General features: G+C 63.1%; 225 protein-coding genes, 2 tRNA genes, 1 other RNA gene and 1 riboswitch (1 of these 229 cut by a window edge). Of the genes, 82 read left to right on the forward strand and 146 right to left on the reverse strand.

What is annotated here, in order from left to right; genetic code table 11:
• Positions 1-639, forward strand: partial view of a 3-carboxyethylcatechol 2,3-dioxygenase gene (locus PanNE5_RS00700; protein WP_261938981.1) — the 3' portion only. The gene continues 321 nt to the left of window position 1, outside the view; 639 of the gene's 960 nt are visible here — the last part of the coding sequence; the start codon falls outside the window, past its left edge; its stop codon occupies positions 637-639.
• A 15-nt stretch (positions 640-654) separates the two neighbouring features.
• A complete protein-coding gene (gene mhpD, locus PanNE5_RS00705) occupies positions 655-1440 on the forward strand; it encodes a 2-keto-4-pentenoate hydratase (protein ID WP_261938982.1) in 786 nt (261 codons plus the stop codon).
• A 65-nt stretch (positions 1441-1505) separates the two neighbouring features.
• Here mhpD and PanNE5_RS00710 read toward each other — a convergent pair whose 3' ends face one another.
• A complete protein-coding gene (locus PanNE5_RS00710) occupies positions 1506-1748 on the reverse strand; it encodes a hypothetical protein (protein ID WP_261938983.1) in 243 nt (80 codons plus the stop codon).
• On the opposite strand from PanNE5_RS00710, the gene mhpT reads away from it, so the two are divergent.
• Both mhpT and PanNE5_RS00720 read left to right on the forward strand, forming a co-directional pair.
• A complete protein-coding gene (gene mhpT, locus PanNE5_RS00715) occupies positions 1736-3022 on the forward strand; it encodes a 3-(3-hydroxy-phenyl)propionate transporter MhpT (RefSeq protein ID WP_261938984.1) in 1287 nt (428 codons plus the stop codon). The two genes, PanNE5_RS00710 and mhpT, sit on opposite strands and share 13 nt — an antisense overlap.
• 111 nt (positions 3023-3133) lie before the next feature.
• Positions 3134-4012: an alpha/beta fold hydrolase gene (locus PanNE5_RS00720; protein WP_261938985.1), complete on the forward strand. Its 879-nt coding sequence runs from the start codon at positions 3134-3136 to the stop codon at positions 4010-4012.
• Between the two features lie 274 nt (positions 4013-4286).
• Here PanNE5_RS00720 and PanNE5_RS00725 read toward each other — a convergent pair whose 3' ends face one another.
• The 14 genes from PanNE5_RS00725 to PanNE5_RS00790 all read right to left on the reverse strand — a co-directional run bounded on the left by PanNE5_RS00725 (position 4287) and on the right by PanNE5_RS00790 (position 18983).
• Positions 4287-4577 (reverse strand): YciI family protein, encoded by a 291-nt coding sequence (locus PanNE5_RS00725; RefSeq protein WP_261938986.1) that lies wholly within the window; start codon positions 4575-4577, stop codon positions 4287-4289.
• 21 nt (positions 4578-4598) lie between these two features.
• Complete coding sequence (locus PanNE5_RS00730) at positions 4599-5087, reverse strand: zinc-binding dehydrogenase (protein WP_261939905.1); 489 nt, start codon at positions 5085-5087, stop codon at positions 4599-4601.
• 246 nt (positions 5088-5333) lie between these two features.
• Positions 5334-6281: an electron transfer flavoprotein subunit alpha/FixB family protein gene (locus PanNE5_RS00735; RefSeq protein WP_261938987.1), complete on the reverse strand. Its 948-nt coding sequence runs from the start codon at positions 6279-6281 to the stop codon at positions 5334-5336.
• Positions 6282-6304: 23 nt separating this feature from the next.
• On the reverse strand, positions 6305-7054 hold the full coding sequence (locus PanNE5_RS00740; RefSeq protein ID WP_261938988.1) for an electron transfer flavoprotein subunit beta/FixA family protein: 750 nt from the start codon (positions 7052-7054) through the stop codon (positions 6305-6307).
• 27 nt (positions 7055-7081) lie between these two features.
• Positions 7082-9760: an aconitate hydratase AcnA gene (acnA, locus tag PanNE5_RS00745; RefSeq protein ID WP_261938989.1), complete on the reverse strand. Its 2679-nt coding sequence runs from the start codon at positions 9758-9760 to the stop codon at positions 7082-7084.
• Positions 9747-10607 (reverse strand): citryl-CoA lyase, encoded by an 861-nt coding sequence (locus tag PanNE5_RS00750; protein ID WP_261938990.1) that lies wholly within the window; start codon positions 10605-10607, stop codon positions 9747-9749. Before PanNE5_RS00750 ends, acnA begins: the two co-directional genes overlap by 14 nt.
• Positions 10604-11806, reverse strand: a complete 1203-nt coding sequence (locus PanNE5_RS00755; RefSeq protein WP_261938991.1) for a CaiB/BaiF CoA transferase family protein — start codon at positions 11804-11806, stop codon at positions 10604-10606. Before PanNE5_RS00755 ends, PanNE5_RS00750 begins: the two co-directional genes overlap by 4 nt.
• A gap of 135 nt (positions 11807-11941) precedes the next feature.
• Positions 11942-12658 (reverse strand): IclR family transcriptional regulator, encoded by a 717-nt coding sequence (locus PanNE5_RS00760; protein ID WP_261938992.1) that lies wholly within the window; start codon positions 12656-12658, stop codon positions 11942-11944.
• 70 nt (positions 12659-12728) lie between these two features.
• The gene (locus tag PanNE5_RS00765) at positions 12729-13430 is read right to left on the reverse strand and encodes an ABC transporter ATP-binding protein (protein WP_150590086.1); all 702 of its coding nucleotides are present in this window, start codon (positions 13428-13430) and stop codon (positions 12729-12731) included.
• Entirely contained in the window at positions 13414-14175 is a 762-nt protein-coding gene (locus PanNE5_RS00770) for an ABC transporter ATP-binding protein (RefSeq protein ID WP_261938993.1), read from the reverse strand. Before PanNE5_RS00770 ends, PanNE5_RS00765 begins: the two co-directional genes overlap by 17 nt.
• Positions 14160-15050 carry a branched-chain amino acid ABC transporter permease gene (locus PanNE5_RS00775; protein WP_261938994.1) on the reverse strand — a complete coding sequence of 297 codons (891 nt, stop codon included), beginning with the start codon at positions 15048-15050 and terminating at the stop codon, positions 14160-14162. Before PanNE5_RS00775 ends, PanNE5_RS00770 begins: the two co-directional genes overlap by 16 nt.
• A gap of 98 nt (positions 15051-15148) precedes the next feature.
• The gene (locus tag PanNE5_RS00780; RefSeq protein ID WP_261938995.1) at positions 15149-16006 is read right to left on the reverse strand and encodes a branched-chain amino acid ABC transporter permease; all 858 of its coding nucleotides are present in this window, start codon (positions 16004-16006) and stop codon (positions 15149-15151) included.
• Positions 16007-16086: 80 nt separating this feature from the next.
• Positions 16087-17292: an ABC transporter substrate-binding protein gene (locus PanNE5_RS00785; RefSeq protein WP_261938996.1), complete on the reverse strand. Its 1206-nt coding sequence runs from the start codon at positions 17290-17292 to the stop codon at positions 16087-16089.
• A 41-nt stretch (positions 17293-17333) separates the two neighbouring features.
• Positions 17334-18983, reverse strand: a complete 1650-nt coding sequence (locus PanNE5_RS00790; protein WP_315973447.1) for an FAD-dependent oxidoreductase — start codon at positions 18981-18983, stop codon at positions 17334-17336.
• Between PanNE5_RS00790 and PanNE5_RS00795 the strand changes: the two genes are divergently transcribed.
• A complete protein-coding gene (locus PanNE5_RS00795) occupies positions 18982-20481 on the forward strand; it encodes an aldehyde dehydrogenase (RefSeq protein WP_261938997.1) in 1500 nt (499 codons plus the stop codon). The two genes, PanNE5_RS00790 and PanNE5_RS00795, sit on opposite strands and share 2 nt — an antisense overlap.
• Positions 20482-21293: 812 nt before the next feature.
• Here the strand turns inward: PanNE5_RS00795 and PanNE5_RS00800 are convergent.
• The 3 genes from PanNE5_RS00800 to PanNE5_RS00810 all read right to left on the reverse strand — a co-directional run bounded on the left by PanNE5_RS00800 (position 21294) and on the right by PanNE5_RS00810 (position 23657).
• Entirely contained in the window at positions 21294-22037 is a 744-nt protein-coding gene (locus PanNE5_RS00800) for an SDR family NAD(P)-dependent oxidoreductase (protein ID WP_261938998.1), read from the reverse strand.
• 300 nt (positions 22038-22337) lie between these two features.
• Positions 22338-22628: a YciI family protein gene (locus PanNE5_RS00805; RefSeq protein WP_261938999.1), complete on the reverse strand. Its 291-nt coding sequence runs from the start codon at positions 22626-22628 to the stop codon at positions 22338-22340.
• 21 nt (positions 22629-22649) lie between these two features.
• Positions 22650-23657, reverse strand: coding sequence for a quinone oxidoreductase family protein (locus PanNE5_RS00810; protein ID WP_261939000.1), 1008 nt, complete (start codon positions 23655-23657; stop codon positions 22650-22652).
• A gap of 84 nt (positions 23658-23741) precedes the next feature.
• Here PanNE5_RS00810 and PanNE5_RS00815 point away from each other — a divergent pair, with 84 nt between their 5' ends.
• A complete protein-coding gene (locus PanNE5_RS00815) occupies positions 23742-24656 on the forward strand; it encodes a LysR family transcriptional regulator (RefSeq protein ID WP_261939001.1) in 915 nt (304 codons plus the stop codon).
• 161 nt (positions 24657-24817) lie between these two features.
• Here PanNE5_RS00815 and PanNE5_RS00820 read toward each other — a convergent pair.
• The 5 genes from PanNE5_RS00820 to PanNE5_RS00840 all read right to left on the reverse strand — a co-directional run bounded on the left by PanNE5_RS00820 (position 24818) and on the right by PanNE5_RS00840 (position 31017).
• A tRNA-Ser gene (locus PanNE5_RS00820) sits at positions 24818-24908 on the reverse strand.
• 102 nt (positions 24909-25010) lie between these two features.
• A complete protein-coding gene (serS, locus tag PanNE5_RS00825; protein ID WP_150564329.1) occupies positions 25011-26315 on the reverse strand; it encodes a serine--tRNA ligase in 1305 nt (434 codons plus the stop codon).
• 166 nt (positions 26316-26481) lie between these two features.
• On the reverse strand, positions 26482-27888 hold the full coding sequence (locus PanNE5_RS00830; RefSeq protein ID WP_150564328.1) for a replication-associated recombination protein A: 1407 nt from the start codon (positions 27886-27888) through the stop codon (positions 26482-26484).
• A 142-nt stretch (positions 27889-28030) separates the two neighbouring features.
• Positions 28031-28681, reverse strand: coding sequence for an outer membrane lipoprotein chaperone LolA (gene lolA / locus PanNE5_RS00835; RefSeq protein WP_150564327.1), 651 nt, complete (start codon positions 28679-28681; stop codon positions 28031-28033).
• 5 nt (positions 28682-28686) lie between these two features.
• Positions 28687-31017 carry a DNA translocase FtsK gene (locus tag PanNE5_RS00840; protein WP_261939002.1) on the reverse strand — a complete coding sequence of 777 codons (2331 nt, stop codon included), beginning with the start codon at positions 31015-31017 and terminating at the stop codon, positions 28687-28689.
• Between the two features lie 319 nt (positions 31018-31336).
• Here PanNE5_RS00840 and trxB point away from each other — a divergent pair, with 319 nt between their 5' ends.
• Both trxB and PanNE5_RS00850 read left to right on the forward strand, forming a co-directional pair.
• Complete coding sequence (trxB, locus tag PanNE5_RS00845) at positions 31337-32293, forward strand: thioredoxin-disulfide reductase (RefSeq protein ID WP_026132246.1); 957 nt, start codon at positions 31337-31339, stop codon at positions 32291-32293.
• A 98-nt stretch (positions 32294-32391) separates the two neighbouring features.
• Positions 32392-33069, forward strand: a complete 678-nt coding sequence (locus PanNE5_RS00850; RefSeq protein WP_017235377.1) for a Smr/MutS family protein — start codon at positions 32392-32394, stop codon at positions 33067-33069.
• Positions 33070-33290: 221 nt separating this feature from the next.
• Here PanNE5_RS00850 and PanNE5_RS00855 read toward each other — a convergent pair whose 3' ends face one another.
• From PanNE5_RS00855 to PanNE5_RS00875, 5 genes are all read right to left on the reverse strand, one after another.
• Entirely contained in the window at positions 33291-33629 is a 339-nt protein-coding gene (locus PanNE5_RS00855; protein WP_150552012.1) for a P-II family nitrogen regulator, read from the reverse strand.
• A gap of 87 nt (positions 33630-33716) precedes the next feature.
• Positions 33717-35819 (reverse strand): NAD(+) synthase, encoded by a 2103-nt coding sequence (locus PanNE5_RS00860; protein ID WP_261939003.1) that lies wholly within the window; start codon positions 35817-35819, stop codon positions 33717-33719.
• A 155-nt stretch (positions 35820-35974) separates the two neighbouring features.
• Entirely contained in the window at positions 35975-37111 is a 1137-nt protein-coding gene (locus PanNE5_RS00865) for a GNAT family N-acetyltransferase (RefSeq protein WP_261939004.1), read from the reverse strand.
• Positions 37112-37283: 172 nt separating this feature from the next.
• Entirely contained in the window at positions 37284-37811 is a 528-nt protein-coding gene (gene ppa, locus PanNE5_RS00870; RefSeq protein WP_150564321.1) for an inorganic diphosphatase, read from the reverse strand.
• Positions 37812-37913: 102 nt separating this feature from the next.
• Complete coding sequence (locus PanNE5_RS00875) at positions 37914-39098, reverse strand: alpha-hydroxy acid oxidase (RefSeq protein ID WP_261939005.1); 1185 nt, start codon at positions 39096-39098, stop codon at positions 37914-37916.
• A gap of 151 nt (positions 39099-39249) precedes the next feature.
• Between PanNE5_RS00875 and PanNE5_RS00880 the strand changes: the two genes are divergently transcribed.
• Positions 39250-40125: an IclR family transcriptional regulator gene (locus PanNE5_RS00880; protein ID WP_261939006.1), complete on the forward strand. Its 876-nt coding sequence runs from the start codon at positions 39250-39252 to the stop codon at positions 40123-40125.
• A 38-nt stretch (positions 40126-40163) separates the two neighbouring features.
• Here PanNE5_RS00880 and PanNE5_RS00885 read toward each other — a convergent pair whose 3' ends face one another.
• The 5 genes from PanNE5_RS00885 to PanNE5_RS00905 all read right to left on the reverse strand — a co-directional run bounded on the left by PanNE5_RS00885 (position 40164) and on the right by PanNE5_RS00905 (position 46814).
• Complete coding sequence (locus PanNE5_RS00885; RefSeq protein ID WP_261939007.1) at positions 40164-41075, reverse strand: dihydrodipicolinate synthase family protein; 912 nt, start codon at positions 41073-41075, stop codon at positions 40164-40166.
• A 47-nt stretch (positions 41076-41122) separates the two neighbouring features.
• Positions 41123-42829, reverse strand: coding sequence for an ABC transporter permease subunit (locus PanNE5_RS00890; RefSeq protein WP_261939907.1), 1707 nt, complete (start codon positions 42827-42829; stop codon positions 41123-41125).
• Between the two features lie 99 nt (positions 42830-42928).
• Positions 42929-44074, reverse strand: a complete 1146-nt coding sequence (locus PanNE5_RS00895) for an ABC transporter ATP-binding protein (protein WP_261939008.1) — start codon at positions 44072-44074, stop codon at positions 42929-42931.
• Positions 44075-44119: 45 nt separating this feature from the next.
• Positions 44120-45163, reverse strand: coding sequence for an ABC transporter substrate-binding protein (locus PanNE5_RS00900; protein ID WP_261939908.1), 1044 nt, complete (start codon positions 45161-45163; stop codon positions 44120-44122).
• A 214-nt stretch (positions 45164-45377) separates the two neighbouring features.
• Complete coding sequence (locus PanNE5_RS00905) at positions 45378-46814, reverse strand: FAD-binding oxidoreductase (protein ID WP_261939009.1); 1437 nt, start codon at positions 46812-46814, stop codon at positions 45378-45380.
• A gap of 260 nt (positions 46815-47074) precedes the next feature.
• Here PanNE5_RS00905 and PanNE5_RS00910 point away from each other — a divergent pair, with 260 nt between their 5' ends.
• The 4 genes from PanNE5_RS00910 (at position 47075) to PanNE5_RS00925 (ending at position 52466) form a co-directional block, all read left to right on the forward strand.
• Positions 47075-48514: an aldehyde dehydrogenase family protein gene (locus tag PanNE5_RS00910; protein WP_261939010.1), complete on the forward strand. Its 1440-nt coding sequence runs from the start codon at positions 47075-47077 to the stop codon at positions 48512-48514.
• 106 nt (positions 48515-48620) lie between these two features.
• The gene (locus tag PanNE5_RS00915; protein ID WP_150564313.1) at positions 48621-49379 is read left to right on the forward strand and encodes an SDR family oxidoreductase; all 759 of its coding nucleotides are present in this window, start codon (positions 48621-48623) and stop codon (positions 49377-49379) included.
• A 93-nt stretch (positions 49380-49472) separates the two neighbouring features.
• Positions 49473-50789 carry an MFS transporter gene (locus PanNE5_RS00920; protein ID WP_261939011.1) on the forward strand — a complete coding sequence of 439 codons (1317 nt, stop codon included), beginning with the start codon at positions 49473-49475 and terminating at the stop codon, positions 50787-50789.
• Positions 50790-50957: 168 nt separating this feature from the next.
• The gene (locus tag PanNE5_RS00925; RefSeq protein WP_261939012.1) at positions 50958-52466 is read left to right on the forward strand and encodes an MDR family MFS transporter; all 1509 of its coding nucleotides are present in this window, start codon (positions 50958-50960) and stop codon (positions 52464-52466) included.
• Positions 52467-52499: 33 nt separating this feature from the next.
• Here PanNE5_RS00925 and PanNE5_RS00930 read toward each other — a convergent pair whose 3' ends face one another.
• The 4 genes from PanNE5_RS00930 to hemC form a co-directional block, all read right to left on the reverse strand.
• Positions 52500-53672: a heme biosynthesis HemY N-terminal domain-containing protein gene (locus tag PanNE5_RS00930; protein WP_150564311.1), complete on the reverse strand. Its 1173-nt coding sequence runs from the start codon at positions 53670-53672 to the stop codon at positions 52500-52502.
• A gap of 10 nt (positions 53673-53682) precedes the next feature.
• Positions 53683-54846 (reverse strand): uroporphyrinogen-III C-methyltransferase, encoded by a 1164-nt coding sequence (locus PanNE5_RS00935; RefSeq protein WP_261939013.1) that lies wholly within the window; start codon positions 54844-54846, stop codon positions 53683-53685.
• On the reverse strand, positions 54843-55760 hold the full coding sequence (locus tag PanNE5_RS00940) for a uroporphyrinogen-III synthase (protein ID WP_261939014.1): 918 nt from the start codon (positions 55758-55760) through the stop codon (positions 54843-54845). Before PanNE5_RS00940 ends, PanNE5_RS00935 begins: the two co-directional genes overlap by 4 nt.
• A 77-nt stretch (positions 55761-55837) precedes the next feature.
• Positions 55838-56806 (reverse strand): hydroxymethylbilane synthase, encoded by a 969-nt coding sequence (gene hemC / locus PanNE5_RS00945; RefSeq protein ID WP_261939015.1) that lies wholly within the window; start codon positions 56804-56806, stop codon positions 55838-55840.
• 79 nt (positions 56807-56885) lie between these two features.
• On the opposite strand from hemC, the gene ppc reads away from it, so the two are divergent.
• The 3 genes from ppc to argH all read left to right on the forward strand — a co-directional run bounded on the left by ppc (position 56886) and on the right by argH (position 62466).
• On the forward strand, positions 56886-59852 hold the full coding sequence (gene ppc, locus PanNE5_RS00950; protein ID WP_315973448.1) for a phosphoenolpyruvate carboxylase: 2967 nt from the start codon (positions 56886-56888) through the stop codon (positions 59850-59852).
• Between the two features lie 412 nt (positions 59853-60264).
• Positions 60265-60855: a gamma subclass chorismate mutase AroQ gene (aroQ, locus tag PanNE5_RS00955; RefSeq protein ID WP_261939016.1), complete on the forward strand. Its 591-nt coding sequence runs from the start codon at positions 60265-60267 to the stop codon at positions 60853-60855.
• A 213-nt stretch (positions 60856-61068) separates the two neighbouring features.
• Positions 61069-62466 (forward strand): argininosuccinate lyase, encoded by a 1398-nt coding sequence (argH, locus tag PanNE5_RS00960; protein ID WP_261939017.1) that lies wholly within the window; start codon positions 61069-61071, stop codon positions 62464-62466.
• A 113-nt stretch (positions 62467-62579) separates the two neighbouring features.
• On the opposite strand, the gene gltS is transcribed toward argH, so the two are convergent.
• The 4 genes from gltS to apbC form a co-directional block, all read right to left on the reverse strand.
• Positions 62580-63794 carry a sodium/glutamate symporter gene (gltS, locus tag PanNE5_RS00965; protein WP_261939018.1) on the reverse strand — a complete coding sequence of 405 codons (1215 nt, stop codon included), beginning with the start codon at positions 63792-63794 and terminating at the stop codon, positions 62580-62582.
• 354 nt (positions 63795-64148) lie between these two features.
• The gene (locus tag PanNE5_RS00970; RefSeq protein ID WP_261939019.1) at positions 64149-66434 is read right to left on the reverse strand and encodes an arginine/lysine/ornithine decarboxylase; all 2286 of its coding nucleotides are present in this window, start codon (positions 66432-66434) and stop codon (positions 64149-64151) included.
• A gap of 105 nt (positions 66435-66539) precedes the next feature.
• Positions 66540-67109, reverse strand: coding sequence for a dCTP deaminase (gene dcd, locus PanNE5_RS00975; RefSeq protein ID WP_026132167.1), 570 nt, complete (start codon positions 67107-67109; stop codon positions 66540-66542).
• A gap of 123 nt (positions 67110-67232) precedes the next feature.
• Entirely contained in the window at positions 67233-68315 is a 1083-nt protein-coding gene (gene apbC / locus PanNE5_RS00980) for an iron-sulfur cluster carrier protein ApbC (protein WP_130025225.1), read from the reverse strand.
• 275 nt (positions 68316-68590) lie between these two features.
• Between apbC and PanNE5_RS00985 the strand changes: the two genes are divergently transcribed.
• Together PanNE5_RS00985 and metG are read left to right on the forward strand one after the other, a co-directional pair.
• Positions 68591-69235 (forward strand): OmpA family protein, encoded by a 645-nt coding sequence (locus tag PanNE5_RS00985; RefSeq protein ID WP_017235059.1) that lies wholly within the window; start codon positions 68591-68593, stop codon positions 69233-69235.
• 461 nt (positions 69236-69696) lie between these two features.
• Positions 69697-71796 (forward strand): methionine--tRNA ligase, encoded by a 2100-nt coding sequence (gene metG, locus PanNE5_RS00990; protein WP_150564304.1) that lies wholly within the window; start codon positions 69697-69699, stop codon positions 71794-71796.
• 167 nt (positions 71797-71963) lie between these two features.
• On the opposite strand, the gene PanNE5_RS00995 is transcribed toward metG, so the two are convergent.
• On the reverse strand, positions 71964-72425 hold the full coding sequence (locus PanNE5_RS00995; protein WP_026132166.1) for an Lrp/AsnC family transcriptional regulator: 462 nt from the start codon (positions 72423-72425) through the stop codon (positions 71964-71966).
• Positions 72426-72542: 117 nt separating this feature from the next.
• Here PanNE5_RS00995 and PanNE5_RS01000 point away from each other — a divergent pair, with 117 nt between their 5' ends.
• The gene (locus PanNE5_RS01000; RefSeq protein WP_017235056.1) at positions 72543-72806 is read left to right on the forward strand and encodes a DUF6356 family protein; all 264 of its coding nucleotides are present in this window, start codon (positions 72543-72545) and stop codon (positions 72804-72806) included.
• A 47-nt stretch (positions 72807-72853) separates the two neighbouring features.
• Here the strand turns inward: PanNE5_RS01000 and bamE are convergent, their stop codons facing one another.
• From bamE to PanNE5_RS01015, 3 genes are all read right to left on the reverse strand, one after another.
• Positions 72854-73390, reverse strand: a complete 537-nt coding sequence (bamE, locus tag PanNE5_RS01005) for an outer membrane protein assembly factor BamE (protein ID WP_017235055.1) — start codon at positions 73388-73390, stop codon at positions 72854-72856.
• A gap of 134 nt (positions 73391-73524) precedes the next feature.
• On the reverse strand, positions 73525-77661 hold the full coding sequence (locus tag PanNE5_RS01010; protein ID WP_261939020.1) for a translocation/assembly module TamB domain-containing protein: 4137 nt from the start codon (positions 77659-77661) through the stop codon (positions 73525-73527).
• Complete coding sequence (locus PanNE5_RS01015; RefSeq protein WP_261939021.1) at positions 77661-79391, reverse strand: autotransporter assembly complex protein TamA; 1731 nt, start codon at positions 79389-79391, stop codon at positions 77661-77663. The genes PanNE5_RS01010 and PanNE5_RS01015 overlap by 1 nt, the downstream gene beginning before the upstream one ends.
• 354 nt (positions 79392-79745) lie before the next feature.
• Here PanNE5_RS01015 and PanNE5_RS01020 point away from each other — a divergent pair, with 354 nt between their 5' ends.
• The 4 genes from PanNE5_RS01020 (at position 79746) to panD (ending at position 82549) form a co-directional block, all read left to right on the forward strand.
• On the forward strand, positions 79746-79928 hold the full coding sequence (locus tag PanNE5_RS01020; RefSeq protein ID WP_017235051.1) for a DUF3460 family protein: 183 nt from the start codon (positions 79746-79748) through the stop codon (positions 79926-79928).
• A gap of 222 nt (positions 79929-80150) precedes the next feature.
• Complete coding sequence (locus PanNE5_RS01025) at positions 80151-80978, forward strand: segregation and condensation protein A (protein ID WP_051060282.1); 828 nt, start codon at positions 80151-80153, stop codon at positions 80976-80978.
• Between the two features lie 184 nt (positions 80979-81162).
• Positions 81163-81999 (forward strand): pantoate--beta-alanine ligase, encoded by an 837-nt coding sequence (panC, locus tag PanNE5_RS01030; RefSeq protein WP_017235049.1) that lies wholly within the window; start codon positions 81163-81165, stop codon positions 81997-81999.
• A gap of 127 nt (positions 82000-82126) precedes the next feature.
• Entirely contained in the window at positions 82127-82549 is a 423-nt protein-coding gene (panD, locus tag PanNE5_RS01035) for an aspartate 1-decarboxylase (RefSeq protein WP_017235048.1), read from the forward strand.
• A 101-nt stretch (positions 82550-82650) separates the two neighbouring features.
• Here the strand turns inward: panD and PanNE5_RS01040 are convergent, their stop codons facing one another.
• Positions 82651-83274, reverse strand: coding sequence for a ParA family protein (locus tag PanNE5_RS01040; protein ID WP_017235047.1), 624 nt, complete (start codon positions 83272-83274; stop codon positions 82651-82653).
• Positions 83275-83334: 60 nt separating this feature from the next.
• On the reverse strand, positions 83335-84891 hold the full coding sequence (locus PanNE5_RS01045) for a cobyric acid synthase (protein ID WP_261939022.1): 1557 nt from the start codon (positions 84889-84891) through the stop codon (positions 83335-83337).
• A gap of 40 nt (positions 84892-84931) precedes the next feature.
• Here PanNE5_RS01045 and cobU point away from each other — a divergent pair, with 40 nt between their 5' ends.
• The 4 genes from cobU (at position 84932) to PanNE5_RS01065 (ending at position 87967) form a co-directional block, all read left to right on the forward strand.
• The gene (gene cobU / locus PanNE5_RS01050; RefSeq protein ID WP_017235045.1) at positions 84932-85483 is read left to right on the forward strand and encodes a bifunctional adenosylcobinamide kinase/adenosylcobinamide-phosphate guanylyltransferase; all 552 of its coding nucleotides are present in this window, start codon (positions 84932-84934) and stop codon (positions 85481-85483) included.
• Positions 85484-85489: 6 nt separating this feature from the next.
• Complete coding sequence (gene cbiB, locus PanNE5_RS01055; protein WP_261939023.1) at positions 85490-86470, forward strand: adenosylcobinamide-phosphate synthase CbiB; 981 nt, start codon at positions 85490-85492, stop codon at positions 86468-86470.
• Positions 86467-87525, forward strand: coding sequence for a threonine-phosphate decarboxylase CobD (gene cobD, locus PanNE5_RS01060; protein WP_261939024.1), 1059 nt, complete (start codon positions 86467-86469; stop codon positions 87523-87525). The genes cbiB and cobD overlap by 4 nt, the downstream gene beginning before the upstream one ends.
• Before the next feature lie 223 nt (positions 87526-87748).
• On the forward strand, positions 87749-87967 hold the full coding sequence (locus tag PanNE5_RS01065; protein ID WP_017235042.1) for a hypothetical protein: 219 nt from the start codon (positions 87749-87751) through the stop codon (positions 87965-87967).
• Positions 87968-88226: 259 nt separating this feature from the next.
• On the opposite strand, the gene PanNE5_RS01070 is transcribed toward PanNE5_RS01065, so the two are convergent.
• Positions 88227-88391: a hypothetical protein gene (locus tag PanNE5_RS01070; RefSeq protein ID WP_261939025.1), complete on the reverse strand. Its 165-nt coding sequence runs from the start codon at positions 88389-88391 to the stop codon at positions 88227-88229.
• Positions 88392-88639: 248 nt separating this feature from the next.
• Between PanNE5_RS01070 and PanNE5_RS01075 the strand changes: the two genes are divergently transcribed.
• Complete coding sequence (locus PanNE5_RS01075; RefSeq protein WP_261939026.1) at positions 88640-89593, forward strand: cobalamin-binding protein; 954 nt, start codon at positions 88640-88642, stop codon at positions 89591-89593.
• Positions 89594-89620: 27 nt separating this feature from the next.
• On the opposite strand, the gene PanNE5_RS01080 is transcribed toward PanNE5_RS01075, so the two are convergent.
• From PanNE5_RS01080 to PanNE5_RS01110, 7 genes are all read right to left on the reverse strand, one after another.
• Entirely contained in the window at positions 89621-90211 is a 591-nt protein-coding gene (locus PanNE5_RS01080) for a histidine phosphatase family protein (protein ID WP_017235039.1), read from the reverse strand.
• A complete protein-coding gene (locus PanNE5_RS01085) occupies positions 90202-91080 on the reverse strand; it encodes an adenosylcobinamide-GDP ribazoletransferase (RefSeq protein ID WP_261939027.1) in 879 nt (292 codons plus the stop codon). Before PanNE5_RS01085 ends, PanNE5_RS01080 begins: the two co-directional genes overlap by 10 nt.
• Complete coding sequence (gene cobT, locus PanNE5_RS01090) at positions 91077-92162, reverse strand: nicotinate-nucleotide--dimethylbenzimidazole phosphoribosyltransferase (protein WP_017235036.1); 1086 nt, start codon at positions 92160-92162, stop codon at positions 91077-91079. The genes PanNE5_RS01085 and cobT overlap by 4 nt, the downstream gene beginning before the upstream one ends.
• 31 nt (positions 92163-92193) lie before the next feature.
• Positions 92194-92838, reverse strand: a complete 645-nt coding sequence (gene cobO, locus PanNE5_RS01095; protein WP_026132160.1) for a cob(I)yrinic acid a,c-diamide adenosyltransferase — start codon at positions 92836-92838, stop codon at positions 92194-92196.
• Between the two features lie 92 nt (positions 92839-92930).
• A complete protein-coding gene (locus PanNE5_RS01100) occupies positions 92931-93755 on the reverse strand; it encodes an ABC transporter ATP-binding protein (protein WP_017235034.1) in 825 nt (274 codons plus the stop codon).
• A complete protein-coding gene (locus PanNE5_RS01105) occupies positions 93752-94747 on the reverse strand; it encodes a FecCD family ABC transporter permease (protein WP_261939028.1) in 996 nt (331 codons plus the stop codon). The genes PanNE5_RS01100 and PanNE5_RS01105 overlap by 4 nt, the downstream gene beginning before the upstream one ends.
• 27 nt (positions 94748-94774) lie before the next feature.
• Complete coding sequence (locus tag PanNE5_RS01110) at positions 94775-96799, reverse strand: TonB-dependent receptor plug domain-containing protein (RefSeq protein WP_017235032.1); 2025 nt, start codon at positions 96797-96799, stop codon at positions 94775-94777.
• Positions 96800-96952: 153 nt separating this feature from the next.
• Positions 96953-97205: riboswitch (cobalamin riboswitch) on the reverse strand.
• A gap of 89 nt (positions 97206-97294) precedes the next feature.
• Here PanNE5_RS01110 and PanNE5_RS01115 point away from each other — a divergent pair.
• The 3 genes from PanNE5_RS01115 (at position 97295) to ssrS (ending at position 98131) form a co-directional block, all read left to right on the forward strand.
• Complete coding sequence (locus PanNE5_RS01115) at positions 97295-97606, forward strand: hypothetical protein (RefSeq protein ID WP_017235031.1); 312 nt, start codon at positions 97295-97297, stop codon at positions 97604-97606.
• Positions 97603-97914: a cell division protein ZapA gene (locus PanNE5_RS01120; protein WP_017235030.1), complete on the forward strand. Its 312-nt coding sequence runs from the start codon at positions 97603-97605 to the stop codon at positions 97912-97914. The genes PanNE5_RS01115 and PanNE5_RS01120 overlap by 4 nt, the downstream gene beginning before the upstream one ends.
• Before the next feature lie 35 nt (positions 97915-97949).
• Positions 97950-98131: non-coding RNA, 6S RNA (gene ssrS / locus PanNE5_RS01125), on the forward strand.
• 142 nt (positions 98132-98273) lie between these two features.
• Here the strand turns inward: ssrS and PanNE5_RS01130 are convergent.
• The 3 genes from PanNE5_RS01130 to PanNE5_RS01140 all read right to left on the reverse strand — a co-directional run bounded on the left by PanNE5_RS01130 (position 98274) and on the right by PanNE5_RS01140 (position 101928).
• Positions 98274-100055 carry an acyl-CoA dehydrogenase gene (locus PanNE5_RS01130; RefSeq protein WP_261939029.1) on the reverse strand — a complete coding sequence of 594 codons (1782 nt, stop codon included), beginning with the start codon at positions 100053-100055 and terminating at the stop codon, positions 98274-98276.
• A gap of 176 nt (positions 100056-100231) precedes the next feature.
• Positions 100232-101164, reverse strand: a complete 933-nt coding sequence (locus tag PanNE5_RS01135; protein WP_261939030.1) for an electron transfer flavoprotein subunit alpha/FixB family protein — start codon at positions 101162-101164, stop codon at positions 100232-100234.
• A gap of 14 nt (positions 101165-101178) precedes the next feature.
• Positions 101179-101928: an electron transfer flavoprotein subunit beta/FixA family protein gene (locus PanNE5_RS01140; RefSeq protein ID WP_261939031.1), complete on the reverse strand. Its 750-nt coding sequence runs from the start codon at positions 101926-101928 to the stop codon at positions 101179-101181.
• Between the two features lie 369 nt (positions 101929-102297).
• On the opposite strand from PanNE5_RS01140, the gene PanNE5_RS01145 reads away from it, so the two are divergent.
• Together PanNE5_RS01145 and PanNE5_RS01150 are read left to right on the forward strand one after the other, a co-directional pair.
• On the forward strand, positions 102298-103203 hold the full coding sequence (locus PanNE5_RS01145) for an alpha/beta hydrolase (protein WP_150563130.1): 906 nt from the start codon (positions 102298-102300) through the stop codon (positions 103201-103203).
• 122 nt (positions 103204-103325) lie between these two features.
• Positions 103326-104108: a ferredoxin--NADP reductase gene (locus PanNE5_RS01150; RefSeq protein WP_150563131.1), complete on the forward strand. Its 783-nt coding sequence runs from the start codon at positions 103326-103328 to the stop codon at positions 104106-104108.
• Positions 104109-104186: 78 nt separating this feature from the next.
• Here PanNE5_RS01150 and PanNE5_RS01155 read toward each other — a convergent pair whose 3' ends face one another.
• Together PanNE5_RS01155 and PanNE5_RS01160 are read right to left on the reverse strand one after the other, a co-directional pair.
• Positions 104187-105011 carry an enoyl-CoA hydratase gene (locus tag PanNE5_RS01155; protein ID WP_261939032.1) on the reverse strand — a complete coding sequence of 275 codons (825 nt, stop codon included), beginning with the start codon at positions 105009-105011 and terminating at the stop codon, positions 104187-104189.
• Positions 105012-105071: 60 nt separating this feature from the next.
• On the reverse strand, positions 105072-105995 hold the full coding sequence (locus PanNE5_RS01160; protein WP_017232007.1) for a histone deacetylase family protein: 924 nt from the start codon (positions 105993-105995) through the stop codon (positions 105072-105074).
• A gap of 430 nt (positions 105996-106425) precedes the next feature.
• Here PanNE5_RS01160 and mltB point away from each other — a divergent pair, with 430 nt between their 5' ends.
• A complete protein-coding gene (gene mltB, locus PanNE5_RS01165) occupies positions 106426-107655 on the forward strand; it encodes a lytic murein transglycosylase B (RefSeq protein WP_261939033.1) in 1230 nt (409 codons plus the stop codon).
• Positions 107656-107761: 106 nt separating this feature from the next.
• On the opposite strand, the gene cysM is transcribed toward mltB, so the two are convergent.
• From cysM to PanNE5_RS01250, 17 genes are all read right to left on the reverse strand, one after another.
• Entirely contained in the window at positions 107762-108664 is a 903-nt protein-coding gene (gene cysM / locus PanNE5_RS01170; protein WP_017232004.1) for a cysteine synthase CysM, read from the reverse strand.
• A gap of 118 nt (positions 108665-108782) precedes the next feature.
• The gene (locus tag PanNE5_RS01175) at positions 108783-109466 is read right to left on the reverse strand and encodes a ComEA family DNA-binding protein (protein WP_261939034.1); all 684 of its coding nucleotides are present in this window, start codon (positions 109464-109466) and stop codon (positions 108783-108785) included.
• A gap of 175 nt (positions 109467-109641) precedes the next feature.
• Positions 109642-110646: an ADP-glyceromanno-heptose 6-epimerase gene (rfaD, locus tag PanNE5_RS01180; RefSeq protein ID WP_261939035.1), complete on the reverse strand. Its 1005-nt coding sequence runs from the start codon at positions 110644-110646 to the stop codon at positions 109642-109644.
• Positions 110643-111632 (reverse strand): D-glycero-beta-D-manno-heptose-7-phosphate kinase, encoded by a 990-nt coding sequence (gene rfaE1, locus PanNE5_RS01185; protein ID WP_017232083.1) that lies wholly within the window; start codon positions 111630-111632, stop codon positions 110643-110645. Before rfaE1 ends, rfaD begins: the two co-directional genes overlap by 4 nt.
• 17 nt (positions 111633-111649) lie before the next feature.
• A complete protein-coding gene (locus PanNE5_RS01190) occupies positions 111650-113023 on the reverse strand; it encodes a UDP-glucose dehydrogenase family protein (protein WP_261939036.1) in 1374 nt (457 codons plus the stop codon).
• 20 nt (positions 113024-113043) lie between these two features.
• Entirely contained in the window at positions 113044-114219 is a 1176-nt protein-coding gene (gene lapB / locus PanNE5_RS01195) for a lipopolysaccharide assembly protein LapB (protein ID WP_017232085.1), read from the reverse strand.
• Between the two features lie 64 nt (positions 114220-114283).
• Positions 114284-114577 carry a lipopolysaccharide assembly LapA domain-containing protein gene (locus PanNE5_RS01200; RefSeq protein WP_017232086.1) on the reverse strand — a complete coding sequence of 98 codons (294 nt, stop codon included), beginning with the start codon at positions 114575-114577 and terminating at the stop codon, positions 114284-114286.
• 240 nt (positions 114578-114817) lie between these two features.
• Positions 114818-115111 carry an integration host factor subunit beta gene (locus PanNE5_RS01205; RefSeq protein ID WP_017232087.1) on the reverse strand — a complete coding sequence of 98 codons (294 nt, stop codon included), beginning with the start codon at positions 115109-115111 and terminating at the stop codon, positions 114818-114820.
• Positions 115112-115123: 12 nt separating this feature from the next.
• Positions 115124-116827, reverse strand: coding sequence for a 30S ribosomal protein S1 (gene rpsA, locus PanNE5_RS01210; protein WP_017232088.1), 1704 nt, complete (start codon positions 116825-116827; stop codon positions 115124-115126).
• 114 nt (positions 116828-116941) lie between these two features.
• On the reverse strand, positions 116942-117637 hold the full coding sequence (cmk, locus tag PanNE5_RS01215) for a (d)CMP kinase (RefSeq protein WP_017232089.1): 696 nt from the start codon (positions 117635-117637) through the stop codon (positions 116942-116944).
• 507 nt (positions 117638-118144) lie between these two features.
• Positions 118145-119485: a sigma-54-dependent transcriptional regulator gene (locus tag PanNE5_RS01220; RefSeq protein ID WP_261939037.1), complete on the reverse strand. Its 1341-nt coding sequence runs from the start codon at positions 119483-119485 to the stop codon at positions 118145-118147.
• Positions 119482-121377, reverse strand: a complete 1896-nt coding sequence (locus PanNE5_RS01225; protein ID WP_017232091.1) for an ATP-binding protein — start codon at positions 121375-121377, stop codon at positions 119482-119484. The genes PanNE5_RS01220 and PanNE5_RS01225 overlap by 4 nt, the downstream gene beginning before the upstream one ends.
• A 253-nt stretch (positions 121378-121630) precedes the next feature.
• Positions 121631-122338, reverse strand: a complete 708-nt coding sequence (locus PanNE5_RS01230) for an ABC transporter ATP-binding protein (protein ID WP_232424507.1) — start codon at positions 122336-122338, stop codon at positions 121631-121633.
• Complete coding sequence (locus tag PanNE5_RS01235) at positions 122335-123042, reverse strand: ABC transporter ATP-binding protein (RefSeq protein ID WP_017232093.1); 708 nt, start codon at positions 123040-123042, stop codon at positions 122335-122337. Before PanNE5_RS01235 ends, PanNE5_RS01230 begins: the two co-directional genes overlap by 4 nt.
• Entirely contained in the window at positions 123032-123988 is a 957-nt protein-coding gene (locus tag PanNE5_RS01240) for a branched-chain amino acid ABC transporter permease (RefSeq protein WP_017232094.1), read from the reverse strand. The genes PanNE5_RS01235 and PanNE5_RS01240 overlap by 11 nt, the downstream gene beginning before the upstream one ends.
• The gene (locus tag PanNE5_RS01245; protein ID WP_026131626.1) at positions 123981-124862 is read right to left on the reverse strand and encodes a branched-chain amino acid ABC transporter permease; all 882 of its coding nucleotides are present in this window, start codon (positions 124860-124862) and stop codon (positions 123981-123983) included. Before PanNE5_RS01245 ends, PanNE5_RS01240 begins: the two co-directional genes overlap by 8 nt.
• Positions 124863-124947: 85 nt before the next feature.
• Positions 124948-126207 carry an amino acid ABC transporter substrate-binding protein gene (locus PanNE5_RS01250; RefSeq protein WP_017232096.1) on the reverse strand — a complete coding sequence of 420 codons (1260 nt, stop codon included), beginning with the start codon at positions 126205-126207 and terminating at the stop codon, positions 124948-124950.
• A gap of 297 nt (positions 126208-126504) precedes the next feature.
• Here PanNE5_RS01250 and PanNE5_RS01255 point away from each other — a divergent pair, with 297 nt between their 5' ends.
• The gene (locus PanNE5_RS01255) at positions 126505-126876 is read left to right on the forward strand and encodes a hypothetical protein (protein WP_261939038.1); all 372 of its coding nucleotides are present in this window, start codon (positions 126505-126507) and stop codon (positions 126874-126876) included.
• Between the two features lie 159 nt (positions 126877-127035).
• Here PanNE5_RS01255 and aroA read toward each other — a convergent pair whose 3' ends face one another.
• The 6 genes from aroA to gyrA form a co-directional block, all read right to left on the reverse strand.
• Positions 127036-128358 (reverse strand): 3-phosphoshikimate 1-carboxyvinyltransferase, encoded by a 1323-nt coding sequence (aroA, locus tag PanNE5_RS01260; protein WP_017232098.1) that lies wholly within the window; start codon positions 128356-128358, stop codon positions 127036-127038.
• Positions 128358-129230 carry a prephenate dehydrogenase gene (locus PanNE5_RS01265; RefSeq protein ID WP_017232099.1) on the reverse strand — a complete coding sequence of 291 codons (873 nt, stop codon included), beginning with the start codon at positions 129228-129230 and terminating at the stop codon, positions 128358-128360. Before PanNE5_RS01265 ends, aroA begins: the two co-directional genes overlap by 1 nt.
• Positions 129231-129251: 21 nt before the next feature.
• Entirely contained in the window at positions 129252-130334 is a 1083-nt protein-coding gene (gene pheA, locus PanNE5_RS01270) for a prephenate dehydratase (protein ID WP_017232100.1), read from the reverse strand.
• Between the two features lie 110 nt (positions 130335-130444).
• Complete coding sequence (gene serC, locus PanNE5_RS01275; protein WP_261939039.1) at positions 130445-131557, reverse strand: 3-phosphoserine/phosphohydroxythreonine transaminase; 1113 nt, start codon at positions 131555-131557, stop codon at positions 130445-130447.
• Between the two features lie 282 nt (positions 131558-131839).
• Positions 131840-132427 carry a DUF2059 domain-containing protein gene (locus PanNE5_RS01280; protein WP_017232102.1) on the reverse strand — a complete coding sequence of 196 codons (588 nt, stop codon included), beginning with the start codon at positions 132425-132427 and terminating at the stop codon, positions 131840-131842.
• 139 nt (positions 132428-132566) lie between these two features.
• Positions 132567-135194, reverse strand: a complete 2628-nt coding sequence (gyrA, locus tag PanNE5_RS01285; protein WP_150563143.1) for a DNA gyrase subunit A — start codon at positions 135192-135194, stop codon at positions 132567-132569.
• 411 nt (positions 135195-135605) lie between these two features.
• Between gyrA and ompA the strand changes: the two genes are divergently transcribed.
• The gene (gene ompA / locus PanNE5_RS01290; protein ID WP_017232104.1) at positions 135606-136271 is read left to right on the forward strand and encodes an outer membrane protein OmpA; all 666 of its coding nucleotides are present in this window, start codon (positions 135606-135608) and stop codon (positions 136269-136271) included.
• A gap of 109 nt (positions 136272-136380) precedes the next feature.
• Here ompA and PanNE5_RS01295 read toward each other — a convergent pair whose 3' ends face one another.
• Positions 136381-137169 carry a hypothetical protein gene (locus tag PanNE5_RS01295; protein WP_017232105.1) on the reverse strand — a complete coding sequence of 263 codons (789 nt, stop codon included), beginning with the start codon at positions 137167-137169 and terminating at the stop codon, positions 136381-136383.
• Between the two features lie 287 nt (positions 137170-137456).
• Between PanNE5_RS01295 and PanNE5_RS01300 the strand changes: the two genes are divergently transcribed.
• Positions 137457-137927 carry an EVE domain-containing protein gene (locus tag PanNE5_RS01300; RefSeq protein ID WP_017232106.1) on the forward strand — a complete coding sequence of 157 codons (471 nt, stop codon included), beginning with the start codon at positions 137457-137459 and terminating at the stop codon, positions 137925-137927.
• 186 nt (positions 137928-138113) lie between these two features.
• Positions 138114-138821 (forward strand): SIMPL domain-containing protein, encoded by a 708-nt coding sequence (locus PanNE5_RS01305; RefSeq protein WP_261939040.1) that lies wholly within the window; start codon positions 138114-138116, stop codon positions 138819-138821.
• 107 nt (positions 138822-138928) lie between these two features.
• Here PanNE5_RS01305 and PanNE5_RS01310 read toward each other — a convergent pair whose 3' ends face one another.
• The 6 genes from PanNE5_RS01310 to dctP form a co-directional block, all read right to left on the reverse strand.
• Positions 138929-140461, reverse strand: a complete 1533-nt coding sequence (locus tag PanNE5_RS01310; protein WP_017232108.1) for a malonate--CoA ligase — start codon at positions 140459-140461, stop codon at positions 138929-138931.
• A gap of 67 nt (positions 140462-140528) precedes the next feature.
• The gene (locus tag PanNE5_RS01315; protein WP_017232109.1) at positions 140529-141329 is read right to left on the reverse strand and encodes an enoyl-CoA hydratase/isomerase family protein; all 801 of its coding nucleotides are present in this window, start codon (positions 141327-141329) and stop codon (positions 140529-140531) included.
• 49 nt (positions 141330-141378) lie between these two features.
• Positions 141379-142956: a malonyl-CoA decarboxylase gene (locus PanNE5_RS01320; RefSeq protein ID WP_261939041.1), complete on the reverse strand. Its 1578-nt coding sequence runs from the start codon at positions 142954-142956 to the stop codon at positions 141379-141381.
• 113 nt (positions 142957-143069) lie between these two features.
• Entirely contained in the window at positions 143070-144413 is a 1344-nt protein-coding gene (locus PanNE5_RS01325; RefSeq protein ID WP_017235569.1) for a TRAP transporter large permease, read from the reverse strand.
• Positions 144410-145000: a TRAP transporter small permease gene (locus PanNE5_RS01330; protein WP_017235570.1), complete on the reverse strand. Its 591-nt coding sequence runs from the start codon at positions 144998-145000 to the stop codon at positions 144410-144412. The genes PanNE5_RS01325 and PanNE5_RS01330 overlap by 4 nt, the downstream gene beginning before the upstream one ends.
• Positions 144997-146043, reverse strand: a complete 1047-nt coding sequence (dctP, locus tag PanNE5_RS01335; protein WP_017235571.1) for a TRAP transporter substrate-binding protein DctP — start codon at positions 146041-146043, stop codon at positions 144997-144999. Before dctP ends, PanNE5_RS01330 begins: the two co-directional genes overlap by 4 nt.
• A 340-nt stretch (positions 146044-146383) precedes the next feature.
• Here dctP and PanNE5_RS01340 point away from each other — a divergent pair, with 340 nt between their 5' ends.
• Entirely contained in the window at positions 146384-147055 is a 672-nt protein-coding gene (locus tag PanNE5_RS01340; RefSeq protein ID WP_017235572.1) for a GntR family transcriptional regulator, read from the forward strand.
• A gap of 89 nt (positions 147056-147144) precedes the next feature.
• On the opposite strand, the gene lgt is transcribed toward PanNE5_RS01340, so the two are convergent.
• Together lgt and PanNE5_RS01350 are read right to left on the reverse strand one after the other, a co-directional pair.
• Positions 147145-148035 (reverse strand): prolipoprotein diacylglyceryl transferase, encoded by an 891-nt coding sequence (gene lgt, locus PanNE5_RS01345; RefSeq protein WP_261939042.1) that lies wholly within the window; start codon positions 148033-148035, stop codon positions 147145-147147.
• 201 nt (positions 148036-148236) lie between these two features.
• Entirely contained in the window at positions 148237-149184 is a 948-nt protein-coding gene (locus PanNE5_RS01350; RefSeq protein WP_261939043.1) for a LysR family transcriptional regulator, read from the reverse strand.
• Positions 149185-149404: 220 nt separating this feature from the next.
• On the opposite strand from PanNE5_RS01350, the gene ilvD (PanNE5_RS01355) reads away from it, so the two are divergent.
• The 3 genes from ilvD (PanNE5_RS01355) to PanNE5_RS01365 all read left to right on the forward strand — a co-directional run bounded on the left by ilvD (PanNE5_RS01355) (position 149405) and on the right by PanNE5_RS01365 (position 153791).
• A complete protein-coding gene (ilvD, locus tag PanNE5_RS01355; RefSeq protein WP_261939044.1) occupies positions 149405-151273 on the forward strand; it encodes a dihydroxy-acid dehydratase in 1869 nt (622 codons plus the stop codon).
• A 257-nt stretch (positions 151274-151530) separates the two neighbouring features.
• The gene (ilvD, locus tag PanNE5_RS01360) at positions 151531-153204 is read left to right on the forward strand and encodes a dihydroxy-acid dehydratase (protein ID WP_261939045.1); all 1674 of its coding nucleotides are present in this window, start codon (positions 151531-151533) and stop codon (positions 153202-153204) included.
• A 200-nt stretch (positions 153205-153404) separates the two neighbouring features.
• Positions 153405-153791, forward strand: a complete 387-nt coding sequence (locus PanNE5_RS01365; protein ID WP_017235577.1) for a c-type cytochrome — start codon at positions 153405-153407, stop codon at positions 153789-153791.
• A gap of 89 nt (positions 153792-153880) precedes the next feature.
• On the opposite strand, the gene PanNE5_RS01370 is transcribed toward PanNE5_RS01365, so the two are convergent.
• Genes PanNE5_RS01370 through PanNE5_RS01380 form a run of 3 tightly spaced genes read right to left on the reverse strand, consistent with a single transcriptional unit; the run spans position 153881 to position 156161 of the window.
• A complete protein-coding gene (locus PanNE5_RS01370) occupies positions 153881-154234 on the reverse strand; it encodes a DUF2486 family protein (protein WP_261939046.1) in 354 nt (117 codons plus the stop codon).
• A complete protein-coding gene (locus PanNE5_RS01375; protein WP_017235579.1) occupies positions 154231-154653 on the reverse strand; it encodes a DNA polymerase III subunit chi in 423 nt (140 codons plus the stop codon). The genes PanNE5_RS01370 and PanNE5_RS01375 overlap by 4 nt, the downstream gene beginning before the upstream one ends.
• A complete protein-coding gene (locus PanNE5_RS01380) occupies positions 154650-156161 on the reverse strand; it encodes a leucyl aminopeptidase (protein WP_261939047.1) in 1512 nt (503 codons plus the stop codon). Before PanNE5_RS01380 ends, PanNE5_RS01375 begins: the two co-directional genes overlap by 4 nt.
• A 91-nt stretch (positions 156162-156252) precedes the next feature.
• Here PanNE5_RS01380 and lptF point away from each other — a divergent pair, with 91 nt between their 5' ends.
• From lptF to PanNE5_RS01395, 3 genes are read left to right on the forward strand one after another with little or no spacing between them, the layout of a single operon-like run.
• A complete protein-coding gene (gene lptF / locus PanNE5_RS01385; protein WP_017235581.1) occupies positions 156253-157380 on the forward strand; it encodes an LPS export ABC transporter permease LptF in 1128 nt (375 codons plus the stop codon).
• Positions 157380-158519: an LPS export ABC transporter permease LptG gene (gene lptG, locus PanNE5_RS01390; protein WP_261939048.1), complete on the forward strand. Its 1140-nt coding sequence runs from the start codon at positions 157380-157382 to the stop codon at positions 158517-158519. Before lptF ends, lptG begins: the two co-directional genes overlap by 1 nt.
• 10 nt (positions 158520-158529) lie before the next feature.
• Positions 158530-158910: a sirohydrochlorin chelatase gene (locus tag PanNE5_RS01395; protein WP_150563150.1), complete on the forward strand. Its 381-nt coding sequence runs from the start codon at positions 158530-158532 to the stop codon at positions 158908-158910.
• A gap of 131 nt (positions 158911-159041) precedes the next feature.
• On the opposite strand, the gene cobA is transcribed toward PanNE5_RS01395, so the two are convergent.
• The 5 genes from cobA to PanNE5_RS01420 form a co-directional block, all read right to left on the reverse strand.
• Positions 159042-159830 carry a uroporphyrinogen-III C-methyltransferase gene (gene cobA / locus PanNE5_RS01400; RefSeq protein ID WP_051060341.1) on the reverse strand — a complete coding sequence of 263 codons (789 nt, stop codon included), beginning with the start codon at positions 159828-159830 and terminating at the stop codon, positions 159042-159044.
• Positions 159831-159914: 84 nt separating this feature from the next.
• Positions 159915-161216, reverse strand: coding sequence for a sulfate adenylyltransferase subunit 1 (locus PanNE5_RS01405; protein WP_261939049.1), 1302 nt, complete (start codon positions 161214-161216; stop codon positions 159915-159917).
• Between the two features lie 99 nt (positions 161217-161315).
• Complete coding sequence (cysD, locus tag PanNE5_RS01410) at positions 161316-162263, reverse strand: sulfate adenylyltransferase subunit CysD (protein WP_017235586.1); 948 nt, start codon at positions 162261-162263, stop codon at positions 161316-161318.
• 129 nt (positions 162264-162392) lie between these two features.
• On the reverse strand, positions 162393-163109 hold the full coding sequence (locus PanNE5_RS01415; protein WP_039830697.1) for a phosphoadenylyl-sulfate reductase: 717 nt from the start codon (positions 163107-163109) through the stop codon (positions 162393-162395).
• Between the two features lie 103 nt (positions 163110-163212).
• Positions 163213-163989 carry a sulfite exporter TauE/SafE family protein gene (locus PanNE5_RS01420; protein ID WP_261939050.1) on the reverse strand — a complete coding sequence of 259 codons (777 nt, stop codon included), beginning with the start codon at positions 163987-163989 and terminating at the stop codon, positions 163213-163215.
• A 132-nt stretch (positions 163990-164121) separates the two neighbouring features.
• Between PanNE5_RS01420 and PanNE5_RS01425 the strand changes: the two genes are divergently transcribed.
• From PanNE5_RS01425 to PanNE5_RS01440, 4 genes are all read left to right on the forward strand, one after another.
• Positions 164122-165063: a CysB family HTH-type transcriptional regulator gene (locus tag PanNE5_RS01425; RefSeq protein ID WP_017235589.1), complete on the forward strand. Its 942-nt coding sequence runs from the start codon at positions 164122-164124 to the stop codon at positions 165061-165063.
• Between the two features lie 155 nt (positions 165064-165218).
• The gene (locus tag PanNE5_RS01430; RefSeq protein WP_017235590.1) at positions 165219-166388 is read left to right on the forward strand and encodes an ABC transporter substrate-binding protein; all 1170 of its coding nucleotides are present in this window, start codon (positions 165219-165221) and stop codon (positions 166386-166388) included.
• A gap of 7 nt (positions 166389-166395) precedes the next feature.
• Complete coding sequence (locus PanNE5_RS01435) at positions 166396-167280, forward strand: NAD(P)-dependent oxidoreductase (RefSeq protein ID WP_261939051.1); 885 nt, start codon at positions 166396-166398, stop codon at positions 167278-167280.
• A gap of 120 nt (positions 167281-167400) precedes the next feature.
• A tRNA-Leu gene (locus PanNE5_RS01440) sits at positions 167401-167485 on the forward strand.
• A gap of 261 nt (positions 167486-167746) precedes the next feature.
• On the opposite strand, the gene PanNE5_RS01445 is transcribed toward PanNE5_RS01440, so the two are convergent.
• From PanNE5_RS01445 to PanNE5_RS01600, 32 genes are all read right to left on the reverse strand, one after another.
• Positions 167747-168142: a DUF1353 domain-containing protein gene (locus PanNE5_RS01445; RefSeq protein ID WP_261939052.1), complete on the reverse strand. Its 396-nt coding sequence runs from the start codon at positions 168140-168142 to the stop codon at positions 167747-167749.
• Complete coding sequence (locus PanNE5_RS01450; protein ID WP_261939053.1) at positions 168139-168576, reverse strand: hypothetical protein; 438 nt, start codon at positions 168574-168576, stop codon at positions 168139-168141. The genes PanNE5_RS01445 and PanNE5_RS01450 overlap by 4 nt, the downstream gene beginning before the upstream one ends.
• Positions 168577-168586: 10 nt before the next feature.
• Positions 168587-168901, reverse strand: a complete 315-nt coding sequence (locus PanNE5_RS01455) for a hypothetical protein (RefSeq protein ID WP_261939054.1) — start codon at positions 168899-168901, stop codon at positions 168587-168589.
• Entirely contained in the window at positions 168898-169113 is a 216-nt protein-coding gene (locus PanNE5_RS01460) for a hypothetical protein (protein ID WP_261939055.1), read from the reverse strand. The genes PanNE5_RS01455 and PanNE5_RS01460 overlap by 4 nt, the downstream gene beginning before the upstream one ends.
• Positions 169110-169682 carry a hypothetical protein gene (locus PanNE5_RS01465; protein ID WP_261939056.1) on the reverse strand — a complete coding sequence of 191 codons (573 nt, stop codon included), beginning with the start codon at positions 169680-169682 and terminating at the stop codon, positions 169110-169112. The genes PanNE5_RS01460 and PanNE5_RS01465 overlap by 4 nt, the downstream gene beginning before the upstream one ends.
• A 5-nt stretch (positions 169683-169687) precedes the next feature.
• Positions 169688-170032 carry a DUF6527 family protein gene (locus PanNE5_RS01470; protein ID WP_261939057.1) on the reverse strand — a complete coding sequence of 115 codons (345 nt, stop codon included), beginning with the start codon at positions 170030-170032 and terminating at the stop codon, positions 169688-169690.
• Between the two features lie 77 nt (positions 170033-170109).
• The gene (locus PanNE5_RS01475; protein WP_261939058.1) at positions 170110-170538 is read right to left on the reverse strand and encodes a glycoside hydrolase family 73 protein; all 429 of its coding nucleotides are present in this window, start codon (positions 170536-170538) and stop codon (positions 170110-170112) included.
• A 47-nt stretch (positions 170539-170585) separates the two neighbouring features.
• Positions 170586-170924: a hypothetical protein gene (locus PanNE5_RS01480; protein WP_261939059.1), complete on the reverse strand. Its 339-nt coding sequence runs from the start codon at positions 170922-170924 to the stop codon at positions 170586-170588.
• A gap of 286 nt (positions 170925-171210) precedes the next feature.
• Positions 171211-171387, reverse strand: coding sequence for a hypothetical protein (locus PanNE5_RS01485; protein WP_261939060.1), 177 nt, complete (start codon positions 171385-171387; stop codon positions 171211-171213).
• A gap of 9 nt (positions 171388-171396) precedes the next feature.
• Entirely contained in the window at positions 171397-172932 is a 1536-nt protein-coding gene (locus PanNE5_RS01490) for a hypothetical protein (protein WP_261939061.1), read from the reverse strand.
• Between the two features lie 8 nt (positions 172933-172940).
• A complete protein-coding gene (locus PanNE5_RS01495) occupies positions 172941-173537 on the reverse strand; it encodes a YmfQ family protein (protein ID WP_261939062.1) in 597 nt (198 codons plus the stop codon).
• Between the two features lie 6 nt (positions 173538-173543).
• Positions 173544-174707, reverse strand: coding sequence for a baseplate J/gp47 family protein (locus tag PanNE5_RS01500; RefSeq protein WP_261939063.1), 1164 nt, complete (start codon positions 174705-174707; stop codon positions 173544-173546).
• Between the two features lies 1 nt (position 174708).
• The gene (locus PanNE5_RS01505; RefSeq protein WP_261939064.1) at positions 174709-175155 is read right to left on the reverse strand and encodes a phage GP46 family protein; all 447 of its coding nucleotides are present in this window, start codon (positions 175153-175155) and stop codon (positions 174709-174711) included.
• A 3-nt stretch (positions 175156-175158) separates the two neighbouring features.
• On the reverse strand, positions 175159-175722 hold the full coding sequence (locus PanNE5_RS01510; protein ID WP_261939065.1) for a phage baseplate assembly protein V: 564 nt from the start codon (positions 175720-175722) through the stop codon (positions 175159-175161).
• Positions 175722-176873: a phage baseplate assembly protein gene (locus PanNE5_RS01515; RefSeq protein WP_261939066.1), complete on the reverse strand. Its 1152-nt coding sequence runs from the start codon at positions 176871-176873 to the stop codon at positions 175722-175724. Before PanNE5_RS01515 ends, PanNE5_RS01510 begins: the two co-directional genes overlap by 1 nt.
• Positions 176873-178429 carry a phage tail tip lysozyme gene (locus PanNE5_RS01520; protein WP_261939067.1) on the reverse strand — a complete coding sequence of 519 codons (1557 nt, stop codon included), beginning with the start codon at positions 178427-178429 and terminating at the stop codon, positions 176873-176875. The genes PanNE5_RS01515 and PanNE5_RS01520 overlap by 1 nt, the downstream gene beginning before the upstream one ends.
• A 15-nt stretch (positions 178430-178444) precedes the next feature.
• Positions 178445-179866 (reverse strand): DNA circularization protein, encoded by a 1422-nt coding sequence (locus PanNE5_RS01525; RefSeq protein ID WP_261939068.1) that lies wholly within the window; start codon positions 179864-179866, stop codon positions 178445-178447.
• A 163-nt stretch (positions 179867-180029) separates the two neighbouring features.
• Positions 180030-180590, reverse strand: coding sequence for a phage tail assembly protein (locus PanNE5_RS01530; protein ID WP_261939069.1), 561 nt, complete (start codon positions 180588-180590; stop codon positions 180030-180032).
• 3 nt (positions 180591-180593) lie between these two features.
• Positions 180594-180968 (reverse strand): phage tail tube protein, encoded by a 375-nt coding sequence (locus tag PanNE5_RS01535; RefSeq protein WP_261939070.1) that lies wholly within the window; start codon positions 180966-180968, stop codon positions 180594-180596.
• Positions 180969-181029: 61 nt separating this feature from the next.
• Positions 181030-182520 (reverse strand): phage tail sheath subtilisin-like domain-containing protein, encoded by a 1491-nt coding sequence (locus PanNE5_RS01540; protein WP_261939071.1) that lies wholly within the window; start codon positions 182518-182520, stop codon positions 181030-181032.
• Positions 182520-182699 carry a DUF2635 domain-containing protein gene (locus PanNE5_RS01545; RefSeq protein WP_261939072.1) on the reverse strand — a complete coding sequence of 60 codons (180 nt, stop codon included), beginning with the start codon at positions 182697-182699 and terminating at the stop codon, positions 182520-182522. The genes PanNE5_RS01540 and PanNE5_RS01545 overlap by 1 nt, the downstream gene beginning before the upstream one ends.
• Positions 182700-182709: 10 nt before the next feature.
• On the reverse strand, positions 182710-183312 hold the full coding sequence (locus PanNE5_RS01550; RefSeq protein WP_261939073.1) for a hypothetical protein: 603 nt from the start codon (positions 183310-183312) through the stop codon (positions 182710-182712).
• The gene (locus tag PanNE5_RS01555) at positions 183305-183649 is read right to left on the reverse strand and encodes a hypothetical protein (RefSeq protein WP_261939074.1); all 345 of its coding nucleotides are present in this window, start codon (positions 183647-183649) and stop codon (positions 183305-183307) included. The genes PanNE5_RS01550 and PanNE5_RS01555 overlap by 8 nt, the downstream gene beginning before the upstream one ends.
• A 230-nt stretch (positions 183650-183879) precedes the next feature.
• Positions 183880-184941 carry a major capsid protein gene (locus tag PanNE5_RS01560; RefSeq protein WP_261939075.1) on the reverse strand — a complete coding sequence of 354 codons (1062 nt, stop codon included), beginning with the start codon at positions 184939-184941 and terminating at the stop codon, positions 183880-183882.
• An 84-nt stretch (positions 184942-185025) separates the two neighbouring features.
• A complete protein-coding gene (locus PanNE5_RS01565) occupies positions 185026-185442 on the reverse strand; it encodes a head decoration protein (protein ID WP_261939076.1) in 417 nt (138 codons plus the stop codon).
• Between the two features lie 26 nt (positions 185443-185468).
• Positions 185469-186083: a hypothetical protein gene (locus PanNE5_RS01570; RefSeq protein ID WP_261939077.1), complete on the reverse strand. Its 615-nt coding sequence runs from the start codon at positions 186081-186083 to the stop codon at positions 185469-185471.
• Between the two features lie 21 nt (positions 186084-186104).
• Positions 186105-186989, reverse strand: coding sequence for a S49 family peptidase (locus PanNE5_RS01575; protein ID WP_261939078.1), 885 nt, complete (start codon positions 186987-186989; stop codon positions 186105-186107).
• Positions 186986-188620 (reverse strand): phage portal protein, encoded by a 1635-nt coding sequence (locus PanNE5_RS01580; protein WP_261939079.1) that lies wholly within the window; start codon positions 188618-188620, stop codon positions 186986-186988. Before PanNE5_RS01580 ends, PanNE5_RS01575 begins: the two co-directional genes overlap by 4 nt.
• Positions 188621-188884 (reverse strand): gpW family protein, encoded by a 264-nt coding sequence (locus PanNE5_RS01585; protein WP_261939080.1) that lies wholly within the window; start codon positions 188882-188884, stop codon positions 188621-188623.
• A gap of 20 nt (positions 188885-188904) precedes the next feature.
• Positions 188905-190905 carry a phage terminase large subunit family protein gene (locus PanNE5_RS01590; protein WP_261939081.1) on the reverse strand — a complete coding sequence of 667 codons (2001 nt, stop codon included), beginning with the start codon at positions 190903-190905 and terminating at the stop codon, positions 188905-188907.
• Entirely contained in the window at positions 190880-191458 is a 579-nt protein-coding gene (locus PanNE5_RS01595) for a hypothetical protein (RefSeq protein WP_261939082.1), read from the reverse strand. The genes PanNE5_RS01590 and PanNE5_RS01595 overlap by 26 nt, the downstream gene beginning before the upstream one ends.
• Positions 191459-191616: 158 nt before the next feature.
• Positions 191617-192303: a hypothetical protein gene (locus PanNE5_RS01600; RefSeq protein ID WP_261939083.1), complete on the reverse strand. Its 687-nt coding sequence runs from the start codon at positions 192301-192303 to the stop codon at positions 191617-191619.
• A gap of 287 nt (positions 192304-192590) precedes the next feature.
• On the opposite strand from PanNE5_RS01600, the gene PanNE5_RS01605 reads away from it, so the two are divergent.
• Positions 192591-192794, forward strand: coding sequence for a hypothetical protein (locus tag PanNE5_RS01605; protein ID WP_261939084.1), 204 nt, complete (start codon positions 192591-192593; stop codon positions 192792-192794).
• Between the two features lie 69 nt (positions 192795-192863).
• On the opposite strand, the gene PanNE5_RS01610 is transcribed toward PanNE5_RS01605, so the two are convergent.
• From PanNE5_RS01610 to PanNE5_RS01640, 7 genes are all read right to left on the reverse strand, one after another.
• The gene (locus PanNE5_RS01610) at positions 192864-193241 is read right to left on the reverse strand and encodes a hypothetical protein (RefSeq protein ID WP_261939085.1); all 378 of its coding nucleotides are present in this window, start codon (positions 193239-193241) and stop codon (positions 192864-192866) included.
• Positions 193242-193431: 190 nt separating this feature from the next.
• Positions 193432-193854, reverse strand: coding sequence for a DUF1364 domain-containing protein (locus tag PanNE5_RS01615; RefSeq protein ID WP_261939086.1), 423 nt, complete (start codon positions 193852-193854; stop codon positions 193432-193434).
• 343 nt (positions 193855-194197) lie between these two features.
• Positions 194198-194680 (reverse strand): DUF1064 domain-containing protein, encoded by a 483-nt coding sequence (locus PanNE5_RS01620; RefSeq protein ID WP_261939087.1) that lies wholly within the window; start codon positions 194678-194680, stop codon positions 194198-194200.
• Positions 194681-194855: 175 nt separating this feature from the next.
• A complete protein-coding gene (locus tag PanNE5_RS01625; protein WP_261939088.1) occupies positions 194856-195512 on the reverse strand; it encodes a DUF6475 domain-containing protein in 657 nt (218 codons plus the stop codon).
• Complete coding sequence (locus PanNE5_RS01630; protein ID WP_261939089.1) at positions 195509-196348, reverse strand: hypothetical protein; 840 nt, start codon at positions 196346-196348, stop codon at positions 195509-195511. The genes PanNE5_RS01625 and PanNE5_RS01630 overlap by 4 nt, the downstream gene beginning before the upstream one ends.
• Positions 196345-196608 (reverse strand): helix-turn-helix domain-containing protein, encoded by a 264-nt coding sequence (locus tag PanNE5_RS01635; RefSeq protein WP_261939090.1) that lies wholly within the window; start codon positions 196606-196608, stop codon positions 196345-196347. The genes PanNE5_RS01630 and PanNE5_RS01635 overlap by 4 nt, the downstream gene beginning before the upstream one ends.
• Positions 196609-196953: 345 nt before the next feature.
• Positions 196954-197262, reverse strand: a complete 309-nt coding sequence (locus PanNE5_RS01640) for a hypothetical protein (protein ID WP_048629822.1) — start codon at positions 197260-197262, stop codon at positions 196954-196956.
• 156 nt (positions 197263-197418) lie between these two features.
• Between PanNE5_RS01640 and PanNE5_RS01645 the strand changes: the two genes are divergently transcribed.
• Positions 197419-197634 (forward strand): hypothetical protein, encoded by a 216-nt coding sequence (locus tag PanNE5_RS01645; protein ID WP_261939091.1) that lies wholly within the window; start codon positions 197419-197421, stop codon positions 197632-197634.
• Here PanNE5_RS01645 and PanNE5_RS01650 read toward each other — a convergent pair.
• Both PanNE5_RS01650 and PanNE5_RS23000 read right to left on the reverse strand, forming a co-directional pair.
• Complete coding sequence (locus tag PanNE5_RS01650; RefSeq protein ID WP_261939092.1) at positions 197610-197879, reverse strand: hypothetical protein; 270 nt, start codon at positions 197877-197879, stop codon at positions 197610-197612. The two genes, PanNE5_RS01645 and PanNE5_RS01650, sit on opposite strands and share 25 nt — an antisense overlap.
• 3 nt (positions 197880-197882) lie before the next feature.
• The gene (locus PanNE5_RS23000) at positions 197883-198176 is read right to left on the reverse strand and encodes a helix-turn-helix domain-containing protein (protein WP_410007554.1); all 294 of its coding nucleotides are present in this window, start codon (positions 198174-198176) and stop codon (positions 197883-197885) included.
• A 72-nt stretch (positions 198177-198248) separates the two neighbouring features.
• Here PanNE5_RS23000 and PanNE5_RS01655 point away from each other — a divergent pair, with 72 nt between their 5' ends.
• The 5 genes from PanNE5_RS01655 (at position 198249) to PanNE5_RS01675 (ending at position 201770) form a co-directional block, all read left to right on the forward strand.
• Positions 198249-198905 (forward strand): LexA family protein, encoded by a 657-nt coding sequence (locus PanNE5_RS01655; RefSeq protein WP_261939093.1) that lies wholly within the window; start codon positions 198249-198251, stop codon positions 198903-198905.
• A 117-nt stretch (positions 198906-199022) separates the two neighbouring features.
• The gene (locus tag PanNE5_RS01660; protein ID WP_261939782.1) at positions 199023-199901 is read left to right on the forward strand and encodes a hypothetical protein; all 879 of its coding nucleotides are present in this window, start codon (positions 199023-199025) and stop codon (positions 199899-199901) included.
• A 59-nt stretch (positions 199902-199960) separates the two neighbouring features.
• On the forward strand, positions 199961-200398 hold the full coding sequence (locus PanNE5_RS01665) for a DUF2628 domain-containing protein (RefSeq protein WP_261939094.1): 438 nt from the start codon (positions 199961-199963) through the stop codon (positions 200396-200398).
• A 104-nt stretch (positions 200399-200502) separates the two neighbouring features.
• Positions 200503-200997 (forward strand): hypothetical protein, encoded by a 495-nt coding sequence (locus PanNE5_RS01670; protein WP_261939095.1) that lies wholly within the window; start codon positions 200503-200505, stop codon positions 200995-200997.
• On the forward strand, positions 200985-201770 hold the full coding sequence (locus PanNE5_RS01675; protein WP_261939096.1) for a DUF1828 domain-containing protein: 786 nt from the start codon (positions 200985-200987) through the stop codon (positions 201768-201770). Before PanNE5_RS01670 ends, PanNE5_RS01675 begins: the two co-directional genes overlap by 13 nt.
• Positions 201771-201830: 60 nt before the next feature.
• On the opposite strand, the gene PanNE5_RS01680 is transcribed toward PanNE5_RS01675, so the two are convergent.
• A complete protein-coding gene (locus PanNE5_RS01680) occupies positions 201831-202040 on the reverse strand; it encodes a hypothetical protein (RefSeq protein WP_261939097.1) in 210 nt (69 codons plus the stop codon).
• A gap of 450 nt (positions 202041-202490) precedes the next feature.
• Here PanNE5_RS01680 and PanNE5_RS01685 point away from each other — a divergent pair, with 450 nt between their 5' ends.
• The 18 genes from PanNE5_RS01685 (at position 202491) to PanNE5_RS01770 (ending at position 213634) form a co-directional block, all read left to right on the forward strand.
• Positions 202491-202841, forward strand: a complete 351-nt coding sequence (locus PanNE5_RS01685) for a hypothetical protein (protein ID WP_261939098.1) — start codon at positions 202491-202493, stop codon at positions 202839-202841.
• Positions 202842-203161: 320 nt separating this feature from the next.
• The gene (locus PanNE5_RS01690; RefSeq protein WP_261939099.1) at positions 203162-203443 is read left to right on the forward strand and encodes a hypothetical protein; all 282 of its coding nucleotides are present in this window, start codon (positions 203162-203164) and stop codon (positions 203441-203443) included.
• A 372-nt stretch (positions 203444-203815) separates the two neighbouring features.
• Positions 203816-204073 carry a hypothetical protein gene (locus PanNE5_RS01695; protein WP_261939100.1) on the forward strand — a complete coding sequence of 86 codons (258 nt, stop codon included), beginning with the start codon at positions 203816-203818 and terminating at the stop codon, positions 204071-204073.
• Positions 204070-204984, forward strand: a complete 915-nt coding sequence (locus PanNE5_RS01700) for a ParB/RepB/Spo0J family partition protein (RefSeq protein ID WP_261939101.1) — start codon at positions 204070-204072, stop codon at positions 204982-204984. The genes PanNE5_RS01695 and PanNE5_RS01700 overlap by 4 nt, the downstream gene beginning before the upstream one ends.
• A 1-nt stretch (position 204985) precedes the next feature.
• Positions 204986-205525: a hypothetical protein gene (locus PanNE5_RS01705; protein ID WP_261939102.1), complete on the forward strand. Its 540-nt coding sequence runs from the start codon at positions 204986-204988 to the stop codon at positions 205523-205525.
• Between the two features lie 78 nt (positions 205526-205603).
• Entirely contained in the window at positions 205604-205957 is a 354-nt protein-coding gene (locus PanNE5_RS01710; RefSeq protein WP_261939103.1) for a DUF1566 domain-containing protein, read from the forward strand.
• Between the two features lie 30 nt (positions 205958-205987).
• Positions 205988-206446, forward strand: a complete 459-nt coding sequence (locus PanNE5_RS01715; protein WP_261939104.1) for a DUF1566 domain-containing protein — start codon at positions 205988-205990, stop codon at positions 206444-206446.
• Positions 206447-206457: 11 nt separating this feature from the next.
• Complete coding sequence (locus PanNE5_RS01720; protein ID WP_261939105.1) at positions 206458-206814, forward strand: four helix bundle protein; 357 nt, start codon at positions 206458-206460, stop codon at positions 206812-206814.
• Positions 206815-207015: 201 nt separating this feature from the next.
• Positions 207016-208200, forward strand: coding sequence for an RNA-directed DNA polymerase (locus PanNE5_RS01725; protein WP_261939106.1), 1185 nt, complete (start codon positions 207016-207018; stop codon positions 208198-208200).
• Positions 208193-208876 (forward strand): Lar family restriction alleviation protein, encoded by a 684-nt coding sequence (locus PanNE5_RS01730; protein WP_261939107.1) that lies wholly within the window; start codon positions 208193-208195, stop codon positions 208874-208876. The genes PanNE5_RS01725 and PanNE5_RS01730 overlap by 8 nt, the downstream gene beginning before the upstream one ends.
• The gene (locus PanNE5_RS01735) at positions 208876-209262 is read left to right on the forward strand and encodes a hypothetical protein (protein WP_261939108.1); all 387 of its coding nucleotides are present in this window, start codon (positions 208876-208878) and stop codon (positions 209260-209262) included. The genes PanNE5_RS01730 and PanNE5_RS01735 overlap by 1 nt, the downstream gene beginning before the upstream one ends.
• Positions 209259-209813 carry a hypothetical protein gene (locus PanNE5_RS01740; RefSeq protein WP_261939109.1) on the forward strand — a complete coding sequence of 185 codons (555 nt, stop codon included), beginning with the start codon at positions 209259-209261 and terminating at the stop codon, positions 209811-209813. Before PanNE5_RS01735 ends, PanNE5_RS01740 begins: the two co-directional genes overlap by 4 nt.
• Positions 209813-210871 carry a hypothetical protein gene (locus PanNE5_RS01745; protein WP_261939110.1) on the forward strand — a complete coding sequence of 353 codons (1059 nt, stop codon included), beginning with the start codon at positions 209813-209815 and terminating at the stop codon, positions 210869-210871. Before PanNE5_RS01740 ends, PanNE5_RS01745 begins: the two co-directional genes overlap by 1 nt.
• Positions 210871-211101 (forward strand): hypothetical protein, encoded by a 231-nt coding sequence (locus PanNE5_RS01750; protein WP_261939111.1) that lies wholly within the window; start codon positions 210871-210873, stop codon positions 211099-211101. The genes PanNE5_RS01745 and PanNE5_RS01750 overlap by 1 nt, the downstream gene beginning before the upstream one ends.
• A gap of 40 nt (positions 211102-211141) precedes the next feature.
• The gene (locus tag PanNE5_RS01755) at positions 211142-211825 is read left to right on the forward strand and encodes an HNH endonuclease signature motif containing protein (protein WP_261939112.1); all 684 of its coding nucleotides are present in this window, start codon (positions 211142-211144) and stop codon (positions 211823-211825) included.
• Positions 211822-212088, forward strand: coding sequence for a hypothetical protein (locus PanNE5_RS01760; RefSeq protein WP_261939113.1), 267 nt, complete (start codon positions 211822-211824; stop codon positions 212086-212088). The genes PanNE5_RS01755 and PanNE5_RS01760 overlap by 4 nt, the downstream gene beginning before the upstream one ends.
• Before the next feature lie 242 nt (positions 212089-212330).
• On the forward strand, positions 212331-212543 hold the full coding sequence (locus PanNE5_RS01765) for a DUF4224 domain-containing protein (protein WP_261939114.1): 213 nt from the start codon (positions 212331-212333) through the stop codon (positions 212541-212543).
• Complete coding sequence (locus PanNE5_RS01770; protein ID WP_261939115.1) at positions 212540-213634, forward strand: tyrosine-type recombinase/integrase; 1095 nt, start codon at positions 212540-212542, stop codon at positions 213632-213634. Before PanNE5_RS01765 ends, PanNE5_RS01770 begins: the two co-directional genes overlap by 4 nt.
• A 602-nt stretch (positions 213635-214236) precedes the next feature.
• Here PanNE5_RS01770 and PanNE5_RS01775 read toward each other — a convergent pair.
• The gene (locus PanNE5_RS01775) at positions 214237-214545 is read right to left on the reverse strand and encodes a hypothetical protein (RefSeq protein WP_150563156.1); all 309 of its coding nucleotides are present in this window, start codon (positions 214543-214545) and stop codon (positions 214237-214239) included.
• A 414-nt stretch (positions 214546-214959) separates the two neighbouring features.
• Here PanNE5_RS01775 and PanNE5_RS01780 point away from each other — a divergent pair, with 414 nt between their 5' ends.
• Positions 214960-215469 carry a DUF2726 domain-containing protein gene (locus tag PanNE5_RS01780; RefSeq protein WP_261939116.1) on the forward strand — a complete coding sequence of 170 codons (510 nt, stop codon included), beginning with the start codon at positions 214960-214962 and terminating at the stop codon, positions 215467-215469.
• Between the two features lie 292 nt (positions 215470-215761).
• Here PanNE5_RS01780 and PanNE5_RS01785 read toward each other — a convergent pair whose 3' ends face one another.
• Positions 215762-216724: a 2-hydroxyacid dehydrogenase gene (locus PanNE5_RS01785; RefSeq protein ID WP_261939117.1), complete on the reverse strand. Its 963-nt coding sequence runs from the start codon at positions 216722-216724 to the stop codon at positions 215762-215764.
• A 274-nt stretch (positions 216725-216998) separates the two neighbouring features.
• Here PanNE5_RS01785 and PanNE5_RS01790 point away from each other — a divergent pair, with 274 nt between their 5' ends.
• The 7 genes from PanNE5_RS01790 (at position 216999) to PanNE5_RS01820 (ending at position 224728) form a co-directional block, all read left to right on the forward strand.
• On the forward strand, positions 216999-217757 hold the full coding sequence (locus PanNE5_RS01790; protein ID WP_026132238.1) for an SDR family oxidoreductase: 759 nt from the start codon (positions 216999-217001) through the stop codon (positions 217755-217757).
• A gap of 57 nt (positions 217758-217814) precedes the next feature.
• Positions 217815-219137: an MFS transporter gene (locus PanNE5_RS01795; protein ID WP_017235346.1), complete on the forward strand. Its 1323-nt coding sequence runs from the start codon at positions 217815-217817 to the stop codon at positions 219135-219137.
• Positions 219138-219163: 26 nt separating this feature from the next.
• A complete protein-coding gene (locus PanNE5_RS01800) occupies positions 219164-219556 on the forward strand; it encodes a VOC family protein (RefSeq protein WP_026132237.1) in 393 nt (130 codons plus the stop codon).
• 99 nt (positions 219557-219655) lie between these two features.
• Positions 219656-220900, forward strand: coding sequence for a citrate synthase (locus tag PanNE5_RS01805; RefSeq protein WP_017235344.1), 1245 nt, complete (start codon positions 219656-219658; stop codon positions 220898-220900).
• A gap of 188 nt (positions 220901-221088) precedes the next feature.
• Complete coding sequence (locus PanNE5_RS01810) at positions 221089-223263, forward strand: TonB-dependent siderophore receptor (RefSeq protein ID WP_017235343.1); 2175 nt, start codon at positions 221089-221091, stop codon at positions 223261-223263.
• Between the two features lie 172 nt (positions 223264-223435).
• Positions 223436-223756 carry a hypothetical protein gene (locus PanNE5_RS01815; RefSeq protein WP_017235342.1) on the forward strand — a complete coding sequence of 107 codons (321 nt, stop codon included), beginning with the start codon at positions 223436-223438 and terminating at the stop codon, positions 223754-223756.
• A 108-nt stretch (positions 223757-223864) separates the two neighbouring features.
• Positions 223865-224728 carry an NAD(P)H-binding protein gene (locus PanNE5_RS01820; protein WP_017235341.1) on the forward strand — a complete coding sequence of 288 codons (864 nt, stop codon included), beginning with the start codon at positions 223865-223867 and terminating at the stop codon, positions 224726-224728.
• Between the two features lie 34 nt (positions 224729-224762).
• On the opposite strand, the gene PanNE5_RS01825 is transcribed toward PanNE5_RS01820, so the two are convergent.
• Positions 224763-225632 (reverse strand): lysophospholipase, encoded by an 870-nt coding sequence (locus PanNE5_RS01825; protein WP_261939118.1) that lies wholly within the window; start codon positions 225630-225632, stop codon positions 224763-224765.
• A gap of 22 nt (positions 225633-225654) precedes the next feature.
• Positions 225655-226815: a tetratricopeptide repeat protein gene (locus tag PanNE5_RS23005; protein ID WP_410007577.1), complete on the reverse strand. Its 1161-nt coding sequence runs from the start codon at positions 226813-226815 to the stop codon at positions 225655-225657.
• Positions 226816-226978 lie beyond the last annotated feature (163 nt).

The raw sequence follows: 226978 nt of genomic DNA on the forward strand, positions 1-226978 counted from the left end.
TCGTACCGCATGCAGGTCGATCACGGCTGCGCCTATGCGTTGGAAGTACTCACAGGCGGGCTCGATGCCCACCCGGTCGTGCCGGTGTTCATCAACTCGGTCGCGCCGCCGATGGCGACGCTGCGCCGGTCTCGCCTGCTGGGAGATGCCATCGGCCGGCACCTGGCGCGCACGGACAAGCGCGTGCTGGTGGTGGGATCGGGCGGCATCTCGCACGAGCCGCCCGTGCCCGAGTTGATCGGTGCGACCGAGGAGGTCGCCGAGCGTCTGATCGCCGGCCGTAACCCGTCCGCAGAGTCGCGCGCGGCGCGTCAGGCACGCACGGTGGCCGCCGCCGAAGCGTTCACGGCGGGAACGAGTCATCTGCATCCGCTCAATCCGCAGTGGGACCACGCGTTTCTCTCGTTGCTCTGCGACGGGCATCTGAGCGCCGTCGATGACATCAGCAACGACGCGATCACGCGCGACGGCGGCAAATCGGCCCACGAAATCCGTACGTGGGTCGCAGCGTTCGCGGCGCTCGCCGCTTATGGCGAGTACAGCGCGTCCCTCGATTACTACCGTGCGATTCCCGAATGGATCGCCGGCTTTGCCGCGATGCACGCCACGCCGCAAACGGCGCTGGCCGCGGCCGCCTGATAGAAGGAGTCCCCAATGTCAAATTCCCCGTTGATTCAGACCCTCGCCGAGCGTCTTCGCCGGGCCGAGGCCACGCGCCAGCCCATTGCACCGGTTCGCGGCGAGATCGCACCCGACGACATGGCGAGCGCCTATGCCGTGCAGCAGTGCAACGTCGCGGCGCGCGCCGCCACGGGCGAGCGCATCGTCGGCCGGAAGATCGGCCTGACATCGCTCGCGGTACAGCGGCAACTCGGTGTGGATCAGCCCGACTTCGGCGCGCTGTTTGCCGGCATGGCTTACGGCGACGCGCAGCCGATGCCGCTTGCGAGCCTCATCCAGCCCAAGGTTGAAGCCGAGATCGCGCTTGTGATCGAGCGTGACCTCACGTGCGAGAAACACACGTTCGCCGACATTCTGCGCGCCACCGCCTATGCGGTCGCGGCCGTGGAAGTCGTCGACAGCCGCATCGAGCAGTGGAATATCCGCTTCGTCGACACCGTGGCCGACAACGCGTCGAGCGCGCTGTTCGTGCTGGGCAGCCGACCGGTCGCGCTCGCCGAAATTGACCTGACAGCCTGCGCAATGACGCTTTCGCACAACGGCGAAGTGCGCTCGCGCGGCAACGGCGCGGCCTGTCTGGGCAACCCTCTGAATGCCGCAGTCTGGCTTGCCGACCACATGGCACAACTCGGCACGCCGCTGCGCGCTGGGGACGTGGTGCTCACCGGCGCGCTCGGGCCGATGGTCCCCGTTACCGAGGCAGGTACGTTCGTCACGGAAATCGAAGGTCTGGGCAGCGTACGCGCGACGTTTGCGTAAGGCAGCCCACACACGCGCCATCGCACGCAAGGACACGCGGACGCATCGGGACGCATCGGGACGCATCAGGACGCATCGGGCAGCAGCGCAAGACGACTGGTGGCGGTGCTATGCGAGTCAAGGCGATGCAATGCGGCAACGTCATGGGGTGAACCGATGCGACGAACTAATGCGACTTCGGTCGCTTGTGAACCAGACTTTTCGCCGTCGAACATCGAGAGATAAAGCGCGCAACTCCCAAGATTCAACACGACCGCCAAGAAGAGCGGATTTTCCTGGAACTGGAGACAAAGCAATGCAAGCATCATCACCGCAAGGCGCGGCGCCCGCAAAGGGTAGCCTCGCAACGATCGCACTGTGTTTGGCCATCGCCCTGCTCGAAGGCCTCGATCTGCAGTCGGCCGGCGTGGCGGCCCCACGCATCGCCAAGGAGTTCGCGCTTTCCGTGGCGCAGATGGGATGGGCGTTCAGCGCCGGTGCCATCGGCTTGTTGCCGGGCGCCGCACTTGGCGGGCGTCTGGCCGACCGTTGGGGACGCAAACGGGTGCTGATGCTGTCCGTCGCCCTATTCGGCATTTTCTCGCTCGCCACGGCACACACCTGGAATTTCGAATCGCTGCTGACGGCGCGCTTTCTGACCGGTCTCGGTCTCGGTGCCGCCATGCCCAATCTGATCGCGCTGTGCGCCGAAGCTGCACCGGAAGGCCAGCGAAGCACGGCTGTTGGCGCCATGTATTGCGGCATGCCGTTCGGCGCAGCATTCGCTGCCGTGATCGGCATCATGAGTCCTGGCGACGAGGGCTGGCGACACGTGTTTTACGTCGGCGGCTTCGGTCCGATGTTGATGGTGCCGCTGCTGGGGCTTTATCTGCGTGAGTCGGCACAGTTTGTCGCCACGCGTGTGACGCGTGACTCCGGCGTCGGCGGCACCACGGCGCAGCACGACGCGCCCGGCGCGACACCGAGCATCACGCACGCGCTGTGGAAGGAGGGCCGCACGCGCACGACGATCGCACTGTGGACGAGCTACCTCGGCACGCTCATCGTCCTGTACTTCCTGATGAACTGGCTGCCGTCGATGGTCGTGGCCAACGGGCTGTCGCGCGCGCAGGCAGGCATGGCCATCATGATGTTCAACATCGGTGGCGGCATCGGGGCGATCGGCATTGCGAACGTGATGGATCGTTACTCGCCGCGCCTGACCGTGATCGGCATGTACGTCGGCATTGCGTTGTCACTGGCCGGGTTGTCGGGGGCCAACGGTGCGGTGACGATGGCCTGCGGCGCCTTCTTCTGCGGACTGTTCCTGGTCGGGGGGCAGTCGGTGCTGTATTCGATGGCCGGGCAGGCGTATGCCACAGAAGTGCGGGGCACGGGCGTGGGGGCGGCGGTGGCCGTCGGGCGTCTCGGTTCGATCCTTGGGCCGCTGATCGCCGGTCAGTTGTTCGCGCTGGGGCAGAGTGCGTCGATGCTGGTGTCCTCGAGCATTCCGTTGATCGTGATCGCAGCCGTTGCCGCGCTGAGCGTGGTGAGCACGTTCGCTCCGCGCATGGTCGCCGGCGTCACTCAGCCGGGGCGATGACCGGCCGGCGCCGAGCTTCGTCGAGTGCTTGAGAAAGTCTTTGGGAGGATGGCGTGTTTCATGACGAAGCGCGCCGTCCTCAACGATTCACTATTCGTAGAGGGAGTCATTATGACGACAACGCAATCGGCCGACATGACGCTCACGGAAGCGTCCACGAGCCGCTTCGTGACGATCCGCGACGCGGACACGGAATATCGCATTCACTACAACGATACCGGCAGTGGCGCCGAAACAGTGGTGATGCTGCATGGGTCCGGACCGGGCGCGACCGGCTGGGCCAATTTCAACCGCAACGTCGAGCCGATGGTCGACGCCGGCTACCGCGTGCTGCTGGTCGATTGCCCCGGTTGGGGAAAAAGCGATCCGGTCGTCAACACCGGATCGCGTTCCGAATTGAACGCACGCGTGCTCAAGGCCGTGCTCGATGCGCTCGACATCGAGCGCGTGCACATCATCGGCAATTCGATGGGGGGACACAGTACCGTGGCGTTCGCCCTGTCGAATCCCGCGCGTGTCGGCAAGCTGATCCTGATGGGCGGCGGCACCGGCGGTCCGAGCCAATTCGTGGCCATGCCGACGGAAGGCATCAAACTGCTCAATGGTCTGTACAGGGATCCGACCATCGAGAACCTGAAGCGCATGATGAACGTGTTCGTCTTCGACGCGAGTTCGATCACCGAGGATCTGATGCAGGCCCGGCTCGACAACATGCTCGCGAATCGCGACCACCTCGAGAATTTCGTGAAGAGTCTTGCTGCGAATCCGAAACAGTTCACGGACTATGGCGCACGATTGGGCGAGGTCGCGGCGCCGACGCTGATCGTCTGGGGGCGTGACGACCGGTTTGTGCCAATGGACGTTGGCCTGCGACTGCTGGCCGGCTTGCCGAATGCGCAATTGCACGTGTTCAACCGCTGCGGACACTGGGTGCAGTGGGAGCACGCGGACGCATTCAATCGCATGGTCATCGACTTTCTGGCGCACTAGAAGACAAGCGCGCGTCAGCTTCCCTGTCATAGGGTCGTCGCATGACAGGGAAGCTTCGCGGATCGGTGAGCCTCGGTCTTTCGCGTCGTGCTTGCTTGGCTGGGATGCCGAGGTCAGCGTATACAAGCGCCGGCAGGTCGAACGCTGACTTCAAGATAGGTAACCGTATCGTCGGCACGGCACTTTCTCACGGCCAAGCATCTGCTTGGCGAACGCATCCGAATGATTTGATGGCGCTGTTCGCAGCGCTGCCGCTTGGGCATGGAGCGCAAAGCTAAGCTCCGAAGTCGGGCATGCCCGGAGCGGCCATCGTCGGTTCCCAGGCAATGATTTGGTAGCTGGCGACCCCGGCCTGATGGAAGGGGTCTTCGGAAATCCATTGCGAGACTTCGTCAAGCGCGTTGGCTCTGGCGAGAATCACGCCACCGGTTCGCGGCGACTTCCGGCCCGAGAGCAGGAAGTGCCCCGCTGCGTAATGGCGATTCAGAAAGGCGCGATGGTCGTCCATGTGGACGTCCACTTCGGACAACGGGCGCAGATAGTCGAGAAGGATGAGAAACAGCATGATGATCCTCGTTGTTTTTGCTCAGGGACGCAGGAGAATGGCACCGACAGTTTGCCCGGCTTCGAGCCGGCGATGTGCCTCCGCCGCTTCGCACAATGGAAGGATGTCGCCGATCGTCGGCCGCAGCCCGGCCTGCAGTTGCCGGATGGTGGCCAGTGCCCCTTCGCGATAACGTTCCAGATCCGTCATAAAGCGAATGACGCCGGGCCGCGAGAGCGCCACCGAACGCGCCGGGCCGAGCAGCGACAGATCGAGCAGTCCGGGGTCACCCGCCACCTGGCCGACATTGGCGACCATACCGTAAGGACGAACGCAGCCGAGGGTATCGAGCAGGGTCTTTCCACCGATGCCGTCGATAGCGTAATCGACGCCAAGCACTGCGGGAAGCGACGGAAGCCGATAGAGGCCGGTGCGGTGATAGATATCGACATAGTTGACCCCGATCGCCGTGTGCCGGACGCGGATTTCGCCGGCGGCCGGCGGAGGCAGCGTTTCGTCTACGGTGGTCAGTGCCGCCGCGTCGCCTTATTAACGGATAACGATCTGGGACGCTGCTGATGAAGCGTGAAATGATTCGCGCTGTGTCATGGCGTTCTCCTGATGGATGAGCTTGCAAGCGCAGCTTACGTCTAGCAAAATGCCACATCAATTCGCCAAATATCGACATTTGCCGCGCAAAAAAACACAGCCATCACTGGCATTGGAAAGCGCGCTCTCCAGTGGGATGACGTCCGTTATTTTCTGGAACTATCTTCGCTACTGCAATCGTTGGACCAGTTCCGGCACGATCTCAAAAAGATCGCCCACGAGGCCGTAATCCGCAACGCTGAAGATCGCCGCTTCCGGGTCCTTGTTGATCGCCACGATCACTTTTGAATCCTTCATACCCGCCAGATGCTGGATTGCCCCCGAGATGCCGATGGCAAAGTACAACTGGGGCGCCACGATCTTGCCTGTCTGCCCCACTTGGTAGTCATTCGGCACATAACCCGCATCAACCGCCGCGCGCGAGGCGCCCAACGCGGCGCCCAGCCTGTCGGCCAAGGGCTCCAGCAGGCGTTTGTAGTTCTCTGCGCTCCCCAGCCCGCGACCGCCCGACACGATGGTACCCGCGCTGGTCAATTCTGGGCGGTCCAGCTTAGTCACATCCCGGCTCACGAATTTCGATGACCCCGCGTCGGGCGCCGCATCGATGCTTTCGATCGGTGCGCTGCTGCCCTCAGTTGCGTCCGCGTCGAAGCTCGTCGCTCTGACCGTGATGACCTTGATCGAATCGCGTGATTGCACCGTTGCAATCGCATTACCTGCGTAAATCGGTCGCTCGAACGTGTCTGCGCTGCACACTGCCGTGATATCGCTAATCTGTGCCACGTCGAGTTTTGCAGCAATGCGAGGCGCTATGTTTTTACCCGATGCAGTAGCCGGCACCAGTATGTGCGAGTAATTCCTCACGATGCTCAACACCGTTGCCTCGATGTTCTCGGCCAGGCCCGCTTCTAGCTGCGGCGCATCGGCCAGCAACACCTTACTCACCCCTTCGAACTTCGCCGCAGCCTCCGCGGCGCTATGCGCATGATGGCCCGCAACCAGAACGTGCACGCTCTGCTGCGCGAATGACTTGATCGCCTTCGCCGCTGCCACTGCCCCCAGCGTCGCGGCTTTGACGGTCGCATTGTCGTGCTCTGCAATTACCAGAATCGTCATGTTTTTCCTCTCTTGCCCGTTTGTCAGAGTACGTTCGCCTCAGCCTTCAGCCTCTCCAGCAGCGACGCCACATCCGGCATCCTCACACCGGCGACGCGCTTCGCAGGTTCCACGACCTTGAGCGTTGCCAGCCGTGGCGTGACGTCAACACCGAGATCCTCGGGCTTGATCGTCTCGATCGGCTTCTTCTTGGCTTTCATGATGCTCGGCAGCGTTGCATAGCGCGGCTCGTTCAAGCGCAGGTCGGTAGTGATCACAGCGGGAAGCTTGACCGACAACGTCTGCGCACCGCCGTCCACTTCACGCGTCACAACCGCGCTGCCGTCAGCGACGACAACCTTCGACGCAAACGTCGCCTGCGGCAGATTTCCAAGAGCTGCGAGCATTTGGCCGGTCTGATTCGAGTCGTCATCGATGGCCTGCTTACCCAGGATGATGAGTTGCGGCTGCTCCCGGTCTACGATGGCCTTCAACAGCTTTGCCACGGCCAGTGGCTGCAACGCCTCATTCGACTCGATCAGGATGCCGCGATCCGCGCCGATCGCCAGCGCCGTGCGCAGCGTCTCCTGCGCCTGGGCCACGCCCGCGGAAACTGCGATCACCTCCGTGGCCACGCCCGCCTCCTTCAGCCGAACCGCTTCCTCCACTGCGATCTCGTCGAAGGGATTCATCGACATCTTTACGTTGGCGGTGTCGACACCCGTACCGTCCGACTTCACCCGGACATTTACGGTGTGATCTACCACGCGCTTCACAGTCACGATAATCTTCATTTCCTGATTTCCATATCACTAGGCAATTCAATCGTTTAATTTATGGCGAGCACCGTCTGCGGCGCCCGCGATCTGAGCTTCATACACGTAGCGGAGCACGCCGCCCGATCGCAAATACCGAAGCTCGGCGAACGTATCGACGCGCAGCGTCGCCGCCGATTGCGCCACCGTCGTTTCCCCACGGGTTACGACAACGCGCACGGGCTGCCGGCAGGTCAACGAATCGCTGTCGAAATGAATGTCGACCGACTCGTCTCCGAGCCATTCCAACTCGTCGAAATCCGTCGATTCCAGCAACTCGATTGGCATGACGCCCATCAGAACGAGATTGCTGCGATGGATACGTTCAAAGCTACGGGCCAGGACTGCGGACACGCCAAGCAACGACGTTCCGCGCGCCGCCCAATCTCTCGCGCTACCCGCGCCGTACGATTTTCCCGCGACGATGACGCTGGGCACGCCATCGTGCGCATTCTCCCGAGCGACTTCGAATACCGTGCGTACCTGCCCATCACGCGCCGAACGCGCAAGCGGGCCGACAAGCGGGTGCACCAACGAGTTGACCAGGCGCGGGCTCGCGAAGGTTCCGCGCACCATGACGTGGTGATTGCACCTGCGCGCGCCGTAGGTGTTGAAGTCTTCTGGCGCAACGCCTTGCTGTCGCAAGTAGCGCCCAGCATCGCCCTCTTCCGCGATGCGCCCCACGGGGCTGATGTGATCTGTCGTGATGGCGTCGCCGAGCACGGCAAGCACGCGCGCGCCGGTAATGGACGCCGCGCCGATCGCTTGCTTTGTCCTGTCGAAGAACGGTGGCTCAACGAAATACGTGGAGCCGTCCTGCCATTGATACACCGTGCCGCCCTCCGATGCGATTGCATTCCATGTCTGTCGGGCTGCGCCACTTGCGTCGGTGATCGACGCGTAATCGCGTTGATCGAGAACGTGCCGAAGCAGCGCCTCCACCGTGGCGTCATCCGGCCACAGATCGCGCAGAAATACCGGATGCCCGTCACGATCCGTGGCCACCGGCTGCGCTTCGAGATCCGTCAGAACAGTGCCGGCGAGGGCGTAAGCAACCACGAGTGCAGGGCTAGCCAGATAGTTCGCCTTGACCAGCGGATGAATTCGCGCCTCAAAATTCCGGTTTCCGGAAAGCACGGCCGCCACGGTCACATTCCTCGCAACGATGTCATCCTCCACGCCGTCGTGCAGAGCCCCGGTATTTCCGACACAAGCCGAGCACCCGTAGGCCGCCACGTAGAATCCCAAGGCCTCCAGCGGTGAGAGCAGGCCAGCGCGCTCCAGATACCTCGTGACCGCAAGGGACCCAGGCGCAAGCACGGTCTTCACGTATTGCGGCACGGTCACACCACGCTCGACGGCGGCCTTTGCCACGAGCCCTGCCGTCAACATCGCGGCGGGGTTGGCGGTGTTGGTGCACGAGGTGATGGCCGCGAGCACGACTGCGCCGTCAGCGAGCGACGCCATGTCGCCTCGCGACGAATCAGCCCGCGAAGGGTCGACTGGAAGACTTGCCGCAACGTCGGGCAACGACAATGTCTGATGCGGACGGCGAGGGCCGGATACCAACCGGCCCACGCGCGACAGATCGATTTCGAGTGTCGCGGAATAATCTAGATCGGTGGCTTCCGGGATACCCAGCAAACGCTGCCGAAGGCAGTAGGCGCCGAAGCGATCGACCCGTTGCTTCGAGCGGCCGGTGTCGAGAAAGTACGCCAGCGTACTTTCGTCGGTCGCGAAGTAGCCGACCGTCGCACCATACTCCGGTGCCATGTTCGCGATCGTGGCGCGATCGGGAACGCTCAATCGGCGCGCCCCTCGTCCGACAAATTCGAGAAACTTGCCAACCACACCGTATTCGCGCAGCACACCTGTCAGGTAAAGCGCCAGATCGGTGGCATTCGTCCCCGACTGCCGCGCTCCCGAGAGCGCAACGGCGATCACGTCCGGTGTCGGCACGTAAAGCGGCAGACCGAGTACGGCCAATTCAGCCTCCAGCCCTCCCACACCCCAGCCGAGAATGCCAAGTCCGTTCACCATCGTCGTGTGCGAGTCGGTTCCGACCAGGGTATCGGGGAAGGCGAATCCGTCGCGCTGCGCGAGCCCTGTTGAGAGATATTCCAGATTGACTTGATGCACGATGCCGTGACCGGGCGGAACGACGCGCAAGCCATGGAACGCTTGCTCCGCCCATTTCACGAACCGATAACGCTCGTCGTTGTTCTCAAACTCGCGTGCAAGGTTTTGGGCCTGCGACAGAGGGGTTCCCGAGAAATCCGCGACGACCGAATGATCGATGACAAGATCTACCGGAATACGCGGCTGAACACACTCGGGCGCAATGCCGTCGCGCCATGCGGCGGCGCGCATTGCCGCAAGATCGCTGAGCAGCGGAATGCCCGAAGCGTCCTGTAGCAACACGCGCGAGAACCACGCCGGAATTTCGTCGCGTACCCCGTTATGCCACGCGAGAAGATTGCTCAGATGCGCACACGTTGTGTGTTCGCCGTCGAAATGCCTCACCATGCCTTCGAGCAAGATCCGGATCGACATTGGAAGGCGTGCAACGGCCGGAAACGCCTGCTCCATCTCGCGCAGCGACACGATGCGGCTGCGCCCGCCGTCGCCCCAGTCGATCGGCTGGATGAACGCGCCGGCGTCCATCATGGCTTCAATACTGGTCATTTTCATACCGAATTGACGAAGGTACATTACGTCGCGCCGGTCCCGTGTAGGTGTAGGGAACGCTTGGCGGCATCGGACCCTTGATGCGCTCCTGCGCTTGCGACTGCTCGTACGCGTGCGCGAGGATGCCAACCGAGCGCGAAAGAATGAAGAGCCCCCGCCCCAGCGCCGCCGAGAAACCCAGCTCGCTATAGATCACCGCCGTCGCCCCGTCGATATTGATGGGGATCGGCTTGTTCGCACGCCGGGCGAGCGTGGCCTCGATCACCCTTGCCGCAGCAAGGTACTGTCCAGTCACCAGGCCTTCGTCACGCGCTTGCTCGACAAGCGCGAGCAGGCGCGTGGCGCGGGGGTCGACAGGGTGAAAGCGATGACCATACCCAGGAATCATCTTCGACACATTGCGCTGGTAATCACCCACCACGATATCGCTCGCATCTGCGATGCCGCACTGCTCGGCGCTTGCGCATTCAAGCACACTGCGGAACAGATCCATGCATTGCTGCCCCGCCCCGCCGTGGACGTCGCCCAGCACATTGATCGCCGATGCCATTGCGTTATTGATGTCGACGCCACACGTCATGCTCATGCGCGCAATCGCAATCGACGGTGCCTGAGGCCCATGATCGACAGCCGCGACAAGCGCGGCCTCGAGCAGCGTCGCCAGCGGCTTCGACGGGACTTCGCCGCGCAGCATCAGCCAAACCATTTGCGCGTAGCTCAGATTGCCGATGAGGGTTTCGATCGGGTATCCGCGAATACCAATTTCACCGGGTTGAACGTCGATGATCGACGTCTTCCACCATTGTTCGGGTGGCGTCCATGGTTTGCCTGTTGTGGGTTTCATACCGCCCCCTGATGCTTGAGCTGTTCAATTTCGAGACTCGTGTACCCGAGCTCGCCTAACACCTGAGCGGTGTGCTCGCCCAGCGTAGGCGGCGCACAAGCGACGTCCGGCTCAGCTTCTCTCATTTTGAATCCGGAAAGCACCACCGATACGTCTCGCTCGTTTTTTACGGCGCGTCGAAACGATTTCACTAATCGTCGTTGCGTCACCTGCGGCTCGGCAAGCGCACTCGCCACATCCAGCACCCGCCCTGCGGGAATACCTGCCCGGGTCAGCGCCGGCTCCCATTCGGTAGCGGACTTTGTCTTCAAAGCAGCCTCGATGAGCGTTTTCAGTTCCGCCCGGTGCCGTTTGCGCGCCTCGCGCTGCGCAAATCGCGCATCGCTGGCGAGTTCGGGAATGCCGAGAAGCGCTACGAGCGCAACGAACTGCTCTTGCTTGTTCGCAGCGATGTTGAGGAGGCCGTCCGCCGTTTTGAAAGTGCCGGAAGGGGCGGCCGTGAAGTTCTCGTTCCCCATCGGTTGAGGCCGCTGCCCCGCAATCAGATAATTGGAGATGACCCAACCCATCGATGCCAGCATGCAATCGAGCATCGAAACATCGATGGACGTACCCACCCCCGTTGCCGCCCGACGGACCAACGCCGCACTGATCGCAAAAGCCGCGGTTACACCACCCAACGTGTCCGCGACGGGGTAGCCGACGCGCATCGGCACGCTCCGTTCGTCGCCAGTCACACTCATTACGCCAGACATGCCTTGAACGATCTGATCATAGGCGGGGGCATCTTTGAGCGGCCCCGTCTGGCCAAAGCCGGAAATCGCGCAATATACGAGTCGCGGATTGATCTCGCGCAGATCGTCGTAGCCGACGCCGAGGCGATCCATTACGCCGGGCCGGAAGTTTTCGATGACAACATCGGCGGACGCAGCCAGTTTATGGAAGATGGCTTTGCCGGCCTCACTCTTCAGATTGAGCGTGACCGACCGCTTTCCCGCGTTCTGTGCGAGAAACGATGTCCCCATCAACTCGGCGTTCAGCGCCGGATCGGCGCCAAGTTGCCGCGCCAGATCTCCCGTACCTGGGGTTTCGACCTTGATAACGTCGGCCCCCATTAGCGCCAATTGATAGCCGCAGAACGGCCCGGCCAGGACGTTCGTCACATCGAGAATCCTGATTCCTTCCAATGCCTGAGTCATTTTTACCTCAATTTCAGAATTATTTTCTGAAACATTGACCAAAAGAGATCAACGCAGGTCTATCTGATAGAACATCGTTCTATAACTGGTTTAAAAAACAGGCGGCCTTCTTGCAGTACCGCCCAATGGGTTCGGTTAACGCTGCTGCGCAGCCTTTAGCAAACGTGTCTCGTCGCCTCCGCATTGTTTCGTCAACTCTGCAGCGAACTTCAACAGCGTCGGTACGTACGATTCCAGCGTCTCGGCTTCGAGCCGATAGCGCGGCCCCGATATCGTAATCACGCCAACCAATTGGTTGCGCACGCCGAGCACGGGGCATGCCAGTGCGGCCGTCTCGGGATCTCGCTCCCCCACCGAGGCGGCGTACATGCGGTCGCGGATGCGTTCGTACTTATCGCCGGACAAGCCGCTGAACGCAAGGATGACATGGCCGCCCGCCCCAACGTTGAGCGGAAGCCGGTGACCGACATGTACCGAATCACGTATGGCACGATCGGCGTCCTGCCGATGCAGGCAGACGCGCGTATCGCCGTCGCGAACATAAAACGAAGCGCTCTCGTTGATCTCATCGACGAGTCGGCGCAAGGCCTGAGGGACGAGATCAGACGTATTGAAATTTCGCTGATACATAAAGCCGAGCGACAGCGTCTTGGGCCCAAGCCGGTAAAGGCCGTCGGAGGTACGCTGAACGTAGCCGTACTTTTCCATCGAATCGATCAAGCGGAGAATCGTGCTCTTGTAGAAACCCGTGCGGCTTGCGATTTCGGCAAGCGTAAGCGCGCCATCACGCTCGTTGAACGCCTCAAGGATATCGAGTGCGCGTTCAACCGCTGCTACACCGTCTGAACTCATAAGTCTCCCTCTCTGGATCGCCCGTATATTAAACGAATCCGTTCGGTATTGATCGCTCCCCGCGCTGCGCTCACCCGACCTCCACGGCAAGATACCGACTCCGGACGTCTTCGGCGCCTGCGAACTCGTCCCGAGTACCGTGATAAGCGATATGCCCCTCTTCCAGGATGTAATGGCGATCCCCCAACGCCATGCAGACATCCACGCTTTGCTCGACGAGCAGGATGGGAATGCCTTCGGCGCGGATCGTTCGACAAATCGCCATGATTTCGTCGACGATGACTGGCGCCAGCCCTTCGCTCGGCTCATCGAGCATCAAGAGTTTGGGGCCGTTCACCAGCGCACGTGCGATGGCGAGCATCTGTTGCTCGCCGCCCGAGAGGGCCGACCCGCCATTTTTTCTGCGCTCGCGCAAACGGGGAAACAGCGCATACACCGCGTCAAGTGACCAGATCGAGTCTCGCCGCGCCGCTATGCGCAGGTTCTCCTCCACAGTCAGCATTGCGAAGATGCCTCGGTGCTCCGGAACCAACTTCAGACCATGCCGCGAAACAACATCGGCTCGTCCGGGCACGATCGCCTTGCCGCCTAGACGAACTTCCCCGGCGAACAAAGGGATCGCTCCCGCAATCGCGCTCAGCGTCGTTGTCTTCCCCGCGCCGTTGCGGCCGAGCAGGCAAACTATCTCGCCCGCCGCCACTTCGAGCGAAACGTTGTGCACGATGCGTGCGCTCCCGTATCCGGCGCACAAGCCTTCAACCCGCAACATGATGTCGCTCCCCCAGGTATACGCGCCGAACGCGCTCGTCACGTCTGATTTCGTCTGGCGTGCCTTCGGTGAGCACCTGTCCCTCGAAGAGGACGGTGATCCGATCCGAAAGCGACATGACCAGATGCATGTTGTGCTCCACGTACACCACCGTGTGGTCACGGCTCAAATCCTTGAGCAACGCGCGCATTACAGGCAGATCGTCGACGCCCATGCCGGACGTCGGCTCGTCGAGAAGCAGCAATTTCGGCCGGCCGGCCATGCTCATCGCGACTTCAATGATGCGCTGTCGCCCATGCGACAGCTCGCCAACGCGGCGCTCGGCCTCTGCTCGCAGCGCCAATCGTTCGATAAGGTATTCCGCCATCTCGGAGGCCTGCGTATCGCGCTCGCGTTTCGAAAAGAAGTCGAGCGCACGCACCGAACGCAGGCCTTGCGCGGCAAGCCGCAGATTTTCTCGCGTCGTCAGCCCGGGAAACAGATTCGTTATCTGAAAACAGCGCGCCATGCCTGAATGCAATCTGCGATGTACGGGCACGCGGGTCACGTCGCAGCCGTCGAACATGACCCGGCCTGACGATGTCTCGATGCGGCCCGACAGGGCATTGAAGAACGTGGTTTTGCCCGCCCCGTTCGGGCCGATCAGCGCGTGGATCGAGTTGCGCTTCACACGCAGATCGACGTTCTTGTTGGCGACGAAGTTCCCAAATCGCACCCCAACGGATTGCGCGTCTAGAATGTAGTCCATTGCTTGTCCTTTCGATCATAAGTTTGGCGCCGCACGCGCGAAACAAGGCGCCGCCAGAGCCCCGACAAGCCATCCGGCGCGAAAATGACGAGTAAGACCAGAAGTACGCCGAGCACCATCTGCCACCGCGGCCAGAGGTCCGAAAGAAAGTCACTCGCTATCACGAGCGCGGCTGCGCCGAACACCGAGCCGCTCAGCGAGCCCGCTCCGCCGAGAATGGCAGCGATCAGAATGTTCTGACTCGTGCCGATGTCGATATTTGAGAGCGGCACCATGCCGAGCAATAGGCCATCGATGGCGCCGGCGAGCCCCGTCAGGGCACCTGACAGAACAAATGCGAGCGTCTTGTAGTGCCGAACGTTATAGCCAAGCGGCCCGACGCGATGTTCATTCTCGCGAATCGCGATCAGGACGGAACCGAACGGCGAGCCGATCACGCGAAGCAGCAGGCCATACGCCGCGATGAATGCGATCGCGATCAGAATGTAAAGCGCGACGCTGTCGGCCACTGGCAGGCCTTTCAGGAACGGCAGCAACGTTGGCAATCGAGGCAGACCCTCCATCCCGTTGTCGCCGCCGGTCAACGCGGGCAGCGAATACGCGATGAAATAGAAAAGCTGTGCGAAAGCCAGCGTCAGCATCACGAAATACAGCCCTTTGCGCCGGATGGCTACAGCGCCAATTAGTCCGGCGATAAGGCCGCACCCCACGATTGCGACGACGAGCGCGGTGAGAACCCCACAATGCCCCCGCAGCAGCGCGAGTCCAAACAGATATCCGCCCAAGCCGAAGAATGTGCCCTGACAAAAGGACAACAGTCCGCCGTAGCCGAGAAGCAGGTTGCAGGCCATCGCCGCCACCGCATACACCAGCACGGAACCCGCCAGCGTCGGAGACGACACGACGAACGGCAAGACAATCGCGAACGCGAGAGGAAACAGCACGGGCGACGCGAAATTCATGATCCGGCTCATCACGCTCTCCCCAGAATGCCGCGCGGCGCGGTGATCAATACCAGTGTCATGACGACGTACACCATCAGTTGGGCCCCCTCCGACCAGAGGGTGCTCATCACACTTTGAACGACCCCCACCAAAATGCCGGCAACAATCGACCCCGTAAAACTCCCCATGCCGCCAATGATGACAACCACGAAGGCAATCCCCAGGGCCTCGCCGCTCATGCTGGGGTCGGCGCCGCGTATCGGGGCAATCAGTACGCCCGCGACCGCGGCGATCATGCCGCCGAGCGCAAACGTCAAGCTGGTCAGTGTTCGGACATCGACGCCAAGCAGCTTCACCATTTCTGAAGATTCACTGCCGGCGCGAACGAGAGCGCCGAACGTCGTTCGCTCGAGTAGCAACCAAAGCGCGATCGCGAGCACCGCAGCGACGGCCACGACGAACACGCGGTAGAGCGGATACTGAAAGTTGCCAAGCGAGACCACACCGGCCAGCGAATCCGGCACGGACACGCCGTTGCCGAGGGGTCCCCACAGCATCACGACGGCCTCTTGCGCAATCAATACGATGCCGAGTGTCGCGACGATCTGGTACTTGTGCGGCAACTTGTACGTTCGGACGAGAATCGCACGTTCGAGCGTGAATGCGAGCACGGCGACCACCAGCGGAGCGGCCACCGCCGCCGCCCAGAAACTGCCGCCCCACGAAACGATCTGAAACGTCAGATATGCGCCCAGCAGATAGAACATGCCGTGTGCGAAGTTGACGAATCCAAGCAACCCGAGGGTGATGCTCAGTCCGACTGCAACGAGAAAGTAGATCATCCCCAGACCGATGCCGTTGATGATCTGAAACAGATAGATGCCCATGACTTGCACCTGAATCGAGTTTGCCGGCGGCGCCCATGGCGGTTGGCCAATGGCGCCGTCGTCAGATTATGAAAATGTCTTCAGGCAAGCTTGCACTGCGACTGTCCCTGGCTTGGGAACGACTTTCCGAACGACACGACTTCGGCGAAATCGTCGGCATCGCGCATCTTCGCCTTGGCCTTGCCTCGCATCAGAAAATAGTTCTTCGACACTTGATGATCGAACGCGCGCATTTCCTCATCGCCGGTGATGCCCGCCCATTTCATCGATTCAAGGGTCTGCGCCACGCGCTTCGGATCGGTCGTGTTCGCGCGACGCACCGCGTCGAGCATCATGCTCGTGACAGCAAAGTCCGCAGCAGTGAAATAAGTGGGAGTCGCACGATTGACTTCACGATTGAGCGCGACGAAGGCCCGGTTGGCTGGCGCATCGTGGCCGTGCCAGTACTGCACGCCGAAGAAAACGTCCTCACAGATATCGGGACCGAGCGTCGCAAACTGGTCGAGCCCAGCCGACCAAGCAACGACGATTTTCATCTTCCTCTTGAGGCCGAAGCTGACCGCCTGCCTGAGGGTATCGATGCTTTGCTGGCTGAAGTTCAGGATCAACAGAACGTCCGCATTGGAAGCGGCCGCGTTGGTCAGATAGCCCGAAAACTCTTTGTCTTGCAACGAGTGATAGCTGTTGCCCACGTGTTCGATACCCTTTTCCCGGAACACTTCCTTGGCGTTGTTGAGTAACCCTTCGCCAAACACGTATTGCGGGGTTATGGTGTACCAGCGCTTTGCCTTGGGGAGCATGTCGGCCACCGGCGCGACGGTCTGGCGAATGGCGCCGTAGGTTGGCACGGCCCAGCGGAACGTCGCGCGGTTGCACGCCGATCCGGTGATTTCGTCGGCGCCGACATAGGTGATATAGACACCGCCGGCGTGCTCGATTTCACGGCTGACGGCGAGCGCCTCGCTCGACAGCGCCCCCCCCAGGAACAGGCGTCCCTGCTTCTGGTTGATCGCCTCTTGAATCTTGCGCACTGCCGTACCGGTATTCCCCTGCGTGTCGATCGTGTGATAGGCAACACTGCGCCCCATCGATGGCGACAGGCTCTTGACCGCGAGGCGGCCCCCCATTTCACCGAACTTGCCGTTTGCGGCAAATGGGCCGGAGAACGCGCTGAGCATGTAAAGATCCAAGCCGTCGGCGGCGAGCGCCCGTTGGATGTCGGCCACACCGAACCCGCCCGCCAATCCGGCGGCGGCGCTCAATCGAAGAAAATCGCGACGTTTCATGAGTTGTCTCCTCGCTTCACTCGTTTAACACGGTTGTCGTTTCAGGCGCGCTCTAGCGCTGCCGTCTTCCCAGCACGGCGGCCGAACACGATGCCGCGCAGCACGGAAGTCGATCCCGTGTACACCTGGTGGTAGATACCGACCGTCTCGCCCGCAGCGAGCAGCCCCGGAATGGCACGCCCGTCGGTATCGAGCACGCGCGCGTACGTATCGACCTTCAATCCACCGAAAGTGAAACAGTTCGCCGAAATGATGGGATAGGCAGAAAATGGCCCGGCTTCGATGGAGCGCGCGTGATTCGACTTGGCCGGCCAGACGCCCTTGGTGCTGAGCCCGTCCAGCGTCATGCCGCCATCGAACGCGTTCGGTGCGGGACAGGCCGCGTTGTAGGCGTCGATGGACGAGATGAAGGCGTCGACAGGAAGTTCCAGCTTCCGCGCGAGTTCCGGCAGCGAATCGGCCTGAATGGCGGGCTGGTCGCTGCGAATGCTGGTTTGCCAGCGCGGAATGTCATTGACCTTGCTGTCGAAGATCACGTACGCCACGCCGCCGGGCTGCTCGCCGATCGCACGGGTGATATTGTCGTAGTGGGCGTCCACCGTACCCGGTGCTTCATCGACAAACCGGCTGCCGTTGCGATTGATCAGCACGCCGTAGGGATAGATAAAGACGACGGCTTCGGCCATCGCTGAACGCGGGTCGACGGGTTCCGCATGGTACGAACCGAATTCCCCTGCGGGGGCGGCACCGAGATCGAGCGCCATGCGAATGCACTCGCCCTTGTTGTAATACCCACCGCGCGCGACTGGACGAATGTTGCTCGCTTTCGGACCGAGGTACTGCGTCAGCATTTCCGGATTGCCTTGGTATCCGCCGGAGGCCAGCACGACGTTCCGCGCGTGGAACGTCAACGGACCAGCCTCGGTGGACACCGCACGCACGCCGGTCACGCAGCCGTCGCCGTCTTGCAGCAATGCCTTGGCAGTGGTGTTGTAATGGAATTCGACGCCCAACGCCCGGGCTTGCTTGAGCAACGCCTCGAGAATCGCGAGACCGCCTCCCACCGATGCGATGCGCGTCGTGTTCTGGGTGAGCAGGTAAATGGGCATAGGTTCGAATCGGCAGCCGAACTGCTTGAGCCATGCAAGCGCGGAGGGGGCCTCGGCGGCGAAGAACGAGATCAATTCGGGGTCGGGGAAGCCGTGTGCCTTGACGATCGATGGCCAGTGCGAATACTCGGATACCGCCTCGGAGAGAATCATCGGATCCGGATTCGCCCCTGCGTTCTCAGCGAAGTGACTCTCGAAATCATCGCTAACCTCGCTGTCATTCTTCATACGCATGTACGCTTCGGTCCAGCGACTGTTTCCGCCGAAGTCCTCGAAAGGTGCACGCTCCAGCACCGCAACCGCAGCACCAGCCTGCGCGGCGGACACCGCTGCCGACAATCCTGCGACGCCGTGGCCAACCACGAGAACGTCGACATTACTTACCTTCGCCATCATCTCCTCCAGAACATTGAGACCTTCACGAACCGGCCGCAGTCTCAGGCTGTGATCTCTCCTTGCAACCCGGCGGCTTTTGACAAATAATAGAACTGCGTTCTGTTTAACGCAACGAATTATTCCATAGGGTTTCACCCTACAGAATTTATATCTGATTTTCGCAAGTCCGATTGGAGACATCACCATGGATCAACAGCTCCGCGAACCCGATCTCCCGCGCTATGGAAACTTCATTGGCGGGCAGGAGATTGCGCCATCGACCGGGGAGTATTTCCCTACGGAGAACCCTTACGACGGAAAAGTCTGGGCCGAGATCGCCCGCGGCGATGCACGCGACGTAGACGCCGCCGTGACTGCGGCACATGCGGCGCTAAACGGCGCGGCTTGGGCATCGCTCACTGCGACCCAGAGAGGCGCATTGCTGCGGCGTCTCGCAGATCTCATCATCGAAAATGCGCCGCATCTAGCCGCGATCGAGATGCGAGACAACGGCAAGCTGGCGGCCGAAGTGACGGGCCAGGTGCGCTATCTGGGCGACTATTACCATTACTACGCGGGACTCGCCGATAAGGTTCAGGGCGCCGTCATTCCAACCGACAAGAAGGGAGTGTTTGCGTATACGAAGTACGAGGCGAAGGGGGTGGTTGGCATCATTACGCCGTGGAATTCGCCACTTGCTCTGACGAGTTGGAAGCTCGCACCGGCGCTGGCGGCGGGATGCACTGCGGTCATCAAGCCGTCCGAATTCACTTCCGCATCCATGATCGAGTTTGCGCGCCTTATCAAGCAGGCGGGCTTTCCTGACGGCGTAGTCAATGTCGTGACGGGCTTCGGTCAGGAGGTTGGCGAACCGCTCGTCACGCATCCGCTGGTGGCACACGTTGGCTTCACCGGCGGCGGGGGGGCTGGTCGGAAGATTTACGAACTTGCGGCGCGCGGGTTGAAGACGGTGACACTCGAACTCGGCGGTAAGTCGCCGAATGTTGTTTTCGATGATGCAGATCTCGATCAAGCAGTAAAGGGAGTGGTTTCCGGCGTGTTCGCTGCATCCGGCCAGACGTGCATGGCGGGGTCGCGGCTGCTCGTGCAGCGCAATATCCAGGAGGCCTTCGTACAGCGACTCATCGACTTTGTGGGGCAGGCGAAGATCGGCGATCCGTCGAAGATGGATACACAAATCGGACCGATTGCCACGCGCCCCCAGTTTGAACGCATCATGGCATGCATCGAAAGCGCCAAGCACGAAGGTGCGACGTGCGTGCTGGGCGGGCGCGCACGCTCGGATTTGGGTGCAGGCCAGTTTGTGGAGCCGACCATCTTCACCAACGTGACCAACGACATGCGCATCGCACAGGAGGAGGTGTTTGGGCCGGTGCTCGCCGTGATTCCGTTCGATGACGAAGAGGATGCCATCCGGATCGGCAACGACGTTGCCTATGGTCTTGCGGCTGGCGTGTGGACACGCAGCCTGCACCGCGCGATGGTCATGACCGACCGCTTGAAGGCGGGAACGGTTTGGGTTAACAACTACCGCGCAACGAGCTTCACGTCACCGTTTGGCGGCTACAAGCAGTCCGGCATCGGCCGCGAGTCCGGCGTTGAAACGATCAAGGAATATCTTGAGACGAAATGCGTCATGATCTCCACGGATCTCGACGTCCCCAACCCCTTCATTCGACGATAGCTCGACGGTGTTTAACGGGCGAACGCCGGGCGAGGCTCTCGTAATCATGTTGCCGCCGCCTGGCGAACGCCGGTTCTCACGACTGGTTGCGGGAGCATTCACGCTTGCAACGTACTTCGTCCCGCTTGGCGCACGCCTACTTGAACGGCTTGCCCATAGCCGCTCGTGCACAGATTGGCCAGCAAAAACCCGAGATTTCCTGGATCGCCGTCCACGAGCGCGAATCCAGATTTTTTGTATCCCGTATCACGCCCTTGAGCCGGCCAGAGTGCGCCGGCTCCCTTCGCGCAATCCTGCGGAAAAGCAGGCCCTCAATGAACAGGGGATCTCAAACTTTCTCTGCCCGACACCGCCTTCCCATTTGGCCATAATGAACCTCGCCGCCTGGGTTATCGCTTCGCGGATACGCAAACGCGACCGAGGCTATCGAATCAGGCTTGCGACGAAAATCCGCAGGCGGAAGCCATGCACGAAGCGATCACAAACGTCGACGAGCGCCACTTCACATTTTTGGTTAGTCACAGAGCGTGGACCAACTGCTGCAGCCGGACGAGTGCCTCTGCCGATGTCCCATATGCCGAATCGCCCTCGCCTACGAATCCTCGACCGTGTCCGCGTTGCGGCACTGACCACGTTGAATGGGGGCAATCAAGCAAAACGCGACGTTGGTAGAAAAAATGACCTAGACCAAGCGCTTGTTCCACCGTCACGGCCCCGGATGGACGAGGCAAGGCGGCGTTTCGCAAGAAGGTGACGTGCGCAGCATGTTCCATTCGCCAAACCACTTCAGCATGTTGACTCACGCCCGGTCCTCAAAGTGTTTGCCCGTTCTCGGCTTTGACGATCTGACCGGTCAATGAACGGGACGTGAGCAGAAGCACGATAGTTTCTGCAATGTCTTCCGGTGTCGAGATGCGCTGAAGCGGAAGGTTGCCCGAGAGTTGGCGCATCTTGGCTTCATTGCCGGACCACCAACGGGTTTCGACAGCGCCGGGTGCAATGCAATTGACACGTATTTCCGGCGCTAGTGCCCGTGCCAGGGATTTGGTCATGCCGTGCAGGGCTGCCTTGGAAACGGCATAGGGAAGCGACGAGCCATAACCGGTTTCTCCGGCTATGCTGCCTACATTGACAATGGCACTACTTGGCACTGCGCGCAGGTGCGGTGCTGCCGCCCGGCTACAGTTGAATGCGCCTTTCACGTTGACCGCGAAGAGATCGTCCCAAACATCATCGGCAACTGCCTCCAGGTCAGCGAATGGCAACTGTCGGGTGATGCCGGCATTGTTGATGAGATAGGTGATGTTACCGAAAGAGTCGACGACTTCGGCCATCGTGCGCCGTACCTGGCCGTCGTCCGCAACATCGGTTTGGATGGCGATGGCGTCCTGGCCTCTCGCGCGAATGGCGTTCACGGTGTCGTTGGCTTCTGCGTCGCTGCGCGAATAGATGATCACCACCGTGCATCCCGCTGCTGCCAGTTTCTCGCTTGTGGCCCGACCGATACCCGTACCGCCGCCGGTGATAACGGCAACTGGTTTCTGAGTACTGTTCATTTCAATTTCCTCTTATTCAACTAATCTACTTGTCTAGTTCCCGTTCCTTCGAGCGAATTTCCACCACCCGTCGAGCAGGATCCCCCCACCCCATCCTCGAGATAACGCACTTCGTCGCCGGCAGACCGATCGGCGAGATTTTTTGTGGTTCCCCGCGCTCAGGGTTGAAACGTGCCTCAATAATTGCCTTTCCATCGCACGAGAAATCTCTCGATTTCCTGTTGCCATCATCCCCCGATGACTGATCGTCGCCGCCATGGGCTTGACCGGCGACGACAGTGCCGTTGGCGCTCGGCAAAGCTACGCTCGGAAGTCGGGCATGCCCGGAGCGGCCATCGTCGGTTCCCAGGCAATGATTTGGTAGCTGGCGACCCCGGCCTGATGGAAGGGGTCTTCGGAAATCCATTGCGAGACTTCGTCAAGCGCGTTGGCTCTGGCGAGAATCACGCCGCCGGTTCGCGGCGACTTCCGGCCCGAGAGCAGGAAGTGCCCCGCTGCGTAATGGCGATTCAGAAAGGCGCGATGGTCGTCCATGTGGACGTCCACTTCGGACAACGGGCGCAGATAGTCGAGAAGGATGAGAAACAGCATGATGATCCTCGTTGTTTTTGCTCAGGGACGCAGGAGAATGGCACCGACAGTTTGCCCGGCTTCGAGCCGGCGATGTGCCTCCGCCGCTTCGCACAATGGAAGGATGTCGCCGATCGTCGGCCGCAGCCCGGCCTGCAGTTGCCGGATGGTGGCCAGTGCCCCTTCGCGATAACGTTCCAGATCCGTCATAAAGCGAATGACGCCGGGCCGCGAGAGCGCCACCGAACGCGCCGGGCCGAGCAGCGACAGATCGAGCGGTGCGACGTCGCCCGACACTTGGCCGACATTGGCAACCATACCGTAAGGACGTACGCAGCTGAGGGTATCGAGCAGAGTCTTTCCGCCGATGCCGTCGATAGCGTAATCGACGCCCTCGCCATCCGTCAGCCGCATGACCTCTGCCACGAAGTCCTTATCGCGGTAATTGATCGCGTGGTCCAATCCGTGTGAGATGGCCAGCTCCGCCTTGGCCGGCGAACTGACGGTGCCGATGACGCGTGCGCCCATGGACTTCGCCCACTGCACGAGCACCAGCCCGAGACCTCCGGCCGCAGCGTGCACGAGCACGGTATCGCCAGCCTTCAGCGAATAGACGTAGGTCAGCAGCATGTAAGTGGTGATGCCGCGCAGCAGCAGGCTGGCCACTGCGTCGTCGGGTACGTCGTCGGGCAAAGCGATGGCCCGGTCGGCCGGTAGGTTGCGGGCGCTGGCATAACCACCGGTGGGAAGGCCGGCGTAGGCAATACGCTGGCCCAAACGCACTGTGTCGACATTCGGCCCGAGCGCCTCGACGATGCCAGCGGCCTCGACGCCAAGCACTGCGGGAAGCGAGGGCAGCCGGTAGAGGCCGGTGCGGTGATAGATATCGACATAGTTAACACCGATCGCCGTGTGCCGGACGCGGATCTCGCCGGCCGCCGGCGGAGGCAGCGTTTCGTCTACGGTGGTCAGTGCCGCCGCGTCGCCATATTGACTGATAACGATCTGGGACGCTGCTGATGAAGCGTGAAATGATTCGCGCTCGGTCATGGTGTTCTCCTGATGGATGAGCTTGCAAGCGCAGCTTACGTCTAGCAAAATGCGCCATCAATTCGCCAAATATCGACATTTACTGTGCATAAAAACACAGCCATCGCTGGCATCGGAAAGCGCGCTCTCCAGTGGGATGACGTCCGTTATTTTCTGGAACTGGCGCGCACGGGCAGCCTGTCGGGCACGGCTCGGCGGCTCGGCGTCGAGCACTCGACCGTGGCAAGGCGCGTCGAGGCACTGGAACAGTCGCTGGGGATCAGGCTTTTCGACCGCTTGCCCAAAGCGTGGTCATTGACGGCGGAAGGCGAAACGCTGGTCGCCCAGGCTGGCCGACTGGACGACGAAGCCCAGGCGTTCTCGCGGGTAGCGCTCGGCGTTTCATCCTTGCAGGGAACGGTCCGGCTGTCGGCACCCCCTGCCTGGGCGGGTCATTTCCTCGTGCCTCGCCTGGCCGCCATGCGCGCCAGATGGCAGAACATCGATCTGGAGGTTATTGGTGAATCGCGGGATGCCAATCTGGCGCGGGGCGAGGCCGATCTGGCGATCAGAATGTCGCGGCCGACGGCAGCGGGACTGGCGGCGCGTGGCATTGGGGACATGGGGTATGGACTTTACGCCGCCCATGGTTATACCCGTCGACCGGCTGATGCGTGGGAGTTCCTGGGTTACGACGACAGTCTTGACCAAGTACCTCAGCAGCGCTGGCTGAGCCAGATTGCCGGCAATCGGCGTTTTGTCTTCAAGAGCAACGATCTCACTGCGTTACTCAACGCTACCCGTGTGGGTCTTGGAATCGCGGTACTTCCTCATTTCCTGGCAGCCAACGACGATGCATTGTCGTTGGTCCCCGATCCTGTCTGCACCATCGTAAGAAAGCTATGGCTGGTGATGCATCCCGATGTCAAACGCTCACCACGTGTGCGGCTGCTTGCCGATCTACTGGTGGAGGTGGTCGTCGAGGCGCAAGCGCTGTTGTTGGGAAATGCCCCCGACTGATTCTTCGAGGGCCTTTCCATCCTGCTGTCACTGGCTTGTTGGTGTCCAACGCACGCCGAACCTGGTCGATTGCAGCAAGCACGCCATGACACACCAAACGGCATTCCGAAACGCAAAAAAACAAAAAAGCCCTTGAAAATTCAAGGGCTTCATTGTGTGCTTGGCGGAGAGGGTGGGATTCGAACCCACGGTACGGTATAACCGTACACCGGATTTCGAGTCCGGCGCATTCGACCACTCTGCCACCTCTCCAAGCGTTCTTTCTGCTTTGGTTCGCTGCCTAAGTGGCCTCAAGCAGCGAGAAAGAGATTATAGCCGAATTTCGTCAGCCGCCAACCCCCTTTCCAAAATTTTTTACGCGGCCGGCGCAAGGCGCTCGATGCCGCCCATATACGGACGCAGCACATCGGGCACGGTTACCGAACCGTCGGCGTTCTGATAGTTCTCCAGCACCGCGACCAGTGCGCGTCCCACGGCCAACCCCGAACCGTTGAGCGTATGCACCAGCTCCGGCTTGCCCTGCGCATTGCGAAAACGTGCCTGCATCCGGCGTGCCTGGAAGCTCTCCATGTTCGAACACGACGAGATCTCACGGTACGTGTTCTGCGCCGGAATCCAGACTTCCATGTCGTACGTCTTCGCGCTGCCGAAGCCCATGTCGCCCGTACACAGCACAATCGTGCGGAACGGCAGTTCGAGCTTCTTCAGAATCGCTTCCGCATGCCCCACCAGGCTCTCCAGCGCGTCATACGACTCCTCCGGACGCACCACATGCACCAACTCGACCTTGTCGAACTGGTGCTGACGAATCATGCCGCGCGTGTCCTTGCCATAGCTGCCCGCTTCAGAACGGAAACACGGCGTATGCGCCACCATGCGCAGCGGCAACGCATCGCCCGCCAGCAATTCGTCGCGTACAAGGTTCGTCAGCGACACTTCCGCCGTCGGAATCAAATAGAAGTTCTCGATCCGCTCGCCGTCCTCACCGCCCACCTTGCGCGGCACCTTGAACAGGTCGTCCTCGAACTTCGGAAGCTGCCCCGTGCCACGCATCGACGCCGCATTCACGATGTAAGGCACGTACGTTTCCGTATAGCCATGCTCGCTCGTGTGCGTGTCGAGCATGAACTGCGCCAACGCACGATGCAGACGGGCAATGCCGCCCTTCATCACCGAAAAGCGCGCACCGGCGAGCTTCGCCGCCGCATCGAAGTCCAGACCCAGCGCAGCGCCCAGATCGACGTGGTCGCGCGGCGTGAAGTCGAACGCGCGCGGCGTGCCCCAACGGCGCACTTCCACGTTCTGCGTCTCGTCGGAGCCCAGCGGCACGCTCTCGTGCGGCAAGTTCGGCACCCCCAGCAACACGTCCGACAGACGCGTCTGAATCTCCTCCAGACGCACCGACGACGCCTTGAGCGTGTCCGCAATGCCGCCGACTTCAGCGATTTCGGCCGAGGCGTCCTCGCCCTTGCCCTTCTTCATGCCGACCTGCTTCGAGAGCGCATTGCGGCGGGCCTGCAGCTCCTCGGTTTGCGTCTGAATCTGCTTGCGCTCCGCCTCGAGCGCAGCAAACGTCGCCACGTCCAGCGTATAGCCGCGCGCCTTGAGTCGCGCCGCAACGCCGTCGAGATCCTTGCGAAGTAGTTGAATGTCGAGCATGGTGGGGTGTCTGTCGTTAGCGGCCCATCGTCGTGGGCCAAAAAATTCGTTCTGGCTGCCCGCTTGCCCATCAAGGCACCGGAGGCAGCATCAAGCCAGGGATTTTACCAAACGCTCACGGCGATTTCGCCATTTGGCGCGTTTGCGACGGCAACTGCAGCCCGCGTCAGGCCGATTCATCGTCGGAAGGCTCGACCGGCGCGGGCTTGCCGGAAGCCGTCGCCCCCGCGCCCGATGGCTTGGCCGCGGCGTCGGCTTGACGCCCCTTGGTGTTCGCGCGCCGCCACTCGGCATCGAGCGACTTCAGCCAGTTGAGCTTCTCCCCAATCTTGCCCTCCAGCCCACGCGGCACCGGACGGTACCAATGTTGGGCGCGCAAATCGTCGGGGAAATACGTCTCGCCCGCCGCGTAGGCATCGGGCTCGTCATGCGCATAGCGATACTCGTGGCCGTAGCCGAGTTCCTTCATCAACTTCGTGGGCGCATTGCGCAGATGGATCGGCACCGCCCGCGACTTGTCCTTGCCGACGAATGCCCGCGCCTGGTTGTATGCGTTATAGCCCGCGTTCGACTTCGGCGCCGCCGCAAGATACAAGATGGCCTGCGCGAGGGCGAGTTCGCCTTCGGGCGTGCCGAGGCGCTCGTAAGTCTCCGCCGCATCGAGCGCGATGCGCGCCGCGCGCGGATCGGCCAGCCCAATGTCCTCCCACGCCATGCGCACAATCCGGCGCGCGAGATAGCGCGGATCGGCGCCGCCATCGAGCATGCGGCAGAACCAGTACAGCGCACCGTCCGGCGAGCTGCCTCGCACCGACTTGTGCAACGCGCTGATCTGGTCGTAGAACGCATCGCCGCCTTTGTCGAAGCGCCGTAGATTCTCGGCGAGCACGCTGGCGAGCAACGCTTCGTCAATCGTCTTGAGGTTCTGCATCGCCGCCGCCTGCGCGACGATCTCAACGTTGTTGAGCAGCTTGCGCCCGTCGCCGTCCGCCGAATCGATCAGGCCCTGGCGCGCTTCGTCGGTGAACCCGATGTCGCCCAGTTCATGCGCCGCGCGCACGATCATCTCGCCGAGTTCGTCGTCATTCAGGCTCTTGAGCACGTACACCGCCGCGCGCGAGAGCAACGCGCCATTCACCTCGAATGACGGATTTTCTGTCGTCGCCCCCACGAAAATGAAGAGCCCCGATTCGACGTGCGGCAGGAACGCGTCCTGCTGCGCCTTGTTGAAGCGATGCACCTCGTCGACGAACACGACGGTTTGCTTGCCCTGTCCGCGCTGAATCTGCGCGGCCTCGACGGCGTCGCGAATATCCTTGACGCCCGAGAGCACCGCTGACAGCGCGATGAAGTACGCCTTGAACGCATCCGCCATCAGGCGCGCCAGCGTGGTCTTGCCCACGCCCGGCGGGCCCCACAGAATCATCGAGTGCGGACGCCCCGCTTCGAACGCCACGCGCAAAGGTTTCCCCTTGCCCAGCAAATGGCGCTGGCCAATCACGTCGTCGATGGTACGGGGGCGCAGGCGCTCGGCCAAAGGCACCGAAGCCGACAGAGGGGCGTCGTTGGACATGTTCTCAAGCAGCGCGGCCGGGGAGTCCCCGGCCGCTTTCGGATCGTCAGATGTCCCCATTATGCCAGCCCGGACACCGCCCCGCCGGCAAGTCACGCCACCGAGGACAGGCACAACATGGACTGATGCGGACGACGCGCGTTCAACCCTTGATCAGATCGGCCCCCTTGGGCATCGTGAACTTGAAGTTGTCCGCCGACATCGGCGGATTCTTCTGGATCTTGTCGAACGTCAACAACGTGACGTTGCCGAAGGCGTCATAGAGCTCCATTGCCGCCAGGTTGCCGTCGCGAAACCCGATACCCACGCGCTGGAACTGCGTGTCTTTCGCCTTCGGCTTCAGCTCCACCCAGTCGATGCCGTTCTTCACGCCGGCGTCCTTGAGGGTGAAATTCTTCTCGATGTCGTTGCTGCCGAACAGGATCGCGGCCGGGCTCGCGCCCAACGAAGCGCCCAGCTTGCGCTCGGTCACCTGGTTCAGATCCTTGTCGTAGATGTAGAGCGTCTCGCCGTCGGCCTGCAACAGTTGGTCGTAAGGCTTGACGTAGCGCCAGATGAAGCGGCCCGGGCGCGCAAACTCGAAGGTTCCCGAGGCTGCGTTCGACACCTTCAAGGCTCCGTCCTGCTGGCCCTTGACCTGCTTCTGCTCAAACTCGCCACGCGCCGACTTCACTTGCGCGACAAACGCCTTGAGCTGCGCCGTGCCGCTGGCATAGGCGGGGGCGACCAGCGCCGCCAGCGTCACACCCACAGCACCCGCGATAAGCGGCAAGCCGCGCTTGAATCCCAACATATTCCTTACTCTCCTTCGCGATTCGGCACCAGAATATCCCGGTTGCCGTTGCTCGCCATCGCCGACACAACGCCGGACTGTTCCATCTGTTCAAGCAGTCGCGCCGCCCGGTTGTAGCCGATGCGCAGATGCCGCTGTACCAACGAAATCGACGCACGGCGCTGCTTGAGCACCACGGCCACGGCCTGATCGTACAGCGGGTCGGACTCGCCGCCGCCCTCGCCGGTTCCGCCGCCCGCGCCACCGGCACCGTCGATGCCGCCGTCTTCACCGTCGACAACGCCGTCCAGAATGCCCTCAACGTAATTCGCCTCACCCTGCTCCCGCAGGCGCTCGACCACGCGATGCACTTCGTCATCGGCCACGAACGCCCCGTGCACCCGCAATGGCAATCCCGTGCCCGGCGGCATGTAAAGCATGTCGCCCATCCCCAGCAACGTTTCGGCCCCTTGCTGGTCGAGAATGGTGCGCGAATCGATCTTCGACGACACCTGGAACGCCACGCGCGTCGGCACGTTCGCCTTGATCAACCCGGTAATGACATCGACCGACGGACGCTGCGTTGCCAGAATCAGGTGGATACCCGCCGCACGCGCCTTCTGCGCGATGCGCGCGATCAACTCTTCGACCTTCTTGCCGACGACCATCATCAGGTCGGCCAACTCGTCGATCACCACGACGATATACGGCAGGCGCTGCAGCGGCTCCGGCGCGTCGGGCGTAAGCGAGAACGGATTCGGGATGTGCTCTTCGCGCTTGGCGGCGTCGTCGATCTTGTTGTTGTAACCGGCGAGGTTGCGCACCCCGAGCTTGCTCATGAGCTTGTAGCGACGCTCCATCTCGGCCACGACCCAATTCAGCGCATGGCCCGCCTGACGCATGTCCGTGACCACCGGGCACAGCAGATGCTGGATGCCTTCGTACATGCTCATTTCGAGCATCTTCGGATCGATCAGGATGAGCCGCACCTGCTCGGCGGTCGCCTTGTAGAGCAGCGACAGGATCATCGCGTTGATCCCCACCGACTTGCCCGAGCCCGTAGTACCGGCCACCAGCAAGTGCGGCATCTTCGCCAGATCGGCCACCACCGGCTTGCCGCTGATGTCCTTGCCCAGCGCGAGCGTGAGCAGCGACGCCGAGTCGTTGTAGATCTCGGAGCCGAGAATCTCCGTCAACCGCACCGTCTGACGCCGCGGATTCGGCAGTTCCAGCCCCATGAAGTTCTTGCCGGGAATGGTTTCGACCACGCGAATGGATACAAGCGAAAGCGAACGCGCCAGATCCTTCGCCAGGTTGACGATCTGGCTGCCCTTCACGCCCGTGGCCGGTTCGATTTCGTAGCGTGTGATGACCGGCCCCGGATACGCGGCCACAACGCTCACATCGACACCGAAATCCTTGAGCTTCTTTTCGATGAGGCGCGACGTGAATTCCAGCGTCTCCGCGGAGACGGTCTCCTGCGCGGCCGGGGCCGCATCGAGCAACGCCAGCGGCGGCAGGATGGAGTCGGGCAGATCGGCAAAGAGCGGCGCCTGCTTTTCCTTCTCGACACGCTCGCTCTTCGCGACGACCTTGACCGGCGGCACGATCTGCACCGGCTCATGCACTTCGGCGCGCACGCGGTTCTGCACGATGGCCCCTTCGCGTGCGATCGCGGCCTCCTCGCCCAGCCGACGGTCCTGACGCGCCTCGCGGCGCCGGCGGATCACGGTGCCGGTATCGAGAATCAATGCGCCGAACTGCTCGGCAACGCTCAGCCACGAGAAATGGAACAGCAGCGACAGGCCGAAAACGAAGATGAGCAGCAATGCCAGCGTGCCGCCGGTAAAGCCGAGCGCGTGCTGGAAGAAGCCGCCTACGGTCTCGCCGATCACGCCCCCGGAGGCGCGCGGCAATTGGGCTTTGAGGCGATATAGGCGCAGCGATTCGATGCCGGCACTGGAGAGCAACAGCATCAGGGACGAAACGATCTCGACCCATCCGCCACTGGCCAGCCGTTCGCGCAGCGGGGGCGCTTCGCGCTTGGCCGAGATCCGACGATAGCCGGAAATCACGCGCCGGGCGATGAAGACCACCAGCCAATACGCGGAAAGGCCCAGCATGAGCAGCAGCATGTCGGCCACCCAGGCACCCACGCGCCCCGCCCAATTGGCGATGCGCTCCACGTGCGCCGCATGCGTCCAGCTGGGGTCCAGACGGCTGTAGGACAGCAACGCCATCAACAGGAACACCATCAGCGCGACCTGCGCCATCCAGCGAATTTCATGGAAGAGGTGCGTCACCCGGTTGGGTAACGACGATCCGGCACCAGCAGAGTAGGAAGATTTCGTCGTCATCAAGCCATGCGGTTGGGCGGGCAGACGGGCGGCCTGCCGCGCGGCAAGGCTCCATTGTAAACAACTATTCCCCCACTTAATGCACGAATACGTGACAAGCCGTAACGCCGGGCCTCACCGCGGCCTTCGGCAGACGGCCGCGACCGGGCGCTCGCCCGCCCTGGTGGCGCGCGGGCTATCGCGTCGATTGCAAGAGTCGATCAACGAAACGACGTCGGCCCCTTATAATGGCGGTTTGCGCCAATCCCCGCGCCGCGCCATCGCGGTGCAGGATCGGATCGGGCGCCAGCCCCCATCCCTTTCCGGTGAGTTCTCGTTCATGTCCGTTGCCAAGCACGCCAAAGTCCTGATTCTCGGTTCCGGCCCCGCCGGTTACAGCGCCGCCGTCTATGCCGCGCGCGCCAACCTCAAGCCCGTGCTGATCACAGGCATCGCCCAGGGCGGCCAGTTGATGACCACGACGGACGTCGAGAACTGGCCCGGCGACCCGACCGGCGTGCAAGGCCCCGAGCTCATGGCCCGCATGCAGGCCCACGCCGAGCACTTCAATACCGAGATGATCTTCGATCACATTCACACGGTGCATCTGAATGAGCGTCCGCTGCGGCTGATCGGCGATTCCGGCGAATACACCGCCGATGCCCTGATCATCGCCACGGGTGCCTCGGCACAATATCTCGGCCTGCCGTCGGAAGACGCCTTCTCGGGCCGCGGCGTGTCCGCCTGCGCCACGTGCGACGGCTTCTTCTACAAGGGCAAGGAAGTCTGCGTGGTCGGCGGAGGCAACACGGCCGTCGAAGAAGCGCTGTACCTGTCCAACATCGCCAGCAAGGTCACCGTGATCCATCGTCGCGACAAGTTCCGCGCCGAGCCGATCCTGATCGACCGTCTGCTGGAAAAGGCCAAGCAAGGCGCAGTCGAACTCAAGTACGACACTGTGCTCGATGAAGTCACCGGCGACGACTCGGGCGTGACCGGCATCCGCATCAAGAACGTGAAGACCGGCGCCAGCGAAGCCATCGCGCTGCATGGCGTGTTCATCGCCATCGGCCACAAGCCGAACACCGACATCTTCGAAGGGCAGCTCGAGATGAAGAACGGCTACATCGTCACGCACAGCGGCCTGAACGGCAACGCCACGGCCACCAGCGTGCCGGGCGTGTTCGCGGCAGGCGACGTGCAGGATCACGTCTACCGTCAAGCCATTACCAGCGCCGGCACGGGCTGCATGGCCGCGCTCGACGCCCAGCGTTACCTCGAAAACCTCGACCAGTAACCGCTGAATGACCTGCGACGGCGCCCTCGCCACGTGAAATTTCATACGCTGGGGGCGCCGTTGTCGTTTGATCTCCCACCGACCTTGTTCGCACGACCATGAGCAAGAAGCCTCCCAGACTCGGCCTCGGCGATCTCGCCGGCCTGCGCGACGCGATCGCCAAGGATTCGGCCGCGCGCGAAGCCGAACGCCTAGCCGCAGCCAAACGCGCCGCGCAAGCCAAGCGCGACGCCAACGTGTTCCGCGACAGCGTGGGCGACATCGCCCCGATCGCTCGCAAGGGCGCGACCGATCGCGTGGAGCATCCGCGCCAGCCGCCCGAGCCGGTGGCCCGTCAGACGCAGGAAGACGAAGCGGCCGTTCTGCACGAATCGCTGTCGGACGAGTTCGACCCCGAAGCCCTGCTCGACACCGACGATCGCCTGTCCTATCGCCGCCCCGGCATCAGTCACGACGCCCTGCTCAAGCTGCAGCGCGGCGAATGGGTGGTGCAGGCGCAGATCGACCTGCATGGCATGCGTCGCGACGAAGCCCGCGAGGCGCTGTCCGCCTTCCTGAACGACGCCGTGAAGCGCGGCCTGCGCTGCGTGCGCGTAATCCACGGCAAGGGACTCGGCTCCGTGAACCGCGAACCCGTGCTCAAGGACAAGGTGCGAGGCTGGCTGGCGCAAAAGGACCAAGTGCTGGCCTGGGCGCAAGCCCAAGGACGCGACGGCGGCAGTGGCGCGTTGGTCGTTCTGCTCCAGGGCGCGCAGACGCGAGCACCGCGCGGCTAGTCCACGCGCCCCGGCGCGCGCCGAACACACCACGTCGCACGCCGCCGCACACGCCTCCGCCGTCGCAGGCGTGGCAAATGTCGCAAAGGTCATCGCCGCAACTTACGCGCCATCAACGCCAAAGGGCGACGCCGCCTGCGCAGTCGTCGCCCTCCTCCGTCCAGCCCTTTGCGTCTCGCCCCGCTCGCCGCCGCAACCTCGCGACGACGCCCGAGCCGGCGTCAGACCGCTTGCTCGCCCTCTTCTCCCGTACGAATGCGGATCACGCGCTCGACATCGGTCACAAAGATCTTGCCGTCACCGATCTTGCCGGTGCGCGCCGCGCTCAATACCGCGTCGATGACCTGATCGGCCTGTGCCGAGCCGACCACCACTTCGATCTTGATCTTCGGCAGGAAGTCGACCACGTACTCGGCGCCGCGATACAGTTCCGTGTGACCCTTTTGACGGCCGAAGCCCTTCACTTCCGTGACGGTCAGGCCGGTCACGCCGACTTCGGCCAGCGCTTCGCGGACTTCGTCGAGCTTGAAGGGTTTGATGATGGCAGTTACGCGTTTCATTGTCGCCTCGATATCTTGGTTGGATTGTTCTGAGAATTCGCCGGGCTATTGTACCGGTCCGCGCAAGGCGCGCCGATCACAGTATGCTCAGGCATGCGGGTCGTCGGGCACGGTGTCCAGGTCGGCGAGCCACACCACCGACTCCGAATCGCTCGGTGCCCGCCAGTCGCCGCGCGGTGAGAGCGACCCGCCCGTGCCGACCTTTGGCGCGTTCGGAATGCACGACCGCTTGAACTGACTGGTGCGGAAGAACCTGTCCAGAAAAATGCGCAGGTTTCGCTTGATCGCCACCAGATCGTACGCGTGATGCGCAACGTGTCCTTCGTCCGGCCAGCGTCCCGTCGACGCGTCGTGCCACGCGCTCCACGAGAGAAACGCCACCTTGCGCGGTGCGTAGCCGAAACGCAGCGTGTAGTAGAGGTTGAAGTCCTGCAACGCGTAAGGCCCGATGAAATGCTCGGTGCGCTGTTCCGGCGCGCCGTTGGCCTTGCCCGGTACGAGTTCCGGGCTGATTTCCGTCTCCAGGATATCGATGAGCACGTTGCGACGCGATTCGGCGTCCTTGCCAGCCTTGCTCGCGGGCTTGGCCGACGCCGCGCCGCCCAACTGCCCGGTTTCCGCCACCCATCGCACGAGGTGCATGATGAGCGTCTTGGGCACGCTGGCGTTCACGTTGTAGTGCGACATATGGTCGCCGACGCCGTACGTGCACCACCCCAGTGCCAGTTCGCTCAGATCGCCGGTGCCGATCACGATCGCACCCAGGTGATTCGCGAGCCGGAACAGATGATTGGTACGTTCACCGGCCTGCACGTTCTCGAACGTGATGTCGTAGACTTCATCCCCCCGCGAAAACGGATGGTCGAGGTCTGCCAGCATCTGCATGCAACTCGGGCGGATGTCGATCTCACGCGCCGTGCAGCCTACCGCCGCCATCAGCTCGCGCGCCTGTCGCAGCGTTCGCTCGCTCGTGGCGAAACCGGGCATGGTGTAGGCAAGGATGTTCGTGCGTGGCAGCCCGAGCCGATCCATGACCTTCGCGCACACGAGCAGCGCATGCGTCGAATCCAGGCCACCGGACACCCCGATCACGACCTTCTGAATCTTCGACGAGGCCAGACGCTGCATCAGCGCCTGCACCTGGATGTTGTAGACCTCGTGGCAGCGCTCGTCGCGACGACGCGGGTCGGACGGCACGTACGGGAAGCGTTCGATGGCGCGCGCGAGCGGCAGCTCGGCGTTGCGCGGCATCGCGACATCGACCTTGATGGTGCGAAAGCGCGCCACCTCGTCGGCATGGCGCCGCACCGACACGCCGAACGTCGTCTGATGCATGCGCTCGCGCGCGAGCCGCTCCAGATCGACGTCCGCATAAATCAGATGCGAGTCGCTGGCGAAGCGCGCCGACTCGGCCAGCAGGTCGCCGTTCTCGTAGATGAGCGCCTGGCCATCCCACGCGAGATCAGTCGTCGATTCGCCCTGCCCGGCCGACGTATACAGATAAGCGGCGAGGCATCGCGCCGACTGTTGCCCGACCAGTTGGTGGCGATAGGCCGACTTGCCGACGACCACGTTAGATGCCGACAGGTTCACGAGTACCGTCGCGCCCGCCAGCGCCGCGAACGACGACGGCGGCACGGGCACCCAGACGTCCTCGCAAATCTCGCAGTGAAAGCGCAGCAACGGCTGGTCGGCCGCCTCGAAGACGAGCGCACCGAACGGCACCTCGTCGCCAAGCAGTGTCACCGTGTCGACGCCCGCGTCATCGGCCGCGTTGAACTGACGCGCTTCGTAGAACTCGCTGTAGTTCGGCAGGTAGGTCTTGGGAACCACGCCATGCACGCGTCCGCGCGCGACGACCACTGCGCAGTTGAACAGGCGTTGCTGCACGCGCACCGGCATGCCCACGATCAGCGCGGCACCCAGTTCGAGGCTCGCCGCCACGATGTCGGCCAGCGCCACGTTGCAGGCGTCGAGCAATGCACGTTGCTGGAACAGGTCTTCGCAGCTATAGGCGGGAATGCCGAGTTCAGGGAAGGCGACGAGCACGGCGCCCGCGGCATCGGCCTGCTTCGCGAGCGCAATGGTCTGCGCGGCGTTGTAGGCAGGATCGGCGACACGGCATTGCGGCACTCCGACGGCCACACGCGCGAAATCGTGATTGTAGAGATTGAGAAATCGGTTGGTCATGTCGGCGGCTACGAGGCATCGTCCCTGTGCCGATACGATGGCAGACGAAGGCACCATGGGCCGTCGCCCGCCCGGCGCGAGCGGCGGACGTGAGGATCACCAGTATATTACGCGCGACGCCACCATGCCGGGCGACGGCGCCGGGTGCTACGGCGTCAGGATGCCGGGCGTTTGAACGGCGTGTGGGCCTCCAGCTCGCCGATATGCTCGTCCATCGCCGAGGTCTCCGCATCGAGAAACTCGGCAATGGCATCGGCGAAGCGCGCATCGGCAATCCAGTGGGCCGACCAGGTAGGCGTGGGCAGCAGACCGCGCGACATCTTGTGGACGCCCTGCGCGCCGCCCTCGAAGCTGCGCAGCCCACGCGCGATGCAATACTCGATGCCCTGCGCGTAGCACGTCTCGAAGTGCATGCCGGACACGAATTCGGTCGTGCCCCAGTACCGTCCATACATCGTGTCGCCACTCACTACATTGAGCGCGCATGCCAACGGCTCGCCGTCGCGCTCCGCCATGACGAGCAACAGCGTGTCGGGCATCGCCGAATGCCACTGATCAAAAAAGGCGCGGGTCAGATACGGCGCATTCCAGTGTTCGCGATACGTGTTGTCGTAGCACTGATAAAAGAAATCGAGCGCGGCTTCGTCGATGTCGGCACCGCGCAGCCACCGGTACGTTACCCCGGCATCGCGCACGCGCCGGCGATCCTGTTTGAGCTTCTTGCGCTTTTCCTGATTCATCTGCGCGAGAAACTCGTCGAACGAGGCGACGCCCGGGTTCTCCCAATGAAACTGCACGCCTTCGCGCAGCGCATAGCCCGCCTCGGTGAGTGCCGCCAGATCGTCGTCATGCGCGAACAGCACATGAATCGACGACAACTCGAGCTGCTTCGCGAACGCGATCGCGCCGCGTGCGAGTGCGACCCGGTCGGCGTGGGTGCGCGCCAACAGACGCGGCCCCGTCACGGGCGAGAACGGCACCGCGCACAGTAGTTTCGGGTAGTAGTTCAGGCCATGACGCGCAAATGCCTCGGCCCATGCGTGATCGAACACGTACTCGCCGCGCGAATGCGATTTGACGTAGAGCGGCATGGCCCCCACGAGGCTATCGCCGGCCTGCATGAGCAGATAAGCCGGCTGCCAGCCGGTGCGTTTCGACGCGCATCCGCTCGTATGCATCGCATGCAGGAACGCGTGCTGCACGAACGGGTTGCCGCGCGCGAGCGCGTTCCACGCGTCGGGCGGCACGTCTTCAATCGATTGCACTACACGGATGACTACGTCGCTGCTCACCGCTCACCTCGTCTGCAAACCCGTGGGCCGACGTTGCGGCCGCCGGCATTGATCCATCGAACTGGCAGCCATTGTCGCCGAACTTGGTGCAGCTTTCAGCGGGCAACAAAAAAACCCGGCACACGGCCGGGCTTCTATAGCGTTGACGAGCGACGCCGCAGGCGAAAATCGCTTACTTCTTGGCGTTGGCCACGCCATCGACGATTTCCTTGTGGGCAGCTTCAACGCCTTCCCATCCCTCGATCTTGACCCACTTGCCCTTCTCGAGCGCCTTGTAGTTCTCGAAGAAGTGCTTGATCTGATCCTTCAGGTAACCCGGCACGTCGTCGATCGACTTCATGTGCGCCGTCATCGGGCAGATCTTGTCGACCGGCACGACCACCAGCTTGGCATCCACGCCCGACTCATCGGTCATGTTGAGCAGGCCCAGCGCGCGGCAGCGCACGATCGAGCCAGCCAGCAGCGGGAACGGCGTGACGACCAGCGCGTCGACGGGGTCACCGTCACCGGACAGCGTTTGCGGAATGAAACCGTAGTTGGCCGGGTAACGCATGCCCGTACCGATGAAGCGGTCGACGACCAGCAAGCCCAGTTCCTTGTCCGCCTCGTACTTCACCGGGTCGCTTTGCGCCGGGATCTCGATGATGACGTTGAAATCGTTGGGGATGTCCTTGCCGGCAGGCACGTGGTTGAAGCTCATGATGGCATTCCTGTGTATGAAAAAGGGCACGCCGCCGCACGGCGTTCGCGCCCGCCAGCCTGCCGGATGCCACGCCGCCCGACGGCAATCGGGCGCGGAACATTATAGCGGGTTTGCCTGATTCGCCTGTATTGACGGCAGCCGGACCAGCCGCTGCGACGTGAGGTCGCGCACGCTTGCACAGCCCAGCAGTTGCATCGCCGTGTGCAACTCGCCCAGCAACAGCGCGAGCACCCCGGCCACGCCCTTGCCGCCACAGGCCGCCACGCCATACAACGGCGCACGGCCAAGCAACACCCCCTTGGCCCCCAGCGCAACGGCCTTGGCCACGTCGGCGCCACGCCGCACGCCGCCATCGACAAACACCGCCATCGCGGACCCGCGAGCGCTCACCGCATCGACGATCGGCGGCAGCGCCTCGAGCGGCGCGAGCGTGCTGCCCAGTTGCCGCCCGCCGTGATTGGACACGACGATGCCATCCGCGCCGTGCGCCTGCGCCAGTCGGGCGTCCTCCACGGTCTGGATGCCCTTGACGAGCACTTCACCGGGCCAGTGACGGCGCACCCAGGCCAGATCGTCCCAGCCGAGCGACAGATCCATCTGACGGCTCAGCACCGCCGCATGTCGCGCCAGATCCGCACGCTCGCCCACACTCCTGGCGATGTTGCACAGTTGCGGCGCGCCATGGGCCAGCATCTGCCAGCTCCAGTGCGGATGCCGCATGCAGTCGGCAATGAGCCGCGGCGTCATGCGCAACGGCAGTTTGAAGCCGTTGCGCGTGTCGTGATCGCGCTTGCCATGCACCGGCGTGTCGACCGTCAACAGCAGCGTGCGGAAACCCGACTCACGCGCGCGGCCCATCATGCTTTCGGCAATGCGACGGTCCTGCTGCACATAGAGCTGGAGCCACATCTCGCCGTCGGGCACCGCCGCGCGAACGTCTTCCAGCAGCGACGTCGATGCCGTCGACAGCACGAACGGCAGCCCGGCATCGGCGGCCGCGCGGGCGAGCCGCTCATCCGCCTTCGGCCAGAACAGGCCGTTCAAGCCGGTCGGCCCCACGGCCATCGGGGCGGCGGCGTCACGTCCCCAGAACGTTGTCGCGCTCGAACATTGCGACGTATCGGTCATCACGCGCGGCGCAAAGCCCCACTGCGCGAACGCATCACGGTTGCGGCGCAGCGCGTCGCCGTCTTCCGCCCCACCCTCCAGGTAATCGAACGCCAGCTTCGCCAGACGCCGCCGAGCGGCCCGGCGGTAATCCTCCACGCAAGAAAACGCGTGCATTGCTCCCCCCTATCCTCAAATGCCCCCGTGGCAGCCGCCACGCGGTCTCAATGCGTGTCCCACAACACGACGTGCCGGCAATTCGTCACTTGCACACAAACAATTGCATTACAATCACAATCGTTACAATCCGAACATATTGGTGCATTCCATGCCGCGCTTGCCCGCCCGGTCATCCGGCCGTACTGAAGACGCGCCGGCCGCCACGCCAGCCAAATCCGCCAGCGTGTCGGACGCTGCGCCGTCGACGCCCCGCTCGTCGCTCTTCGTCGGATCCACCGAAAAGACGTTTCAGGTGCTGCACGCCTTCGACGGCCCGGCGCGCTATATGACGCTTGGCGACATCGCCAAGGCGGCAGGGCTCGATCGCAGCGCCACACAGCGGCTCGTGCACACCCTCGAAGTGCTCGGCTACTTGTTTCGCGTGCCCGAGACCCGCACCTACGGTCTGACCACCAAGGTGCTTCAGTTCTCATACAACTACATTCGCGCGAACGATCTCGTCGAGAAAGCCGCGCCGTATCTCCTGGACATCTTCCGCCGCGTTGGCGAGACGACCAACCTGCAGGAGCTGGACGGCCATGAGATCGTGTACGTCGCGCGCTTTCCCGGTCAGCATCTCGTGAATATCGGCATCGTCGTCGGCGCCCGCCTGCCGGCGATGTTCACCGCCTCCGGCATCGCCATGCTGTCGCGCCTGCCCGACGCACGCGTGCGGGAAATCCTCGCGAATACGTCGCTCGAACCGATGACGCCGTACACCACGACGGACGAGAAGAAGCTCCTCGAACGCATCCAGACCGCTGCGCGACGCGGCTATGCCATCGTCGAAAGCGAAACCGTGATGGGGGACATCTCGGTCGCCGCCCCCATCACCGATCACGATGGATACGCCGTCGCGGCCATCAACATCTCGGTGCCGACCTCGCGCTGGACACGCGAGCGCGTTGAGGCCGAACTCGCGCCGCACGTGCAGGTCGCCGCCACCTCGATCTCGAAGTCTCGAATCTCGACCTTCCGCCGCTGAATCTCGCCAGCGGCGGAAGGTCAAGACCGCGTCCGGCCTCAGCGGCCCTCGAAGATCGCCAGTTGCTTGGCCAGTTCCTCGCGCAATTGGGCCGACAGCGCCGGTGCGGGCGGCACCAGCGGAGCGAGCATCGCCGGCGCGTCGACGCCGATCAGGTCCATCACCGACTTCATCGGCCCCGGGTTGGTCTCGGCAAACGCCAGGTTCATCAGCGGAATCAGCGAGCGGTGCAATTCAAGCGCGTCGGCCGTCCGGCCTTCCGACGCGAGCATGAAGATGCGCTGCCATGCGCTCGGCAATAGCGATGCGGTCACCACGATGCCGCCGCGAGCGCCCGCCGCCACATGCAACGGGAACAACGTGTCTTCGCCACTCAGCACGGCGAACGACGCATCGATGCCCGCGATCGTGCGCAGGAAATGCCACATGTCGGTGTTGCAGGCCTTCATGCCGATGATGTTCTCGTGGCGCGACAGCTCGTGCAGCACTTCCGGGGCAATCGCGATGCGCGTGCGATACGGAATCTCGTAGATCAGGATGGGCACCGGCGACTCGTCGGCATAGCGCAGGAAGTAGTCGCGGATACCGGCTTGCGTCGGGTTGGTGTAGTACGGCGTGAGCACGAGCAGGCCGTCGGCACCCGCTGCCGCGAAGTCGCGACCGGCTTCGATGGCGTCGTGATAGCCCGGGTCGAGCACGCCCGCGATCACCGGCACGTCGCGGCCGTGCGCCTGCACTTCCTGTGCCGTGAGTTCGGCCATGCGCACGCGCTCGGCGCGCGAGAGCGCCCCATACTCGCCGGTGCCGCCGAGCGGCACCACGCCGTCGATGCCCTGCCCCAGCAGATACCGCATCAGCGCGCGCGCCGCATCGGTGTGAATCGTGTCGTCGGCGTTCACCGGCGTGGGAATCGCCGGCAGAATGCCCTTCAGTTGTGCAGAGCGAAGCATGTGTTAAACGTCCGTGAATCGTGAGTTCGGTGAAATCGGATACCGCATCAGGTCGCGAGGCTGCGCCGGCGCAAGCGCTCGGCCACCCAGATGAGTGCGGCGATAAAAAGGAACAGGCACGTGGAGACCGCGGCGATCACCGGCGAGATCTGCATCGTGATCTCGTCCCAGAACTGCTTGGGCAGGGTGGTCGACAGGCCGCCCGACGTGAACAGCGCAATCGTGAGTTCATCGAACGACGTGGCGAACGCGAACAGGAACGACGAAAGCAGGCCCGCGCCGAGAATCGGGAACGTCACGCGGCGCAGCGTCGCCCACGGACGCGCCCCCAGGCTGTAGGCCGCCAGGTCGAGGCGCGTGTCGTAGTTGCGCAGTACCGCCATCATCGTGATGACGACATACGGCACGGCCACGACGGTATGCGCGAGGGTCAGCCCGACGCTGGAGCCCACCAGACCGATCTTGGCAAAGAAATAGAACACGCCCACGGCCAGGATCATGCGCGGCACCACGATGGGGGCGAGCACGAACGCGAGCATCGCCGACTTGCCGCGCATGCCACCGCGCACCAGCAAGAACGCGGCCGGCGTGCCGATCAGCATCGACAACAGCCCCGCACCGATCCCGACGAGCATCGAGCGCGTGACCGCCTGCATCCACAACGGGGAATCCCAGATCTGCTGATACCACTGCAGCGAGAAACCCTTCGGCGGCCATGCCAGGCCGGACGCCGAGTCGAACGACATCGGAATCATCAGCAGCGCCGGTGCGGCAAGAAACACCACCAGCAGGACCACAATCGCACGCAGCACGCGCCCGTCGCCCTGCTCGCCCTTGTGACGCGGCATCGCACGCAACAGCAGATCGGTGGCACGGCCCAGCGCCGAGAGCACCGTCTCGCCCAGCGCCCGGCTCCATCCGCCGCGCCGCTTGCCGGTCTTGACGTCGCCTGCGCCGCCGGCCATCGTCGACAGCCCGACCAGGCGGTCGTAGACGAAGAACACCACCAGCACCACGGCGAGCAGCAGCACCGAGATCGCGCCCGCGAAGCCCCAGTTCAATGCCTGCATCACCTGATCGATGATGAGCTGCGTAATCATCGTGTCGTGACGACCGCCGAGCAGCGTCGGCGTAATGAAGAAGCCGATCGACGTGACGAACACCATCAGCGCGCCGGCGGCCACGCCCGGCAGCGACAAGGGGAAATACACCCGCCAGAACACGGTGCCGGGGCGCGCGCCCAGCGTCGATGCCGCGCTCGGCAGACGACGGTCGATGTTCTCCATGACGGAGAGCATGGTGAGCACCGCCAGCGGCATGAGTGCATGCACCATGCCCAGCAACACGGCCGGAAAACTGTAGAGCAGCGAGAGCGGCGCATCGATCAGACCCAGATCGAGCAACGTTCGATTGATCACGCCGTTGCGGCCGAGCAGCACCACCCAGGCAAACGTACGCACGAGAAAACTCGTCCAGAACGACAGCAGGAGCCAGAACAACAACCGCTGCTTGCGCGCGCCGCTCAGTGTCGAGAGCCGATATGCAATCGGATAGCCCGTGAGCACCGCGAAGAAGGTCGTGTATAGCGAGACCTTGAGTGTGATGAGCAACACCTCGACGTACACCGACGAGGCGAACAAGCGCTGATATTCGGCGAGCGTGAAGCCGCTCTCGCCGCGAATGCTCAGCAGCAGCAGTTGACCGACCGGATAAATCAGCATGACCGCCAGCAGAATGACGATGGGCGCGGCCATGAGCAGCGGGCGCAGGCGCGCACGCCAGCGGGCCCGGCGCGGCGCCGGCTGAGCGGGACGGGACGACGAAGGACGAACCACGGCGGATGCACTCATCGCTTACCCCGCGATCGCCACGGCGTCATCGGCACGCCATGCGAGGCCGAGCGTCTGCCCGATCTCGAAACGTTTGCCACGACGATGTGTCGGGAACGACGCCACGAGCGACTTGCCTACGCCGCCCCCCTCGCCCACCGCCCCGCCCATCACCGACGACTGCAGGTACAGCTTCGTCATGCCGCCCGTGACCATGATGTCGGTGAGCTTCGCCGAGATCGTCGCCACGCCATCGCGGTGCGCGCCATCGCCGCCGACGGCGCCATCGTGGATGTGCAGGTTCTGCGGACGCAGCAGCAGCTTGACCGCACGGCCCGGCTCGACCATGGGGTCATAGACCATCGCGCTGGCGCCCTGCGCACCTTCCACGCCCGGCATCGCCACGCGCACCTGATCGCCCGCACGCTCAAGCACGGTGGCGTCGAGCAGGTTGGACTCCCCGAGGAAATCGGCCACGAACACGCTCGACGGACGGAAATACAGGTCGTCCGGCGTGCCCAGTTGCGCAATTTCCCCGGCGTTCATCAGGCAGATGCGATCGGACATCGTCATCGCTTCTTCCTGATCGTGCGTCACGTACACGATGGTGGTGCCGAGTTCGCGGTGAATACGCTTGATCTCGAGCTGCATGTGATCGCGCAATTTCTTGTCGAGCGCGCCCAGCGGCTCGTCCATCAAAATGATCGACGGCCGGTAGACCATGCAACGCGCGAGGGCGATGCGCTGCTGCTGCCCCCCCGAGAGTTCGCGCGGATAGCGCTCTGCCACATGCGGCAGATGCACCATCTCCAGCGCGTTCATGACCATCTTGCGAGCGGCCTGTGCGTCGGTGCGACGCATTTGCAACGGGAATGCGATGTTCTCCGCCACGGTCATGTGCGGGAACAGCGCGTAGTTCTGAAACACCATACCGATGTCGCGCTCGTACGGCGCGCCGTACGTGACATCGGTCCCATTGATGCGGATGGCGCCCGCATCGGGCTGCGACAGACCCGCGATGAGCGAGAGCAAGGTGGTCTTGCCCGAGCCGCTTGGGCCGAGCAAGGTCAGGAATTCGCCCTGGGCGACATCGAGGTCGGTCGGGGCAAGCGCGACGAAATCGCCGTAGCGCTTGGACAGACCCGACACTTGGAGATTGGCAACGGTCATGAGATCAGCACCCTAGAATGCATGAAACGGAACGGCAGGTGAGGATCAGGTCAGGATCCAACGGTTGAAACGCTCGAGCGCCACGCTCTGGTTCTGCTGCCAGAACTTCGCGTTGATCTGCACGCCACTCTTCATGTTCTCGGGGAACGTCGGGCAGTGCTTTGCAATCTCGGGCTTGACGTAATTGAACGCCTCGGGCTGCGTCAAACCGGCCGGGAAGAACTTGGTCAGTTCGGCCTGACGCTTCGGATCGCTCACGAACTTGATGAACTCGCGGCAAGCACCGGCATTCGGCGTGCCCTTGAGGATCGACCAGTTGTCACACCCCCAGATGTTCTGGTTCCACACGATCTCCACGGGCGCGCCGTTGGCCTGCGCCGACTGCGCGCGCGAAGCCCACGTGGCCACCATGTCGACTTCGCCCGAGCCCAGCATCTGTTCGAGTTGTGCGCCAGTGGTCCACCACACGTCCACATGCTTCGCAATCTTGTCCAGGCTCTTGAATGCACGGTCGAAGTCGCACGGATAGACCGACGCAGGCGCCACGCCATCGGCCAGCAGCGCTTCTTCGATCGTGTCGAACGGGTACTTGCGGATGGCGCGACGGCCCGGAAAATCCTTCACGTTCCACAGATCGGCCCACGACGCCGGCGCCTTGCGGCCCTTGAACGCATCGGTGCGATAAGCGAGCACCGTCGAGTAAATGTTGGTCCCCACGCCAAACGGCGACATGTACTGCGAGGGAATCTTCGCGATGACGGGGTCCGACTCGAGACCGTGACGCTCCAGGTACTCCTTGCCGCCCCCGGTCAGCAGCAGAATCGCGGGCTGGCTGATCTTGGCCATGTCCCACGTGTAGCTGCCCGCCTCGACCATGCTCTTGATCTGCGCGGTCGGCTCCGCGTTGGCCTGCACGCCCACGACCTCGATGCCCGTCGCCTTGGCGAACGGCTTGTAGAACACGGCGTCGTACGCCTTGTTGTAGATGCCGCCATCGTCGCGCACGACGATGCGCTTGGTGGCGGCGCGCGAGGACGTCCACACGAACGGGAACGCCACGGCGGCGGCACCTACGAGCGCCGTCTTCATGGCCGTGCGGCGGCCCGGCTGTGCGAGCGACGCAGCGTCGTTGTCGGCGTGGGTGTCAGCGAGGTCAACGGTATCGAGCGGGCTTGCGAAGGGCTTGCGTTTCATCTTGGTCTCCGGTCTTGACTGGGAGGGTGGGCGCGGTGGCGGTGTGCGACTTCGGCACAGCCGCCGCGCGCGCGGTTATGGCAAAACAAACAGCAATGCGTGAAATGACTCAGGGAACGAGACGTCCCGGATTGAACAACTGCTGGGGGTCGAGCGCCGCCTTCACGGTGCGCATGAGGGCGAGTTCGGCCGGCGCCTTGTAGCGCTGCATGAGCGGCAAGCCCGTCTGCCCGACGCCGTGTTCGGCACTGAACGTACCGGAGAGCCGTGCGGCCACGTCGTTCACACAGGCGCGCAGGGTGTCGGCCATCGACGCACTGTCGGCAAGCGCCGCCCACGCGGCAAACGAGAACATCGGGATGAAGTGCACGTTGCCGTCGCCCATATGGCCGACGATGGCGATGTCGAGCCCCGGCACGACGGCGTGCACGGCGCGCGTGGCGGCATCGATGAATTCGGACACGCTCGACACTGGCACGGCGCAATCCGTCGTGAGCCCGACGGTGGTCTTTTTGTTGGCTTCGCTCACGCTGTGGCGCACTTCCCAGAGATCGGCGCGCTGCGTGTCGTTCGCCGCGATGACGGCGTCTTCGACCAGCCCTTGCTCGATGGCCTCGCCCAGCGTCTGCGTCAGCACGGCTTCGAGCCCTTCGGCGTCGCGCGTGTCGCTCAGCTCGACCAGCACATGCCAGGCATGCGCGTGCGCGAGCGGATTTCTGCGATTCGGCACGTTGGCCAGCACCAGATCGAGCTGGTGACGATTCATGATTTCAAAGGCCGACAGGCGTGAGCCGCAAGCGCTCTGGAACCTACCGAGAATCTGTTGCGCGGCGGCGGGATCGCGCGGCGCAAACCACGCGAGTGCATGCTGCGTGGGCAACGGATGCAGCTTGAGCGCGGCGGCCGTGATGATGCCCAGCGTGCCCTCCGCGCCGATGAACAGATGCTTGAGATCGATACCGGTGTTGTCCTTGCGAAGCGCGCGCAGTCCCTCCCATACCGTGCCGTCCGCCAGCACGACTTCCAACCCCAGCACATTCTCGCGCGTGTTGCCATAGCGCAGCACGCTCGTGCCGCCCGCATTGGTCGAGAGCGTGCCGCCAATCTGACACGACCCTTCGGCGCCGAGGCTCACCGGATACAGGCGTCCGACGCCAGCCGCCGTCTCCTGCACAGTTTTCAGGATGCACCCGGCTTCGACGACCATCGACCCGTTGGCCGCATCGACCTGCCGAACGCGACGCATGCGCGCCAGGTTCAGAATGACAGGCGCCGGGCCGTCGGTTGGCGGCACCGCCCCGCCGCACAGGCTCGTGTTGCCGCCCTGCGGCAGGATCGGCACGCCCGCGGCGGCGCACAGCCTGACGACATCGCTCACCTGCGCGGTGGTCGAGGGCAGCACGACACACAGCGCCTCGCCCCGGTAACGGCCCCGCCAGTCCTCCGTGTAACCGGCGGTATCGGGCGCATCGCTGAGCACGGCCTGGGCGCCCAGCGCGTCTCGCAACCGAGGGATCAGTGTTTCACGCGTCACTGCGTCGTTCATTGCCTGCGGACTCCTGAATACTTCCGTTCGACGTTGTCGCCACGGCGCGCAGAAGCGCAGGCGGCGAGCGATGGGGGTACGCCAGATGTCCGTCTGGCGATTCATTACGATCAAGGATAGGTGATAAAAAATTGCAATAAAATCTCTTTAATTACTATGCGATCAATTTAGGTGTTTGTGCGGATGTGGCGCATGCGACGGTCAACCCCCTCGCGAGTTAAGTGATAATGAGGGCCACCCCCACACGAGGTGACGTTGTCATGCCCGAAGCTACACACTTCATCGGCAACCAATGGGTCGCTCCCGCGAAGAGCCCGACGATTCCCGTTGTTGATCCTTCCGACGGACAAGTCTTTAGCCAGATCGCCCGCGGCGACGCCGAGGACATCGACCGCGCCGTGAGAGCGGCGCGCTCGGCCTTCGACGGCGACTGGGGCCGCACCAGCGCCGCCGAGCGGGGCCGCGTACTCTACGCAATGGCGAACGTGCTGGCCCAACATCACGAGGCATTGGCACAGCTCGAAGCGCGCGACACCGGCAAGCCGCTCAAGCAGGCGCGCGCCGATGCCGCCGCCATCGTGCGCTATTTCGAGTTCTACGCCGGGGCCGCCGACAAGCTGCACGGCGAGACGATCCCCTACCAGCCCGGCTTCACCGTGTTTACTGTGCGCGAGCCGCACGGCGTGACCGGTCACATCATTCCGTGGAACTACCCGCTGCAGATCTTCGGACGCAGCGTGGCGGCGGCCCTCGCGACCGGCAACGCCTGCGTTGTCAAGCCGGCCGAAGACGCCTGCCTGTCATTGCTGCGCGTCGCCGAGCTGTCGATCGACGCCGGGCTGCCGCCGGGCGCGCTCAATATCGTGACCGGATACGGCGCCGAGGCGGGTGCGTCACTCGCGCGGCATCCGGGTATCGATCACATCTCGTTTACCGGCTCGCCAGCGACCGGCACGCTGATCTCGCAGATGGCCGCGGAAAACCATACGCCCGTCACGCTCGAACTCGGCGGCAAATCGCCGCAGATCGTTTTCGCCGACGCCGACATGGACACCGTGCTGCCCGTCGTGGTCAACGCCATCGTGCAGAACGCCGGACAAACGTGCTCCGCCGGCAGCCGTCTGCTCATCGAGCGCGACGCCTACGAGCGCCTGCTCGCGCGTCTGGCCGAGGCGTTCGCACACCTGCGCGTGGGACCGTCTCAGGACGATCTCGATCTCGGCCCGCTGATCAGTGCGCGCCAGCAGCAACGCGTGTGGGACTTCCTGTCCGAAGCGCAGCACGATGGCATCGCGGTGATGTCGCAGGGCGAAGTCGTCGGCAGCGCACCGGAAACCGGGTTCTATCAGGCCCCCACGCTCCTGCGCGACGTTCCCGCCGCCCATCGCCTCGCCCGCGAGGAAGTGTTCGGTCCGGTGCTCGCCGCCATGCCGTTTGTTGACGAGGCCGACGCCGTGCGGCTGGCCAACGGCACGCCCTACGGTCTGGCCGCCGGGGTCTGGACGCGCGATGGCGCACGCCAGATGCGCCTGGCACGCGACATTCGCGCGGGACAGGTCTTCATCAACAACTACGGCGCGGGCGGCGGCGTGGAGCTGCCGTTCGGTGGGCGGAAGCACTCCGGCCACGGACGTGAAAAGGGCTTCGAAGCCCTCTATGGCTTCACGACACTCAAGACCGTGGCCATCCGGCACGGTTGATTCGCAGGACCGGTTGCACACTCCCTGATCTAGATCGCGGCGAAGCATCGAGCGCACGCCCTGTGTCCGACGCTTCGCCATCCCCAGGCACTTCAGGAGACAAGGCATGCGTTTGCAAGAGAAAGTGGCCATCGTCACGGGCGCCGGTTCCGGCTTCGGCGAGGGCATTGCCAAGACGTTTGCGCGCGAAGGCGCCGCCGTCATCGTGAACGATCTGAACCGCGAGGCCGGCGAACGCGTGGCCGCGGACATCGCCAAGGCCGGTGGGCGCGCGGCGTTCGTATGCGGCGATGTGTCCCGAGAGGACGATCACGTCACCCTGCTGGGCGAAGCCGTCACGCGCTTCGGCCATCTCGACATCGTGGTCAATAATGCGGGCACCACGCATCGCAACAAGCCACTGCTCGAAGTCACCGAAGCCGAGTTCGATCGCGTCTATGCCGTGAACGTCAAGAGCATTTTCTGGAGTGCGCGCGCGGTCATGCCGTACTTCCTGCAGCGCGGCGCCGGCGTGATGATCAACATCGCGTCGACGGCGGGCGTGCGCCCGCGCCCGGGCCTTGTCTGGTACAACGGCAGCAAAGGGGCCGTGATTACCGCGAGCAAGGCCATGGCCGCCGAGTTCGGCCCGAAGAACATCCGCGTGAACTGCGTCAACCCCGTCATCGGCGATACCGGATTGACCGCCGAATTCATGGGCGTGCCGAACACCCCCGAGAACCGCGCCAAATTCCTCGCAGGGATTCCGCTCGGGCGCTTCTCCACGCCGCAGGACATTGCCAACGCCTGTCTCTACCTCGCCAGCGACGACGCCGCATTCATCACCGGCGTGTGCCTGGAGGTCGACGGCGGACGCTGCATCTGATCGACCCATCGTTTTTGCAGTCGGTAATCCCGTAGTTGTCGCACTCACACCATAACGACAGACAACACCACGTCAAACCGGAGGAGCTTCCGTATGAACAGCGTTCCCACGCCCCCCTCGCCCATGACCGATGCGTCGTCGGCCGACTTTGAAGCGGCCACCTACCGCAAGGTCGGCTGGCGGCTGATTCCGTTTCTACTGCTGTGCTATGTGGTCGCGTATCTCGACCGGGTCAACGTCGGCTTCGCCAAGCTGCAAATGGTCGGCGACCTGCAATTCTCCGAGACCGTGTTCGGTCTCGGCGCGGGTATCTTCTTCTTCGGCTACTTCCTCTTCGAAGTGCCAAGCAACGTGATCCTGCATCGCGTAGGCGCCCGCGTGTGGATCGCGCGCATCATGATCTCGTGGGGCATCATCTCGGGCGCGACGATGTACGTCACCTCGCCACAGATGTTCTACATCATGCGATTCCTGCTCGGCGTGGCCGAGGCGGGCTTCTTCCCCGGCATCATCCTGTACATCACCTACTGGTATCCGGCCTCGCGGCGCGGACGCATGACCGCCTGGTTCATGACGGCCGTGGCGTTGTCCGGCCTGATCGGCGGACCGCTCTCGGGCTGGATCCTCAAGGACATGAGCGGCGTGAATGGCCTTGCCGGTTGGCAATGGATGTTCCTGATCGAAGCGATCCCGTCGGTGGTGATCGGGCTGATCGTGCTGGTCGTGCTCGACGACCGCATTCGCGACGCCAAATGGCTCAACGATGCCGAGAAGTCCATGCTCGAGCGCAACATCGCCAGCGATGTGCTCAGCAAGGAAGACCTGCCGCTGCGCCGGGTGTTCTCCAGCCCCCGCGTGTGGATGATGAGCCTGATCTACTTCTCGTTCGTGATCGGCCTGTACGGTGTGGGCTTCTGGCTGCCGACGATCATCAAGGGCACGGGCGTGACCGATCCGCTGCAAATCGGCCTGCTTACGGCCATTCCGTATTTCTTCTCGGTGATCGCGATGGTCCTGGTCGGGCGTCGCTCCGATCTGCGCGGCGAGCGTCGCTGGCACATTGCGATACCCGCTTTCGTCGGCGCCATCGGCCTGTTCCTGTCGACGACCTGGAGCCACAACACCCAGCTCGCCATGGTCGCCCTGACGCTGGCCACGATGGGCATCATGATCGTGCTGCCGCTGTTCTGGAGCCTGCCCACGGCCTTTCTGGGCGGCACCGCCGCCGCGGCCGGTATCGCGATGATCAACTCGCTGGGCAATCTGGCCGGTTTCGTGGGCCCGTACCTGATCGGCTTTCTCAAGGACGCCACGCACAGCACCAACAGCGGCATGTTCCTGCTCACGATCTTCATGATTCTGGGCGGACTGCTTACGCTGGCCGTGCCCGCGCGGCTCGTCAACCAATGACGGGTACGGCGGGATCGGCTGACGAAACCGCATCTCGCCGGGCAAGACCACCCCGCCACGGGGCCGCTGGCCGGGTCGCCACCGTGACCATCCGTTGGGAGTAATATATTTCGCATCGAAAAGGCCGTCCTTGCCGGGACGGCCTGTTTTTTGCTCCCAAAGATCCGCATGCCCGCCAACGACTCTCAGACGACGCCGGCCGGCGTCTCGCTCACCCCCACCGAGGTCAAGTCGATCCTCTCCGGCCTGCTGCTCATCATGTTTTTGGGCTCGCTCGACCAGACCATCGTCGCGCCCGCCCTGCCGACCATCGCCCGAGACCTCGGTAGCTTCGACGCCGTGTCGTGGGTCGTCACCGCTTATCTGCTCTCATCCACGGCCATCACCCCGATCGTCGGCAAGCTCTCCGATCTGTTCGGACGACGCGTCGTCATCGCCGTGAGCGTGGCCGTTTTCCTCGTGGGGTCGGTGCTGTGCGCGCTGGCGCCGAGCATGCTCGCGCTGATCGTGGCGCGCGGCGTGCAGGGGCTGGGCGGGGGCGGCCTCATCGCGCTGTCCAATACCGTGATCGCGGATATCGTCTCGCCGCGCGAGCGCGGCCGATATCAGGGATATATCTCCGGCATGTTCGCCGTCTCCGGCGTGGCGGGTCCCATCACCGGCGGGGTATTCGCTCAGTACCTGAACTGGACGCTCATCTTCTGGATCAATCTCCCGCTCGGCCTGCTCGCCATCTACCTGAGCGACCGCGCACTGCGCCACCTGCCCCGTCGCGAGGGCAAACCCAGCATCGACTATCTCGGGTCGGCGCTGCTCATCGCCGCGACCGTCTGCCTGCTGCTGGCGCTCACGTGGGGCGGACATCGCTACGCCTGGGTGTCGATGCCCATTGCAGGCCTGCTCGCTGCGAGCGTGATCGTGGGGGCGATCTTTCTGCGCCACCAGCAGGCGGTGCGCGAGCCATTGCTACCGGTGGCGTTGCTTGCCAATCCGGTGTTCCGGATGACATCGACGATGGCCGTGCTCGTGATGATGGTCAACATCAGTATCGGAATCTACGTGCCGCTTTATCTTCAGTTGCAGCGCGGCGAGTCGGCCAGCCGTTCGGGGCTGATGCTGATCCTGCCGTTGCTGGGCATCGTGGTGGGGGCGCTCAGCGCGGGGCATTACATGCGCGCGACGGGGCATTACAAGCGTCCGCCACAGATTGGCCTGCCCGTGGCGTTGCTGGGACTGACGACGATTGCGCTCGGCGTGCAGACACTGCCGCTCTGGGTCGTGGGGCTGTGTCTCGGACTGGTGGGGATCGGCTTCGGCTCGGCCATGCCGGTGATGACCGTGGCGACGCAAAATGCCGTTGCGCCGCGCGACATCGGCATTGCGACGGCCGCACACGCGTTCTTCCGGGCGCTCGGCGGGATGATCGGCGTCGCGATGTTCGGCGCGCTCATCGTCGGGCTGTTGGTCTCGGCAGACGGCGGCGCACCGCGCGAACTGACCGACTTCCTTCGCCCAGGCGGCGCACCGCCCGGGATGGAAGATCATGTCCGGCTCGCCTTCGGCGCCTTCTTCGGTGGTAGCGCCCTCATTGCCGCGCTGGCCATCGTCGCGCTCGGCCGCTTGCCGGAACTGCCGTTGCGTCAGAGTTCGGGGAACGAAGCAACGGCCATCGAATGACGATGCGAGCCTGACGGCTCGCTCGCCAGCCATTTACGCGCTCGCGCAGGCCCGATAGTGGCGGTTGGCCAGTTCCATCTGCTCGAGCCCCTCGAAGAGTTGCGCCAGCGCCAGATGCACGCGCTGTTGCAGATGCCGGTCGTCGGTATGACGCAGTGCCCCTTCGAGGAACGTCTGCGCCTTGCCCCACAGCCGCTGGTGCTGGCACAGCTTGCCCAGTGCGAAGAGCAGATCGGGATCGTTCGGATGTCGCTGCTGCCACGCCTCGGCCTTCTGGATGAGCGGCAGGGCATCGCCGCCGGCACAATCGGCATAGCGGCGCAGCAGACGCGGGTCCCAGTGCTCGGCCAGCGCGGCCTCGACGATATCGCGCGCCTCGCGCAGGCGGTCGAGCGAAATCAGCAACTCCGCCGCGACATCGGCGATGCGCGCCGACGTACGCGCATCGGCCGGCAATTCATTCCAGCACTTGAGCAGCGCGTCGGCATCGTGGCGGTGATCGCGCAGAATGCCCTCGCTGGCCGTCTGCTTGAGCTTGGCCGCCAGCGCCGGATGCAGCGCTTCGCGCTTTTCCAGCACCTTGAGCAGCGCCAGGACCTCGGGCCAATGCTTCAGGTGTTGATGTGCCCGCAGGGCGACCAACTGCGCCTGCATGCGGCGCGCGCCCTGCGCCCGCATCTCGGTCAGGGCTTCGAGCGCCCCTTCCGCATCACGGGTATCGACGCGCAACTCCGCCGTCTGCAACAGACGCGCCTCTTCGAGGTTCGCCCCCTGCGCTTCGGCCAGCCAGCTGTCGCGACGCGCAAACTCGCGCATACGATGCGCCGCGCGCGCGCCGATGATCGCCGCCACGCCGCGATTGTCGTCCTGCTCGGCAGCTTCGCGCGCCGCTTTCTCCGCCCGCGTGTAGCGACCCGCGAAGAGATTCGCCACGGCATCGCGCAACGCGATGTTCGCGCGACGGCTGCGTTGGCGATTGCGGTAAGCGGCCACGCGCTCCGGCATCTTGTAGATGTTGCGCAGAATACGAATGACGACGTACAGCGCAACGAACAAGGCCAGCAACGCCAGCACAAAAAGGTTCAGCGATACGTCCACACGATACGGTGGCACGAGCATCACCACCTGTCCGTGATTGAATGTCGCCAGCACGGCAAAGCCGGCGGCGACGGCGAACAGGAGCGTTAACCAGATCAGTCCTCGCATGCCCGGCTCCTTACGGCTTGTCCTTGACGTCCTTGACCTGACCGATGGCGGTCAGGCTGGCGTCAAGGGTCGGCAGTTCGATCGTGCGCGAACCCGCGTCGACCTGGTCGAGCAACGTTTTCACGGCGGCGATGCGACGCGACTTGGCGTCGAAATACTTATCGAGCGCGGCCTCCGCGACCACCACGTCGCTATGCACAGCAGACGCGTTGCGCGCAAGCAGCGCCAGTCGCGCATTGAGCAGGCGCAGCTTGAGATTCGCCCGCAGGAACGCGCCCTGCTCCGGCGCCACGAGCATGACGTCCGGGTCGTCCAACCGGCGGACCTGCACCAGTTGCTTGAGGCTGCCCAGCATCTCCGAGGACAGGCGATGCCACGTCGCGATCCAGCCCGCTTCGCTCACGCCGCCCGCACCGGCCGCGCCCCCCGCCGCCGACGTCGGGTCGACGCGCCGCTCCTCGGCCTGCAACGGCAACGTGTCGACCATGGCAATCGCCTGATCGAGCTTGCCGGTCAGTTGCGGCAAATCGGCCGCCGGCACGGCCTTGAGCCGGTCGATGTCCTTCTTCAACGCGTCGCGCACGCCCGCGAGCTGCGGTGCGCCGGAGCGTGCCAGGCGAGCATCGGCACCCTCCAGCGCAATCAGCGCGCCGCGAACGTTGCCGGTGAGCTGCAATTGTTGATTCGCACTCGTGACGATCTGCTCGGTCTCGGCGAGCACCCATTCGTCTCGGTTGTGCGCCAGATCCTGATAGAGCTGTTCGAGTGCGGCCTGCTGGCTGCGCGAATCGGACACCCGCCCTTCGAGCGCCGTGAGCCGGTTTTGCAGATCGCGCTGATTGTCGAGTGCCTGCGCCGTTCGCACCTGCGCCTGCATGACCTGTGCGTCGCCCGTCTGCTGACGGCGCGCCATTTCCTGCTGCACGCGGTCGAGCTTCTGGTTCAGCGACCAGCCGCCGATGCCGGCCCCGGCCGACACTAGCACGAAGAGCAGCCAGGGCAGCGCGGCCCCCGACCCTCGACGCCGAGGCGGCGGCTCGGGCGGCTGCCATGCGGGCGGACTACCCGTCGTGCCATAGGGGGCACCGCCGGCCGTGGTTGCATTCGACGCCGCCGGGCCGGTCGACGCCGACGGGTTCTGGGAAGACTCGGGAACGCGATTATCTGTCGTCATGCTTTGACTTGAATGGGATCCGCCCATGTTTTGAGTGCCGCCAACAAGTTCTCGTCGCCGGGCGCGCATTGCGTAATCCTATCAAACCCCGCAGCCCGCGCGGCATCTGCGATGCGTACATGCGACGTAAAGCACCGCGCCGCCAGGATTTGCGCCAGCACCTGCGGGGTGCCCGGCGTGTGGATGCCATCGCGCGTGCCGTAGCGCGCAGCGAGCTGCGTGGCCAGATGACGCACCGCCTCGGAGCTGGTCAGCACCCAGGCGCAACGCTCCGGCGAAGCCAGCCGGGCTTCCAGCGCGGCCCACGCGGCGGCGTCCGGCGCGGGCGCCCGACGCGTGTAGGCGCTGACGAGGTCCACCTGCGCGCCACGGGCGCGCAAGGTGTCAGCCAGCAGTTCGCGACCGCCGTCGCCCCGCACGATCAGCACGCGGCGCCCTGCCAGCGAAGCGAGGTCGAGTTGCGCGAGGAGCGCTTCCGAGTCGAACCGTGCCGCCGGACCGCCCGGCGGCACGATCACCCGATGTCGTGGCGCGGCGATGCCGGCGTCGGCCAGCGCGTGCGCACTCCCTGGGCCGACCACGGCCACCGGCAATGCCGCGGGCCACAAGTCGCCCACGTGGATACCGACTTCGGTGCGGTCGTCGCTCGTTCGATGATCGAGGGATGCCAGAAGCGCCAGCCGAGCCAGGCCATGCGTCACGGCGTTGGGCGAGACGAACACCGCCAGCGCGTAGGACGCCAGCGAGCGCAATGCGCGATCAAGCGCCGCCAATGTGTCCGGGTCGGCCTGCGCGGCAATGTGCAGCAGCGGGAATGCGAGCGTGTCGATGCCTTCTGCGCGCAACGCGCGGGCAAGCGCATGGGCTTGTCCGTCGGGGCGCGTCAGGATGGCGCACGGCGAGCGAGGCGACATTGCCCCACCGGCAAGGCGCCCGCAGACGGACGCCGGCGCAACGCCAGCGGCGGGCGGCAAGGCCGGCGCGCGCGGGCTCAAGCGGGAGGATCCTTGGGCTCGGGCGGCGGCACCAGCGCCAAGCCTCCCGCATCGATCAGTTCCTGCGCGACCCGCTTCCCGAGCGCCTCGGCGCCGGCCACATCGCCGTCGGCGACATTGGCCGTGCCCTGAGCGCGCAGCACCGTCGCGCCGTCCGTCGACGCAATGAAAGCGCGCAGTGCCAGGTCGCCCTGCTGCGTAAATTCGGCAAACGCGCCCAGCGGCACCTGGCACGAGCCCCCCAGCGCACGCGACACGGCGCGCTCGGCGCTCACGGCCAGCGTGGTGTGGCCATGGTGAAGTGCGGCGAGCCATTGCAGGATTTCGGGACGTCCTGCGCGCACTTCGATGCCCAGCGCGCCCTGCCCGGCGGCCGGCAGGCTCACCTCCGGCGCGAGCGTGGCGCGAATGCGCTCGCCCAATCCCAGGCGTTTGAGACCGGCCGCCGCAAGAATGATCGCGGCGAAATCGCCCCGGTCGAGCTTGCCCAGACGCGTATCGAGGTTGCCCCGCAACGGCGCCACCAACAGGTGCGGATACCGGGCACGCAGACTCACTTCACGGCGCAGGCTCGACGTGCCGACCACCGCCCCGGCGGGCAGTGCATCGAGACTGTGGTAATCGTTGCTAACGAAAGCGTCGCAGGGATCCTCGCGCTCTAGCACCGCGGCCAGCGTGAAGCCTTCGGGCAGTTGCATCGGCACGTCCTTGAGCGAATGGACGGCGAGATCGGCCCGTCCATCGGCCAGGGCAAGTTCGAGTTCCTTGACGAATAGCCCCTTGCCGCCGACCTTCGCGAGCGAGCGATCGAGAATTTGGTCACCGCGAGTGGTCATTCCGAGGATACTCACGCGACACTGCGGATATAATTTGTGCAGCGCGTCACGCACGTGTTCGGCTTGCCACATGGCGAGCCGGCTCTCGCGCGAAGCGATCACCAGGGTTTCAGGAGCAGCGAAGTTCATTCAGCAACCGCGTGAAGACCAAAAGAAAAAATGGTAACACGCTTGACCGGCCCGAACGGCGGGTCGTGAGAGGAGCGACATGAAGAGCAGCGCAAAGGTAAAAGCCCCGCAAGAGGGCCTCGCCAAGTCGGTCGGCAAGACTTCCCCCGCGAAGGCAGCAGCCGCGGCCCCATCCACTTCCCGCCTGACGGCAGATGGGCCGGCCAAGGGCAAGGCCCGCCGCTCGCGTGAAGACAAGGACGCCCCGCTGCGCGAGGACATCCGCTTCCTCGGCCGCCTGTTGGGCGACGTGCTGCGCGAGCAACAAGGCAGCGACGCGTTCGATCTGGTCGAGACCATTCGCCAGAATGCGGTGCGCTTTCACCGCGAGGGCGACCGCAGCGCCGCCCGCGCGCTGGGCGCATTGCTCAACGGTCTGACCAACGAGCAAGCCATCGAGGTGGTGCGCGCGTTCAGCTACTTCTCGCATCTGGCCAACATCGCCGAGGACCGCCATCACAACCGCCGCCGTCGCGTGCACGCGCTCGCCGGCAGCCGGGCCCAGCCGGGCAGCCTGCGCGCCGCGCTGCAAAGCCTGAAAGACGCCGGCCTTGCCGATCCCGCCACGCTGCAGGCGTTCTTCGCGAGCGCGCTCATCGTGCCGGTGCTCACCGCCCACCCGACCGAAGTCCAGCGCAAGAGCATTCTCGACGCCGAGCGCGAAATTGCCCGTCTACTCGCGCATCGCGACGACGCCCTCACCGAGCGTGAGGCCTCGCGCAACACCGAATCCATGCGTGCCTACGTCACCACGCTCTGGCAGACGCGCATGCTGCGCAGTTCGCGCCTGACCGTGGCCGATGAAATCGAGAACGCGCTGTCGTACTACCGGAGCACGTTCCTCTCCGAGATTCCCGCCCTGTACGACGACGTGAGCGCCGAACTGCACGACGCCGTGCCCGCCGTGCGCGCCGAAGGCCTCGGCCGCTTCCTGCAGATGGGTAGCTGGATCGGCGGCGATCGCGACGGCAACCCGAACGTCACGGCGCAAACGCTGCAACTGGCGATCACGAGCCAGGCCACCGAAATCTTCGCGCACTACCTCGAACAGGTGCACTTGCTGGGCGCGGAGTTGTCCGTCTCGCAACTGCTCGCCGGCGCCAGCGACGCGCTGCTCACGCTCGCGCGCCGCTCGCCCGACGATTCGCCGCACCGCACCGACGAGCCCTATCGACGCGCGCTCATCGGCGTGTACGCGCGTCTGGCCGCTACGGCGCGCGAATGGGTCGGCCATGTGCCGCATCGCGTCGCGGTCGGTCGCGCCAGCCCGTATCTCGACGCGAGCGAATTCATCTCGGATCTGAATACGGTGGTCGCGTCGCTCATGGCGCATCATGGCGGCGCTCTGGTCGCGCAACGCCTCGGCCCGCTCGTACGCGCCGCCGAGGTGTTCGGCTTCCATCTGGCCAGCATCGACCTGCGCCAGAGTTCGGACATTCACGAAGCCGTCATCGCCGAGTTGTTCGCCAAGGCGGGCATCGAAGCGAATTACGCGAAGCTCGACGAAGACCAGAAGCTCGCCCTGCTGCTGCGCGAACTGCGCGAGCCGCGCCCGTTGTTCTCGCCCTATCTCGACTACTCGCAGCGCACGCGCGACGAGCTGGCCGTGTTTGCCGCGGCGCGCGACATCCGCGCCCGCTTCGGCCCCCGCGCGGTGCGCAACTACATCATTTCGCATACGGAAACCGTGAGCGATCTGGTGGAAGTCATGCTGCTGCAAAAGGAGACCGGCCTCTTCCAGGGGGCGCTGGGTGGCAACGGCGCGAAGGCCATCGAGCCCAAGGTCGGTGCGATGGTCATCCCGCTGTTCGAAACGATTGCCGACTTGCGCAATGCGCCGGTCATCATGCGCGCGTTCTTCGACATTCCCGGCATGTCCGAGGTGGTCACGCAGCAAGGCGGCGAGCAGGAAGTCATGCTCGGCTACTCCGACAGCAACAAGGACGGCGGCTTCCTCACGTCGAACTGGGAGTTGTACAAGGCCGAACTCGCGCTGGTGCATCTGTTCGAAGAGAAAGGCATTCGCCTGCGTTTGTTCCACGGCCGCGGCGGCACCGTGGGGCGTGGCGGCGGCCCGACCTATCAGGCCATCCTGTCGCAACCGCCGGGCACGGTGAAGGGGCAGATTCGTCTGACCGAGCAAGGCGAGATCATTGCGAGCAAGTTCGCCAACCCGGAGATCGGGCGGCGCAACCTGGAGACCATCGTGGCGGCCACGCTCGAAGCCACGCTGCTGCCGAGCCGCAACCAGCCGCCGCGTCTGGCCGCGTACGAAGAGGTCATGCAGACGCTCTCGGACACGGCCTTCGCCGCGTATCGCGACCTCGTCTACGAGACGCCGGGCTTCACCGACTACTTCTTCTCGGCCACCCCGATCGCGGAAATCGCCGAGCTCAACATCGGCTCGCGTCCCGCCTCGCGCAAGTTCTCGGATCCGAAGAACCGTCGTATCGAAGACCTGCGCGCGATTCCGTGGGGCTTCTCGTGGGGCCAGTGCCGTCTACTCATCACCGGCTGGTACGGCTTCGGCAGCGCCGTGCAGGCATTTCTCGACGGCGGGCAAGGTAAAGCCGCGAAGGCCGACGCCGAAGGTCGCGAAAAGCGTCTCGACACCCTGCGTCAGATGGTCAAGCGCTGGCCGTTCTTCGCGACGCTGCTCTCGAACATGGACATGGTGCTCGCCAAGACCGATCTGGCCGTGGCGTCGCGTTATGCCGAACTGGTGCCGGACGAAAAGCTGCGCAAGCGCGTGTTCAATCGCATCGTTGCCGAATGGCAGAGCACCTCGCAGGCGCTCGCGCTCATCACCGGTCACGAGGAGCGACTGGCGGACAACCCGCTGCTCGCCCGCTCGATCAAGAACCGCTTCCCCTACCTCGATCCGCTCAACCACTTGCAAGTCGAGTTGTTGCGCCGGCATCGTGCGGGGGAATCGGACGAGCGCGCGCGTCGCGGCATCCACCTGTCCATCAACGGCATTGCCGCCGGGCTGCGCAACACGGGCTGACGTCCTCGCGGCGTGACCCGGCGCCGGCTCCGCAGTCCGCGGGGCCGGCGCACAACGTCGATGGGCCGAAAACGCCATGTTGGCCGCGCGGTACTCGGCTTGAGAATCTCCCCAACGACAGTGGGCCGATAGAACGGTATATTTCGGGGATTCGATTCGATGGCTGCCGGGGGGCCCATCCATCATGCAATCCGATTCCAACGCAGTCTCCGCGCGAGGTACGCGCTTACGACGGGTCTCCAGACGCTTCACGGCCACCGCGCTTGGCCTGATTTGCGCAGGTGCACAGGCGGGTTCGGCCGTCCAGATGTCACCACACAACGCCAGCACCGGCCTTTCATCTTCCGCATCCTCGCCCCCGCCCGCGCCCGTCTCGCATGCACTCGCTGCGGCGCCGCACGGCGTGCGCGGTTTGGCCGTACGCCTTGTCTCGCAAACGCTCGCGTCGTCGCCCGCGAGTCCACCCAAGCCGCGGCCGATCGTCGATCCCGTGCTCGACCCGCTGATGCACGGGATTCTGGAGCGACTGGCGATCAGCGAAGCGGTTGCGCGGACCAAATACACGTCGGGCAAGCCGGTGCAGGACACCCCACGCGAGCAGGCGTTGCTTGACAGCATGGGAGACCGGGCCACCCAGTACGGCCTGACGCCCGCGCAGGTGCGCACGTTCTTCCGTCTGCAGATCGAGGCGGGCAAGCTGGTGCAGACCGCCTTGCTGGCCCGCTGGAAGCGCGAAGGCAGCGCGCCCGGGGAGCCGGTCGATCTGGCCACGCGTTTGCGTCCGGCGCTCGACCGGCTCGGCACTTCGCTCATGCGCGATCTCGGCCGCCTGTGCGCGTTGCCCGACGATCCATCGCGCATGGCGCGCATTCACCAGGCCCGCGAGCGGATCGCCAAGACGGCGAAGCTCGAAGCGCTGCAACGGGCGGCGTTCGACGAGGCAACGTCGGGTCTGTGCCTGTCGGCGCCGCCGCGCGTCTGGACGCTGTCGATGACGCACTGACCGGCACGCCCTGGCCCGGCCGCGCTCGACGCTGCGCCGACCGAGGCACCCTGCCCTGAGCGCTGGCGATGTTGCGCCGGCTGGGGCGCGCTGGACCCGCCGTCGGCCGAGTCGATGGGCCAACGCCGGGGTTGTATAATCCCGGTTTGCCGTGCTCCGCCACGGTCCGCTTCCATCTGCCCCCGATGGGCCTCGATTAGCCAAGCTACGACAATGACCTCCCAACTCCACAAGAAAGGCGAAGCCTGGTCGGCCCGCTTTTCCGAACCCGTTTCCGAACTCGTCAAGCGCTATACGGCGTCGGTCTTCTTCGACAAGCGCCTGGCGCTGTTCGACATCGAAGGGTCGCTCGCCCATGCGGATATGCTGTCGGCGCAAGGCATCATCAGCGCCCAGGATCTGGCCGACATCCAGCGCGGCATGACGCAGATTCGCGGCGAGATCGAACGTGGCGAGCTCGAGTGGCAACTGGATCTCGAAGACGTTCACCTGAACATCGAAGCGCGCCTGACCGCCCTCATCGGCGATGCGGGCAAGCGCCTGCACACCGGCCGCTCGCGTAACGATCAGGTGGCGACCGACATCCGACTGTGGCTGCGCAGCGAAATCGATCGCATCGGCAATCACCTCGGCGACCTGCGCCGGGCATTGCTGGATCTGGCCGATCAGCACAGCGCCACGATTCTGCCGGGCTTCACTCACCTGCAAGTCGCACAACCGGTGACGTTCGGTCATCACCTGCTGGCTTACTTCGAGATGTTCAGCCGCGACGCGGAACGCATGCTCGACGTGCGCCGCCGCGTGAACCGGCTGCCGCTGGGCGCTGCGGCGCTCGCCGGCACGAGCTATCCGATCGATCGGGAACGGGTCGCGGCGACGCTTGGCTTCGAAGAAGTCTGCGCGAACTCACTCGACGCCGTGTCGGATCGCGACTTCGCGATCGAATTCACGGCCGCCGCCGCGCTCGTGATGACGCACGTCTCGCGCTTCTCGGAAGAGTTGGTGCTGTGGATGAGCCCGCGCGTGGGCTTCATCGATCTGGCCGACCGCTTCTGTACCGGCAGCTCGATCATGCCGCAGAAGAAGAACCCGGACGTGCCCGAACTCGCGCGCGGCAAGACCGGTCGCGTCAACGGCCACCTGATCGCGCTGCTCACGCTGATGAAGGGCCAGCCGCTCGCCTACAACAAGGACAATCAGGAAGACAAGGAACCGCTGTTCGACACGGTCGACACCGTGATCGACACGCTGCGCATCTTCGCGGACATGGTGCCGGGCATCAAGGTACGCGAAGCCAATATGCGCAACGCCGCGCTGCAAGGCTTCTCGACCGCCACCGATCTGGCCGACTACCTCGTCAAGAAGGGTCTGCCGTTCCGCGACGCCCACGAAATCGTGGCGCATGCCGTGAAGATCTGCTCGGATCGCGATATCGATCTGGCCGACCTGTCGCTCGCCGAGTTGCAGAAGTTCTCGCCGCTCGTCGGTGAGGATGTCTTCGATTGCCTGACGCTCGAAGGCTCGGTCGCCAGCCGCAACCACATCGGCGGCACCGCGCCCGCCCAAGTGCAACGCGCCATCGCCGCCGCACGCGCGAAGCTCGCCAAGTAAGTGGCCCTGGCCAGGTCATTCGACTTGGCGGGCGCCAACGAAAATGCCACCCGGATGGGTGGCATTTTTCATGCGCGCGAGACGGACATACGCGCGGGACCATGTCCCTCGCATCAGAACAGCGGCAGCGACAGGAACCCCTTGATGATGATCGCGTTGAGGATGTCGATGAAGAACGCCCCCACCATCGGCACAATCAGGAATGCGATGTGCGACGGGCCGAAACGCTCGGTCACCGCCTGCATGTTGGCGATGGCTGTCGGCGTCGCACCCAGCCCGAATCCGCAGTGGCCCGCCGCGAGCACGGCCGCATCGTAGTTGCGTCCCATGACGCGGAACGTGACGAAGATCGCATACGCCGCCATCGCGACCGCCTGCACAACGAGAATCACGATCATCGGCAGCGCCAGCGTCGAGAGATCCCACAGACGCAGGGTCATGAGCGCCATCGCCAGAAAGAGCGAGAGACTCACATTGCCAAGCACCGACAGCGAGCGCTCAAACACCTCGTAGCCCACGAGCGACAGCAAATTGCGCACAACGACACCGGTAAACAGCACGCACACGAACGTCGGCAATTCGAAGGCCGTGCCCGCCAGCCAGCGCGCAATGACCTCGCCGCCCAGCAAACAGATGGCAATCATCGCCACCGTTTCGATCAGCGCCTGCGCGGTGATCAACCGCACCGTGTGCGGCTGCTCGAAGCCCTCCGGCGTGGTCTGTTGCGCCGCGGCGGCGCCCGGCACGTTGGTGCCCAGACGCCCCACCAGGTAACGCGCGACCGGCCCGCCCAGCAACCCGCCAAACACCAGCCCGAAGGTGGCGCAAGCCATCGCGATTTCCAGTGCCGACTGCACACCATAGCGCGCGGTCAGCGTGTCACCCCATGCCGCGCCCGTGCCGTGTCCGCCCGCCAGCGTAATCGACCCGCCCAACAAGCCGACGCCCGGCGCCAGCCCCATCATGGACGCAAGTCCCACGCCGATCGCGTTCTGTACGATCAACATGCCCGCCACCACGCCAAGGAACAACACCAGGCGACGCCCGCCGGCCTTCAGGCTGGCTAGATTGGCCGACAGCCCGATGGTCGCGAAAAAGGCAAGCATGAGCGGCGTTTGCAACGACGTGTCGAACTTCAGCTCAACCTGCCCAAACTGGCGCAGCGCCAACGCGCCCACGGCCACCAGCAAGCCAGCCGCCACGGGTTCAGGAATGCTGTAGGTGCGCAGCGGCCCAATCCATTCGACCAGCTTGCGCCCAAGCAACAACACCAACGTGGCACAGACGAGCGTGCCGTAGGTGCTGAACTCCAGTTGTCCGGTTTCCATGAATTCTCCCGCTCGAAAAAAGTGCGTCGAGTGTAGCAACCGAATCGGCCCAAATTAACGGGAAATCACCCAAATTGGCGCAGTTCGAGCCAAACCACAAATCGGGTACGCCCCGCCTCATCTCGACGATCGTCAGGCATCTTCCGCCATTTAATGGCCAATTTCACGAATTCGGCTACGCATTTTCGTCCGACAACGCTTCGCAACGCGCGATACGTGAAATGCGTCCAGCAAAAACGGGCGTATAAGGCGCGCCGCCACACGCTGGGCATCCGCATGCCGACTTCGTTGAAACAAAAAAAGCCCCGTGCTTTCACACGGGGCCGGATGTCGCCACAGGCGCGCTCGCGTAGCTTACTGGCGCACACAATCCACAAAATACTCGGGGCGTCCGTCCACTTCCTCGACGACCAGACCGTGGATATCGGTATGGAAGCCCGGGAAGCGTTCGTTGAAGTCGCGCGCGAAACGCAGATACTCGATGATCGCGGCGTTGAAGCGTTCGCCGGGAATCAACAACGGAATACCCGGCGGATACGGCGTGAGCAACACGCTCGTCACGCGCCCTTCGAGTTCGTCGATGGGCACGCGGTCGATCTGGCGGTGCGCCAGTTTCGAGAACGCGTCGGTCGGCTTCATCGCGGGCTGCATGTCCGAGAGGTACATCTCGGTCGTCACGCGCGCCACGTCGTTCGCCTTGTACACGCTGTGGATCTGATCGCACAGATCGCGCAGTCCGATGCGCTCGTAGCGCGGGAACTGCGCCACGAACTCCGGCAGTACGCGCCAGAGCGGGCGGTTGTGATCGTAATCGTCCTTGAACTGCTGCAGCTCGGTCACCATCGAATTCCAGCGGCCCTTGGTGATGCCGATGGTAAACATGATGAAGAACGAATAAAGCCCGGTCTTCTCGACGATGATGCCGTGTTCGGCAAGGTACTTGGTAACGATGGCCGCGGGAATGCCGCTCTCGCCGAACTCGCCGTCCACGTCCAACCCCGGCGTGATGATCGTCGCCTTGATCGGATCGAGCATGTTGAAGCCTTCGGCCAGATCGCCAAAGCCGTGCCAGCGCTCGTTGGCACGCAGCACCCAGTCGTCGCGCTGAATCGTGCCCTCGTCGCCCAGATGCTCCGGGCCCCAGACCGAGAACCACCACGAATCGCCGTACTCGGCCGCCACCTTGCGCATGGCACGGCGGAAGTCGAGCGCCTCGACGATCGACTCTTCGACCAGCGCCGTGCCGCCCGGCGGCTCCATCATCGCGGCCGCCACGTCGCACGACGCGATGATCGCGTACTGCGGCGAGGTCGACGTGTGCATCAGGTACGCCTCGTTGAAGCGATACGTGTCGAAGGTTCGCGCTTCCGATTCCTGCACCACGATCTGCGACGCTTGCGAAATACCGGCGAGCAACTTGTGCGTAGAGTGCGTGGCGTAGACCGTGGCCTCCGCCGAGCGCGGGCGCCCTTCGCCGATCGCGTGCATGTCGCGATAGAACTCGTGGAACGCCGCGTGCGGCAGCCAGGCTTCATCGAAGTGCAACGTGTCGATGTTGTTGCCCAGCAATTCCTTGATCATCTCGACGTTGTAGATGACGCCGTCATAGGTGCTCTGCGTAATCGTGAGAATACGCGGCTTGGCGTTCGGATCGCGTTCCAGCACTTCGCGCGCGAACGGGTTCGCTTCGATCTTGGCGCGAATGACTTCCGGCTCGAACTCCGACTTCGGAATCGGGCCGATGATGCCGAGGTGGTTGCGCGTCGGCGTAAGAAACACCGGCACGGCGCCCGTCATCGTGATCGCGTGCAGGATCGACTTGTGGCAGTTGCGGTCGACTACGACGATGTCGCCCGGCGCCACGGTGGCATGCCACACGATCTTGTTCGAGGTCGACGTGCCGTTCGTCACGAAGAACAGATGATCCGCGTTGAAAATGCGCGCCGCATTGCGCTCCGACGCACCCACCGGGCCGTTGTGGTCAAGCAACTGACCCAATTCTTCCACGGCGTTGCACACGTCCGCGCGCAGCATGTTCTCACCGAAGAACTGGTGGAACATCTGGCCCACCGGGCTCTTGAGGAACGCCACGCCGCCCGAGTGGCCCGGGCAGTGCCACGAATATGAACCGTCGGCCGCATAGTGCGTGAGCGAGCGGAAGAACGGCGGCGGCAGCGAGTCGAGGTACGACCTGGCTTCACGGATGATGTGACGCGCCACGAACTCCGGCGTGTCTTCGAACATGTGAATGAAGCCGTGCAGCTCGCGCAGGATGTCGTTCGGGATGTGGCGCGACGTGCGCGTCTCGCCGTACAGGAAAATCGGAATGTCCGGGTTGCGACGGCGCACTTCCTGCACGAACGCGCGCAGGTTGATGATGGCCAGCGCCAGCTCGCCCTCGCCTTCACCGCCCGCTTCGCTCGAAAACGTGCCGAACTCGTCGTCGTCGATGGACAGGATGAAACTCGATGCGCGGCTCGCCTGTTGCGCAAACGAAGTCAGGTCACCGTAGCTCGTGAGACCGTTGACCTCCATGCCCTCGGCTTCGATGGCCTCCGCCAAGGAGCGAATCCCGGATCCGGAGATGTTTTCGGAGCGGAAGTCTTCGTCGATGATGACGATCGGAAAACGGAATTTCATTGGCGTTCCTTCGACAAAAGAACGAGCCACGGTCCGACATGGCCGTGGCTCTTGGGCAGTGCGACGTTGCGGGTGCTCACCGGTGGCGAGTCAAGCCTGCGCAGGCTAGGTTTTCGGCAGCGTGACGCCACGCTGTCCCTGGTACTTCCCGCCGCGATCCTTGTACGACGTCTCGCAGACTTCGTCGGATTCGAAGAACAGCACCTGAGCCACGCCCTCATTGGCGTAGATCTTGGCCGGCAGCGGCGTGGTGTTCGAGAATTCCAGCGTCACATAGCCCTCCCACTCGGGCTCGAACGGCGTCACGTTCACGATGATGCCGCAACGGGCATACGTCGATTTGCCGAGACATACGGTGAGCACGTTGCGCGGAATACGGAAGTACTCGACGGTGCGCGCGAGCGCGAACGAGTTCGGCGGAATGATGCAGACATCGCCGGAGAAGTCGACGAACGACTTTTCGTCGAAGTTCTTCGGGTCGACAATCGTCGAGTTGATGTTCGTGAAGATCTTGAATTCAGCCGCACAGCGAATATCGTAGCCGTAACTCGACGTGCCATAGCTGACGATCTTCTGCCCGTCCTGGGATTGCCGGACCTGCGACGGCTCGAAGGGCTCGATCATGCCGTGCGCCTCGGCCATACGCCGGATCCATTTGTCGGACTTGATGCTCATGTGTGGACCTGAATGGGCGTGGTACGTGAAAAATTGGGCGTATTTTACGCGATTGTTGCGGTGCGGTGAGGTTTTCGCGCGCACCGCGCTGCACGGGGCTCCCCGGGCCCCTGTGCGCCGTCCTTACGTGTTCTGAACGACGATCGACGGGAACTTGCTCGTCATGTCCTTCTGACGCGCCGCGATCTTCACCGCCATCTTGCGGGCAATGGCCTTGTAGAGCGCCGCGACCCGGCCGTCCGGGTCGCCCACCACGCTCGGCATGCCGGCGTCGGCGTGCACGCGGATACTCATCTCCAACGGCAGCTTGCCCAGCAGCTCGACGTCGAAATCGTGGCTCATGCGTTCGCCACCGCCCACGCCGAAAATCGGCTCCTCGTGTCCACAGTTCGAGCAGATGTGCAGACTCATGTTCTCGATGAGACCGAGGATCGGCACGCCGACCTTCTCGAACATCTTGAGACCCTTGCGGGCGTCGAGCAGCGCCAGGTCCTGCGGCGTGGTGACGATGACCGCGCCCGTGACGGGCACCTTCTGCGCGAGCGTGAGCTGGATGTCGCCCGTGCCCGGCGGCATGTCGACGATCAGGTAGTCAAGGTCGTGCCAATTCGTCTGGTTGAGCAGCTGTTCGAGCGCCTGCGTGACCATCGGGCCGCGCCAGACCATCGGATTGTCCGGCTCGATCAGGAAGCCGATCGAGCTGGCTTGCAGGCCGTGCGCCGTCATCGGTTCGAGCGTCTTGCCGTCTTTCGACTCGGGTTTGCCGTGAATGCCCAGCAGCGTGGGTAGGGACGGGCCGTAGATGTCGGCGTCGAGAATGCCGACGGTGGCTCCCTCGGCCACCAGCGCCAGCGCCAGGTTCACGGCCGTGGTGCTCTTGCCCACGCCGCCCTTGCCCGACGCCACCGCCACGATGTTCTTCACGTTCGGCAGGAGCTTCACCCCGCGCTGCACCGCATGCGCCACGATTTTCTGACTGATGTCGACCGCCACGCGTTCGACACCGGGCAGCTTGCCCACGGCATCGGTGATGCGCGTGCGCATCGCCTCGAACTGGCTCTTCGCCGGATAGCCGAATTCGATCTGGATACCGACGTGACCATGCTCGGCCACGACCTGCTTCACATACTTTCCGGCAATCAGGTCGAGCCCCGTGTCGGGATCGACGATGCCACGCAGCACTTCATTGATTTGGGCGACTTCCATGTGGGTCTCTCGCTCTGTCGAGGCGCGCCGGGAAAGCCCCGGCAAGCGCTAACAACTTGTAACATCCGTGGCGCACGCTCTCGATTAGCATGCGAGGCGCGCGTGTTATGGGGAACCCGCCGGCATGGCAATCTGTCCTTGCCTGCGGTTGACACTCAGCGCTATTGTAAAAGACCGCGCGCCGGCAGGTTCAAAACCCCTGCGACGCACGCGTGCTTCGGCGAAGTGCTCACGCGTTGTTTCACGACTGCTAGCTAATCGATAAGGAGCCTCACATGAATAAGAACTCTCTGCGCGCTTGCGCGCTCGTCCTGACCGCCGCCGCCATGCTGGCCGGTTGCCAGACGCCGCAGGGCACGAACACGGCGGTCGGTACCGGTGTGGGTGCGGCAGTGGGCGCAGGACTGGGCAACCTCATCGGGGGCAACACGACAGGCACGCTGATCGGCGCCGCCGTGGGTGCCGCCGCTGGCGGCGCGACGGGGTATAACTGGAGCGCGATCAAGAACACCTTGGGCGGTCACACGGCCGGCACGGGCACCACCATCTCCGAGCAGCCGGACGGCTCGCTCAAGGTCGCCGTCCCGAGCGACGTGACGTTCGACACCGGCCGCGCCGATATCAAACCGAACTTCCGCGCCGTGCTCGACGACGTCGCCGCGTCGCTCAACCAGAATCCGGGGATTACCGCCAACATCGTGGGCCATACCGACAGCACGGGCGGCGATCGCATCAACATCCCGCTGTCGCAAAACCGCGCGTCCAACGTGATCCAGTATCTGAACAGCCGCGGTATCGCGATGAACCGCATGAGCGGCACGGGCGTCGGGTCGAGCCAGCCGGTCGCCTCGGATGCCACCGCCGCCGGCCGTGCGCAGAACCGTCGCGTCGAAATCCTGCTGCACGCACCGCGCGGCTGATCGCCTCGCGCTTCGCTTTCTGCCCCCGCTTTCTGCCTGACGGGGCATTGGGATTTCGTCGCACAATCGCGGGTCCGGTCCGCCGGACCTGCGTTCTGCCGACGCGCCCGAGCAACATGCTGCGATGCACCATCGAAAGTCGGCACCTCAGTTGAACTAAACCCGCGTCACATCGCTCAGACCCTTCGGAAGTGCTTACTGTGGGCGCTTCCATCTCCTCTTTGTTATTGACGTTACGTGTGCCTAGTTAAGCCGGAACCTGGTTCCGGCTTTTTTTTGGTTCATCGTGGATTGCCGCCCACAGACGTCGCCGGCGCCATCGGCAACGGCCTGCCATTGCCCCGCTCTCGCTCCTCCCTCGCCGTGCCGGATTCATTGACCGAGTCGGGCGGTTGGGCGTCAACTGGCCTCGCCTGCTAGAATCGACCTTTCCCGGTTCCCTCAACGCACAGTCGATCCTCATGTCCCGCCGCATTCTTGTCACCTCCGCCCTGCCGTACGCCAATGGCCAGATTCACATCGGCCATTTGGTCGAATACATCCAGACCGACATCTGGGTACGGTTCATGCGGATGCAGGGCCATGAGGTCTACTACGTCGGCGCGGACGACACGCACGGCACGCCCGTCATGCTGCGCGCCGAGAAGGAAGGCCTCACCCCCAAGCAATTGATCGAGCGCGTCTGGAAGGAACACAAGCGCGACTTCGACAGCTTCGGCGTCTCGTTCGATAACTACTATTCGACGGATTCCGAGGAAAACCGCGAATTGTCCGAAGGCGTCTATCTCGCCCTCAAGGAACAGGGTCTGATCGAAGCCCGCGATATCGAACAGGCGTATGACCCGGTCAAGGAAATGTTCCTGCCGGATCGCTTCATCAAGGGCGAGTGTCCGAAATGCGGCGCCAAGGACCAGTACGGCGATTCGTGCGAAGTCTGTGGTTCGACCTATGCGCCGACCGATCTGCTCAACCCGTACTCGGTGGTCTCGGGCGCCACGCCGGTGCGCAAGACATCCACGCATTACTTCTTCAAGCTCTCGGACAAGCGCTGCGAGCAATTCCTGCGTAAATGGGTGGCCGGACTCGCGCAACCCGAAGCCGCCAACAAGATGAAGGAATGGCTCGGCGAAGACGGCGAGTCCACGCTGGCCGATTGGGACATCTCGCGCGACGCACCCTACTTCGGCTTTGAGATCCCGGGCGCCCCGGGCAAGTATTTCTACGTGTGGCTCGACGCGCCGGTCGGCTACTACGCCAGTTTCAAGAACCTGTGCGCGCAGCGCGGCCTGAACTTCGACGAATGGGTCAAGCCGGGGTCGACAACCGAGCAGTACCACTTTATCGGCAAGGACATCCTGTACTTCCACACGTTGTTCTGGCCGGCGATGCTCGAGTTCTCGGGCCATCGCACGCCGACCAACGTGTTCGCCCACGGCTTCCTGACGGTGGACGGCCAGAAGATGTCGAAGTCGCGCGGCACGTTCATCACGGCACAAAGCTTCATCGACACCGGCCTCAATCCGGAATGGCTGCGTTACTACATCGGCGCCAAGCTGGGCAACACGATGGAAGACCTCGACCTGAACCTCGACGATTTCATCGCCCGCGTGAACAGCGACCTGGTGGGCAAGTACGTGAACATCGCCAGCCGCGCGGCGGGCTTCCTTCTCAAGCGCTTTGACGGTCGCGTGTCGCCGGACGCCATGCAGGCGCCGCTGCTGGGCCAGTTGCGCGCCGTTGCCCCGCAGATCGCTGCGCACTACGAAGCGCGCGAGTTCGGCAAGGCGCTGCGTCTGGTGATGGAACAGGCCGACGCCGTGAACGGTTACGTCGACACGGTCAAGCCTTGGGATCTGGCGAAGGATCCGGCGCAGGCCGGCGCGCTGCACGAGGCTTGCTCGGTCTGCCTCGAGGCGTTCCGCTTGCTCACGCTGTACCTCAAGCCCGTGCTGCCCGTGACGGCCGAGGCCGTGGAGCGCTTCCTGAACATCGCGCCGCAAGCGTGGCAGGACGTGAGCCGCCCGCTCACCGCCGACACGGCGATCTCCGCCTACAAGCATTTGATGACGCGCGTCGAAGGCAAGCAGGTTGAAGCGTTGCTCGCGGCCAACCGCGACTCGCTGCAAGCGGCCGCACCGGTGGCCGAGGCGGCAGCGGCGAAGGGCAAGCACAAAGCCGCTGGGGCGTCGGAGAAGGCCGAGAACGGCGCGGAAGACGGCATCATCAACATCGACGACTTCGCCAAGATCGATCTGCGCATCGCGCGCATCGTCGATTGCAAGGCAGTCGACGGGTCGGACAAGCTGCTGCAACTCACGCTCGACGTGGGCGAAGCGCAAACGCGTAACGTCTTCTCCGGGATCAAGTCCGCCTATCCGCAGCCAGAAGCGCTGGTGGGCAAGCTCACAGTGATGGTCGCCAACCTCGCGCCGCGCAAGATGAAGTTTGGTCTGTCCGAAGGCATGGTGCTCGCCGCCTCGGCCGCCGACGAGAAAGCTGAACCGGGCCTCTACATCCTCGAGCCGCACGACGGCGCGAAGCCGGGCATGCGGGTGAAGTAAGGCGCCGACGTCCCCCATCGGGAACACCGGCCGCATCTCGCGACAACGCCTGCGCTTCCCACGAAAAACACCCCGAATGCCAGACATCTCGTCCGGCACTCGGGGTGTTTTTTTATGCTGGCGTCCCGCAACCCGGCGGCCGAGGGTAGCGATGAAACGCCGACAGGCTAACGCAAATGATCCACCGGCAACGCGGTGGTGAATTTCACCGTTTCCATCGAGAAACTCGCGCTGATGTCTTGCAGATCGGCCACGCGAATGAGCTTCTTATAGAAACGGTCGTAGGCAGCGATGTCCGGCAGATACACCTTGAGCAGATAGTCGATCTCGCCCGCCATCCGGTGCATCTCCACAATTTCAGGCAATTCCCGTGCCCCCGCCACGAAGCGGACCATCCAGTCCTCGCTGTGCGCTGCCGCCTTGATGAACACGAACGCGGTGACGCGCAGATCGAGCTGCTGAGGATCGCACAGCGTCACCTGCCCCGTGATGACGCCGTTTTCGCGCAGGCGCTGCACGCGCCGCCAGCAGGGCGTCGGCGACAGATGCACGGCTTCGGCCAGTTCGCCCAGCGAGCGCGAGGCATCGGCTTGCAGATTTTCGAGAATTGCGAGATCGGTTTTGTCCACGACAGCCACCTGAGAGGAAAATTCTTCCAAATCCTACGCCATTCGGCAGAAAATTTGAAACCCTTTACCTCTCATTGGCACGTAAACTTCAGAAACATTCCGAAAACAGGCGGCATCATGAAAATCTTCACTCAGCATCCGGCCTCTGTCGGTGAAAATTACCTCCAACACATGGGATCGGCACTGTCCTTCGCGCTGCCCTTGCTGGGAGCATGTCTGGCGTGTCTCGTGCACGCACTGCTGCCATTTCTGTTCGAGAAGACGGGCAGCCGAATCATCGTTCGCCTGCACGACCGCATGGTGACGCATCGCAACCGCCACGCCGCGCCCGCGACGCCGTCCGAGCAGGCCGAGGGCCAACCATCGCGGGCGATGCCATAAAGCCGAGTCGCCGCGGCCGAGCGACCGGCCGTCGCCTCGCCCCCGGGTCAGGGACGCTCCGACGCCGGATCCGCCGAGCGCGACGTGACCGTTACCCGGCCGTCGGGGCCGAAGTGCGCGTTGAACATGCCCGCCGTGTTGACGCCGTCCTCAAGCCAGCGCCAGCTCCACACCGTTTCCTTCTTCAGTCGGTACTCCGCCACGCTCGTCGGCTTGCCGAGCAGACGCCGCACGTCGTCCTGTGACATGCCCGGGCGTACCTGTTCGAAGTTCTCCGGCGAGAGCGCCTGGCTGACGCCACGCAGCTTCCCGTCGGGCGCGATGTCAACCATGTAGGTCCGCAAGCCGCCCGGCGCACGCGGATACTCCAGCCGCCGCGAGCCGTCGTCGTTCTCCCAGACGATTTCCGGCTTGCCCATCTGCTCGCGCACCTGGGCCTCGGTCGTGACGCCCGGGGTGAGGTTGCGCAACAGCATGTCATCCGGCTTGATCGCATTGACCGTATCGCGCGCTTTTTGACGCACCTTGTCGATCTGCTGCTGATCGCAGCCGAACAAGCCCAACAGACTCGCGAACAATCCCATGGCGACTCCCCAGCGAAGACCCCGGCGCAGCCCCTGCGCCGGGTGAACGAAACTGCGCAACGTTGTCATCGACAACACCTCCTTTTCCCGTATTTTTTCCACGCATTTGGCGCGCCGTGGCGTCCCCGCATCGATCAGTCGAAGCGACGGTTGAACAGCACGTCGAAGCCGGACAGCGAACCGGTGCGCAGCACCAATTGCCAGCGACGCGACACCTGCCAGGTAATCTTCACGATACTCGCGGCGCTGGTCAGACTTTGCTCGTATCCCAAGGCGAAGTTGTCCGAGATTGCCTTGCCCACCTTCACCACCTGCTCGTCGTCCGACAGGCCCGAATCGCTGGTGCCGATGCTGAACTCGTCGATCCCGAGATCCTTGATGATGCGTCTGCCGCCCGTGGCCCCGAGCAGCGCCGTAGCCGCCCCCGCCATCGCCTGACGCTGGCCGAGCCCCGCGCCATCGGGGCCGTGGCCGAACATCAGCCATGAGAGCTTCTCCTCGTCCGACACGTTCGGCTCGGAGACGAGCGACACACGCGGCTGGCGCACCGTGCCCGTCACCAGCACCCCGGCGGCGACTTCCTGATTGCGGCGCATCGCCTGAATGTAGATGTCCGGATTGTCGAGCGGGCCGACGAAGTTGATCTGACCGCGCTCGATCGCGAGCTTCCGGTCGAACGCCTCGTACGTGCCCTCCGCCACCGTGATGGTGCCGGTTGCGCGCATCGTCGTGAGCGGGTCACTCTGCAAGCGCACGCTGCCGCGCAACAGCAGGTCGGCCCCGGCACCGACGAAACGGAAGTCCCGCCCCAGATCCACGTCCACGTTGATGTGCGGCGAGAAGCGGCTGGCCGGCTTCGCGCTGATGCGGGCAGCCTCTTCCTTCGCATCGAGCGGCCGGGTGCGGGCCTGCGCGCCGCCGCGCACCACCACGACATCGTCGCCAAGCTTCGGCGCGCTGGTCGGCGGCAGCGCAAAACGGGCCCGGTCGATGGTGAACTTGCCAGTCACGGCCGTCGCGTCGCCACTGCCCATCGCCTTCGCCTCGCCGGTAAGGGATAACTGCCGGTCCGGCGCGGCGAACAATTGCAGCTTGTCGGCCGTGAGCGTAACGCCAAGCGTCGGCTCGGGCGTGTCGAGCCGGATGTTGCCCGTCGCCCGCGCCGTGCCCCCGCCACCGCCCGTCACGACCACGTCGCGCAGCACGATCTCGGTCGGGGTGAGCGCAATGCGCACCCGCCCGTTCTTGACGCGCACGCCCGTGTCGAACATCTGCATCGACAGATCGTCGGCGGTCAGCTCGCCGGTGGGACGTGGCTTGCCTACCGTGCCCGCGAGCGTCACTTGCAGGTTCGCACGCCCCTTGAAGGCAAATTGCGCCCCGGCCAGACGCTCGAAATTCGAGAGATCGGGAATGGCAATGGCGAGGCGTCCGGCGAGCGGCGCGGTGTCCTGCACCTCGGGAATGCCGCCCTGCACATGCAGGCCCGCCTGTATGTCGGCGTCCAACGTGCCGACCAGCGACGAGACGGCCTTTAGCGTGACGTGCGCTGTCTGCCCCGCCAGGTCGACGCGCGCGCGCAGCGCCGAGATCCCGAGCGGCACGCGCGCCCCCACGCCGCCCTTCTCCGCCGTCAGGCCGGGAACGCCTGTCACCGTCACGTTCACGCTCTCGTTCAACCCGCCGCGGCGCAACGTGACGTCACCACTGCGCCGCACGACTTCGACAAAGCCGTCGGCACGCTGACCGGTGTGCACGTCCCATTTGCCGTCGAGCACGAGGTCGCTGGCGACCGACGGCGACTCGCCCGTGAACGCGTGCATGACGCGCAGCACCTGCGCGACGTCGAGCGTGTCGAGGGTGCCCGCCGTCTTCAGTTGCCCATCGCCGTAGTCGAGGTTTGCCAGCAACGCCGTCCCTGCATCCGTCACGAGTTTGGCCGCGCCAAGATGTACGCGATCGGCACTCACCTGGACCTGCCACGGGGACGCAAGGGTGAGCTTCGGCACGCCCCGGTTCTCGAGCGTCTGGATCGTGCCGCGCCAGCCTGGCTTGCCGCGCGTATCGGTCACGGCGCCGGCGGCATCGAGATTCATGTCGAGCGGCGCTTCGCGAAGCTTGCCGGCCGCCTTCAGATGCAATGTGTGTGCGCCGCGTGTGCCCGCCAGCGCGAGCGAGAGCCGGTCGAGCCGCGCGATGTCGCTGGTCAGGCCCTGGCCCTCGAGCGTCACGTTCAGCCGGTCGCCCGCCGCGCCCGGCAGGCCGCCGCTGACGTCCACCTTCCCGCTCAGATGCTGGAGCTTTTGCGCCCCGAAGACAAGCTTGTCGGCCGCGAGCGTCGCGACCACGACCGGACGCTCGATCGTGCCCGACACCAGCCCGTCCACTTGCAGGCGACCGGCAAGGCCGAAGCCCAGCTTGTCGAGCGACGGCGCGTCGACCTTCACCGCCATCTTGTCGCCCGCGGTGCCGAAGCTGCCGCGCAGTTGCACCTGATTGCCTGCCACGAGCAGGTTGGCGTCACTGGGCAGCAGGCGCGTGCCCGCCAGCCTCACCGTGCCCGACCCGCTCATCGGCAAGTCGGCGTAGACGCTGTCCTGCAATGCAAACTTGAGCGCCAGTCCGAACGCCGGACGCAGCGCCCCCTGCGCATCGACCTGCCCCGTGACGCTCGCCGCCGGTGGCTTGGCACCCCGTTTTTGCGGGCCGTAAAGGTCGTACCAGTCGGCGGGATCGAAGCGCGTGAGCTTGATCTGGGTCCGATAGGCGCCCGCGTCGTCGTTTTCGAGAACGCCGGTGGCCGCAACCTTGCGATCGCCGGCCTCCAGCGAGAGCGCGTTGACGGTGGTGCCCTTAGCATCGAGACCGATGTCGGCCAGCACACGTCGGGCCGCGTCGCGCCAATCGAGGACGATATGTTGACCGGTGGCGTCGAGCTTGATGTCGAGCGGCCCGCCGAGCGTCGTCGCAGGCAGCTTGCGGTACAACGCGCGCAGATCGAGATCGCGCATCGTCAAAGCGAAGCCGCCGACGGTCGCCTCGGCATCCGGCGACGTCGGCGGCGCCGCCTTTGCGGCGCTGGCCCCCTTCGCCCCCTTTGCCGCCGACGCGACAGGCGCCGTTGTCGCCGCCACCGACACGCCCCCCCTCTCCCGACGCAGCTCGCCACTGCCGGTGAGCCGGCCACCGCCCACAAGCTTCAGCTCGATATCGGTCAGCGCCTGATGCGTCGCATCGAGCAGCACCTGCGTGCGCAGGCTTTCGACCGGCAGCCCGCCGGCATCGATGGCCCCTGGCTTGGCGTTCGTCACGGACACCGGCCCCAGCACGCGGAATGTTTTGGCCCCCGGCGCCGGTCGCAAATCGGCCTGCACCGCGAGATCTGCCTGCGGCGCCGTGGGATCGAAGTCGCGCGGATTGAGGTGATCGAGCGACACCTGCGCGCGCGAGAGCGGCACGGCGCTGAACGGCGACGCGGCAATGTGCGCCGTACCGTTCAGCGTCTTTCCGGTCGCCGTCAAGTCGACGACGAGCGCGTCGAGCGAGCCGGACAGGTCGGCCTGCAGGGCGACCGGAATATCGCCCGCCTTCGCTTGCAAGCCGACGTTGCCGCCCAGCGCGAACGGACGCCGGCCGTTCAACTGCACATTCGCCCGCACGTCGCCGTAGGGCGTGCCGAGATGTTCGACCTGAATCGTGTGTTGCGTGCCGTCGCTGCGCGCGGCGACGCGAACATCTTCCAGCACCAGCGCAGGCGAATGCAGTGTGAGCTTCGCCACACGCACGTCGTTCAGCGTGAGGCCTAGCGGCAGACGCAGGCTCGACGGCATCGTCGCGGGCGTGCTCGACGGTGGCGACGGCGCAAACGCCATCTCCACATCCCCCACCTGCAACTTGTCGACGGTGAAATGCAGCGGGCGCAAGCGCAAGTCCCAACGGCTTTCGAGTCGGCTCACGGTGATGCGCGTTGCACCGTCGAGATAGCGCAGGTCGTTCACGGTGAAGCCGTGCGCGAGGCTTCCGCTGCGCCATTCCCCCGAGAGTTTGCCGCCGAGCGTCGACACGGCTGTCTGCCACAGCCAGCGGCTGCCGCGTTCGCTCGACATCGCCCAGAGCAGCGCGCCAATGACCAACACGACAATGAGCAGGACGGCGAGTACGACGCCCGCCAGCGCTCGCCCCCATCGCCGGCGATGCGCAGGCGGTGATGGGGGCGTTGGAGGCGGCTCGGATGGACGCGGCGGCAGTGAGGTATCGAGCGGCATCGTCATCAGAAAGCCACCCCTAACGAGATGGCCGGACGGAACTGCTTGTTGCGCACGCCGTAGCCCAGATCGAGGTTCACCGGCCCGACCGGGCTGCGCCAGCGCACACCGACCCCCACGCCGTGATACAGCGGCGTGGGATGGCGATAGTCGTCGGTAGCCGTGCCGACGTCCCAGAACACGGCCCCGCCCCAGTCACGCGTGACCCAGCGCTGATATTCGAGACTTGCCGTGCCAAGGTACTTCGTGGGGAACGTGGTGCCGTTCTGCTGACGGCCAATGCTCTGATACGTGTACCCGCGAATCGACGACGTGCCACCCGCGAAGAACAGCAGCGACGACGGAATCCGGTTGCTGTTGCCATTGGTGAGCACGGCGCCAAGCTCCAGGCGCGCGATCACGATGTCACGTTGGCCCACGGGAAAGTACTGACGGATACGGCCATAGAGACGCCCAAAACTCTGATCGGTGAGGACCGGCTTCGCCGCGACGCCGATCTGCGTGTTCACAATGTTGCCCTTGCGCGGAAAGATCAAATCGTCGACATCGCGACGGTTCCACGAAAACGCCGCCACGAGCGCCTTGTTGAGGAAAGGCTGGCCGCCGTCGGGACGTTCGTCCGCGCGGTAAAAGTCGAGCGTATAGGCCCAGTCGTAGCGATCGCGCGAGCGGGCGCGCTTGATGCCGATCTGGGTCGAGCGTTGATCGAGACCATTCAGATAAGTGCGCTCGAACGATCCGCGAAGGCTGTTGGTGTACGCGCTGGTGTCGGGCGGCATGGCGATTTCGGCGTACCCGCCCTGTCGATACTGCTCCAGACGCGCCTGCGTGTTGAACGTCCACGCGCGGCCAAACAGGTTGTAGTACGAATAACGCCCGTTGACGCTCGCGCCGGTATCGGTCGTATAGCCGACCCCGCTTCGCACGCGCTGCGTGGGGAATTCGCGCACCTTGACTTCGACCGGTGCGTTTTCGGCACGCGCCGGGTCCTCCGTGACCGAGATGATGACGTTCGAGAAGTATGGCGTGGCCTGAATCTGACGCTGCAGTTCCCGCAAGCGCTCGGCGTCGAACGGCTCGCCCTCGGACAGCGGATTGACATTGCGGATGATCTGCGCCGGATAGCGCCGCGTACCGGAGATGATGAGCGGACCGAGGGTGAAGGGCGGACCGCTCTCGTACGTCGCGACGAGCGAGGCGGCGTCGTTATCGGCATCGACCACGGCGCGCGCGAAGGCCATTTTCGCCGCGTGATAGCGCTTCTGCCCCAGTTGGAACAGGGTGTCGTCCTTGGCCTTGTCCCAGTCAGCCTGACGGAACGGCGCATCCACCGGCAACGCCCAGGCATTGCGCAACTGCGCGACACGCTGTGGATCTTGCTCGATCACCGGGCCGGTGAACGTGAGATCGACGTTCTTGATATGCGTGCGCGGGCCGGAAGCCACTGCGACGTGAACGTCGCGCTTGCCGTTGATGGTGGCCACGTCCACACGCGTGACGGGCGAGAAATAACCTTCCGTCGACGTGAGTTCCTGCACCTGCTCGCCCACGGTCGCGATCAGATGTTCGAACTGGGCCTCGCCAATGTCGTCGCGCGCGGCGTAGCGCACGAGATCGAGGTTGTCCGTCAGGAGCTTGGCCAGACCGTTGGGGGCGTCGACACGAACGCGATAGTCGGCTTGCGCCGCACCGGTCGTTCCCAGGCCCAATATCAAGCCGGCCAGCGTGATCAGCATGGCCGGTAGCGTGCGCAAAGGGGGCACGACTGGGCGACGGCAAACGTCGAAACCGGGTGGGATCTGCGAGACGGTCAAAACCTTCCTTGGCGTGTTGAATGTTGCGGCCGGTCGTGCGGCATGCGGTCAATGGCGCTCAATCGCACCCTGGGTGCAAGCATGGCACAGCATTGGCGCGTGCGATGCGCATGTAAGGCGTATATGAGACGTATTTGACCATAACCCTTCCCCCCGTTCACCCGCTTGGCCCAAAACAGCCAAAACGGTGGGCCAGGGACGGGTTTGCGGTAGAATCTGCGTCGATTGGCGCCGCCCCGATGGCGCCGCTGCCGCCTATTTTTCGAGCAATCGACCATGTACGAATCCGACATCACCCAATTCATCAAGCAACTGAAGACCGAGAAGCCGACGCTGGAAGCCGAACAACGTCAAGGTCGCGCCCTGCTGTGGGACAAGCAGCCGATCGATTTGGATGAGCGCCGCCAGGCCCAGCAGTCGCGCGTGGCCCAGCAGCCCTACGTCTATCAGGGCGAGTAAGTCGCCGCTGCCCGGCCGAGTCCCGTCTTGAATCCGAGTCCGCCCGACGATCCGTCGCACACGCCCGAGCCGATCCCCGACGTCGCGCCGGCGTCGGCGCACGTCGATGCGACGGCGTCAGAGGCATCGTACACACCGGAGATCTCGGACCAACCGGAAGCCCCGGACGCGCCGGGGCCAGCATCGCCCCAGCCGCGCCCGGCCGGCAGCGCGACGACGGAGCTGCCCGCGCCGCACAGCGGACAGGACTCCACGCCCGACACGGTTGACGGCGTGGCGCGTGCGCGCCTGTATGGCGAGCCGCTCTTCGCCCTGCCGAACGATCTGTATATCCCGCCGGACGCGCTCGAGATCTTCCTCGAAGCTTTCGAAGGCCCGCTCGACTTGCTGCTGTATCTGATCCGCAAGCAGAACTTCAACGTGCTCGACATCCCGATGGCGCAGGTCACGAAGCAGTACCTGCTCTACGTCGACCAGATCCGCCGGACCAATCTCGAGCTCGCGTCCGAGTATCTGCTCATGGCCGCGATGCTCATCGAGATCAAGTCGCGCATGCTGCTGCCGGTCAAGAAGGCCGACACCGGTGAAGACGCCGAGGACCCGCGCGCGGAACTCGTGCGCAGGCTGCTCGAGTATGAACAGATGAAGCTCGCCGCGCAGAAGCTTGACACGCTGCCGGTGCTCGGCCGCGACTTTCTGCGCTCGCAGGTCTATATCGAGCAAAGCCTGCAGCCGCGCTTCCCCGATGTCGACGCCGAGGACCTGCGCGCCGCGTGGGCCGAAGTGCTGCGCCGGGCCAAGCTCGTGCAGCATCACAAGATCTCGCGTGAAGAGTTGTCCGTGCGCGAGCACATGAGCCAGATTCTGCGACGCTTGCAAGGCGCACGCTTCATGGAGTTCACCGAACTGTTCGACGTCACGCGCGGCGTGCCGGTCGTGGTGGTCAACTTCATCGCCATGCTCGAACTCTCGCGCGAGTCGTTGCTGGAGATCACCCAGGCCGAGCCGTTTGCGCCGATCTATGTCCGCCTGACCTACTCGCCCAACTGAGCGCCCAACGAAGCGCCCAGGAAAACTCGGGGCGGCGCGAGTCCGCCATGCCAGCGCGGTTTTGCGCACGCCCATTGAGATTTCCTCTACAATCGCCCGGACGTTTTGGCGGCCACGCCCTTGCCAGACAAGGCACGCGCCACGCCTGGACGTAACACACACGTACGCCACGCACGGAACCTCAATGAAAGTCATCCCTTCGATTCATGAACTGCGCGACCAACTGCGCGGACAGAATCGCGTCGCCTTCGTGCCCACGATGGGCAATCTGCATGACGGGCATCTGTCGCTCATGCGGCTGGCGCGCCAGCACGGCGACCCGGTCGTTGCCAGCATCTTCGTGAACCGCCTGCAATTCGGACCGAACGAAGACTTCGACAAGTATCCCCGCACCATGGCGGACGACGTCGAGAAGCTCACGCGCGAGAACGTCTACGTGCTGTTCTCGCCGGACGAAAGGGAGATGTATCCGGAGCCGCAGGAATACCGCGTCGAGCCGCCGCACGATCTGGGCGACATTCTCGAAGGCGAGTTCCGCCCGGGCTTCTTCAAGGGCGTGTGTACGGTCGTCACCAAGCTCTTCTCGTGCGTGCAGCCGCGCGTGGCCGTGTTCGGCAAGAAAGATTACCAGCAACTGATGATCGTGCGCAGCATGTGTCGTCAGTTCGCGCTGCCCATCGAAATCATCGCCGCCGAGACCGTGCGTGCCGACGACGGCCTGGCGCTGTCCTCGCGCAACCGCTACCTGTCGGACGCCGAGCGAGCGGAAGCGCCGCAGCTCTATCGTCTGCTGGGCCAGGTCCGCGACGACGTCAACGGGGGCAAAACCGACTATGCGGCGCTCGAAGCCGCAGCCATGCAAACGCTGACCGAGCGCGGCTGGAAGCCGGATTACGTGGCGATTCGCCAACGCGCCAACCTGCGCGTGCCGGCCCCTGGCGCCGCACCGGCCGAGAGCCTGGTGGTGCTTGCGGCCGCCAAGCTCGGCGCGACACGACTGATCGACAATCTCGAAATCTGAGCGCCGGGCACGCCGCATACGGTCGAACGACCGTTGCCGTGTGCTCCCGACGCAAGCCGCGCGTGCCGGTTGCACGCGCATCTTTCGTCGCGCCGCTCGCGCGACACCGTAATACTAGAGGCAAGCCATGTACCGCACCATGCTCAAGTCGAAGATCCACCGCGCCACCGTGACGCATTGCGAATTGCATTACGAAGGCTCGTGTGCGATCGACGAGAATCTGCTCGAAGCCTCGGGCCTTGTCGAAAATGAGCAAATCGACATCTTCAACGTCAACAACGGCGAACGCTTCACGACCTATGCCATTCGCGGCGAGCGCGGTAGCGGCATGATCTCGCTCAATGGCGCCGCGGCCCGCCGCGCGCAACTGGGCGACGTCGTCATCATCGTGTCGTACGCACAGGTCGAGGAAAAGGAAGTACTGGCCGGGTTCAAGCCCAAGCTGGTGTTCGTCGACGAGAAGAACGTGCAGAAGGGCGAACGCGATCACGTGCCGCTGCAAGCGTGGGAAGAGACACGCGCCTTCGAGGCGGCGCAAGCGGCCAAGTAAGGCCGCGCGTCAACGCCTACGACAAGTGTCGAATGACCAAGGGGCCTGCGGGCCCCTTGGTCATTGTCGTCGCGCCGGCGCATTAACCGCCGCGCAGACGATCACTTCGCGACGAAGGCCGTAATGCCCTCCCACTGCGGCAGATCGCGCTCAACGCGTCCCGGCGCCACGTCCCACAGCGTGAGGCCGTGCGCGGCGAGCTGCACATAGTTCTGCGTGTTGCGCAGCATGCCGAGCACCGGCAAGCCGGCCTCCTCGCAGTAGCGCGAGAGCTGATCGGCCGCGCGAGTGCGGGCATCGACCCGCATGCCGACCACGCCGATACGCACATCGCCCTGACGCACCGCCCGCTCCTCGCCCAGCTTTTGCAGGAAATCGCGTGTGGCGAGAATATCGAAGATCGACGGCTGCAGCGGCACCAGCACGTAGTCGGCGAGTTTGAGGATCGACTCGAGCCGCTTGCCGTGCAAACCCGCGGGGGTGTCGAGCACCGCATGGGTCGTGCCCTTGGGTGGACGGGCGACATCGTTGTGATCGACATCCCAGGTGGCGATCGGACGCAGTCCAGGCGGGCGCAAGCCCAACCAGGCCCGCGACGACTGCTGCCGATCCGTGTCACCGAGCATCACCGCATGCCCCTGCGCGGCCAGATAGCCGGCCAGATTCGTCGCCAGCGTACTCTTGCCCACTCCCCCCTTCGGATTCGCCACCACAATCACCGGCATTGCAGACTCCCCTAGGTCGATTTGCCGTTCATCTTACAACGGCGGGATGGCGGCCTCGCGTCACTCCACCTTCGCTGTGCACTCATGCAGACATGCCCATACCCGCGATAGATCCAGATGCGCCGCCAGCGAATCCGCCAACCGGTCGAGCGACGCCTCGCGTAGCGCGTTGTAGTCCTGCGCTTCGACATCACCGGCACCGGCCCACGTGAGCACCGCTTGCAGGGACTGTGGCGTATCGAACAGGCCATGCAGGTAGGTGCCCATCACCTGATCGTCGGCCGAGCGGGCGCCGTCGGCGCGGGCGGCCGCTTCACCCGATTGCGCCGCGTGGCTCGCGTCGCCCGCCAACCAGACAGCCGGCCGCTCGAGCGCCGCCCCGTGCGTCACGCCCATGTGGATCTCATAGCCGCTCACGGGGGCATCGCCGACGCTCAGGTGTCCCGTCACGACGCGGAGCTGCTTTTGCGGCTGCATCGTGGTCTCGAGGTCGAGCCATCCGAGGCCGGCGGTCGTCCCCGCCTCGCCTTCCAGCCCGAGCGGATCGTGAATCGACGTCCCGAGCATCTGCAAGCCCCCGCAGATACCTAGCACCTTGCCGCCGTAGCGCAGATGCCGTGCGATGGCCGGCGCCCAACCCTGCCCCCGCAGCCATGCCAGATCGGCACGCACATGCTTGCTGCCGGGCAGAATCACGAGATCGCTGTCGGGCCACGACTCGCCCGCGCCGACATAGCGGAAATCGACCTGCGGGTGCGCCCGCAAGGCGTCGAAGTCGGTGTGATTGCTGATGCGTGGCAAAGCGGGTACCGCGACGCGCAGGCGCGTCTCGCTGCGCGCGGCCGAGTGGCGCTCGTCGGGCAGCATGTCTTCGCCATCCAGGTGCAGGCCGTGAAGATAGGGCAACACGCCCAGCACCGGGATGCCGGTGCGCGCCTCCAACCAATCGAGGCCACTGGTCAACAGCGACGGATCGCCTCGAAACCGGTTGATGACGAAACCCTTGATGCGTGCACGCTCGCTCTCGGACAGACACGCGAGCGTGCCGAGCAATTGCGCGAACACACCGCCCCGGTCGATATCGGCGACGAGCAACACTGGCGCGTCGACCGCCTCGGCGAAGCCCATGTTCGCGATGTCGCGCGCGCGCAGGTTCACCTCGGCCGGACTGCCGGCCCCTTCGACGAGCACCGCATCGTAGCCGGTGCGCAAGCGCTGGTAAGCGGCCAGCACGGCGGCCATCGCACGGGGCTTGTACTCGTGATACGCACGCGCATCGAGATCGGCCATGACCTTGCCGCCGATGATGACCTGCGCGCCGCGGTCGCTGCTCGGTTTGAGCAGCACGGGATTGAAGTCGGTGTGCGGCGCGATGCCGGCCGCCTGCGCCTGCAAGGCCTGCGCCCGACCGATCTCGCCGCCGTCGGCCGTCACGGCACTGTTGAGCGCCATGTTCTGCGGCTTGAACGGTGCCACGCGCACGCCTTCACGATGGAGCAAACGGCACAGACCGGCGACCAAAGTGCTCTTGCCGGCATCGGACGACGTGCCCTGAATCATCAGGGTGCCCCGATAGGCGCGTGCGGGCGCCGCCAAATTGACAGGGAATTCACTCATGACGCGAATTATCGCATCGGCCGCTCGTACAATATTGCCCATGAGTGCCCTCGACCTGACTTTCGTGCTGGGTGGCGCGCGCTCCGGCAAGAGTGCGTTCGCCGAACGTCTCGCCGGACAAAGCGGCCTGCCGGTCACCTACGTCGCTACCGCCGCGGTAAGCGACGAGCCCGAGATGCGCGCGCGCATCGCCCACCATCGCGCCAGCCGTCCGGCGCACTGGCGCACCGTGGAAGTCGGACGCGATCTCACGGGAACGCTGCGCGACGTCGCCCGTGACGGCCATTGCGTACTGGTCGACTGTCTGCCGCTGTGGCTGGCCGGTTGGCTCTGCCCGCCCGACGATCATCCCGACGGGCCCGCCAGCGATACGCAGTGGCACGGTGTCGTCGAATCGCTCGACCGGACGCTGGAATCGCTGCCCGGCAAGATCGTTGTCGTCAGCAACGAAATCGGACTCGGCGTGATTCCGATGGGCTCGCTGACGCGCCGCTACGTCGATGAGCTGGGCCGTCTGAACCAGCGTGTCGCGGCACGCGCCCCGCAAGTGCGTTTTGTCGTCGCCGGATTGCCGATGACCGTCAAAGGATAATCGCCAATGCTCACTGCCATCGCCCCCGAATCGCTCTGGCTCGCCGCCCTGATCGGCGTACTGCTCGACGCCTGGCTCGGCGAGCCGCGCCGGTGGCATCCGCTGGCCGGGTTCGGCTACATCGCCAACGGCGTCGAAGCCTGGCTCAACGCGCCCGGCATCCAGGACAAGCCGTTCAGCGCCATGGTGCGCGGCGCCTGGGCGTGGGCGATCATGCTGGTACTGCCCGTCGCGATCGCCTGGGCGCTGACGTTCCTGCCCGGTTGGGGCGGCATTGTCTGGCAGGCGCTCGCGTTGTACGCCGCCCTGGGGGCGCGCAGCCTGCGCGAGCATGTGATGCCCATCGCCCAGGCACTGCGCGACGGCGACTTGGCGCAAGCGCGCGCGCTCACCGCTCGCATCGTCTCGCGCGACACTGAAGACGCGAGTGCCTCCGATCTCGCGCGCGCAGCGGTGGAGTCAACGCTGGAGAACGGCAACGATGCCATCTTCGGCGCGCTGTTCTGGTTCGCCATCGCAGGTGCGCCCGGCGTCGTGCTGTTCCGACTCGCGAACACGCTCGACGCCATGTGGGGCTATCGCACCGACAAGTTTCTGTACTTCGGCCGGCCGGCGGCTCGCATCGACGACGCCCTCAACTGGATTCCCGCGCGGCTGACCGCTGCGAGCTACGCCATCTTCGGCGACGTCGCCCGGGCCATCGACTGCTGGCGCACGCAGGCGAGCGCCTGGTCCAGCCCGAACGCCGGGCCGGTGATGGCCGCTGGTGCCGGCAGTCTCGGTGTCCAATTGGGCGGCCCCGCCCGCTATCACGGCGAGTGGGAAGCACGTCCGGCGCTCGGTTGTGGCATGACGCCGTCGCCGTCGCACATCGAGGCCGCGTGGCGGCTCATCTCTCGCTCGATGTGGATGTGGCTGATCGTCGGCGGCGCGCTGGCGCTTTTCGCGGCCTCACAGGCCGATAGCGTGCCGACGGGAATGTTGTGAACGAGACGGCATTCCCCGCGTTGTACGCGTCACCAGCGCCTCGCCATGGCGGCAATCTCGGCGAAGCCATTGTGCGGTATCAACGGCCGCGCGAAGACTGGCTCGACCTGTCCACCGGCATCAATCCGAACGGCTATCCCGTGCCGCTGCCGCCCGCGAGCGTCTGGCGCGACTTGCCCGATGCCTTCGACGATCTGCGCGACGTGGCGGCGCAGTACTACGGCGCGCCTGTCCAGGCCGTGGTGCCGTGCGCCGGATCGCAGGCCGTCATTCGCGCGTTACCCGCGCTGCTGCCGCCGGGACGCGTCGCCGTCGCCTCGCTCACCTACAGCGAGTACGCGCCGGCCTTCGCCCAAGCCGGACACACCCTTGTGCCATGGCTGGGGCCCGAGGCCGGCTTGCCCGACGTCGACTACCTCGTGTGGGTCAATCCCGACAATCCGACGACACGGTGCGTTTCACGCCAGACCCTCTCCCGATGGCAAGGTTTGCTTGTTGAGCGCGGTGGCATGTTGATCGTCGACGAGGCTTTTGCCGACGTGTCGCCCCACGCGTCGATGACATGCCACGCGGGCGAGGATGGCCTCGTCCTGCTGCGCTCGGTCGGCAAGTTCTTCGGGTTGGCGGGCATTCGCGCGGGCTTTGCGCTTTGTCCGCAAGGGGTGGCGACGCGCTTGGCCGAGCGACTTGGCGCGTGGACGGTCAGCGGCCCGGCAAGGTTCGCGGTGCGAACCGCCCTGCGCGATACGGCCTGGCAAGCGGCGACGCGCGTGCGTTTGGAGAAGGACGGCGAGCGCCTGCTCGCGCTGTTGCGAGGGCGGGGCTGGCCCGCGCAAGGCACGCCCCTATTCGCGTGGACACCGCATGCGATGGCGCCGCGATGGCACGCCCAGTTGGCGGCGCAGGGCATCTGGACACGTCTCTTCGAGGCACGTCCGATCGCCGTGGCGAAAGGGGAAACGCGGACCTTGCCGAGTCTGCGGCTCGGCCTGCCGTCGACCGAGGGCGAATGGCAGCGATTGCAGTTGGCACTCGACGGCTCGCGCCCCGAATGACATTTTAGGGAACTGCGGAAGTGAGGGGCCGTCCAATTTCCTCGTAACGCGCCCGAAGGGTCGCCTCATTTGCGCTTACCTCGTATCAAACGACGTGAGACGCGAGCCCTTTTTCGTTACAAATTGAAGCATTTCTGCAACAAATGCATACAGTCATCGCCGAAGGGCGCCGTTAGACTGAAGGTTCTTTCGCAAGGGCTTTCCCCGATAAAAGGACGACCAAATGAAAAAACTGCCTCTGTTGCTCGCGACCCTCCTGACCGCCGCTGTCGTGACGGTCGGTTGCACCAAGAAGGAAGACCAAACGGCCGCGCCGGCCGCCGACACGTCGGCATCGGCACCGGCGGCAGACACGGCCGCACCGGCCAGCGATGCAGGCGCTGCCATGAGCGCGCCGGCGTCGGACGCAGGTGCTGCCGCCCCGGCCCCGGCGTCCAACTAAGGTCGCCAACCGGTTGGCCGGACACTGCCGCGCAAGCGGTTCTGTTACACGGTGCGCCATCCACCGGTCGCCGGAGTCTCGCTTCAGTAACGCTATAGTCAGGATGTAGTCACGCTTTAGTCACGCCCTGACAACGCGTTAGCGATCGCGCCCCCTGAACTCTCCGGAGTCCGGGGGGCGCGGTCGTTTTCACTTGAGGCGCGATCGCCAGCGTTTTGTCCCGCGAGGCTTCGCACCCTGCGTCTATCGACACGTCCCACTATTTGACCACCGTTACGCCACCGTCGATCACGCCGTAGGCTTGCACCTTGCTCGTGCCGTTCGCGGCGCTCGCACCACCATGTCCGTCCGGCGCCGCACACGCACCGAGCATCATCACCAGTGCGAGCGTCAACGCGCGCCTCATTCCGATATTTCGCTTCACGACTTCCACTCCCAGAATCCCCCGCACGGGCCGTAAGTATTGTCTGCCGATGTCCCGACGCGCTCCAGCCTATCGCGTCACGCATCGTTCGACCTCTCATGCATGACATCGGTTCGCGGGGATCAGCACGCCAGCCCCTTGTCGCGACGACACAACCCGCAGAGAATGGCGAGTCGGCCGGCGAGCCGGTGCGTTTTCGCGACGCTCCACCGTGCCAACCCACGTCCTTCAACCCCAAGCCCGCCCAGATGCCGCTCAATCTTCCGGCCATGCCCCTGCTTTGCCGTCTCCGCGGAATTCGCCGCTATGGAATTGCCCTGGCCGCTGCCTGGCTCGCCACGCTCAGTGCCCACGCCGCCATCTCCGTCAAAGATGACTCCGGTGCCACGGTCACCCTCCCGGCGCCGGCCCAACGCGTGGTGAGCCTCTCGCCGCACGCGACCGAGCTGCTGTTTGCGGCCGGCGCGGGCGACAAGGTGGTGGGCGTGGTCGCTTACTCAGACTACCCCGAGGCCGCGCGTCGCCTGCCGCGCGTTGGCGACAACAGCGCGCTTGATCTCGAACGCATTCTCTCGCTCAAACCCGACCTGCTCGTCGTGTGGATGCATGGCAACTCGCAGCGTCAGGTCGAAGCATTGAGACAGTTGAAAATACCGATCTTCTATTCCGAGCCGAAGCATCTGACGGATCTGCCCACGGCAATCGAGACGCTGGGCACGTTGACGGGAACACCTGCCAAAGCGCAAGCGTCGGCACAAGCGTTTCGCGCGCGCTACGAAGCGCTGCGCAAGCAGTACGCATCGCGCTCGCCTGTCGAGGTCTTCTATCAGGTGTGGACGCAACCGCTCATGACACTCAACGGCAACGCCATGGTGAGCGACGTGATCCGGCTGTGCGGCGGTGTGAACGTCTTCGCCGACGAAGCGCCGCTCGTGCCGCGCGTGTCCGTCGAAGCGGTACTGGCCAAACGACCGGAAGCGATGTTCACGGCGACGTCTGGCGCAACGGCGTCCGTCAAGCCGCTCGCCACGCTCGACGCCTGGCGCAAGTGGCCGCAGTTGCCTGCCGTGGCCCACAACAACCTGTTCGGCATCGACGGCGACCTCATCAGCCGGCCCGGCCCGCGCATTCTCGACGGCGCACGCGCGATGTGTGAAGACCTCGATATCGCTCGCGCACGTCGCCAACCTGCCGTGCAGTAATGCCGTCGCGGGGCGGCGCCCGGCCGCTCATGTGTTCCAGCGAATCAATCGCGCATGGCCGTCGTCGGCAACGTGAAGGTGACAGAGCGCGCCGAAGTCGAGCGCCCATGACAGGCATGCCGTGGTCGGCATGCGCAACGCCGTTGCGGTGTGCAGACGAATCGGTCCAGCGTGGGCGACGGCCACATGCACGTCGTTCGCGCCGGCACGCAACGCCCTCGCCCACGCGTGCATGCGCAACACGACGTCGCGCGCGGATTCACCGCCGGGAGGCGAGAATCCATGGATGTCGCGTGCCCACGCATCGAGATCGCGCCGGTCGAGGTTGTCCCACGGCCGCATTTCCCACGCGCCGAAGTCCATCTCCGCAAGACGCGCATCTTCTGTCACCGGCACGCCGAACGACGTCGCCAAGGCGTCGGCGGCGCGACGTGCGCGCAGCAAGGGACTGCTATGAATCGCCGTCGGCGTGCGGCCATCGAGTTGCGCCGCGAGTCCGGCCCGCATCGCGGCGACACACGCGTCGAAGCGCGCCGCATCGACCGGCAGGTCGGTCTGGCCGTAACAGACGGAAGACGCGACATCGGGCGGCGGATGCCGCATCAGGATCAGATCCATGCGCACACCGTGAGATACAGCGCGAGCTCGCCGAGTTGTTGGGCAAAGCCGAGCGTGTCGCCGGTGTAGCCGCCGAGACGGCGGCGCAGATACCGGATGAAGCCCGCGCGCAATGCGATCAGCACCACCGCGCCCGTCACGCCGGCGCGCCAGTCGGGCCACCCCCACCACGGCACGCTGCACGCCACGCCAAACAGCAGCTCGCGCAGGTGCAAACGTTGCGCGACCGGCTTGGCCTTGCCTTCCGGGCGCACGTAATCGAGCGAGCGCAACAGACTGATCGCCATACTGCGGCTGGCGGCGTGCGCGCCGATCAGCACGACGGCAAAGCCGCCCCACCCCGCCGCCGCCTGTATGTCGACGAGGGCCTGCCATTTGACGGCAAGCGCCAGCCACAACGCCACCGCGCCGTAGGTGCCGATACGCGAGTCGTGCATGATCTCCAGCACGCGCTCGCGCGTGAACGCGCCGCCGAACGCGTCGACCGAATCGGCCAACCCGTCCTCATGAAAAGCCCCGGTGAGCAGCACACTGATGCCCAACCCCAATGCGATCGCGAGGTGCGGCGACCACAACCGGCCCATCGCCACCGTCAACAACGCGACGAGCGCGCCGACGAACACGCCGACGAGCGGGAAATAACGCGTCGCGGCATTCAGTTGCTCGGGCGAATGACCGACCCATGGCGGAATCGGCACCCGGGTGAAAAACCCGAGCGCGGTCAGGAAAAGCCGCACCTGTCCCTTGATGCCCCCGAACGCCCCTGCGCAAGCCCCTTCGCGCGCCGGGCGATCCCGCGTTGCCAACGCGCTCGACGGCGCATCGGCATCGCCCGCGGGGCGCGAGGGATCGGGGGACGAGGGGGTCATTGGTCCGACGCCTCGCGCTCACTCACGCCCGCCCCTTCGAACGTTGCCATCTCGCGCAGAAACGCGGCGGCCGCCTGAATGAGCGGCATCGCGAGCGCAGCGCCCGTGCCCTCGCCGAGACGCAGGCCCAGTTGCAGTAACGGCGTCGCCGTGAGGATCTCGAGCATGGCACGATGGCCGGTTTCGTCCGACGCGTGCGCGAAGACGCAATAGTCGAGCACCGCTGGCGACACGCGCGCGGCGACCAACAGCGCCGATGTGCTGATGAAACCGTCCACCACGATGACGAGTCCCAACTTCGCGGCCGCGAGATATGCACCGGTCATCATTGCGATCTCGAAGCCGCCAAAGGTGGCGAGCGTCTCCAGCGGATCCGGCATCCCATTCCCCACGTGCGGATGCGCCGCCAGCGCACGCTCGAGTATGGCGGTCTTTCGCACGAGACCGGCGTCGTCGACACCGGTGCCGCGCCCGACACATGCCGCGAGCGGCAGGCCGGTCAGCCGCTGCATCAGACACGCCGCCGACGACGTGTTGCCGATGCCCATCTCGCCAAAGCCAATCATGCGCGTGCCGAGCGAGGCGTGCGCCACAACGCGCGCGGCCCCGCCGGCCAACGCCGTTTCGAGTTGCTCGCGGGTCATGGCGGGCGCTTCGAGGAAGTTCTGCGTGCCGCGCGCCACGGGAATGTCGACGAGCGATGCATGCGACGGAAAATCAGCCGCAACGCCCGCGTTGACGACCTCCAGCCCAATGCCGTGAGTGCGGCAGAACACATTGATGGCTGCACCGCCGCGCAGGAAGTTATGCACCATCTGCGCGGTGACGGCTTGTGGATATGGACTCACGCCCGCAGCGACGATGCCGTGATCGCCCGCGAACACCAGCATGGTCGGACGCGCGAGATCGGGCGTCGCGCTCTGCTGAATCCGGCCGACCTGGTGGGCCACGCGCTCGAGCGCGCCCAGACTGCCGGGCGGCTTCGTTTTGATGTCAATGGCGTGCCTGAGCGAGGCGTCCATCGCCGCGGCAGGCGCGGCGATATCGAAAAGCTCGGCGAGCGAGGGGCTGAAAGCATTCATACGGTGACGTCCTGAAACAATGAGGCAGTGGTTACATTTCCACGCCGGCCTGCGCACGGATGCCCTGGGCAAACGCATGCTTGACCGGCGTCATATCGGTCACGGTGTGCGCCACATCGATCAGCGCTTGCGGGGCGCCGCGTCCTGTGATCACCACGTGCTGCATCTCCGGTCGTGCCTGCAAATCGGCGATCACCGTGTCGACGTCGAGATAGCCGAGCTTGAGGGCAATGTTCAACTCGTCGAACAACACCAGACCGAACGACGGGTCGCGCAACATTCGGCGCGCTTGCTCCCAGGCCGCTTCGGCCTTCGCGATGTCGCGCGTGCGGTCCTGCGTCTCCCAGGTGTAGCCCTCGCCCATCACAAAAAACTCGCACTCCGAAGGAAAGCGGCGCAGGAAGGTCTCCTCACCCGTCGGGATCGCGCCCTTGATGAACTGCACGACGCCCGTCTTCATGCCGTGCCCCATCGCGCGCACGACCATGCCGAAGCCGGAGCTCGATTTGCCCTTGCCATTGCCGGTCGTGACGACGATCACGCCACAGTCGCGCTGGGCCTGCGCGATCTTGTCGTCGATCACCTCCTTCTTGCGCGCCATGCGCGTGCGATGGCGCGCGTTGCGCCCGTCGTCGGCTTCCGATTGGGATGGGGATTGCGGGGTTTCTTGTGTCATGAACAGCACCTGTCAAAAGCAGGCGTACGGCGCGAGACGGCCGCACGCGGATGAGAGTGTACGCCCGCCCGTCGGGGCATCATGCGCGCCATTTACAGGCGACGCACGGGCACGAGGGCCTCGTCGTCGCCATCGCGAATGAGGCGCAGCGGATACCCGAAGGCGTGGCTGCAATGCTCGGCGCAGAGCACGTCGTTCACCGGGCCGGCGCGCCATCCGCCACGGCCGTCGAGCAGCAGCGCGTGCGTGGCGAAACGTCGCGCCAGATTCAAATCGTGGCAAGAGAAGATGACGGCGGCATCAATGCCTTCGGCGTGGCGGGCGAGTCGCTCAAGCGCGTCGATCTGGTGATGAAGATCGAGATGCGAGACCGGTTCGTCGAGCAACAGCAACGGCGTGGCCTGCGCCAGCACGGCGGCCAGCGATACGCGCTGGCGCTCGCCCCCCGAGAGCGTGGTGACGTCGCGCGCGGCGAAGCGCTCCAGACCAACCTGCGCAAGGGCGGCCATGGCGGCGGCGATGTCGTCGTCCGACTCCCATGCCCCCCAGCGGCCTCGCGCCAGATAGGGATGACGGCCCGTCAGCACCACTTCGAGCGCGGTGGCGCCGAACGCGTCGCGCGTCTGTTGCGGCATCAGCGCGCGCACCTTGGCGAGCGACGCCGGTCGCCACTGCGCCAACGCCTTGCCGCCAAGCATCACGCGGCCACTGGCGCTGAGCGGGGCGCCGCGCGCCGGTGTCTCGTCCACCTGACGCAGTCCGGCGAGCGTGCCGAGCAATGTCGTCTTGCCCGCGCCGTTGGGGCCGGCCAGACACCAGCACTCGCCCGGCGCGATCACGAGATCGAGCTGGTCCACGAGCACCCGCTCTGCGGCGCGCAGCGTCAGCGCGTGTGTTTGCAGCAGCGGTGCGCTCATTGGATGGCCCGTCGGGAAAGCAGCCACAGGAAAACGGGCACGCCAATCATCGCCGTGATGACGCCAACGGGCAATTGCGTCGGCGCAATGACTGTGCGCGCCACAAGATCGGCGAACATCAGCAACGCCCCACCCCCGAGCGCGGCGGCCGGGAGCAGCATGCGCTGATCGTTGCCGAAGCGCAGACGCAGGATGTGCGGCACGACGAGACCGACGAAGCCGATGCTGCCCGCGGTGGTCACGGCCACGGCGGTTGCCAGCGACGCCGCCAGATAGATGCGGGCGCGCAGGGGGCCGACGGCCACGCCCACGCCATGCGCCACCGCTTCGCCGCGCAGCAGCACATTCAGGCGATGCGCGACCGGACACACGATGAGCAGCGTCGCCGCGAGCGCGATCAGCGGCAACCAGGCGCGGTCGACGCCGTTCAGATCGCCCGTGAGCCAGAACAGCATGCCGCGCAGGCTGGCGTCGGGTGCGAGGGTGAGAATGAGCGTGGCGAGCGCGCCAAAGCCGGCGGCCATCATCACGCCGGTCAACAACAATTGGGTACTGCTGTCGTGATCGTCATGGCGTAGAAAGCTTCGGCGAGACAGCGCCATCACGAGGGCAATGGCCGCAAGCGCGCCAGCGAAGGCGCTCGTCTGCACCCAGAAAAAAGGCAGCATGAGTGCCAGCGACGCCAGCGCGGCAACCCCCGCACCGCCGGAAATGCCCAGCACGTAAGGGTCAGCGAGCGGGTTGCGCAACAGCGTTTGCATCAACGTGCCCGCGACCGCGAGCAGGCCGCCACAGGCGAACGCGGCGAGTGCACGCGGCAGACGCAGACGCCAGACCACGTCGCCGGCAAGACCGGCGTCATGGCCGAGCAGCAACGTGCCGATTTCGCGCAGCGAGACCGGCACGCTCCCTAGCATGAGCGACGCCACGAGAACGGCCAGTGCCACACCGGCCAGTCCCGTCCAGATGGCGAGGGCGCGACGCAGCGTCATGCGACGTCTCGCCCTGCCGGGACGTCGTTAGAACTGCTTCCAGCCGAGCGAGACGTAAATCGCGCGTCCGAGGGTGTTGTAGCCATAGACCGTCTGGTAGTTCTTGTTGAAGACGTTGTCGAGGTGCGCCGAGACGTACCAGGATTTGTCGATATCGTAGCGTGTCTGAAGGTTCACGAGCGTGTAGGCACCGAGATGCTGACCGCCCGTATCGTAACGCTCGCCGCTGTAGAAGACATCGCCGCCGACGGTGAATTTGCCGAACGTCTTCGACAGACCGACCGACCCGAACTGCCGGGCGCGACGCGCCAGTTGCCTGTCGGCATCCAGATCGGTTGGGTTCTGCCGCGTGAACGACGCGCGCACGTCCATGCCGAGGAACGGACGGCCCGCGTAGGTCAACTCCAGGCCCTCGACGCGCGCGTTTGCGACGTTCGCAGCCGTGTACGGAAACACCGTGAGCGACTGGATCAGGTTGGTGTAGTCGGTCCGGAACCCCGTCAACTTGACCAGGCCGAGGCGCTCGCCGCCGTTGAACTGCACGGCGAGTTCCTTCGAAATAGAGCGTTCCGGTTGCAGGTTCGGATTGCCGAACCCCGGATAGAACAGCTCGTTGAAGGTCGGTGCGCGAAAGCCATCCGACGCATTGGCCATGACCTTCCACTGCGGCGTGAGCGAGTAGCCGTAGCCGGCCCAGTAGCTGTTCGCGCCGCCGAAATCGGAATACACGTCGCGTCGCACGTTGGCCTGAATCTGATGCTTGCCGAATCGTCCCTCATATCCGACGTAGCCCGAATCGAGATGGCGGTTGTTGCGGTCGTAGTTCGTACTGCTCTCGACCGTTTGCTCCAGACGCGTGTAGCCGGCGATCAGCTTCTGATCCGGCATGAACGCATATTCGTTGGCCCAGTCGATCTGGTTGCTCGACGTATGGAAGTTGCCGTTACCGCTGCCGTTCAGATAGTTATAGCTGTAGTCGTCGCCCTGCGTGACGGTAATCCGGGTCTTCCACTTGTCCGTGAGGTTGCCCTTCGCGTAACCAGAGATCTGGCGAACGCGGGCGTCGCTGTCGTTCAGGTCGGTGGGCTTGCCGTAGGCATTGTCGTAGCTGCTGCTGCCGTCGCTCTGAAACAGACGCGCACCGACCTCCCACGTGTCGCCGACCTTGCGCGACAGCGATGCGCTCACGCTCGTGTTGTCGTCGCCGTTGCGGTTGGGGTTGACCTTCGGCGCGAAGCGCGGGTCCTGCGCCGAGATGCCGTTGGTGTGAAACCGCGAGACGTCCAGGGAGAAGCGGGTCTTGCCGTCGTCGAACGCGCCGGCAATGCCGGCGTTGGCCTGCGTGGTGTTGTTCGTGCCGTAGCCCACTTCGGCATAGGCGCGGGGCGGGCCGCCGTTGCCCTTGCGCGTGAAGATCTGGATCACGCCACCGACGGCCTGCGAACCATACAGGGCCGAGACGTTGCCGCGCACGATCTCGATGTGGTCGATCTGCGACACCGGGATCTGAGCGATGTTGGTCGTACCGGTCGTGGCTGCGTTGACGGGCACCCCGTCGATGAGCACGAGCGCAGCGTTCGATGCCGCGCCGCGCATGAAGACGCTGGCCGACGTGCCGAAACCGCCGTTCTGCACGATTTCCACGCCAGCCTGTCCGCGCAGCAGTGTCGGCAAGTCCTGCGTCTGGCTGCGTTCAATGTCTTCGCGCGTGATGACCGAGGTGGCCGCCAGCGTGTCTGTGAGCGTCTGCTCGGTGCGCGAGGCTGTCACCACGGTCGCCTTGAGTTGCACGGCGGTGGGGCTGTCGGTCGCGGGGTTGTCGGGCGGATTGGCGGCGAGCACTGCCGGCACGGACGACGCCGTCGATGCGGCATCGGCGGACTGGGCCGACTGGGCATGGGCGCCGATGCTGGCGGCCAACAGGGCCGCCGCGATGGCAAGACGGTGCGGGGCGGCAACCGACGTGGCCGGTGAAGACGTAATGCGGGTAGTGCAGGTAGGACGTGGCAAGACAGGCGCGTGCAGCGCCATCGCGCGAACGTGGGTGCGCATGATCGGGTGTGACTTCCGTAGTTTTTTTATTGCCTAGGCCCGTTCCCCCGCAGGCCGCTGGCGCAAGGGGAGCGCCGGTGACACGTCACGGATGCGAAGCACCGACACATGAAAACGACGACTGCCCGCCACCGGCTGCGCCGGATGGCATGGCGTTTCCCCACTCACTCCGGCCGGTATCCGGGCTGGTCATTGTGGCGCCTGACCGGCCTTCCCGCGAGCGGATAGCTCACAGTGGCGATGAAGGTGAAGCGCGTTTTCGGAAACCTTTCGGGCCGAAAGAATGACTTACCGTTGCGGGGGCAGCACAGGTTGACCAGCCCGTGTGGGGGCGCGGCTCCCTGTTTCCCGTTTAACTGCGCATGCCGGGAGGGCGTGCGCGAGCACCGAAGTGCCGCAAGTGTAGGGGCCATTCGAATGAGCGTCAATGCTCGTTCGTCGGGCATTGGCCGCCGATTCCGTTAGAATGTAGGGCAATTAAGAGGACGCAGCCCGATGCTCACCGATCTCGACAATCTCACCGACAAAATTGAACAGTTGGTTGTGATCAGCCAACGTTTTCATCAACACAACCAAGCGCTGCTCGCCGAACTCGATCGCGCGCGTGCTGAATGCGACGACACACGCACCGCCATCGAGCAGTTGCGCGTCGAGCGCGACGCCCTGCGTCTGCAGCGCGATCAGCTTGCTGCCAAGATCGACGAAGCGCAGGTTCGCCTGAATGCCATTCTGGAAAAGCTCCCGACGCAGAACCCCGCTGAAGGTCAAATGGATCTGCTCGGCACCCCCGGTGGAGAAAACGCATGACGATCAAGCAGCTCGAAGTCAATATTCTGGAACAGTCGTACCGGCTCGCCTGTCCGCCGGAACACGAGGCCGACTTGCTGTCTGCGGTGTCGCGCGTCGATGCCGAGATGAGCAAGGTGCGTGCGCAAAGCAACGTGCGCGGCACCGACCGGATTGCCGTCATGGCAGCCTTGAGTCTGGCATCCGAATTGCTTGCGCTGGAAAAAAGTATTGCTGCTGGACAAGCATTCCCCGCGGAAGAAATTCAGAGTAGAATGAATCGCATGAACGAACGACTGAGTGCTGTGATCGATCAGTATCAAAGCTGAAAATTCACTGGCTGCCGCTCGATTCAAAAAGTTAGTTTTCCCTGCCTGGTTCGCGAAAGTCATAGATTCCTTGAACCAATGATCTGTTGCAGGTTGCGGAAGTTTGTAGTGCTGGTGTGATCGTCACTCTGTCTGATGAACCCGAAGCGTTACTAACCGCGACCACCTTGAACCTCACGGTTCAGGATGCCGGCTTAGCGGCTGAGGCGGGGACCCAATACACGGCACTGCGCAGGCAGTGCCGTTTTTTTTCGTCCGTTGTGTCCGTTGTGTCGCGTCCATCCGCTGCACTCGCACAAAAAAAAGCGGCCCGTAGGCCGCCTTCCCATCGATCGCGTCACACCAGCGTGACAGGCCGATCAGAACTGTGCTTCGCTCAACGACAGGGCCGACGCCGCGCCTTCGGTAATCGTCAGGGCAAGACCCGGCGCTCGCGTGAGAAAGTGATCCGCGAAGAAGCGCGCGGTACCGATCTTGGCATCGTAGAACGACGGGTCCTGATCGCGCAACGACTGTGCGGCCAGCAACGCGCGGCCCATCTGCCATCCCCCCAGCACGATACCGGCAAGCGTCAGGTACGGCACGCTGCCTGCAAACACTGCATTCGCATTGTCCTGCGTGTTCGCGAGCACATAGTCGACGGCGATCGAGAGCGCTTCGCGCCCCTTCGCCAGACGGTCTGCCACGCCCGGCCCCACGCCGCCCATCGCACGCAGTTCGTTTTCCGTCACCCTGATCTGCTCGCACAGGGCGCGGGCCACGGCACCGCCGTCGCGCAGCGTCTTGCGGCCGATCAGATCGTTCGCCTGAATCGCCGTCGTGCCTTCGTAGATCGGCAGGATGCGCGCGTCGCGGTAGTACTGCGCCGCGCCCGTTTCCTCGATAAAGCCCATGCCGCCGTGCACCTGCACGCCGAGGCTCGTCACCTCCAGCGACATCTCGGTGCTCCAGCCCTTGACGATCGGCACGAGAAATTCATAGACGGCCTGTGCACGTTTGCGTTCGGCCGCGTCTGCTGCGTGGTGACCGATATCGGCGTGCGCTGCCGCCACGTAAGCGAGCGCACGCGCGCCTTCGGTCAGCGCACGCATCGTCATTAGCATGCGCTTGACGTCCGGGTGATGAATGATGGCTACGGCGTCACGCGACGAGCCATCGACCGGACGGCTTTGCAAACGATCGCGGGCGTACGCCACGGCATGCTGATACGCACGCTCGGCGATAGCCACACCTTGCATGCCGACCGCGAAGCGCGCGGCGTTCATCATAATGAACATGTATTCGAGGCCGCGATTCTCCTCGCCGACCAGGTAGCCCGTTGCCCCGCCGTTGTCGCCGAACTGCAGCACCGCCGTCGGGCTGGCCTTGATGCCGAGTTTGTGCTCGATCGACACACAATGCACATCGTTGCGCGCCCCGAGATTGCCCTCGGCGTCGACGTTGAACTTCGGGACGATGAACAGTGAAATGCCCTTCACGCCGGCGGGCGCATCGGGGGTGCGTGCGAGCACGAGATGCACGATGTTCTCGGCCATGTCGTGTTCGCCGAACGTAATGAAAATCTTCGTGCCGAAGATGCGATACGTCCCGTCGGCCTCGCGTTCGGCGCGCGTGCGCACCATCGCGAGATCGGAACCCGCTTGCGGCTCGGTCAGGTTCATCGTGCCGGTCCACTCGCCCGAAAGCAGTTTCGGGACGTAGAGCGCGCGTTGTGCATCAGTGCCCGCGGTGAGCAACGCCTCGACAGCGCCGTCGGTCAGCAACGGACACAGCGCGAACGACAGGTTCGCGGCATTGAGCATTTCCGTGCACGGCGTGGCCACCAGCTTCGGCAGCCCCTGCCCGCCAAACGCCTGCGGATGCACGACCCCCTGCCAGCCCGCCTCGGAGAACTGACGAAACGCCTCCTTGAAGCCCGGCGTGGTCGTGACGACGCCATCCTTCCACGTGCTCGGCTGCTGGTCGCCAATGACGTTCAGCGGGGCGAGCACTTCCTGATTGAAGCGCGCCGCCTCCTCGAGCACCGCCTGCGCGAGTTCGGGCGAGGCGTCCTCATAGCCCGGCAGCGCCGAGATGCTCGTCAGATCCGCCAGTTCGTTCATCACGAACTGCATGTCCTTGATCGGGGCCTGATAACTCATGTCGTTCCTCCAACGAATTCCGATTGCCTGCGGATGACGGCGAATGCCGAGATGCTTGGGATGTTTTTATGTTTTTGTTCGACCGATTCGCATGAAGACGCCACACCGTCGCAGGCCAGCCTCCTCATGCGGATCGGCTGCGGGAGACGATCCCGCAGCCTCACCTCCGAACTCGCTTACAGCGCGCCCGTCAGCTCCGGCACCACCGTGAACAGATCGCCCACCAGACCGTAATCCGCCACCGAGAAGATCGGCGCTTCCGGATCCTTGTTGATCGCCACGATCACCTTCGAATCCTTCATCCCCGCCAAGTGCTGGATCGCGCCCGAAATGCCCACCGCCACATACAACTGCGGCGCCACGATCTTGCCCGTCTGACCGACCTGATAGTCGTTGGGCACGTAACCGGCATCGACCGCCGCGCGCGACGCGCCCAGTGCCGCGCCCAGCTTGTCCGCCAGCGGCTCGAGCACCTTCGTGTAGTTCTCCCCGCTGCCCAGGCCCCGGCCGCCCGAGACGATGATCTTCGCGCTCGTGAGTTCCGGACGGTCCAGCTTCGTCACTTCACGACCCACGAACTGCGACACGCCCGCGTCCGGCGTCGCCGCCACGGCTTCCACCGCTGCGCTGCCACCGCTTGCCGCGACCGGATCGAACCCCGTCGAGCGCACCGTGATCACCTTCACCTTGTCCGCGCTTTGCACCGTCGCAATCGCGTTGCCCGCGTAAATCGGACGCTCGAACGTGTCGGCACTGTCGACCTTCGTGATGTCCGAAATCTGCGCAACGTCCAGCAGTGCCGCCACGCGCGGCGCGATGTTCTTGCCGTACGCCGTGGCCGGCGCCAGGATGTGCGAGTACGCGCCTGCGATCGACACCACCTCGTCGGCGATGTTCTCGGCCAGGCCGTCACCGAAGTACGGCGCGTCGGCCAGCAGCACCTTCTTCACGCCGGCGATCTGCGCGGCCGCGTCAGCCGCGGCCTTCGCGTTGTTGCCCGCGACCAGCACATGCACGTCGTCGCCGCATTGCAGCGCGGCGGCCACCGTGTTCAGGGTCGCAGCCTTGATCGATTGATTGTCGTGTTCGGCAATTACAAGAATGCTCATCTCGTCGTCTCCCCTTAGATGACCTTGGCCTCAAGCTTCAGCTTCTCGACGAGCGCTGCCACGTCCGCCACCTTCACCCCCGCGCTGCGCTTGGGCGGCTCCACCACCTTGAGCGTCTTCAGGCGCGGGCTCACGTCCACCCCCAGATCCGCCGGCTTGACCGTCTCCAGCGGCTTCTTCTTCGCCTTCATGATGTTGGGCAGCGTCACGTAACGCGGCTCGTTCAGGCGCAGGTCCGTCGTGATCACCGCCGGCAGCGACAGCGACACCGTCTCCAGACCGCCATCCACTTCGCGCGTGACTTGCGCACGGTTGTCCGCCACCGTCACCTTCGAGGCGAACGTCGCCTGCGGCAGCTTCGCCAGCGCCGCGAGCATCTGTCCGGTTTGATTGGAGTCGTCGTCGATGGCCTGCTTGCCCAGGATCACCAGTTGCGGCTGTTCCTTGTCCACGACAGCCTTGAGCAACTTGGCCACCGCCAACGGTTGCAGCTCGTCGTCCGACTCGATCAGGATCGCGCGGTCCGCGCCGATCGCCAGCGCCGTGCGCAGCGTCTCCTGCGCTTGCGCCACGCCCGCCGACACCGCGATCACTTCGGTCGCCACGCCCGCTTCCTTCAGGCGCACCGCCTCCTCCACCGCGATTTCGTCGAACGGATTCATCGACATCTTCACGTTCGCGATGTCGACGCCACTGCCGTCGCTCTTCACGCGAACTTTTACGTTGTAATCCACTACCCGTTTGACCGGTACCAGGATCTTCATGAACTCGCTCCAAAGTTACGTTAACGTCAATCCGCTGTCATTATAACCACACAGCGAATGACGCATTTGTTGTCGATTCAATGCATTTTGTGGCGTTAATTCGTGATGCCCGTCTGATTTGCCGCAAATGCACAATCCGCAAGTCAGCGACGCCATAACGCGACCGGTACGCGCTGTCACGCAACCGATTAACCCCGAACGATCGTGCTATTTTTATGGAAATCTCGACGGGCAGCCAGTCCCCGTGTGGTGCATTTCCTCTAGAGAAATCACCCCGCCGCTCAGGCGCCTATGATCGAATGGCGCACCCGATAATCGCTGTGCCATCGCACGCGTGACGGCCACTCGGCCAACGCGTCAGGAGGAGACATGACTACGTATTCCGAATCGCGCCTGCACGCGAGCGACGGCCTTTCACTGCACGTCCATTGCTGGACGCCCGATACCGGGGGCGCGCGCTTGCGCGCGGTGGTGGCCATCATCCACGGGATGGGCGAGCACGGCGGGCGTTACGCACGCCTGGCGGAGCACTTCGCCGCGCAAGGCCTCGCCACCGTCACTTACGACCTTCGCGGGCACGGCCGCTCGGGCGGCGCGCGCGTCTTTGTGAAGCATTTCGACGAGTACCTCGACGACACTGAAATCTTCCTCACGCATGTGCGCACCCAGTTCGGTCCGGCACCGTTGTTCCTGCTCGGCCACAGCATGGGGGGCGCCATCGCAGCCTTGTACACCATCACTCGGGCACCGGCGAACGTGCGCGCGCTGATGCTGAGCAGCCCGGCGCTCGCGCCCGGTGAGCCCGTCGCCCCATGGATGGTGAAAGCCGGGCGCTGGGTGTCGCGCTGGCTGCCCAAGGTGCCCGTCTTCAAGATCGATCCTGCCATGATCGCGCGCGACAAGGCCGTGGTGGCCGCCGCGAAGCAAGATCCACTCAACGCCTATCGCGGCACGCCGGCGCGCACCGCCGCCGAGCTGCTCGACGCGATGGCGCGCATTCACGCCAACGCCGACGCGCTACGTCTGCCGCTGTACGTCTTCCACGGCACCGCCGACCGACTCACCGCCCCATGGGCAAGCGAGCAATTCCACGGCAACGCGGGCTCGCAGGACAAGACACTGCGCCTCTATCCCGGGCACTTTCACGAAACGCTCAACGATCTCGATCGCGAAAAGGTCATCGACGAACTGACACAGTGGCTGATGCAACACCTGCCCGAGACGCCAGTGGCGCAGCCGACGCAACCGACCGTCGGGGCACACGACAGCGTCTGAGCATTGGCGTGGGCCAAGCACCCGACACACGCCCGGAACCCCGCACGCGAGCAGGGTCTCGTCACGCGCTGCCCTGCTGCGCGCTACACTGAAGACGTGTGGAACTGCGAGGAGCCTCCGGCATGCAAGCGCAGACGAAATACTCGCCGCAAACGGTCACCGGCATGCATTTCTGGACGCCGACGATCTTCAGTATCAAGACCACGCGACCGCCCGGCCTGCAATTTACAGCGGGACAGTTCGTGCGGCTCGGACTTCCCGACGACGACAGCGAAAGCGGCGAGATGATCTGGCGCCCCTATTCATTGGTGAACTCGCCCAATGAAGATACATTGGAGTTCTACCTGATCACGATTCCCGAGGGGAAACTCACGCCCCGTCTGGCGCAACTCAAGGTCGGCGACACGCTCTTCGTCGATCACACCGCCTATGGCTTCCTGACGCTCGACCGATTCACCGGCGGCGAAGACCTCTGGCTGCTCGCCACCGGTACTGGTCTGGCACCCTTTGTGTCGATCCTGCGCGACCCCGCGGTATGGCACCGCTTCAAACGCCTCTTCGTCGTGCACAGCGTGCGATGGGCGCACGACCTCGCCTATTACGACGAGCTGAAGCATTTCTCGCACCCCGACGTCGATCCGTCGCTGGTCGATAAACTGAATTACGCCGCGTGCGTGACGCGCGAGCAAGCGCCAGGCGCGCTGAACGGACGTGTGACGTCGCTGCTGGCGTCAGGCGAGCTGGAGAAGGCGATGGGGGCGACGCTCGACCCGGCCACGTCGCGCATCATGGTTTGCGGCAATCCGGACATGATCAAGGCGCTGCGCGCCTGGTTCACCGACAAGGGATACGCCGTGAGCCGTACGGCGATGCCCGGGCCGCTCGTGCTGGAAAAGCAGTGGTAAGGCGCGAGAACCGCGAAACGATTCGATAAGCACGTTCGGCGCCCAAAACGCATCGGGCGCTTCGGGCCGCCGTCCCCGTCAGTCGGGCCGCTTCGCCCAGTCGGGGGCGCGCTTCTCGATGAACGCTTGCACCCCTTCCAGCGCACATTCGTCCATCATGTTGCAGGCCATCGTCTGCCCGGCCATCTGATAAGCGGCCTCGATGCCGGTCTCGACCTGCCGGTAGAACAACCCCTTGCCCGCTGCCACCGCCGCGGCGGGCTTCGCCAGGATCGAACGGCATAGCGCCGCCACTTCCGCGTCAAGCCGCTCCATTGCCACCACACGATTGACGAGACCGCGCTCGCGGGCCGTCTGCGCGTCGATGAAATCGCCCGTGAGCAGCATCTCCATCGCCTGCTTGCGCGAGAGATTGCGCGAGAGGGCCACACCCGGCGTCGCGCAGAAAAGGCCGACGTTGATGCCGGAGACAGCGAAGCGCGCCGCCGACGTCGCCACCGCCAGATCGCACATCGCAACCAGTTGACATCCCGCCGCCGTTGCAATGCCATGCACGCGGGCAATGACCGGCTGCGGCATGCGCTGCATCGTCAGCATCACACGCGTGCATTGATTGAACAGCGCGCGGTAGCTGTCGAGCGACGGTTCGGCGCGCATTTCCTTGAGATCGTGTCCGGCACAGAACGCCGGACCGGCGGCCGCCAGCACAACCACGCGCGCGCTGGCATCGCGCTGCGTGTCGTCGAGCGCACGTTGCAGCGCGTCGAGCATCGCTATCGAGAGGGCGTTGAATTGACGCGGGCGATTCAGCGTCAGCGTGACCACACCGGCCAGCTCGCCTTCACCTCGTGTGACGAGAACAAGCGGCTCAGGCGTCGCTGTCGTCGCTTCGGATGCGGTCATGGTCTCTCTCCCGTACCGCGTCGTTTCGCGCGGCATCGCACAGTCGTCAAGCGCGAATTATCAAACGTCGGCGAGCACTTTCAGGTGCGCCACGACACTGCGTCCGAGCGCCGAAAGGTTGTAGCCGCCCTCCAGGCAGCTCACAATGCGCCCCTTCGCATGACGATCCGCCACCGCTTTCACGCGTTCGGTGATCCACGCGAAGTCCGCCTCGGTCAGACCGAGATTGCCGAGGTCATCTTCGCGGTGCGCGTCGAAGCCCGCCGAGAAGAAGATCATCTCCGGACGGAACGCGTCGAGTTGACCCAGCCAGCCGTAGTCGATCGCCTCACGGACCTGCATGCCCGAGGTACGCGCGGCGATCGGAATGTTGAGCATGTTCGGTGCCGGATCGACCGCGCCCGAAAACGGGTAGAAAGGGTGCTGAAAAATGCCGCACATCAGCACGCGTTCATCGTTGCCGAACGCGGCTTCCGTTCCGTTGCCGTGATGCACGTCGAAGTCGACGATCGCCACCCGCGAGAGTCCGTGCACTTCGAGCGCGTGCGCCGCAGCGATCGCCACGTTATTGAACAGACAAAAACCCATGGCGCGCGTAGGCGTGGCGTGATGGCCCGGCGGGCGAACGCTGCAAAACGCGTTGTCGAGCTCGCCGCGCAGCACGGCATCGGTCGCCGCAATCGCCGCACCGGCCGCACGCGTGGCCGCACGCCACGAGTACGGGTTGAGCAACGTGTCGGGATCGATCGGGAAATAGCCGGACTCGGGGATGTTGTCGCGAATGAAGTCGATGTGATCCTGCGTGTGCACGAGCCGCAGGCTGGCCTCGTCGGCGGCTGGGGCTTCACGGCGCTCGAGCAGGCCGTCGATGCGTCCTGCGATCAATTGGTCCTCGATGGCACGCAGCCGTTCGGGACATTCCGGATGCCACTCGCCCATTTCGTGACGGATGCAATCGGGGTGCGTATAAAACCCGGTAGCCATTCGGTGTGTCGCCTATCGCTTCGAATCGTTATGGTGGGACGGGTGGGGGACGCCCGCCGTGCCGTGCGCCTCGCGTCCGGTAGCGGCCGGGCGGAGCGCGTGGCATGCGATGCCGCACTACACTGCCGCTCGCTTGCCGATGGCCGGCATCCCCCATGAGTCCTGTCACGGACAGTGCTCAGGCCTTAAGGTATCACAGGTGCACTCGGTTATACTGCCAAGCAGTCTCCCAGCAGACCCGTGTCAGCCGGCAAGGGCCGTTCACCTGAATTTCGGGACGGCGGGAACCGGCATGAATGGTTGATGCTCTCGTTATCGGCGCGTCTCGGATCACTGACGCACGCCCTGACGAACGCGTCAACGCGACTAACGCGACGGCGGCCAAGGTGGCTGCGTTGCCTTCGGACTTCATACAGGCCTGACAGACAGCATGACATCACCGGTACGGATGTACGATTCGCTCTCGCCGGCGCACACGCGCCCGCCCCATCGACCGGACACTGACCGCCCTCGCGCGGCTGCCCTGCGCAAACGTGCCGACACCCCCTCCCTCTCGCCACTGTTGCGGCTCGCGCAGGCGTTCGGCGTGGCGCTTTGCGTCGGCACGTTCGCGCTGACGTCTGCCGGCGTGCACGCGCAAACACGCGCCAAGCCGATCGCAAAGGCGGAATTCGAGGAAGAGGTCGTACCGCAACGCTATGCGGCGAACCCCGAGGTCGACGCGTTCATCAACGACCTCGTGGCGCGCGACGGATTCGATCGCGCCGAGCTGCAAAATGTCTTCTCGCGCGTGGTGTTCTCGCAGACGGCGGCGCGTCTGGCGGCACCGCCCGCCACGCCCGGCCAGAAGAACTGGACACGGTACGAGCGGAATTTTCTCGATAACACGCGCATCAACGGCGGCGTGCGTTTCTGGAACCAGAATGCGGCGGCACTCGCGCGCGCGGCGAAACAATATGGGGTGCCCGAGGAGATCATCGTCGCGATCATCGGCGTCGAGACCATTTACGGGCGCAACATGGGCAACTTCCGCACCATCGATGCGCTCACCACGCTGGCGTTCGACTATCCGCCCGCCCGCAACCGGTCGGAGCGCATGGCGCTGTTTCGCAACGAGCTGGAAAACCTGTTGCTCTACGCGCGCGAGCGCGGGGTCGATCCGTTCGGCATCTACGGTTCGTACGCAGGCGCCATCGGCATTCCGCAGTTCATGCCGTCATCGATCCGCAACTACGCCGTCGATTACACCGGCGACGGCAAGATCAACCTCACGAACGATGTGGCCGACGCCATCGGCAGCGTCGCCAATTTTCTCAAGCAGCACGGCTGGCAGGCGAAACAACCGGTCGTCTGGAATATCGCCGGGGATCGCGGCAGTCAGGGGTTGGCCGAAGCCGGGGCAGACGGGCAACCTGAGCCGCATTGGAAGCTCGGCGACTTCATCAAGGCAGGCATGCTGATGAACGAGCCGCGGCTCGATGTCGGGGCATCGCTCGACACGCCGGTGCTCATCGTCGATCTGCCTACGCCGGGACAAGCCACCGAATACCGCATGGGTCTGACGAACTTCTACGTGCTCACGCGTTACAACCGTAGCTTCTTCTACGCGATGTCGGTGTACGATCTTGCCGACGCGATCAAGGCAGCGCGCGCTCCGTAAGACAGGATGCCGAGCCGCACTCGCCTTGCAAAACGGGACCCACTGGGTCCCGTTGTTCATGATGCGAGGCATCCCGTCACGTGCGCGTGACCGGCACCGCGGCGCATTACGCCGGGAACACCCCGGTCGACAAATAACGATCGCCGCGATCGCACACCACGAACACGATCGTGGCATTCTCGACTTCATGCGCCAGATTCAATGCAATCTGGCAGGCGCCCGCAGCTGAGATGCCGCAGAAAATTCCCTCTTCCGCCGCAAGACGGCGCGCCATGATTTCCGCTTCCGCCTGCGTCACGGGGATGGTGCGATCCACACGTGCCCGATCGAAGATCTTCGGCAGGTAGGCTTCCGGCCACTTTCGAATGCCCGGGATGCGCGAGCCTTCGGCGGGTTCGGCGCCGATGATCTGCACCGCGTCGCTCTGCTCTTTCAGATACTGCGATACGCCCATGATCGTGCCCGTCGTACCCATTGCGGAGACAAAGTGGGTGACGCGCCCTTCGGTATCGCGCCAGATCTCCGGACCGGTGCTCTCGTAGTGCGCGAGCGGGTTGTCCGGGTTGGCGAACTGGTCGAGGATGATGCCGCGTCCGTCGCGCTGCATCTGCTCGGCGAGATCGCGGGCGTATTCCATGCCCCCCTTGACTGGTGTCAGGATGATCTCAGCGCCATACGCACCCATGCTCTGACGGCGCTCGATGGAGAGATCTTCCGGCATGACGAGGACCATCTTGTAGCCGCGAACGGCCGCAGCCATCGCCAGCGCAATGCCGGTATTGCCGGACGTGGCTTCAATCAGCGTATCGCCGGGCTTGATGCGGCCGCGCAATTCGGCGTGCTTGATCATCGACAGCGCCGGACGGTCTTTCACCGACCCCGCCGGGTTGTTGCCCTCGAGCTTGCCGAGAATCACGTTGTTGCGGCGACGGATTTCGTCGTCGGGCAAACGCATCAGTTGTACCAGCGGCGTATTGCCGATGGTGTCTTCGATAGTCTTGTAGGCCATTGCGCTAAGCTGTTTCGGTCGGGAATCGGAACATTCTAATCCACCGGCCATGTCCGCGCTCAGGGGAGGGATTTCGGCCGGACATCGCAATGGCGATGCCCGGCCGCCCGTCGGGGCGTCAGAGCTTCGGTGCGCTAGCCGCCGACGGAGCCTTGGCCTTCTTGGATTTGGAGGGCTTTGCCGGGGCTGCGGCGGGCGCGGCCGCCGGCGCCGATGCCGCGGCAGGGGCCGCGCCCGCCTTGGCCGCCTTGGCATCCTTCGACTTCTTCGACCGGGTCGCCTTCGCGTCCGATGCGCCTGCGGCCGATGCCGCCACCGGAGCCGGCGTCGAGCGCTTGGCCGACATAGTCGCCGCACCTGGCGCCGCAGGCTTCATCGTCGAACCGGCGGCAGGCGTCGGCACAGGCGTCTTTTGAGTCGTCGTCGATGGGACAGGCGCCGCCGGCGTCATGGGCTTGGCGGTCGTCGCAGGTGCCACAGGCGTTTGCGCGGCAGGCGGCATCGGTTTGGCCGGTGCCGCAGGCGCCGCGGCCCCACCCTGCCCGTTGATCGTCATGCCTTCGGACTGAAGCGTGGTCACGGACTTGGCGCCCAGCCCCTTGACGCGTTTGGCAACGTCCGCCGCATCCTTGTAAGGGCCGTGGGCGTTACGCTCGTCGACGATGGCTTTGGATTTGACCGGCCCAATGCCCTTGAGCGATTCGAGCTGCGCCTGGTCGGCGGTATTGATGTCGACGGCAGCCATGGCCAGGCCGCACAGGGTGAAAAAGGCAACAACCGCCAGCAAGAACTTGCGAAGCATGATCTGTTCCTTATGAAGTCACTCGGGCCGATATCGCGGATATCGTGGACATCCTCGACACCCCGATTATGGCTTAACGTCCAGGAACGGCTACGGATGACATCGCACGCCCACAACATCAAACAAAACGGGGAGCCAGTGGGCTCCCCGTCCGTCTTGCGCTGTGACTCGCCATTTACTGCGCGAGCAACCAGCGCACGTACCGCGAGACGCCCTCACCCACCGTGTAGAAAGGCTGCTGATAACCACCCGATTGACGAAGATGATCAATGTTCGCCTGCGTAAAGCATTGGTACTTGCCGCGCAGCGCGTCGGGGAACGGGATGTACTCCACGAGTCCCTGCTTGACCAGTTCGTCGAGCGACAGCGCCGACTCCCCCGCTTCGGCGCGAAGCGTGTTGATCACGGCAACGGCGATATCGTTGAACGGCTGGGCACGGCCCGTGCCGAGGTTGAAGATGCCGCTTCGCTCAGGATGGTCGAAAAAGTGCAGGTTCACCTTCACCACGTCTTCCACCGACACAAAGTCGCGGCTTTGCGTACCGGCAGCGTAGCCGTTGTATTCACCGAAGAGCTTCACCCGACCATTGGCGCGGAATTCGTTGAAGTTGTGGAACGCGACCGAGGCCATACGCCCCTTGTGCGCCTCACGCGCGCCATAGACGTTGAAGTAGCGAAAACCGGCCACCTGACTCGGAAGCTTGCCGCCGGCCTCGCGCATCGCCCGACGCACGATCTGGTCGAACAGAAACTTCGAGTAACCGTAGACGTTGAGCGGTTTCTCGAATTCCCGTGCTTCCACAAACGTTTCCGACGCACCGTACGTCGCCGCAGACGAGGCGTAGAGGAACGGCACGGTCTGCGCCTGGCACGCTTCGAACAACGCACGCGTATAACGGAAGTTGTTCTCCATCATGTAGCGGCCGTCGGTCTCCATGGTGTCGGAGCAGGCGCCTTCGTGGAAAATCGCGCGCACACGGCCGAATTCACGACGCTGGAAGCGCGCGACGAAGTCGGTCTTGTCGAGGTAATCGCTGATCTCACAGTCGACCAGGTTGCGGAACTTGTCGGCGCGCGTGAGGTTGTCGACTGCCACGATGTTGGTTTCGCCGCGCTCGTTGAGGGCTTTGACGAGGTTGGCGCCAATGAATCCCGCGGCACCGGTCACGATGATGGTCATGTCAGTTCGGAAAAGAGTTCGGTGTAGTCCACAGTCGCCGTACCCAGCTTGCCGACGACAATACTGCCCGCGCGATTGGCGAGCACAACGGCCTGCGCGAGCGGCAGACCCGCAGAAAGCGATGCGGCGAGCGTTGCGATCACAGTGTCGCCCGCGCCTGAAACATCATACACTTCGCGTGCCTGCGCCGGCACGTGCAGCGCGCCGCTCGCGGTGAAGAGCGTCATGCCTTCTTCCGAACGCGTGAGCAACAGCGCCTCGAGATCAAGCGACTCACGCAGCGTCTGCGCGCGGGCTGTCAGGTCGTCTTCCGAGCGCCATTCGCCCACGACTTGCTGCAATTCAGAGCGGTTCGGCGTCAGGATGCTGGCGCCGCGATATCGCTCGTAATCACTGCCCTTCGGGTCCACGAGTACCATTTTGCCTGCGGCGCGCGCCGCTTCGATCATCGGCTGCACATGCGTCAGGCCGCCCTTGGCGTAATCCGAGAGCAGCACGACGTCGTAGCTGTCGAGCAGTTGACGATACTGATCAAGCACCGCCAGCAGCACTTCCCGGGCCGGCTGGTTCTCGAAATCGATGCGCAGCAATTGCTGCTGACGCGACACGATGCGCAGCTTGATCGTCGTCGCCAGATCGGCGTCGCGGGTCACAAAGGCCGTCACACCGCTCTCGTCGAGCAGGTCGACGACGCGCTCGCCCGGTTCGTCTTCCCCCAGCACGCAAAGCAGCCCGGCCTGCGCCCCCAGCGACGCGGCGTTGAGCGCCACGTTCGCCGCACCGCCCAGCCGTTCTTCGTTGCGCTTGACGTGCACCACCGGCACCGGCGCTTCCGGGGAAATGCGATTGACGTCGCCGAACCAGTAGCGATCGAGCATCACGTCGCCGACGATCAGCACGCGCGCGCGACCGAACGCCGCGCGAGGCACGGTGGGCACGCCGGGTGCCTGCACCGTGCGCGTGAGCGAAGTTGCCGTCAAAGTCATCTGACGCTCCTCGTGACTCAGGCCGACTCGTGCAACCCACGGCCGATGCCGTGGTACTCGATGCCCAGCTCCTTCATGGCGTCCGGTTCGTACAGATTCCGGCCGTCGAAAATCAGCGGCAGCGAAAGCGCCGCCTTCACCCGCGCGAAGTCCGGGCTGCGGAACGCCTTCCATTCCGTGACGATGACGAGCGCGTCGGCGCCCGTCAGCGTGTCGTTCTGCGTCGCACAGAATTCGATGCGGGCGTGCGCCTCGGCATCGTCTGCAAAGTCGAGCGCGACCACGCGGCGCGCTTCGTCGAGCGCCACCGGATCGTAAGCGCGCACCCGGGCGCCACGACGCACCAGCTCGGCGATGACGCGGCGGCTCGGGGCTTCGCGCATGTCGTCGGTATTCGGCTTGAACGCCAGCCCCCACAAGGCGAACGTCTTGTTCGACAGATCGTCGCCGAGGCGGTTGACAATCTTGTCGATCAGCACGGCCTTTTGCGTTTCATTGACGGCTTCCACTGCGTTGAGAATGCGCAACGGCAGGCCATAGTCCTCGGCGGTGCGCACGAGCGCCTGGACGTCCTTCGGGAAGCACGAGCCACCGTAGCCGCAGCCGGAGTACAGGAAGTGGTAGCCGATACGCGGGTCCGAACCAATGCCCTTGCGCACGTCTTCGATATCCACGCCGACGCGATCGGCCAGATTGGCCATCTCGTTCATAAACGAGATGCGCGTGGCGAGCATGGCGTTTGCCGCGTACTTGGTAAATTCCGCCGAGCGCACGTCCATGTACAGGGTGCGCTCGTGGTTGCGGTTGAACGGTGAATACAGGCGCTTCATCATCGCGCGCGCCTGCTGGCCGTCGGTGTCGCCGTCCACACCGATCACGATACGATCCGGGCGCATGAAATCGTCAACGGCCGCCCCTTCCTTCAGGAATTCGGGGTTCGAAACGACGGAGAACGACACGTTTTCGCCACGCTTGCCGAGTTCGTCAGCCACCGCAGCACGCACCTTGTCGGCCGTACCGACCGGCACGGTCGATTTATCGACGATGACCTTGAAGCTCTTGGCGTAGCGGCCGATGTTGCGCGCCGCGGCCACGACATATTGAAGGTCGGCCGAGCCATCTTCGTCCGGGGGCGTGCCCACCGCGATGAACTGAACGTCGCCATGGGCGACCGAGGCTTCGACATCGGTCGAAAATTGAAGGCGGCCAGCGGCGCGATTGCGCGCGATGACTTCCTGCAGGCCGGGTTCGTGAATCGGCACGCCGCCGTTGTTCAGGATTTCGATCTTGCGCGGATCGACGTCGAGGCAGAACACGTCGTTGCCGACGTCCGCCAGGCACGCCCCAGTGACGAGGCCGACGTATCCGGAGCCGATGATAGTGATCTTCATAATTTGCGAGTTGAGAAAAATTAGGAGGCCGCCGGCACGTCGACACGTCGCGGCGTATAGGTCTCCCAGCCGTTACAGCCGGGGCATTGCCAATAAAACAATCGCGCTCGGAAGCCGCACTGGTCGCAGACATACCGGGGCAACGACTTGGTACGCTGCGTGATGAGCTTGCCCATGAGTTGCAGGTCCGACTGCGTGTCGCCGTGCGCCGTGGCGGCATGGGCTTCGAGCAGGCGCACCATGCCGGGCGCGCTCGGCGCGCGGTGCATCTGTTCGCGCATGAGCTTGAGCGCCGCTTCCGGGCCTTCGAGGGCAATCGACTGCTCGTAGACGATCTCCAGCAGATCGTCCGACGGATTCTTGCGCAGCCCATCGCTCAGCACGGCGAGCCCTTCTTTCGCCCGGCCCAATGCCTCATACGCCCGCATCAGGCGCTTGGCCGCCAGGCCGAGGTACACCGGATTCTGCTGCTCGATGGTGCGAAGCACGCGCAACGCGCCTTCGGCGTCGCCCGCAGCGAGCAGCATGTCGCCGCGCAGCAGCGGCGCACGCACGTTGGCGGGATTGACCGCGAGCGCAGCGTCCAGCGCTTGCGTAACGGCGTCGGCGTCCTTGCGTTGCAGCGCTTCCTGCGCCAGCTCGCAGTGGAACTGCGCGATCTCCTTGCGGTACGACACGGCAGGGTCGAGGTCACTCAGCGCCTCGGCCTCGGTCAGCGCCTTATGCCATTCCTTCTCGATCTGATAGATCGTGAGCTTTGCATGTTGCGCTGCCTTGGCATAAGCCCCAGTGTGCAGTCGGCCGAACGCCTCTTCGGCACGGTCTAGCAACCCCGCCTTGAGAAAATCGTGGCCGAGTTCGTAGAGCGCGTGCTCATGATCGGCTGACGGCAGGTCATGGCGCGAGAGCAGGTTCTGGTGCACACGAATGGCGCGCTCCGTCTCGCCGCGACGACGGAACAGACTACCCAGCGCGAAGTGCAGCTCGGTGGTCTCGGGATCAAGCTTGGCGACTTCGATGAAGGCATCGATCGCCTTGTCGGGCTGCTCGTTGAGCAGGAAGTTCAGACCGCGAAAGTAGGACGCCGGCAGATTACGGCTCTCGGAGAGCAAGCTGCGCAGATCCAGGCGTGCGGCCACCCAGCCGCAGCCAAAAATCACGGGGATGGCCAATAGCCACCAGACCTCGAATTCCATGAATGCGTGTTGTCGTTGAAACAGTCGATGAAGAGGGCGAGCGTCGCGCGCCGTGTCGCCCGAATTAGACCGGCGGTAGCATCGGCGGTTGATCCCCCGCCTCGGGGTCGCGTTGTGCACGGGCCAGATCGCGCCGCGTGCGGCGTAGCTCCAGGCGCTGACGCATCAGGCTCGGCAATGTCGCGAGCACGCCGATGACGCCACCGACCACGAAAAACGCCAGGCCGATCATGATGAGCGGTGCCGTCCACGTATGCCCCAGGAAAAGGTTCAACGTGACTTCGCCCGTGTTGGCGAGCGCGAGACACAGCAACACCACAAACACGATGAGACGAACGATCCAAACAATCAGCTTCATGCCGAAAGGCTCCTGCGGCAGGGTTGCCGTATGTTTTGCGACTTGAGCGGCCACGGGCCACGGCGTCGATGCCGCCGACGCACCCGGGCCGGCACGTGGCCGTATTGTACCGGATGTGCTCCGTCAGGCGCCGTTACTGCAGCAAGCTTCACGTTGGCGTCAGTGGCCCGCACGTCTTGCCGCCAAATGCAAAAAAAGCGCCCGAAGGCGCTTTTCTCGCGTAGTAGATCCCAAAGGGCCTTATTGGTCCGACGCCTTGTGATCAACCCGCTCTCGCAACTCCTTGCCGGGCTTGAAGTGCGGCACGAATTTCTCCGGCACCATCACTTTCTCACCCGACTTCGGATTGCGGCCGACACGCGGTGGCCGACGGTTGAGCCCGAAGCTACCGAAACCGCGGATCTCGATTCGATGACCGCGCGCAAGCGCGTCTGCCATCGCATCGAGAATGGTCTTCACCGCGAAATCGGCATCCTTGAGCACCAACTGGGGAAACCGCGCCGCCAACTGGTTGACCAATTCAGACTTGGTCATAGGCCTTGGACCTTACTGATTCTGGCTGTCCAGCTTGGCTTTGAGCAGGGCACCCAGATTCGTGGTGCCGCTCGCTGCCGAGCTATCCGACGACATCTTGCTGATCGCTTCTTGCTGTTCAGCCGAATCCTTCGCCTTGATCGACAGGTTGATGTTGCGCGACTTGCGATCGATGTTGACGATCATTGCATTGACGGCTTCACCTTCCTTGAGCACGTTGCGGGCATCTTCCACACGGTCGTGCGAAATTTCCGAAGCGCGCAGGTAACCTTCGACGTCTTCACCCAGCGACACGACGGCACCCTTCGGGTCGACCGCCTTGATGGTACCGTCAACGATCGAGCCCTTGTCGTGAATGGCCACGAACGAGTTGAACGGATCGCCTTCGAGCTGCTTGATGCCCAACGAGATGCGTTCCTTCTCGACGTCGATGCCCAGAACCACGGCTTCGACTTCGTCGCCCTTCTTGTACTTGCGCACGGCGTCTTCGCCGGTTTCGCTCCACGACAGGTCCGACAGGTGAACCAGGCCATCGATGCCGCCCGGCAGACCAATGAACACGCCGAAGTCGGTGATCGACTTGATGCCGCCCTTGATCTTGTCGCCCTTCTTGAAGTTGCGCGAGAAGTCGTCCCACGGGTTCGCCTTGCACTGCTTCATGCCCAGGCTGATACGACGACGGTCTTCGTCGATCTCGAGCACCATGACTTCGACTTCGTCGCCCAGCTGGACAACCTTGGTCGGTGCAACGTTCTTGTTGGTCCAGTCCATTTCCGACACGTGAACCAGGCCTTCGATGCCCGATTCCACTTCGACGAATGCGCCGTAGTCGGTAATGTTGGTGACCTTGCCGAACAGGCGGGTGCCTTGCGGGTAGCGGCGAGCAATGCCTTCCCACGGATCGTCGCCGAGTTGCTTGACGCCCAGCGAGACACGGCCCTTCTCTTGATCGAACTTGAGGATCTTGGCGGTGACTTCCTGGCCAACCGACAGCACTTCGCTCGGGTGACGCACACGACGCCAGGCGATGTCGGTGATGTGCAGCAGGCCGTCGATACCGCCGAGGTCGACGAATGCGCCGTAGTCGGTGATGTTCTTGACCACGCCCTTGACGATCGCGCCTTCCTTGAGCGTCTCGAGCAGCTTGGCGCGCTCTTCACCCTGGGTGGCTTCGATCACGGCACGACGCGAGAGCACAACGTTGTTGCGCTTGCGATCGAGCTTGATCACACGGAATTCGAGGGTCTTGCCTTCGTACGGGGTCGTGTCCTTGACCGGACGCGTGTCCACCAGCGAGCCCGGCAGGAATGCGCGGATGCCGTTGACCATGACGGTCAGGCCGCCCTTGACCTTGCCGGTAATCGTGCCGGTCACGAGCTCGCCCGATTCGAGGGCCTTTTCCAGTTGCAGCCACGAGGCCAGACGCTTGGCCTTGTCGCGCGACAGCACGGTGTCGCCGTAGCCGTTTTCCAGGGCGTCGATCGCCACGGAAACAAAATCGCCGGCCTGAACTTCGACCTCGCCCTGATCATTCAGGAATTCTTCGATAGGGATGTACGCTTCGGACTTGAGCCCGGCGTTGACGACCACAAAGTTGTGGTCAACCCGAACGACTTCTGCGCTGATGACTTCACCAGCACGCATGTCTTGACGGGAGAGCGACTCTTCGAAGAGTGCCGCGAATGATTCGTTAGTCGAGGTTTGCAGGTCGGACATAAATGTGGATTACGCCGCTGACGTCCGTCACCCGAAGGGGGGGTTGACGATCACGCACAACGGTTGGGTTAAAGGTTGACAAAGCCACGACGGGTGACTGCATGAAACACCCTGTCAGGCGCCTTGCGGATACTGCACCTGCGCGAACCATTCGAGCACCTGGGCCACCGCCTGATCGACGTTCAGCCCCGACGTGTCGAGTACCCGCGCACCCTCTGCTGGCCGTAGGGGCGCTTCGGCACGGGTACGATCCCGCGCATCGCGCGCCTCAAGATCCAGCATCAGACTGTCTATGTTAGCAGAAAATCCTTTTTCTATCAATTGCTTATAACGCCTCTCGGCGCGCGCCTGCGGTGTGGCCGTCAAAAACACCTTCAGATCGGCCTCCGGGAAGATCACCGTGCCCATGTCGCGACCGTCCGCAACGAGGCCTGGCGCGGTCTTGAAGGCCCGCTGAAGCGACACGAGCGCGTGACGGACCGCCTTGTGCACGGCGATGCTCGATGCCCGGTTGCCGATCGCCTCGGCGCGTATCGCGTCGGTGACGTCCTCCCCGGCCAGCCAGATGCGCTGCTCCTTGAACCGCACATCGAGCGTCTCTGCGAGCACCGTCAGCGCCCCGACGTCGTCCGGATCGATCCCGTGCCGGGCGCTCGCCAGCGCCGTCAGCCGGTACAGCGCCCCACTGTCGAGATAGTGAAAGCCCAATGCATCGGCCACACGGTGTGCCACCGTCCCTTTGCCGGATGCCGTTGGGCCATCCACCGTAATGACCGGAATCGAGTCGTCCACCATCGTGAAATCAGGCATCCCTTCGTCTCTGTGTGTTCAAAACATCAAAAAATGAAATCTCGCGCGCAAATAGTAATGATTACCATTTTTGCGCAGGCACCATTGGCGCGTCCCGAAAACTCGGCCGCCGCGCAAGATCGCGATTATCCCTTAGCCAGTCCGAATGGGGGGTCTCTACGCACGGCAGGGCGACATGCCCCGTGGCTCGCACCGATGAATCGGGCGCCCGGGCGCGCTCAAGGGCACGGGTGAGATAGATCCCGACCACCGGGCCGCGGCGGCCACGAGGGGCGCTATGCGAATTCGCTACCGCACGTTGTCCCGCCTTCAAACTGCCCGGGATTAGGGTGGCAATGGGGGATCGCGACCATCGATTCGGCGACCGGCAGCGAACTCAAGCAACGCTGACCTGACCAGTATAGCCGTCGTGCCTCGCGCACGACTGACGCGCCGCCGGAATCGCGGTCTCGCGGCGGCAGGGGGCGCGACCGGCCGATGGATTCGATCGCTTCCCTTGCCCTGATTTCACTTGAAATCATCGGACACGATGCCGAGGCGCCGCATCTTGTCGTACAAGGTCTTTCGGGGAATGCCCAGCTTTTCGCAAGCGAGCGATGCGCGTCCGCCGGACGCGCGCAACGCCTCTTCGATGAAACGCCGCTCGAACAGGTTCATCTGCTCGTCGAGCGTGCGCGGCGTCCCCTGCGGGCCGTCGTCCGGATCTCCGGTCCCGAGTCCGAGCGTAAAGCGCTCGGCGACGTTGCACAGTTCGCGCACGTTTCCGGGCCACGGGCGCGCCATCAGCCGATTCAGACGCTCGGCGCCGATCTCCGGCACCGGACGACCGTACGCCGCCGCCGCCCGCAGCACAAAGTGCTCGAACAGCAGCGGAATGTCTTCCCGACGCTCCCGTAGCGAGGGGATCTCGAGCACGATCACCCCAAGCCGATAGTAGAGATCGTCGCGAAACCGCTGCTGGCGGGCGAGCTCGAGCAGATCCGCCTTCGTCGCGGCAATGATCCGGCAATTCATCGGCAGCAGTTCGTTCGAGCCAATCCGCTCGAACTGGCGCTCCTGAAGCACACGCAGGAACTTGACCTGAAGTGCCATCTGCATCGTCTCGATCTCGTCGAGAAAGAGCGTGCCGGCCTGCGCATATTCCAGCTTGCCGATGCGACGTTTCAACGCCCCCGTGAACGAGCCAGCCTCATGGCCGAACACTTCGCTCTCGAATAGCGATTCGGGAAGGCCCGCGCAGTTCAGCGCGGCAAAGGGTTTGTCGCGGCGCGGGCCGAAGTCGTGCAGGCAGCGCGCAACCAGTTCCTTGCCGGTGCCCGTCTCGCCGAACACCAGCACGTTCGCATCGGTATTGGCCAGTTCGAGGATCAGCTTGCGCAAATGCTCCACGGGTCGCGAATTCCCGAGGATCCTCGCATCGATACGATCACGACTCTCGAGCTGCCTGCGCACGGCCGTCAGTTCGAGCGTAAGCCGTCGGTGCTCGAGCGCACGTCGCGCAAGCTCGACGATCCGCTCCGACGCGAACGGCTTTTCAACGAAGTCGTAAGCGCCGAGGCGCATGGCCTGTACCGCCATCGCGATGTCGCCGTGCCCGGTCACGAGAATGACCGGCATCGACGCGCTCATTGCCTTCACGCGTTCGAGCAGTTCGAGTCCCGTCATGCCGGGCAGACGCACATCGCTGACGACAATACCCGGAAAATCGCCGTCGATGTGCTCAAGCGCCTCCTCGGCGCTTCCAAACGCGTCGACCTCGATGTCCGCTAGCTGCAACGCCTGGACAGTACCGAGCCTCACTGCCGCGTCATCCTCCACGAGCAGCACGCGCAAGCTGTCTGGGATCACGGGTTGCCCTCCCTGTACGTACGTAGATAAATACTGAACTCGGCGCCGCCCTCCGGCCGGCCGGAGGCTTTCAGCGAACCGCTGAACTCACGCACGATGCCCTCGGAGATCGCCAACCCGAGGCCCAGCCCCGTGCCCTGCTCCTTCGTCGTGAAGAACGGCTCGAAGAGCCGCGCGCGCACAGCCTCGGAAAGCCCCATGCCGGTATCGCGCACCCGGATCACGGTCGTATTGCCATCCGCCTCGACCGTCACCTCAAGGCGTCGCACCGGGGTGATGGCCATCGCGTCGAGCGCGTTCGTGAACAGGTTCACGAGCACTTGCTCGAGCCGATTGGCATCGGCGAGCACGCGGGCATCGGCCAATTGCGCGTCGAACATGAGCTCGACCCGCTCCTTTCGCAGCCGCTGTCCAACGAGGAACAACGCGTTATTGATCGCCTCGGCGGCAACGACAGGCTGGAGCTGCGTCGGCGCCTTGCGGGCGAAGCGCTTCAGTTGCGACGTGATCCGCCCCATTCGCTCTATCAACTCGCCGATCATCCGAAGATTGGCCTCGGCGTGACTCGGCCGCCCCCGTTCGAGGAATGTCAGCGCGTTGTCCGACAGCGTGCGTAGCGCCGCGAGCGGCTGATTGAGCTCGTGGGTGACGCCCGCCGCCATCTGCCCGAGCGCCGCCATCTTGCCCGCCTGCACAAGCTCCTCGAATGCCGCCTTGAGCTGCGCCTCGGTTTCCCTGTGCATCGCGACCTCGTGCTCCAGATTGCGGTTCGCGCGGCTCAGCGCCGCAGTGCGCCGCGCGACCTTGCGCTCGAGCTCCTCGTTCAGTTGCTGCAGCGCCTCGCGCAGTGCCAGCCGTTGCGCGACAATGCGCCGTCGCTGCCACACCGTCAGCGCCAGCACGACGACGAATGCGAGCCCGAGCGCGGCCGATCGGGCCAATGCACGCGCCACCGCTCGCGCAGGCGCGAGATTCGACAGCACGACAATGTGCCAGTCGGTGCCCGATACGGGACGGGTAACGACCAGGAATTCGGTTGGAAACGGCTGAGGGGTCGGCAGGCTGGCGGCCAGCGGATTGTCGCGCGCCACCGACTCGATCCACGCATTGGGTGCGAGTGTGCGCTCGATGGTGAAGCCAGCGGGCATGAGTGCCCCCGGCGCATCGTACTGGTGCGTACTCACGATCTCGGCGCGCGCGGCCGCCGACAGCGGACGTAGTGTCCTGTATTTGAGCCCCGGCACCGACGACAGCATGATCACGCCATGCGAATCGACGGCGAGCACGGGCTCGGCGCCCTGTCGCCAGACCGATTCGATCCGGTCGAGATTGACCTTGAGCGTCACGACGCCAAGCACGCGATGCGCGTCGTCATAGATCCGTTCGGCCAGAAAATAGCCCGCCTCATTGCTCACGGTGCCCAGCCCGTAGAAACGGCCATGGCCGTCTCGCATGGCGCCGATAAAGTACGGGCGGAACGAAAAGTTCGACCCGACGAACGTCTTCGGCTGGTTCCAGTTGCTCGCCGCGAGCGTGTTGCCTTGCTTGTCCATCACGTAGAACGCGCTGGAGCCCGCGTCTGCATTGACGGTCTGCAGATACGCATTGACCCGCGCGACCAGATCGCGATCGGTCGGATGGCGCAGCATCGAGAGCACGTCGGCATTCAGGCTCGCGAGCGACGGCAGATAGCTATAGTGTCGAACCTCGCTCGTCAGCGCGTTCTCGTAGCCGTCGAGCCGGTGCGCAGCGGTGTCTCGCAGCGTGCGAATCTCCACCTGCTCCGCGTAACGATAGGCCACCCATGCGCCCACCACCGTCAGCAAGGCGAACGCGACCACGAGCGCGAGCAAAACACGCGTGCGACGCGACGTTGCGCTGACGAACTTCACGACCGCCTCCCCGCAAGCCCGCGCCCCGCGGGTCCGCGAACGTCCATTGCCCACCGCCCCATCGCACCGTCTCCTCTGAAGCCATCATTCTAACGGTGCGGCGACCGACGACCATCGGCACAAGCGCTTGTCCGGCGTACCCGATCCCCGTGCTCCGCTCGATCCTCTGGCGGGAGGGGGCCTCATCAGGCCCGCGTCCTGCGTCCGCGACGACAACGCGTCGACATCCCGGACATCGTTCGCCAAACGAACCTTACAGCCCGAAGTAAGTCTCGCGCACGGCGTCGCTCGCTTCGAGCTCCGCGCGCGAGCCCGACACGCGAACCTTGCCGTGATCGAGCAAGTAACCGCGATCGGCAAGATCGAGGAACGCGATATTCTGCTCCGCGATCAGCAACGAGGTTCCGTCGCCAATGGCCGTGCGCAACGCGTCGATCACGTGCTTGACGAACACCGGCGCGAGACCGGAGGACGGCTCGTCCATCAACAGGAGGCGGGGTTCGGCGATTAGCACCTTCGCGATGCCGAGCATCTTGCGTTGCCCCCCCGACAGGCTTGCCGCGGCAGCACGCCGCTTCGCCGCCAGTGCGGGAAAAAGCGCGAACAACACTTCCTTGCGCTGACGGATTTTCGCTTCGGGCATGAAATAGCCGCCGAGCGCGATGTTCTCGTCGATCGACAGCGTCGGAAATACACCGAGCTCCGACATGAATGCGATGCCGCGCCGAATCCGCTGATCAGGCCGCAGCGTGTCAATGCGCTCGCCGTCGAGCGTGATGCGCCCGCCCTTGCACGGCAATAGCCCAATCAGCGTGCGCAGCAGCGTCGTCTTGCCCGCGCTGTTTGCACCGAGCAACAACACGGTTTGCCCGGGCTCGACCCGCATATCGACGCCCCAGAGCACCTGCATGTCCCCATAGCCGGCCTCCACGCCTTCGATTACCAGGGATGCCGTCATCATGCCGCTCCAATAAATGCAGCGATCACCTCGGGGTCGCGCGCTGCCGACGCGAGCGGTCCCTCGAACAACATGCGCCCGGCGCCGAGCACGATCACACGTTCGGTGATGCGGTTGAGAAAATCGAGCAAGTGCTCGACCACGATCATCGCGATGCCACGTGCCGACAGTCGTTGCAGCAACTCGGCAATCACATTCAATTCCGCGGGATTGAGCCCCGCACCAATCTCGTCGACCAGCAGCAATTGCGGCCGCGTGGCGAGCGCCCGTCCGAGATCGAGCAGCTTCTGTTGATTCACCGTCAGCGAACCCGCGACACGCGACGCCACACTGGCGAGACCGATGTCTTCGAGAATCGGTCCGATCTCGCGGGGATCCAGACGCACGCTGCGCGCCGCGACTTCAACGTTCTCGTGCACGGTCATGTCGCGAAACACCTTCGGCACCTGAAACGTACGGTTGATGCCAAGGTGTACACGCCGGTGCATCGGCATGCGGTTGATCGTTTGCCCGAGGAAATCGATCGCGCCCTCGTCCGCCTGCAGGAGCCCCGAGATCACGTTGATGGTCGTCGTCTTGCCGGAGCCATTCGGGCCGACGAGACCGACGATCTCGCCGGGCACGACAGCAAAGTTCACATCGTTGAGCACGACCTGTGCGCCGAAGCGCTTGTGAACGCCCACGAGTTGCAACAATTCAGAAGACATGGATACCCCGACGTTGCAGCAGCGACAGGAGGCCACCCGGCAGAAACAGCACGAGCAGCACGATGAGACCGCCATAGATGAACTGGAAGTACTGTGGCGTGGAAATCCCGATCGCCGCGTACAGGACGTAGAGCAGCCCCGCGCCGACAATCGGCCCGATGACCGTGCCGACGCCGCCGAAGAGTGCGAACACGATGGCGAACACCGAGAACTGCAACGTGAACACCGCGTCGGGATAGAACACCGAGATGCCCCATGCGTAGGTGCCGCCCGCGAGCCCGGCGATCAATGCCGACACCAGCCACGCGACGAGACGCGCCTGCACAACGTTGACGCCCGCCATCGCCGCGCTCACCGGATCCTGCTTGACCGCACGCAGCGACATGCCAAAGCCGGACGTGCGGAAGTACGCCGCAAATGCGCACGCGATGAGCAAAACGCCGAGCATGCAGGCGTAGCTTGCGTCCGGACTGTAGACCTGTTCGATCTTGAGTCCGTAGGGGCCGCCGGTCACGTCGGACAGGTTCGGGTTCGACACAACGAAGTAGATGATCTGCGACGCCGCGAGATTCGCAATCGAGAAGTAGGCGCCCGAGAGCCGCAACAGCGGCCCGAGCACCAGCCCGAGCAGTGCGGCCGCGAGGCCGCCGCCCGCGACGCACGCGAGAATGGGCAGGTGCGTATGAAGCACGAGCAGCGACGTTGCATAGGCACCACTGCCGAAAAAGCCCACATAGCCGAACGGCAAATAGCCGGTGAAGCCGTACAGCAAGTTGAGTCCCTGTGCCAGCACGATAAACGTCATGATCGTGAACAGCAGCGACTGGTTGGCGTACACATGAGGTGCCACGAGGAAGATCGCGGCAACCACTGCAAGCGTGATAGCCGGTGCGCGCAAGCGTCGCGGCGCCGTCTGTCCGGTGGGGTTCAGAGTGGTATCAAGCAAGACGCACCGCCTTTCCGAGCAAGCCCGAGGGACGAATGAGCACAATGATCAACAGCAGCGCATACGGCACTACGTTCGACCACGACGAGTAATAGGTTTGCATCAGCATCGTGCCGAGACCGAACACGAGCCCGCCGGCAATCGTGCCAAGCGGATTGCCAAGGGAGCCGATGACCACGATCGCGAACGCGGTCGTGGTGAGGTTGTCGCCAAGATCGGGCGACACCGAGCCGAGGAGATACGGCACGAACACGCCCGCGATGCCCGCGAGCGCGAGACCTGCGACGAACGCAATGGTCGACACACGGCGCACGTCGATTCCGGTGGCAACGGCCTCTTCCCGATTGGCCATCACTGCGCGAGTTGCATAGCCGAACCGCGTGCGCGAGAAATACAGCCACAGCACAACCAGCGCCGCAACGCTGATGCCGGCGGCCCACCACCAACTATCGGGAAACTGCTGGCCGAAGGCCCCCAGATTGCCGCTGCCGAGCGCATCGTCGGGCAACGAGCGCTGGTCGGCGCCGAACATCAGTACCGTCAACGACTCGAGCATCTGGCCAATGCCGAAGAACAGGATGAACGACAGCATCTCCGGGTCGTCGCTGCGCTGCAGTCGCGGCACGACGGCCCGATACATCGGCCAGCCAATGATCGTTGCCGCGGCCACCGACACTGGAATGGCCCACAACGGACTCAGGCCGAAATGATGCGAGACCATCCACGCCGCATAGCTGCCCAGCACGATGAACTGCCCGTGCGCGAGATTGATGATACGCATCACGCCGAACACGAGATTGAGTCCCAGGCCGACCAGCGTGAAGAAGATACCGTACAGAATGCCGCCCATGACGGCATAAGCAAGAAGTTCCACGTTCGTCCCTTCGCAAGCGAGGATGTCGTCGCCGGCGCCGTCGTTCGGCGCCGGCCGGTTCCTGATCAGACGATGCGACTGACGATCAGTGCGTCGGCGCCGGATACACCGGCTTGCCGGTCGCATGCGAGTCCGGATACACGACGACGAACTTGAGCCCCTTGTTGCCGTCCGGCACCATCTGGGCGACCGGGAACGGTTGGCCGAGCTGCGCCCCGTTCGCATTGATCTGGAACGGCCCCAGCAGCGTGGTCGTCTTTCCGGACATGTCCATCAAGGCCTGATGGAAGGCCGGTTGTGCAAACGTCGGTGCGTCGCCAAGCATCTTCTCCATGACAATGCCCGTGTTGTAACCGGCCGAGTCGAGGAAGGTCGGATCCTTGTGTTGGTCGGCCTGGAACGCCTGCACAAATTGCGCGGTATTCATCCCGTAAGTGACCTTGTCGTACTTGACCAGCGGCGGCGTGGGGTACGTGTACGTGTAGGCGAGCGCATCGACCCCCGCATTCTTCGTGAGCAGTTGCAGCAGTTGCCCCGGGAAGATCGTGAACGTCATGTCGAAATGCAGGCCGCTTTGCGACAGCGCGCGCAGGAATGCGATGTCGTTCGGCGCGTAGCCGAATTCAAGCAACGCCTGGGGATTGGCGGCCTTCGCCGTGTGCAGCAGCACGTTGTAGTTCGATTCCGTGGTCGGCACGCTGTGGTAGAACACCGGCGTCACGCCTCCCTTCGCGAGTTCCGCCTTCATCGTTTCGGCTTGCGAGGCATCGAAATCGTTCGCGCCGTAGACAATCGCCACGCGCTTGATCTTCTGCTTGAGGAGGAAGTTGGCGAGCGGCACCGGCCAGACCGTCGACGACGGAATACTCACATCGGCGAGGTAATCGGTCTTCTGAGTGAAGAAGTTCGCCCCCGAGCCGGTCGGATCGATCAACAGCATGTGGTGCTCAGCCGCGAGCGGCACCGCGACCGACGTCAGCACCGACCCAAAGTCGGCCACGAGGATGTCGACCTTGTCCTGCGTGATCAACTGGTTATAGAGCGTGGTGGCCGTGGACGTCGAACTCTGGTCGTCGTACGCCACGATCTTCACGGGAATCTTCTTGCCGTATGCCTTGACGAGCACCCCGCCCTGCTTGTTGACGGTGTCGGCCCAGAACTTCAGCCCTTCGTATTGCCCCTGGGAAGCCACCGCGAACGGGCCAGTGCTCGCGTAGAGCGTGCCAATACTGATCTGTGCTGGCGCCTGTGCAGCTTGCGCCCCCAGGCTGGCGAACGCGCAGGCGATCGCGGCGGCGGTCATTTTCAGCGAAGTGGCGGTTTTACGGGTCAGTCGCGCGTGCATTGAAATCTCCTCTGGATCGTTTTGACATCAAGACCTGTCCACGCCGCGCGGCGAAAGCCGCAATGACGCACGTGGTCAGGGTTCTGCTACGTGGGAAGCGAATGGGAACCGACGGCCTGAGGCCGGGCCGGTTGGGCCCGGTGGGTCAGTAAATGGGAAGGCGGGTGAATGTCATGACATGTCTCCTGATGATCGATATTCGATTGTTTGGAGAACGTTATGCAATTCGCATGCCAATCACATCGGCGAACGCAATGCCTTGATGCAGCACGGTGCCCGCGTGTCGCGACATGCGCATTGCGCGAAAATCCGCACAAATGCGCCGACGGGTGGCTGGGAAAAGTGACGTCCGGCCGGCTCGCGCCTGATGCGCCTGATGCGCCTGATGTACCGGATGTGCCGGATGCGCCGGATGTGCCGGATGTGCCGGATGTGCCGGATGCGCCGGATGTGCCGGATGTGCCGGATGTGCCGGATGTGCCGGATGTGCCGGATGTGCCGGATGTGCCGGATGTGCCGGATGTGCCGGATGTGCCGGATGTGCCGGATGTGCCGGAGAGGCCGAAAGCGCCGGAGAGGCCGGATGTTTCCGGGGCGAGGCAGGCAGAGCACGCCGATCCCGAGCCGCGCGGCACGCGGGGCTATGCAGATAGACAGGAGGGAAATTGAGGTGCACCGGGCGGTCGATCTCGTGCCAGGGGCCTGGCCACGCACACGGCCAGCGTGATCGGCCCCCGAGTGGTCTTCCGACAATCAGGGGCCGATGCGCGTACGTACCGTCAGTTCTGCCCTTTCAACAACGGCGTGCGACCCAGCATTTGCAACGCGCTAGGACGCAACGCGCGCAAACTCGGTGAAATACGTCGGGAACGTCTTGGCAACGCATTTCGGATCGTTGATCGTCACCGGCACGCCGCCCAGGCTCACGAGTGAGAAGCACATCGCCATACGGTGATCGTCGTAGGTGTCGATGGCCGCGTTCGGTGTGAGTGCGGCGGGCGGCGTGACACGCAAATAGTCCGTGCCCTCCTCCACCGTTGCCCCCACCTTGCGCAGTTCGATTGCCATGGCGGCCAAACGATCCGTTTCCTTCACGCGCCAGCTTGCGATATTGCGCAGCGTGGTGGTGCCGTCCGCGAAAAGGGCGGCGACCGCGATCGTCATTGCTGCGTCGGGAATGTGATTGAAGTCCATGTCGAGCGAACGCAGCTTGCCGCTCGGCGTGTCGACGCCGTGCACTTCAATGGCGTCGTCGAACAGTGTGACGCGCGCGCCCATCGCCGCGAGGGCGTCCACGAAACGCACATCGCCCTGAATGCTGTCGCGGCCGACGCCTTCCACGCGCAGCGGTCCGCCCCCAATGGCCCCGGCGGCGAGGAAGTACGACGCCGACGACGCATCGCCTTCGACCCGGACCTCGCCCGGACTCCGATACTTCGCGCCGCCGGCATCCGCCGCCGGCAACGTGAAGCGCGACCATCCGTCTTGCCGGACATCGATGCCGAAGCGCCGCAACAGTCGCAGCGTGATGTCGATGTACGGCTTGGAAATCAGCTCTCCCTCGACTTCAACGACGATCTCGCCCGTTGCCGACGGCAACAGCGGCAACGTGAGCAGCAACGCGGTAAGGAACTGGCTCGACACATCGCCACGCACGCGAATGGGCGCCGACGGTGCGGCCACATCGGCCGGCTGGATATGCAGCGGGGGATAGCCGGCGTTACCGACGTAATCGATATGCGCGCCGAGCTGACGCAAGCCGTCAACCAGGTCGCCGATCGGGCGTTCGTGCATACGCGCCACCCCTGAGACCGCATAGTCGCCGTGGCTAAGCGCGAGCGCCGCCGTCAGCGGACGAATGGCCGTGCCCGCGTTGCCCATGAACAGCTTGGCCGTCTTGACGGGAAATGCACCGCCGCAGCCCTCAACGATGAAATCGCGCGAGTCACCGACCTGCGTACATTTGACGCCAAGCGTCGCCAAGGCGTCGAGCATGACCTTCGTGTCGTCCGACGCGAGCAGGTCGCGCACGCGGGTTGTGCCGTGGGACAACGCGGCGAGCAGCAATACGCGGTTCGAGATACTTTTCGAGCCGGGCAGGCGCAGCGTGCCTTCGGCGTGTCCGTAAGGACCCAGATCGAGCGTTTCCATTACTTTTCCTGTTGCTTGGCCCAGTTCGTGCGCGCCTGGCTGGTGCGCGCGAAGACGGCCTCGAGACCGGCGCCGTCACCGGCATCGATCAATTGACGCAAACCCGCGAGCGTCGCGACGTAGCCATCGAGTTCGGCGAGCAGTGCCTCGCGATTGGCCATACAGATATCGCGCCACATTTCCGGATTCGATGCCGCGATGCGCGTAAAGTCGCGAAAACCACCGCCCGCGAAACCGAATTTCGAGGCAGCGTCGGGGGCTTCGAGAATCTGCGCGATGAGCGCGTACGAGAGAACATGCGGCAGGTGACTGACCGACGCGAATACGCGATCGTGCTGCGTCTCGGACATTTCCGACACACGCGCCCCGGTCGCCTCCCACATCGCGCGCACCCGCGCGACGTCCTCGTGACGATTGTTCGTTTGCGGACACAGCACGACGCGCCGGTCGAGATACAAATCGGCTTTCGCTGCATCGACACCGGACAATTCCGCCCCGGCGATAGGGTGCCCCGGCACGAAGCGCCAGACTTCGTCGCCCAGTGCGGCCTTGGCGGCGGTTACGGCGTCCGTTTTGGTACTTCCCGCGTCGGTCACGATCGTATCGCCACCGAGAAACGGGCGGATCGCCGCGAGCAATGCGGGCGTCTGCGCCACCGGCGCCGCGAGCACGACGATATCGGCCCCCGCCACGGCCTCGGCCATTGACACGGCAGCCCGATCGATCACACCGAGTTCGCGCGCGCGCGCCAGCGACGCCTCGCTGCGCCCGACGCCGACGACTTCCTTCACGGCACCCGCGGCCTTGAGCGCACGTGCGAGCGAACCGCCAATCAGGCCGACGCCGCAGATGACGAGTTTATTCAGACTCATGGTGTTTCGTCCGCCGCCCCGTTATGCGGAGCGCGGGTATGACCCGAGCACTTTGCAATAAGCCGCGTTCTGACGGAGCGCGTCGAGCGCCTTGGCGACATTGGGATCGTCGCGATGACCCTCGAAATCGACGTAGAAGTAATACTCCCACGCGCCGCTTTTGGCCGGACGCGACTCGAAGCGCGTCATCGACACGCCATTGTTCGCCAGCGGTTCGAGTAACGCCACCACGGCACCGGCGCGATTCGGCACCGAGAGAATCAGCGATGTTTGATCGTGGCCGCTCGGCGCCGGATCCTGCGTGCCGACAACGACGAATCGCGTGCGGTTGTGCGGATCGTCCTGCACGTGCGCGTAGGCCACCTGCAGTCCGTACTGGGTCGCCGCGGACTCGCCGGCAATCGCCGCAATGGTCGGATCGGCCGACGCCATACGCGCCGCCTCAGCATTGCTCGACACCGCCTGCCGCTCCAGCAGCGGAAAATGCGCCGTAAGCCAGTGCTGACATTGGGCGAGCGACTGCGCATGCGAGCAGATGCGCTTGACCCCGTCGAGCGTGCCCGAGAGCGACATCAGATTGTGATGAATCGGCAAAGCCACTTCGCCGCTGATCGTCAGCGGACTTTGCAGCAGCAGGTCCAGCGTGCGCGACACGACACCCTCGGTCGAATTCTCGACCGGCACGACGCCGAAGTCCGCGCTGCCGGCCTCGACGGCGCGGAACACCTCGTCGAGCGACGGGCACGGCAAGCCTTTCACGCTTTGTCCGAAGTAGGCAAATGCCGCCTGTTCGCTGTAGGTGCCGGCCGGCCCCAGGTAAGCGACCGTCATGACCTTCTCCAGCGCACGGCTGGCCGACATGATCTCGCGCCAGATCGACGCCAGATTGTCGCCATACAACGGGCCGTCGTTGGTTTGTTGCAGACGCGAAATGACCTGCAATTCGCGCTCAGGCCGGAACACCGGCGCGCCGAAACGCTTCTTGACTTCGCCCACTTCCAGGGCGACGGCGGCGCGTTGGTTGAGCAGTTTCAGAAGCTGCGCGTCGATGTCATCGATTTTCTCCCGCAAGGGGCGCAGCAATGCGTTCAGATCGTCTTCCATGGAGCGTATTGTCGTCATGCAGTGGAACAGGGGCGGGCGATTCGACCGTGCTTGGCGCGATGTCCCGAAGCGCGTCGGGACATTCCTTTTGCGCCGGCCGTTCGCCCTCGTCAGCCGTGGCTGCGCTCGAATTCGCGCAGATAATCGACCAGCGCCTTGACGCCGGCCAGCGGCATCGCGTTGTAAATCGAGGCGCGCATGCCTCCCACGGACTTGTGGCCCTTGAGTTGCAGCAGGCCGCGCTCGCGAGCGCCGGCCAGGAAAGACTCGTTCAATGCGTCGTCGTGCAGGAAAAACGGCACGTTCATGCGCGAGCGGCAATCCTTCGCGACGGGTGTGCGGTAAAACTCGCTGCTGTCCAGGTAACCATAGAGGCAATCGGCCTTGGCCTTGTTCTGCGCCTCCATGGCCACCAGTCCCCCCTGGCGCTTGAGCCACTGGAACACCAGACCGGCGATGTAGATTGCGTAGGTCGGCGGCGTGTTGAACATCGAGTCGTTCTCGGCAACGATCTTCCAATCGAACGCACTCGGCGTGATCGGCAACGCGCGGCCAAGCAAGTCGTCGCGCACGATGACCACCGTCAGCCCCGACGGACCGATATTCTTTTGCGCACCGCCGTACATCACGCCGAACTTCGACACATCCATCGGACGCGAAAGAATGTGCGACGAGACGTCCGCCACGAGCGGCACGTTCGGCCGCCCGGCGGCGCCCAAATCGGGCGTCCAGAAATACTCGACGCCATGAATGGTTTCATTCGTACAGATATGCACGTAAGCCGGATCTTTGGACAACTGCCATTCGTCCATTGTCGGCAGGCGGGTGAACTTCTCGGCTTCGGTGCTCGCGGCGATATTGACGTCGCAATACTTGCGCGCCTCCTTCTGCGACTTCACCGACCACGACCCGGTGACGACGTAGTCCGCCGTACGACGCTCTCCCGCACGCTCGCCGCCCAACAGGTTCATCGGGATGAGCGCGTTCTCGGCCAGCGCGCCGCCCTGCATGAACAGAATCCGGTAGTTCTCCGGCACGGCGAGCAGCTCACGCAGATCGGCCTGCGCCTGCGCCAGAATGCTCATGAACTCACGTCCGCGATGGCTCATCTCCATCACGCCCATACCGGCGCCGTGCCAGTCGAGCATTTCCTCGGCAGCCTGTGCCAGCACCTCGGCCGGCAGCGCCGCCGGACCGGCCGAAAAATTGAAAGCGCGCGTCATAATGTTTTGCCACGGTAAAAGTGAAACGCAAGCCGACGGACACTGCCCCGTGCGGCTTGCGTTTCACGTCTGACGATGACTCGTTTGCGAGGCGGCGAAGACCCACTATACCGCCAGATGCCTTCGACGTGCGGGTGTCCGCCCCAATTCCGCCGCTGGACGATGGCTTTGCCGGAAAATTCCGAGCAAAACCCGGCAGTTCACACCGTCAATGCAAAATGGCCGTTTGCGATCGCTCGCAAACGGCCATTATCGGTCAATCCCAGCGGGACCGGCCGAAATTTACTTCTTGGCCGGCGCCTTCGGTGCCGACTTGGCAGCCGCGGCAATCTCTGCGTCCGCTTGCTTGCTGGTCGCGTCGATCGATTGCGGCATGTACTTCTGCATCAGACCGCCAACGACTTCCTGGCCAACCTGATCCTGCACCTTGATGTACTTCTGGCCGACCGCGCTCTTGTAAAACGCCGTCAGACCCTTGATTTCGTCGGTGGTGTAGAACTTGCCATAAGCCGCGTATTGCGCTTGCACGGCATCGTTCTTGAACGCGTCGGAAGTGAAGACCTTGCCTGCCCCCTCGACGAGCTTTTGCACCGAGCGCTCTTGCAGCGTCGGCACAATGGCCTGCTTCTGCGCATCGCTCATCGTCTTGTTGGCGACCAGTTGGCGTTCGAGCACTTGCGGCGCCAATTGCTTCGCCTGTTGCTGCGCGCCGTCACCGATGGCAGCGACGAGCTTATTCGCGTCGATGGCGTCGAGCAGGTCCTTGATGGCGGCCTTCTTGTCGGCATCGATCGGGGCGCTTTGTTGAGCCATCGCCATTGCCGGCGCTGCGAGCAGCAGCCACATCCACTTCTTGACGTTATGTTGCATAGTAATAGTCACTCCAAAGTTCGCCGGCTTTGTCCGGCGATAAATAGATGCATCCTCGCCTGGGCACTTCACTGCATCGAGCCAGATTCTACTGACTTTTCGGGGTAATGCGCCCGCAGCTTACATCGCGTTACGTCAGTCATGATTCCGTGACATCCGCTTCCGGCGTCTCGTCGCCATCTTGAGCATCACCGCCATTCTCCGCGATTTCGGCATCGGACTCGACGATGCGTTGCAGGCCCGAAAGCGTCGTGCCTTCGTCCAGGCTGATCAGCGTCACCCCCTGCGTGGCCCGGCCCATTTCGCGAATTTCCGACACGCGCGTACGGATCAGCACCCCGCCGGTCGTGATCAGCATGATCTCGTCATCCGGCTCGACCAGCGTCGCCGCGACCACCCGGCCGTTGCGTTCGCTCGTCTGGATCGCAATCATACCCTTAGTGCCACGGCCGTGGCGCGTATATTCGGTGATCGACGTGCGTTTGCCGTAGCCGTTTTCGGTCGCCGTGAGCACCGACTGCTGCTCGTTCTCGGCAACCAGCAGCGCGATGACCGTCTGCCCGTCTTCGAGCTGCATGCCGCGCACGCCACGCGCTTCGCGTCCCATCGGACGCACATCGTTTTCGTCGAAACGCACCGCCTTGCCGCTGTCCGAGAACAACATGACGTCGTGGGCACCGTCGGTGATGGCCGCGCCGATCAACACGTCGCCGTCATCGAGATTCACCGCGATGATGCCCTTCTTGAGCGGACGGCTGAAGGCCGTCAGCGGCGTCTTCTTGACCGTGCCCAGGCTCGTGGCCATGAACACGAAGCGATCTTCCGTGTATGCCTTGACCGGCAGCACCACGTTGATCTTCTCGCCGTCCTGCAACGGGAACATATTGACGATCGGACGCCCGCGCGAGGTTCGTGACCCCTGCGGCACTTCATAGACCTTGATCCAATACACGCGGCCGCGATTCGAGAAGCACAGAATCGTATCGTGTGTATTGGCAATGAACAGCGTGTCGATCCAGTCGTCGTCCTTGGTCGCGGCCGCCTGCTTGCCTCGGCCACCGCGCTTCTGTGCGCGGTATTCGGACAACGGCATCGACTTGATGTAGCCCGAGTGCGACAGCGTAACCACCATGTCCTGCGGCGTAATCAGGTCTTCGGTGTCGAGTTCGGTGGCGTTGTGTTCGATGGTCGAACGACGCTCGTCGCCGAACTCGGCGCGCACGGCCGTCAGTTCGTCGCCGATGATCGCCGTCACGCGTTCAGGGCGCGCCAGGATGTCGAGCAGGTCGGCGATCTGGGCCATCACTTCCTTGTACTCGGAAACGATCTTGTCCTGTTCCAGACCGGTCAGGCGCTGCAGACGCATCTGCAGAATTTCCTGCGCCTGCGTCTCCGACAGACGGTAGAGTCCATCGGCCTGCATGCCCACGGCGGCGTCGAGCCCTTCCGGACGGTAGGCCGCACGGCCGCCCTGCGTATCGCTTTCGGCCCGCGCGAGCATGTCGCGCACGACCGACGAATCCCACGCCTTTTCCATCAACGCGGCCTTCGCGATCGGCGGCGTCGGTGCCGCCTTGATGATCGCGATGAAGTCGTCGATATTAGCAAGCGCTACCGCCAGACCTTCAAGCACATGCCCACGCTCACGGGCGCGACGCAGTTCGTAGATCGTGCGGCGAGTAATCACTTCGCGGCGGTGCGCAAGGAAGTGCACCAGCATTTCGCGCAGGTTCAGCAGCTTGGGCTGGCCGTCGACCAGCGCCACCATGTTCATGCCGAACGTGTCTTGCAGCTGCGTATGCTTATAGAGATTGTTGAGCACAACCTCGGGTACTTCGCCGCGCTTGAGTTCGATCACCACGCGCATGCCGCTCTTGTCGGACTCGTCGCGAATGTCGGAAATCCCTTCAATACGCTTCTCGTTGACCAGCTCGGCAATACGCTCGAGCAGTGAGCGCTTGTTCACCTGATACGGCAGCTCGTCGACGATGATCGCCACGCGCTGGCCGCGATCGATGTCTTCGAAGTGAGTCTTCGCTCGCATCACCACACGACCGCGACCGGTGCGGTAGCCCTCGCGCACGCCGGAGATGCCGTAGATGATGCCGGCCGTCGGGAAATCCGGGGCCGGAATGATCTCGATGAGTTCGTCGATGGTGGCTTCCGGGTGCTTGAGCACGTGCAGACAGCCTTCCACGACTTCGTTGAGATTGTGCGGCGGAATGTTCGTGGCCATGCCGACCGCAATCCCCGACGAACCGTTGAGCAGCAGGTTCGGGATGCGGGCCGGCAAGATCAATGGCTCTTTCTCGCTGCCGTCGTAGTTCGGACCGAAGTCGACGGTTTCCTTGTCGATGTCCGCGAGCAGCTCGTGGCCGATCTTGGCCATGCGCACTTCGGTGTATCGCATGGCAGCGGCGTTGTCGCCGTCGACCGAGCCGAAGTTCCCCTGCCCGTCGACCAGCATGTAGCGCAGCGAGAACGGCTGCGCCATACGAACGATGGTGTCGTATACAGAGGCGTCGCCGTGCGGGTGGTACTTACCGATGACGTCACCGACGATACGTGCCGATTTCTTGTATGCCCGGTTCCAGTCGTTATTCAACTCGTGCATGGCAAACAGTGCACGGCGGTGCACCGGCTTCAGGCCGTCGCGCACGTCTGGCAGGGCGCGGCCGACGATCACGCTCATGGCGTAATCGAGATACGACCGCCGCATTTCTTCTTCAAGCGAAATCGGGAGAGTTTCTTTGGCGAACTGATCCATTATTCGTATCTATCAAACCCTAATCGCGATAGGCGGTTGCCGGCGATATGATCTTAAGATTCTAACATGCCCGTCATTGGCATCCGAAACGAGCGTGATGCGATGCACAAGACATGTCCGGCATACCAAAACGATCGATGACGACGAAGAATGAAACGGTTGGCGAGGGGCCTCAAAAGGTGTTGCGCTCACACCACAACTGCGCCACGACGGGCGGCAAACTTGGGGTTTTGCTCACGGGTGGCGGAAGCGCTATGGCAAAATGCCGTGGCATAAGTTAGACATTATTCGAAGTGCATGGGCCATGCTTTGACGCAAAGGCCGATGTTATACTTCGAGCGATGTAAGACTTTGGTACCGTCGTCTAGGCTCGCAGTAACCCTGCGGTAATCTCATTTCGAGAGGAGAAATATGAATAAATTCGCTAAGCTCGCGATCGTTGCAGCTACCGCAGTGATGGCTGCTTCGGCTATGGCTCAAAATTATGTCCAGACCGCTCCGGGTCCGATCGCGGCCTCGAAACAAGCTGTCAACGACAACTGGGTTAACGGCAGCGGCGAGTGGGTTTGGAAGAACGGCTCGGACGAACTGTGCTGGCGCGATGCCTACTGGACCCCGGCCACGGCCAATGCCAAGTGCGATGGTTCGATCATCGCCCAGGCACCGGCTCCGGCACCGGCTCCGGTTCCGGTCGCTCCGGTCTCGCAGAAGGTGACGTACCAAGCTGACGCCCTGTTCGATTTCGACAAGGCCATCCTGAAGCCGGAAGGCAAGGCCAAGCTGGACGACCTGGCTGGCAAGGTTCAAGCACTGAACCTGGAAGTCGTGGTTGCCACGGGCTACACCGACCGCATCGGTTCGGACAAGTACAACGACCGTCTGTCGCTGCGTCGCGCTCAAGCTGTGAAGGCCTACCTGGTCAGCAAGGGCGTTGAAGCCAACCGCGTCTACACGGAAGGCAAGGGCAAGCGCAACCCGGTCACGACCGGTTGCAACCAGAAGAACCGCGGTCAGCTGATCAAGTGCCTGGCACCGGATCGCCGCGTGGAAGTCGAAGTCGTCGGCACGAACAAGTAATACGGTTCTCACCGACTACGAAAAAACCCCGCCTCGGCGGGGTTTTTTTTCGTCTGCCGCGATCGGATCCGTCATCCGAACCGTCGCGAGGCTCCGACAATCGGCACCCTCACGCCTCGCTGCCCAGTTGCGGATACTGCCGGCGCACCATAAAGCTCAGCAGCGCCTTGACCGGACGGTCGCGCCACCACGATCCCGTCTCCAGCGGCTTGAACATCATGCGCGTGGCCGCCTCGACAGGCATATACTGCTTCATCACATCGCCCGACATCGCCAGGAACGCGTCCCAGGTCATCGTCTCGAACGGCGGCGGTGTGCGCCAGAATCGATTGAGCGGCTCGAACGCGAACGCAATGTCCTCGTCGCGCACCAGTTCGCTGCGCTCGACCATGGTTCTCAGCCGCCGGATCACCCCGCGCTGCTCCACCGCGTTGTACCGATCGAATGTCTTGCGGAAATAGCGATAGTGGCCGACCTCCTCGTTGCTCAGCTTGTGCATCATCTGCTTGAGTTCCTCGACCGGCATATAGGATTCCAGGCAGCGGTAGATCATGGCCGTTTGCGTCTCGGTCACGCAGCGTGAAAGCGCCTCGAGGGCCAGCGACGGCCGCATGTGCTGCACATCGCACCGCGGCTTATAGCGTTCCAGAAATGCGTCGTACGCCGGCGCCCAGTCGAACTCGGGCCAGACACGCGCGATGTAGTCCTTGGCGAGCCGCCCGTGCTCGACTTCCTCGGGCAGCCAGGTATCGCGCAGCCACGTTCTCATCTCGTCGTCGTCGCCATACATCTGGTTGAGCGTGGAGACGAACTCCGGCACGCTGGTCTCGATGAACGACACCGTCGCGAGGGAATAAAAGATGAACGCATTGGTTCGAACAGACGGCTCTGCTGCCATGACACGCTCCTATCGGCATAGGGGGTTGAACATGTATCGCTCAAGCACGTACGCGCGACCTGTGTGAATGGCGGGTTGACAAGCGCATCGAGCACTTGCCCGTTGCGAGATCGGACAGGGCACTCCGCCAACCGGTCACATCAATCGTCACACGAAGATCACAAACGCATAGTATAGGATTTGGCCAAGGATCGCAGCGCAGCAACCCATCCATCCAAAATGCGTCGATTTTTGGTCAATTTGAGCGATGTTTGCTACCGTTACAACAACTTTAACTCTGAAACGGCATGACGCAACGTTACTGGTTGATGAAGTCCGAACCCGAGGAGGCGAGTATCGACGATCTCGCCAGCGCGAAGCACCAGACCCTGGCGTGGACGGGCGTGCGCAACTATCAGGCACGAAACTTCATGCGCGACGAGATGCGCGTGGGCGACGGCGTGCTCTTCTATCATTCGAGCTGTGCGGTGCCCGGTATCGCCGGACTCGCAACGGTGGCGTCGACGCCCTATCCCGACCCTACCCAGTTCGACTCCAAGAGTCCCTATTTCGATCCCAAGTCGGCGCCGGAATCGCCACGTTGGCTGCTGGTCGACGTCAAACTGGATCGCAAGACACGCCTCATGCCGCTCACGGAAATGCGTCAGACGCCGGAATTGGACGGCATGTTGGTCCTCGCCCGCGGCAACCGTCTCTCGATCACCCCCGTGGCGCCCAAACACTGGAAGTTCATCACCCGGCATCTGCTTGAAGACTGAAAGTGTCGGGGGAACCAACCCGGTTGCGATAGCGTCTGTATCAGGTTGCCGACACCGGCATAGCCTGTGGCCATGACCGCATGACACGCCATCATGTGGCGAGCGTCATGCCGCGAAGGCCGCGCGAGCGACCGGTCAACCGTTCGCCACGCCCAGGCGAACTCTCACTCGAAAAAGGACAATACGATGCGCAAATCTCTCGCTGCCGCGCTGCTGATCGCCACCGCCGCCAATGTCGCCTACGCCCAGTCGGGTGAAGATGCCAACCGTCAGGTCTCGGGTGTACTGGGCCTCGAAGCGCACGCCACGAAGGAAGTCGAGCAGGACACCGTTCACATCACGATGTCCGCGCAGGAGCAAGGCGCCGACGCCGCGACCGTGTCGCGCAATCTCACACAGAAGGCCAACAGCGCGATGTCCGTGGCCAAGGGCCAGAATGCCGTGCAGGTTCAGACCGGTAACGTCTCGCTCTACCCGACGACCAACCGCGACGGCAAGATCACCGCATGGCGAGGCCGCACCGAACTGCAAATGACTTCGAAGGATTTCGGTGCCGCATCGCGTCTCGCCAGCCAGATCTCGAACCAGATGCAGATGGACGGCGTGTCGTTCTCGCTCTCGCGTGAAGCGCAGGAGAAGACCCAGGCCGAGCTGACGAATCAGGCCATCCAGGCGTTCCGCGATCAGGCGCAGAACAACACGAAGGCCTTCGGCTACAGCAGCTACACGATCCGTCAGGTGCAGGTCGGTGCGAACGCGCCGATGATGCCGCGTCCGTACGCGATGAAGGCAATGGCCATGAGTGCGGGCGCCGACGCCGCGCCGCCGATGCAGCTCGAAGGCGGCAAAACGCAGGTGACCGTGACGGTCTCGGGTACGGTGCAGATGAAGTAAGCCGCGCGGGCCCGCACGTTGTTAGGTGAGTTATCATGCCGCCCCGTCGAGGGCGGCATTCTTTTACGTTCAATATTGGATGACCGACGCGCGATGCTGCATCGCGCTTACTTGAAGCGCTCACGCAGCAAGTTCTTTTGCACCTTGCCCATCGTATTGCGCGGCAATTCGGCGACGACGTGCACACGCTTGGGCACCTTGAAGTTGGCGATACGCTGCTTGAGCGTGTCGATGACCGTTCGTTCGTCGGGTGCCTTTGCACCGTCGCGCGGCACGATGACGGCCACCACCGCCTCACCGAAGTCCGGGTGCGGAACGCCAATCACCGCCGACTCGGCCACGCCGTCCATCTCGTCGATGAAGCCCTCGATTTCCTTCGGATAAACGTTGTAGCCGCCCGAGATGATGAGATCCTTCGAGCGACCGACGATGTGCACATAGCCCTGCTCATCGAACTTTCCAACGTCGCCCGTCTTGAAGAAGCCGTCGTCGGTGAACTCTTCTGCGGTCTTCTCCGGCATGCGCCAGTAGCCGGCAAACACGTTCGGCCCCTTGACCTGGATGTGACCGATCTCGCCCGACCCGCATGGCTGTGCGTCGTCGCCGACCACGCGTACCGTCACCCCCGGCAGCGGCACGCCAACCGTACCCGCGCGGCGCACGCTCGCCGCATCGCCGCGATACGGGTTCGAGATGAGCATGACCGTCTCGGACATGCCGTAACGCTCCAGAATCGTATGGCCGGTGCGCTCGCGGAAGGCGTCGAACGTCTCGCTCAACAGCGGTGCCGAGCCAGAAATGAACAGCCGCATGTTGCGACACGCCTCGCGATCGAGCCCCGCCTCCGCCAGCAACCGGACGTAATACGTCGGCACGCCCATGAACACCGTGGCACGCGAAAGTTGATGCAGCACTTCACGTGCATCGAACTTCGTCATCCAGATCATCTTGCTGCCGGAATACAGCGCCGCATGGCTCGCGACGAACAACCCGTGCACGTGGAAAATCGGCAGCGCGTGCAGCAGCACGTCGCCGCCCTCGCGCTCGCCCCATCCCCAGAACTCGTGCAACACGCGCGCGTTGCTCGCGAGGTTGCCGTGAGAGAGCATGGCCCCCTTGCTGCGGCCCGTCGTGCCCGACGTGTACAGAATGGCGGCGAGATCATCTGGCGCACGCGGCACCGTCTCGAAGGAGTCGTCGAACCACGCCGCGCGCTCCAGCAGCGAACCCGTACGATCGTCGCCGAGCGTATAGACGTGCTTCGCACCGTTAGTGAACGCAACCTTCGACACCCAGCCGAAATTTGCCGGACTGCACACCACGACATCCGGCGCGGCGTTCTCGACGAAGTAAGCGATCTCGCCCTCGCGATATGCCGTATTCAGCGGCAGATACACGAACCCCGCGCGCAAGGTGGCGAGGTAGAGCAGCAGCGCCTCCGGCGACTTTTCGACCTGCACGGCAATACGTGCGCCAGGTGTCAGGTCGAGACTCGCGAGCAGGTTCGCCATGCGAGCGCTCGCGCGCTCGACGTCGTCCCAACTGTAATAGAGCCCTTCGGGCGTCTCGATCGCGCACGCCGATTTATCGGCGGGAAAACGCTCGGCAAAAAGTCGGTAGAGATTGGTGTCTTGCGTCATAAACAGAACCGGATTTGAAACAGTGGATGCGTTGACTGGAAAAAAAGCAGCGACGACGTGGCGTCGCTCACCGCCCCAAAAAGTCAGGCGGGCGCTTCTCGAGGAATGCCGCCACCCCTTCGCGGTGATCGTGCGAATCCCAATACGAAAACGCATTTTGCCATTCGGCCTCGGACAACGGCGGCACGGTCGGTGCCAACCGGGCGATCAGCCATTTGTTCAGTTGGGCGGCCAACGGCGCGCCGGCGGCGAGACGCCGCGCGCACGCATAGCCCTCGTGTTCCACCGCGTCGTCGGCCACCACGCGCGTAAGCAGTCCTTTCTCGCGCGCCTCCGCCGCGCCAAAGACGCGCCCCTCCAGCAAGATTTCGAGCGTTGTCGCGCGGCCTGCCAGGGCGAGCACGCCGCGCAGTTCGCCGGGCGCCATTGGAAAGCCGAGCTTGTTGATCGGCACGCCGAAACGAGCGCCCTCCCCGGCAATGCGCAAGTCGCAATGCGCCGCGATCTCCAGGCCGCCGCCCACGCACACCCCCTCGATCAGCGCGACGCTCGGATGCCGGCAATGTGCCAAGGCGTCGAGCGTCGGCCCGATGACCTCGCCGTGATAGCGCCGCAGCGCGTCGTAGCTGCCGCGCTCGAGCGGAAACTCTTCGATATCGGCGCCGGCCGCGAAGTGACCTTTCGCCCCGCGAATAACGATGGCGCGCACGCGCGCGTCCTCGTCGAGCGCTTGCAGATGCGCGCGCAGGGCACGCCACATGGCGACCGAAATCGCATTGAGCTTGCCGGGATTCGACAGCGTCAGCGTGACCCATCCGTCGTCAAGCGAACGATCATCGCGCAGGACTTCACTCACGCGTTCCTCCATGCGGTTGATGGGCGTAGATACTGGTTTGCATACCAAAGCGTCGTCATGTTCAGAGCAGCCTCGCCACGGCGCGTCCAAGGGCGGGTTCGCCGTCGATGAGACGTTGAAGGTTGGCGTCGAGTTCGTCGGGCTCGTATAGATAATTGACCATCATGCCGCACGACTGCTTCGCGCCCTTCTTCGAAAGATCGGCATGCCAGTTGATGCGCTCCACGCGCGCGCCGTTGCCCAGATGGAACCGCGCAACCGGATCACGCGGCTGTCCCCGCACGGTTTCGCGCGCCAGATAGTACGCGGCCAGCGCTTCGCCAAGACTGCGCTGCGATGCTTGCGCGCCCTTGCGCTCGGCAGAGGCCTGCAACCACGCCACCATCTGCGCGCCGGAGACATCGGGCGCCGGCGCCCCCTCCTGCCCCAGCAGTTTCGCGCGCTTTGGGCCAAGCACTTGCACAAGCGCCAGGGTCGACAGCGACTTGAGCCAGTCGTTGAACCCCGGAATCGGCGAGAGCGTCGCGAAATTGCGCAGCTTCGGAAAATCGACTTGCAGTTCGTCGATCACGCGCTTGAGCAGGAAGTTGCCGAAGCTCACCCCGCGCAGGCCGGGCTGCGTGTTCGAGATCGAATAGAAGATCGCCCAGCGCACGCGACGCAGATCCTCGAGCGGCGCCTTCTCGTCGAGCAGCGAATGCACGTCGGCGGCCATCTCGGGCACAAACGCCACTTCAACGAAGATCAGCGGCTCGCGCGGCATGCGCGGATGAAAGAACGCATAGCAACGGCGATCAGAATCGAGCCGGTTGCGCAGATCCGCCCACGACGAAATCTCATGCACCGCTTCGTAGCGCATGAGCTTTTCGAGCAGCGACGCCGGCGAATCCCACGTGATCGGATGCAATTCCAGCAGTCCGACGTCGAACCATGTCGAAAAGAGACTGCCGAGATCCTCTTCGAGCGCCGCGAGTCCGGGCAACACCGCGCGGTGTTCCAGCATGTCGGCGCGCCAGCGCACGAGGAACGGCAGGCCATCGGGCAGCGCATTGAAGCGCTTGAGAAAGCGCACACGCGCACTGCCGAGCGCACCGGCCAACCCGCTGGCCGCGCGTCTGGCACTGGCACCGTCGCCGTCCCTGCCGACCTCGGCCCCCGGGGAGCCGTCGCTCGCACAAGCGTCGGCGACGACCGCGAGCAGCGCCAGTTGCGTGTCGGGCGACGCCGCTGTGTAGCGCGTCATGAAATCGCGCGCGGCGTCGTTGGCGGCGGAGTCCGTCAGCCGCGCCGCCAGGCACAGCGTCAACTGCCGCCGCAGCGCGCTCTGCGCACGCGGCGACAGCGTTGCCGGCGTGACCTTGGCGCTCCCTTTACCGTCCTTGCCGTCTTTCGGCCCGCCGCCGTGCCCCCCCGATTTACCGCCGCCGCGGCCGAACCACTGTCCCAGGCGCGCCCCGAGCGACGGCTTGGGCGACGGTACCGGCGCGCTCACGTCAGACACGGTCTCGGGCGTGCCCCGCCCCGGTTGGGAAGGCGACGACGCGGATGGCGAGGACGAGGCCATCGCGGTAGACGACGCGGCCATCGTTGAGTCCATCTCCGACGGACTCAACGAGACGGGAACGGACATGGCTGACATGATTGGCTCATCCTTCATGGCTTCCTGACATTGCGCCCGGGTAGGCAAGCACACCGGCTATACCGCGATGACGCACCCTCCAGCGAATATTGCCGCATTTCGTGAAAGCGCTCTCATCCCATCAGTCGATCCGGCAACCACAGCGACAAGCCGGGCAACGCACAAATGAGGACCACGGCCAGCACCATCAACACCACAAACGGCATCACGCCCCACACGATGTCGCGCAACGCAATGTCGGGCGCCGTATTCTTGATGACGAAGATGTTGAGTCCTACGGGCGGATGAATCAACCCCAATTCCATGACGATCGTCATCACCACGCCGAACCACACCAGGTCGAAGCCGGCGGCCCGCAGCGGCGGCAGAATGATCGGCGCGGTCATCAGGATGATGCTTACCGGCGGCAGGAAGAAGCCGAGCACGACCACCATCAGCAGAATGGCCGTGAGCAGCACCCAGCGCGACAAATGCAGCCCCACGATCCATTGCGCCGCCGACTGGCTGATGTGCAGATAGCTCATTACGTACGAATAAAGCAGCGACATGCCGATGATGAACATGAGCATGGTCGACTCGCGCAACGTGCCGGTCAGAATCGGCGCAAGCTGACGCGGGTTCCACATCCGATAAATCACGGCGATGAGCCCGATCGCGAGCAGGCCGCCGAGGCCAGCCGTCTCCGACGGCGTGGCATAGCCGCCGTAGAGCGCCGCCATCACGCCGATGAGCAGCGTCACGAACGGCAGCACGCGCGGCAACAGCGCCAGCTTCTCGCGCATCGTGGCCGGCGGCTCGCTCGGGAACGGCGACGGCGTGCCGTCGCGGGCGAGGGCCACTTGCGCGCGCGCATACTCGTGTCGGTAGCGCCACGCCGCGTAGCAAGAGAAAAGCCCCACCAGCAGCAGCGCGGGCACGATTCCGGCGAGGAACAGCCGCCCGAGCGACTGCTCTGCGGCCACCGCGTAGAGAATCATCGTGATCGACGGCGGAAGCAGAATGCCCAGCGTTCCGCCCGCCGCGATGATCCCCGCGGCGAATCCCGGCGAATAGCCGCGCTGGCGCATCTCCGGAATCCCTGCACTGCCGATCGCGGAGCACGTCGCCGGGCTCGATCCGGCCATCGCGGCGAACAGCCCGCAGGCGAACACATTGGCGATGCCCAGACCGCCCGGAATCCGGCGCATCCACGCGTGCAATGCCAGATAGAGGTCCTGACCCGCGCGTGACTTGCCGATGGCGGCCCCCTTCAGAATGAACAGCGGAATCGAAAGCAGCGTAATGCTCGCCATCTCCTCATAGACGTTCTGCGTGATCGTATCGAGCGACGAGACCGGCATGAAGCCGAGCATGAACGCCACCGCCACGGCCCCCAGGGCAAATGCGATGGGCATGCCCGAGAACATGGCGACGAGCGTCGCGCCACCATAGAGCAATCCGATACCGAGTTCGCTCATGCATGCCCTCCCGTACGATCCGATCCGAGCGGTGCGTCATGGCCCGCAGGTTTTCCCATTTCGCCGGCGCCAATCGCCACTTGCAACAGCAATTGCACCGTGAGCAACGTCATGCCGAAGGCCATCAGGCCATACGGAATCGACAGGGGCGGCCCCCACGTCGAACTGCTCGTCTGGCCATCGACATAGGCTTCCCAGAACAGCGTCCACGACTTCCATGCGAAAAAGCCGCAGAAAGCGAACGAGACCATGTCCACGCACCAGCGCCGCACCCGGTTCACGCGCGGCGAGAGCAAGGTCGTGATCGCTTCGATGCCGATGTGCCCACGCAAATGCTGCACATGCGCGGCTGAGACGAAGGTCGCGCCGACCAGCAGGAACACAGCGGCTTCGTCCTGCCAGTCGGTGGCGAGCTTGAGCACGTGCCGCGCGAACACGCTGTAACTGAGCACGAGCGCGGCCCCGACCAGCGCCAACATGCACACGACCATGAGCAGACGACTCACGCCCTGTAACAGGGCGTCGAGCCGCCGCAGCAGGCGAGTGCGTGCCGCCGCCGGTTCCGCGCTCACGGCGGCCCCACTCATGCAGGCACCTGCTGGGCGAGCGCGAGCAGTTTCGCGCAGGTGTCGGATCGGCCCGCGTAGTCCTTCCACGCGGTGCGTCGTGCGATGTCGCGCCACTTCATCACCGTTGCCTCGTCGAGGTCGTAGACCTTCGCGCCGGCCTTGGTATAGACGCTGGCGATCTGCGCATCGTCGGCCTTGGCGGCTTCGGTGCCGAACGACTCAAGTTCCGCCCCCACTTGCAGAATCGCCTGCTGTTGGTCCTTGGGCAGCTTGTCGAAGACCTGCTTCGACATCAACAGCGGTTCGAGCATGAACCAATACGACTTGTTGCGCCCGGTGGTCAGATGCTTCGATACCTCTTCGAGACGGAACGACATCAGGCTCGTCGACGAAGTCATCGCCGCGTCCATCGCGCCCGTCTGCATGGCGGCGTAGAGTTCGTTCGACGGCAGCGAAATGACGGCCGCGCCGGCCTCTTTGAGCATCATGTCCATCTCGCGGCTGCCGCCGCGCACCTTGAGCCCCTTGGCGTCGTCAGGCGAAACGAGCGGCTTGGCGCGGCTCGCAACGCCGCCTGCCTGCCAGACCCAGCTCACGATCACGACGTTCTTCTCCGCCAGCACATCGGTGAGCACCTTGCCGATCTCGCCGTGGCGCCACGCAGCGCCCTGCGCATAGGACGTCACCAGCCCCGGCATCAGCCCGATGTTGAGTTCGCGGACTTCGCCCCCGGCATAGGGCAGCGGATAGAGCGAAAGATCAAGGGCTCCGCGACGCAGCGCCGAGAACTGCGCATTAGTCTTCATGAGCGAACTGCCCGGATAGACCTGAAACTTCAGCGCGCCGTGGGTGCGCTTCTCGACTTCCTGCGCGAACTTGCGGCAGAGCCGATCTCGGAAGTCGCCTTCGGTGAGCGTGCCGCCGGGGAATTGATGGGAAATCTTGAGCGGGCCGGACTGCGCGAATGCGTTGCCCCATGGGCTGGCCAAGCCGCCGGTGGCGAGTGCCGATGCGGCACCGAGCATGAGTTGCCGCCGCAGCGGGGAATGATTTGTCTCCATGGCGTCTCCTGTCACTTCTGTCAGTGGTGAACCAGCGAAGCCCGGTGCCTGACATCGCCCGCTGCGGGTTTTGCTTCCCGCCGCGGGTGCACCACCGGTTCGCCGGCACTGCATGTACGGATGACTGCTTTGATTTTTGGTATTTCGAGTGCGCGAGTTGCCGCTCTCGGGATGAAATCGTATAGTCAATCCAGCATGGTGTATACAAATTGACCGTCAAAATAATACATTTTCGGCGTATACCCCGATCTTCAAGGCGGGCTTCAAGCGTTACTTTGACAACCATGAATCCGATTGAGCCCCGTGCGACGGGACCGAAACACAACCCAGCGAGAGCGTCATGACCGTAAAACCGAAGCGATCGGAAGCGCTACGCCAGGCGATCGAGGAGAAGATTGCCGTGGGCGAGTACCCGCCCGGCATGCGTCTCGACGAAGTTGAACTGGCGAGCGCGTTCGGCGTGTCGCGCACGCCCCTGCGCGAGGCATTGATTCAATTGGCGTCGTCGGGGGTCATCGAGATTCGTCCTCGCCGGGGCGCCGTGGTCGCGCAGATCGACCCGCAGCGCTTATGCGAGATGTTCGAAGTGATGGCGGAACTCGAATCGATGTGCGGGCGCCTCGCCGCGCGCCGCATCACCGAAGAGGAACTGGCCGAATTGCGCGAGACGCACGAGGCCAGCCGGGCGGCGGCCGAGGCGCGGGACATCGACACTTATTACGAAGTCAACGCGCATTTCCACGCGTTGATTTATCAGGCCAGTCACAACACCTATCTTCAGGAAACGGCGTTGCAGCTGCACCGACGACTGCGCGTGTACCGCCGCTTGCAACTGCGCGTACGCGACCGGCCGAACCAATCGTTCTCCGAACATGACGCCGTGTTCCGCGCCATTGAAGCGGGCGATGCCGACGCGGCATCGGAACGGCTTCGCGGCCACGTCACCGTGCAGGGCGAGCGCTTCGCTGATCTGATGGCCTCATTGCGCGCGCTCGAGCGCAAGGCGAGCTGAAGCTTGCCCCAAAAGCCAACGGGCCGCCGGAGGAAACGTCTCCGGCGGCCCGTTGGCTGATTCTCTATGGCGCAGCGCCTGCCGACGCCTTAGGCGCGAGACCGCGCTGGCTGGCGGCGATACGCCCATACGAGCATGATGACGCCCGCGACGATCATCGGCATCGACAGCCATTGGCCCATCGACAGCCCGAACGAGAGCAAGCCGAGGAACGCATCGGGCTCACGCGTGAATTCCGCGAGGAAGCGGAAGACGCCGTAGCCCACCAGGAACATGGCGGACACCGCGCCCACTGGCCGCGCGCGTCGCGCGAAGAACCACAACAGCAGGAACAGCGCCACGCCTTCGAGCGCGAATTCGAACAACTGCGACGGATAGCGGGGCAGCCCGTGGAATTGCGCGAACACCGCCGCCATCGCCTGATCGGCCATCGCCTGCGGATGCGCCATCGCCCACTGAACGTCTTCGCCCGCCGATTGCGGGAACAACATTGCGAAGCGCGAATCGGGTGACGTCACGCGTCCCCACAATTCCCCGTTGATGAAGTTGCCCAGACGACCGGCAGCGAGCCCCAGCGGGATCATCGGTGCGATGAGATCGGTGCCTTCAAGCAGCGAATGGCCACGACGGCGAGTGAACAGCCACATCGCGACGAGCACGCCAAGGAACCCGCCGTGGAACGACATGCCGCCTTCCCACACCTTGAAGATGTCGATCGGATTCGCCAGATAAAACGCCGGCTTATAGAAGAGCACGTAGCCGAGACGTCCGCCAAGAATCACCCCGAGCACGCCATAGAACAGCATGTCGTCGAGATCCTGCACCTTCCAGCCTTGCGCGGCGATGGACGGCTGGCGCACGCGCACGCGCCCCACGACCAGGAACAGAATGAAGCCGACCAGGTACATCAGGCCGTACCAGCGGATGGCGAGCGGGCCGAGATGAATCGCGACCGGGTCGAATTGAGGATGAATCAGCATGGATCAGAAGAATCGATTCGTGAACAAAAGTTCCGTCGGAGGGCGGATGCGCTGTCAAGGCAACCCATTGCTGCCGTCGAGTGGCACGCCAGCGACAGCTCGCCTGGGCAACTGAACCGGCAGGCGTTGGGATGGGCAGCACAATACCACGAGCGCCCCCTATCGCGGCGGCCTGGCGGGCACCGCCAATCACAGCGACCTTCAGTTCGTCAGCGTTGCCCCCGGTGGGGTATGGGCCACCGCGCGCGCCGTTTCGAGAAATCCTTCGAGGACAGGGGTGACTTCGGCCGTGCGCCAGAGCAGGCCCGTCTCGATGAGGGTGCTCGTCTCGCGCAGCGCGCGATAGTTCACGCCGGTGCGGCGCAGATGGCACAGCGATTGCGGCACCAGGGCCACGCCCATGCCCGCCGACACCAGGCTCACGATGGTCTGCATTTGAATGGCCTCCTGCCCCACGCGCGGCGTGAGGCCAAGTGCGGCGTAGCAGCCCATGATGATGTCGTAGAACGCCGGCGCCACGCGCCGTGGGAAGATGACGAGCGGCTCGTCGGCGAAGTCGGCCAGACTGACCGGGGCGCCCGGCTGGGCGTCGGCAGCGGTGTCGTCGCCGGCAGCCATGCCCCGCCCGGCCGGCAACGCCAGCATCAGCGGTTCGCGCACGATCGGCAGATAGGACAGTTCGTTGGCGTAACGGGCAGGCACCGGCGGGATGAAGAGGCCGGCGTCGATGCGTCCATCCATGAGCGCCTCGACTTGCACGTCGCTCGTCGCTTCGAGCAGTTGCAGACGCACGCGCGGATAGCGCTCGCCGAACTCGCGCAGCAGCGGCGGCAGAATGCCATAGTCCGCCGTGGAGACGAAGCCTAGCGAGAGCGTGCCGACCTCCCCATGCGCCAGCCCCTGTGCGAACGCGGGCAGCGCGTCGGCGTCCGCCAGAATGCGCCGTACCTCGGGCAGTAGTTGCCGGCCCACGGCCGTCAGCTCCACCGACCGGTTGGTCCGCACGAAAAGCGGGGCCCCCAACGACGCCTCCAGCGCCCGGATCTGCTGCGAGAGCGGGGGCTGGGTCATCGACAGACGCTGGGCCGCACGGCCGAAATGCCGCTCTTCGGCCACCGCGACGAAGTACCTGAGTTGACGTAGATCCATGATATGTTTTTCGACTCAATCCGAGTCAAATAATATATTTGACAAGCATTCAAGGAAAGACGAATCTTGATGCCCGGCCGACGCTGACGTGCCGCGCGGCCATGGCAGCTTCGCCCAGCCACGCGCAAGTCCAGACCGAATCCAGAGCGAATTCAGACCGAATGTCGCCTGGCGGCCGCGTATTCGTTCATCCCACAAGCACAGCGTTCCAGAGACGACCATGCCTCAATACCGTTCCCGCACCTCGACCCACGGCCGCAACATGGCCGGCGCCCGCGCCCTGTGGCGCGCCACCGGCATGAAAGACGACGACTTCGGCAAGCCGATCATCGCCGTGGTCAACTCCTTCACGCAATTCGTGCCGGGTCACGTGCACCTGCGCGATCTGGGCGCTGTGGTCGCCAAGGAGATCGAAGCGGCCGGCGGTGTAGCCAAGGAATTCAATACCATCGCCGTGGACGACGGCATCGCCATGGGTCACGGCGGCATGCTGTACTCGCTGCCGTCGCGCGAGCTGATTGCCGACTCGGTGGAATACATGGTCAACGCGCACTGCGCCGATGCCATGGTCTGCATCTCGAACTGCGACAAGATCACCCCGGGCATGCTCATGGCCGCCATGCGCCTGAACATTCCGGTCGTGTTCGTCTCGGGCGGCCCGATGGAAGCGGGCAAGGTCAAGAATGGCGACGGCCAGGTCATCGCCAAGATCGACCTGATCGACGCCATGATCAAGGCAGCCGACCCGAAAGTGAGCGACGCCGAAGTCGCGGAAATCGAGCGCAGCGCCTGCCCGACGTGCGGTTCGTGCTCGGGCATGTTCACCGCCAACTCGATGAACTGCCTGACCGAAGCCATTGGTCTCGCGTTGCCGGGCAACGGCACCATCGTCGCCACGCACGCCTGGCGCCGCGGGCTGTTCGAACAGGCCGGCCGTCTCGTGGTCGATCTGTGCCGTCGCTATTACCAGGAAGACGACGCCTCGGTGCTGCCGCGCAACATCGCGACCAAGGCAGCGTTCGAAAACGCCATGGCGCTCGACGTGGCGATGGGCGGTTCGACCAACACGGTGCTGCACCTGCTCGCCGCCGCGCAGGAAGCCGGCGTCGACTTCAAGATGGCCGACATCGACCGCATCTCGCGCAAGGTTCCCTGCCTGTGCAAGGCGGCCCCGGCGACCGACAAATACCACATTGAAGACGTGCACCGTGCGGGCGGCATCATCGGCATTCTGGGTGAACTCGCGCGCGGCGGGCTGCTCGATACGTCTTGCGGCAACGTGCACAGCGGCACGCTCGGCAACGCCATCGCGCAGTGGGATGTGGCCGCCGACGCGGGCGACAAGGCGCACACGTTCTACAGCGCCGCCCCCGGCGGTGTGCCCACGACCATCGCCTTCAGCCAGTCGTCGGTCTATCCCTCGCTCGATCTGAACCGGGAAACCGGATGTATCCGCGACAAGGAACACGCCTATACGAAGGACGGCGGCCTGGCCGTGCTGTACGGCAACCTCGCCGAGAAGGGCTGTATCGTGAAGACGGCCGGCGTCGACGAATCGCAGTGGGTGTTCACGGGCCGTGCGCGCGTGTACGAAAGCCAGGACGATGCCGTCGACGGCATCCTGGGCGATCAGGTCCAGCCGGGTGACGTGGTCGTGATCCGCTACGAAGGCCCGAAAGGCGGCCCGGGCATGCAGGAAATGCTGTACCCGACGTCGTACCTGAAATCGAAGGGGCTGGGCAAGACGTGCGCCCTGTTCACGGACGGCCGGTTCTCGGGCGGTTCGTCGGGTCTGGTGATCGGCCACGCCTCGCCGGAAGCGGCCGAAGGCGGCATCATCGGTCTGGTGGAAGACGGTGACGTGATCGAAATCGACATCACCCAGCGCAAGATGCATCTGGCCGTGTCCGACGACGAACTGGCGCGCCGCCGCGCCGCCATGCAAGCCCGTGGCGACCAGGCATGGCAGCCGGCGAATCGCGAGCGTGCGGTGTCGCAAGCACTGCAAGCGTACGCCGCGCTGGCCACCTCAGCCGACCGCGGCGCGGTGCGCGACCTGTCGCAACTGAAGCTGGGCAAGCGCGGATAACGCAAAGAATGCGCAACGAAAGCGCCGATTGAAGTGGTCGGTGCGATCGATGCGATCGGCGTGAATCACGGGAGCCGTCGCGTGCGGCGGCTCCCGCGCAGGACTTGACGTAAAGTGACGCAGTAGTGAAGCAGCAATGCCCTTGAGCGGCGCACCCGGACGACGGGCGTACCGCCGGCATGACAGCGTGATACAACAACGCTTGTGCGCGACGCTGCGGTAGCGTGTGGCGTGGTGCATCCCCACAGGAGACCGTCATGGCATTCAACCGTCGTTCGCGAAACGTCACGCAAGGCGTGGCCCGTTCGCCCAACCGCTCGATGTACTATGCGCTGGGCTACAAGGAAGAAGACTTCGACAATCCGATGATCGGCGTGGCCAACGGCCATTCGACGATCACCCCGTGCAACGCAGGGCTGCAGCGGCTGGCAGACGCCGCCGTCGACGCCATCAAGACCCATCAGGCCAATCCGCAGACGTTCGGCACTCCCACTATTTCCGACGGCATGTCGATGGGCACGGAGGGCATGAAGTACTCGCTCGTCTCGCGCGAAGTCATTGCCGACTGCATCGAGACCGCCGTGCAGGGGCAGTGGATGGACGGCGTGGTCGTGATCGGCGGCTGCGACAAGAACATGCCGGGCGGCATGATCGCGCTGGCGCGCATCAACGTGCCGGGCATCTATGTCTACGGCGGCACCATCAAGCCGGGCAACTGGAAGGGCAAGGATCTCACCATCGTCTCGTCGTTCGAGGCCGTGGGCGAATTCACCGCCGGGCGCATGACCGAGGCCGATTTCAAGGGCATCGAGAAGAATGCGTGTCCGTCGACCGGGTCGTGCGGGGGCATGTACACGGCCAACACGATGAGTTCGTCGTTCGAGGCGCTGGGCATGTCGTTGCTGTATTCGTCGACGATGGCCAACCCCGATCAGGAAAAGGTCGACTCGGCGGCCGAATCGGCGCGCGTGCTGATCGAAGCGGTCAAGAAAGATCTCAAGCCACGCGACATCATCACGCGCAAGTCCATCGAAAATGCAGTGGCGCTCATCATGGCCACGGGCGGTTCCACCAACGCAGTGCTGCACTATCTCGCTATCGCGCACGCTGCCGACATCGACTGGAGCATCGACGACTTCGAGCGCATTCGCGAGCGCGTGCCGGTCCTGTGCGACCTGAAGCCGTCGGGCAAGTACGTGGCGACAGACCTGCACAAGGCCGGTGGCATTCCGCAAGTGCTCAAGATCCTGCTCGACGCCGGCCTGCTGCACGGCGATTGCATGACGATCACGGGCAGGACCCTCGCGGAAGAACTCAAGGACGTGCCGTCGGTGCCGCGTGCCGACCAGCATGTGATCTTCCCCATCGACAAGGCACTCTACAAGGAAGGGCATCTCGCGATCCTCAAGGGCAATCTGGCGGAAGATGGCGCCGTCGCGAAGATCACGGGCCTGAAGAATCCGGTCATCACCGGCCCGGCGCGCGTGTTCGATGACGAGCAAAGTGCGATGGACGCGATCCTCGCCGACAGGATCCAGGCGGGCGACGTCCTCGTGCTTCGCTACCTCGGCCCGAAGGGTGGCCCGGGCATGCCGGAGATGCTCGCGCCGACGTCGGCAATCATCGGCAAGGGACTCGGCGAGACGGTCGGCTTCATTACCGATGGCCGATTCTCGGGCGGCACGTGGGGCATGGTCGTCGGGCACGTGGCGCCCGAAGCGTTCGTGGGCGGCACGATTGCCCTCGTGCACGAAGGCGACTCGATCACCATCGACGCGCACAAGCTGCTGCTGCAACTGAATGTGCCGGACGATGAACTGGCAAGGCGTCGCGCCGCGTGGAAGGCGCCCGCGCCTCGTTATACCCGGGGCGTCATGGCAAAGTATGCCGCACTGGCACAACCGGCCAACAAGGGGGCGGTCACGGGCTGACCTTGACGTTGGAACGCACGAACGGCACCGCTTGCCTCCCTGGCCACGGTGCCGTTTTTTCATGCACCTTTGTGCCGAGTCGCGCATTGTGCGCGCCGCCTTATAATGGCGCATCGATGCGCCTGCCCAACGTCGTCACCCATGGACGTCCAACTCACGCAGCCCCGCATCGGGATCTGTGAACGATCGGGGAGTATCGAATGAAGGCAAGCAACGGCAAGTCTGCCGGGGCGATGGTCGGTGCGTGGCTGTTGATCGCGGCGGGCGCTGCTCTCGCGCAGACAACCCCGCCGTCGCCGTCGGCCACGGGGGCGCAATACACGCAAAACGCCCAAGCCATGGAAAAGCTCGCCCGCGAGCGCAATTGCATGACCTGCCACGCCGTCGACCGGACGTTGCTCGCGCCGTCCTACCGGGACATTGCCAAACGTTACGAAGGTCAGCCTGGCGCCGCCGCCGATCTTGCACGAACCATTGCGGACGGCAGTCGCGGTAAATGGGGAAGTATTCCGATGCCCGCCAGCCCACAGCTCGCCCCGGGCGAGGCGAGCCGTCTGGCACGCTGGATTCTTGGCCTCGGACATTGAGGCGTCGGGCACTGAGGCCTCGGATGCACGGCCGTAAGCGTTGCTGCGCGTTACAGCATGGCCCGTCGGCAACCACCGCCCCTCGAGCGCTACGAACGAACCTGCTTCGCGACCTCTTCGATCACCGCCTGCCGGATTCGGTCCGGCAATTGCGCTTGCAAAGCGTCGGCGACCTGCTTGCCGATCAGTTGCACCAGCCAGGACGTCTGATCGATCAGTGCGTCGTGACAGCGGCGCTCCACCATCGTCGTGATTTCATCGGCCAGTTGCAGCGTGAGCCGGGCACTCACACGCTCGGCAAACACCGCGACATCGGCCGGCACACCCAGCTCGGCTGCCACCGGTGCCGGGTCAGGATCCGGCACCGGCGTTGCCTCCCCGGGGGCGAGCACTTCGGTCAGCGTGGGAATGCCGGGGTCCGTGCGCTCGGGCTCATTCGTCACGATCCGCCTCTCTGGTCGTAATTGTTGAGGGTGTAGCCGCGATCGCGGTAGAAACGATAGCGTTCGCGCGCACCGGACAATTCGTCCGGCGTGTCGCCCACGATCTCGACCACGCGTTCGAAGCGTGCGAAGTGCGTCGGCACGCTGCCCGCCAGATTCAGCAGCACCTGATGATGCTGCACCTCTTCATCGAGGGCGGCCAGCACGACGGGTGTCTGCGGGGCAAGCGGGTCCTGGGTGAAGCAATGCGGCACGAATTCGAGCGGCGAGAACGTCCACAGCGTCTGGTCGAACGCGCGCAGCACGTCGGGCTCACCGACGACCACGAGCGTTTGTCCGGCGCCGTAGACCTTGCGCGCGAACCGGCACGCATAATCGAGCCGGTTCGCCACGTGCGTGTGGAAGTCGACGCGCGTCACCGGGCTTCGCGATCGATCAGGAATTGCGTAAGCAACGGCACCGGACGCCCCGTCGCCCCCTTGGCCGCCCCGCTCTTCCATGCCGTGCCGGCGATGTCGAGGTGGGCCCATTCATACTTCTCGGTAAAGCGCGACAGGAAGCAGGCTGCCGTCACGCTGCCGGCCGGGCGCCCGCCGATGTTCGCCATGTCGGCGAAGTTCGACTTGAGCTGCTCCTGATACTCCTCCTCGACCGGCAAACGCCAAGCCGTGTCGCCCGCCGTGCGACCGGCCGCGAGCAGTTCGTCGGCGAGCGCGTCGCTCTTCGAGAAGAGACCCGTGTTCACGTGACCAAGCGCGATGATGCAGGCGCCCGTGAGCGTGGCGACGTCGATCACGGCGGCCGGCTTGAAACGCTCGGCATAGGTGAGCGCGTCGCACAGGATCAGGCGGCCTTCGGCATCGGTGTTGAGCACTTCGATCGTCTGGCCGGACATGCTGGTCACCACGTCGCCCGGCTTCGTCGCACGCCCGCCCGGCATGTTCTCCGTGGCCGGCACGATGGCGATGACGTTGAGCTTGAGGCCCATCTCGGCGACAGCACGCATCGTTCCGAGCACAGAGGCCGCGCCGCACATGTCGTACTTCATCTCGTCCATGCCTTCACCGGGCTTGATCGAGATGCCGCCCGAGTCGAACGTCACGCCCTTGCCGACCAGCACGATCGGGGCCTGCTTGGCGGCGCCACCTTCGTACTTGAGCACGATGAACTGCGGCGGCTGCACCGACCCCCGGGCGACCGACAGGAACGAGCCCATCTTGAGCGCTTCGATCTGCTTCGGCCCGAGGATGTCGGCCTTGAGCTTGAACTCGCGCGCGAGCTTGCGGGCCGTATCGGCCAGATAGGTCGGCGTGCAGACGTTGCCCGGCAGGTTGCCCAGGTCCTTGGTGAGCGCCATGCCGTTGGCAATCGCCTCGCCGTGCTTGGCCGCGACCTTGGCTGCCTTCAGGTCCTCGGGCGCCACCGCGAAGAGCACCTTGCGCAGCGCAGTGTTGGCCGGCTCGGCCTTGCTCTTCATCTGTGTGAAACGGTAGGTCGCCTCGCGCAGGGCGAGGATCGAGGCGCACACGGCCCAGGCGGTGTCCCGCTTGGCCACCGCGGCTTGCGGCAGTGTCCAGATGGCATCGGACGCACGCGACGCCAGCACCGCGCGCGCGGCGGCGCGCGCGGCTTCGTTGAAGCCCTTGGGCGAGAACTGGTCTTCGCGGCCCAGACCGACGAACAGCACACGTGCCTGGCTCCATCCGGCGACCTCATGCAGCATCAGCGTGCTGCCGAGCTTGCCATCGAGTTCTCCACGCTTGACCATGCGGGCGAGCAGGCCCTTGCTGACGACGTCCAGCGCCTTGGCGAGCCCCGCGAGCGGCTGTTGCTCGAACACACCGACCACCAGACACTCCGTCTTGGCGTTGGCAAGGCCGGCCTGACCGGCCTTGGTCGAATCGAAGGCTTTTGTGCTAAAGTCCATCGCGCTTTCCTCGGGTAAAATTCGTACGATCCGCAATTATCCGCTTTTTTCCCCGCTCGCCCAACCGCGAGAGCACCCCAATCGCCATCACATGATTTTTCAGCGTTCCCTGCAGCGCGAGCTGAACTACACCGCCGGGGCCGTCTTCATGGTGCTGATCACCGTCATGCTCACCACGATGATGATCCGCATCCTGGGCTTCGCCGCGTCCGGGAAAGCCGACCCGCGCGACGTCCTCGTGCTCATCGGCCTGGCCGTGATCGGCTACCTGGCCATCATTCTGATCGTGACGCTGTTCGTCTCGATTCTGTTCGTGCTCACCCGCTGGTACCGCGACTCGGAAATGGTCGTGTGGTTCGCCTCGGGCCTGTCGATCACCCACTTCGTCAAGCCGGTGCTGCGCTTTGCCACGCCCTATCTGGCCGTGATCACATTCTGCGCACTCGTGGCCTGGCCGTGGGCGAACCAGCAGATCTCCGCGCTCGAAGCCCGCTTCGCCCAACGCGACGACGTCTCGATGATCGCGCCGGGCCAGTTCCGCGAAAGCGCCGCGAGCCACCGGGTGTTCTTTGTCGAGACCGTTTCGCCGGACGCGACCAAGGTGCACAACGTTTTCGTCTCCGGCACCGAGAACGGCAAGGTCAGCGTAGTCGTCTCGAAAGAGGGGCATATCGAAACGGCCAAGGACGGCAATCGCTACATCGTGCTGGAAAAGGGCCGTCGCTACGATGGCGTGCCCGGCCAGCCCGATTACCGTGTGATGGAGTTCGAGCGCTATGGCGTGAAGATCGACAACCCGGCAGCCGCGCCAACCGACAACACCCCGACCAAGGGGGTACCGACCCTGCGCCTGTTCCGTGAAATCCAGAACCCGATCTTCCGCGGCGAGATCGTCTGGCGTATCGGCCTGCCGCTGCTCGCGCTCGCGCTGGTGTTGCTCGCCGTGCCGCTGGCCTATCAAAACCCGCGCCACGGCCGCACCGTCAACCTGATCATGGCCGTGCTCATTTACCTCGCGTACACCAACCTGCTGAGCCTCTCGCAGGCGTGGGTGGCGCAAGAGCGCATGCCGCTCGCCATCGGCGTGTGGTTGTTGCACGCGCTCGCCATGGTTGTCATCGTGCTGCTTTACCTGCGCCGCGTGCGCTTCCGTGGGCTGTTCGGACGTCGTCGTCTCAGCCGGTCCGGCGGGATGCCTGCATCGGGAGGGATTCGCTGATGCGCATCTATGAGAAATACTTTGCTCGCCAGATCTATCTGGCGTTCCTGTTCGTGCTGCTCGCGTTCGTCGGTCTGTTCGTCTTCTTCGACCTGGTGAGCGAACTGGGCGACGTCGGCCGTGGGGGATACCGCTTCCAGCATGCCCTCGCCTACGTGCTGCTGTTCGCGCCGCAGCGCATGTACGAAATCATTCCGGTCGCCGCGCTCATTGCCGCCATCTATGTCTGCGCACAACTGGCGGGCAACTCGGAGTTCACGATCTTCCGCGTCTCGGGGCTCTCGACCGGTCAGGCGTTGCGCTCGTTGCTGAAAATCGGTTTCCCGATTGTGCTGATCACCTTCGTCATTGGCGAGTACGTCGCACCGAATGCCGAGCAACTCGCGCAGAAGATTCGTCTCGAAGCGCTGGGCAGTTCGGTCTCGGCAGGGTTTCGCTCGGGTGTCTGGGTCAAGGACACCGTCGATCAGGACGGCTCGCGCGTCACCCGCTTCATCAACGTCGGCACGCTCAATCCCGACAACACCATTGCCAACGTTCGCATTTACGAATTCGACGACAAGTTGCGTCTCGACAGCGTGCGACTGGCCAAGCTGGGGCAGTTCGAAGCGCCAAACTTCTGGAAGCTGACAGACGTGTCCGAAACGGTCTTCAGCGCAACGGACGATACCTCGGCCGGCACCGATCCGCTGCGCGCCCTGGTGCAGAGCAAACAGGTGCATATCGCCACGGTGCAGATGCGCTCGGAACTCACACCGCAGATCCTGTCCGTGCTGATGGTCTCGCCCGACAACATGGCCATCGGCAGCCTCTATAGCTACATCGGCCACTTGAAGGAAAACCAGCAGAACACCGACCGCTACAATCTCGCGCTCTGGCAGAAGCTGCTGTACCCGTTCGCCGTCTTTGTGATGATGGCGCTGGCGCTGCCGTTCGCTTACTTGCACGCGCGCGCCGGGGCCATCGGCCTGAAGGTGTTCGGCGGGATCATGCTCGGCATGAGCTTCCAGTTGATCAACAACCTGTTCTCGCACCTGGGCTTGCTCAACACCTGGCCGGCGTGGTTCACCGCCGCGTTACCGTCGTTACTCTATCTGGTGCTCGCCATCGCGGCGTTGCGCTGGGTCGATAAACACTGAGCCGCCGATCATGTCCAGCAAACCCGGCATCGTTCTGTTCGCCCACGGATCCCGCGACCCGCGCTGGGCCGAACCGTTCGAGCGTCTGCGCGACAAGCTGAGCGCCCGGCGTCCCGACGCCGACGTTCAGCTAGCCTTTCTTGAACTGATGACACCGAACCTCGGAGACGCCGTGGCGACCATGACATCGCAGGGAACGTTCGATATCACGTTGGTGCCGGTCTTTTTGGGCCAGGGTGGCCACGTGAGGCGTGATCTTCCGGCGCTCGCCGACGCTTGCCGCGCCGCCCATCCCCAGCTCGACTTGCGCGTGAGCGCCGCCATCGGCGAGGACGACACAGTGCTCGACGCCCTCGCCGACTATTGCGGCAGGATGATGGACGGCAGCTGAGGGAAATCGCCTCATCTCGGCAGGGCATCGCCAGAATGAGAAAACGGCGTCACAGGGTGAACTGTGACGCCGTTTTGCGTAAACCGTGACCGGCACCAATGACGCTGACTGACGCTCGGGGGCGATCGCCGTCAGGCCGCCATCGCCGCCTGCGTCGCCCACTCGTGCAACGATGCGGCATCCGCATGTGCGAACGCCTCGCCGATGAGCAGGACACTCGGCTGCGACGCGTCGAACCACGACGCCGCCAACCCTTGGCGAACATCGTCCAGCGTAAGGCGCACACGTCGCTCGCGCGATGTCGTTGCGGCCTCCACGATCGCCACGGGTGTCGCTGCGGGCTTGCCGGCCGCGATCAATTCCACTGCAATGCGCTGGGCACTGTCTCGTCCCATGTAATAGACGAGCGAATCGGCCGACGCCTGCGCCGCGATCTCGGCCGACTCGGGCGCACGGCTTTGCGTGGCGAAGGCCACACTGCGGGACACGCCGCGCAGCGTCAGCGAACGCCCCAGCGCCGCCGCACTGGCCAGCGCCGCCGTAATGCCAGGCACGACTTCCACTGCAATGCCTGCCGCCTCCAGCGCGCGCAACTCCTCGTCGGCGCGACCGAACAGCATCGGATCGCCGCCCTTCAAGCGCACCACCAGCGCGTGGGTCCGCGCGTGATCAATCAACTGCTTGTTGATGAAGTGCTGCGCACTCGATTGCCTCCCGCAACGCTTCCCGACAGCAATGCGCTTGGCCTGCGGGCACAACGCCAGCATCTCGGGTTCGATCAGCGCGTCGTGCAGCACCACGTCGGCCTGAGCCAACAGTCGTGCGCCGCGCACCGTGATCAGATCGGCCGCGCCGGGGCCCGCCCCAACGAGATAGACCTTGCCCGGCGCCGTACCGGTTTGCGAGGAAGTCACCGTCATGATGTCGCCATGGTTCGTGAGGATTGGCGCCGGCCCCATCCGGGGGACCGTGCGCCGGGTAACGCAATATGCAATACGCAATAATTACGCCGCGAGGCTGCGGATCATGCCCGCTGCCACCGTGTGGTGCGTGGCTTCGTCGATCAACACGAACGCGCCCGTAGCCGGGTTCGCGTCATAGGTGTCGGCGGCCACCGGCTTCTGCAAGCTCAACTGCACACGGCCGATGTCGTTCATGGCGAGGGTCGCCTTGTCCGTGCCGTGCAAGAGCGTGCTGACGTCGAGCACCGTGTCCACGCTGCCGACTTTCACGTACACCGTGCTGGTCGCCTGCTTGAGCAGGTATTTGCGCTGCGGCGCGAGGGCATCCTCATCGAACCAGCACACGTCGGCAGCCAGTTTGCGCGACGGCGCCAGCGTGGAGGCGCTCGCCACCAACGTGTCGCCGCGCGACACATCCACGTCTTCCGTCAGACGAATCGTCACGCACTGCCCCGCAAACGCTTCCTCGAGCAAGCCGCGCGGCCCGATGATCTCTGCGACGCTCGCCGTGCGGCCTGCCGGCAACACGCGCAGCGCCTGACCGACACGCACCGAACCCGATTCCACGCGCCCCATGTAGCCGCGGAAGTCGTCGGCATGAGCGCCGTCCTGACGCGCCACCAGTTGCACCGGGAAGCGCAGTTCGCCGCCCGACTGCGCGACCGGCAGCGATTCGAGCATGTCGAGCAACGGTTCGTCCTGATACCACGGCATGCGCTCGCTCGCGTACACGATGTTGTCGCCCTTGAGCGCGGAGACGGGCACGAAGCGCACGTCCGCCAGCCCCAAGCGCTGCGCCAGATCCAGATAGGCGGCGCGAATGGCGTTGAACGCTGTCTCGCTGTAGTCGATCAGGTCCATCTTGTTGATGGCGACAATGACGTGCTGAAGGCCCAGTAGTTTGACGATGGCACTGTGGCGCTTCGTCTGCGCAAGCAACTCCGTGTGGCCGTCGACTTCGGTCACGCGCGTGGCGTCGACCAGAATGATCGCGGCATGCGCCGTCGATGCCCCCGTGACCATGTTGCGCGTGTACTGCTCGTGGCCCGGCGTGTCGGCGATGATGAACTTGCGACGCGCGGTCGTGAAGTAGCGATAGGCGACGTCGATGGTAATGCCCTGCTCGCGCTCGGCTTCAAGGCCGTCGGTGAGCAGCGAGAAGTCGATGTCTTCGCCGGCGGTACGTTTGTGCTTGGCGCGTGCGATGGCGGAGAGCTGGTCGGTCAACACCGACTTGCTGTCGTACAGCAGACGGCCGATCAACGTGCTTTTGCCGTCGTCGACGCTGCCTGCCGTGATGAAACGCAGCACGCCGAGGTCTTCCAGATGCGGGGTGAGGCTCATGATGTCCTGACTCGATTGCGTGGCCCCTGGCGCGGCGACTCTGCGCGCCCGGCGGGCCGATGTGTCTGTACTTAGGGCGGATGGCGGCGGTTCGGCGCCTTAGAAATAGCCCTGCTTTTTGCGCTGTTCCATCGCGGCTTCCGATGCCTGATCGTCCATGCGGGTGGCGCCGCGCTCGGTGATGTCGGTCACGGCCGTCTCGGCAATGATCTCCACCGGGCTGGCGGCAACGCTGGCAACCGGGCACGTGCAACTGATGTCTCCAACGGTACGGAAGCGCACCGACGCCAGTTCGCTCGACTCGTCGTCCTGCTTCGGCGTGAGCGGCGTGACCGGCACGAGCAACCCGTTGCGACGCACGATTTCGCGCTCATGCGCGTAGTAGATCGACGGCAGGTCGAGGTTCTCGCGGGCGATGTATTGCCACACGTCCAGTTCGGTCCAATTCGAGATCGGGAACACGCGCAGGTGCTCGCCTTTGTGCAGACGCGCATTGAACAGGTGCCACAGTTCCGGACGCTGCGCCTTCGGATCCCACTGACCGAATTCGTCGCGGAACGAGAAGATGCGCTCTTTTGCGCGAGCCTTCTCTTCGTCGCGGCGCGCACCGCCGATCATGGCGTCGTAGCCGTGTTCGGCAATGGTTTCGAGCAGCGTCACGGCCTGCGCCGCGTTGCGCGAATCGTTCTCGCGACGCAGGCGGACCGTGCCGCGCTCGATCGAATCTTCCACATGACCTACGACCAGTTCGGCACCGAGCGCCTTTGCGTGACGATCGCGGAACTCGATCACTTCCGGATAGTTGTGACCGGTGTCGATATGGACGAGCGGGAACGGCAGTACCGTCTTGCGGTTCGGGCCAAGACCAAAGGCCTTGAGCGCCAGGTGCAGCACCACGACCGAATCCTTGCCGCCCGAGAACAGCAGTGCGGGTTTGCGGCACTCCGCCACGACCTCGCGCAGGATGTACATCGATTCGGCTTCGAGCCAGTCCAGATGATCCATACGCGAGCCGTTGGCTTGCGCGACTTCGTGCATCGCACCCATAGTGTTCCCTTCCTTGATGATTCCGAAATTTCCGTGATTCGATTCGTCACGATGCGTCGCCGCTTGAGCTCGTCACATCGTCATATGTCTTGCGGGTTCGCCTGATCCGCCTGCGCCGTGCCCGATGCCTCAGCTCGACTGCACGGACACCGGGATCTGGCTCAGGTTGCTTGCATGCAATCCGCATTCCTTGCTGTCGCGCGACTCCCACCACCAGCGCCCGGCGCGGCTGTCTTCCCCCGGGCGGATGGCACGCGTACACGGCTCGCAGCCGATGCTCGGGTAGCCGCGCGCATGCAGCGGGTTGACCGGCACGTCACGCGCCGTTAGATAGGCCCACACCTGCGCTTCGGTCCAGTCGAAGATCGGGTTGTACTTGGCGATGCCGCGGGCATCGTCGTGCTCGGCGAACGCCAGTTCCTCGCGCGTGACCGACTGCTCGCGTCGCTGGCCGGTGAGCCAGGCGTCGGCGTCGGCCAACGCGCGGCCCAGCGGCTCGACCTTGCGAATCTGGCAGCATGCCTTGCGCAGGTCCACACTTTCATAGAACGCATTCGCACCGTGCTCGGCCACATACGTCTCGACGGCATCGGCCTGCGGCGCGTACTGCGCGACGTCGTACCCATAGCGCGATTTGATCTGATCGAGCATGCCCAGCGTCTCGGCATGCAAACGCCCGGTATTGAGCGTGAAGACGGTGATCGGCAGTTGCTGGCGCAGAATCACATGCGTAACGAGCATGTCTTCAGCGGCCAGACTGCTGGCAAACTTCACATTGCGATGCGAACCCGCGATGCGGGCGAGGCGCTCGGCCAGCACGGCTTCCATCTCGTCGAGCAGCGCCATGTCCTGATGCTCGGCATCGGCCCCGTTCGACGGTGTAGTCGCTTGCGTGGGTTCCCGGCGGGATTCGTTTCGCATGTCGCGAACTCCTTGTTGTCTGTGTGGGTCAGCCGACCAGCTTCACTGCCGCGAGCGTGAGCGTTGCCGCCAACGCCCCGCGCACCACGCGCTCGGGCAGATGACGGGTGAGCTTTGCACCCAGCCAGATCCCGGGCAGCGAGCCGATCAACAGACTGCCGAGCAGTGCCCAGTGCACCGTCCCGAGCCAAATATGACCCAGCGCCGCAATGGCCGTCAGCGGCACCGCGTACGCGATATCGGTTCCGGCGACTTCGGCCGGTTCCAACTGTGGGTACAGCATCAGAATCAGCGTCGCGCCAACGGCACCGGCGCCAATCGAGGAAATCGTGACGAGCACGCCGATCACGGCGCCCACCAGCACGGTGGCCGCGACTTGCTTGCGGCCCGTCAACTGCCAGTTCGGGTGGGTGCGCAGCGCCGCCAGCAGCTTGGCGCGGAACAGCAGCGAGAGCACCGTGAGCAGCACCGAGGCCGCGATCGTCAGCTTGATGACATGCAGCGCCGCGTCGTCGATGCCGCCCAGGTGCTTCAGGACAACGATCGTCACCAGCGCCGCCGGCAAGGCGCCGAGCGTGAGCCTGCGCACGATGTGCCACTTCACGTGGCCGTGTGAGCGATGCGCGACCGTGCCGAAGCTCTTGGTCACCGCCGCAAACGCCAGATCGGTACCGACCGCGACCGGCGCCGCGTAGCCCAGCAGCAGCGTGAGCAGCGGCGTCATCAGCGAGCCCCCGCCGACGCCGGTCAGACCGACCAGCAGGCCGACGCCAAATCCGGAGAGGGGTTCGAGCCACAGCGACATGTATGACGTTCCTGTTGGTGCTTAATGCCTGGCGGGAATAACGTTATCGAAACAGTGGCACCCACTGTAATGAAAACGCTATATACTTCAAACGAATTAAAAATTGTTTGTATATTTTCGAAAGTTATACAAATGAACCTGCACCAGTTCCGCTTCGTGCGCGAAGCCGTTCGCCAGAATTTCAACCTGACCGCTGCCGCCAAGGCGCTGTTTACCTCCCAGCCGGGGGTTTCGAAGGCCATCATCGAGCTGGAAGAAGAGCTTGGGGTGGACATCTTTGCCCGGCATGGCAAGCGCATCCGCAATCTGACCGAGCCCGGGCGCATCATTTTCGAGTCCGTCGAGCGAATCCTGCTGGAGGTGGAGAGCCTCAAGCGGATCGGCAAGGACTACGCCGCGCAGGATCAGGGCAGTCTGGCGATCGCCACGACGCATACGCAGGCGCGATATTCGCTGCCGCACGCAGTGGCCGAGTTCAAGAAGCGGTATCCGAAGGTGCGGCTCTCGATCTTGCAGGGGAGCCCGACGCAGATCGCAGAAATGGTGCTGCACGATCAGGCGGATCTGGCCATCGCGACCGAAGCGATTGCCGGCTATAAGGATCTGGTGTCGCTGCCTTGCTATCAATGGCAGCACGTGGCCGTGGTGCCGCCGGATCACCCGCTGCTGCAACTCCCGTCCGTCGGCATCGAGGATCTGGCGAAATATCCGCTGATTACTTATGACCCCCAATTCGCCGGCCGCGCCAAGATCGATCAGGCCTTCGCGCTGCGCCATGTCCAACCGGACATCGTGCTCGAGGCGATCGACGCCGATGTCATCAAGACCTATGTCGAATTGGGGCTTGGCGTGGGGATTCTGGCGGGGGTGGCGTTCGATCCCGAGCGCGACCGTAACCTCCGGGCGCTCCAGGTCGGGCACCTCTTCGGCACGAACGTGACGCGCGTCGCCCTCAAACAGGGCGCCTATCTGCGCGGCTACGTGTTCACGATGGTCGAACTGCTCTCGCCGATCCTGACGCGCAAGCTGGTCGAGCAAGCCTTGCGCGGCGAACACGAAAGTTACGAGCTTTAAGCCCTCCAGGGGCGTTGGGGAAACATAGCGCGCCGACGCCCGGTCACCGGGCGTGCCGCCCCTCGCATTCCGAGGTGAGCCTGGCACTATTTTTCTTCGCTGGCCGAACGCAAGCGGTGCGGTATGCTTACGCGATTCGATCAACAGGAGACCCCATGCGCTCACCTCTTCGCGGCATCCGCCTGTCGGGCGTGCTGCTTGCCCTGACCCTTGCCGGTGTTGTGACGGCGGCTCGCGCCGATATCACCGTCGGTATCGATCTGTCGTCGACCGGCCCGGCGGCCGCCATCGGTATCGCCAGCAAGAATGCCATGCAGCTTTGGCCCGACCATATTGGGGGGCAGAAGGCGCACTACCTCTTTCTTGACGACGGCACCGACCCCGGTACGGCCGTGAAGAACGCGCGCAAATTCATCAGTGAGAACAAGGTCGACGTCATCGTTGGCCCGAACATTACGCCGAGCGCACTGGCCATGCTCGACCCGATTTCGGAGGCCGAGACGCCGATGATCACCCTGATCGGTTCGGCCGTCGCCGTGGAGCCGCAGGATGCCAAGCGCCGGTGGGCCTTCAAGATGGCCGCGAACGATTCGGCGATGGCCGACGTGATGACGCGCTACATGGCTAACCACGGGATCAAGACGGTAGGCTTTATCGGCTTTGCCGATGCCTACGGCGAGAGCTGGTGGAAAGAGTTCTCGAAGTTTGCCGAACTTCGCAAGCTCAAGGTCGTGGCCCAGGAGCGTTTCAACCGCACGGACACGAGTGTCACGGGCCAGATCCTGAAGCTGATGGCGGCCAAGCCTGACGCTGTCCTGGTAGCCGGATCGGGCACGCCGGCGGCGTTGCCGCAGCGCACGTTGCAGGAGCGCGGGTATGCCGGGAAGATCTACCAGACGCACGGCATCGCCACGTACGACTTCGTTCGCGTGGGGGGCAAGGACGTGGAAGGCACGCTGTTCCCGACGCAGCCGGGTGTGGTTGCCAAGACGTTGCCGGCCGGGCATCCGGCGCGCACGGCGGCGTTGGCGTTCACCAAGCAGTACGAGGCCAAGTATGGCCCCGATACGGTCACGCAGTTCGCCGCCGACGCCTATGGCGTATGGGATCTGCTCAACGACGCCGTACCGCGCGCCGTGAAGGTGGCGGCACCGGGCACGCCGGCATTCCGTGTGGCGCTGCGCGATGCGCTCGAATCCACGCACAATCTCGCCATTCCGAACGGCATCATGAATCTCAGCCCGAAGGACCACGTGGGGCTCGATCAGCGTGCCAGCGTGATGGGGCAGATCAAGAACGGAAAATTCGTCTACGTCTCGAATTGATCCCGGCATGACGACATACACCATCGCGTTTATCGGGCTGGGCGCCATGGGCGGCCAGATGGTTCGTCATTTGATGGCCGCGGGGCATCGGTTGCACCTCTACGCGCGCCGGCCTGAGGCTGCGGCCCCGTTTGTCGCGCAAGGCGCAGAAGTGTTCGCAACGCCCGCGCAGGCCGCCGCCGATGCGGACTTCGTCGTGACCAACGTCACGACGACACAGGACGTGGAGGCGGTGCTGCTTGGGGCGGATGGCGTGGTGCATGGGGCGCGGGCGGGCGCGATCTGCGTGGATCACAGCACGATTTCGGCGGAGGCGACGCGGCGTATTGCCGCGCGCCTGGCGCTTCACGAGATTGTGCTGGTGGATGCGCCGGTGTCTGGCGGGCCATCTCGCGCGGCCGACGCCTCGCTATCGATCATGGTCGGCGCGTCGAATGACGTCTTCGAGAAGGTCAAGCCCCTGTTGTCCGTGTTGGGCACGACGATCACGCATGTGGGCGACGTGGGGGCGGGTCAGGTGGCGAAGGCGTGCAATCAGATCGTGCAGGTGATCAATATCCAGGGCATTGCGGAGGCGATGCTGTTCGCGGCGCGCAACGGCGTGGATCAGGACAAGGTCATCGAAGCGATTTCGCAGGGGCTGGCGGGCAGTCGAATGCTCGACATGATGGGGCCGAAGATGGCCCATCGCGACTTTGCGGCGGGCATTGAAGCGCGCCTGCACGACAAGGATTTCGCGATGATCCTGGACGCCGTGGCCGACGCAGGGCTCTCGCTGCCGGCGCTGTCACTGGTGAAAGCCCAGCTGACGGCGCTGATGGAGCGCGGCTGGGGGCATGACGACACGTCGTCGCTGCTGCGCGTGCTCGAGAGTCAACAGCAAGTTCATTGAACACCCACGGGGCGGGCTTGTGGCCGGGAGAAATTTCGGTCATAATCTCGCCTTCGTCCGGTGAGCCGTTAGGTTCATTGAACGAGTCACGCTGCGACACCGCTCGGTGAACGCACACCTGCCCAGGTGGTGAAATTGGTAGACGCAGGGGACTCAAAATCCCCCGCCGCAAGGCGTGCCGGTTCGATTCCGGCCCTGGGCACCAAGAATATTCAAGGCTTCCCGCCGAAGTGCTGACTAACGCACTTATCCACAGATTGCGGAATATTCCGCAAAATACAAATCCCAATGGTCAACCGAACAACCTGGCAGACGCTTCTTTTCGATCAGCGCCAGCGGTTGGGAGAACTGGTGGGGATACCTGGCGCCCCGAACCGGTAGCGTCCCACAACGGCGGGGCGCGCGGGAAAGATAATTGAAGCGATCATATTTTATTTTTTGATCACGCTGATTATCTTTTCTCGCTTTACTGCGCGCGTGCTACTGCGGTCGTCGCCCAATGCGATCCCCCGCCGAGCCGCACGCCCCAATACATCAACCACGCACGCCACGCCGGCACGCCTGACGCAATCGATGCTTCTTTCAGGATCGCGTCCGCCGTCGCCCTGTCGACAGGATGTGTGGAATACAGCCAGTCGTGAAGTGCGCTCGCCTCGTGGGCGCTGTCTGCCGTAAGCAGGAACGCCACCGGCGCGCGCGGGACCGATGCAAAGTCGGTTTCGAAGCCGATTGGCACGGCAAACGTTCGGGCGGAGACGTCGGAACGATATACCAGCGGCGCCGTGAGCCGCCACGTGCCGCGTCCCGAGTTCGTCGCGTCGCTCACTAGCGTGACGGCTAGGTTCGTCAGGAACCTGCTCATTTCGCCGTCGGCGCCGAAGTGCCCGTCGGAACGTCCTGCGGCCACGCGGCAATCGTAGCGGCCAGTAGAATCTGCGCGGTCGTCACGCCCAGCACGATGCGATCCTGATCTTGTGCGGACAGCGGCGACGCCTTCGCCACAGTGATGATCGCGGGAAGGCCCGCGCTCGCGAGCGTCTGAAGGTTGACGGTATCGACGGTCGAGCCCGACGCGCACACCGCGTTCACGACCGGCTGTGCTTCGGACAGCGCATGCAGCGCACTGTCGCTCATGCCGTTGACCTGCTGCAGCGATTCGATCGCCACCTCGACAGGCGGGCACACGCGGGCGGCGACCTGCGCCGGCGTCGGTACGGACTGGCCGGTCGTGGAACAGGCCGCGAGGGCGAACGAAAGCACGGCCGCGCACACGGCCAGAATGGCAAAACGCTTCATGGTGATTTCCTTACGGGGTGGAGAGCTTGACGGCGGCAGCCGCCGCGCTGGTGACTGCGGCCGAAATGCTGGAAGCAATGCCGCCGCCGGCGGTGATCGGCGCGCTGGCAGAAACGCCGGTCTCGCCGAAGTCGAGGCTGAAGCCGTTGGGGGTGTTGTTGACGCGCACGGTGACGGCGCCGACGTCCTTGCTGCTCGAGACAGATGCCTCGCAGCAGATCAGCCGGCCGGTCGAGTCATAGAACGGCCGCACGTCATACCGGGCAGTGCCAATGCAGGCCGACAGCGCCAGGCCAACCGCACACGCGAGCGCGGCGCGAATCATTGCGGGGCAGCCGCGGCTGCGCCCGCGAAACGCTTGCTCAGCGCATTGATCGCGAGGTGAGCGCCAGCGGCCAGCGCGCCCGTGACGAGGGCCGACACGCTGTCGGGCACCGGGGCATGGAAGATCGCAGCCAAGGCCCAGCTCACGGCCGGCTCAAGGGTTGCGGCACTGATGGTGATGCCGCCGGTAACTACGCTCGAAGTTTGGTTCATTGCGTCGTGTCCTTCTCGTGGTGGTGGATGATCTCGGTCGGCGTGAAGCGGTAGCCCTCGATCGCATACTTCTGCGCGACCCAAAGCGGGAACGGCATCGCATGGATGCCCTCGTCCTTGCCGATGTGGTGGTCCTTGCACAGCAACATGCCGTTGACGGTCATGTCATCGATGAACAGGTACGGGTCAGCCGGCACCAGGTAGGTGACGTCGGGGTGCAGCGCCGTCTCGCCCGCGATAGTCATTTGTTGCGCGCCCTTGAGAAAGCCATCCCAGTCGAATGCCTGGGCACGAGCGCCCCATACGCCGGCGCGACAGTCTTCCGCAAAGCGCGACCAGTCAATGAGGTTGGCGGTGCTGCGCTCGATCGGATGGTGATGAGCCTCGAGCGGATGGCCGCTATCGTGCTCCGTGCCGCCGCAGACGAAGCACCGGCCGCCCTCGCGCGCAATCAGCGCCTTGCGCGTGCGGGTGAATAGCGCGGTAGTCGTGCGCGGATCGTGCCCCGGCAGCAGCACGTCGACGCTCAGGGTTTCTTTCTCTTCGTGGGTCTGGGTTACGTCGGACATGAGCGTCACTCCCCCCATCCGGCAGGGAACGGAGCGAGCGCGACCGTTTTCCCGGCAAGCGCGTGAGTACAGTCGCCCAGAAACTGGATCTGGCCATCCGTAACAAACGAATGGCACACTTTGGAGGCATCCTTTGTCTGATCATCGAACTCGCTCGGGATGTCGCTCGGCTCACTCCACGTGACCAGAATGCTGGGCGTAAATGTGGGGTGCTCGACGTCTCCGTTCCAGTTCCACCGCGGCCCCGTACCGGCGCCGTGCTGAATTCGGTGCGCATGGCCGCAGCCTGGGCACCAGAACAACAGTCCGTTACCTTCGGACCCTCGTAGGGTGTTGCTCAATCGACTCATTCGAGACTCCAGAAACAGCAAAGCCGCCCAAAGGCGGCAGTTACATGATGTAGAGCTGTCGCTCTTTCTCGCGATGCTTAACCAAGCCCGGCAGCACCTCCGATCACATCAAACCGATCCAGCTTGCGCGCCTGAATGGTGGCAGTCAGCTTTCGGGCGTAATCCGGGTCCGTGGCATATCCAGCCGCCGCGATCGCGCTGGCGAACCTGATACCGTCTGGAAAGTCGAATGCCGCACGGTAGCGGGGATTGCTCATCAGAAATGCAGCGTGATCGTCGATGCACTCTTGCCACCCCGAGTAGCGGCGCCACTGCGCCGACACCGTGATCCGCTTGCCGCCGATGACCTCGATGGTCGGCATGATGACCGTCGGCCCCTTCCATGCGCGATCGGCCTTGACGCCGAACAGGTTGAAGGCGGTCTTCGCGAGCTGCGATGCCCCCCAGCCCGATTCCAGTGCGCCTTGAGCAATCGTGAAGCTGGCGGGAATTTTGGTGCGACGCATGCAAGCCTGGGCTGCCGGCGCGATCGCCGAGATGAAATCTTCCGGACTCATAACACCGCCATAACAAATTTGAACGTGGCGCTGAGCCAGTCTGGAAATTCATGAAAATGCCTGTAGTACCAAATGCCATAGAGCGCTGCGAGTGGCGCAACGAATGGCAGAAACACGCTGCGCATGAGAAAGCGCCAGGCAGCGGCTAGGCGGCAGCCAAAGCGCACGGCGACAATGCCTTCCGCCCAAGCGCTGCGAATGAATGCAGTGTCGTCGGCAACCTGCTGCGTCAACGCCGTGTTCTCCGCGATGGCAATATCCTGCGCGCTCATGCGCAGAGCGACGTGACGCCGAAAATCTTCCTCGGGCATGTCCATAATTTCGCTCGGTTCCATTGATCCCCGGAAATGAAAAGCCGCCCGTAGGCGGCTTGGTTACAATATCGAATTCGCTCTTAGGCGACTGCGGCAGATATTGCTCTGTCACCTTGCCGAAGCAGGCGGTACGAACTGATAAACAATCGCGAGCGCGTTCCTGCCGCCAGCAGTGGCAGCATCAATTCGTGGCATGTGTCCCTCTGGGGAAAGCGCCCGCGCGCGGCGGGCAACAAAAATGCTACCCGAGGGTGGCCGATATGTTGGTGCGCGCACTCACCGGCGGCTCGTCGGCGGCGCGACCTCGCTAGGCAGCCGGCAACGGCGAATTTCCCGCCGACAGCCACTTTTCGTAGATGTCCCAGAAACGATGTCCCTGCGGCACGGTCCACACTCCGCCGTCGTCATCCGTGTACTGGATGACGTTTGCCCGCACCTCCATCGTGATGGGGTCTTTCATCTGCTGAAATTGAATAGTGGCCACGATGGCTCCTTAGAGACGAGAGTCCAGCACAATGCCGGTACTCGCGGAATTGAGCAGGAAGTAGAAATCACCGGCCGCCGTTGCTGTGGTGAGAATCAGCGTCGAGTTGTCGGAACATGCCGATATGCCGGGCTGCGAGCAGTTGCTGACCACCCAGGTCCCCACGACACTTCCGGCCGGAGCCGCCCGCATCCGGACTCGGTAGAAGGCGTTCATGTATTGGGTGTTCGCGGCGGCCGCGTTACCTCGCTGGCCAAGCGTGTAGGTATTCGCGCTGAAACCGATCTTCTGGAAGACGCGCTCGCAGGCGGGCATGTCTATCGAAATCGGGCGGTACTCGAAGGGGCCCGCTACCATCCCCTCTTCGATCTGCCACTCGGTGAACCAGAAGTTCTTCGTCGTGACGGCACCGCAAGCAGCCTGGACTTCGATCTCTATACCGTTCGATACGTCACCAAGCGCAACCCCAGAAGCAAACGGAACCAGCTTGGTCGGCGTACCGGACGGCACCGACACCGCAGAACTGGTCGAGATGACGGTCGTGCCGGTGTAGTTGTCAGCCACCGTCGGCTTGCGCACCACCACGGTGTAGTTGATCGCGCTACCGACATCATGCTGGACAGCAATCTGGAACTGGCTGGTCTGGTTCTTCAGCTTGAGCGCTTCGGCAGCGTCCATGCGATAGCGCCATGACACCTGGCCAGAGCCGGTCAGCGTCACACCCGCCAGCTTTACCGCGTACCCCGTTCTCCCTACCGGAGACGCTGTGTCCTGGGTAATGGTGCCCGCGCTGACAGAGCCCCCAGATGCCCAGGCCGCCACCATATCGACCAGGCCGTACTGCGGGCTCGTCGACAGACTTCGCGCAGTGTCCTGCGCAATGTAGGCCCATCCGTTCACCAGCTTGTTTCGGTTCGACGGCGAACCAGAGATCCCTGCAACGGACTGCACCTGGGCGAGCTGCACAGCGTGTTGAGACTGAGTGGCGGGGGCAATTTGCTGTGCTCCTCCTGCGCATTCCATCAGCACGCAGATCGGATTGCCGCTGTTGACGCCAGGGATCGTCGCGTGCATGAGTACTGCGGTCCCGCCGACCGCCAGTTCACCACCCTGCAGAGCCTGCAGGCCGAGCCCATAGATTGGGATCGGGGTCAGGCCATCCGGCGCGTACGTTGAGGCGCCTGTGTTCGCATGCGCGATTTTCACTGCCTGAACCACACCGTCGATCCACGTCCCTGCGACGAGCGGCGTTGCATTGACAGCCGTATAGGCATTTGCTGCACCGGTATCCGCCAGCACGATCGTATTCTGACCGATGCGCTTGATCGCGGACAGCACTTGGTTGTATGTCGTCTTACTCGGCGTCAACCCGCCCGCAACAACAATAGCGCGCAGCTCTTCCTGAATCATGTTCAGCCACGATCCGCGTACATTCGTCGCGGGCGTGCCGGCAGTCGGATTACCTTCGGTGAAGTACCCTTCCGTGCCTGCTGCTTCTGGCGCTGGGAGCGCGGTTGCTGCGGTTGCGTCATCAATACGGAACATGTGACCTCTTATGCGTATGCAAAAATTGGGATCGTGTGGGCGGGAATCACCGCGCGCAACTCGCATTCGAGTACGCTTTTTCCCCATGCTGCGAGTGGGTCACCCGCTGCCATCGCACCAGCTACCGCGCGCACGATTGTGTTCAATGGTGCTGTGATCTTCCAGGCAAAATTCCAGTCATATCCGCAGCACGGATCGCTCGCTTTCAGCATCCCGGCGCGAGCTTGCGTGTACTGCGTGATCGTTACCGTGTAGCCGAGGTTCGCGGCAAATTGCGTCAGGCCAGATATCGAGGGACCACCGACTCCCACGAAGCGCGCCAGCACCTGGGCTTGCCGCTGCGCAATCGAGGGTGCCACGCCGGCACACGGATCTGGCAAACCTAGCGTCGACTCCCAATCCGGAAGGAGCTCATAGGTCGTGGCCGGAAATGCATCCTTGAGCAGGTAGTTCGCACGTGCTGTAGCGCGCTCGTAGCTCGGCGCAAGCCCCGAAAGCACCTGGGTCTGCACCGCATCAGCATCGCGCGGCCAGACCCTTCCGCGCGGCATCAGTCCCTGCAGCGCCTTGAGAAAGTTGGCCGCAGTCAAGTTAGGTGCGAGCATGGAGCCTCAGACGTAAAGCACATTTGCAAGGACGGGAAGCTGCCCGAACCCGCTCGTGATGTTCCCCGGATAGGTGGTGGTGGTAACGCCAACGACGCCCTGAATCAGAGTGATCAGGAAGCCGCTTGTACCCGAAACAGACCGTATTGCGGCCGAGATGTCGTCGCGATTGATCGTCCCCGCCCGTGGATCACCGTTGCGAAACAGCACATCCGCGATCGCCGCCGAGATCGCCGCGCGCGTCGCCGTCGTCACCGATGTGAGGCCGGAAAGAGTGATTGTTAGGTTGTTGGCGATCGGCGCGCACGAATAAACGAGTGCCGTCACCGGCTGCTTCGTGACGATCGAGTCTGCGACAACGAGCTGGTCGCCCACTGCGACCGTGTCCCGCGGTATTCCGCCCGGTCCCTTATCGTCCTGCGAGACGCCGTCGCTTCCCTGAGGAAAGCCGTTGTGTGCCGATTCTGCGTTGTCCCACATCGTGTAGACGACGACAGTGCCAGCACCGAATCCATTCGGAGCGCACCATGCGCGCGTCACACCCGCGACGGCGAGCGCCCATAGCACATAGTCGTCCGAGTCGCCGCCCTGAGGCGTGCTCTGATACGCATCGAGCATCCGGCTCCGCAGAGAATCGTTGTCTTCGATGTCTGCACCAGATTTGACCGATGCCGTAATCGTGCCACCCTGCTGAATGCCATCGACCGCTACGCTTAGCGAAACCAAGGCGCCCGGATCCGCGTTGCCCGCTGCTCCCGCCACATCGGCCACGATGGTAACCGAGACGTTTCCCGTCCCGTCGACGGTGCCAGTCGTTGAAGTGGTATATGTGACCCCATCGCCGCGCGCGACGGGAGTGCCTGCGCTCAGCACCTTTCCTGTCGTCCCCGGAAATTGGGCAGTCAATTGCGCCTGAGACGCCTCCTTCTGATAGACATCTTTCAGTGCTGCCCAGCCTTGCAGATATTCATCTTCGGCCGTGAATGGGACCGCCTGCTTCGCGATCCAATCAAGGTATCCAAACTGCTGGTGGCACATACCAGCCTGGATCTTGCCGACAATCTTCAGCACGGCAAAACGCAGAAGTGTATCCGCACCCTGAAGTGCCGACGAAATATCGGCCGCCACCTCAGAGATCAAGGTGGAAAGCGTCTTTCTTTGAAATGGCATGTCAGGAGATCTGGTTCCAGGCCCACGCGTAGGTCATGTCGATCTGCGTGCCCGTCGGTTGATAGAGCGTGATCTGTGCGCCGAGAAACGTGTCGCGCACCCACTGCGTCTGCACATCGATGCTAGCGACGACGCCGTCATCAATCAGCCATTGAAGCGCCTCGTTGATGTAGTCGCGAGCGTTGTTCAGCACTTCCTGCGTCTGCTTTGATCGGTCGAGCAACCAAAGGCGCGAGCCGATCGGTTTGTCTTCGCCGATGTCGCCCCACCAGCCGCGCGGATCACCAGTCCCATCGGGAATCGGATCGTCCGGATTCGCAGCACGGTCGGTGAGGATGCTGACGAGGACTGCGGTTTGGAGATCGTTCCCGGTGACGAGGACCGGCGCAACGAAGCGCCAATCGCCGCGGCTGTTGTCGACGTCCCAAATAACAGAGATGTCGGACATATATCACTCCTGTTCGGTCGGAACTTCCGACGAGATGTTGCTGCCGCCGGCCTGAACGTTCTTCACGAGATGATGGTGGCCGTCGAAGATCATGCGATCCGCAGACATGCTTCTGCCGGTCGTATCACAGTTGTCGACAATGTCACCCGTGCATTCGAATAGAAGCGTCTCGGCACGCACCTTTGAGGCATTTGTCAGCATGATCGGGTTGCCACCGCCATTTACTACGATGCCCGTCGACGAAAGGTAGACCGACTGCCCCTTATCGTCGCTGATCGCAACTTCGCCGCTTGCGAGCGCCTTCATGCGGTACTTCGCGTTCGACGTCGCGATGACGAACCCATCGTTGCGATCGCCGTTCTTGAAGGCGATGAGCGCCTGCGTGCCAGCCGGCGGATTCGACGTGAAGCCATACTCTGCATAGCGCGGCACGTCCGGGATCAGCTCCAGCGCGTTCAACCGAACCTGCAATGTCTGTACGCCCTTCGTGTCGTCGACCAGCGCGATCGCGCCGCGCGCCATCAGCAGGAGAATGCGGCGCCCAAGCCGGTTAAGTTCTTGCAGCACTATTGCTCCACTGGTGTTTGCGTTGATTCATCCATCGGCAAAATGTCCAGCGCGATCGGCTCTGGCAGGAAACCCTGACGCGGACCAAAAACCAGCTCGGCATGCGTGCCGTTCTTATCGAGGATGAACGTCACCTCGGCGAGCAGAAGAATGGTGTTATCAGGGATGCCAGCCGCCGGCGCGGACACCGGATAATTGACGTTTGGAATCCATGGAGACCCGCTTGCATCGCGCCAGTTATCCACGAGCGCGCGCACGCGCCGTGCGCGTCCATAAGCCCGCGACGCCATCCAGTTGACACGCTTCTCGATAAACCGCCGATCTGTTGCGCTCTGCTCCGATACAAAGTACGTCGGTCTCAGCCGCGCGGGATTAGCCGCCGGGCCCGTCGCCACCACCGTCACCACCGGCAGGTTCGGGATGCTTTCATCGTCCGCGCCGGCGCTGTATGCGCTCAGCACAGCGTTGTAAGTACTGAATGTTCCCAGGACGCTTTTCGTGCAGACAAGCGCCTCGATGTTGTTGCCGAGGGCAATGCCCGAAGCCGCAAGCTCGGTGCCTGCCTGCGAGATCGTGAGCTCTCCCTCTTCGCTCTCGAATACCAGCAACCCGCAGTAGCGCGCGTAGCGCTCGATCACTTCCCACGCCGTCTCGGTGATGCTGACGATCTGGCGCGGCAGCGCCGGCAACGCATCGAGAACTGCCTGCGTACCATTCGGCGGCACGAAAACGTCAATCGAATATGGCGTCGCGATCATGGTGCACAGCTTCTGCAGCCCTGTATTCGCGTTGACGCGGTCCAGACGACATGAGCAATCGACCAGGTCCGCGAGCTTGCCGCGGCCCGAGATGGTGATGTCATGGCTATACGGGGTGATGATCGTCTCGACGGTCTCCACGTATCCGGACAACACGAGGTCATCGCCGATCGAAACCTTGATAGGCGCGCCCTCGCGCGCGAGCAGCTTAAGGGTGTTCGCGTCAGACGAGCATGTCAGCACGAATGCCGACGTCGCAACCTCAATAGAGCGCGTAACCCTCACCGCCTTCCATCCCGTCAGCAGCAATCCATCCTTTGTCAGCAGTACGCGCACTTCATCGACGCCGGGCTTTCCCCCCAGAGCGTCGACGACTCGATCTGCGTTCGGCATCAGAAGCTACCTGGTGAATAGGCGTATTGATCGCCGAGAGGTGCCTGTTGGCGATCCGTTTTCAGTTGCGTGTCGACGTTCGGCGACGACGTGACGTTGGTGCTCGTGCCCGGCGGCGCATTCTTGTGGACGATCTCGACCGTGACCTTTCCGGGCTCGCCAGTTCCCTGGCCTAGCTGCGCATCAAGCTGGCGAGCGATTCCTGCCCGAACGTTTGCCTCGTTCGGATCCTTGGGCCGCTCGTACAGTGACGAGACCTTCGCTGCCGCTTCGGGCGCTGTCGTCGATGCCATTAGGGCATCGCCAGCAGCTCTCTCGTTGTTCCGAAGCTCCCACAACGAGTAGCCAAGCTGTTCCTCATGACTTGCGGACGCAAGCGGCGTTTTGAATGTGCGCTCATAGATCGCCTGGCGATCCGGATGCCACTGGTATAGCCCTACCGCTTTCCCGTTGTCGCCTACCGCGCGATCGTCTAGCCCGCTTTCCCGGCTCGAATTTGCGACCATGCCAATCGCTTGCTCGCGCGAAAGACCATGATTCATATACCACTGGACATCGGACCGTGCCTGCTCGAGCTGTGCGCCATTACCAACAGCCGTCTTCTCATTCAACTGCGCCATAGTCACAGCGCCGCGCCCGCGCAGCGAATTACCGAAGCGCTCAAAGCCATCCCAGATACGCTGCTCAGTGCTATTGGCACCGCTCGGTTGTGGTGCAGGCCGGTTGCGGCCGCTTGTGGCGTCGAAGAAGAACTGGATACCTTGCAACAATGAGTTGAGTGCCGGTTCAACGCCGCTCAGCACAGTCGTCTTTAAACGGTCATACGTGATGCCAAGCCTGGCAGATGCATCCGCATACTCGCGCGCGCGCTGGATATCCTGCTCATCGGGGATGTATTCCTTGGCCGTCGCGAGATCCGCTGACACCTGCGCCGGACCTCGGCTCAAGAAATCGACCAGCGATCCCGCGCCGGCGGCATTCAGGAAATTCTGCGCGCCGCCGTATTTCCCCTGCCCGCGCAGCGTTTCTGCATATGCGGCCAACTTCGCGAGCACTGACTCGATGGATTCCAGCCGGGTCGGATCAGTAGAGATGCCAGCGGCCTGAAACCGCTTGAGCGCCTCCGGATTCCGATTGTTTAGTGCGTCGCTGTACGTCTGGCGCACCTGCTCAACGCCGGCGTTTGCCTGCTCCGGCGACAGCCCGGCAAGGCGCCCCGCATATTGCACGCCGTACGCAGTTGATGTAGAGAGGCCGCTGCGCACGGCCAGATTGCTCATCGAGCGCACCGATGATGCCCACTGCGACTCCATCTGCGCGATCTTCACAGTCAGCGCCGTGATGCCGCCGATGATGCCCGCTTTGCCGACGAAACTTGCAATTTCGGAGATTGCGCCGCTGTTGGAATTGAAGCCGGCAGCGATCGAACTGCCGAGACTGTTCAGTTTCCCCTTATTCGCCTGCGCCTGCAGCTTGGACAGGCTGTTGGTCACCTTCCCGATCGGGCCGGATGCCTGATTCTTAGCGGTGATTGCAATCGAGATTTTGCTTGCCATGGGGCCGCTCGGAAATCATTTTGCCAGCGCCTTGAAAGTCGTTGGCATGAATGCGGGGTGTACGGGATTCGCCTGCGCAACGAGTTCGTCGGCCCGCGTCGGGTCGCGATACAACCGTGTCGCGAGCGCGAGCGACGGCAGCATCGACGGAAGGTCGAAAGTCTTGATAGACGAGAGACCCGCACCGCGCTTGTTCAGGTCGGCCACTACCGCCGCACGCAGGGCCGACAAGGCCTCGTAGGTCTCGTCCTCCCCTTTGTCGCCGGCAACCATCATCTCAGCGTCGACCAAGTCGGTGACCAGATCGCGCACTCGCATAGCGTCGTCGCTCGACTTCGGCTGATACGTCGATGACGCCTGCGCGACCGCGCCGATCGAAGCGCGCCGAAACAGATCGCTGCACGCCGATTGCATGTCGCCCATCGCCGCACCAATGACGGACGTGGTCGTGCCGGCATCCGGAATAAACGTCGAGAGCGTCGACAACAGCCGGATCGAATCGCTAGGATCGTTTGTCGCCGCCAGAACTGCTGCGGTTACGCCCTGAACCGATGCCGTGAAGGCACCCACCGAGGATGCGTCGAAAGCTGCTGCAGCAGTCGCCATTGCATCGGCCGCCGCGCCGACGTTCGCGCGCGCCGAGGTGGCGGCCTCGATCATCGCCTGAGTCGACGTCGACTGGACCGAGGAACTCGGATACTTGCTGAACGTCGGCACCGTGGCACTGCCCGCGAAGCGACCGAATTCGCCCGGCAGGTTAAACAGCAACTGAAACAGGTTCCGCGCATCGCCGACGATGTTTTTGGCGTACGAGTACCAGCTGAGCGCCGTATTGACGACCGTGCCCAGCACCGCAGCGCCATATGCAATCGCGGTCATGGCCGTCTTTGCGAAATTGATCGCCGCCGCAACATTAAGCCCTGTCACCGCGTTCAGCACAGACTGCGTTGTCGCGGTCTCTGCTGTCGGGTAGGTGCGCTGCCCTGCCTCGATGAATTCGAAGTGAAGCTCGAAGTACCGGCCCTTTTCCCAATGCTCGATACTGCGAAACCCGTCAAGGTTGACTGTGAGCCGGCCAAGTGTCGGATGAATCAGCTCACCGTCGCCTGCGGTCTCGGTGGCCGCAATCATGACGTCGCGCTGTGCGATGACGTCGTCGCCGACGACGAAGCCATACATACGGATGCGCCGAGCGCCGCGACCGAGATCCTCGATCCATGGCGTATCCCGCATCGGATACTGGTGCATCTGGTTGCGGCGACCGAACGCCGCCTCGCTGCCGAGAGACACGAACGGCACGCCGCGATACGACGCCGGGCGCAACTGCTCAAAGTACGACTGCGCAGAGCCTCCCAGCCGAGCTGCGAGCGAACTCGCCAGATTGGAAATGCCCGAGGCGGTGCTGAGCACGGCGCCTGCGCCGCCACCGATGTTCATGCGCCAACTCCAATGCGTTTGCCCAGGCGCCGCGCTCTCGCGAGCCAGTGCAGGGTCTCGGTTTCTGTCATCTGCTCGACCCGGTCAGGATCGAAACGCATCATGTGCGTCAGTTCGGTGAGACGATCGTCCCACCACTCCGGAATCGAGATCTGCTCGGCGATCAGTCGTCCGAGTCCGATGATCGCCGAACCTGAAAACCGTTGAAGTACGCCACCGCCTCGAGGAAGTCCCGTGCGGACAGCGCGCGCACCGAGCTTTTCGGAACCTTGCCGATGAGGCTTATGAGCGCGACCATGCGTGCGAATGGACCGCCCGCGGCTTCCGCTTTCCGCTTCTGCTGATTCGTCGGCTCGCACAGCGTCAAAGATGCGATGTTCAGCGCGCTGTCGTCGCGAGTGATCTGCACCGGCTTTGTCAGCTGAATGACGATCTCGTCGGGGCTCCGAGCCGGGTTCCGCACCGCGTCGTGACCGAATGAGGCGATGAAATCCTCGGCCTCGTCGATCTGACTGCCATACATCTGGTCGATGACGTCGATCGGCACGGCGCTGAGCAGCGCAATTAGGGCGATCGACGTGCCGTAGAAGCCGGCCGCCTGCTCCGCACTCTCGTAGTCGCCCGCCGTCGGCCCGCGAAGTGTGATCTGACTGACGGTCGTCTCCGCGTCACCCTTGCCATGCTTCAGCGGCTTGCGCAGGACAATCGTTTTCGTATCGGTCATCCCTTATTGCTCCGTGACTGCGTTCTGGAGGCCTTCCCAGCGACAGGTGAACTTGGCTTCGGCCGTGTCCACTTCCTGCGCCTCGACCGTCCACATGTTGCGGCCGATCACCGTCTTTCCGTTAGCCAGCTCGAGGACGAGCGTCACGTTGCGCATCGCATTGAACGCAGCGAGGCTCAGGCCACCCGAATCGCGGATGGAGGCACTGATGTACGGCGCTTTCGGCATTTCGCTGAAACCATGCACCGCGTCCTGCCCCGCCTTCGACTCGCGCGTCACGCTGCCAACGTCATACTTCAGCTCGCCTTCGATCTGGTAATTCACCCCATCCACCGTCAGATACGCGACGCCGGCGATGAGGCCTGTGTTGTTCGCCATTTATGGCTCCATGAAATGACAACGCCGCCCATCAGGGAGGCGCCATACGTTGACGGACGAATCAGGACTGCGTGGTCGAAAGCCGGAACTGCGCCAGCAGCGCGAAGATGCGCAACTGGTTAATCAGGGTACCGGGCCACAGCACGTCCACGCGGTTCGGATTCGACGCGTTCTGCTCGACGATGATCGACTGCGCGAAGACGTCACTCCCCTGCACATAGCCTTCGTATTCCATCGCGCGGTATTCCGCGATCTGGTCCGCCTTGATGATCTTCGGAGTCACGATGCCCGAGCCAGGCGCGAAGCGCGTACCGTCTGCTGCCAACTTCACGCGCGCATACTTCGTCGTCACCATCGTGCGCAGCCGGCGCAGCACGTACGTCAGCAAGAACATCGTCTCGATTTCCAGATAGCTGTTGTCCGGCTGGCCGGACGCGTTCGTCTGGTAGGTCGTGATCAGGTTTTCGATCGCGACCGTGCCATCATCGGCAACCGTGAATGTCGAGATCCCGTCATAAAGCAGCGTATTTCGCTGGCTCAGGTTGAAGCGCGATTGCAGCGGAGGGGCCAGCACTCCGGCCAACGCAACGGTCTGCATGGGGATGCCCGGATCCGCACGCACGCTCACAGCGTCCTGTGCTGCGATTGACGCCGCCCACTGCCAGGGAGGCGTCGGCGAATCGTAGAACCCCATCACCGTTTCGTGTGGATTGTTCCGGGCGGTACCAAACGTCGTCTGATTTGCCCACGTCGCGCGATACGCATAGAACGTGTGCCCGAACACCTGCTGCTGCCAGCTCCAGCGCCCCGTCGAATCGTTCAGGAACTCCTTCATCGCGTCCATCGACGTCGTGTCTGTGAACGCGCACGCGATGAAGTCGAACGGCATATCGAGCAGATTGCCCAACGCCGTCGTCAGCGTCGGGTTTGTCGCGCCCCCGGTCATCGCCATGATCGTCGCAGCAAACCCCGTCGGGAAAACTTCGCCGTTCGCCGCGCCCTGGTAGTTGAAACGAATGTCGATATCGTTGCCAATTAGGCCCTTGTTATCCGCCGTCAGATTGACCGTGCTTGTCGTGACTGCCGCGGTCACCGGCATGCCAGGAATTGCATTGATCGCTCCAGCGATGGTGGTCGCAACCTGTGCCGTCGTCTGACCCGCCGCGACAGCAACGGAAACCAACTGCCCGGCAATATACAGCGCCACCGTTCCATTCGCCGTCGGCGCGCCCGTAACGCCGATCGAGCCGCTTGCGGCCGTGGCGCCAGCGGCATCAGCCAACGGGAGCGTCCACAACTCACCGAACGTATCGTTCTTTCGATATGCCCCCACCATCAGCGCGAGCACAGAATTCGCACCGAACTGCGTGTTTGCATCACCCGTGCCAGCGGAGAGCAGCGGCACATCCGGAGTAGCCGCGCCGGACGTCATCGGTCCGATCAGTAGCGCGCGCTGATTCGCAACCGCCGAATTGGCATGAGAGTTATCGATCTCAGCGAAGAACAGTGGGGTGCGCAGGTTCTGCGGGATCTGTTTGAACGGTACGGTCATTACGCGTTACCCCCGACCTTCTTCGTTGCGGTTGCGGGCGCCTCGATAACGACGTCACCGTCGTTCGCTACACGCGTCCAGAAAATATCGCCATCCGGCACTTCGATGCCTTCGGGCGGCAGAAACTGTTTCGTTACCGGATGCCGCACTTTGAGGCCCGGTGCAGGTTTGACGATCATTCGTCACCTCTTAAGAGAAAGTTGCTTTGACGAAGCCTTCAGCCCGTCCATCGGGGCCTTCGGTGCGGGGCGCCGGCGTAACTGCGTCAGGGAAAGGAGGATTTGGGTAGGTCTCCGTCGGATCGAAGACGTTGATCAGATCTGCAGTCAGGTCGATTTCAGTGAGTTGTGCAGTGACGTCCGGATAGAACGTCTCGTACATCTGCACGCCAAGCGAAACGAGCATTCCGCCTATGTGTGTCTCGCCTTCGGCGCTCACGTCCGTTTGAATCCGCACAAACGGGAAGTCCTCTGCGAGTTTGCGCAGCGGCACGCTCTTGAAGATCGCTGCCTCAATGTCAGCCTGCAGACCTTCGAGTGCGAGAAGCGCCGCCGGACCAGACACTGCCGATACTTCAACGCGGATCTCGAAGATGCTTGTCGTGGAGAAGGCAGTCTGGCCGCTATTACCGAGCGACTGCTTTTCTTCACCGCCATACCTCACCTTGATGGAAGGCAGCTTCGCCGCCGGCAAATTCCAGTCACCCGGCGATTGCAGCTTGACGCCCTGCAGCATGCCGAGAACGGACAGCAGCGCAGCGCGGAATTCCGCGCGTGCAGTCTGATCAGACATCGGTTTGGCCTAGTACGTTGAGCATTAGCCGGGCTGCGCCGTGGCCGTCTGGATGTACCTCCCGAACTTCCCACTGCTCGCCCGTCTTGTTGATCAGAAGCTGATCGCCTTGAAGGGGCGGCGCCTGGCCGAAGAACTGCGAAAGCTGCACGCCGATCGTCGGCTGATTCGTGACAACCGGTTCCCCAGACGTCGGATCGACGCCGAAAAACGCCTTGTCGTAGATGCCGGTGATCTGGAAAGGTGTGCCAACCGCTGGCTGATACGTGATCGCCGTGCCGAATACCTTCTGGACAGGCCCGAGAATCTTCGCGTCGACGACGTCGTCCCAGTCCATTTCTTACGCCACCTTGACAGTCGGACCTTCTGACGGCGAAAAGACGGGACCGTCACCGCGCGGCAATTCAGTTTCACCGGGCGTTGTCAGAAACCCCGCCTTCCGTAGTTGAGCGATTTCGGCTGGCGGCAAAGAGACCTCTTCGCCGGGGCCGACCTGCTTTCCGTCGATGGTGATCGTGCGGCCTCGCGCTACGGTCGCACGCGAACCGCCCTTTTCGGGCGCGGCCATTAGCTCACCACCGGATCACAGACCGTCGCGGCGAAGCACGCGTTGACGCGGCTCGGGATCACGATCGGCGACGACTGCATCATCAGGAAGCGCTGGGCCGGATCTTCCGACACCCAGGTCTTCGGTGCGTACGGGAGCGCCTGATAGTTGAACGCCGGGTCCAATACCGTGCCAAACGCCCGCGTGCCCATCAGATCGGGGCCCGACATGATCACCGTGCCATCCACCAGCATCGGCTGCTCGACGTTGTTGTCGTCGACATACCAGTCGTTGTAGACCCACAGTTCGTACTGGCCCCAGTGGCCTTTATACTGTGCGCCGCGCTGAATCTGTGCGCCAACGTTGATGTTGTTGCTTTGGCCGCCGTTGCCCGGATACCAGATGGCGGCCTTGACGACCGGATCGGCAATGAAGCTGGTCCAGGCACTCGTCGTGAAAATCAGGTCGGTGGCAACTCCACCTGATTTTTTGAGCATGAGATGGCCCCACTGCTCGAGATTCGTCGACGGCGTCGCTGTACCGCCTGACACGTTGGCCGGCGTCCACTTTGCCGAACCCGTAAGAGCGGTCGTCAGCGACGCATCGCGACCAAAATCGACCACCACTGTCGGGAAGCCGTCACCAGAGATCGTGACGGAGCCGGTTGCCAGCGCCTGGGCGGCCATCCATTCGAGACGGCGATCGAGCATATCGATCTGGTCTTCCATCTCGAACGTCAGGTTAGCCATCTCGCGCTCGCCCGCCGACATGTCGCCGCCGATGCGCTCGCCGATCATGCGACGAACCGGCTTGCGCAGATCCGGGGCGCGCTTGTCCTTGATATACGCCGGCTTGAATTCGTTCGTCTGGTAACGGCGCTGCTCGACGAGCTTGCCTTCAACCAGCGGCGAAACGAACGGCGACATGCGACGCTTGCCAACGTCCACGTCGATCGACACGAATTCGGTGTCCGACGTGACGACGTTCGGGAAAAGCTTGTCGAGCAGGAACTTCTGCGACTTCTTCAGATTGGGAACCATCTGAATAAGTACGTTGGTGTCGAAAATCAAATTTCCGGCCATGTTTTAACTCCGTGCGGATGCTTTTGAGAGCCCCAAAATGACAAAACCCGCCGAAGCGGGTTTCTCGTGGTGTGGGGATTGGGGTTAGCTCGGGTCCGCAGCGGAGACCGAGGTTTTGACGTAGATGTTGGAGTTGATCAGCAGTGCCGCCTTAGCCGCAGCGAGCGTAATGCCGGTGCCCAGCGTCAATGCGTCTCCATTCACTTCGGCCTGCAGGTAGATGCCGGAGATGACGTCCGCCGCACTTCCGTCGGCATAGTCTGCCAGCACAGCGCACGGGTTTTGGCTGCCGTCCGCCGAAGCGGACAGCGCAATCGTGTACTTGCCCGATGCGGTGATCTTGCCGAGAACCGTGCCGCGCACGAACGGGCCACCCGTGATCGTAACCGAGTCGGTGACGACCTGCAGCGGGCCGGCGATCAGTTGATCCGGAATGAAGGCTTGAGCGGTGATGCTCGGCTGTTGGGGATTCTCCCCGATGGTGCTGACGTTCAGCGTCATGGTGTTGGCTCCTTATCGGAGAGTGGTTAAGCGGACTCGCCGCGGACACGCGCGGCGGCAGCGATGGCACGTTGCGCGATGGCGCGCGGGTCATACGCTGCCGGCGCTTCGGCCTGGGGCGCAACAACCGGTGCAGCTACCGTCGACATGCGTTCGCCGAGGCCAGCGCGCGCCTTCGGCTTGTCGAGATCGCTCGCACCGAGAGCCGAGATCGCCTGCGAGGCGCTCAACGACGTATCGAAGGCGAAGACTGCGGCCTGGTTCACGCGACCAGCCTTGATGCCGGCTGCCATGATGCGTGCGCAACGAATACGCTCGCGCTGGCGGGCACCTTTAGCGCGGCCGCCGCGCGGGCCTTCTTCCTTGTCGTCCTTCTTGTCGTCCCCGTCGCCGTCTTCCATGTCGGCGTCGTCGCTATCGTCGTCCGCCCTGGCAGACTCATCCCGCTTTTCTTCCTTGGCCTTGCGTGCTTCCTCGTCCTTTTTGTCCTGCTCTTCCATGCGCTTGGCGTAATCATCATCGGACTCGTCCTCACGCTGTTTGCGATCGTCGCTCTCTTCAGCGCGAGCGGCGGCCGTGGCTGGCAGCCCAAGAAAGTGTGCAAACGGCATCGCCGCCGCGAGCTTCGTCAGTTTCGACATGTGATTTCCTGAATAGATGGTCTAGGCGTTGATCGACTTGATCAGCGCCCGAAACGCGGCATCTGGAGCCGCCACTTCGTCCGCAAGCCCAAGGGCAACGCCTTTCTCGCCCATGAACGTCGCGGCCTGCGTACCCCGAACCGTGGCGGCCGAGATATTCCGGTTGCGGGCAACTGTTTCGACGAACAGTTCGCCCATAGATGTGATGTCTGCCTTGTGACGATCAAGCTCATCCTGCGTAATGGGAAGTTCGCAATGCCCGTCAGCCTTGAAATCGCCATACGTGATGAAGTGCACTTCGACGCCCGACTTCGACAATGCCTGGGACATGTCTACTCGGGCAGTAATCACGCCGATGCTTCCCGTGCCTCCGGTTCGTGGGACGACAATTCGGTCCGCGGCACTGGCAATTGCGTAACCGGCGGAATAGGCCGATTCGTTTAGGATCGACCACATCGGCTTCCGGCCGCGCGCGGCAAAAATCGTGTCGACCAGATCGAAACAGCCCGCGACTTCGCCGCCCGGCGAGTCGACATCAAAGGCGATCGCGTCAACCTCTGGATCATCAAGTGCCGTGAGCAGGTTCTGCCGAATGCCGTCGTAGCCGGACATCCCCGAATAAGGCCGCAGAGAGCCGAGCTTTTGCACGAGAGTGCCCTGCACCTCAATCACTGCTATGCCGCCAACGTTGTCATAGCCCGTACGCTGCACGCGACCGGGCTCTGCAAAGCCGTATTCGTCGTCTTCCATAGCGAGCGGCGTGACAACGCCACCGCCCATTCGCACGATCTGGCTGATGCCAAGGCGGTCCGCGAGCGCTGCCATCACGATTTCCGCCTTGCGCGGATGAATCGCCAGCGGCGTGTTGAACATTCGCTGAGCAAGACGTGGTAGCAAATGATTCATGCGGGTTCCGGTTCAGGGGGTGGCTGGACAAGCTTTTTGGCATCAACGCGTGCCGCCCAATCCGGCAGCGGGATGCTGAGCTTGCGCATGCGGTCAATTTCCACTGCCTGACGATCCATGTTTTCGCGCCAGTCGGAGCCGGCGAGATCCGCGCATTCGTCCTCCAGCGTCGACAAGCCCGCCGCCATACCGAGAATCGCGCCTTCCTTTTCCTTTGTCGGATCGACGTATCCTTTGCCGGGCCCCATCCACTTCGCACGCGAGTATGCCGTGCGGCACTCGATGAACTCGGGCACGTATCCACTCGGCATCGGCAGATCGTCCACCTCGTGCGATTCCTCGACGAAAGCGGCTGCGATCGGCTGCGCGAAGCCGCGCGCGAAGTTCACACGCCGGCGGTAGAAGGTCTTCCACGCCTCGAGCATCGCCGCGCGATACGAGGAATAGTTGACGTCTGACCAGTTCTGGCTGATCTGCTGCGCCGATAAGCCGGCGCCCGCCGCCACATTTCGAAGCATCGCGGCTTCGAATGCTTCGAAATTTCCGGCCGGCCGCGATGCCGCGACTGTCGAGATGCTCTCGCCAGGGTAAAGCGACGTTAGCTGCGCACCACCGAGCCGAATGCGACGCTCGCTATGGAAGTCCGCGCGCCCTTCCTGATACGCGCCGATTCCCCCACCGAGCGACTCCTCTACGAAGTTCTGGTCGAACGGACTTGTGATGTACGCCCCGAAGATTGCATTGATGATCGCCGCATCGAGTTCCGTGCTGTCGTATTTGATCAGCATCTTCAGACGCTGCAACACGGGCGTAAGAATGCCTGCGCCGCCGCGATGCTGGCCCGCGCGATCCGGTGTGAAGTTGTGAACGATGATCGGGCGCCCCCAATCGGTCTCGCGCGGGATCAAATCCCAGTGGATTGAGTCACCCGCACTGAACCAGTCGCCCTGATGCGCGCGCCGGATGTAATACCCGGTCGCGGCGCCGTATCCGTCGACCTTCACACCGCCGCGCTGCGTCTGTTGATCAAATCGCAATTGCGGATTCGACAGCCGGTCGGGATCGATCAGCATCACGGTCGTCGCGTAGCGCGCGCGGCCTCTGCCGACACGTTCCGGCAACCAAAGCATTTGTCCCAGCGAATCGCCGTCGACCAACTCGTGACGGAAAGCCACAGCCATAATCTCGGGCATCGTCAGGTTACGCTGCGCATCGCAGTAGCGGCCGAGATCATCCGCCCAAGTGCGGTAATTTGCCTCGAGCGCCTGCCCATACTCTTCGGCCCAGATGTGATCGAAGCCTTTGTTGCCGCTGAATGCGCGCAGGGCCTGATAGTCCGGCTTGAACACGGGATGAAAATTTGCTCCGACGACAGTGTCGAGTGTGCGCGTGACAGCCGCCGATGCCCAACCGTCGTTACGAACCAGATCACGTACGCGCGCGACGATACGGTCGCGGTACATGTTGAGCTCGCCATCCGGCGACCACAGATACGGCTGCCAGTCGGCAACATGGTCGCCATACATATCGGCGGCGTCATATGGCGTGCGCGAGCCTCCAGTCAGCATCTGCACGCGACTCGGCGCGAGCGGCGCGCCGTTCGGCCCGAGAATCGATACCTGATTTTCCATTTACCGATACACGAAGCGGATTGGTCGGCGCGCCTGGCAGACGATACCGAGTTCCTGCTGAAGTTGTCGGATCAGCGCGGTGAGCGCTGCGATGTCGGTTTGCTGATATGTGACAGCACGTGTCCCATCGCCCTGCGTATAGCTGAAGGTCACACCCTTCGCGCCGGTCTGCAGTTCGATCAGCGCGCTCTGTGCGTTCGATAGAGCCTGCTGCAGTGCAGTCTGCGACATGCCAGCGAAGATCGACGGCGTGAGGTTCGACAAATCTGGCTCCAAACTTTGAGTTAAGCAAGCCGACTGGCTCGCGATTGCTTCGCGGGTTCCGCAACGATCACGCGCGGCGCCCGTTCGAGCTCTGCCTTCGGCGCGGGCTTAACGTCGAGCGTGACCTCGTGCGGCGACGCGCCGGGTACTCGCTGCATCGGCTCGGCAGGCAGCGCCGCGACTTCGTCAGCGCGCTGGTTAAGCCGCAGGCCGAAGTGCATCAACCCGCAAAGCGCGGCATAGTTGTACACGGCGAGGTCGAGCGCCTCATTTGCGCGACCGGCCGGCAGTTCCCATACTCGGAACACTTGGCCGTTCACCATCTTCTTTACCGAGCGCTCCGAGACGAGCTGCGCGAAATAGTTGATGTCGCGATCTGCCGGGAAGTGCATATAGCCGGGCCCCGGCTCTTCAACATGAAGACGGGCGCGAATAACGTCCTTCGCCGCATTCACGCCGATAATCACCGGTCGATAGCTCGATTTCGTGCGCGAGGTTGGCTTCTTCGTCGGCCAGACAGGAGAGCGTGCCCCACCGCGCGCAGACTCGCCTTTGATCGCCCAAATGCGACGGCCGATACGCGCCTTGCAAAACTCGTAGACCGTTTGCGTGTGGTGACCACCTGAGTCGATACACGCGGCCATCACTTCATACGGTCGCCCATCGGCGCGGAGCCAGATTCGCATCAGGTAAGCATCGACGCGATTCCACAGCTCATCACTGGCCGGATCACCTTCGAAGAGCGCGTGATCGATCGACCAGCGCTCTTCGTTGCGCCCCCATCCAACCGTTTCGATTTCGACACGATCATCCTGAACGTCGCCAGCCGCCGTGATCACCGCGACACCGTCGGGCACTTCTGCAGCCCAGACTTCCGTGCGCGCCGCAAGCTTCGCCTCGTTCAGCGCGCGCTCGCCACGGTCCTCATATGGCTCTCCCAACACAAGGTTGATGAACGTCTGCCGGGCGAGCGGATCGTCTTTCACCCGAAGCCACTCGGCGACGAGATTCGGCCACGACGCATTCGGGAACAGCGAATAGCCTGCCCAGATGTGAAATCCGGCGTGCCCCTTGAACGGCTTTGAGGCGCGCCACTCGCCGGCCGCAATCATGTCGGCCTTGTCGACCTCGTAGACGATGCAGCCGTTATGCCTGCACACGTAGTACGTCGACTCGGGAAGCCCGTTGCCGTCTTTATCCTTGTCCCATTTCATCCCGTGCGTAGTGTCCGGGCCGCCCCATTCGAGCACCTGGAATTCACCGCAGTGCGGGCATGGCACCCAGTAACGCCGCTGGTCGCTTTCACCCCAGCTTTTCTCTATCCGGCTGTAGCCTTTGACAGTCGGCGTCGAGCCGAGCACGATCTTCCGATTCCAGAAGGTCTCCGACCGCTTCGTACCGAGCGCGATCTGATCGCCTTCATTGCCCGCCCCGTCGACTGGATAAGCATCTACCTCATCAAACATGACGACGCGCGACGTGATACGCCGGAAGCCCGCCGGACTGTTCGCCCCGACGAGCGTCAGGCTCGAGCCATTGCGGAACGTTTTCGCCAGAATCGTCTGGTCGCTATTCTTCGCCTTCTGATCACCCGAGATCACGGCAAGGACAGGCGTGTCGCGCAGCATCGGCGCGATTTCCGTCTTTGAGTAGCTCTCGGCGTCCTCGACGCGCGGCTGCACGACGAGGATCGGCGACGGATCCTGATGGATGAAGTAGCCGACAGCATGATCCATCAGCTTCGTATAGCCGACACGCGCCGACTTCATGACGCTGATCTTCTCGACCGACGGGTCGGTTACGGCATCCAGCATGCCGCGCTGATAGCCGAATGCACGAAAGCGCCCCGTTTGAGCGCTCGTCTCACGCGAAAGCACGGCGTATCGCTCTGCCCACTGGCTGAGCGTCAGTTTGGGAGGCGGCAGCAAGTTATCGCGCCGCGCCGCGAGCAGACCCGCATGCAGGGCGTCATACCCACGCGCGTAGCGTCGCGTGCTATGTTGGGTTGCCTGCTCCGTCACGGGTTAGCTCTTCGAGTGCTTCTGTAATGACCTCCTGCAACATGTCCTGCAATTCAGCCGGCGTCTTGCAGCGGTGAAGACGCGGCGCCTGTTCCGCGGGAATGGACAGCAGGCGAGTTCGTACCTTGGCGTATTCAGTGCCGACGGCTTTCGCCACGTCGGCCACGTCGACCACTAGCCCCGAGTCTCGGTCGTACTCGAGCTGAGCCATCAGCCCGAGATAGTTCTCTTTGAAGCGCCGCGCTTCGTCGAAGCTCAGCAGATCGACAGCGCCAGTGAGAATGCGTTCTGCCGCAGCCTCGGCACTCTCGCCCGCACTGAGCGTGATCTCTGACGCAGCTTGGGTAACAGTCTTGCGCTTGTTACCCTTCTCATCCTGGGTAACAGCTTGGGTAACAGCCCGCGCTCCGTCGCGGCGGTACCGTTTCAGCAACTTGTTCGACTCTTCGACATTGACGTTATCGCCGTCAAACACAAGCCAGCCGCGCTCCTTCCACTTCGTAACAGTCTTTCGACTGACACCGTGCAGTGCTGCGAACTCGCTCTGTTTCATCGTTTTCCGCTGTTACCTGTTACCCAAATTTGAAAAGTTTGTGGCTAGAGAAAGATCGCGCGTGCGCAGTGCCCGCGTGTTCGGAAGGGCGGGAGGGACCCGCCCGCATGGTGGGCGCAGCCACCCGCCGCACACCAAATCAGTGCATCGTCGGATGGTCACCCCAGTTTCGCGGTCGCAAGTGCCTTTGCCATCGCTTTGTCGAACTCTCGCGCGAAGTTCGCGTCGACCACCTCGAAGGCCCGCTCACCGAACTCCAGATGACGCCTGACCGGCATCTCATCGCCGAATCGGATCAACAATTTCAGGTGTCCCGTAGTGTTTGCTCCTCGTACGGCAACACCGCGCTTACCTGCTCGCCGGACGACCTTCGCGTTTTGCGGCCGCTGCCACACGCCGCCGATCTGCTCACCTCTTTTCGTCTTGATTGTGCCGACGAACACATCGGGCCTCGCCTCCAAACGCTGAAGGGCCGATTTGTTGAAGTTGCCGTACTGGTTGAGAAGTGCTCTGTCTTTCGGGTTGAGCCACGTCTTACCTCGCCCGATGAGCTTGTGATTGCCGCCGAACTCGTACGGTTCAAGATACGCTGCAGCGATGTCCTTGATAAATACGCGGGCTTCTAGGTCGCTCTTTCGCGCGCCCTTGACCGCAACAGAATTGACAGTGAATGGCGTCGGTCGGTCGAAGACCTCAGACATCGCCGCTTTCTCTTCGCCTTGAGCAATCTTCGCAACCGCCGTTAACGTCTGAGCAATTGTGAACGGCAGTTGCTGTTTTTCGATCTGTGACAGCGACTTCGTAAGCGCCTTCAGATCCGGAGATACGCTAATTGCGAAGTCCATGGCCGAACGAATAAGAAAGCCTGGTACGCGGCCAGGCGAATCCATCGACAGATGGTCGCTGGAGGAGACAAGTTGATGGCTGCTGCGCTCGGCTCGCGCGGCTCAAGGTCCGAACTCACTGTGCGTGACCAATCGCTTCGCCCTCATCAAACCCGCCAACCCGTTCGTCGCTTGGACGCGCTTAGCCAGCCTCGCCGGCAGTCTGCGGGTTTGATGAGAACGCGAAAAAGAAAAAACCCGCCGGCTTTCCCCTGGCGGGTTTCGTTGGACGCAATGCCCCGGAGCAAATGTCTCACATCCTGTCGCGCTTTTCAAAGACTGCGTGTCGCACTTTTATCTGCGCCACTTATATAGAGCGCCTGCGCCGCGATCGCAATGAGGTGCGCGAATCGATACAGACCCGCATTCATGGAGAGCATGAAGCACCCTCAAAACGCCGCGATGCACGGCAGAGCGCTGCGACCCAGGCGCTCTACTTCGAACATAATTGACAAGCTCGTTCATAGGAAACCAACGGCCTGGATGATGTGCCATACACTCCATGACTTCGCGTGAGTATTTCAAGAGAATGCCCTCCGTACCTTTTTTCTCCCAATCTCCAGCACGCTCTCGTAGCCGGAAACAGACACCCCAATTTTTCGCGCGGCGCCCGCCACTCCCTTGTGGATACGGTCGTACCTCCAAGGCGACAGATATTCAGCTTGCATCACCTTTCGCTCGATATAGGGCATAGCGTCATATACGCGCTGCACAACCAAAGCACGTTCTTCGAAAATCGGTTCGAGCCTCTCATCCTGCTCGCAAAACGCTTCCGCTCGCATATAGCGACACTCGATCGACTGACAGTGATCCGGCGGCATCGGGTGCGGGAGCGCGCCCGCCTGGCACCATCGCACCCAGTTCCTGATTTCACTTTCTACCCATTTGGGAACGCTCATTCCTCGGATCCCCCATCGTTGTAGAACATGCATCGGCGCATATACCTTGCCCCCGGCTTTGTTTGGTCTTTCGCGCAATACTCCAAGCCCCATAGCTTTAGCTTGTGAATGCACCCTTTGCATGTCTTGCTTTCCTCTTCTTCCAATACGATCGCCGGATCTCGATACATCCGCGAAGGTAGAACTGCCATCAGGTCACCCCGCTCGAAAGCTTTGCCTCGCGTACCGGCTCCCAGTCCCGATACCCTGCTCGCCATACACCGAACTTTTGCTCTCGCGGCGCCGAACTTTGGTCTAGCCATATGTGACACGCCATGCACCCGGGTACCGTGAACTCATCGCGCGCCTTGAGTCCCATGCCCTTGCCGTGCTGTTGCTCGTTCGAATGGCATGGCACGACGGTTTCCGCCGTCGGAAGGCAGACGCCAGGCACGCGCAGGTAACAGCGTTCGCCCCGGCATGCGGCCAACATCCGCTTGTCATGCCCTTCCCGCTTCTTCGGTGCTTTTCTCTTGAACGTCGTTCCGTGGAGCGCCGCCGTGCCGCTGAACGGGCTGAGCGCCGCCCGCGCACTCCGCTTGAATCCAGTCCGCCTCATGGGCTTCCGGTTCATCGCGACTCCTCACAGAGTCGTTGATGGGAGCGGGCGTACGTCTCATATGCCTCGAGCGGTTCCCACTTCGGTCGGTACGGCCCACCGGCCACCTCCGGATTCGTTGGTCGGCTCGCAAGCGCCGTGGGCGCCACATGCTTGACCATCGCCGCTGCCGGCGTGCCGCTCGTGACAGCGAGACTGAATTCGTCAGCACGAACACCTCGGCGACGTATGAGAAGCCCATCGCGCACAAGCTCATCCACCAGGGTCGCAACCAACCTTCTCGAGACGTCGCTTTCGTCAACGAGCGCTGGCCGCGTGTACCAAACGCCCTTTTCCATGCAGTCCAGGATCCAGTTCTTCATTTGACCTCCGTAATCGTCAAGCCTTTGGCGGCCATCAGATGGCGTTTAATTCGGTATTCCGCCGTGATCACTCCCTTGACGTCCTCGATCACTGTTTCTTCGCCGCGCTCATATACGAAATCAGCGATGTATCGCAGCGGCGGAACTTTCCGGCCATTAATCGCAACGCCAGGCGCCAACACGTAGACCACCTGCCGCTCAAGCGCGCATATCTCGCCAGCTTTTTGCATTGCGGCCAGTTGGGTCCATCGAGCAGCCTCGCGGCGACTGTCGAATTTGATGCCGTCGACGACGCACTTCTCGTTGCTGTACTTGCTCCGCTTCGGCGCGGCCATGCCAAGCAATGGGGCCAAGAGCGGTGCAGGCGCAGGGGACGCGAGCGCCGCGGCTGTTGCGCCGATCTGCGCGCGAATCCGCGCCGTGCCAACTCGACCGTTGCTCACCGCGTCTTCCGGAAACGTGAGGCCCTTTCTCGTCACTTACCCTTCTCCCGTAGGTGGGCGATGTACGCCCGCAACTCCTTCTCCTGCCTCGCTGCTGTCTCGTCCCCGCAGCGCCGCCTAACCGCTGCGAGGTAGGCGCGAGGCACGGTGCCAATCCCTGCCAGCGCCGCCCTTGCCGCTTCCTCGAAGCGCCGCCAGCAATCAGCCTGTGTCACGCGACCAGCCTCGCAGGCTCACTTTTTCGGGCCAGTTGCGGCAGATCAGCGCCGGTCAGTCGCGTGTACCCGACCAACGGCGCATTGCTGCCTCCGGCCTGTACCGCTGCCGCCAGCTCGGCGTTGCCAATCAGAACCGGCCCCTGCGACTGAAATCCGGCGCGTGTGTTCGTGGTCTCAGCAATGCCGATCAGAAGCGGCGGGTATTCCGGCACTTGGCTGCGGCCTCGATACCCGCGATACCGATTCACGAACTCGTTCTTCACGAAAGGCCATTCCGACTCGTCTTTCGTGCCGAGCGAGACCCAACCACCCATTTCGAACACGATGCGATGAATCAGGGCGTCATCGAATGCCACGGATGCGTACGTGCCAACCTCGCGAATGGCCTTGTCGACCTTGTGCCAGGCAAACAATGCGGAATCCTGCGTCGACCCCTGGAGCATCTTCACGACGTCGGCCGGCTTCGGCAGGAACTGGCCTGCATCGGGGTTCGCAGCATGCCGACCGAGTGCGTCGCGCACCGCTGCCAAGTCGAACACCTGCATTGCCCCCCACCAGACTTGACCCACGAAATCCGAGTAGTCCTGGCGATAGAAGGCGTAGACGTTGCTGATGAGCGAGAAGAACTCGGTCGAATCGGTCGGTTTCATGCTGGGGCCCCCGCCATCACGCGAGCAGCCTGCGCCGCAGCGATCTCACGGTTTCGCTGCTCGAGCTGCTGCTGCTTGTTGAGTCCAGCCCCAGCAGTTGGCGGCAATCGACCGTCAGCGTTTTGCAGCCAAGCGGCCTTGAATCCAGCCCAACCGGCCTTAACTGCCACCTCCACCGCCGCCGGAGGCGTCAGCCCTGCCTTCGCGGCCTCGTCGGCGATGTCCGCCCATGCCGTCGGCGTGAGCGGCAGTCGCTTCGCCTTTCGAATCGTCAGCCAGTCCTTGGCGTGCTGTTTGTCGACACCTTCGGCGATCAGGTCTTTCTCGCCCAGCGGCTTCGCCACGTCGGCGCCGCCAGAGGCATCAGCACCGCGCTTGCGCGAGTGCGTTATGTCTTTCTTCTGTTCTTCTTCTGTATCTGTATCTTCTTCTGTATCTAGGCCGTTACTGGAACGTTTCTGTAACGTTTCATTGTTGTTGCCGGTTTCGTTTCCTGCCTGTTTCGTCTTGTTGCGATGCGCTCTCACGCGATCCGTGCTGGAATCCGAGCGCATCTGGCGCTTGTCCCATGCCGCCGGCTGCCAGTTCTCATCGATCAGTCCAACAGCCATCAGGCGCTTTTTGACCTCAACGATGACGGCGTAGTCCACCCACAGGCGTTGGGCAACGATCCGGTTAAGCAGGTCCGGCGCGCACTCGTTGTCGAGCGTCCCATCTCCCTTCAGTGCGAGCAGGCCGATGAAATGGCGCTGATCCTCGAATGCAAGCGAGATCATCTTCGGATCGTTGAGGAAGTCCGTGTACATGCGGAACCATGGCATTTGTTTCGTGCTCACTGCTCGCCCCCTACGTTGACACGGAACTGCGTCACGCCGCGGCGAATCGGCACTGTCGCGATATGACCGGCCGCTTCCAGCGCCTTGATCGAATCGCGCACAGCAGACTCGGACATGCCGCAGTCACGCGCCAGGCGGCTGATCTTGGGTGACGACTCGCCGGTCGACATAACGGCGTGGTGGCTCAGCGCCAGCAGCACGATCTTCTCGGTGTGGCGCAGATCGACCGACCAGGCTTGATTGACTCGATGGGAACTCATCGCGCACTCCTCAGTAATCGCATTGATTCGGGGCATTCCGGAACGGATATACGTCGCTCACCAGTTGGCCGCGACGAGCGTCAGCAAATCGGCCACGAATACGACGAAGAGCTGACTCGAGTTCCGTCGACCACAATTCATGCGGTGCGGAACCATAGGGATAGGGATTTTGTGGATCCGGACCGCGTCCGGACTGCTTTTGACACGCAGCCGAAAATGCCTGCTGCGCGATCAGGTCGCGAGATACGAAGATATCCATTCTGGCCCGTGTTTCTTGCTCGGAACCTTCTCGGCGCCGCAGCGTTTTTGATGTACTTCGATTGCCTACTGTTGACTGCCGTTGGATCAGGCAGCCCGCGGCATGACTTTCACTCGCCGCTCAAACCCACACTCGCCGCCGCCCTCACGCGCACAGCGGCAACTCACGCCGGTCTCTGCCATCGATGCCAGGGCATCGAGGTATCGAGGCGTGACCATCACGAAGCCCGTCAATCCGATGACGGCATCGAGCTTGTCAATGGGGATGCCGTTTTGCCCCGACAGAAAGCGCGAAACTTGCGATGCGTCCCATCCGAGAACCTCCATCGCAGCTTTCCGCTCGTCGCCGGAAAGGAGGAGGCGCAAGGCCCGCTCGATATTCGGCCGTTCAGCCATGTTCAATCTCCTTCAACCTAAGTTGCGTGCTGTTGCACGCCGTTTTTCTTACGATGCAAGGCATGTCCAACACGCCCTGCGAGATAAAGATGAGCACTCACCGTCATGCGAGAATGGTGTTTCCACACAACCAGTTCACTCAATCTAGGAGTGCTCATGACTCGTCCAAAAACAATCACGGTTGCCGAGCTGCGAAAAATGCTAGAAGGTCTTCCCAACACCTCCGAGATCTATCTCGGGAATGGCGACCTAAGTATTTCTCGCCTCAAAAATCGCCAGTACTCAGACGACTTGAAGACGACCCCAACCTTGATCCAACTCGAAATTGCCGAGCTATATACGGTCGATCAAGCCTCGGAGTCGGATCGCTGACATCTGACGCGCTCTCGTACGGTCGTGGACCGGTAACCTCTGGGAACCGACTGACCGGCGGAAAGGCACTCGACGACAAAGCCCGCTTCTTCCGGCGTTTTGCAGAGATAGCTTTCGATCAGACCAGCAACGCCATTCGCGGCGAAGCCGGGGAAATAAACCCGAACGTGGAAACTCTCGGCCTGCACGTCGATAGCGATCATGCAGCCGCGCACTTCATAATCAAGTTCGAAAGCAGGTTCCATTCCTCAAGCACCTCCGCCCATCAGCGCCGCCCCGTAACTACTTGCTTCCGCCCCCTCGCTGTCTCTTGCAGCGTCGGGGCGCGGTCGGAGGCGCGGCGGACTCACACTCGTCTGCCCGAAGACCTCGGCGTGAAGGTTCTCAAGCCCTACAACGATCTTGTAGGCAGGACGCTTCTTCCCAACGCGCCCGTGAGCGATGTCAGAAATAGTCGGCTGGCTACACCCAAGCCGATCTGCGATCGCTTTCTGGGTCCAGCCGGCGTCAATTAGTTCGAGAACGATTTGTTGGATGTCCATACTGAAAATATAGACAAACCGATAATTAATGTCAATCGGTAAATCTATAGCTCGATATATAAGAATTCCGATATGACACTAGGACAACGACTGCGCGAGGCGCGAAAGGACGCAAAACTCTCTCAGGCAGAGCTTGCGAAGCGCGTTGGGATCAAGCAGCCCACTCTTTCCGACCTCGAAAATGATGTGACCAAGGGCTCGACAGCGATTGCGACTATTGCGGCTGCCCTTGGGGTGAGTGCGTTATGGCTAGCGGAAGGGCGCGGTCCGAGACGGGGCAACGAACCTATTCAAAACATCACGACAGCATCAATTGGGCATCGCCGAATTCCGCTCATCAGCAGTGTTCAGGCCGGGCAGATGACTGAGGCTGTAGTCCCGTTCCCGCCGGGCGGCGCATACGAGTACCTGCTTACCGATCTGGAGTTGTCGGAACACGCGTTCGGCCTTGAGGTCGAGGGCCGATCCATGGAGCCGAAGTTCTATGAAGGTGATCGACTGATCGTCGATCCAGCTCTATCTCCGCGCCCCGGTGATTTCGTGATCGCAAAGAACGGTCATGAGGAAGCCACGTTCAAGAAATATCGTCCCCGGGGCATCAACGCCGCCGGCCAAGACGTGTTCGAGCTTGTGCCACTCAACCCTGACTATGCAACGATAAATAGTGAGAATGAGCCGGTGCGTATCATAGGGGTCGTTGTCGAGCATCGACAGGTGCTCCGACGTTAGCGCCGCTGACTGAACGGTATATGCGACATTTCGGTCGGAGGCGCGGCGAAGCCCTGCGCTTTAACCAAAACGATGGAACAGGCATCAGATATGCCTGAAGTTGCGATGGGGGATAATATGAAGAAAACGGCACTCGTTTGTGTTCTTGCGCTGACACTTGCGGCATGCGACAAGCCGAAGCAAACTGATTCCGGGAATGCTTCAAAGGCCGAACCAGCTGCCGCGAGCGCAGTTGTCGGGGAAAATACCCAGCCGAAAGTAATTCCACCGCCCCCACCTACGCAGCCCGTGCCTCCTCCTGTTCACCACAACTTCTCGCTTAACCAAGGTGGGACATATGGCTACGAGCCCGCCCTTAGTGAAGACGATATTCGGAGCGGTACGGCCACGAAACCTCTCGTGATGATGCGGTATGTCGGGCAGCGGAATGGTAGCTACATCTTGTTGATCCTTGATCAGAATAACGAGAATGTTGCGACGCGCATTACGTGCCAAGCGCCATGCGATTTCGCTCAATCGCAAATCACATCGAATGGAGTCGTCCTCAGAACCGAAACGCTGCGCGTTACGCCCAACTCTCTTCTTGGGGCGATGGTCGAGGATGCGGTGGCAGGGCAGTTGATACCTTACGGCTATCGGGCTCCCATAGCCCCGATGTCTGGCGCAGCACCGACAGCTATTCAGGGAACGCAACCCGTTGCAGCTGGCGAAGCGTTACAACAAACCAGTTTTGATTGCGCGAAAGCCAGGTCCATACCGGAATATCTAATCTGCCATGATCCCGATCTCGCGGCCGCTGACCGCGAACTTGCCGCTTTATTCCAACAAGCGAAAGCTGCGGCGCAAGATCGGGCTGCATTCACGGAGCGAACCCGTAAGCAATGGAACTACCGAGAGAAAAATTGCACGGATAAGGCCTGCTTGATGGCCTGGTATGCCTATCAAACAAACGTCCTCACAAAGATCGCGCAGACGGGCGACGTCAACGCCAACTGACGAGGCGGCTCAAAAACCCATCAGCCATAACGTTTGATACGAAACAATGGGGAAACGCAATGTCACAACGGTTCAAAAATCCGGCAAATGGATACATAGAGGAAGTCGACTATAACGCGTGCTTCGAGGTGTTCTTTCTGGGACCTCTATATTTAGCCGTGAAGGGGCTGTGGGGTCATGTCTTCATCTGGCTTGCAGTAGTCGTGCCCCTTGGGGTCATCTCAGGAGGCTTTCTTTTTCTCGTTACCATCCCCGTCGCGTCCATCTGCTATGCATTTTCCATTCAAGGGATCCTGCAGAAGAAATATCTCAGCAAGGGATGGGTTGTTGAGGCCGATGCCAAGCGACGAAGGTCCACCTGGCCTTCGGTAGAGACTGCCGAGCCCACACTCACTCCCCTGACGAAGATATGCCCGTTCTGCGCAGAGGAAATCAAGGTTGAAGCCATTCGCTGCAAGCATTGTCAGGCGGATCTGAGCGAGTCGACGGCCGCCTAGCTGCAATACAAGACGATGGCAGATCATTGAGCGGCCAGAGAGTTGCGAAAGGACCTGAGGCAAATGGAAATTCTCCATCGGCACGGCGGCAAAACGCTGAGAAAATGGAAGGCGGGGAAAAAGAGGCTGAGCAGATGGCAAATATAACGGAAGAGCTTCTTCTCACTTTGAAAGCAAGCAAAAAAACGCCAGTCGCCAAATGGAAAGAATCGTCCAAAGCAAAAAGCCATTGGCAGGCGGAAATGCAAGTGGAGGATGCGGATGGAAACGTTTTCCGCATATATCAACGTCAAAACGCTGTCATTTCCGACAATTTTTCGTGCGGGATCGTCTGGCTGGCACGTGACGGCTCGGCGGTTCCACTAGCCAGATACAACGGCGCAGACCATCCTCACAGCAACCCCATCGAAGGCACGCAATTCGCCTTCGTCTGTCATATCCACGTGGCTACCGAGCGGTACGGCGCAAGCGCAAAGCCGGACAAGTACGCCGAAGAGACGGATCGCTATAGTACGCTTGCCGGCGCGCTCGCGACCATGGTAGAAGACTATAATATTTCAGGACTGGAAGACCTTCCGGGACAAGGATGTCTGATTTAGCCGAAACCATTGATGACGTGCTGTGCGCGCAGATTTGCGGCGGCATACTGAAGCAACAGACCCCCAATGGCCTGCGGCTGGCACTTCCTATGGTCGGACGCGATGGTGATCACATCACGCTCTACGCCCTGTCTCATGCAGGCGGTTACCGGATCACCGACCATGGCTCGACCAGGATGCGTCTATCTTATGAGATAGAGTTGTCGGACCTAGATCGTAGCGCCCGCGGCAAGGTCTACGAGCAGATCCTGAGGGACTGCGCTGTTGAGCAATCCGAGCAAGGCGCCCTCTATTCCGACGTCCCCTCGAACAAGTTCGCGGAAGGGCTTTTTAATACCGCCCAAGCGGTGGCGCGTATCCTTGACTTGCCCCAGTGGAATCGCCGTCGCGTCACTGACACGTTCCTAGATGACTTGGCAACCATCATAAGAGAGGCGTCGGATGATCGCAAAGTCGAACGTGATTTTGTCTACGACGACCTCGCCAGCGCATCATCGTATATCGTCGACTATCGAATCGCCCTACCTCACGATAGAGACTTCTTGATTTTCGGGGTCGACAGCTCGAACAAAGCGCGACTTTCTACCATTACGCTGCAGCATCTGCGATCCGTAGGCAAGAAGTTTGATTCGCTGGTGGTCGTGTCCAGTCTAGATGATGTGCCCAAGGCCGACCTGGGCCGGCTGATGAATGCCGCCAATGACATGGTGGCCGGCGTTGACGATCGATCCGAGATTCATTGGAAGGTCCGACACCGACTGGCAGCCGCCTGAACTATCTGGCTGCCCACACGGGCTTTTTGCGACCGTCCCAACCCGCTTCGGCGGGTTTTGTCATTCCAGCGCCCTCACAATCCGCTTCGTCAGCCCTTCCTTGTATAGCGCCGCCCCGACTGACGTCAGGGTCGCCATATCGTCCCCCTCCATCTGATCCCACCGACCCGCCAGCCAGCCGGCGAATCCGGCTATCGCCTCATCCAGCGGCACCGTCCGCTCTTCCACGTTCAAGCGCTCAAATATCGTCAACACGTCTTCTGGGGTCATGACTGCCTCCGGTTGATCGACCAGTTTAGGACATTCGACGCCGCCCGGAAGCGCCATCACAAAAAATATCGGAAAATCTATTGACTCAATTTATCGGTTTGTCTATATTTCACTCCAACGCAGCACTCTTCGCTGCGCGCCCGACCTCTCGGGTGCTCTCTAAAAATTCGGCGGATAAAAGGTGTCACGCGGCCATAGCGCCGCCATGCGCACACATCTCCCACACGCGTGGATGAGTAGGTTGGAAACGCGGAAATGGTTGGTCGGCTGGCCCGACTGGCTTCCGCAGTTCACCGCGGCGCCCACACATCGTGTCGATGGCGAGGTAATCGACACAAAACGCAGGAGACCCCGGAGCCGGCTAGACCGGGTGTAGCCGGGGGACTGCGTGATCTGTATCTGAGGCGGCTTTCTTCCGAGAGCCGCGCCATATACACGAGGAGGCTTCAAATGGAAAACCAGCATCGCAAGATCACCGGCTATCGCGAACTGTCCGCAGAAGAGATCGACCTGATGAACCGCATTAAGGCCAAGGGCGCAGAGCTACTCGCGCTGCAATCCGAACTTGCGGGCTTCCTGTCGACGCAGGCGGAGACTAAGCGCGCCGATGCCCGTCGCTCGATGGACGGAAAATCGTTTGAGGGGCGCCCATACGACGAATACACCGGCGGCTCGGATGAATGTGACGAGTTCCGGCGATTTGCAGCGGCCGAGCCCACACGGTGGGCAGCCATAGGCAAGACGGACATTCAAACCGGAATCATGGCGCTCGTTCGCGCCGTCGCGCAACCGGCCGTCTGATCCCTACACCTCCCCGGCGAGGGAACGCCCCCGATGACGTAGGCGTGACGGCCGCCAGAGTGCGGCACCTTCAAGTGAGCAGACCCGCGTCGGCGCAGCGACGTTAAATAGCCCGTAACCGTCCCCCGGTAGCTGGAAGGGTCTGCTCTCTTGAGGGTGAATGCGCAGGCTGATGCGCGAGTGGCCCTCGGCTGGCACCGAGCGCTCGGTAGGGCGTTGAGACAGACAGCAAGCCAGAAAGCCGGGGATCAGCGCCGGCCACCCTCCCCATCCTCCTGCGCGCCATGCTGGTCTTGCGCCCCCATCTATCGGATAGACACATGGCAGCGACCAAGAAGGCGCTGGAGATCCATCTCGCCAAAACGAAAGTCGTGGATGAGATCAAAACGGTTCGCGCGCAGATTCAAGCCGCTTGCCGGCACGTGCCCAAGTGGGTCGCCACAGCAGACGCGACGAAATCCGCCGCGTGGCGTGACCGCGCCGAAACCGAGTTGGCGCGCGTTTCAAATTTCCCCTCCGTAAGTGGGGGGGGGGGGAATACCTTGAACAAGCTTCGCGACATCCTCGCATGTGATCGCAGTGCGCTTGGCCTCCTGCTTTGATCGGCTGAGTGCTGTAGTGGAGCGAGCCTGACCGCTCACAGACCCATGGCGGACATGGTTAAAGCCGCACGCCCCGGTGTTCTGCCGGGGCTTTCCTACCTCGCCGGAGGATTCCCATGTTTGCAGCAGAGATTCGCCAATACCAGACGGGCTGGCGCGACGCCATGCGCGGCACGCCCTGCCAGTCGAATGACCTCGCGTACCGACTCGGGTATCGCGATGCCTCCGTCTGAGGTGCGCCGTGCTTGATCGATTTCTCATCCGGACCGTCAACAGCGCAGACCGATGGATTCGCCATCACCGCGGCGCCGCCTGGACGATCTGGGCTCTTCTGCTCGTCTCCTGCCTCTACGTGAGGTGGACGTCTGGCGTATGAGCAATGCCGCGAAACGAGCGGCAGCGGAACGGGCCTGGAAGACGCTGCGCCCCCTCATGAACGACCGTCACGCGCGGCCAACACTTCCCGCTCGCCCCGGTTCGCCACGCTACTACGACGAAATCGAAGCAAAGCAGGCTTTGCGCGATGCCCTCGAAAAGCATTCACCCATCCTGCTCGCCGCTCTCGCCTTCTATATCAAATTCGACACCCAGCGGCGCGACGATGCCGACCGCGAACGAGGAAAGAAATGACCGCTGTCCCATCCTTCAAGCAAAAGATCAACGAAAAGGAAATCCGGCGCGCGGACGCAATGAAGATCCGCTACGAGGATATCCACGTCGAACCCGGTTTCAATCTTCGTGCGTCGCTCGACCTTCTCGAAGGCGAAGCGCTCGAAGCTGCCAGGGAGGATGACGAAAGCCTGTTTCGCCATATCATGGCCGGCGGCCAATACCCGGCCCTTGAGGTCCGGCCCCGCGCCGAGGGTGGCGTCTGGCTTGTCGACGGTCATCGCCGCTATGCCGCCATCGGCCGCGCCGATTCCGCTGGCGCGCCGCTGCGCGACAAATCTGGCGAGTTGATGGTCCGTATCGACGCCTTCGACGGAAACGATGCGGACCGGACCGTTCGGATCCTGTCGAGCAACAAGAATCGGCAACTGCACCCGCTTGAAAAGGCTTTCGGCTACCAGCGCCTTGCGCGCTTCGGTTGGGACAACCCGCGCATTGCCGAGGCCGATCACGTCTCACCTCAGTGGGTCGGCAAGATGCTCTTGCTGGCTGGGGCCAACTCTGACGTCCATCGCCTGGTGTTCTCTGGCAAGGCGTCAGCATCGGTCGCGGCTGACGCGGTACGCCAGCACGGCGAGCAGGCTGGGGCCTTCCTGTCTGGCGAGCTTGAGAAGGCATCGGCGGGCGGCAAAACGAAGGTCACAGCCGGATCGATCAAAGGCAAGTCCTACTCACGCAAGGCCGTTACGACATACGTCGAGCGCATTGGCACCTTCGTCTCGGCCCTGCCCGACGCGGACCGAGAGGCAATCGCCAATAGCGAAACTGACTTTCCCGTGACGGTCAGCGCAAAAGCACTGCGCGAGTTGCTCGCGGCCCATTCCGATATCAGCGCCGCCAGTGCACCAACCACATCCACCGCCGGAGCCTGACATGCGAATCTGGATGCCCAAGATCGTCGCGCGGGCGATCATCGCCTACGCCCAGCGCACGCCCTACTTCGATCTATGCGGCTACATGCGCCGTTGGTGGGTCAAGAAGCCGCGCGGGCACGACGCCAGCGCCGCCGGGGACGGGCGCCGCGACACCTCATGGGGTGCTCGAGTGCACAACACCCTGCGCAGCGACGCTGGCCGCGATCTGCACGATCACCCTTGGTGGAGCATCTCCATCGTGCTGCTCGGCGGTTACTGGGAAATCATGCCGACTGAGCAGGAGCAGCCTGCCAAGTGGGATTCCCGGCCGGAAACGATGCTCTTGCGCGGATATCGCCGCGTCTGGCGCGGCCCCGGCTCGATCGTGTTCCGCCGTGCCACAGACCGTCACCGCCTCGAAATCCCCGACGGCGGCGAAGCCTGGTCTCTTTTCATCATGGGGCCGTGGCAGCGCAACTGGGGCTTCCATACGCCTCGTGGCTGGGTTCTCTGGCGCGACTACATCAAACAGCCTGGCGACAGGAAGCACTCCGCGTAAATTCCCGAGGCTCCCCGGCGGCCGTAGCTGCTCTCCGAGCGGTGAATAGCTGGGATCAACCACTAACAGGAGAAACACATGACTCAGGTCGTAATCCCGCCGCTCAATGAGGGCGAAACCTACCTTTGCGGCTTCGTTGACGCAAACGGTGACGTCGAACACGTTGCCATCGTCGCGATCAACAACGAGCGCGCCGAATGGCAAGAGCAGATGGGCTGGGCCAAGTCCCTCGGCGCTGATCTGATGACGCGCCCCGAGCAAGCGATCGCCTACGCGAAGCACAAGGATCTGTTCGAGGAGGCCGCCTACTGGAGCAACGAGGATGCCGGTGACGGCTTCGCCTGGTATCAGGGCTTCGACAATGGTCTCCAGAAGTACAACTACCAGACCACCCGGTTGCGCGCGGTGGCCGTCCGCAGATTCAAAAATTAAGTCATTCACCCATTTCAACGGAGCATCGCAATGACGATCACGCTTGAAGCCATCGAGGCAAAACACACCGAACTCGGTCAGTTGATTGAGCGGCTCAAGGAGCAGGCGAAGGGAACCGAGATTCGCATCCACGATACGGTCATCCCGCTCGCAGTCGGAGAACGCTTTGCCGGGGCTGTGCTGAACGGGGACGGGACGCTCAGTCACTACCTCATCAAGCTCGCCGGCGAGATCGAAGACGTCGATTTCGCCGGCGCACGTGCATGGGCCTTGAGCAAGGGCGGCGAACTGCCGACGCGCCAAGAACAGTCCCTGCTCTTTGCCAACCTCAAGGGTGAATTCTCGGCTAATTGGTATTGGTCTGGCGAGGAGAGCGAAAACGGCTTCGCCTGGTGTCAGGACTTCCTCTATGGTTACCAGTACTGCCTCAGCCAGGACTACCGGTTGCGCGCGGTGGCCGTCCGCAGATTTATTCCTTCAGTTATTTGATCATTTGAGCCGTGGCCCAGCACACACAATTGCCCATTTATCGGGCGGCATATTCGCTGCTCGATAACGTCACCGACATGGTCAAGAACATGCCGCGCGATTTCAAGCGCTCCATCGGCGAAAAGATCAGCGCGGAATGCATCGAGATCATGGTGTTGGTGTTCCGGGCCAACGTCGCAACGGACAAGGCTCCGCATCTGACCGAGTTGCTGGAGAGGCTTCAGGTGATCGAGTTGCTGTTACGGCTCGGGATGGATAAGCGGCTCATATCACGGCCCGCTTATGCCGGCGCTATCGAGCAAACAACGAGCATCGGTAAGCAGGCCAACGGCTGGAAAAGCAGTTCCGCAAAGCGCCCGCCTCGCTAAGGTCAAGGCCTACGCGACTGAGCGCCATTTTCAATCTGGTCACGCCGCTGCCTCACGAGGGCACCGACAGGCGCACAACAGATACCGGCGGCAGCAGCCGCGTCTGGTCTAGCGCAGTTTCCCGGCTGATCGGTTCGCCTTCGGCTGGGCGACGTGGATAGCGCGACTTCTACGGCTTCGCCTGGTATCAGAACTTCAACAATGGTAACCAGAACTACAACAACCAGAACAACCGGTTGCGCGCGGTGGCCGTCCGCAGATTGGGATTCAGTAGAGAACGACGGTTTTACGTTCGCCGAACTGGTCGATGCCTACTTCGACTGTCGGCGAACAAAGCGCAACTCCGGGAATGCCCTTGCATTCGAAGTGAATCTCGAACGCAATCTCAGGGATCTGTACGACGACCTGATGGACGGTTCGTATCGCCCCGGCAAGTCGATCTGCTTTGTCATCACGAGGCCGAAACCACGGGAAGTGTGGGCGGCAGACTTCCGAGATCGAATCGTCCATCACCTGCTCTACAACCGTATCTCACCGCCCTTCTACGCATCATTTGTGTCGGACTCATGTGCTTGCATTCCGGGCCGGGGCACCTTGTATGCGGGGAAACGGCTGGAAAGTCAGGTGCGAAGTTGTACGCAGAATTGGTCGAAGGACGCCTTTTACCTGAAATGCGATCTTGCGAACTTCTTCGTCAGCATCGACAAGCGAGTTCTGCATCGTCAGGTGATGGCGAAGATTCCCTCCCGATGGTGGCGCCTACTGACCAAGCTGGTGTTATGGCATGACCCGCGCGAGAACGTCGACATGCGTTGCCGCCCCGAACTGCTTGCCAAAGTGCCTAAGCACAAGCGCCTCATGGAGCAGCCCGCGCACTTGGGTCTTCCCATCGGCAACCTTTCGAGCCAATTCTTCGCGAACGTCTACCTCGACGCGCTCGACCAGTTCGTGAAGCACCAGATTCGCGCGCCAAGGTATGTCCGATACGTCGATGATTTCGTGCTTCTGCACGAGTCTCCGCAGTGGCTCAACGACGCGCATGACCGTATCAACGCGTTTCTTCCTGACCGGCTGCACGCTCACCTTAACCCGACGAAAACGATTCTCCAGCCGGTTGATCGGGGAATCGACTTTGTCGGTCACTTCCTGAAGCCGTGGAACCGAACCATCCGACCTCGCACGCGGCGCCAAGCTGCAGCGCGCCTGATCGAAATGCCGCATGAAGACGTCTACCAGGCGACGAACAGCTATTTCGGGCTACTGCGGCAGTCGCCAGCCAGTCATAAGCACCGGGCGGAAATCGCCAACGTCGTTCGACGGCGCGGCCATGCAGTCAGCGCCGCCCTCACGAAAGCCTATCGGAGCAAGGAGAACAAGAATGCCTGACCTCAAGACCGTGACGTTTGATGCGACGCTGAAGCCGTGCCCATTCTGCGGCGGAACGTCCCTCACCACCGATGTGACTCAAACCGATGCGGTTCACTGGATATGCAGCATCGATTGTGGGGACTGTGATTCCTCAATGCGGCCCGTCTATGACAGCAAATCGGACTCGGAAGCCGCTGCCGATGCGCGACAACTTTGGAACACTCGCGCCCCCACGCCAGCCGCACAGAGCGCAGGGCAAGAGGCGACTGACGCTCCGTCGGCAATTTGGACGACAGAAATGTTGGCTTCAGTGCGTAAAGATGCGGAGACGCTGCATTCTCGCCTTTCCTGTCGTCCATTGGCAGGTGACGCCGCGCCCGTGAATGGCGGCGCGTTCCGTAAGCGCGTGTGCGCCGCCCTCATGATTCCTGAAGCGTTGGACGACGACGCCGTCATAACGACCGTTGAGTTGACGGATTACGAGTTTCGGCGACTGTTTTCCGAGAGCGTGAATGGCGGCGAGCAATCCAACGCCATCAACACGGAACTGCTGGAGGCTGTGGAGGCAATGATCGAGTGGGATGCCCGCGAGAAGGATCACGCCGTCGATTTTTACGCTCGCATGGACCTCTGCGCCCAAGCATTTGACAAGGCTCGCGCCGCCATCAGGTCTTACGCGAAGGAGCAAAAATAATGAGCAAAGTCACCATCACTGTGTCCGGCCGTATCGGATCGGGAAAGTCCGCCCTGTGTGGCGAGATCGAGATTATGTGCAAGGCACTTGGCCTTGAGGTCGAGTGGCAGGACGGCCAAGCGGAAAAGAATCTGACGCACGCCGATTGGACCGAATCGCTCGAAATGTACAAGCCGAGCGTGGAAATCGTCGAAAAAATCGAGTCTCCCGCGAAGGTGGGCGGGGATGAGCGGGATGCGTTTGAGGCTCACCCGATAATCGCGAAGAAATACAACCTGCGCCGTGACGCAGAATTCAAGAATAAGTACGAAAACTTCGGCGCACGATGCGCATGGGAAGGCTGGCAAGCCCGCGCCGCGCTGTCGGCAACGGAGCAATCGAAATGACCAATAAATTCGAACGTGAAGAACGTTATATCGTCTTCAAGATCAGCAAGCTCGACGACTCGACACGACATGAACTTCAAATGGTTTTACGTCGTATTTTCGCATCCGGGGGAACATCGCCACTGGTTGATTGTGTCGTTGTCGAAAACGACTGGCCCGAGTACGAACCAACGTGGGCAGCCATTGAGGCTCGCATGACTGGCCGCGCCGCGCCCGTGAATGGCGGAGAGCGCGCCGCAGATGCGCAGCAGGTGGGCGGCCGAGTCATCCCGTGGGACTTGACCTGTGTTGTGCTCAACAAATGGTTGGAGAAAAACTATTCCTCGCTGGGTGCCGAGTGCGAGTCCGCCTTCGATGCCGAATGCCATTTGTTCCGCGAACTCTCCGCCCTCACGTCTCCCGCGAAGGTGAACGAGTGCGATGCACTGCGATTGCCGAGCGAATCCATACCCCTCGAACATGATGTTTCGGAAGCCTTTGCACGCGGCTTCAATACTTGCCTGTCCATCGTGAAAACCTTGAACGCATCCCTTGTGAAGGAGCAAAAATAATGGACAGCAATCACGACATCGTACCGACACTGCGCATGATGGACGGCGTTTATACCGGACTCGCCGCCGACGAAATCGAGCGCCTGCGTGCGCGCGTTGCAGTGCTGGAACGTCGCGATAACACTGCAGCCATCCCCGGATCGCTACCGACGCATCGCTGCAAGGTATGCGGCGCGTACTGGCGGAAGTGGAATATCGGCGGGAAGCAGAGTTGGAATCTTTGCTCGCGTGGTTGCGGCGAGTGCTGTGACAACGCTGCGATGGGCGATCAGATAGAACCGCTGGCGTCTCCCGCGAAGGTGGGCGGGGATGGCCTGATCGAGCAGCACCACCGCGACAGCGCAGAACTGCGCCGACTTTGTGAGGCACGTGACCAAGCTCGCCGCACTGCTGAGCATTGGAAAGCCGAACACCTTGCGGGCAATGCTGAGATTAAACGTCTCAAGAAACTGCTGGATGCGAAGGTGTGCGGGGACGAGCCCCTTGAGCTTTCTGAGCGCCACGCGCTAGACAGCGCCTGCGCCGACATTGCCGCCGTTCACCTTGCGCTCGACCTACCGGAAGAAGATGCCGGTGGCGTGGACGCCATCCTCGAAGCAATCGAAGAACTCAAACGACGCGCCGCGCTGTCGGCGGATGGCGGGGAAGCCGCAAACCTCGAAGGACTGCGCGACAAACTGTTCGACGGCCGCCCGGTGACTCGCGATGCCGAAGGCTGGTACTGGCACCCGGCAATGCCAGACGCCGACGAAGACGTCAACTATGGGAAGTTGCTGACGGCGCTGCGCATTGAAGCGGTGTTCGTGTCGATGGAAGTGGACGATTCTGAGGCGGCAGATCGATACGGCGAAGCTGGTGAGGCCGACTGCCACTACTGGACGCCTACGCCGCCCGAGGGCGATGGCTGGCACCTGCTCGCCGTGTACGACACCGAAGACGGCCCCTATGCGTTGTTTGGTCGCGATGCATACGTCGCCGAGCAGAAATGCAAGCAGGAACGCACGCGGCAGATGGCCGCCGCCATTGCCGCCAATCAGTCCGGCAAAGGGGGTGAGTGATGCTGAGAGTAAAGGATCTTCCCGGCAAGATCACCGTTGCCGAAATGCGCCGGTTGTTCGAGGCGTCTATCACCAGCACGCCCATGTTCAAGGACAACACCCCGCTCGGCATTATGCAGGTCAACGGTGAGTTTTCGCACTACATGACGCCGGACACTGACACGATGTGGCTGGGCTTCGCACTCGGCATGCGCTGCGCTGAACGCGTCGACGCAAAGGACCGCTCATGAGACAGAACGAGATCATTCTGGGCGACTGCCGGGAGGTTGCATGACCGCGCACAAGCCGTGGAGCGACGAAGAAAAAGCGTTGCTCACCAAGCTCTACCCGGATAGGACCGCAGCGGACGTCGCGCTGCTACTTGGGCGCCCCGTGTCGCAGATCTACTGCACCGCAGCACGGCTTGGCGTGAAGAAGAGTGCTGAGTTCTTCGTCAGCGCTGAGTCAGGACGAACCGACGGTACGCGCGGCAAGTCGAGCCGGTTTGTGAAGGGCCAGACGTCCTGGAATAAGGGCGTGCTCGGGATTTGTGGCACTCACCCGAACAGCCGTCGAACGCAGTTCAAGAAGGGCGAGATGCACGGCGCCGCTCAGCACAACTACGTGCCAATCGGATCGCACCGCGTCAGCAAAGACGGTTACCTCGAGCGCAAAGTCACCGACGACCACCCGGTACCGGCACGCCGCTGGGTGGCCGTACATCGCCTGGTGTGGGAAGAGGCACATGGGCCGGTGCCGTCCGGACACGTTATTTGCTTTCTACCTGGCCGGAGATCGGCCGATCTAGATGCGATCACCCTCGACGCCCTCGAGCTGGTAAGTCGTGCAGACCTCGCCCGGCGTAACCATCCGCGATCGCACTCGCCAGAGTTGGCCGGCTTGGTGCAGCTCAAGGGGGCGATCACACGACACGTCAACCGCATTGCCCGAGAGGCAAAGGAAAGCCAATCATGAGCAACAACATCTCGACCGTTCGTCAGGCGCTTCTCGACACCTTGGCAGACCTTCGTAGCCGGGATAATCCTATGGAGATCGAACGGGCCCGCGCTGTTGCGGACGTCGCTCGCGTCCTGGTCGACACAGCCAAAGTCGAAGTCGACTATCTCAAGGTGACCGGCCAGAGCGCTGCCCCATTCCTCGAGCAAACTGACGAGAACGGGCAGCGCTCTGGCCTGCCGTCTGGTATCACCGGGATCCGGCGTCACGTCCTGAAATGACCACCCACCCGGCCACAAAAAAAGCCCATCACGATGGATGGGCCATGAATCCGTGGAGCGGGGGCACGACATTGCGACACGGTCAGCACAGTCTACGCGCGCCAAATTGCCGGAAGGCTAAGGAATACCCGGCCAAACCAAACATGCGTTTGAGGAAAGAGTGATAGAGCAGGCACCACCGGCCACGGCCGAAGCACTGGAAAAGATTCTGCGGGTGACCGCGAAAGATTGGGAGTTGAGCAATGAGTGATACGTTCTTGACTCGGCAAGAGGTGAAGGAGTTAACTGGTGCGCATAGCCGACAGCGGCAGATTGACACGCTGCGACTTCAACGCGTGCCATTCTTCGTCAACGCTGCTGGCTGGCCGGTCGTGACGCGGGCCGCTCTGAGCGGCGATCGCGCTGCCCCACAGCAGGCAGCAGGATGGGCGCCGCGCGTTCTGAGGACTGCATGATGGGACGCAAGCCGTCGAAGAATTTGAACCTGCCCGTCGGTATGCGAGCCAGGCCGAGGGGTCAGAAGGTCTTTTACTACCTCGACAGAGGCGGTCGACCGCGCGTGGAAATTCCACTCGGGTCAGACTACGTGCTGGCGGTCGCGGAATACTCGCGGCTGCTTCAGGACGTTAAGGCGCCGGTCGGCGGATTGTTCGATGACATGGCAAAGCGGTACGAACGCGAAGTCATCCCCACGAAGAAACCAGGAACCCAACGCGATAACCTACGCGAGCTTGAACCGCTTCGGGAGTTCTTTGCCGGCGCGCCATTGGCCGAGATCAAACCGCTGCATTTGCGCCAATATATGGATTGGCGCCCACAGTGGGGCCAGATCAAGGCGAAGCGGATCAACGAACAGCGGGCCAAGGACGGCGTGGCGCCTGTGAAGATTCCCCCACTCGGCGGCAATGTTCGCGCAAACCGCGAGAAAGCCCTGTTCAGCCATATGTGGAACAAGGCCCGGGAATGGGGCTACACAGACGCCCCCAACCCTTGCGCCGGCATCAAAGGCTATCGAGAGACTGGGCGGGACGTGTACGTCGATGATGAGTTGTTCCGCCGCGTATACGACGCTGCAGCTCAACCTCTGCGCGACGCGATGGATCTAGCGTTCCTGACTGGGCAGCGACCGTCGGATGCACTAAAGCTGACGGAAGCCGATATCAAGGATGGCGCGCTGTGGTTGCGCCAAGATAAAACTGGCACGCCGGTACGCATCTCAATCGAGGGTCAGTTGAGCGATGTGATCGAGCGAATCAAGGCTCGCAAGACCGCAAGCAAAGTCAGAGCCTTGGCGCTAGTCTGCGAGGCCAACGGGCGGCCGCTCAGTGCGCGCGCGCTCCGAACGATGTTTGATGACGCCCGCGCAGAGGCCGGGATCGAGAAATCTGCTTTCCAGTTCCGTGATCTTCGTGCGAAGGCGGCGACGGAAAAGGACATGGCAGAGGGCATCGGCGCGGCGCGGGATCAGTTGGGGCACTCATCTGAGGCGATGACCCGGAAATACGTGCGCCATAGGGCCGGGAAACTGGTCAAACCGACGCGCTGAAACTGTTCCGCAAATTTTCGCGAGCCCTTGTCGCATAAGGCTTCCAGCCTGTCGATAAACTGATAATTGCGGAACACGTTTCATGCATAACGTCTTGATTTACTGAGAATCCCCGCAAGACTCAAAATCCCCCGCCGCAAGGCGTGCCGGTTCGATTCCGGCCCTGGGCACCACAGTGATTTCAAGGCATTCGGCGATTCCGCCCTTTTCTGCCCTGCTCCACAATTCGTATTTGGCTCCGCAAAACCGGTTATTGGGTCGGTTCAACCTTGTCGCCCAGTCGGTCACGCACGTAGTGTTCGGTCATCGCAAGCGGCCTGTGCCCCAACTGCTTTTGCGCTTGACGAATGCCCCCGGTCGCCTCCGCTTTATCGGTTCCAGCCTTGGTGGAATGACCCAGCAGAACCTGCTCAGGTCAGGCGGCTAAAGCAAAGGCCTCGGCCGGGGTCATCATCTTCAGCGCGTGGCGCGGCCGCCGATGGTTGTAGAACTGGATCCGGTCGCCGATTACACGGCTGGCGTGCTGCGGCGTAGCAAGGCGCGAGGGTGAATCCAGAATTTGCCGATAACGGCCCACCGCATTGGATGGGCCGCAACCCAATCTATCTCACCAATCGCGGTTTCTCACCCCGCCTCGCCGCGTGAATAATGACGTGCGGGCCCATCAACGTATCCGTCGCCACCATCGCTTCTGCGAACGTCTCAAAGTAAATCGCGTGCTCGGGGTCGGACACATGCGCTCGCCTGATTTCTCCTGCTCGCTCGTCCCACGCGTAACCGAGGTACTTCTTGTATTCGTGGAACCAGACAACATGCCCCTCGCGCGTCAACGACTTGGGGAGGTCGAACCCGCCATCGCCTTGACCGCCGATTTCTTCGTCCTTCCCGCCGCTCTTGTTTGAATCACTCATCAAAATCTCCTGACATGTGAATAAATTCAGCCGCGCTAACGACTGACTTCATCATCGCAGGAGTGCCAAACCTTGCGTTTCAGCAACTTCCGAATATCCGAGCCTATGCGTCGACACTCGAAACGTTTCGACGCGCTGCGAAAACGTTTGTGACGTATAAGAGGCGAAACGAAGACGGGCCGAGGGAATCACGGTGAACCCACGACCCTAAGGCACGAATTTCAACATCATTCGATGCCACAGTTGTGCCACTCACGTCGATGGAGGTGGCATATGCGCACTACTTGCGTAGGGCTGTAAGACTACAATGCGCGGGACAAGCTCGCCGTCCATCGATGGCATCCGGCGCAAAGGTTTCCCGCAGGAAAAATCAAAAAGTGCCCCCCACGTATCCGTGAACTTCGGAGGTTTCGTATGGGGTTGGCATTGCTTTCCCTTGCCCTGCTTGTTGTCATGGTGCTGATGTTGGAGACGGTTCGACCGCGCAAACGCAGGGCGGGCATCGCCATCGACTCGACCGCGTACTACGCCGTGAAACCGCTCACGAAAACCGAGCAAGCGTTCTATCGGCTGTTGGTCAACAGCTTGCCCGGACACATCGTTCTGGCACAGGTCGATATCAAGCGAATCGTCCGAACCAAGCGCGGCAAAAGCCATTCGCACTTCAACCGAATCGCGCAACTATCGGTGGACTTCCTCGTCTGCACCCCTGACTTTTCAATCGCTGCCGCAGTTGAGCTGGATGACCCGTCGCATGAGGGAAAGCAACAACGAGCGCGGGACGCAAAGAAGGAGGACGTGTTGAAGGCAGTCAATGTGCGCCTCGTGCGATTTGACGTCAGGCGCTATCCTTCAGAATCGGCCATTCGACAAGCGATTCTGGGAAGCACCAACGGCACCGGCGATCTGAAATTCGCCGCATGACCCGCGACCCGAAAGGGGCGTCTAGATCCGCCCCGCCTTTGCCCACGGCATCCACGACTACGATCACGGCCGCATCAGGCTCGAGCCAGCCAGAAGGGCTAAGTTCCGTGCGGTACAGAACCCGGCCCTTACCGCCATCACTTCCCCGTCCAACTTTACGGGGTCAGTTCACCGTCACCGGCCTGCCGCGGCGTTGAAAATGCCAGGCGTCATCCCTGCTACGCCGCTACGCCGCTTCGCCGCCACACGTCGGGGCAAACGCCATATGAGCGTCTTGCGAAGGCAAACCCCATCAGACCGGGTTTAGTACGTTACGCCCCGCTAGCACAGCCGCCACATTGTCCAACGCGGTGAACCCCATCTGGTCGCGCGTCTCTTTCGTCGCGCTCGCCATGTGAGGCGTAAGAAATACGTTGTCCAGCGATGCGAAGCGGGCATCGACATTGGGCTCATTTCGATACACGTCGAGGCCCGCGCCGAAAAGGTGCCCCGACGTCAATGCGCCGTAAAGCGCATCTTCATCTACCAGATCGCCACGCGCCGCATTCACAAATACGGCCCCCTTCGGCATGAGATCGAACTGCGCCTTCGTCATGAGCGACGATCCGCCACCGGGAACATGCAGCGAGAGCACCTGGCAATGCGGAAGCAGTTCCGTGAGGCTTGGATAAAACACCGCCCCGTTCTCCAGCGCCGGCGATGCCCGCTGAATGTCGGTGTAGGCCACCTTCATGCCAAACGCCTGCGCGCGCTTTGCGACCGCTCGCCCGATACGTCCGAAACCCACGATGCCAATCGTTTTCCCGTTGACGCGCGTGCCCAGCATGTCCGTCATGCCGAACGATTCCCCCCAACCGGCGCGCATGATTTTTTCGTATTCCGCCGCACGCCGACTGGCCGCCAGCACCAGCAACATCGCGAAGTCCGCCGTGCATTCGGTCAAGGCATCGGGCGCGTTCGTCACGACAATGCCTCGCTCGCGGGCGAACGCCACGTTCATGTGATCAACGCCCGCGCTGGCATTGGCAATGATCTTCACCGTGGATGGCAACGCCGCAATGTGCGCTTCCTGCAAGCCAGATTTCTTCCCGACCAGAACCGCTGGCACCTCGCGCGCCTTGCAGAATTCCACCACCGCCCATGCATCCATATCCGATTCGGTCACGTAGGCGTTGAATTCCGACACTGCGCGGCTCGCCACGGCTTGCGGCACTTTTCGCGCGATCAACAGTTGGGTGCGCGTGCTTTCCGACATGATCTTTTCTCCAAGTAGACGGTCGCACAAAGACTACGAAACCCGCCAGCCCAAGGTCAATGTTGATTGAATCAATCAACCTATGACCGCCGCCCACGCGCGCCCTTCGGTCGCATCCCACCATGGGATGCCCTCCACCTTTCGCTCATCAGGAAAACCCTGACACGCCACCGACTGGGTGCGCTTCCAGATGTTGATTGAACGAATCAAGATTGCCCGGCCGACGCGGCCGATGCCATTCTCGGTTCGTGACCCACTGAGAAAAGGTAATGTCATGTCGACTTCGAAGCAGTTCGCCGCCGTCACGGGTGCCGGTTCCGGCATCGGTCGAGCGGCCGCCATCGCGTTTGCCGCATCCGGATTCACCGTCGCGCTGATCGGACGCCGGGATGCGCCCCTTCAGGAAACCCAAGCGGCCATCGATGACGCAGGCGGCAACGCGTATGTCGTGGCGGCCGATGTCGCCGATGAACGCTCCGTGGACGCGGCATTTGCGCAAATCCTTCGCGAATTCGGACGTCTGGACGTCCTCTTCAACAACGCCGGACGCAACGCCGGCGCAGTGCCGCTGGACGAATACCCGCTCGACTTCTGGAACGACGTCGTCGCCACCAACCTGACGGGTGTGTTCCTGTGTGCGAGAGCGGCCTGGCGCATCATGAAGAACCAAACGCCGCAAGGCGGGCGAATCATCAACAACGGATCCATCTCGGCGCACTCCCCCCGCCCCAACACCATCGCCTACACCGCCACCAAGCACGCCGTGTCGGGCATCACCAAATCGTTGGCGCTGGACGGGCGCCCCTATCGCATCGCCTGCAGCCAGATCGATATCGGCAATGCGGCAACGTCGCTCACGGAGCGAATGACACGTGGCGTGCTTCAGGCCGACGGCAGCGTGGCCCCGGAAGCTCGAATCGACGTCGCTCATGTCGCGAACGCTGTCGTTCACATCGCCAGCCTCCCGCTCGAAGCCAACGTCCTCAACATGACCCTCATGGCCACCACCATGCCTTTCGTAGGCCGCGGATAACCCCCTCGCCCGCCCCACATAAAAAGCAACGGGCAGGCCACCGATCAGGAGACATCGATGAAATTTGCAGAGGAACAACACCTGTCAGCACTCGATACGGCATCACGCGATATCACGGCAAGACCATCGAAGGTCAGATACGTCGTGCTGTCGATGTTGCTGATCGCGACAATTCTTAACTACGTCGACCGATCCGCCCTCGGCATCGTCGCCCCAAGCCTTTCGAAAGACCTCGCATTGAACAAGATGCAGATGGGCGAGCTGTTCGCCGCATTCGGTCTCGCGTACTCCCTCGCCTTGCTGCCCAGCGGCATCCTTGCCGACGTGCTCGGCTCACGCATCGCCTATGCGCTGTCGCTGGTGGGATGGTCGCTCGCGACGCTCACGCAGGGGCTGGCCAATGGCTATCACATGTTGCTTGGCTCTCGCCTGACGATGGGTGCGCTCGAGGCCCCCGCGTTTCCATCGAATGCACGCGCGGTAACGCTTTGGTTTCCCACGCAGGAGCGCGGATTCGCGACCAGCGTCTACGTCATGGGACAGTACATCGGAACGCCCATTTTTACGGGCCTTCTGCTGTGGATATCGGCCGCCGCGGGATGGCGTTCCGTGTTCTTCGTGACGGGCGGCTTCGGCATTCTTTTCAGCGTGATCTGGTTCTGTGCCTACCGGGATCCCTCGCGACATCGCTGGGTGAACAAGGCCGAACTCGACTACATCAACGAATCGCGCACCCCGTCCGCGCAGAAGTCGCGGGAAAAATTCAACTGGCGCATGGCACTCAAACTGCTCGGGTATCGCCAGATCCTGGCCATTTGCCTCGGCAAGTTCTGCAACAACACGATTCTGGTCTTTTTCACCACGTGGTTCATGACGTATCTGGCCGAGGCGCGCCATATGTCGATGATCAAGGTTGGGATCTTTCAGGCACTCCCCTTCCTGGGCGCGACGCTCGGCATTCTCGTCGCCGGTTGTCTCTCGGACTTCTTCATTCGCCGTGGCGTCTCCCTCTCCGCCGCACGCAAAGCGCCGCTGGTCATCGGAACGCTGCTCGGCTCGTCCATCGTCCTGGTGAACTTTGTCGAATCCAACGCGATGGTCATCGCCATTCTGACCATCGCCTTCTTCGCGCAAGGTGTCGGCTCGATGTCCTGGGCCGCCGTCTCCGAGATCGCGCCGCGCCAGTATGTCGGTCTCACCAGCAGTATCACGAGCCTCGCCGCCAACATTGCTGCCGTGACGACGCCGCTGATGATCGGTTACGTCATACAACGCACGGGACAGTTTTACTGGGCACTGAATCTGATGGGCGCTATCTGCCTGCTCGGTACGTTCTCGTATTCCGTTCTCCTCGGCAAGCTCTCCAGAATCGAGCTTTGAACGCCCCCACCTATCGCACGAACGACATGATTGAATTCAAATGGGATCACCTTCAGCTACGCTCGGCAGACGCTGAAGCCACGGCAGCGTGGTTTGCCCGGTGCCTGAATGCGGAAGTCGTTCGACGTCCGGGGCGTGTGGATCTTCGCATCGGGTCCATCAACTTATTCATCACCCAACTGTCCGGCGCGCATACGACCGAAATCTCAGGTGGCACGCGCACGCAAGGCATCGATCATTTCGGCGTGACCGTCGATGATCTCGATGTCGCCTTCAATCACCTCAAGGCCTGCGAAGCCGACATCGTCGAGCCGATCAAGTCGGTCCGTGCCGGCGTCCGGGCACTTTTTGTGAAGTCCCCGGGCGAGATCCTCATTGAAGTCCTTGAGCGCAAGCCTAGCGAGATGACTTTTACTTGAAGAGACGTCAATATTGAGCCACCCGCTCGGGACTCACTCGAAACGAGTGAGTCCCGCTGCCCGTTTTGAGCGCCCTGCCCTATAGCGAACGCCTATTCCATGCGAACCTGGATCACGTTGACCGAAGCGGCCCGACAGTTGGGCGTGCAAGCGCAGACGATCTACGCGTACGTCAGCCGAGGCAACATCGCCGTCATGCCGGACCCCGCCGACCCGCGCAAGAGCTTGTATCGTGCAGAGGACGTCGCGATCCTTTGCCGAAAGAAGCAGGTCGGCCGCAAACGCGCCGCCCTTGCCGCAGGCACGATATTCGGCGCCGAGCCTTGCATCCACAGCGCAATCACTACGTTTTCCAAAGGGCGCGCGTACTACCGCGGGCGCGATAGCATTCGCCTGTCACAGGCATCGACGCTCGAAGACGTTGCCGCCATCCTGTGGAACGCACGATCGCCAATTGCCTTCGACATTGACCGAACCCCGCTGCAGTGGGAAGAGCGCGGCAGACAGTGCGCTTTCATGTCCTTGGCCGCGCTTGCCGCGAATGGTCACTCGACACACGGCCGAACCGACCGAGCACTACATACCGAGGCGGGCCACCTGGTCGCGCTCGTCTCCCAAGCGTTTGGTGCGAAATGCAGCGAAAAGGCGACGCTCACGCATGAACGACTGGCGCTTGGATGGGGGCAAGGAAGCGAAGGCACCGACCTCATTCGCAGAGCCCTGGTACTCGTTGCCGACCACGAGCTAACCAGTTCGGCCTTTGCCGCAAGAATCACGGCATCCACCGGCGCATCGCTGCCGGGATGCCTGCTCACCGGGCTGGCGGCCTTCTCAGGCCCGTTGCACGGCGACGCTTCAGGTCGTGTCCGTGCCGTGTTCGATCATGTAGAGCGAGTAGGGGCGGAAAGTGTGGTGGCCCATCACTTGCAGTCGGCCCTCCCGATCCCTGGGTTCAGCCATCATCTCTATCCCGAAGGCGACCCGCGCGCCCAGGCGTTGCTGGAGCGCCTCGATCCCCCCGAAGAACTGGCATCATTTATCGGGGAGGTGACCCGTTTGACGGGGCTTCAACCGAACATCGATGTCGCGCTTGCCGTTCTGGCTTCTCAACTCAAGCTTCCTCGCGACGCCGCCTTCGCCCTATTCGCCACCGCACGAAGTGTCGGCCTGCTTGCGCATAGCATGGAGCAGCTCAAGGTCGGAAAGGTGATCCGACCCCGCGGACGTTACACCGGCCCCGTTCTCGAGGATGTGGATTCGGTGCCCCCCAACGACGATGGCAATGGCCTGCCTGACGCGGCGACCGTCGACCGAAATCGCGTATTCAAGACGATCATCCGCTAGCTGAGATCCTGCTGGTTCACCCTGCCGTATCGGCGGATACGATTCCACACTCGGTTGGATGAGCCCGCCCCGCGCCGGCACTCGGGACATGGGCAATATTTCAGCGCGCATTGATTACCGAGGACGACCCGTAGTAGCATACGCAACTTAATTAATAATAATTCTCATTTCTATTTTTATTATTATCGATGCGCCGCCTCCAGAATTACGCTGCACTGCCGCTGGTCTTCATCGCGGCGTCGCCGCTCGCCTTCGCGCAGGCCACGTCTACTGACGTGGCGAGTTCGGCTGCCGTGAGCGCAACGAACACCGACACCGCCACGCCCGACGCCACGTCCGTGAGTGCATCTGGCACCGTTGCGCTGCCCGCAGTGTCTGTCAGTGCGAGCGGCGCGCCCCGCACCGCGTTCGACGCGCCCGCCGCCGCTCAGGTCACGAAGTCGTCGGTGCCTTTGAGCGAGACGCCGCAATCGATCAGTGTCGTCACGCGCGATTTGATGGACGCGCAACAGGTCCAGACGCTCAACGACGCGCTGCACGACGTGCCCGGGGTGATCTCGGGCACGTACGGCAGACGGGGCTGGGACGACTTCATCATTCGCGGCCAAACGGCGTCGGATTCCGTGTATCTCGACGGCCTGCGCACGGCCATCAATAACCGCTTCGCCGAAGAAACCTTCGGACTGCAACAGATCGAAGTGATCAAGGGACCGGCTACGTTGCTTTCCGGACTCGTGCTGCCGGGCGGCATGGTCAACATGGTCAGCAAGCGGCCGGAAGCCGACACGTTCGCCAACGTCGATGCCACCGTGGGCAGTCACGGCTTCTACCAGAGCACCGTCGACATGGGTACGCCGCTCTCGGAGAACGGCAAGGCCGCATTTCGCATCAACGCCCTGGCGACGAACAGCCACGACGCCACCGACTATGTCTGGTCGCGCAATCGTTATATCGCGCCGTCGCTATCGCTTGATCTCGGTCCGCGCACGGAATTGACGATCCTGACGAGCTATCAGGAACGCAACTACCTCCGCCAGCAAGGCCTGCCGTGGTCCGGCACGCTGATCCCGAACAAGAACGGCAGCCTGTCGCGCAGTACCTTCACGGGCGAGCCCGGTGAGCGGCCCTACTCGGGGCACGAGGCACGTATCGGCTACCGCTTCGCCCACCATTTCGACTCGGGCTGGACCGTGAACCAGAATGCTCGCTGGCAACAGTTCGCGCTGGGCGGTCAGCTCGTCGCCAATGGAAAGGTCGCCTCGAACGGCTACACGCTGAGCCGCACGGCCACCGATTCGCAATGGTCCGGCGACACGCTCTCGCTGGACAATAACGCGCAGAAGACCTTTGACACCGCGTTCGGCCGCCACGAGATCACCGTCGGCATGGACTACATGCGCGGGCGCGAGGACGTGACCACCACCACGTGCTCGGTCGGTTCGATCAACATGTACGCCCCGGTCTACACGGGAGCCATCACATGCCCATCCACGCCACGAACGCGCGCGTACACTACGATCCGCGATCTGGGCGTCTACGCGCGCGATCAGATCGCACTCGGCCAGCGCTGGCGCGTGCTGGCGGGCATGCGCTACGACAGTGCGTCGAGCAACGTACTCAACAAGCTGACCGACACCACGAGCGGCAACCCGTCGAACGCCACCACGGGCTCGCTTGCGCTGATGTACGAGCTGTTCCCCGGCGTGCGCCCTTATGTGAGCTACGCGACCTCGTTCTACCCGAACAGCGGCGCGGACGTAAGCGGCAACGCCTTCGATCCTGAAACCGGCAAGCAGTGGGAAGCGGGGGTGAAGTTCGACCTCCAGAAGGGCCACACGAGTGTGACGCTCGCGGCATTCGACCTGCGCCGCCGCAACGTGCTGGAGAGCGATCCGAACAACGACGGCTACAGCATTGCCGTGGGCGAAGAGCATTCGCGCGGCGTCGAAGTCAGCTTCAACACCGCGCCGACGAATCAGTTGAGCGTGACCGGCGGCTACGCCTACACGTCGGCCGTGATCGCCGACGATGGCGGCCAGGCACCGTCGACCAATGGCGTGCGCATCAACAACGTGCCACGGCACAGTTTTAACCTGTTCGCACGCTACCGGTTGCCGGGCGAACTGCGGCGCTGGGAGATCAACGGGGGTGTACGTGGTCAGAGCAACCTCTATGCGTATGGCTACACGATTCCGGGCTTCGTGGTCAGCGACGTGGGCGTGCGCTACACGGCACCGAGCTGGCACGCCGCGCTGAATCTGAAGAACATCTTCAACAAGCATTACTACACAGGAGGTCTGAGCAACGCCGTGGCACTGGGCGACGATCGCTCGGTGATGCTCACACTGGGATACCGCTATTGAGGCTTGCGAAGCGCCAACCGCCCCCACGCATCGATTTGGGAAATACGTCGAGGCTTTCGCATGGCGACGTCCCGAGCCGACAATTCGGACGTTGCTGAAACTCAAGTGATTTCACGGCTGGGATGATGGAAGCGTCCCCCACATCGGTGGGGGCAACTTCTGGGAGCAACCCATGCGCGATTCGAACGATGAGAACGTGAAATCCCGAGGTGCAGGCATGACGAGGCGATTCGGGACGAGCGGAGCACCGGACCTGCCGAAACCGCTGTCGAGAAAGGGCTATGTCGTCTGGTTCCACGACCATGGCGAGTATCTGGGGCTCGCATGGAACGCGTCGGCGGAAGAAATTGAACGAGCGCACGTGGCAAATGCCGACCACGCGATCTACTTCGAGACCTTTGCGCAGGCGGCCGTCGCCAGCGACAAGTTCATCAGCCCCTGTCGGGTGATCCATTCCCCCGGGCCCGGCAAACGACCCAAGCTTATGCCCTAGAACAACGTGACGGCCCGTCACCGTTGTCGGGCCGTCACGCCTGCGATTTATGCGCCGCCGGTTCCCGTGTTACTTTTACGGCAACGTTACTGCGTGTGAGGTGTGACCATGTACACCGTAATGGGCATCACGGGGCGAGTGGGCAGCGTGCTGGGACATGACCTTCTCAAGGCAGGTCTACCGTTGCGGGTCGTCGTCCCCGATGCCGTCAAATCGAGCCGATGGGCCGCACTGGGCGGTGAGATTGCCGTCGCGGAAAACGACGATGTCGACGCCCTCACCCACGCGTTTCGCGGCAGCGAAGCCGTGTTCGTGATGCTCCCACCGAACGCAGACCCCGAGCCGGACTTCTCGCATGCGCGGCGCCTGATCGACGCGATTCGGCAAGCGCTGGCCGCCACTCGCCCGAAACGCGTGGTGTGCCTGTCGAGCATCGGCGCCGACTGCGAAATGCCCAGCCTGCTCACCGCGCTGCGCTTGTTCGAGGCGGCGATGCTGTCGTTATCGCTGCCGGTGACGTTCCTGCGCCCGGCCTGGCTGATGGAGAACTTCGCGTGGGACATCGAGCCCGCTCGCGAACGCGGGGAGCTGCCGAGCTATTTGCAGCCGGTGGATCGGGCGCTTCCGATGGTCTCGGTGAGCGACGTCGCCCATTTCGCGGCGCGCGCCATGCAGGCGCCGTTCAGCGACAACCCAATCTGGGAAATCGAAGGCCCCGAGCGTTACTCGCCCGACGACATCGCCGCCGCACTCGCCCGTACGCTCGTTCGCGACGTCTGCGCCGAGGCGGTGCCCCGAGCGGGCTGGGATCCCCTTTTTCGCGCGCAAGGTATGCGCAACCCGCTGCCACGTATCCAGATGCTCGACGGATTCAACAACGGCGACTTCCGCTTCCGCGACGACGGCAAACACGCGCTGCGTGGCGGCGTCACACTCGTCGAGGCAATCGCCGCATTGGTGCGCGAAAGCTGACACCGGTGACGGGCGTCAGGCCATCCGCAACCCGCTAGCGGTCTCGGCAAACCGGCACTTGTGCGAGCAGTTCACGCCAATGTTGCGCCCAATCGCCATCGTGCGCGACCCCGCGCACCGTGACCGTCGTCACACAGGATCCCCCCGCCGCCGCCGCGAAGCGCCGCGCGACGTCCGGCGGCACGATCGTATCCTGCGCGCTGCTGAAATGGATCTGCGCAATGCCTGCGATTCGCCGCGCCACGTCGATAGGATTACGAGACGCCGGCATCGGCGAGACGTGATGCAGCCGATTGATATACTCGGTGTCGAGGTTGCCCGCGACCGTGCGCAGCGCGGCGACGTCGTGGCGGCGCGCAGCGATCAGCACGGCAATGGCGCCACCGCCCGAGTAGCCGACAAGCTCCACGGGCTGCCCAGGGGTACGGGCCACGAGTTGATCGACTGCCGCGTTCATTGAATCGATCACTTCGGGGGCGAACCGCTTGCCGGTCCAATACGCGACGGCGCAACGGGGATTGTCCTGCATCGGCGTAAATTGGCAGGGTCGCGCCAGATAGGCGACGTTGTCGGCGGCCTTCGCGGACGAATCCGCGGCAGCGAGCGCCAGCCCCGTTGCCGCGACCGGCGTGGGGTCCAGCGATGGCTCACTGCGCGAAACCCAGGCCAATCCATCGCCTTCGATGTAGATGCGCAGAGGCTTGTCGGGGCGGGTAATGCGCGAGAACACGGCAAGGCGGAAATCGCCCGCCGTCAGCACTTCCCGGTGCAGTCCCGCCGGTCCGGCCAACGCATCGGCATGCGCGTTGCGATCCACACTGGCACACCCAGACGCCAGCGATAGGGCAGCCAGTGCGGCAACGTAACGCATCCCGCGCTGCCACCCTGCAAGCATGGCGTTCATGGCGCTGCGCCGCGCCCTTCGGTCAAATCGCGCCATCACGCCATTCCACCACGAAGTGCTTGAGTGCCTGCGCCATGCGTTCGACCACGGGTTGCCAGTGTGCGCGGGCCTCCTGGCGAAACAGACGCATCCCCGGATACCAGGGCGAGTCGTCGCGACCGAGCAGCCAGCGCCAATCGGGAACAAACGGCAACAGCACCCATACCGGACGTCCCATCGCGCCTGCCAGATGAACGGGCGACGAATCGACCGACACCAACAAATCCGCGAGATGCAAAATCGCCGCAGTGTCCTCGAAATCGCGGATCCCGTCGCTGAGCGACACCATCGACATGCCGTCGGGAGGCGTGCTTGCCTGCGAGGCCGCCGGCCCCTTCTGAATCGAAAGGAACGTCGCGCCACTCGCCCCCAACGGGCCGAGTTGTGCGAGCGACATGGACCGGTTGCCGTCGTTGACGTGTTCGGGGCGCCCCGCCCACACCATGGCGACCCACGGGCGCGGCAGGTCGGCCAATTTTTCGCGCCAATGGGCGACGCGCTCGGGGTCGGCGCTCAGGTACGATACGTCGCCGGGCAGATCGGCGAGCGTCAAGCCCATCGCCATTGGCAGGCTCATCAGTTCGCAATGCTGATCGAACGTCACCGGCAACGTACCGCGAGCGACGATATCGTCGTCGCCCCACATGCGCCTGGCGATCGACAATGCTTCCGGATTGATCTCCAGGATCACGCGCGCCTGACTGCGCTCACGCGCCCAGCGCGCCATGCGCAGGAACTGGAACGTGTCTCCGTAGCCCTGCTCGTCGTGGATGAGGAGCGTCTGGCCGGGAATCGGTCTGCCGTCCCAACGCGGGCGTTGCACCTTGCGCTCAATGGACTGCGTATGTTCGAGGCGGTAGCGGTGGCGATACTCGCGCCAACCACGCTCGAAGTCGCCGAGCAGGAGCAACGTCTCGGCGAGATCGAAGCGGTTGGACAGGTCGCCAGGCACCTGACGGGCAAGCCTGTCGAGTATGTCTCGTGCCTCGTGCGCCTTGCCTTGCGCGCGCAAGACCATCGCAAGCAACCGCCACATCGCCACGGGCGCGGTCTCGGCGCCCACGACCTCGCGCAGCATCGACTCAGCCCTTTCGTACGCCTGCGCACGGACACACGCCACGATGGCGTCGTGAACCGAGCTCATATCCGGCGGTGTGGCGGGCAATCGCGGCACCGACGGCGGGACACCGTCGACGAGTGCCGGGCGATTGCGCGTAACCCTCTGCGCCTCGACAAGCGCAAGCGCAGCCCGCGCATCGTGACTCTCCGGCTGGAGGGCGAGCGCATCGCGAGCACAATCGAGTGCC

This window comes from Pandoraea sp. NE5 (assembly GCF_024363545.1).
GTDB classification, from domain to species: Bacteria; Pseudomonadota; Gammaproteobacteria; order Burkholderiales; family Burkholderiaceae; genus Pandoraea; species Pandoraea cepalis.

Excerpts from the sequence above, each read along its gene's own strand:
- mhpD (WP_261938982.1), top strand. The coding sequence starts at position 655 with ATGTCAAATTCCCCGTTGATTCAGACCCTCGCCGAGCGTCTTCGCCGG.
- mhpT (WP_261938984.1), top strand. The coding sequence starts at position 1,736 with ATGCAAGCATCATCACCGCAAGGCGCGGCGCCCGCAAAGGGTAGCCTC.
- PanNE5_RS00710 (WP_261938983.1), bottom strand. The coding sequence starts at position 1,748 with ATGATGCTTGCATTGCTTTGTCTCCAGTTCCAGGAAAATCCGCTCTTC.
- PanNE5_RS00720 (WP_261938985.1), top strand. The coding sequence starts at position 3,134 with ATGACGACAACGCAATCGGCCGACATGACGCTCACGGAAGCGTCCACG.
- PanNE5_RS00725 (WP_261938986.1), bottom strand. The coding sequence starts at position 4,577 with ATGCTGTTTCTCATCCTTCTCGACTATCTGCGCCCGTTGTCCGAAGTG.
- PanNE5_RS00735 (WP_261938987.1), bottom strand. The coding sequence starts at position 6,281 with ATGACGATTCTGGTAATTGCAGAGCACGACAATGCGACCGTCAAAGCC.
- PanNE5_RS00740 (WP_261938988.1), bottom strand. The coding sequence starts at position 7,054 with ATGAAGATTATCGTGACTGTGAAGCGCGTGGTAGATCACACCGTAAAT.
- acnA (WP_261938989.1), bottom strand. The coding sequence starts at position 9,760 with ATGACCAGTATTGAAGCCATGATGGACGCCGGCGCGTTCATCCAGCCG.
- PanNE5_RS00750 (WP_261938990.1), bottom strand. The coding sequence starts at position 10,607 with ATGAAACCCACAACAGGCAAACCATGGACGCCACCCGAACAATGGTGG.
- PanNE5_RS00755 (WP_261938991.1), bottom strand. The coding sequence starts at position 11,806 with ATGACTCAGGCATTGGAAGGAATCAGGATTCTCGATGTGACGAACGTC.
- PanNE5_RS00760 (WP_261938992.1), bottom strand. The coding sequence starts at position 12,658 with ATGAGTTCAGACGGTGTAGCAGCGGTTGAACGCGCACTCGATATCCTT.
- PanNE5_RS00770 (WP_261938993.1), bottom strand. The coding sequence starts at position 14,175 with ATGGACTACATTCTAGACGCGCAATCCGTTGGGGTGCGATTTGGGAAC.
- PanNE5_RS00780 (WP_261938995.1), bottom strand. The coding sequence starts at position 16,006 with ATGGGCATCTATCTGTTTCAGATCATCAACGGCATCGGTCTGGGGATG.
- PanNE5_RS00785 (WP_261938996.1), bottom strand. The coding sequence starts at position 17,292 with ATGAAACGTCGCGATTTTCTTCGATTGAGCGCCGCCGCCGGATTGGCG.
- PanNE5_RS00795 (WP_261938997.1), top strand. The coding sequence starts at position 18,982 with ATGGATCAACAGCTCCGCGAACCCGATCTCCCGCGCTATGGAAACTTC.
- PanNE5_RS00790 (WP_315973447.1), bottom strand. The coding sequence starts at position 18,983 with ATGGTGATGTCTCCAATCGGACTTGCGAAAATCAGATATAAATTCTGT.
- PanNE5_RS00800 (WP_261938998.1), bottom strand. The coding sequence starts at position 22,037 with ATGAACAGTACTCAGAAACCAGTTGCCGTTATCACCGGCGGCGGTACG.
- PanNE5_RS00805 (WP_261938999.1), bottom strand. The coding sequence starts at position 22,628 with ATGCTGTTTCTCATCCTTCTCGACTATCTGCGCCCGTTGTCCGAAGTG.
- PanNE5_RS00810 (WP_261939000.1), bottom strand. The coding sequence starts at position 23,657 with ATGACCGAGCGCGAATCATTTCACGCTTCATCAGCAGCGTCCCAGATC.
- serS (WP_150564329.1), bottom strand. The coding sequence starts at position 26,315 with ATGCTCGACATTCAACTACTTCGCAAGGATCTCGACGGCGTTGCGGCG.
- PanNE5_RS00830 (WP_150564328.1), bottom strand. The coding sequence starts at position 27,888 with ATGTCCAACGACGCCCCTCTGTCGGCTTCGGTGCCTTTGGCCGAGCGC.
- lolA (WP_150564327.1), bottom strand. The coding sequence starts at position 28,681 with ATGTTGGGATTCAAGCGCGGCTTGCCGCTTATCGCGGGTGCTGTGGGT.
- PanNE5_RS00840 (WP_261939002.1), bottom strand. The coding sequence starts at position 31,017 with ATGACGACGAAATCTTCCTACTCTGCTGGTGCCGGATCGTCGTTACCC.
- trxB (WP_026132246.1), top strand. The coding sequence starts at position 31,337 with ATGTCCGTTGCCAAGCACGCCAAAGTCCTGATTCTCGGTTCCGGCCCC.
- PanNE5_RS00850 (WP_017235377.1), top strand. The coding sequence starts at position 32,392 with ATGAGCAAGAAGCCTCCCAGACTCGGCCTCGGCGATCTCGCCGGCCTG.
- PanNE5_RS00855 (WP_150552012.1), bottom strand. The coding sequence starts at position 33,629 with ATGAAACGCGTAACTGCCATCATCAAACCCTTCAAGCTCGACGAAGTC.
- PanNE5_RS00860 (WP_261939003.1), bottom strand. The coding sequence starts at position 35,819 with ATGACCAACCGATTTCTCAATCTCTACAATCACGATTTCGCGCGTGTG.
- ppa (WP_150564321.1), bottom strand. The coding sequence starts at position 37,811 with ATGAGCTTCAACCACGTGCCTGCCGGCAAGGACATCCCCAACGATTTC.
- PanNE5_RS00875 (WP_261939005.1), bottom strand. The coding sequence starts at position 39,098 with ATGCACGCGTTTTCTTGCGTGGAGGATTACCGCCGGGCCGCTCGGCGG.
- PanNE5_RS00880 (WP_261939006.1), top strand. The coding sequence starts at position 39,250 with ATGCCGCGCTTGCCCGCCCGGTCATCCGGCCGTACTGAAGACGCGCCG.
- PanNE5_RS00885 (WP_261939007.1), bottom strand. The coding sequence starts at position 41,075 with ATGCTTCGCTCTGCACAACTGAAGGGCATTCTGCCGGCGATTCCCACG.
- PanNE5_RS00890 (WP_261939907.1), bottom strand. The coding sequence starts at position 42,829 with ATGGCCGCGCCCATCGTCATTCTGCTGGCGGTCATGCTGATTTATCCG.
- PanNE5_RS00895 (WP_261939008.1), bottom strand. The coding sequence starts at position 44,074 with ATGACCGTTGCCAATCTCCAAGTGTCGGGTCTGTCCAAGCGCTACGGC.
- PanNE5_RS00900 (WP_261939908.1), bottom strand. The coding sequence starts at position 45,163 with ATGAAGACGGCGCTCGTAGGTGCCGCCGCCGTGGCGTTCCCGTTCGTG.
- PanNE5_RS00905 (WP_261939009.1), bottom strand. The coding sequence starts at position 46,814 with ATGAACGACGCAGTGACGCGTGAAACACTGATCCCTCGGTTGCGAGAC.
- PanNE5_RS00910 (WP_261939010.1), top strand. The coding sequence starts at position 47,075 with ATGCCCGAAGCTACACACTTCATCGGCAACCAATGGGTCGCTCCCGCG.
- PanNE5_RS00915 (WP_150564313.1), top strand. The coding sequence starts at position 48,621 with ATGCGTTTGCAAGAGAAAGTGGCCATCGTCACGGGCGCCGGTTCCGGC.
- PanNE5_RS00920 (WP_261939011.1), top strand. The coding sequence starts at position 49,473 with ATGAACAGCGTTCCCACGCCCCCCTCGCCCATGACCGATGCGTCGTCG.
- PanNE5_RS00925 (WP_261939012.1), top strand. The coding sequence starts at position 50,958 with ATGCCCGCCAACGACTCTCAGACGACGCCGGCCGGCGTCTCGCTCACC.
- PanNE5_RS00930 (WP_150564311.1), bottom strand. The coding sequence starts at position 53,672 with ATGCGAGGACTGATCTGGTTAACGCTCCTGTTCGCCGTCGCCGCCGGC.
- PanNE5_RS00935 (WP_261939013.1), bottom strand. The coding sequence starts at position 54,846 with ATGACGACAGATAATCGCGTTCCCGAGTCTTCCCAGAACCCGTCGGCG.
- PanNE5_RS00940 (WP_261939014.1), bottom strand. The coding sequence starts at position 55,760 with ATGTCGCCTCGCTCGCCGTGCGCCATCCTGACGCGCCCCGACGGACAA.
- hemC (WP_261939015.1), bottom strand. The coding sequence starts at position 56,806 with ATGAACTTCGCTGCTCCTGAAACCCTGGTGATCGCTTCGCGCGAGAGC.
- ppc (WP_315973448.1), top strand. The coding sequence starts at position 56,886 with ATGAAGAGCAGCGCAAAGGTAAAAGCCCCGCAAGAGGGCCTCGCCAAG.
- argH (WP_261939017.1), top strand. The coding sequence starts at position 61,069 with ATGACCTCCCAACTCCACAAGAAAGGCGAAGCCTGGTCGGCCCGCTTT.
- gltS (WP_261939018.1), bottom strand. The coding sequence starts at position 63,794 with ATGGAAACCGGACAACTGGAGTTCAGCACCTACGGCACGCTCGTCTGT.
- PanNE5_RS00970 (WP_261939019.1), bottom strand. The coding sequence starts at position 66,434 with ATGAAATTCCGTTTTCCGATCGTCATCATCGACGAAGACTTCCGCTCC.
- dcd (WP_026132167.1), bottom strand. The coding sequence starts at position 67,109 with ATGAGCATCAAGTCCGACAAATGGATCCGGCGTATGGCCGAGGCGCAC.
- apbC (WP_130025225.1), bottom strand. The coding sequence starts at position 68,315 with ATGGAAGTCGCCCAAATCAATGAAGTGCTGCGTGGCATCGTCGATCCC.
- PanNE5_RS00985 (WP_017235059.1), top strand. The coding sequence starts at position 68,591 with ATGAATAAGAACTCTCTGCGCGCTTGCGCGCTCGTCCTGACCGCCGCC.
- metG (WP_150564304.1), top strand. The coding sequence starts at position 69,697 with ATGTCCCGCCGCATTCTTGTCACCTCCGCCCTGCCGTACGCCAATGGC.
- PanNE5_RS01000 (WP_017235056.1), top strand. The coding sequence starts at position 72,543 with ATGAAAATCTTCACTCAGCATCCGGCCTCTGTCGGTGAAAATTACCTC.
- bamE (WP_017235055.1), bottom strand. The coding sequence starts at position 73,390 with ATGGGATTGTTCGCGAGTCTGTTGGGCTTGTTCGGCTGCGATCAGCAG.
- PanNE5_RS01010 (WP_261939020.1), bottom strand. The coding sequence starts at position 77,661 with ATGACGATGCCGCTCGATACCTCACTGCCGCCGCGTCCATCCGAGCCG.
- PanNE5_RS01015 (WP_261939021.1), bottom strand. The coding sequence starts at position 79,391 with ATGCTGATCACGCTGGCCGGCTTGATATTGGGCCTGGGAACGACCGGT.
- PanNE5_RS01020 (WP_017235051.1), top strand. The coding sequence starts at position 79,746 with ATGTACGAATCCGACATCACCCAATTCATCAAGCAACTGAAGACCGAG.
- panC (WP_017235049.1), top strand. The coding sequence starts at position 81,163 with ATGAAAGTCATCCCTTCGATTCATGAACTGCGCGACCAACTGCGCGGA.
- panD (WP_017235048.1), top strand. The coding sequence starts at position 82,127 with ATGTACCGCACCATGCTCAAGTCGAAGATCCACCGCGCCACCGTGACG.
- PanNE5_RS01040 (WP_017235047.1), bottom strand. The coding sequence starts at position 83,274 with ATGCCGGTGATTGTGGTGGCGAATCCGAAGGGGGGAGTGGGCAAGAGT.
- PanNE5_RS01045 (WP_261939022.1), bottom strand. The coding sequence starts at position 84,891 with ATGAGTGAATTCCCTGTCAATTTGGCGGCGCCCGCACGCGCCTATCGG.
- cobU (WP_017235045.1), top strand. The coding sequence starts at position 84,932 with ATGAGTGCCCTCGACCTGACTTTCGTGCTGGGTGGCGCGCGCTCCGGC.
- cbiB (WP_261939023.1), top strand. The coding sequence starts at position 85,490 with ATGCTCACTGCCATCGCCCCCGAATCGCTCTGGCTCGCCGCCCTGATC.
- PanNE5_RS01065 (WP_017235042.1), top strand. The coding sequence starts at position 87,749 with ATGAAAAAACTGCCTCTGTTGCTCGCGACCCTCCTGACCGCCGCTGTC.
- PanNE5_RS01075 (WP_261939026.1), top strand. The coding sequence starts at position 88,640 with ATGCCGCTCAATCTTCCGGCCATGCCCCTGCTTTGCCGTCTCCGCGGA.
- PanNE5_RS01080 (WP_017235039.1), bottom strand. The coding sequence starts at position 90,211 with ATGGATCTGATCCTGATGCGGCATCCGCCGCCCGATGTCGCGTCTTCC.
- PanNE5_RS01085 (WP_261939027.1), bottom strand. The coding sequence starts at position 91,080 with ATGACCCCCTCGTCCCCCGATCCCTCGCGCCCCGCGGGCGATGCCGAT.
- cobT (WP_017235036.1), bottom strand. The coding sequence starts at position 92,162 with ATGAATGCTTTCAGCCCCTCGCTCGCCGAGCTTTTCGATATCGCCGCG.
- cobO (WP_026132160.1), bottom strand. The coding sequence starts at position 92,838 with ATGACACAAGAAACCCCGCAATCCCCATCCCAATCGGAAGCCGACGAC.
- PanNE5_RS01100 (WP_017235034.1), bottom strand. The coding sequence starts at position 93,755 with ATGAGCGCACCGCTGCTGCAAACACACGCGCTGACGCTGCGCGCCGCA.
- PanNE5_RS01105 (WP_261939028.1), bottom strand. The coding sequence starts at position 94,747 with ATGACGCTGCGTCGCGCCCTCGCCATCTGGACGGGACTGGCCGGTGTG.
- PanNE5_RS01110 (WP_017235032.1), bottom strand. The coding sequence starts at position 96,799 with ATGCGCACCCACGTTCGCGCGATGGCGCTGCACGCGCCTGTCTTGCCA.
- PanNE5_RS01115 (WP_017235031.1), top strand. The coding sequence starts at position 97,295 with ATGCTCACCGATCTCGACAATCTCACCGACAAAATTGAACAGTTGGTT.
- PanNE5_RS01120 (WP_017235030.1), top strand. The coding sequence starts at position 97,603 with ATGACGATCAAGCAGCTCGAAGTCAATATTCTGGAACAGTCGTACCGG.
- PanNE5_RS01130 (WP_261939029.1), bottom strand. The coding sequence starts at position 100,055 with ATGAGTTATCAGGCCCCGATCAAGGACATGCAGTTCGTGATGAACGAA.
- PanNE5_RS01135 (WP_261939030.1), bottom strand. The coding sequence starts at position 101,164 with ATGAGCATTCTTGTAATTGCCGAACACGACAATCAATCGATCAAGGCT.
- PanNE5_RS01140 (WP_261939031.1), bottom strand. The coding sequence starts at position 101,928 with ATGAAGATCCTGGTACCGGTCAAACGGGTAGTGGATTACAACGTAAAA.
- PanNE5_RS01145 (WP_150563130.1), top strand. The coding sequence starts at position 102,298 with ATGACTACGTATTCCGAATCGCGCCTGCACGCGAGCGACGGCCTTTCA.
- PanNE5_RS01150 (WP_150563131.1), top strand. The coding sequence starts at position 103,326 with ATGCAAGCGCAGACGAAATACTCGCCGCAAACGGTCACCGGCATGCAT.
- PanNE5_RS01155 (WP_261939032.1), bottom strand. The coding sequence starts at position 105,011 with ATGACCGCATCCGAAGCGACGACAGCGACGCCTGAGCCGCTTGTTCTC.
- PanNE5_RS01160 (WP_017232007.1), bottom strand. The coding sequence starts at position 105,995 with ATGGCTACCGGGTTTTATACGCACCCCGATTGCATCCGTCACGAAATG.
- mltB (WP_261939033.1), top strand. The coding sequence starts at position 106,426 with ATGACATCACCGGTACGGATGTACGATTCGCTCTCGCCGGCGCACACG.
- cysM (WP_017232004.1), bottom strand. The coding sequence starts at position 108,664 with ATGGCCTACAAGACTATCGAAGACACCATCGGCAATACGCCGCTGGTA.
- PanNE5_RS01175 (WP_261939034.1), bottom strand. The coding sequence starts at position 109,466 with ATGCTTCGCAAGTTCTTGCTGGCGGTTGTTGCCTTTTTCACCCTGTGC.
- rfaD (WP_261939035.1), bottom strand. The coding sequence starts at position 110,646 with ATGACCATCATCGTGACCGGTGCCGCGGGATTCATTGGCGCCAACCTC.
- rfaE1 (WP_017232083.1), bottom strand. The coding sequence starts at position 111,632 with ATGACTTTGACGGCAACTTCGCTCACGCGCACGGTGCAGGCACCCGGC.
- PanNE5_RS01190 (WP_261939036.1), bottom strand. The coding sequence starts at position 113,023 with ATGAAGATCACTATCATCGGCTCCGGATACGTCGGCCTCGTCACTGGG.
- lapB (WP_017232085.1), bottom strand. The coding sequence starts at position 114,219 with ATGGAATTCGAGGTCTGGTGGCTATTGGCCATCCCCGTGATTTTTGGC.
- PanNE5_RS01200 (WP_017232086.1), bottom strand. The coding sequence starts at position 114,577 with ATGAAGCTGATTGTTTGGATCGTTCGTCTCATCGTGTTTGTGGTGTTG.
- PanNE5_RS01205 (WP_017232087.1), bottom strand. The coding sequence starts at position 115,111 with ATGACCAAGTCTGAATTGGTCAACCAGTTGGCGGCGCGGTTTCCCCAG.
- rpsA (WP_017232088.1), bottom strand. The coding sequence starts at position 116,827 with ATGTCCGACCTGCAAACCTCGACTAACGAATCATTCGCGGCACTCTTC.
- cmk (WP_017232089.1), bottom strand. The coding sequence starts at position 117,637 with ATGCCTGATTTCACGATGGTGGACGACTCGATTCCGGTCATTACGGTG.
- PanNE5_RS01230 (WP_232424507.1), bottom strand. The coding sequence starts at position 122,338 with ATGATGACGGCATCCCTGGTAATCGAAGGCGTGGAGGCCGGCTATGGG.
- PanNE5_RS01235 (WP_017232093.1), bottom strand. The coding sequence starts at position 123,042 with ATGTCTTCTGAATTGTTGCAACTCGTGGGCGTTCACAAGCGCTTCGGC.
- PanNE5_RS01250 (WP_017232096.1), bottom strand. The coding sequence starts at position 126,207 with ATGCACGCGCGACTGACCCGTAAAACCGCCACTTCGCTGAAAATGACC.
- aroA (WP_017232098.1), bottom strand. The coding sequence starts at position 128,358 with ATGGAAACGCTCGATCTGGGTCCTTACGGACACGCCGAAGGCACGCTG.
- PanNE5_RS01265 (WP_017232099.1), bottom strand. The coding sequence starts at position 129,230 with ATGAGTCTGAATAAACTCGTCATCTGCGGCGTCGGCCTGATTGGCGGT.
- pheA (WP_017232100.1), bottom strand. The coding sequence starts at position 130,334 with ATGGAAGACGATCTGAACGCATTGCTGCGCCCCTTGCGGGAGAAAATC.
- serC (WP_261939039.1), bottom strand. The coding sequence starts at position 131,557 with ATGACGCGCGCTTTCAATTTTTCGGCCGGTCCGGCGGCGCTGCCGGCC.
- PanNE5_RS01280 (WP_017232102.1), bottom strand. The coding sequence starts at position 132,427 with ATGCAACATAACGTCAAGAAGTGGATGTGGCTGCTGCTCGCAGCGCCG.
- gyrA (WP_150563143.1), bottom strand. The coding sequence starts at position 135,194 with ATGGATCAGTTCGCCAAAGAAACTCTCCCGATTTCGCTTGAAGAAGAA.
- ompA (WP_017232104.1), top strand. The coding sequence starts at position 135,606 with ATGAATAAATTCGCTAAGCTCGCGATCGTTGCAGCTACCGCAGTGATG.
- PanNE5_RS01295 (WP_017232105.1), bottom strand. The coding sequence starts at position 137,169 with ATGGCAGCAGAGCCGTCTGTTCGAACCAATGCGTTCATCTTTTATTCC.
- PanNE5_RS01300 (WP_017232106.1), top strand. The coding sequence starts at position 137,457 with ATGACGCAACGTTACTGGTTGATGAAGTCCGAACCCGAGGAGGCGAGT.
- PanNE5_RS01305 (WP_261939040.1), top strand. The coding sequence starts at position 138,114 with ATGCGCAAATCTCTCGCTGCCGCGCTGCTGATCGCCACCGCCGCCAAT.
- PanNE5_RS01310 (WP_017232108.1), bottom strand. The coding sequence starts at position 140,461 with ATGACGCAAGACACCAATCTCTACCGACTTTTTGCCGAGCGTTTTCCC.
- PanNE5_RS01315 (WP_017232109.1), bottom strand. The coding sequence starts at position 141,329 with ATGGAGGAACGCGTGAGTGAAGTCCTGCGCGATGATCGTTCGCTTGAC.
- PanNE5_RS01320 (WP_261939041.1), bottom strand. The coding sequence starts at position 142,956 with ATGTCAGCCATGTCCGTTCCCGTCTCGTTGAGTCCGTCGGAGATGGAC.
- PanNE5_RS01325 (WP_017235569.1), bottom strand. The coding sequence starts at position 144,413 with ATGAGCGAACTCGGTATCGGATTGCTCTATGGTGGCGCGACGCTCGTC.
- PanNE5_RS01330 (WP_017235570.1), bottom strand. The coding sequence starts at position 145,000 with ATGAGTGGGGCCGCCGTGAGCGCGGAACCGGCGGCGGCACGCACTCGC.
- dctP (WP_017235571.1), bottom strand. The coding sequence starts at position 146,043 with ATGGAGACAAATCATTCCCCGCTGCGGCGGCAACTCATGCTCGGTGCC.
- PanNE5_RS01340 (WP_017235572.1), top strand. The coding sequence starts at position 146,384 with ATGACCGTAAAACCGAAGCGATCGGAAGCGCTACGCCAGGCGATCGAG.
- lgt (WP_261939042.1), bottom strand. The coding sequence starts at position 148,035 with ATGCTGATTCATCCTCAATTCGACCCGGTCGCGATTCATCTCGGCCCG.
- PanNE5_RS01350 (WP_261939043.1), bottom strand. The coding sequence starts at position 149,184 with ATGGATCTACGTCAACTCAGGTACTTCGTCGCGGTGGCCGAAGAGCGG.
- ilvD (WP_261939044.1), top strand. The coding sequence starts at position 149,405 with ATGCCTCAATACCGTTCCCGCACCTCGACCCACGGCCGCAACATGGCC.
- ilvD (WP_261939045.1), top strand. The coding sequence starts at position 151,531 with ATGGCATTCAACCGTCGTTCGCGAAACGTCACGCAAGGCGTGGCCCGT.
- PanNE5_RS01365 (WP_017235577.1), top strand. The coding sequence starts at position 153,405 with ATGAAGGCAAGCAACGGCAAGTCTGCCGGGGCGATGGTCGGTGCGTGG.
- PanNE5_RS01380 (WP_261939047.1), bottom strand. The coding sequence starts at position 156,161 with ATGGACTTTAGCACAAAAGCCTTCGATTCGACCAAGGCCGGTCAGGCC.
- lptF (WP_017235581.1), top strand. The coding sequence starts at position 156,253 with ATGATTTTTCAGCGTTCCCTGCAGCGCGAGCTGAACTACACCGCCGGG.
- lptG (WP_261939048.1), top strand. The coding sequence starts at position 157,380 with ATGCGCATCTATGAGAAATACTTTGCTCGCCAGATCTATCTGGCGTTC.
- PanNE5_RS01395 (WP_150563150.1), top strand. The coding sequence starts at position 158,530 with ATGTCCAGCAAACCCGGCATCGTTCTGTTCGCCCACGGATCCCGCGAC.
- cobA (WP_051060341.1), bottom strand. The coding sequence starts at position 159,830 with ATGACGGTGACTTCCTCGCAAACCGGTACGGCGCCGGGCAAGGTCTAT.
- PanNE5_RS01405 (WP_261939049.1), bottom strand. The coding sequence starts at position 161,216 with ATGAGCCTCACCCCGCATCTGGAAGACCTCGGCGTGCTGCGTTTCATC.
- cysD (WP_017235586.1), bottom strand. The coding sequence starts at position 162,263 with ATGGGTGCGATGCACGAAGTCGCGCAAGCCAACGGCTCGCGTATGGAT.
- PanNE5_RS01415 (WP_039830697.1), bottom strand. The coding sequence starts at position 163,109 with ATGGCGCTGCTCGACGAGATGGAAGCCGTGCTGGCCGAGCGCCTCGCC.
- PanNE5_RS01420 (WP_261939050.1), bottom strand. The coding sequence starts at position 163,989 with ATGTCGCTGTGGCTCGAACCCCTCTCCGGATTTGGCGTCGGCCTGCTG.
- PanNE5_RS01425 (WP_017235589.1), top strand. The coding sequence starts at position 164,122 with ATGAACCTGCACCAGTTCCGCTTCGTGCGCGAAGCCGTTCGCCAGAAT.
- PanNE5_RS01430 (WP_017235590.1), top strand. The coding sequence starts at position 165,219 with ATGCGCTCACCTCTTCGCGGCATCCGCCTGTCGGGCGTGCTGCTTGCC.
- PanNE5_RS01435 (WP_261939051.1), top strand. The coding sequence starts at position 166,396 with ATGACGACATACACCATCGCGTTTATCGGGCTGGGCGCCATGGGCGGC.
- PanNE5_RS01445 (WP_261939052.1), bottom strand. The coding sequence starts at position 168,142 with ATGAGCAGGTTCCTGACGAACCTAGCCGTCACGCTAGTGAGCGACGCG.
- PanNE5_RS01450 (WP_261939053.1), bottom strand. The coding sequence starts at position 168,576 with ATGAAGCGTTTTGCCATTCTGGCCGTGTGCGCGGCCGTGCTTTCGTTC.
- PanNE5_RS01455 (WP_261939054.1), bottom strand. The coding sequence starts at position 168,901 with ATGATTCGCGCCGCGCTCGCGTGTGCGGTTGGCCTGGCGCTGTCGGCC.
- PanNE5_RS01460 (WP_261939055.1), bottom strand. The coding sequence starts at position 169,113 with ATGAACCAAACTTCGAGCGTAGTTACCGGCGGCATCACCATCAGTGCC.
- PanNE5_RS01465 (WP_261939056.1), bottom strand. The coding sequence starts at position 169,682 with ATGTCCGACGTAACCCAGACCCACGAAGAGAAAGAAACCCTGAGCGTC.
- PanNE5_RS01470 (WP_261939057.1), bottom strand. The coding sequence starts at position 170,032 with ATGAGTCGATTGAGCAACACCCTACGAGGGTCCGAAGGTAACGGACTG.
- PanNE5_RS01475 (WP_261939058.1), bottom strand. The coding sequence starts at position 170,538 with ATGCGTCGCACCAAAATTCCCGCCAGCTTCACGATTGCTCAAGGCGCA.
- PanNE5_RS01480 (WP_261939059.1), bottom strand. The coding sequence starts at position 170,924 with ATGGAACCGAGCGAAATTATGGACATGCCCGAGGAAGATTTTCGGCGT.
- PanNE5_RS01490 (WP_261939061.1), bottom strand. The coding sequence starts at position 172,932 with ATGTTCCGTATTGATGACGCAACCGCAGCAACCGCGCTCCCAGCGCCA.
- PanNE5_RS01495 (WP_261939062.1), bottom strand. The coding sequence starts at position 173,537 with ATGCTCGCACCTAACTTGACTGCGGCCAACTTTCTCAAGGCGCTGCAG.
- PanNE5_RS01500 (WP_261939063.1), bottom strand. The coding sequence starts at position 174,707 with ATGCCATTTCAAAGAAAGACGCTTTCCACCTTGATCTCTGAGGTGGCG.
- PanNE5_RS01505 (WP_261939064.1), bottom strand. The coding sequence starts at position 175,155 with ATGTCCGACATCTCTGTTATTTGGGACGTCGACAACAGCCGCGGCGAT.
- PanNE5_RS01515 (WP_261939066.1), bottom strand. The coding sequence starts at position 176,873 with ATGCCGAACGCAGATCGAGTCGTCGACGCTCTGGGGGGAAAGCCCGGC.
- PanNE5_RS01520 (WP_261939067.1), bottom strand. The coding sequence starts at position 178,429 with ATGGCAAGCAAAATCTCGATTGCAATCACCGCTAAGAATCAGGCATCC.
- PanNE5_RS01525 (WP_261939068.1), bottom strand. The coding sequence starts at position 179,866 with ATGAACATCGGTGGCGGCGCAGGCGCCGTGCTCAGCACCGCCTCGGGC.
- PanNE5_RS01530 (WP_261939069.1), bottom strand. The coding sequence starts at position 180,590 with ATGACCGATACGAAAACGATTGTCCTGCGCAAGCCGCTGAAGCATGGC.
- PanNE5_RS01535 (WP_261939070.1), bottom strand. The coding sequence starts at position 180,968 with ATGGCGAACAACACAGGCCTCATCGCCGGCGTCGCGTATCTGACGGTG.
- PanNE5_RS01540 (WP_261939071.1), bottom strand. The coding sequence starts at position 182,520 with ATGACCGTACCGTTCAAACAGATCCCGCAGAACCTGCGCACCCCACTG.
- PanNE5_RS01545 (WP_261939072.1), bottom strand. The coding sequence starts at position 182,699 with ATGATCGTCAAACCTGCACCGGGCCTCAAAGTGCGGCATCCGGTAACG.
- PanNE5_RS01550 (WP_261939073.1), bottom strand. The coding sequence starts at position 183,312 with ATGTCTGATCAGACTGCACGCGCGGAATTCCGCGCTGCGCTGCTGTCC.
- PanNE5_RS01555 (WP_261939074.1), bottom strand. The coding sequence starts at position 183,649 with ATGGACTGGGACGACGTCGTCGACGCGAAGATTCTCGGGCCTGTCCAG.
- PanNE5_RS01560 (WP_261939075.1), bottom strand. The coding sequence starts at position 184,941 with ATGGCCGGAAATTTGATTTTCGACACCAACGTACTTATTCAGATGGTT.
- PanNE5_RS01565 (WP_261939076.1), bottom strand. The coding sequence starts at position 185,442 with ATGACGCTGAACGTCAGCACCATCGGGGAGAATCCCCAACAGCCGAGC.
- PanNE5_RS01570 (WP_261939077.1), bottom strand. The coding sequence starts at position 186,083 with ATGTCGAAACTGACGAAGCTCGCGGCGGCGATGCCGTTTGCACACTTT.
- PanNE5_RS01575 (WP_261939078.1), bottom strand. The coding sequence starts at position 186,989 with ATGAATCATTTGCTACCACGTCTTGCTCAGCGAATGTTCAACACGCCG.
- PanNE5_RS01580 (WP_261939079.1), bottom strand. The coding sequence starts at position 188,620 with ATGGAAAATCAGGTATCGATTCTCGGGCCGAACGGCGCGCCGCTCGCG.
- PanNE5_RS01595 (WP_261939082.1), bottom strand. The coding sequence starts at position 191,458 with ATGAAACAGAGCGAGTTCGCAGCACTGCACGGTGTCAGTCGAAAGACT.
- PanNE5_RS01600 (WP_261939083.1), bottom strand. The coding sequence starts at position 192,303 with ATGGACTTCGCAATTAGCGTATCTCCGGATCTGAAGGCGCTTACGAAG.
- PanNE5_RS01605 (WP_261939084.1), top strand. The coding sequence starts at position 192,591 with ATGTCTCACATCCTGTCGCGCTTTTCAAAGACTGCGTGTCGCACTTTT.
- PanNE5_RS01610 (WP_261939085.1), bottom strand. The coding sequence starts at position 193,241 with ATGAGCGTTCCCAAATGGGTAGAAAGTGAAATCAGGAACTGGGTGCGA.
- PanNE5_RS01615 (WP_261939086.1), bottom strand. The coding sequence starts at position 193,854 with ATGAACCGGAAGCCCATGAGGCGGACTGGATTCAAGCGGAGTGCGCGG.
- PanNE5_RS01625 (WP_261939088.1), bottom strand. The coding sequence starts at position 195,512 with ATGAAACCGACCGATTCGACCGAGTTCTTCTCGCTCATCAGCAACGTC.
- PanNE5_RS01635 (WP_261939090.1), bottom strand. The coding sequence starts at position 196,608 with ATGAGTTCCCATCGAGTCAATCAAGCCTGGTCGGTCGATCTGCGCCAC.
- PanNE5_RS01640 (WP_048629822.1), bottom strand. The coding sequence starts at position 197,262 with ATGGCTGAACGGCCGAATATCGAGCGGGCCTTGCGCCTCCTCCTTTCC.
- PanNE5_RS01645 (WP_261939091.1), top strand. The coding sequence starts at position 197,419 with ATGACTCGTCCAAAAACAATCACGGTTGCCGAGCTGCGAAAAATGCTA.
- PanNE5_RS01650 (WP_261939092.1), bottom strand. The coding sequence starts at position 197,879 with ATGGAACCTGCTTTCGAACTTGATTATGAAGTGCGCGGCTGCATGATC.
- PanNE5_RS23000 (WP_410007554.1), bottom strand. The coding sequence starts at position 198,176 with ATGGACATCCAACAAATCGTTCTCGAACTAATTGACGCCGGCTGGACC.
- PanNE5_RS01655 (WP_261939093.1), top strand. The coding sequence starts at position 198,249 with ATGACACTAGGACAACGACTGCGCGAGGCGCGAAAGGACGCAAAACTC.
- PanNE5_RS01660 (WP_261939782.1), top strand. The coding sequence starts at position 199,023 with ATGAAGAAAACGGCACTCGTTTGTGTTCTTGCGCTGACACTTGCGGCA.
- PanNE5_RS01665 (WP_261939094.1), top strand. The coding sequence starts at position 199,961 with ATGTCACAACGGTTCAAAAATCCGGCAAATGGATACATAGAGGAAGTC.
- PanNE5_RS01670 (WP_261939095.1), top strand. The coding sequence starts at position 200,503 with ATGGAAGGCGGGGAAAAAGAGGCTGAGCAGATGGCAAATATAACGGAA.
- PanNE5_RS01675 (WP_261939096.1), top strand. The coding sequence starts at position 200,985 with ATGTCTGATTTAGCCGAAACCATTGATGACGTGCTGTGCGCGCAGATT.
- PanNE5_RS01680 (WP_261939097.1), bottom strand. The coding sequence starts at position 202,040 with ATGACCCCAGAAGACGTGTTGACGATATTTGAGCGCTTGAACGTGGAA.
- PanNE5_RS01685 (WP_261939098.1), top strand. The coding sequence starts at position 202,491 with ATGGAAAACCAGCATCGCAAGATCACCGGCTATCGCGAACTGTCCGCA.
- PanNE5_RS01690 (WP_261939099.1), top strand. The coding sequence starts at position 203,162 with ATGGCAGCGACCAAGAAGGCGCTGGAGATCCATCTCGCCAAAACGAAA.
- PanNE5_RS01695 (WP_261939100.1), top strand. The coding sequence starts at position 203,816 with ATGAGCAATGCCGCGAAACGAGCGGCAGCGGAACGGGCCTGGAAGACG.
- PanNE5_RS01700 (WP_261939101.1), top strand. The coding sequence starts at position 204,070 with ATGACCGCTGTCCCATCCTTCAAGCAAAAGATCAACGAAAAGGAAATC.
- PanNE5_RS01705 (WP_261939102.1), top strand. The coding sequence starts at position 204,986 with ATGCGAATCTGGATGCCCAAGATCGTCGCGCGGGCGATCATCGCCTAC.
- PanNE5_RS01710 (WP_261939103.1), top strand. The coding sequence starts at position 205,604 with ATGACTCAGGTCGTAATCCCGCCGCTCAATGAGGGCGAAACCTACCTT.
- PanNE5_RS01715 (WP_261939104.1), top strand. The coding sequence starts at position 205,988 with ATGACGATCACGCTTGAAGCCATCGAGGCAAAACACACCGAACTCGGT.
- PanNE5_RS01725 (WP_261939106.1), top strand. The coding sequence starts at position 207,016 with ATGGTAACCAGAACTACAACAACCAGAACAACCGGTTGCGCGCGGTGG.
- PanNE5_RS01730 (WP_261939107.1), top strand. The coding sequence starts at position 208,193 with ATGCCTGACCTCAAGACCGTGACGTTTGATGCGACGCTGAAGCCGTGC.
- PanNE5_RS01735 (WP_261939108.1), top strand. The coding sequence starts at position 208,876 with ATGAGCAAAGTCACCATCACTGTGTCCGGCCGTATCGGATCGGGAAAG.
- PanNE5_RS01740 (WP_261939109.1), top strand. The coding sequence starts at position 209,259 with ATGACCAATAAATTCGAACGTGAAGAACGTTATATCGTCTTCAAGATC.
- PanNE5_RS01745 (WP_261939110.1), top strand. The coding sequence starts at position 209,813 with ATGGACAGCAATCACGACATCGTACCGACACTGCGCATGATGGACGGC.
- PanNE5_RS01750 (WP_261939111.1), top strand. The coding sequence starts at position 210,871 with ATGCTGAGAGTAAAGGATCTTCCCGGCAAGATCACCGTTGCCGAAATG.
- PanNE5_RS01755 (WP_261939112.1), top strand. The coding sequence starts at position 211,142 with ATGACCGCGCACAAGCCGTGGAGCGACGAAGAAAAAGCGTTGCTCACC.
- PanNE5_RS01760 (WP_261939113.1), top strand. The coding sequence starts at position 211,822 with ATGAGCAACAACATCTCGACCGTTCGTCAGGCGCTTCTCGACACCTTG.
- PanNE5_RS01765 (WP_261939114.1), top strand. The coding sequence starts at position 212,331 with ATGAGTGATACGTTCTTGACTCGGCAAGAGGTGAAGGAGTTAACTGGT.
- PanNE5_RS01770 (WP_261939115.1), top strand. The coding sequence starts at position 212,540 with ATGATGGGACGCAAGCCGTCGAAGAATTTGAACCTGCCCGTCGGTATG.
- PanNE5_RS01775 (WP_150563156.1), bottom strand. The coding sequence starts at position 214,545 with ATGAGTGATTCAAACAAGAGCGGCGGGAAGGACGAAGAAATCGGCGGT.
- PanNE5_RS01780 (WP_261939116.1), top strand. The coding sequence starts at position 214,960 with ATGGGGTTGGCATTGCTTTCCCTTGCCCTGCTTGTTGTCATGGTGCTG.
- PanNE5_RS01785 (WP_261939117.1), bottom strand. The coding sequence starts at position 216,724 with ATGTCGGAAAGCACGCGCACCCAACTGTTGATCGCGCGAAAAGTGCCG.
- PanNE5_RS01790 (WP_026132238.1), top strand. The coding sequence starts at position 216,999 with ATGTCGACTTCGAAGCAGTTCGCCGCCGTCACGGGTGCCGGTTCCGGC.
- PanNE5_RS01795 (WP_017235346.1), top strand. The coding sequence starts at position 217,815 with ATGAAATTTGCAGAGGAACAACACCTGTCAGCACTCGATACGGCATCA.
- PanNE5_RS01800 (WP_026132237.1), top strand. The coding sequence starts at position 219,164 with ATGATTGAATTCAAATGGGATCACCTTCAGCTACGCTCGGCAGACGCT.
- PanNE5_RS01805 (WP_017235344.1), top strand. The coding sequence starts at position 219,656 with ATGCGAACCTGGATCACGTTGACCGAAGCGGCCCGACAGTTGGGCGTG.
- PanNE5_RS01810 (WP_017235343.1), top strand. The coding sequence starts at position 221,089 with ATGCGCCGCCTCCAGAATTACGCTGCACTGCCGCTGGTCTTCATCGCG.
- PanNE5_RS01815 (WP_017235342.1), top strand. The coding sequence starts at position 223,436 with ATGCGCGATTCGAACGATGAGAACGTGAAATCCCGAGGTGCAGGCATG.
- PanNE5_RS01820 (WP_017235341.1), top strand. The coding sequence starts at position 223,865 with ATGTACACCGTAATGGGCATCACGGGGCGAGTGGGCAGCGTGCTGGGA.
- PanNE5_RS01825 (WP_261939118.1), bottom strand. The coding sequence starts at position 225,632 with ATGAACGCCATGCTTGCAGGGTGGCAGCGCGGGATGCGTTACGTTGCC.
- PanNE5_RS23005 (WP_410007577.1), bottom strand. The coding sequence starts at position 226,815 with ATGAGCTCGGTTCACGACGCCATCGTGGCGTGTGTCCGTGCGCAGGCG.